A 230686-nucleotide genomic window follows, 5' to 3' on the forward strand; every position below is an offset into this window, starting at 1 on the left:
ACTATCGACGCTTGGCCACTCGCTATGAAAAAACAGCGAACATGTTCATGGCTTTTTTGACGCTGCTTTCAATTCGTTTATGGCTCAAATAGGTTTGCGTACAGGCCCTAGCATCATGTTTATTTATTCTTTTGTATGTACTATTAAGTTGAAGGGAGGAAATAAGCTTCCTTGGTGGACATATCCAATCTTTTTAGTTCTTATTCCGATAGTAGCTTCTTACCTTGTTCGTTGGATTGGCGATGATATGACTTCAGGAATTGTTATAAACTCAAATCCACAACAATTAAAATCTGCATCAACAGAAGATTTAAAATACTCTATATTTTCAGCGATACGTTCAGGCTCCGAAGAGGTATGGAGATACTCAGCAATATTCTCTGCTATGTATTTTTTTCAGAAACAATTAAGTAAATTATATTCATGCTCATTGATGAAGTATCTATTCTTAATGATTTCATTTTTGATCATTACATTCCTTTTTGGGTGGATACATACTCTGGGTTATTCCAATTCATACTTTAATTTCGATGTAATTATAGTGACTGGTACTACAGGTTTACTATTTGGATTGGTAATGCTATTAACTAGAAATGTATGGAGTGCTATCTTAACTCATATACTATTCAATCTTTACACAACTTTTCGATTGAATGAAAGGTCTGCTTTTGAGCAATATAATGATATACTTGTAAGTACTGCCATATTAATACTCCTGTTGTATGTATGTGCTGTTATGTTGCTAGCAATTAAAGAAAAGCACAGAATATGAATGAAAGTCAACAAGAAAAAATGAGTAGTGCTTGGAAAAGTTCAATGTAGTTAAGGATAAGATATACTGAAATCTTTTCTTTATTCAAATATGAAAGTTGGACATTAAATGGCTAATGATTTTAATGCTCAAGGTTTTTATGTAGTCGTAGGTGGAAATATTGAAAATATCGTAAACTTCAAAACGATAGCTTACAATCACTGGCTGACAAGATAGGAGTAACCAAGAAAACTGTTCATCGATATGAGGGAGCGGAAATAAGAATTAGTATTGAGAAATTAATACAGGTAGCCTCGATACTGAATACGACAGTTGAGGAACTAACAAGTAGAATTTTAAAGTATGATGATACAAAATAAAAGTTTACTTTCTTAAAAGTCTTTGGGACATTTTGTCCTAGAGATGGCATACATATATGAATTGAGTTAGCCTATTAAAGTGAAAGAACATGAAAATAACACCAATGACACTTCCACTCCGCGTTTCTTGTTACGATTCACGATAGAGGTTTGCTGTTTTTAAAAACATATAAATATAAATGATTTTTCGAATTTTAGTGTTATACAATTTAATTTCAAAAAAACTTAAAAACCCCTTGATTCATCAAGCTTTTTTGAACATTTTTCTCCGATATTCACGATACACATTACGATGTTGATCATATTTACCCAAAGTCCTTATCCCATCTATGTTTTAGCTATTTTCTCGATACGGCAACGATGTAAATATATTCAGGCATCATTTTGAACCATAATGGCTCAAAAAGCCATATGGAATATAGTATTTATGCACATATGAGCAATTTTTACGATTGAACTTCGATACGGGTGTAGTTACAGGCTATCTCTACAGTGTCTCCAAAGTTGGTGAAACCCTCATATGGTTGAAACAGCGTCAACTTCCTATCCACTTTACTGTGAACATCAAAATATTACTTTCAAACTATGATTACAAGTAGCTTGAAAAAAATAGATCAAATTGACTTTTATTGAATCTATGTATATAATTTGAATATATTGGATAGTTATTCTTATCCAAAAGCTTAGAATATACATTTTTAATCAAAATTAGAGATTATAGCACATGTATAGATCGCCCAAATCTATATTTACCATTACATACTTTTTTAACATAAAGCTCTGTATTTAGCCTTAAATAATTGATTGTTATTGGACGGTTACTCTGCCGGACATAAACAATATATTCGCAATTTCTACTTCTTACTTAGAAGGTGATTGCGTAAGCTCGTATTTCTATTTGACTTATGGAGCTAACTAACTAAATTTAACATACATCATCCTCCAAAAAATAGACATACGAGACTCTGTCATATGGAGGGACAAAAAAATGAAGTATGGATAAATATGTAGACAAACTTTGAACAAGTATTCTCTTATATCAATTAAATCCCATTTGGAGGTATAATCATGAAAAAAGTTCTTAGTTTAGCTTTTTCCGCTAGTCTTGCTCTAAGTATCCTTCTTCTTCCCAGTGCAAACATTTATGCCGCCGATGAAACATCACCTTCCTTCAGTGTTAATGACAATTCTTATCAAAAAATGAAAGATGCTGGAATGAGTGATAATGATATTGAGTTACTCCGTAAACATAATGAAAATGATCTTCGTATCATAAAAAGCGGGGAATTGGAAGAGAAGGCATTGAATGACCAAAAAACTAGCCAATCGCTCACTGATAGCTCGGAGAATCCTAGGTTAGCAGCATCAAGTTTAGGAACAGTCGGTGATATTTTAGTTGCCTATAACGCAAGTTCGTGGGGTATTGATTTCGGATATCCAGGACATGCTGCTATTGTTTCCTTACTAAGTGGTAAAACAGTAGAATCATTCCCAGCTGATGGAGTTCAATATCACACAAATGATTGGAGAGGTCGCTCAAATGTTTATGGAATGAGCGTTAAAGGGGCTTCGGGTTCCCAATATAGGGCAGCTGCACAATATGCAGCTAATCAAATTGGAAAACCCTATAACTGGAATTTTGTTAATCCATGGACGGAAGCTAAATTTTATTGTTCACAGTTGGTATGGAAGGCTTGGAAAACTCAGGGGATTGATGTTGATTATATAACAATTGATCCTATTGTTACCCCAATGGAAATAGCTAAATCCGGTAATACTTCAATTTACTATAGTAACTAACAAACCTAATCACTCACAGGAATATATATTTTTTCCTGTGAGTGATTTCACTAAGGGGGGACATTATGCTCTTTAAAAAAAGAATAAGAATTATTTTTGCAACTTTATTTTTACTTGGATTAGCGATTTCAACGTTTTGGTTTACTACAACACATCATTCATTGAAAAATATAACAAAATCCGAGACATTTACTGTTGTTTATTCTAATGCAATGGATGACGGTGCAGAAATTGTGAAATACAGCAATAAAGGCGAGATTTTAGACAAAAAAAACTTAGTTAATGCCCAGTCACTTTATTATTTTGCCAAAGTAAAGAATGACTATTATTTAATGTCTGAACGAAAAAATAGACATTACATACTTAATCAAAATGGAATTCTTCAACCATTTTTTGGACCTAATAAGTATGGAAAAGATAGGAATATCGGAACTTCATTTTTAAAAGAAAGCGACAATCATCTATTTTTCTCCATGAACGTGGGTATTAATCCGAGTTATTCTCCCACACAGTACACGAATGAATTGGTTTATTTCGATAAAAAAAATTTGAAATATAGAAATATTCTTTTGAATGGATATTTATTATCAACCGTTGAATACAATAATTTGGCATACACTTTATATGTGAACAATAATGATAATTCTGTAGGCATTTATGTCATTGATTTAAAAACATCAAAGAAGATCAAACAATTCACTATAGAAAATCGTTTACATGGTTTAAAAGAATACTTTCCGGTAGGACAGAATGGAGCATCACTACAAATATTTAAAGGCAAGCTTATTGTATTTCTTGATGGCAATACATCTGATACACAATTTCATCCTATAATGCAGATAATTGACCCTAAAAATGGTAAGTTAGAAAATGAAACATCATTGTCAGATACTTCATTTTTGTTTTATGACAGCCAAATTTACAACGATAAATTATATATTCTCTCTGAAGACTTAAATTATACTATTTTCAATGACCTCAACAAAAATCCTAAAAAGCTGAGATTAAAACAAAGCAATTCTGTATCCGAAAAAATACAAAATGAGAAAGGAATAATATCTGGAGTACAGTATCTTGCAGGATCTGTTTTTGTCCTATATGATTATGTCAAAAATTCTCCTGTTGATAGAATAAGAGAAATAAGAGAATATGACTTATTGACAGGTAAAGAATTACATGTCATTCCTCTAGCATTTAAATCAAACAAGGAAATGATTCGTTTTTTTCTGACTAAATAACTTTAAGGAGTGATATTATGATTTATTGGTTATTTCCAAAACTTAATCCTCTCCTCCCTACTTTTTTACTTTGCCCCATTCTTGCAATCTTGATCGGAGTATGTTTCGCCTATTTCAAAGGAAACATCTACTTAGGATTAATTCTAGCCTTGTTACTGCCTCTTATATTTATTGCCACCAATTTAGAAACCACTGCAGTTAATATAGATGCTTGGATTTTATATGGTTTTATCTACGCAATTATTACGTTTGTGGCTTATAAGATGGCATTTTCACAGTTAGGAAAATCGAGTTAATTTTTTCACACTATTACCAATAGTCACCACGATAACTTTTCGCACACTAACTTAGGTGTAACAGACAACGATTCATCTCTCGCTTTCAATCCAGTTTATTTGCTAATTAGAAATCATTCCGAAAATGATGGGTCTGGTTACCCGATTAAATTTTCTAGGAATGGTTATACAAATTAATTAATGAAAGGTTAGGGAAGAAGTGAAGGCTATATTAAAATTTTTGATCCTTACTGTTACGCTTGCTGTAGTTATTGGTAATAATGTTTTTGCTAGTGACGATACTTTTGAAGAAATGAAGGGCGTTACAAAAGCAATAGTCCCTGACAGTGTATTAGAAGAACTTAATCATCCTGATAAAATTTATACTAAAGATGGATTATTTATAAAAAAACCGCAATCTCTCCATGATGAAGATAAGTTCAGTCAAGATGAAGTAGTCTACGACGTTTCAAAGACTACTGATGAAACTAAAGCAATCATTCAATATGACGCTACTTACATCAAGGAAGAAGACAGTAAATAGATTTGTGTACTAAAGTATTTGAAAAGTTAAGTTGTATAATTGGAATATCTAGGGCGACTTCGGTTGCCCTTTTTATTATGCTCAATTTAGCCAAGTCTTTTTCCAACACTTTGTCATTTGGTATCCCATAAGGAATGTATCAAGGGTACATGGAACGGGCGGCTAAACAACATGATTCATGGAATGACATGCTTAATTTCGGTACATTTGGAGTAAGGAGTATGATTCAAGAGGCATTTAACCCAAACAATGCCTGATCAAAGGAACACTGGGCTAATATGATCGGTACAGTAGGATTGTTTGGAGGAGTTAGCTCAGTGATCAAACCCAAGCTTGGATTGAAATCATCCATTAAGTATGAGATTCCAAAGAATAATACAAATTCAAAAGTGGGTAATTCAATAGAAACTGAACCTAAAACAGAAGTACAACCAGGTGGAAGAAACGATCTTTCAATTGATGAATATTATCGTAGAGAAACTAAAGCAGATGAGACATAAGATCAAATCAGTGCTTCTGATAGTGATGTCAGAGCAATAGCTGAAAATTCTGTGATGAAAGAAAGTAGAGTTCAAAGAATCAAAGAACACGTTCTCAGAAACGAACACATGAGGTCAAGCGGTTATGGCAGATTTCATTCTGATTACGAAATAGCTCAAGCATGGGATAGATTACAAAAAGGATTACAAACACAAAAAGAGATATGGATTTGCTTAACCATGAATTGTTTGAATCCCGATTTGAGAGTATATTTTAAAACAGACTAGAGGAGATTTTATAATGGGGGCATTTGTTTTACTTTTTAAAGAACATGAAGATGAGACAGTAGTTATTTATAGATATGGCCCAAATGAACACATTATGGGGAAAATTCAATTGAACACGGAGACTAAGTTGTTCTCTGAAATTGAACCTTTATCAGATCCAAGTCATTCAAATAAATTTTATTTTGATAGGGCTGCACAGCGGATGGCACGTTGCTTCATTAAAGAAGATGGTATATTTCCCGACGAGATGACATTTGAATCATAAAGTAGTTTAAGAAGTTCAATTACTATCTTTGCCTGTTGACGTTTAATTCAATTACACGGTTAGTTAAACGCAATAACTTTTAACGCATGATCCCTCAATTCGGTGAAATGCTCAATACTTTCAATCATGGTGGACTGTTTAAAAAATGAGAAGCTATATCTAAAATTCCAACTCAATATAAAGAGACAAATATTTTATTAGAAGGAGTATATTATGTTAACACCAAAACAAGAAGTGAGCCTTAGTAAATTTATGAGTAAGATTCTTAGGCATACACCAGAACAGTTTGGTCTTGAACTGGATCATGAGGGCTATTGTGACATTCAAGACCTGCTTCGAGGAATAAAATCAGAGGATAGATGGTCTGATGTCAGTGAGTCGGATATCAAGCAAGTAGTAAGCCATTGTCCAAAACAAAGATATGAGATGGTAAATGGGTACATAAGAGCTAATTATGGACACAGTGCAGGCAGATTAAATTATGAGGAAGCTACTCCACCAACGATTCTCTATCACGGTACAAACACAAAGGTAATCCAAAACATTTTCACCGAAGGAATTAAGCCAATGGGCAGAAAGTATGCGCATTTGTCTGAATCTCTTGAGTTTGCAATTTTAGCAGGCAAAAGACGTGGAGAATTAGTGATCCTTGAAGTAGACACAGCAAAGGCATTGGCTAATCAAGTGAAGTTTTATAAAGCCAACCACGGTGTTTGGCTTGCCGACCTTGTGCCGCCACAGTACTTAAAAAAGTTTGAATAAAGCGTAACCCAGACCGTTAACGATGATCACCGAGACTAGATGAGAAAAAATTCGTCTGGTCTTTTTGATATCGCCTATTTTGCTGTACATACATTCCCCTCCTAATATTTTGAATGTATCCACGGGTGTCCACACTTACCCGCAAATGCCGCATAAAATATCCCGGATGAACAAAGAGGAGGTGCATGTAATAACCATGATACACATGGAACCCATTCAAGTGGGTGAGCATACATTTATCGGAGTTGAGGTCAAACTGCCTAAAACAACGCTATTGACGATCTCTAACTCCCGTGGTTACATCATGTGTGGTGCGTCTAATATGTACCGAATTCGAGGTGGTGAAATTTTTCGATGTTTAAGCCGTAAAGTCAAACGGGACAAGCTTTCATAGCAATTTTCGATTTACTGATCTGTACTGATACATTCTATTAAAATCTTATAAATGACTGAATTTTGTGACCGCATTTGTGACCTTTTGAAGGGGGACAAGCATGTGACTGTGTATCCTATTCCTGTGTAATAAAAGGAGAAATTAACAAATCAACAAGTGGGTGAAAAACATAATTGATTTTTGATAGACAGGAAATTCCATCTATTATTATTCTTGCTCTTTTTGTTTTTTAGATTGTTGTATGGCATTGTGCATCCTGAAATCAGTGATAATTTTCCTGAAGGAGTTACGGGTACAGTTAAATGGTTCTTGGAGTTAATTCGAGGTGCTATTACCTTATTACAGCCCGATTTCTCGAATGCTTGATTATAATACCTCCTAACAATACAAATAACCTCCTTAAAAACGAACGTTGAGAGCGTCTCGGAAGGTATGCGTTGCTCCCATATTGATGGTAATTAGATTTTACTGTATCTAAAGACGATAACATTGACTCATTTGAGCAGTTTGGACTGTATCACGATATTGGAAGAAAGGGAGAATAAATACTAGAACATTGCCCAACGGTCAATGCAGCAAAGGATCAATAATTCTACTGAAAAGATGTTGTTTATATAAAAGATCAAATACAAGAAGTCGAATTTCAAAGGGTGATTTCTTCATAATGAAGAATTCCTGACTTCTTGGAATTCATTAAAAATATTCTTTTTATACTTTATCTTTACTTTAATATCAAAGGTTTTCACATAATAAGAAAAGCCTAAGTTTAACTTAGTGTAAACTACTGCTGGTTGTTATTACTTAATCAAAATCAGTACTGGAGAAGCTTAGCATAGTTGGGAAGAACACAAAAACTCCGAGCTTTACGGAGTTTCTTGTGTGTTATATAAGTGCTTTACCATTTCGCCAGGTTCTCCGTGTTGATTGCTCAAATTTTGTACGCTCATTTTGAGTCTGCATGGAGGAAGAATCTACATGGTCAACTACGATCAATTGAGGTTTTATCTCAGTATCTATATAAATTTGTTCAATTTCATCGAACATAACTTTGTACATTTTTGTAACAGCGAGTTTGTCATTTTCAATTTCTTGCGTAGACTTTTTGCTATCACTTTCTGTAATATCTTGTGGAAAGTAAACTTGGCTTGGTTGATCAAAAAACATAATTAGAGGCATAGGCGATTTATTTTTTTGAGAAGTAAAATAGCGCAGAAGACTTAAAAAAAGTGCAATGTGGCATGATACCCAGTTAGCACCGCTTCCCATTTCACTTAGGCTAACTCTTTCTCCGTATTTACCTTCAAGTGCAAGTTCAAATTCCTCTAAATTAAATGTTAAATTATACTGTTTAAATTCTTCTTCAAAATCAAGTTCACTTTTTAGTCTGTTCATATTCTGATTAATTCTTTTGAGTGCTATTTTCTTCTCTGCATCAAAATTAAATTGAGCAAGTTTATTATTACATTCATCAATTTTTATTTGAATTTCTTCAAGTTCTTTATCCAGATTATTAAAAAGCCCCTTATCAATTGTCTCAATATAAATTTGAATTTCTAATCTACAGTATTCCAATTTTTTCTCTAAGCCAAATCGATTACTCTGGGACAAATAATTTCTTTCTATATTTCTTTTTTGTGCCCATAAGCTCTTAATTTTTTTTATAACTCGATCCATTTCTTCAGCAATTTTCCTTCTTTCTTCAGAAAAATGATCTGTACTTGTTGTAATTAAACTGATCTCATCTGTAAGCCATAAAGAAGCTTTTTCAACTTCTTGTGTGATTTCGTGTAGATCATTGCATTCTGAACCGCATAAAGGACAGGCAAACTCAATTTCATTGTGCATAGATAGTTCGGATTTATATTTTAATGTTTCTAATGAAGAAATATAGTCACTACTGTTGTCCGCTGCCGATTCTAGTTTAATCAATCTGCTTTTAAACAGTTGCTCTTGTGCTCTAAGATCCTCTATTTCACTATTGATTTCCTCATAACGTGATACGATTTGATCTGAGGTATATGAGTTCTCATTAAGAGTAGGTAAATTGTTCGCTATATTAATCAGCTCTTCTAAAGTAGGTTTTGTCTTAAAGTCAATTCCAATTAACGCATGATAATTTTTCACTTTTGGCAAAAGATTATTTAAAGCATCAGCTTTAATTCTCTGATCACTTACTAGATTGTTTTGAATTTTCTTTAATTCTTTTTTGTATGTGTTTAAGAGCATAAGAGTAGAGTAGTACTCTTGGCCGACGATACCAGCAAAAATGGGGAACTGTTGTATTACATCCTTTTTCTTCTGATAGTCATCAAATCTATAAAAAAGTGCGAATTTACTAGCCATTAAATTTTGGTGTTGAAACATGTATGACGTCATGTGTCTTAGGGAAGCCGATTCTTTAGTTTCCTCAGCATTATCTTTAACATTTGAAACTCGAAGATTTAAAGTTTTTTCTAATTGCTTCTGTACAATCTTGTAATCTAGGAATTTCTCATCATTTAAATAAGATTTAGTTAGTGTAAAACAAGTTACTTCACTAGGTATCGGTGAAAAAAACATTCGCTTTTTCTCTAAATAAGTATTTTTTCTTGCTAAAATATATCTTTTTGAATCAATAACGAGGATCAAAGAAAAAACACTTGCAAAGTCCGTGATTTTACCCTTTGGAATGGTTGATCGGGAACTACAAAAGCAATAATCAATAATTTCAACTAGAGCACTTTTCCCTGTTTTAGATTCTCCAGAGATGATATTCATTCCCTCGTTTAAATCGACAAAGCGTTTTTCTTCTTCGTTATTTAGTATAATAATTGCTTCTATTCTGCTCTTCATAATAGCACCTACGCTTCTATTTTAAGTTCTAAAAAGTTTTCTAATTCGGTTATTTCAACATTCCTAAGTATTACACCTAAATAATGTGCACTTTTGAAGTATTCTCTGACAGAAACAGGTATCCTTTTGAAATCAAGTTTATCTAATAAAATAATCTTTGTCTTAAATTTAATCTTCCTTTGACTTCCCAGAATGATAATGCTTTTTTTGGTAGCATCGATATATTCCTCAAATAAATCCGCGACTTGGCTCAAACTAAATTTCGAATTTAATTTTAAATTATAGTCGTTAAACTGAACTTCCTTTGAGAAGATGGAATATAAAGTACTATTTGATCTTGCTGTATTTAATCTATCTCTGGATTCTTTATACATTACAATAGGTAGTACGTAAAAGATTTTCTTTAAGTCGACTTCTTTGTTATAACCCGTTAGGAATGCTTGAACTATTTTGCTTAAAAAAAATGGGTTGTACATTAAAGTTTCAATGTGTTGTATGTTCATTAGTCATCACCTATATGCCATGTTAATTGTTTGTTATCTACTATGCTGTGAATAACACCTCTTTGAAAGAAATCTCGATTATTACTTACACCATTTATTTTGCGTGCTTCCATCTTCATTGATTCTAAGTACAACTTTTGCGACTCTGTTAAAATCCTTTTGGTATCATTCTTGCAATTAAGCTTTGATAATTTTTTACTAGTAGACAATGTTTTTTGTAATTGTTTTCTGTAATCTTTTAAATCCTTAGATTTTACAATATTATTTTCAAAATATTTAATTACAGTTTTATTTGTCCTACAGTAATCATTTATGGCATCTGTTACTTCATCAGATAAATCTATCCTTTGTATCTCTGAAACAAAGTGCTTTTTGATTAATTCTTGCTGTTCAGAAATGTTTGGTTCATAATCCTCGAAGGAAAGTTGTAGTGGCGTTTCAGAACTATCTGTAAATCTTTTGGCATAATTTTTAAAAAGGGTATTAAAGTCCTCATACGTGATCTCCCATCGCTTTTGATGTATCGGGAGTGTAAGTAAAACACCTATTAGAGCAGATACAAACTCCTCAATTTGTTTCTCATTACCTAGAAATCTAAATGTGGTTTTGTAGTACTGATTAATAATTGTTTTTATGGTTTGTTGTTCAGAAAGAATTTTAAACCGACCTAGAATACATTTTAGTTTCTCTGGATCGTGTTCAGGGGAAAAAATTTTATCATACAATTTTCTGAACTTTTGTTCATTCGTTTTTTTGTTTTCGCCAATAGCTTTGAACACAAGATATCTTTTATCAAGGTCAATAGAATGCCATTCACGAAAAATTGATTTTTGAGATAGTTTGGCTGTTGTAAAAAGTATCATTTCATCAATTTTTATATATTTATTCGAGTTGTTGTACCAATTCCAAACGGTATTCCAAATTTCCTGGCTCCTATCGGATAGAGTAGTCTCATCTAAATGATGCTTAACCTCAATTTGTTGCGAAGATGTAGATGTAGATATCTTTGTGACATCTCCAAGATGCTCTATGACAATTTTCTCATTTGAATTCATTTCTAGACATTTAATTAAGCCAATGTAAGTTTGATATATAAAACCAAGAGTTTTTAACGTATTATCGTTGGTAGTCATTAGGTCCCCCCTCTTAATACCTATGCTTGCCTTGTTCAGGTGTATAAAGACAAGAAAAGACTACATTTTGGAATAATTTTTCTTCTATAACTATACTATATAGGTCGGAAGAGGGGGAGGGTATTGTTAAAATTTTCAATAAGATTCTTCGAATATACTAAATGTTGCTACGAGAGAGGTGTTAAAAAATTACCAATGTAAGCTTTTGATTTACTAAGCTATTGATATCATTACGTATTGGGAATGGAGTGCGGCTGGAGGTACATGTGTGAAGGCTATCCAGTACAAACGTGAGGAACCTTCGCTGTCGTTTATTCAGGCTATTGAACGTACTGAAGACGAAGCGCGAGGGATTGCTTCAGGCTTCTAATGTGTCACGTGACACAACTATAAACCGAATGGAGAAGATACAATATATGCCCACAACTAATAGACAAGTGATTGTCACGACCACTACGGAAATTCCGTACCACTCTGACCTAACAATTGAAAAGCTCTGCTACTTCCTCGAAATTTCACCTGAAGCAACGATCATTATTGACTTGATGAAATTTCACCTTAAAACGATTGATCGACTAAATGAGTTTTGTTGAACGATTGCTGTTTGAAACTAGCGGTAGCGTACCTGAATTATCATTGCTTGCTAAAATGAGAAAAGAGGACATCGACAGACACAGCTACACCGACAAAGCGACTTTCGTTTACGATTATTATTGCGATAAACAATCTGCATTGGAAAAATTGTTTCAAGAACCTATGAATCAATTCAAATTGAGTCAACTTGAGACAAAAAGTCCTTATGAAATTTATAGTGCTCGTCAGGAAAAAGGGAAGTACTGTACAGCGGTGGAAGTATCACTATCTCTTATGTAAGCAAAAAAGCCTCTACGGGAACATTTTTGTAGAGGCTGAGTATTTATTAAACTTAATAAAATTATCATTTTATTAGAGAGGGGGATGACTATTCTCCACACCTACATTACACAATAGCAAAAAAAGGATGATCAATTTGACTTTTGTAGAATTCATACATATAATTTGAATATATTGGTTAGGAAATTTTATCTAATAATATGAAATCAAAACCATATTTAATTAAAAAGAGAGATTTTAGTTACATATAATTAATTAAAATCCATTTTAACCCTACATATTATTTTCATAAGCTTAAAATCTTCGTTAGTTACTTTTTTTGTCAACAACTAGCGCAAAAAAAGTTTCTATAAATAATACTATTGGAGGTACTTATTAATGAAAAGACAATTGCTACTCTCTTAATGTCGACTTCTTTGGTGTTATCTTTAGCTTCCGTAGCTTCTGCTGACAGTTCCTCGATTGACAACACATCCTCTGCCGCCTCATCTGAAGTACAAGTTATTAACTTGGGCACAACAGGCAACGATGCTTATTTACCATCCACACCTGAAATAATTACAGATAATACTAATTCTGTAATTACCCCGATGTCTACAGATGGTCAAAATATAAGCTATAGTTTCCGTAATGTAGATGATCATATATGGTCTTCAAGCCCTCTACCAATTCACAGATCTGGGAGGATCTCTCTTACCTTAGTTCAGGAATCGATTAGAAGTGAACCAGCTATAGTTAATTATCAATTCATGACTAAGGACTATAAAAATAAGTCCGAGGTAATTCAAGTAAATGGTAACATTAACGGTGGTGATGAAAGAACAATCACATTTTATGATGTTCCTAAAGGTACAGCAGACAATCCGGTGTATTTATACATTGGAAATCACACTGGATACCCGATTTCAGGAAATGGATATACGAAATAAAAAGGGATGTGAGGCACAGTGAAAGTTAAACCAAAAACTTGGGGACTGACTATTCTGGCGGTAGGTGCTATTGCACTCACTGGAGTTATTACAAATAACGTTTATGCGAATAGTGATATTCCTAGTAAATTAGAAAGTGTTACTAACGAGACGGTTCCCCCTGACATATTAGAAGGATTTAATCATCCGGATAAGATATCAACTAAGGATGGAATGTTTGAAAAAGATACAAAATCAATCCAGGCTGCTGGGGATTTCAGCAAAGATGAAGTAGTCTACGATGCTTCAAAGACTACAGATAAAACAAAAGCGATCATTCAGTATGATGCAACTTATATCAAACAGGAAAATGCGGAATAGTGAATCTGAAGCATAAAGAGTTATTGTTGAACGTTTTTATCAAATGAACATAGGACGACTTCGGTCGTCCTTTTTATTGTACTTATATTGTTCACACTAAAGAAGCTACAAAAAAATAATTGTTCATTCTTAGTAACTATTGCCTTAATGTGCAATAAATAATGATAATATAATGAAAAAAAGTCTGTCGAAAGGAATAATGAATGAAAATATGAAAGGTATATGATTTTATACCAAAAGATGGTACAATTAAGATCGATAGAACATTTTACTACTTGTTTCATAACTAAATAATAATTTTAACTATGCATCGTACTATGAGTCTACGTTGAAAGGGTGGTTTATCGATGAAAATTACACCCACGATTAGAGCAGAATTAGACAGATACATACAACAAGAAGGCTTAACATTATCGCAGTTTGGACATCAAGCTGGTATGAATAGGGGAATAATAAGTAGTATTTTAACAGGTAATAAATCTATGTCTATTAACCAGCTCGACCGAATTACCGAGGCTATGGGTTTACCTGAAGGTCACTTTTATGATCTGTTTATAGATAACTATATCATCGACACTCCCCCGAATATGAGACGAATAGAACCATTTTTGTATCGCTGTGCGGAGTTGGATAAGCTGGATGCGATCCGTCGAGTGGTGGGAGCCATCATGGACAATCTTCTCTACTCACCCAAACTATTTGAAATTGCAGAAGGATTGTTGGCACAAGGACGACTAGGAGCGGCATTGATACTCTATGAGGGAGTTGCAGAAGCGGAGAAGTACCAGCACTCGGAACGGTTAGCCATCTGTCAATATCGTATATTTAAAATCCAGATTGGAAATGACCAAGAAAAGAATTTCCAATCAGCACTCCAATTTGAGCCATTTGTCAAACGACTCGACGCTATAGACCAATTAGATGCCCTTATAGATTTGGCTAATGTATACCGGTCATTGCGAAAATGGGAACGCACTAAGGAAGTTGCTAAGGATTTAAGAACTTTAGCCGAAGCTCAATACTCCTTAGAATATTCCCAGAAGAGTGAAGAGCGCAAGCCTCAGAGACCGTTATTTTTTTATATAGCATTCAGTAAATCACTTATTGGTGGCGTTTATTATGAACAAGGGAAATATGAGTTGGCGTTACAAATTGCGTATGAGTCTTGTGATTTGGATTGGGTGAAAGAGACCGACGAAGAAGCATTGCGCTGGAAAAGCTTGTTTCAAGAATGGGGCGAGGCTAACATATGTTTAACTAAACTCATGGCTGGAGATACAGAGGTACTTCCTTTATATATTGATCTTATTTCAACAATCAGAGAGGAATTACTACCGGGTCTGTGGAATATAATGATAGTAGCCAATCGTTATAAATTAAATGTAGATGGTATTCTAAGTCAATTTGAAAGGGAAATATCCAACATACATGATCAAGAAGGAAGACAAACGGATGACAAGCAGAATATTAATGATCAGCTTGTTGGCTTTTTAAGTGAATTGGCTGACTATTATTTGACCAACGGTCAGTACGAAAAGGGAATTAGTTACTTATTAGACTGTATGAGATTATCCACTATAATCAATAATGAGCACTCTATACTTCGTTGCGTGAGAATGTTTGAACGTTGTCGCCAATTTGTCTCAAATGAAGTCAAAGTAGAGTATCGAAATTTAGTGGAAATGGGGTAATGGTATGAAACGCATAATTAAAGGGTTGTTTGCAACTACTTACTTATTGGTGTTGTTAGCGAGCATACAAACAATAAACATTCAAGATTTTAGTATGTCGCACTCAGTTTCTAACGGTGGTATCTCAGTGTTTGGCTGGCATATAGGTAGTTAGTACATTTGTTTAAATAGTTCGAAACGTTTGTTTTTGAAAGAAGAATAATAAGTCACCATTAAGGGTTAGACGGGATTGTCCGTTTAGCCTTTTTGATTTGTATGAATAAGATCGCTAAATGTATTGTTGAGTTGAAAAGAATTTATGGAGTGAGGGATGGGAGTGCCAATTTAGAAGGAAGCAACAAGTATACAAATAGAATTGGTGAGTCAAATAATTTTAATCCCTATGCTAAAACACAAGCTGATATCGCTCAGGAACTTGGCATCACGAAACAACAGCTACATAACTACAAAAAACTTTCAACTCTTATTCCTGAATTGTAGGATATGGTTGAGGGACGAAGTTTAAGGCTAATAGTGCTACGTTGATCCATGCAACTTAAAACAAGGGGTATAATACTTTTGACATAGTAACCTGTTTATTTCAGTCCATTGGTCACATAATATAAAAAGGAAATATCAGGATAATAGATGGATGTCACTAAACATCTCCTTCTGATAAGATTATTTCCATCAAAATTAAAGTGGACGTGGTAGAATGGGGAGAATATTAGTTCCACCTGATAAACTGATGGAAGTTGCTGATCAGTTCTTACACGGAAAGCATGAAATGGAACGTATGCTGAATTTTTTGAGTGGACGGATTGATTTTGTTCAACAAGGCTGGTCTGGAGCTGCCCAGGAGAGATTTTTTCAAGAATTTCAGGTTTCTCGACAATCCATGAGTGTGACGCTTGAGCGACTATCAGCAGTAGCACAAGAACTTATTTTCATTTCAAAAAACTTTACACAGGTGGACGGGGAGAAAGTCGTATTGGATGTGCCGTGGCTTGGTACCCCTGTTAAAACGGCATCCACAGGTGAAGGTTGGTTACATAAAATCTTTGAACAGATTGGACAAGCTGAGATCACCAAGGCTGAAGCTCAATTGGAAGCTAGCAAACTTCAAGGAGAAATCCTTTGGGATACTGCACAGGGAGCAAAAGGAGCTATTCAGGGGAATTTGACATTGGGGATGCTGCCAGATAAAGAACGAGATTATAATCATCCGATGGCAGCTAAAGTAGGAGAAATTCTCGGTCACGTAGCTACGACATTGCAGGGAGCTGCTGAGGTAGTAGCTGGATTAGGTGGAGAAGGATTATCAGTTGCTGTTTCATCTACAGGAGTAGGGAGTATAATCGGGGTACCCGGATTAATTGGATCGGCAGCTTTGGCGGCGCATGGAGCTACAACTGCGGTTAAAAGTGCAAAAGGAGTAGGAGAAAGCTCAGCAAAATTGTGGAAGATGGCGAAGGGAGAAGGTGGAGGCTCATCAAAATCTACTCCTTCTTCGGGAGCTAAGGCAGAAAGTGCAACTCCTACTGAAAGTAAGGGGAGAAATCAGGAAGAACTAAAGCAAAAATTGTCGCATGAACGTGAATTGAAAGCAGACAAGAAACCCGAAAATCGTATGGAAACATTAGCTCAAGCAGAAAAGAATATTGCTGAACATAAAATGCAGATGGAAAAACTAATCGACAGTGATGGGAACTTTAATCTTAGTAATGGACTAATAGAAAATGGAAAAGTAAGCAAACACCAACTACAATCTTGGGTACCATCAGGAGCAAGTAATAATTTTAGACCTGATCCTGGTATTATTGAGAGTGGTTATAAGTATAATTTTAATTATAATGGGACAAAGGTTGAAATAAAATGGCACTCACCACAGCTTAACCTGAGCAGCAAGCTTTCTCCATCTGAGCTCGCTGCAAGCAATTCCTATAACGGATGGAGTTCACAAATCAAAATAGGAAGAAAGTATTTGGGTACTGACGGGAATTTGTATAGAAATAATCAGCAAAATATTACCCATATACCAGTGGATCTTGGGAGGTAAACAAACAATGAATTTGAAAGAAATTAAACAGTTGCCTGATGTTATGTCAAAAGAACAGTTAGAGGCCTATATTATTCAATATTTAGACTTCATTGAAGATTTAGAGAAGATGAATGTTCTTGAAACGTTGGAATGTTTTTCGGAATTTGCTGACAGGAAGACTTATACTTACGAATTGTTAAGTGATTCATTGAGAAAAAGATTAGACAGCTTTGTCCAGAAAATATGGGATGATACATCTTCAGAGTTAGTAGATGTGTATTCTTCAGTTGTTGTCAATCTGAACTTAAAAAGTAGCTATAACTTGATGAAAGAATCTTTAAACAAAGAATTGGATAAAGGTGTAAGGGAAATCATTGAGGAAACTGTAAATGAAATTGGTGAAGATATAGAGGTTCCCTTTAAATTGAACTAATATGTGAGTTCAGAGCTAGATATACATGATTTCAGCGATGTTGATTTGCCTCGAAGCTTGCTCCTTAAACATAATGAAGATCAAAATGAGATAGTATTAAGCGTTAGCTTCATTCAAATTTCAACTTCAATGGCTGAAAGAAAAAATATTGGTATTTGTATTGGTAAGTTAGCATCTCCTGACCTTGTTCAAGTGGAGGCAAGTATTTATAGTTTGGAAACTATGGTAAGAACAGACTAATGAGACTGTTCGGTAAAGCTCAATCACCATCTTTGCGAGTTGAATCGTTTAATTCAATTACACGGTTAGTTGGACGTAATAACTTCCAACGCATGGTCCCTCAATTCGTTGAAGGCTTGGTACTTTCAATCATGGTGGACTGTTCAAATAATTGGATATATATACTTAAAATCCCAAAATAGATAGACAAATATTTTATTAGAAGGAGTATGTAATGTTAACGCCAAAACAAGAAGAAAGCCTTAGTAAATTTATGAGTAAGATTCTTAGACATACACCAGAACAGTTTGGTCTTGAGCTAGACCATGAGGGTTATTGTGACATTCAAGACCTGCTTCGAGGAATAAGATCAGAGAATAGATGGTCTGATGTCAGTGAGTCGGATATCAAGCAAGTAGTAAGCCATTGTCCAAAACAAAGATATGAGATGGTAAATGGGTACATAAGAGCTAATTATGGACACAGTGCAGGCAAATTAAATTATGAGGAAGCTACTCCACCAACGATTCTCTATCACGGTACAAACACAAAGGTAATCCATAACATTCTCACTGAAGGAATTAAGCCAATGGGCAGAAAGTATGTACATCTGTCTGAATCCCTAGAGTTTGCAATTTTAGCAGGCAAAAGACGTGGAGAACTAGTGATCCTTGAAGTAGATACAGCAAAGGCATTGGCTAATCAAGTGAAGTTTTATAAAGCCAACCACGGTGTTTGGCTTGCCGACCTTGTGCCGCCACAGTACTTAAAAAAGTTTGAATAAAGCGTAACCCAGACCGTTAACGATGATCACCGACACTAGATGAGAAAAAATTCGTCTGGTCTTTTTGATATCGTCTATTTTGCTGTACATACATTCCCCTCCTAATATTTTGAATGTATCCACGGGCGTCCACACTTACCCGCAAATGCCGCATAAAATATCCCGGATGAACAAAGAGGAGGTGCATGTAATAACCATGATACACATGGAACCCATTCAAGTGGGTGAGCATACATTTATCGGAGTCGAGGTCAAACTGCCTAAAACAACGCTGTTGACGATCTCTAACTCCCGTGGTTACATCATGTGTGGTGCGCTGGATGTCGGATTGCTCAATGAACGGCTGGCGGATCGGAAAATTCTTGCCGCACGAGCTGTGGGGGTAAAAACATTAAAGGAACTGTTGGAAGCACCAATGGAGTCTGTGACAACGGAAGCCGAGCAACTTGGAATTAAGCCAGGGATGCCAGGCTATAAAGCACTATTAAAACTGGTGTAGAAAGCCTAGTAATAGTTGTTGGATAAAAGCAAAAAAATTAAAAAACCGGGCGCTACTGGTCATACCCCTGTCAAGTAGACAGAACTAAAAAGACATCTTTAAGCAGCAACCGTTTCTCGGTATTCAATCGGGGAACGGTTGTTTAATTTTTTCTGAAATCTATTTTCATTATAAAAAGAAATGTACTCCCGTACGTGTTGTTCTACCTCCGCTAGGGTTCCGGGTTTCGTTAAATAAATCTTCTCTGTTTTAAGATGGGAGAAGAAGGATTCTATACAGGCATTGTCTAGGCAATTTCCACGCCTTGAATGGCTCCCAAGCCTGCCAAGCCGCTTAAGTTTGCGGTTAAACGGCTTGGAGGTATACTGAAAACCCTGGTCTGAATGGAGAATGACACCCTCCATGTTCACGTTCTTACTTAGAACGTCTAGCGTCTCGCTAACTAGAGCAAGGTCATTTCGTTCCGAAAGACGCCAAGCCACGATTTCATTGTTAAACAGATCTTGAATGACAGAGAGATATACAAACCGCTCTCCAGCTCGTATGTATGTAATATCGGTAACCAGCTTGGATAAAGGAGAATTTGCCTGAAATTGTCGATCTAATCGGTTGGCATTTACCACAGATGCCTGTTTGCCAAAAAAGCGCCGTTTCTTTCGAATGACGGAACGGATCCCTAATTTCTTCATTAGGCGGTACACCTTTTTGTGATTGACCAAGATACCTTCTCTACGTAAAGCAACGGTCATCCGCAGATAACCAAAATAGGGATGGATCCGGTGGATCGACAACATATGCGATTCCAGAAGCTCTTCTTCTTGCTTACGCTGCTGGGTTGTTTGCTGAGTCTTTCTCCATTTATAATATCCTGCCCGAGAAACATGGGCTAATTCAAGTAACCATTTCAACGAATATCGTGTTTGCATTCCCTCAATAATTTCAAACCTCGCTTCTTTCCTCGTCACTCCTTGTGTAGATTTGGATACTGCTTTTTTAAATATTCAATCTCCGCCCGTAGATACGCCATCTCCTCTTCCATACTGGAAAATTTCGTTTTGGGTCGTCCCTGCCTTGTGGTCGTTGGCTGGAGGTTCTCCCCCGCTCGATGTTTCATCACCTAGCTTTGCACTTGGGATTTATTACGAATGTCCAATTGTTTCGTCACTTCACGAATACTCATATGTTCTTCGTTCACCAACCGGACTGCCTCCATCTTTACATCTAAGGAGTATTGCCGGAATGATTGTCCCTTTTTAGCCATGAAAAATCCCCTCCGTTCAACAAAATTAAGTCCATCTTAACAGATGTCTTTTCTCTCTTGTCTACTAGAAGGGGATAATACCACTACGGTCCGGTTTTTCTGTGAAAAGTTTCATTTTAACGAGTGAAACCATTTGAATTATATACCAACTATATAACCTGCAAGAACAATTAATGGGCAAACAAAGCGGTGAGGTTCTCGCTAAAGGGAGCTTGAACAATTCCTTTTTCGGTAATGATGGCGGTAATGTACTTATGAGGTGTAACGTCGAAAGCCGGGTTGTAAACTTTGATGCCTTGAGGGGCAGTTCTTTTACCAAAGCTCTCGGTAACTTCTTCTGCAGAACGTTCCTCAATCGGAATATCTGCGCCTGTTGCGGTCTGCAAATCAATGGTTGATAACGGCGAAGCAACGTAAAAAGGTATACCATGCGCTTTCGCCAGCACTGCCAGGCTATAGGTGCCGATTTTATTGGCCACATCCCCATTAGCAGCGACTCTGTCTGTGCCGACAATGACCGCCTGCACCCATCCTTTGGACATCACCATGCCTGCCATATTGTCACAGAGCAGGGTTACATCTATGCCTGCCTGCTGAAGCTCAAAGGCGGTCAGACGCGCACCCTGTAATACGGGGCGAGTTTCGTCAGCAAATACTTTCAGGTGGATACCGTTCTCCTGAGCTAAATACATAGGCGCGAGCGCTGTTCCGTATTTGGCTGTTGCCAGGCCGCCTGCATTGCAATGAGTGAGTACGCCCATCCCGTCCTCGAACAGAGGTAATGCATGGATACCGATTTGGCGACAAACTTCTTCATCCTCCGCCTGAATGGCTATAGCTTCACGCTCCAGCCCTGCATTCCAGTCTTCGATCTGACTTACCTCAGCCTCTGTGACAAGTTCGCCGGCTCGCTTCTTCATGCGGTCCAGAGCCCAGAACAGATTTACGGCAGTCGGCCGTGAGGTAGCCAAATGTCCGCACACCGCGTGTACATGCTCCAGCCATCCAGCAGCGTCGTTGCCGCGATAGGAGATAGCGCCCAGCACAACACCGTAGGCTGCAGCCATCCCGATGGCGGGGGCGCCCCGTACCTTCATGGCATGAATGCCCTCCCATACTTCCTCGGTCGTGAATAAATCCAGCATGACTATCGTTTCGGGCAGTAGACGCTGATCCAGCATGGACAAGTGGTTACCCTTCCACACCAGCGAAGATAGAGGCTGTCCGGTCGCAGATGCTTCTCGGGAGGATGCGGGCGTCCATTCTTTATTTTCACTCATATTCGTGATGCTCCTTTAGTTTGGATCGCTGTTGCTGTCCGAACAATATCCTCCAACTCCCGAATCGAATGAAGCTTGCGATTGCAGAGAACCAGGGCTTTTCCGATCGCTAACGCGAGACGTTCCGCAGCTTCCTTGATATCAGGATCGGCAATGGTATCGATATCCGCCACATGCGACAGGCTGATGATCCGGCGGATCACTTTGCACCCTGCAAAACCAATCGTATCTTGCAGCACTTTCTGGAGATGCAAGTCCTGATATCCGGGCGTTCGTGCCAAATGATCGGTGACGTGCTTGTCCCACAGGGTACGGAACCTGCTTTCAAACTGCTCCCATACTTGAATGACAGTCTTCAGGAGCCAGTCACGTTTTTCCTTTAGGGCCTTCTCTCCAGAAGTCCATCCGGGCTGTGCTGCGTAGTTCAACAGCAGATTGGCGATGACTGCTCCGATATCAAACCCCATGGGTCCATAGAAGGCAAATTCAGGATCAATGACTTTAGTCGATTCAGCCGTTACAAAAATACTGCCTGTATGGAGGTCGCCGTGTAGTAGTGCTTCTGTTCGTGTCATAAACCTTTCTCGCAGTAAAGCCACTTCCAGGTGAAGCACCTGATCTGTACGGAGTGCCTCTGCTTCGTCTTCAATGTACACACCATAGTTGTTATTATCTGAAAACCGGTAGGGCTCATCCAAAATCAGATCCTCAGTTATTTTACAAAGTTCAGGATTAATAAAGCGTTTAACCAGCTCTTTTTTATCCTGCTGATTCATGCCTAAATCTGAGGTGAAAAAGAGCGTGCGTGCCAGAAACTCCCCAATATGATTAGCAAAAAGGGGATATGTGTTACCTTCTATTAGTCCCTTGCGCATGATTGTGTGTGAGCTAAGATCCTCCATCACGGTTAGCGCAAGCTCATCGTCATAGCCCAGTACCGCAGGAACCAATTCGGGGCAAAGCTGGTGTTCCTGCTGAAGTGCCTCACGTTCAATACGGGCACGATCCAGGGACAACGGCCAGGATTCACCCACAATTTTTACATAGGGAAGTGCCTGCTTGGCAATGATACTCTTGTTAGATTTAGAATCTGTAATATGAAAAACCAGATTTAAGTTGCCATCACCGATTTCTCGGCATTCCAGCTGGGCTTCCTGACTGAAAAATCCGGGAATGTTTTTCACGAATTCGATTGCTTCTTCGGTCGTTAAGGGATGATATTTGGACAATGAGGTCACCTCCGTAAATTGTGCACATGTAAATGGTGAAAAAATATCACAATATTAAACCAAGTATTTTGATAGGATAGAGAAAGTATAACGAAAATCACTGAATTTTTGTATATTTTTTTTATGATGGATTGGAAGAGAGAGAACTCTTCTTTTTGTTTCGTTTCTGTATAGAAAGGGTAAATATGAAACAGACGTCCGGCAGGTGATACTCAAATGCCCGCTGGCGTCTTACCGTCAGCAGTGACGGTGATGGATACGTAAACGCTTCTGAAAGTCAATTTGATGAAAAAGGAAGGGATTTATGATGGCTAAAACAACAAGTAACTCGAAAAATACGCAAACCAAATCGGTGGAGGAACTTTTAAACCGTCAAGTCGCTAACCTCAATGTGTTATATGTGAAAATTCATAACTATCACTGGTACGTGAAAGGCTCCAGTTTTTATACACTCCATGTTAAATTCGAAGAATTATACAATGAAGTGACATTGAAAATGGATGAGATTGCCGAGCGTCTGCTCGCCTTGAAAGGTTCTCCTTCCGCAACATTAAAGGAATACCTGGAGCTGTCGTCGATTCAGGAAGCAACCGGCAATGAAGATGCTCCTAAGATGGTACAAACTTTGATCGAGGATTTTGCGACGGTATGTGAGGAGTTTCAGGAAGGTATCGAACTGGCTGAAAGTAATTCCGATCAGCCTACTGCTGATTTGCTAATCGGTTATAAAGCGGATCTGGAGAAACATATGTGGATGCTGCGCTCTTATTTGGGCTAACTCCTCAAGCTTTCATTCTAAAATAACCCTTTACATGTAAAACGCTACTGACGCATGCTGTCAGTAGCGTTTTTATGGCTAAAAAAGAGATGATGTATCCCATGTTTTTTTGTACTACACTATAACTATATAATCATTCGCAGGATGTATTTAGTCATTTGTGCGCTTGGTAGGATGAACATTTTATGAAGAAAGTTGGATAACGTGTGTCTGTTGGTTGCACCCTTAAAGATATTTATTATAAAATAACTTGAGAATCATTGAGAATCAGTTTAGAATGATTATAAATAAATTTTTAAATATTGCTTGAAATCAGGGGGCTCCCCTGTTTAAATATACTTTCTGATTTCGACACCACACTACATTTTTTGGAGGGTATTGCGAATATGGCTACAAACTTTAAGATTGAAGGTCTCAAAGCGACCATTGAAGGTAAAGAAATTTTGAAGGGTATTAACCTCGAAATGAAGGGCGGAGAAATCCACGCTATCATGGGTCCTAACGGAACGGGTAAAAGTACACTCGCATCTGCTTTGATGGGTCATCCTAAATATGAAGTCACAGATGGCAAAGTAACTTTGGATGGAGAAGACGTGCTGGATATGGAAGTGGATGAGCGTGCACGTGCAGGATTGTTCCTGGCGATGCAGTATCCAAGTGAAATTGCAGGGGTAACAAACTCCGACTTTTTGCGTAGTGCAATCAACGCACGCCGTGAAGAAGGACAAGAGATTTCCCTGATTAAGTTTATCCGCCAAATGGAAAGCAAAATGAAAGAGCTTGAAATGAATCCTGAGTTTGCTCACCGTTACCTGAACGAAGGTTTTTCCGGTGGTGAGAAAAAGCGGAATGAAATTCTGCAAATGATGATGCTTGATCCGAAAATTGTCGTTCTGGACGAAATTGACTCCGGTCTGGATATCGATGCTTTGAGAATCGTAGCTAACGGTGTAAATGCTATGCGTTCTGAAGAACGTGGCTTCCTTGTGATTACTCACTACCAACGTCTGTTGAACTACATTAAACCAGATTATGTACACGTGATGATGCAAGGACGTATCGTTAAATCCGGTGGTCCTGAGCTTGCAGAGCGTCTGGAAGCGGACGGTTACGACTGGATCAAGGAAGAGCTGGGTATCGTTGATGAAACTGTAGGACAAGAGGCGTAAGCCGGAAGCGAGGAGGAAAACTGATGACAACACAAACAATCCTTCCGGTAGATTCCGAGCAACTGCGTGTTCTGTCCGAACGTAATGGCGAGCCAACTTGGCTAGCCGAAGACAGACAAAAAGCACTTGAGCTTGCAGGCCAACTGGAGCTTCCGGTATTTGAAAAAACAAAAATCGAGCGTTGGAATTTAAACGATTACGGTCAACATAAACTGAGCGAGGTCATTGCATCTGTAGGTCAGGTTCCTGCAGCCATTGCTGATCTGGTCAAAGAACAACAGGAGGGCGGTCTGATCATCCAGCGCAACTCCGGTGCGGTATACGTGAAGCTGAGCGAGGAACTGGCGGCGCAAGGCGTCATTTTCACGGATTTGCAAACGGCGGTTAAAGAGCATGCTGATTTGGTCAAAGCTCATCTGAATACTGTTATTAAAGCTGAAGAAAATTCATTATCTGCACTACATGCAGCACTCTGGAACGGTGGAGTATTTGCTTATGTGCCTAAAAATGTAGAGCTGAACGTACCGCTTCAAGCTGTGTTCCTCACGGATGATGCGACTGCAACGTTTGCGCCGCATGTGCTGCTCATAGCTGAAAACCATAGTTCCGTGACGTACGTAGACAATTATGTATCTGCGGATTTGGCGGCACCTGTTCTTCATAACGGTGCGGTAGAAGTGGTTGCGAATGCAGGCGCTAAAGTACGTTATGCCACAGTGCATCAGTTTGGAGAGCAAGTAACGGATATTTCCATTCGTCGTGCCACGCTCGGAAATGACGCTGCTATCGAATGGATTGTAGGCGAAATGAACAACGGCAATACAGCGAGCAATACCATGTCCGTGCTCAAAGGCAATGGCTCCAACTCAGATGCCAAGGTTATTGCTGTAGGTTCTGGTTCGCAAAAATTGAACTATACGACACAAGCACAGCATTTTGGTAAAAATTCCGCTAGTCAGATGATTACGCGCGCCGTTATGCGTGAAGAAGCATCTTCTATCATTAACGGAATTACGAAAATAGAAAAGGGTGCTACCAAAGCAGACGGTCAGCAAACAGAACGTGTTCTGATGCTCAGCCCGCAAGCACGTGGTGACGCTAACCCGATCCTGCTGATTGATGAAGACGATGTAACAGCAGGACACGCAGCCTCGGTTGGTCAGGTTAACCGTGAGCAAGTGTATTACTTGATGTCCCGCGGAATTAGCCGTGCAGAAGCTGAACGATTGATTATTTACGGCTTCCTGGCACCTGTCGTATCTGAAATTCCGCTTGAAGGACTTCAACATCAGCTGCAAAGCCTTGTTGAAAGGAAGTTAGGCCAATGAACACTGCATTGATCCGTGAACAATTCCCGATTTTACATCAGGAGATTAACGGTCATCCGCTGGTTTATTTGGATAATGCGGCCACTTCGCAAAAGCCGCTAGCGGTCATCGAGGCGATCAAGCACTACTATGAATTTGATAATTCGAATGTACACCGTGGTGTGCATACCTTGGGTAGCCGTGCTACGGATGCTTATGAAGGTGCGAGGGAGAAGGTAGCCCGTTTTCTGAATGCCAAACGCAGTCAGGAAATCATTTTTACACGCGGAACAACAACCGCGCTGAATCTGGTGGCTTCTTCGTACGGTAGAGCTAACTGTAAGGAGGGTGATGAAATTGTCATCACTCAGATGGAACATCATAGCAACCTGATTCCGTGGCAACAGGTTGCCAAAGCCACTGGTGCAACTTTGAAATATATTCCGCTTCAAGAGGACGGTAGCGTTGATCTTGCGGACGTGGAGAAAACCGTCACAGAAAACACAAAAATTGTAGCAATTGCGCATGTCTCCAATGTACTTGGCGTTGTGAATCCGGTCAAAGAAATTGCTGCTATTGCACATCGCAAAGGTGCAGTCATCGTTGTCGACGGTGCACAAAGCACGCCACATATGAAAGTAGACGTGCAAGACATTGATGCTGATTTTTATGCTTTCTCTGGTCACAAAATGTGTGCTCCTACAGGAATTGGTGCACTCTACGGCAAGAAGGCGTTGCTGGAAAACATGGAGCCCATTGAGTTTGGCGGTGAAATGATCGACGATGTGGGATTATATGAATCCACATGGAAGGAGCTACCTTGGAAATTCGAAGGTGGTACCCCGATTATCGCTGGGGCTGTTGGCTTGGGAGCTGCCATTGATTTTCTGGAAAGCATTGGACTGGACGCCATTGCACAGCATGAGAGCCGTCTATCGAATTATGCACTTAAACGTCTCCGTGAAGTGGAGGGCTTGACGATTTACGGACCTGCTGAACGTCATGTCGGGCTTGTAACATTCAACTTGGATGATGTGCATCCGCATGATGTAGCTACTGTACTGGACAGTAAAGGGGTGGCCGTACGTGCAGGCCATCATTGTTGCCAGCCATTGATGCGCTGGTTGAAAGCCAGTGCAACTGCACGTGCTAGCTTTTACCTCTATAACACAGAAGAGGATATCGACGCTCTGGTCAGCGCCTTAATCCAAACAAAGGAGTATTTTGGCGATGCAACTTGACGACTTGTACCGACGCGTGATTATGGATCATTATAAAAATCCGCGCAATCGCGGACGTTTTGAGGATGATGCTGTTACGGTGGATTTGAACAATCCTACTTGTGGTGACCGGATATCCCTTCAACTCAAAACGAAAGACGGCTTAGTTGAGGATGCTCGTTTTACTGGCGAAGGTTGCTCGATTAGTATGTCCTCGGCTTCGATGATGACAGAAGCGGTCAAAGGAAAAACGATTGATCAGGCCTTGGATATGGCGAGTCGCTTCTCCTCTTTGATGAAGGGAGAAGCCGTCGAATTTGATGATTATGAAGAATTGGAAGCTTTGTCAGGCGTTAATAAGTTCCCGGCCCGCATTAAATGTGCGACCTTGGCTTGGAACGCGCTGCGTAAAGGAATAGATGAAGATAAATAATTTAAATAGAACAGAGGAGGTTTGAGAAACATGGCCAAGAAAGCACCGGAAATGGAAGAGTATAAGTATGGCTTTCGTGACGAGCACAAGTCCATTTTCCAAACAGGTAAGGGTCTCACTCCGGAAATTGTAAAAGAAATCTCCAAAATTAAGGGTGAACCGGATTGGATGTTGGAGTTCCGTCTGAAAGCATTGAAGCAATTTGAAAAAATGCCAATGCCAAAATGGGGCGGAGACATGGATGAGCTGGATTTCGATGATATCCAGTACTATGTAAGACCTTCCGAGAAACAAGGGAAAACGTGGGAAGAGGTTCCCACAGAAATTAAGGAAACCTTTGATAAATTAGGGATCCCTGAAGCGGAGCAAAAGTTTCTGGCTGGTGTATCCGCGCAGTATGAATCCGAGGTTGTCTACCACAGCATGCAAAAGGACCTGGAAGAGCAGGGTGTCATTTTCATGGATACCGATACGGCGTTGCGTGAGCATCCTGAGATTCTGAAAGAGTATTTTGCCACAGTCGTACCTCCTGCGGACAATAAGTTTGCGGCCCTGAACAGTGCGGTATGGTCAGGCGGTAGCTTTATCTACGTGCCTAAAGGTGTAAAATGTGAAGTTCCATTGCAGGCTTACTTCCGTATCAACTCGGAAAACATGGGGCAATTTGAGCGTACGCTCATTATTGCTGACGAAGACAGCTTTGTGCATTATGTAGAAGGCTGTACAGCTCCAATTTACAGCACGAACTCGCTGCATAGTGCTGTGGTGGAAATTATTTGTAAGAAAAATGCACGCGTTCGTTACACAACGATTCAGAACTGGGCACCAAACATTTACAACCTGGTAACCAAACGTGCGGTTGCTGAAGAAAATGCAACCATGGAATGGGTCGATGGAAACATCGGTTCCAAACTGACAATGAAGTATCCTGCCGTTGTGTTGAAAGGTCGTGGAGCGAAAGGGATGGTCTTGTCCATCGCTGTTGCAGGCAAAGGCCAGCATCAGGATGCAGGTGCGAAAATGATCCACTTGGCACCAGATACTACATCCACAATTGTATCCAAATCGATCAGTAAGCACGGTGGTAAAGTAACGTATCGCGGATTAGCTTCCTTTGGTCGTCAGGCCCAAGGTGCAAAATCGAATATTAAGTGTGATACGTTGATTTTGGATAATCAGTCAACTTCAGATACTATTCCTTATAATGAGATCATGAATGACGATATCACACTTGAGCACGAAGCAACGGTGTCCAAAGTATCGGAAGATCAGTTGTTCTATCTGATGAGTCGCGGTCTGACCGAAGCTGAGGCAACGCAAATGATTGTTATGGGCTTTATCGAGCCGTTCACCAAAGAACTACCGATGGAATATGCGGTAGAAATGAACCGTTTGATCAAGTTCGAGATGGAAGGCAGTATTGGTTAAAAGCAAAGCTAAGCGTATCGGCTATTCTAGGTTTTATTTATTGGTCATGATACCGAAATGATACCGATTAGTCGTCGAATACGCTCATTGCTTCTCGTTTCCTTTCGACGTAAAGATGACCATAGGTGTTGGTTGTTTGCTTGATATCGTCGTGTCGCATCAGTTCCTTTACGAGATAGATGTCCACGCCTTTGTTAATCAAGTATGATGCGTAGCTGTGACGCAAGTCATGAATTCGCAATTCAGGGAAGAGACTTTTAAAATGTTTGCGAAAATGGGAATAGTGGTATGGGACCACTACACCGAATACAAACATATCGTTATTGAATCCGTAGATTTTCTCTGCGGATTCTTTTTTTATGCGCTCCAGCATCTCGCCTATAAAGGCAGGAAACGGAACGTAACCTACACTGTCCTTAGTTTTAGTCGTAGTAGTCTTACGTGTGGTTATATCAAGTGTTTTGTTTACGTGAAGCAGATTCTTCTCAAAATCCATATCTGACCACTTTAGTGCAAGTCCTTCTCCTACTCGTAAACCTGTGTAAAATAGTAATCTAGCTAACTCCTGATCCTTTAAGAAGAAAGGGTTTCTCCAAAGGGGCAGGGGAACCTTAAAAGATTAGAAGTAGAAAAAAGCACTAAAAACCCATATAATCGACAGAATGCTTATTAGCCCCTCATCATGTTAGTAACGCTAAAAAAAATATGAGCAAGGTTGTTTGACCAGTCGTTTATGAACTCCCAAGCATATATTGAGTTGTAAGATTTGTGAAAGGAGGTCATGGTCATTCCAATTTCTGACTTGTTCAAACTTCAACCAAGTGCTCCAGTTACCTTGGATGGGCACGAAGAAGAGAGCGTCAATTTAGAACTTCAAGCCTCGTCCAGTACCTCCGTTGGTGTGGTGCAGGGAACAACCCTCTTGCCTAATGGGAATCCGGTTCCTTTTGCTACAGTGCAGGTATATACTTCTCAAGGGGTGCCATATGCGCATGTTAACAGTAACCCCCAGGGGATATTTATCATACCTAACGTTCCAGTAGGCTCTTATTTAATCACTGCATCTGAACCAGGCTACCTGACACCTGTCCGTATTCCGTTAACAGTTACACAAGGCAGACCAACGCAAGTATCTATTACTTTACAACCCGATCCCGCTGCAACGACGGGAGCCATGTTTGGTATAGTAAGGAATATTACCAATAATGAACCCGTGAATAATGCTTTGGTTAGTCTATTTCGAACAGATGGGACTACGGTTACTCCGATCGGAACAGTGACTTCCAACGCATCAGGGCAATATTTGTTTGCTGAACTTCCGAGTGGTACCTATTTCGTTCAGGCGGTCCTACCCGGATATTTGTCCAACCAAAGTGCCTCTGTAACAATCCAAAGTCCTGAGTATGTCCCCCTTGATATTAATCTGACAGCCGATCCGAATGCCAATACAGGGACTGTAAGTGGTATCGTGACGGACCAAGCGAATGGTGTTGCTATACCCAATGCGCTAGTGGCACTCTATACGTTGACCGCAGGAGTGGAACAGATCATCCAGATTACGCGTACGAATCAGGGGGGGCTCTACCTGTTTGGCGATTTGCCACCGGGAATCTATCGTGTGAAAGCGACAGTTCAGGTGAATACAGGATGAACGATAAAAATATTCTTACAGACAGTTCTGCTTTTTCAATCGGTTCCGGTGAAAGTAGATGGATCCCTCTGGCTCTGCACGGCAGGAATGGTTCCATCAGGTATGGCTTCAGCCCTGTCCGAGTAACGTTTTGTCTGGTTATTAGAAAAAAAAGAATCGTCTATAAGCAGCGGTTCCAGCTCTATATTCGCAGTAAAGAAGGTTGCAGAAATGCAATAAAATGGAGCAGTAAAAGAAGGCTATACTCATCTCCTAAGTCCCGTAAAATATGCCCGGTAAAAATCGAACTGGGGGTGTCCGTGAGAAATAAAAAACGGGCGAAGCGCAAGAAATTTAAAGCCGTTATTTAAGAGATGTCTTCAATCATCCGAATAAAATAAAGCTAAGGGCGTTCTCGGATGATCATGGGAACGTCTTTTTTTGTTTTCTGCCTTACTAAAAAGTTCTTGAAAGAAAAATTGTCGCTTCAATAAGGCACCAAACTGATAACGATGTAAATAAGGATCATGGTTGGCGGGGGTTTTTTCATTAAAGAAATTACCACATCATTCATTGAATGAATTATTGAGGTGACCAGCATGAACCATACATATAAAGTGTTAAAGTCGGATATCGAACTATTTGCAGCTTCGCTAAGCCAGGTAAAGGTGTACGTTGTTCAGTCGTTGGGAGAGAATATGGTGTCGGTTGTAGACTATGGTGGCACTATAGAAAAGTTTTAGCCTGAGTCGGTTAAGATTACTGGTAAGTATTTTATGCGGAATCAGTTTGAACTTAAGTCTGAGGAATATATTACCTTAATGACTGTTAATAGATAAATTACTATCAACGACACTGGATATTTAGTAAATCCTAAAATCAGTGCTCCTTCAAATCTATTGGCAAAGGCAGGAGACGCTAAGGTGGATTTGAACTGGAGAGCAAGTCCCGATAAAAAAGAATATACTATAAAACGCAGCACTACTTCTGGAGGACCATATGAAACAATTGCTTCAAACGTCAAAACTCCATCTTACTCTGACACGTCTGTGGTTAATGGAACAACATACTATTACGTTGTTACCGCGGTAAATGATAGTGGAAAAAGTGAGTTTTCTGAAGAGGTATCAGCTACTCCTCAAGGAGAAAAGCAAACAGATCCCAATACAGACAAACCATCTCAACCTAAACCTGAGCCATCGGAGCCAGTACAACCAACAGGTGATCGTGCAATTCTTGTAGTAACTATGACAACTAGTTTGGAGAAGGAATTTGATTTGAGTATAAAAGAAGTTAACAACTTCATAGCGTGGTATGATGCCAAAGATGCCGGTCGTAGTCAATCATTTTATAATATTGATAAACATGACAATAACAAAGGACCTTTCAGCAATCGCAAGGAATACGTAATCTTTGATAAGATACTTATGTTTGAAGTAAGTGAATACTCTAAATAAATCAAAAAGCTCTGCTAACCATAATTGGTCGGCAGAGCTTTTTGGTCTTACATTGATTCTATACTTCTTGTTTATGATCAGCTGTGATTTGATGTGCCTTATGATAAGCCGTCTTATGTGCACTGTAAGTATATATTTTTGTTTCATTTTATGGTTAGTGTCACCAATAAGCAATCTTTAATGTTGGGAAGACTCGTCTGTTAAAAGTTTATTTATCTGAAGTTTTATGGTCTAAGTCATGATGTAACTCGGTTGCTGGTATTTTGGCATTATAGATCTGGCCTTTGGCAACGGGGTTAGAGATGTATACATAGCTTCCGGTTCCATCCGGCGCACTTCCTGTTGCCCACAGACCTTCACTAGATTCTTCGCCTTCAGACAAGTTCCAAAACTCATATGCCTCAGGCTGAGATTCTTGCTCTGCTTCAGGAGGAAAGGAAGCCGGTACCACAACACCATTTTTTTCTTCTAATTCTTGGATTGCCGCCAGCCATTGATACTGATGATAGCGGTCGCGTGCTAGCATTTTCCGTAATGTAGCCCTAACACTTTCATCTTGGGTCATATGATATAGTCTTGCTACCTGCAATCGACCTTGACTCTCTGCATGCAGGTTGGACCGCATATCTGCCAAAAGATTACCACTAGCAACAATGTAAGAACCGTTCCATGGAACTCCATTTGAATTAGTAGGTAATCCGCCAAGACCACTCACCAGTAAATGCTGCGGGTTAATTCCCCCCATAATGGCAGCTGTAACAGGGTCTTTGGCAGCTTGCTCCTGATCTTCTGGTTTAGCCCCATCAAGTAATTGACTAATTAAAGCACACAGCATCTCCACATGCCCTATTTCTTCTGTTCCAATATCCATTAACATATCTTTATATTTTTCATCACCGCGACAGTTGAACCCTTGAAACAAATATTGCATCATCACGGTCATTTCTCCAAATTGGCCTCCCAAAACTTCTTGTACCTGTCGGGCAAATAGAGGGTCAGGTCGCTCTACTTTCACTTCGAACTGCAACTCTTTTTGATGTCTAAACATAATTAGTCCTCCTATAGGTTAAAAGCAGTTTAGTGAATCCAAGCTATATTAACCCATTCAATGCGCAACAAAACGAGGAGCTGCTTAACAACAAATATCCCTAATACTAGACTGATAGGAGCCTGCATAATAATAACCTTTCTGTTTCTTTGTCTTGTATAAAAATGATAAGAATGGGTAGCATATGTTTTACTTCAAAATAAAAGCTCTGAGGGGGTTTTGGTATTGTATTTTTATAAAGAAGATTTGATTAACTTAATAGTGCCCGATAAACCCGACCCAGCTGCTGCAAAAGTGATTCAGGAGGTATTGGGTGGTCGATTTGGAGAAATGCGTACGATGATGCAGTTTTTCTTTCAAAGTAATAATTTTCGTGGTAATGCTGTGCAGTATAGGGATTTGATACGAGGAGTTTTCCTAGAGGAGCTTAGTCATGTTGAACTGGTCCAACATACCATAAATCAACTTCTGACTGGCTCAGGCGAAGACCAAGCCGGCGATGCTGGAATTGATCATGCTCCTTTGGATGAAGCGATAAAACATGCCAATCCTCATCATTTTATTATGGGAGCTCAAAGTTCCTTACCCGTTGATGCAAGTGGTAACCCTTGGTTAGGCAGTTATGTCTATTCCCACGGCAATCTGATTAGTGATTTGCTTGATAATCTCGTACTCGAATCTACAGGGGTTCTGCAAAAATCCCGAATTTACGAAATGAGCTCGAACAAAACATTCCGGGAAACATTAGCTTTTTTGATTGTACGAGATAATGCTCATCAAAATGCGTTTGCCAAAGCGTTAGAGACACTTGGAGTAGATTGGGGCAAATTGTTCCCGGTTCCAAACTACGATATTAACAAGTATCCAGAATGTCGGAAGTATGTTGAAATGGGCTTTCACAATGCACAGTTTAATTTTCGATTGGATTCTACCCGTATTGGAGAAATATTCAATGGGCAAACGCCAAGCAGAAACGGTGGAGATTTGAGTGTCATTGACCCTCCAGAAGGCTTTCCTCTTCCGTATATGCCTGAATTGCCTAATGAACATAGCCCAGGCCTACAAGATCTTAACTCCTAGGATTAAACAAGCAATACAGAGTAATTGGGCTAATGTTTGTAATACAAAAAGAGGCTGTCCTTTGTAGGAAAAACCTACGGATTAAAGGACAGTCTCTTTTTATTCGTGTAGCCTGTGCTTCGGTAAAACATTCCGTACAAACAAAGTAACGCCGGGTGGCAGTGGCAGATCAGGATTCCAGATAAATTTCATCAATGTATACATGGCGTTCCTTTGACAAATCTATATATTCATTATCGTTAATTCTTACTAAGGGTCTGAAGTAATCCACAGGATTGTTCAGAATAATGGTTCCTGTCTGGCCTGTAGTCAATAGAACCTGCTTATTAATAAAATTCGGAAGCATATGTCTGATGAACACTTGGGTAGTTTCTGGATTCAGATGTCCAAAACTCATACTGTGCAGCTCACGTAATACGGTGAGCAACTCCTGTTTTGTCTGATACACACGGTTGGAAATCATCGCGCTGTATACGTCGGCAACAGCTGTTATGCTGGCAAAAGGATGAATCTCTTCCTTGAACAGTCCGTGGGGGTATCCACTTCCGTCTTCGCGTTCGTGATGCTGCAAGGCGACAATTGCTGAAATATCATCGCTGGTTGAATTGCGAATAATATCATAGCCATACAGAGAATGTTTCTTCATCTCATGAAATTCTTCAGGTGTTAGTTTATCCGGTTTATTTAAAATTTCATCTGGTATCATAGACTTGCCTATATCGTGTAAATATCCAGCTTTTCCCGCGGCATATGCCTCTTCCTCTGTATATCCAAGCCAAGTGGCAATGTAATATGACAGTATACCTACTTGGAGAGAATGGTTATAGGTATAGTGATCTCCCCGTTCCATAATTAACAGTAGAGATACGACATCTTTTTGACGAGCCAGCTCTGAAACAAGAGGGGCGAACAGCTCATCAACTCGATGTTCATCAAATTTTCCAGTTGAGGAAGCTTCGAGGAACATGCTTTCAAAGCCACTGATCGTTTGCTCCATGAGGGGAACGGCGCGTTTGAGGGACTCGGGGGAAGCAGGAACATCGGGGGCAAAGCCAACCGGAATGCTCGTAGAACCAGCATCAATGTCAATATAATCGACACCATGCATAATGAGCTTGGAAATATCGTCATGCTGAAGCTCGGTGCCCTGAATCAAGACAGGTACACCGTGCCCATTGTATGTATCGGATTTGAGGCGATCTCCCGGCTTAGCATCGGTAACGTGAACTCTCATGTGCTAACCTCCTTGTCGTAAATTTGTCGAAAATACGAAACAAACTTAATATATCAAGAATTATATGGGATGACAACGACTAATTTACTATTATTCCAAGCTGTAAAATAGGTCCCAAGGACCCGTCTCTTCTAAGTTATATATAGAAGGTAATGTCAATGATTTTCACTATCTATGCCCACTCATATGTACCATATTGCTAAATAACATGGTATGCTTAAACATTAGAAGCTCCAAAGTCGATATATAAAATATAGAGGAGGGCGGTTATGGAGATGACGACTCGGCAAACGTTGACCATTTTGCATACCAATGATATCCATAGTCATTTTGGCAGTATGCCTTCGATAGCCGCGATGATCAATGAACGAAGAGCTGCATCAGGGGATGCGCTACTTGTACTAGACATAGGAGACCACATGGATCGGATGGCCCCCGAGACGGAAGGAACGCTCGGTGGGGCAAATGTGGATGTGATTAATCTGACAGGATACGATGCAATTACGATCGGTAACAATGAGGGACTAACTTTTACCTCGGATATGATTGAACAGGCATATGCGGGCATTCATTGTCCAGTCGTATGTGGCAATCTAACAGAGCGTGCTACAGGGAGGATTCCTTCGTGGATGAAGGAATCCGTCATTTTGAATAAAGCAGGAATCAAGATCGGTTTACTAGGTGTGACGGCTCCTTTTACAGAGTTTTATCAATTGCTGGGCTGGGACGTGCTCGATCCGTTTGAGGTTCTGGGGACGCAGATCGCGGCACTCAGAAAGCAGGTGGATGTGGTGGTCGTGATGTCTCACCTAGGTTTACCCTCTGATGAGAAATTAGCATCCCAGTTTCCTGAAATTGACGTTATCCTTGGTGGTCACACCCACCATGTGCTGGAGGAACCGCTTCGGATCGGGAACACCGTTTTATGTGGGGCTGGGAAGTTCGGAACGTTGCTCGGTGAAGTGACGCTAACCCGTAACCATAGTCTTGAACCGTTTCGAGTTACCTCAGGCGGCGTAGTTCCTGTGGATCAGACGCTGCTAGACGAAAAAGTGGCATCGGCCATTGTGTTGCATCGCAGACAAGCAGAACGCGCCATGGAGAGCACGGTAGCAGTAACAGATCGGGAATTGGAGATCGCCTATAATGAGGAGTCCCCTTTCGGGAATTTGCTGGCACAATCGGTGTCCCATTTTACAGGAACCGAAATTGCCCTCGTCAATGCAGGTCAACTGCTTGGTCCATTGCCTCAAGGAGATATTAGCAAAGGAATACTGCATTCCTTATGCCCATCGCCGATTAATCCCTGTGTTATGAAGTTGCGGGGAAGAGACATTCGGTTGGCCCTGGAGCAATCTTTGCTGCCTGAATTTACAGACAAGCCCATGTCGGGCTTTGGCTTCAGAGGCAAAGTGCTGGGCACGATGTGTGTGGAAGGGTTGACCATTCAGTATGATCCGGACCGTGCTCCTTATGAAAAAGTGACGGACATTCGTGTAGCGGGTCAACCTTTGGAAGAAGATGAGGAATACACAGTGGGCACGTTGGATATGTTCACTTTCAAAGCAGGCTATAAGGTGCTTGCGAACGGAACAGATCTCCGATTTATGCTTCCAGAATTTTTACGGGATTTGATTGAAATGGAGTTGAAGCGTCCGGGCGCGATGGAAGAATGTTTTGCAGCTAGGTGGCTTCAGGTATCAAAACAATCGGGAGAGGATTAAGCTGCGACTGGTACCTGTTACATTATTGAGAGCCGGCATGAAGCTGGGCAAAAAAATATACAATGAAAATGGAATGGTGCTGCTCTCGGAAGGTGTTGAGCTTACTTCGCGATTGATTGAACGTCTAGGCCAAGTCGGAATTGGATATGTATACATTGAGGATGCTGTGACAGAAGATATCGTCATACCGGAGATGATCCATGAACAGACAAGGGCGGCGGCGCTACAGGAAATCAAAAAGCAGTTTCAGGGTTTGTCATCCTACTCCGTAGATCATAAGCACAAATATTTTGGCAAGTCATTTTATAAGGTCATGGAATCGATTCTGGACGATATTGGAGGCCGCCAGGATGCCATCATTATGTTGATGGATATCGGGGCGGCGGATCAGGATTTGTATCATCATTCTTTGAATGTATGCTTGTATTCACTAGTCCTGGGGATATCCAATGGCTACGATAATAATCAGCTCATGGAGCTAGGGATAGGTTCATTACTGCACGATATCGGTAAAATGAAGATTTCACCTCAAGTGCTCTATAAGCCAGGTAAATTGACGGACGAGGAATATGAGCATATGAAAACCCATACAGTGATCGGCTATAAGCTACTTAAAGACGAACCCGGGATTCCCTTGTTGTCAGCTCATTGTGCATTACAGCATCATGAGCGTATTGACGGTAGTGGATACCCACACGGTTGGAAAAAGGACCAAATCCACGAATATGCGAAATGGATCGGTCTGGCGGACTCGTATGACGCGATGACGGCAAGTCGAATCTACAAGCAGGCTTTGTTGCCTTATGAAGCAATGGAGGTGCTATACGCCGGGGCAGGAACGCTGTATGAGCAGCGGATGCTGGAAGCCTTTCGTGACTGTGTAGCTATTTACCCTCTGGGGCTTTCTGTAATGCTCAACACAGGGGAAGAGGGAGTCGTAGTGCGTATACATCCCAAAATCCCGCAAAGGCCTGTCATTCGTATTGTAAGAGACCGGGATGGGCAGGAACTGAAGGCGCCTTATGATGTGGATTTATCCGTATCCCTTTCGGTTATGATTACAAATACATTAGGCGCTGCTACCGGCCCTTTCGGAGGAGTACGCGTAGATTAGCAGAGGATGTGGAAGAAAGCATGCAGGCACTTTACACATCATGATATGATAATTATACGTCTTTTGAGGTTAATAACAGAAATAAGGTGAAAACATAATGACAGTTCTACAAAATAACACACTACCCCAAATATCGCCAACGTATGATCCGTGGGACCCGATTGTCTCACTGCGTACACATGGTCGTCATTTGCTTACAAGTGTGGAAATGACCGTAACACATTTATGTAATATGCGCTGTGAGCATTGCGCTGTCGGCGATATGCTGGTTATGAAGGAGGCCCCTTTCCTTCCTTTAGATTTGATGCTGAAGCGGCTGGATGAAGTTGAGCATCTGGAGACAATAAGTATTACAGGCGGAGAACCTGCATTGCTTGATAAAACAGTGGACGATGTGATCGTTCCGCTGTTGAAGTATGCTAAAGAGCGCGGTATTCGTTCGCAAATTAACTCCAACCTGACATTGGATATCAGAAGATATGAGAAGATGCTACCGTATCTGGATGTCATGCATATATCGTTTAATTATTTAAATGCAGACGATTTTTATGAAGTGGGATTTGCAAATACCGGACGTCCGACTCCACGCGCGGGTGCTGTGCGCCTGTATGAAAAAATGATAGAGAATGCACGCAGATTGAGCGAAATGGGGATGTTCATTTCAGCTGAGTCCATGATTAATTATCGGACACATACGAAGCTAGAAGGCATTCATCAGTTGATCAACGAAATGGGATGCCGCCGACATGAGGTTCATCCGATGTACGCATCGAATTTTGCTTCTGCCTTGCCTGTACTGTCCCTTGACGATATGCGGAACTCTATTGATAAGCTGCTGGATGTGCGAAATCAGGACATGTGGATGTTATTTGGTACCCTACCGTTCTTTGCTTGTTCTGAGCGGGAGGAAGACCGTAAATTGCTTCGTCGCTTGCGCCAAGAACCGAATATTACGGTGCGTAATGATCCAGACGGAAGAAACCGTGTAAATGTGAATGTGTTCACGGGTAGCGTATATGTGACGGATTTTGCAGACATTCCAGCTTTCGGAAATATTCAGGAAAACAGTCTGGACAATATTTTCGGTGAATGGCTGAATGAGCATCCGCTGAATCAGACCGTGAACTGTCATTGCGATGCGGCTGCCTGTTGCGGGCCGAATCTACTCGTAGCGGATATGTATTACAAGGGTGTAGACTTTAAATCAAGAAAAGCATTGCAATTATAAGCATTTTTACATGATTCCAATTCCAGGTTTCCAATCATAAATATTGAATTGAATAGCTTGCAAGTCGAATGGTGCAAAATGCTAACTAAAGAAATGGGGAGTTCGTATTGGATGGTCATACCGAGTTTCATTGGGGATTGCTAGGGGTGAATCTCTTCTTGGTACTGCTGCTTGTCTTTCTAAATGGTGTCTTTGTGGCCGCAGAGTTTTCGCTGGTCAAAATGCGCCAATCCCGATTGACGCAGCTCCAAAGTGAGGGGCATCGCCTGGCAGGCTATGCGCTAAAGGTGAACCAAAAGTTGGATGCTTATCTGTCTGCCACCCAATTGGGCATTACGCTGGCTTCATTGGGGCTAGGCTGGATTGGTGAGCCAGCAATATCCGGCTACCTGATAGAGCCACTCATGCACAAACTCGGTGTAACTGACGGTACACTGATTACAACGGTATCCGTTGTCGTCGGATTTTGCGTAATTACTTTTTTGCATATTGTATTGGGCGAACTGGCTCCCAAGTCTTTGGCGATTCAAAAGACCGAAGGAGTAGCGTTGTTTTTATCGGCGCCCTTGCTGCTTTTTTATAAGGTTTTTCTCCCTGTAATCTGGGTGTTGAATGCTGCCGCAAACATGCTGTTACGGGCATTCGGCATTCAGCCGGCCAGTGAAGCCGAAGCGGCACATTCGGAGGAAGAGATCCGTATATTGATGAATCAGAGCGCCAAAAGCGGTGTAATCGATAAGGATGAAATCAAACTGATGGATAATATCTTTGATTTTTCCGACTTGCTTGCTCGTGAAATCATGTTGCCGCGTACGGATATGGATTGTTTGTACACGAATTTGTCGTTTAAGGAAAATCTGAAGATTATCAGTGAAACCAAGCATTCCCGTTACCCGGTAGCGGTTGAGGATAAAGATCAGATTATCGGTTTTGTTCATATTACAGATCTTCTGTTAGCCGAGCAGGGCGAACAACTGGATCTGGCCTCAGTGGTGCGTCCAATTCTGAATGTGCCTGAGTCTATGGAAGTAAGTCATGTGCTGCGCCTTATGCAGAAAAAGCACTCCCAAATGACTCTCGTGGTGGATGAATACGGCGGAACCGCCGGTCTGCTGACAGCGGAGGAAATTCTGGAGGAAATCGTCGGGGATCTCTATGATGAGTTTGAAGATGAACGTCCAAGCGTGGAAATGAAGGAAGACTTCATCTCTGTGGACGGTCGTATGCTCATTGAGGATGTGAATGATTTGACTGGAGTGAACATTGAAGACGACGAGGTGGACTCCATCGGAGGCTGGCTGTTCAAGGAATTAGAAGGCAGTCCGGTGAAAGGGAAGAAAATAGAGTTTTATAATCTGACCTTTGAAGTGGAGGAAGCAACAAGGCTTCGCATCATGAGAGTGAAAATTCACCGCAAACCTGATCTGGTCAATGAAGATGAGCTTTCTAGCGATGAGGAATCTTGATCCACAGAGAATAACATGATCAGTTCAGATAAAAAAGTTATACAGAGTGCTAAGAAAGAGCCTATAAATCCACATTACCGTGGTTTTATAGGCTCTTTTTGAGTTTTATTTCTTTGAACAAATTTTTCTGTTCGAGACTTGGGCGATGCGGCATATGTTGAATAGTAAAGCAGATGGATCAATTAAAGGAGGTCCCGGCCCGTGAAATTTCCACAGCAAGGTCAGTATGCCCCGTTTGTCGGCCCGTTCGATCCGTGTCCGCCCATTCTATGCAAGACTTATGTGCTTCCGCCAAACTTGTTTATACAATTTCAGCCCCCTGGTCTGCCGCAATTCAGTCCAGAAGAGGCGCTGACGAAAGGAACGCTATGGCCATTGCTTTTCAGTCCTTATGAGCCTAGGAGAAACCAGGGGGGAGGCGAATAACATGGAGAATCCAAATCAGGGTCAGTCCCCAAATCAATTTCAACAGCAAGTTCAGTATGAGAGTGGTCAACAACCGCCGAATGAGTCTCAAAACCCTTTTTCAAATTCGTATCAATCTCAGAGTCCATATCCATCTCAGAACCAGTACCAAAACCAGTACCAAAACCAAGCCCAGGGTTATAGTCAAGCTATCCCCCCGGCTCAGGGCTATACATCTCAAACCAAGCCAGTTGATGCCCAGTTTTATGCGCTATTGGAGAAGCTCCAAGCGGTGGATTTTGTGCTGGTAGAGCTGAATTTGTATTTGGATACACACCCGGATGATTTGCAGGCCATCGAACAGTTCAACAAGCTAACACAGGAAAGAACGGCGATTGCCAACGAGTACCAGCTCCTATATGGGCCTTTGCAAAATTTTGGTCGCGCTTATTCCAAGTATCCTTGGGAGTGGAGTCAAGCGCCTTGGCCGTGGCAGGTATAAGCAGGTACAACCTTTAATAAAGGAGGAACATGAATGTGGGTATATGAGAAAAAGCTGCAATATCCTGTACGTGTCAGCAAATGCGACCCTCACATGGCCAAGTTGCTTATGGAGCAGTACGGGGGAGCGGATGGAGAGCTCGCAGCAGCTTTGCGTTACCTGAATCAGCGGTATACCATTCCGGATAAAGTGATTGGTGTACTGAATGACATCGGGACGGAAGAATTTGCCCACCTCGAGATGATTGCAACGATGATTTACAAGCTGACGAAGGATGCGAGTGTGGAGCAATTAAAAGCGGCTGGTCTGGGCGAACATTATGCGGCACATGATCGTGCGTTATTTTATGAAAATGCGGCGGGGGTTCCTTTTACCGCGACCTATATTCAAGCCAAAGGTGATCCCATTGCGGATTTATATGAGGATATTGCGGCAGAGGAAAAGGCGCGAGCTACATACCAGTGGCTGATTGATTTGACAGATGATGTGGATTTGCAGGATAGTTTAAAGTTTCTGCGTGAACGTGAGGTGGTTCATTCGCTGCGTTTCCGTGAGTCAGTAGAAATTTTGAAGGGGGAAAGAGACCGGAAGAAAGTATTTTAAGGGAATTTAGTAGGGAGGGCCATCTGCAAATGCAGGTGGCCTTTCTTTTTTAGGATTAAATCTACATAAAAGCATCTGTTCATAATCTTAAACAATCAACTCGAACCTATCCCCTAATATCAACTGCTTGGAACGATGGATTTTTTGGCCGTCTGGATTACAAACGGTACTTTTAATACACAGCAGAGGATAGCCTTCCTCAATATTTAAATAGGTGGCTACATCAAAAGAGGCAAATTCCATAACTATATATTTTCTTGATATTCCAAATGTAATCTTGTGTTTATTTTTTAAAATATCATAAAGAGATATATTATTTAAATCCTCTTGTAACAAAAAAGAAAAAGAAGAAGGGAAACGTGAATACTCTACAGATACCGGCACATTGTCAGCATACCTGATTCTTTCTATATTGATTACTTTATCCCCTGGCATTAAACCTAAATGTTCCTGATCTGATGCTGTAGCATCTTCAATCACGCATTTTATTACTTTTGCACCAGGCACTTTATTTTGTAATTTACAAGTATCGCTAAATCCAATGGTCTCTACGACATTTTTTTTGATTTTATCTTTTGTAATAAATGTTCCTTTTCCCGGAATCCGTACCAAGTAACCTTCAGAGGTAAGTGAATCAAGTGCCGCACGGACAGTTACACGACTCACATTATTGGTTTCACTTAATTCTAATTCTGTAGGGAGTTTGTCTCCTAATTTTAGGGTACCGTTGTGGATGGAATCTAAAATTTTTTCTTGCAGCTGTCTATATAACGGTGAAGATTCTGAATGATCAATCATGCAGTTCAACCTCCAAATCAAGTTTTTATAAATGTATTATATTGTTTTATATCAGCATGCTTATATTATAACAGCATATACAATTTATGAATAGCTTGTAAGCCCTTGCAATAAGGGGTTTATCCTTTAAAAATCGGGGGAATTGAAGCAGTACTCTAGAAAAAGTAGTAAAGTGTTATTGCCTAATGTATTGTTTTGTGTTATTGTTTCTTTATAACATTCCAATACATACACCGGTGTGGAATGAAAAACAAGAAAATGTATCATACAAGGAGGAAATGATAATGGAAATCAAAAAAATTATTGAAGAAATTTTAGCAAATAAACAAGAGGCTGGCGGTATAAAGCAGGTATATTATGTAGCTTGCGGTGGTTCTTATGGTGCTTTTTATCCTGCAAAAACATTTCTTGAAAAAGAAGCAAAGGAAGTTAAGGTAGGTCTCTATACCAGTAATGAGTTTGTGCATAACACACCTAGAGCATTTGGAGAAAATTCAGTACTGGTAGTGGCATCACATAAAGGTAATACACCAGAGACTGTGAAGGCCGCAGAATTAGGTAAAACAGCAGGAGTTCCAGTTATTGCATTAACATGGGTTGAAGATTCTCCTATTACAGAACAAGCAGACTATGTGGTGAAGTACACATTTGGGGATGGCAAAGATATTGCCCGCGAGAAAACCATGAAAGCACTAATGACGGCGGTAGAGGTATTAAATCAGACTGAGGGATATGAGCATTATGAAAAATTCCTGGACGGAGTAGGAAAAATAGATCGAATTGTTAAAAATGCATGCAAACACGTGGAAAAGCGTGCGCTGGCTTTTGCGAAAAATCATAAAGATGATTCCGTAATCTACACCATGGCAAGCGGAGCTGGCTACGGGGCTGCCTATATGCAAAGCATCTGCATTTTTATGGAGATGCAATGGATTAACTCTTCCAGCATACATTCAGGTGAATATTTCCATGGACCATTTGAGATTACTGATGCTGAAATACCATTTGTCATTCAGGTCTCTGAAGGAAGTACCCGACCTTTAGATGAAAGAGCGTTAAAGTTCCTTAACCGTTATACCAAGAGAGTAGAGGTTTTAGACGCAAAGGATTTGGGACTGTCTACCATTGACAGCTCTGTGGTTGATTACTTCAATCATTCTCTATTTAATAATGTTTACCCCGTTTATAACCAAGCTTTGGCCATTGAAAGAGCGCATCCGCTTACAACTCGTAGATATATGTGGAAGGTTGAATATTAATCTTTTAGCAACCTTTAGAGGGGATATTCTTATGGAACAATATAAGGTTATTGGCATTGGTGACAATGTAGTAGATAAATATGTCCACCAGGGTATGATGTACCCTGGTGGAAATGCCTTGAACTTTTGTGCGTATGCCAGAATGTGTGGTATGGAGGCATCTTATTTAGGTAAGTTTGGTAATGATCATATAGCTCAGTATATTCAAAAGGTTATAGACGATTTAGGGATAGAACGTAACCATTGCCGGATTTTTGAAGGGGAAAATGGGTATGCGCGGGTTACATTGGAAGACGGAGATCGTGTATTTCTGGGCTCCAATAAAGGCGGTATTGCAAAGGAAAAGGCATGGGATTTTACGGAAAATGACTTGAACTACATTAAAAATTTCTCCGTAATTCATACCAGTTTAAATAGCTATATAGAGCAGGATCTCGCAACATTAAAAAAAACGAATGTGCCTATCTCCTATGATTTCTCGGTACGCTGGAATGATGAATATTTGGAACAAATATGCCGGTATGCGGACATTTCATTCCTTTCATGCAGTCATTTAACGGAAAGTGAAAGAAAAAGAGAAATGCTTAAAGCACAGAAATTCGGTTCTAAAATAGTGATTGGAACTGTGGGGGAAAATGGATCAGTTGCTCTCTATAAAGATCAATGGATGCACCAGCCGGCAGTATTGACGGATACCGTGGATACGATGGGAGCGGGTGACTCTTATATAACCGCTTTTATTGTAGAGATGATTAGAAGTTCTAATGCCGGAAAGATTTTCTACGGTGAAGATGAGGATATGCTTCGGAGTATCAAAGCAAGCATGGAAAAAGGAGCGGTTTTTGCGGCTAAAATATGCCAGATAAACGGAGCTTTTGGCCACGGCACACCCATTCGTTGTTTGGACTCGGAAGAATAAGCATGATAAGAATTTTGTAAGCGTATTCAGCAAAGGGCGGCTACGCCCTTGTAGATAATGAAGGATCGGTGAAGTTCGTAAAATCAAAAAAAGGGAGAATTCTTATGTTTTGGTTTGAGCTATTGATCATCTTTTTACTCATTTTCTTCGGCGCTAGAGTTGGCGATGTTTTTATGGGCTTGCTCGGTGGAGTGGGCGTAGCGATTTTTGTATTTATCTTTCATGTCCAACCAGCGGCTCCTCCCATTGATGTGATGCTGATCATTTTAGCGGTTGTATTGGCTGCCTCTGCGCTGCAGTCTTCAGGCGGACTTAACTTACTCGTCCAGATTGCAGAGAAAATGCTTAGTAAGTCACCTAAGAATATTACAATAATAGCTCCAATCATATCCTGGTTATTTACCTTCTTATCAGGAACCGGGCATGTCGTATATAGTTTATTGCCTATTATCAATAAGCTTGCCATTGATAATGATATCAGGCCGGAAAGACCCATTTCAAATAGTATCATTGCTTCCCAGCAGGCAGTAACTTGCTCACCGGTTTCAGCAGCTACTGCTGCTATGATTGGATTTATGTCACCCCTTGGAGTAAGTTTGGGAACTATCTTGGCCATTTCCATACCTGCTACACTCTTAGGTGTCATTACAAGTGCGGTGTGCACGTTGCGTAAAGGGAAAGAATTATCTGAAGATTCGGAATATTTGCATAGATTGGCAGAAGGCTTAATTGAAAAATCAGAAAAGAAGGCTGAGAAAAAAGAAACTTCAAAAGGAGCGAAAGCCGCAGTTGTTCTCTTTTTGATGGGGGTTTTAGCCATTGTTATTATGGGCATGTTTACTCAGCTGCGTCCATCCTGGGTGCTGAATGGCGAGGTTACTAGTCTATCAATGCCGCATACCATTGAAATGATTATGCTAGTCTGCGCTACTATGATTATTATCGTATGCCGTCCGGCGATTGAAACGATTCTTAACGGCCCCATATTTAGGGCAGGGGCGCTGGCTATGGTCTGTGCCTTTGGGTTAGCCTGGATGAGCAGTACCTTTATTAACGGACAAAGCGCTTTTATTCAAGATCATGTTGCTACGATTGTAAATAGTCACCCGTGGATGCTTGCCGTTATCATGTTTATCGTTGCTGCTTTAACTACAAGTCAAGGTGTCACGACATTAATTATGATACCTATTGCCATCGCACTTGATTTGCCTACCTACATCATAATTGGAGCCTGGATGGCTGTAAATGCAAACTTCTTTTTACCAGTATCTGCTCAGTGTCTTGCTGCCATATCTTTTGATACAGCGGGTACGACTAAAATTGGTAAATATGTATTGAACCACAGTTTTATGATACCTGGAATAATTAATATTATTTTATCTGTAATATTAGCTACTTTACTTGGAAGCGTTTTAATATAGCGTTGTGTAAAAAGGAGGTATCTAATTATTATGATACAGATCTCACAAATTGCGGCTGCAAACTATCATTATAAAAGATATTCTATGGAGTATTTTTTAGATTCTGTTGCAAGGCTGGGATTCCATAATATTGAATTGTGGGCTTCAGGTCCACATTTCCATTTAGACTATTTTACGTATCAGGATATAAAAAAATTAAATAAAAAAGTAAAAGAAAGAGGGTTAAAGACGATCTGCCTTACCCCTGAGCAGTATGTCTACCCGGTAAGCATCAGCCATCCTGATCCGGAGTATAGAAAGAGAAGTGTAGAGTTTTTTTGCCGGCATATCGAAGCTGCATCTTTGCTGGAATGTGACAAAGTGTTGGTGACCACAGGCATCGCATACTTGGATGTTGATGAGACAGAAATGTGGAAATGGTGCAGAGAATCTTTAGGCGAAATATGTAAAACAGCAGAAAAAGAGGGGATTTACCTTCCTATGGAGGCTTTTAACTCTTTTACCACACAGGTGTTTAATAGAGTCGAGCACATTTCCAAGATGATAAAAGAAGTTGGGAGTCCTTATTTAAAAGGTTTAGCGGATACAGATGTGATGGAAACTACAGGAAAGGATACCATTCATGATTTTATAAGGGAACTGGGAAATAATTTAATGCATGTACATTTTGTGGATGGTAATCCTGGAGGACATCTGGTGCCCGGAGAAGGCAGATTAGCAATGACGGAAGTGTTAAAGGAACTTAACAGTATAGATTATAAGGGATATCTAGGTCTGGAATTATTGGATAGAAGGTATGTTATGAATCCGGAAAAAGCCCTGAAGGATTCGCTCACGTGGTTCAAAAAACACCTGGAATGATATAAAAACGAGCGACTTTCAAACCAAGAAAGTCGATTCCCAGAAGGAATCGACTTTTTTAAGTGCGCCTAGCATGGATATTAACTCTGGAGCAGGAAAACCCGAACGTGAACTGGCAGGTCCCTGCCTTTAGCCATTGTTCGTCTTCCTTATTTCTGCTGCTCTAGTTGTGCAAAATACTGTTCGTTATATAAAACACTTGGATGAGTAGGATGGTGCAACTGGGCTATGCGATGATGCGATCTTGCCTTTTCGATGTCACCGATTCGGTCATAACACAGGCATAATTGCAAGTGTGGAAACCAGGTATAGTACGACGAATTGGTTAAGGCCATCACATCTTGCGGGGGCTCGATCAGCGTCGCTTGACGAAACCAATAAATGGCTTGGGCATACTGCTCATCTTCAATGAACAAATTGCCGAAAGCACAGCAGAACTGAGCGCGTGGTACATCGAGGGTAAGTGTGCGGAGCAGAGCCATACGTTGCTCCTGTTTTTGTCCTTGTCGATTGTAACAATCCGCAAGCTTAAAGCAAGCAGCAATCCGATCTTCTATCCATCCTTGATTTAGCCCTAGATAATGTTCGTACTGCTGAATGGCTTCTAGCGTGCGCCCGTTATCATATAATTCATTGGCGAAGTAGTAGTGATCTCGTTCAGAAAATACGGTACCCTGCTCCCGATGTTTGAGATATATGTGCAAATTACGGTCAGTATAAGCGCGTGTCTTGTTATGAGTCACCGCCATATTACTGTGAAAGATGCTGCCTGTTACATTCAGGAACTCGTGAACAAATCCGGTCCATCTGAATCTGCGATCACGCCGTACAATTCGGTTTCTTTTGAGCTTATACAACGGCTGTCCTTGTTCATCTACGGAAAGCACATAATCCATTGTAATGCTGTCATAAGAGAGGGTGGCTTGTTTTTTCCAGTTAAGAAAGGATAGTCGATCTTTTTCTTCCAGTATGTCATCGGCATCCAGCCAAAATTGATATTCTTGCGTGGCCTGATCAAACGCATAATTGCGAGCAGCGGAGAAATCATCGCACCACTCAAAGTTGTATATCCGAGCGTTGAATGCTGCAGCGACCTCTTGGGTTCTATCGGTAGATCCAGTATCAACGATAATGATTTCATCCACCAGGTCATGGACTGATTTCAGACAGGTATGAAGGGCATCTTCTTCGTTTTTGACAATCATACATAAGCTGACAGTTACCATGCTCTTTGTCCCTCCAAAATAACTTGGTATAATTCCCATTTTATTAGGATAGCTTGCTCATTATGTAGAATTCGGATGGAACGTGTAGAGGAGATGATGATCATAAATTCAGTTCTGTTCTAATAAATTAGAAAATCAAGTTGGATGTTTGGGGGGAGAGAATGGATTGAACGATGTGCGTGACATTCCGGGTTAGGACGTGCGACAGGATGGGTTTTATCGTTGAATGGGGAGATTGTATTTTGTATTGTTGTCGTTTTCAATGATATTTCCAGGTGTAAGTCCATTCATACCACGCTCACTCCCAATCGCTTGGTCGCAATTATGGTATGCGTTAGGACATGGAGGGGAACGGTTATGAGGCTTCCGCCTGATGGAGGCGTTGACACATGCGTATACTAATCGGCAGCCCGGTGCACCAGAAGCCGGAAATTTTGTCTTTGTTTCTTCAAGCCTTGGAGCGCCTGGAGACACCTGACGTGCTACCGGATTATTTGTTTGTCGATGATAATGACAATCCGATTTCAAGCCAGTGGCTAGTTGACTTTTCCAATCGGCTTCCGGGTCGGGTTTTGCCCTTGTTAACAGGCTCGCAGCAAGTGGAGAACCGTAGTGATGAGCACACTCATTATTGGCCGCCTGCTCTCGTATGGAAAGTGGCTGGCTTTAAAAATCGTCTTATTGAATATGCCCTTCAGCACAATTATGACGCGTTGTTTCTGGTCGATTCAGACCTGGTTCTCCATTCTCGTACCTTGTGCAGGCTGGTGGAGACGGAGAAGGATATCGTATCAGAAATTTTCTGGACACGTTGGCAACCGGAAGGACCGTTATTGCCTCAAGTGTGGGTCAGTGATGAATATAACTTGTTTCACCGTGAAGATGGCGAAGTGTTGTCGGCAGAGGAGCGAGCGCAACGTGAGTTGCATTTTATACACCAGTTGCATGTTCCTGGTTTGTATGAGGTAGGTGGTTTAGGCGCTTGCACCTTAATCCGCAGACGGGCGCTGGAAGCAGGAATTCATTTTGGCAAAATCAAAAACGTTTCTTATTGGGGAGAAGATCGACATTTTTGTATTCGGGCGGCTGCATATGGATTTCCACTTTTTGTAGACACACACTATCCGGCAATGCATCTATATCGGGAAGCCGATCGAATGAAGGCAGAACAGCTATTATTCACCCTAAAATATTTTACATCGAACCATCCAGAGCATGTAACACATGCGGAATACTCTGATACTTCTCCAAGCTCTCCAACCTTCAATCGTTCAGCATCTTCAAGAACCCCTAAGTTCCCTGAACCTCCAGTTATACCCGATCATCTCCACGAAACTGCTGTCTTTGCCAAGTACACAGCGGATTCGTTTGTTGTACCACCAACGTTCACTGGTCCGCGACAAAGTGAGCTTTATACACCGCCTGTCTCTAATCCTAAATTGACGCTGACCATGACGGTATACAATGAGGCAGATCACAAGCTTACAGACGTGCTGCTGAGCCACCGAGAATACATTGATGAAGCAGTCATTATTGATGATGGTAGTCATGACGATAGCGGAGAGTTGTGCCGGGAAATCTTACAAGGAATCCCACTGCGTCTGATCCGTAATGAAACACCCTCTTTTACCAATGAAGTCGAACTGCGAAAGCAGCAGTGGAAAGAAACATTGGCTTCCTCTCCCGAATGGATATTAAGCATGGATGCTGACGAAATGTTCGAATCCCGCTTTGCCCAAGGGGTACATTCTTTGTTAGCGGGAACGAAAGCGGATACGATTTGTTTCAGGTTGTTTGATATGTGGTCTTCCACGCATTACCGTGATGATGAATATTGGCAGGCTCATCGGTATTACCGTCCTTTTTTAATTCGATATAAAGAGGGATTCCCTTATAAATGGAAGGAGCAGTCCTTGCACTGTGGGAGATTACCCGAAAATGTACTTGACCTTCCCACAGAGATCAGCAACTACCGTATTCAGCATTGGGGTTGGTATACACCTGCTATTCGCATGGCTAAATTTGAGCGGTACCAGCTGCTTGACCCAAGTGCTCGTTATGGATGGAAAGAGCAATATGAATCAATTCTGGACCCGAACCCACAACTCACGCTCTGGGTGGATCAGGACAACAAAAATACAGAAAAAGAACCTACACCAGAATATGAACCTGCCCATCAGGTGGACGCCTCGGATGTCGCCAAGGTGGCCAGTGTACAGGTTATGAACAAACCCGAACCACAAATAAAAAGTGAAACCAAGGACACCTTTTATGCTACGGAGAAGGGGAAAGGAGCAGAGCAGAGTGTAAAATGCAAACTGTGTGGCTCATCTGACACGGTAGTATTTCATGATTATCAACGCTTTACCTTGATGGGATGCGGCTCCTGTGGATTGGTTTTTCGTAAGGATGTGGATCATATTCAGTCTGAGGAAATGATAGCAGAGATTTATAATGCCAATTGGGTTGCTATGCGGGATAGTGCAGCGGCGTCCACCTATGGGGATCATGCTCTTTTTGGACTTATGTTGCTCGATATGTTCAGTCCCAGAAAAGGAAAATTGCTAGAGATTGGCTCAGGCACCGGAGAATTTATCCATGCTGCCCTTCAAGCTGGCTGGAATGCAGTGGGCATTGAGCCGTCCAGTGACTCGCGTGCCTACGCCAAAAGCAAATATGAGGTAGATTTATTACCCGGCTATTGGAACGGTGAAACAGAATTAGATGCTCAAACACAACAATCTGTGGAAGTGGAAATTTACCAAGCTCATGAAGCTCAGGAAGGGATTGAGGCCGAAAGTTTAGAGGAAGAACTGGACTTATCTTTGGAGCACCCATACGAAGCCATCGCATGCTGGCATGTGCTGGAGCATATCGCGGACCCAGTCGCATTTTTGACGGATTTGTGCGAACAGCTTCAACCTGACGGAACGTTATATATTACGGTGCCCAATAAGAACTCGTTTACCAACGAGGCTTACGGCGTTCATTCACCTTTATTTACGGAGGAAGATCATTTGTACCATTATTCAGATCATACGCTGACGCTCTTGCTGGAAAAGTCCGGCTTGCGTCCGGTGGCTTTGTTCACCCGCCAGCTTCCTGCTGGTTTGGATGCCTTGCTGCAAGCACATCCATTGTACGGTGAGCTTGCCTTTACGGAACAAATGGGATTGTTGGCTAAGCTTCAAGGCGAGAAACGGGGTCATGAATTATGCTGTGTAGCAAAAGTAATCTAAACATCTCCAAAGGAGGAGGCTACATTCATGAATATGGCTGACCCGTATCTGTCTCGCTTTTTTGTATATTCTGATCCCAACTCGTCCAACATGATTTACAGACTCCCTCAAAGCTGGTGGAGTCGTCCCTATGAATATGAGTGGTGTCTCCAATTTATGTCTGGGCAAGATACGGTATTGGATGCGGCATGTGGTATCCCTCATCCATTCAAATTTGAGCTGGCCCGCCGTTGCGCTCAGGTCTATGCCTGCGATCTGGATATACGAATCGTTTCTGTAGATGCTATCTTGGCCGAGGTGCGGCGGGATATTGGAGAGGAGGCCGCTGAGCGCATTCAGGAGATTTTACCGGTTCGGCTCCACTCCGCCCATGCCAATCTGACCGCCCTGCCCTATGAGGATGCCAGTTTTGACAAAATTGTATGTATTTCAGTGTTGGAGCATTTAACGCCCGATGAATCTTTGGCAGCCTTGCGTGAATTTCATCGAACTTTACGAGATGACGGAATGCTTCTGTTGACGTTTGATTACCCTACAGTAGATCTTTCAGCGATGGAACAATGGATAGAAAAAGCGGGATTTTCGTATTGGAGTGGTGTGGATCTTAAGCTTCCACGGGGAGCTCTACACACAGATATGTGGGGCGGATTACATTGTTTTAGGACCGTTCTAAAAAAATATAAGAGTTAACGGTATGCGCAATGAGGTTTACACGGACCTCTCTTATTGCTTATCATGAGAGGGGTCGGAGTGTAAACTTACATAGGAAAGGAATGACTGATAACTACATGAACAATGCACCTGTGTTGAAGAAACCTGAGGCTATGGTATTTGATATGGACGGTACACTTTTTCAGACGGAGACGCTGCTGCTTCCTGCGTATCACAAGCTGTTTGATACGCTGCGCGCCGAAGGGCTTTATGAAGGAGAGACTCCTCCGGAGGAGCTTATTTTGAATAGTTTGGGTATGCTGCTGGATGAAATCTGGAGAAGAGTAATGCCAGAAGCCAGTGAAGCAGCTCACAGAAGAGCGGACGAGTTGTTGCTTCAGCTGGAGCTGGAGGGGTTGAAGAATGGAAGTCATGCTCTGTATCCACATGTAAAAGAAACACTCCAGGCACTTCATGAGCAAGGTGTCCGATTATTCGTAGCCAGTAACGGGCTGGAGGATTACGTAAAGGGGATTGCTGCTGCGTATGAAATGGTTCCTATTTTTGAAGGACTGTACAGCGCTGGGGAATACAGTACGCTTTCCAAAGTGAATTTGCTAGAAATTTTGTTGAGCAAGCACGATATTTCGAATGTATGGATGGTCGGAGATCGTTCCTCCGATGTGGAAGCTGGCAAAAAGAACGGACAGACCGTGATCGGCTGTGCTTACGCTGGATTTGGTGTGAATGATGAGTTGGAAGGGTCCGATGCGATTATTACGGACTTTACCCAGCTGCTTACACTTTATAAAAACGCCGAGTAACTGTGAAAGCATTGATAAGAGTTATAAATAGCTGTGGCGTACCATATAAATAATACATGCAAACGATGTTGGGCGATAACAAAACAAAGGAAGGCAGCCACTTAGGCGGAGCCTTCCTTTGCTTTACTCTCTGTCTTATCTTCTGTTTGTTCTTCTGTTTTTTGTTCCGTCTGCGGCTTCGGATTAATCTGAGTGTGGTAGACCCACAGGGCGTATTCCATGGGCTTGGTGATGGCACGACGATAGGTTTCTTTTTCGCCAATGCGTGAAAATACCTCGCGAGCCGGCTTCGGGTTGACCTCGAGCACGTAGATATGACCGTCCTTATTGATTGCCAAATCGAGCGCAAGTTCACATAATGCCCCATAGCTTTCTTCCAGATACGCAGCAATGTCCAGGCCGAGCTTTTCCCCTTGCTTGATGATTTTCTCTCTCTGGTCTTCATCACGAATCCATTGCGTCAGCAATTGCTTCATCGGCACTGCCTTGCCTCCGCCATGTAGGTTGGAAGTGACACTCCGATGTGCCCCGATGCGCCCGGCACATCCCGTTAGCTCCCATACTCCCTGGCTATTTTTCTGTACCAGCATACGGTAATCATGGACCCTGCCATTCGGCAACTGCACAGGAATGCCTTCCTGAACAATGTAGTTATCCATGTTCCAGCTGCTCAGACGCGGCTCCAGACGATCCAGACGTACCCGCTGCTGAGGAATAATATGGCGTTTGCGATTGCGTCCCTCAATCAGATACAGGCCGCTCTGCTTGTTAACAGGCTCAATGCGTAAAATCCCGCGGCCTCCCGTGCCGTTAATTGGCTTGAGGTATACTAGTGAATTCTGTTTGAGCATTCGCTTTACACTATGAAATCCATCGAACGGCTCTGTTGCAGGCAGATGGGGGCGAAAGGCAGCCTTTCTCGCAAGCTGCTGATGAATGGCCCATTTATTGCTCAGCGGTCGGTTTAAATAAACAAGGTCTGTATACTGCAATCGGAATTTCTTTAATTGACGATACCGCTCACTGCGCTGGACTCGGCAGCGGTCGAAAATCATATCCGGAAATTCTCGCCATTTTCGTGTCCATTTATCGCTGTGTGGATCATAGATTTGGGCAAGGAGCAGTCTGCGATCCTTATGGACATCCGCAGGAGTGAATACATACATATCCAGCCCCAGCCTTTTTCCTTCTGCAATCATGCGTTCATATATGTCACGTTCCTCCAGTTGCTTCTTACTGTTCAAATACAAAGTCATGATGCCTAGGACAGGTTTTGGCACAGCATTCCACCTTCCTCTGCCGTCTGCTCATCTTCGGATAACTTCCCACAAAATATTAGCGTGGGCTTCCCCGTCGGTCCAGTTGTCATTTCATGTGCAATAAGTCCAGCACGAAAACAGGTTTTGAGACTGGCCATATTGTCGGTGGCTACGCTGCACGTCAGACGGCGCAGCTGTTGAAGCTGGGCGGACAGCAGTCTAGCGCCCAGTCTGCGGCCCCGGTAAAGCGGACGAACAATTACGATGCAAGCATCCTTCCCATAATTCAGAGCGAGGGAAAATCCCGCAATCCGCAGCCCCTTCTCTGTGCGCACATATGCGCACAGGAGGGAGGAGCCAGGGGTGTTCAATTGCTCCGGCGTTAAAACAGCCAACTGCCGCAGAGCATTGCGAGTAATGCGCATGCCGCCCGAGCTACGAGCCAGAAACAGCAACTGTCGTCGTCTCAGTACCCAACTCCGGGCAGGCAAATGTTGAACATCGCTAATTTGCGGCATAATTCCACTTCCTTGAGATTATTTCATTCGTTCGGCCAAAAAGGAGCTGTACTGAAATATACGTCTAAGTGATTTTTGACGGATGTCCGGCTCGTCGAATTTCATCGGTTTGGCATTGGCTTCAAAAAACCAGAGGGTCCCGAGTGTGTCTACGCCCAGATCCATGGACATTTCACCATGAGAAAGACCGGATGCGCGTTCAATTTGACGTGCAATCTGAATGGCCGTACTTTTAACCTTATTCAGCAAATCTGTGCTATCCTCAGGTCCAAAGAGTGAGGACAGCAGCATAAACGGGTCCTCCACACTTCCCCCGCGCGGAACATGTGTTGTAATACTTCCCTTACCCGCTAGTCTGGCACCTACTCCGGTAATGCTCCATGCGCCACGGGCATTTTTTTGCACTAGAATGCGCAAATCGAAGGGCTTTTTCTGATAGGTTGCCAGATCGATACCCTGCTGAATGATATAAGGGGAGTTGCCTGCTTCTCGGCGAATACGTCCCCATAACCGAGACAAGGATACAGATCGGTAGGTTATGCTTTTTTTGTCATGTTGAATGGTCAACCTGTATGCCATCAGATGCTCTGGGTTGAATCTGAGGATCATAATTCCCTTTCCGGCTTTACCGTTTTCCGGTTTGAGATACAGGTATGGATATGCAGACAGCATTTTTCCTAAGGATGACAGGTTGCTTAATCGTTTGGTAATCGGAACAAGTTGACGAGTGGATTCCGAGGTGCGGAGCCATTTGAACAGTTCCCATTTGTTAAAAAAGCCTGGATTGTACAGCTCAACGCCTGAGGCATGTGCAATTTCATCCAGCTTTGTGCGCACAGATGTTTTAAGTTCATAATTACGGTTGGGGATACGATTATAAATGACCTGTGGAGATGGGAAATTTTGTTCCTCCCATATCTGTGAGTTTTTGTTGTAGATGTAGCCCTTCACTGTTTCATCCGTCAGTTTCAAGTCCCTGACAGTAACAATGTATACCTGATAACCCATGCGCGTTCCCGTTTCAAGAATATCCCTGAAGTTTCGCTGATTTCCCTTGAAAAATTGTTCATCGTCGTGCACTGTCAATACAGCAACAACTGGTTTTTGCTCCGCCCGGGTATTCATAGTTCCTCTTTTCTGCGGAATTTACTGAGGTAAAGACAGTGGTCCAAAATATGCTCCACGGATGCTTTACCCTCCGCACGCAACGATGGATGCTGAAAAATGGATCGACCTGGCTTAGAATTGGCTTCAAACATCCAGACCTTTTCATCCTGATCAATGCCCAGATCGAATCCGATTTCACCCAGTAGATGCTGGTGGTGATATTCAATGGCTTCTGCTAGCGTAACTGCTACATTCTTGGCACGTTGCAGCACTTCACCCGCCCGGTCTCCGAATACACGACCGAGCGCTTGCTCGGGTGTCATCAGGGAACCGCCGTTTTTGATATGGGTCGTGACACTGCCACGTCCGGCTTTTTTGGCTCCAATGCCAACGACGACCCATTGGTTATTACCGTCTTTGTGCATATGAAACCGAAAATCAATCGGGCAATTATCAATCTCGATCAGCTGAATGCCCTGCTGAATGACGTAGCCTTTTAGCGTCTGCCCCTTATTGGAGTGAAGCATCCTCAGCATGGAATTAAAAGAGGCGAACCGCAGCAATACATTGCTATTTTTTTTTCGGTACCTTACATAGTATCCTTGCTTGGGGACATAGGACAGACGATAGATTCCTTTGCCGAGACTGCCGCTACTTGGCTTGTAATAAGCAAATTGATGCCGCTCCAGCATACCTCGAATACGTTCAGAGCTAGGATTCATATAGGATTCAGGGACATAACGGTTAACCTCTGGATTATTTTCTAGCAAATGATAGATATCGGATTTATTGAAAAAGCTCCAGTTAAAGAAAGGAATTCGTTTGCGGGAAAAGCGTTCGCGTAGTTGATTGATCGCTGGGGAAAAATCAGAGCGACGGCTCGGCAAACGATTATAAATTACGTCCGGCAGAGGTACGAGTTTACGGGTAAACTCCCCGCTGGATGACAGAAAATAGCCGTTAATCGTATCATTTTGCCAGTTGATATCCCGTGGGGTGAAGGCAAAAATATAAGACTTTTTGCTGCCTTCCTTCAACAGTTGCTTAATAAAGCCTGTGCGTGATCCGAAAGGGCGGGTGGTGGAGCTAGTAGCATCAGACAATACTCCAATCAACGGTCCAAGCTGAACATCTCCGTCCAGATTCCGCAAATAGATAGACCCGCTTTTGGGAACACGGATTGCATTGCGTAAGCCGGAGGTCAAGTATAGATGACGTCCCGCCTTCTGAATGGGTTTTACTGTTGCGGGAATCTGATCCTTGCCAAGTCGCAAACGAATGGACTTGGCTCCAGATAACTTAAGGCTTTTCAACAAGGCAGTGGATATATACGCCACCTTGTCGGGCTGCTGTGAGAAATGCACATTGCAATGCGTTAAACTCATCTGTTTATCCTCCTATACCGTATGTTCAAGGGAGGCGCCCGCGCCCTTTGGCCCTGTCGCTTTGGAATGGGTCATTAAATATCGAGCATATTCGAGCGGGCGGTTGACCGACCGAAAAGCGCACTCTGGCTGACGAGTCTGAAAAAAGGAGGCCCGACCAGGACGGGAATTAACCTCCAACAGCCAGATATTCCCGCTCCGGTCAATACCATAATCAATTCCCAACTCGCCAAGGCGACCATAGCGTTCCTCCAACGCCTCGGCAATGGTCAAGGACAGCTCCATCATCTGCCCGATGATGAGACGTGTGCTGTCCACGCCAAATTGTTCACGAAGGTAAGGCTCTGCCGGATGGGCTTCGCCCCCACCGTGCAGATTGGAAGTCAGAGTTCCTTTTCTGCCTTCTCTCACGGCAAAGCCCGTCAGGCGCCAACAGCCGTTGCCGTCCTTTTGCATGAGCGCGCGAACATCAAAGGGATGATTGCTTTGGCTTGTTAATTTCAAATAAGGCTGCACGATATAGGCGCGTTTGTGTGCAATACCGTCGATCCATGACAATCCTGCATCCAATTCAGAAAACAAGCGACGGAACGGGCGGTTTTGGGAGTTCCTGCCTTGTACGTACAGTCCCTGACCTCCTTCCGCCAGCCGGAGATACAGCGTGCCCTTGCCATGTGTTCCGGACTGTGGTTTCATAAATAGCTCCGAATGGCGTTGCAGCCACTCCACAAGCTGGGTTGTATCCCGGTATGGGGCCGTAGGCGGTACAAAGGGCCGCACTTTATCTACCGTATGCAGAGCGCGATATACCTGCCATTTGCCAGGCAAGTTACGCGACCAGTAGATGAGCTTGCGCGATTTTTGCTCCGCTATGTCTCCCAGTGTGCGCTTGACATTCTGGCTTTCATGGACATGGAGACAGCGGTTATACACAATATCCGGCAAGGGAAAGCGGCCGAATGTCCATACTCCAGCACGATAAACATAACCCCGTATGGAATGATCTTCAGGTGAAACTCCTTCGGCGGTAAACGCCATTACGCTAATACCAGAGCGCCTGCCCAACAAACTTAGCCTGCGGCAGAAATCGGCTTCGGTAATAGGGGGAGTAGCGTCCTGCTTTCGGCTAACAAGCACGCCCAGCATGCCTGGCATAACAAGAGACACCGACAACAGCTCCTTTGGCAGCCGGACTCTGGAAGAGATAGATTCATTTGAATCCGGCTGAATAACAGCAGTATTCAATCATTTTTTTTACGGACGGGCGGGTTTTCTGATCGTTTAACGGTGTATTGTCATTTTTTGATGGTTTGGAATTGACCTCCAGCAACCAGATACGCCCCGTGCTGTCAATCGCCAAATCAATACCAAATTCCGCGAAATGGGCGGGAATTGCCTTTTCTACTCCGCTTGCGATATCCAGTGCTGCTGTTTTGAGAGAGGTAAGACCATTCGATTTAACAGTTGCGGGCAGCGTGGTTTTGGCCAGTGCTTCCTTGACTGTACTGAGCGTACCGCCTCTTGCCAGATTGGATACAAAGTGGCTGCCTCCTGCGATCCGAGCGACAATGGATGTTACGGTCCAGGTTCCAGACGCATTTTTTTGTACAAGCGCGCGAAAATCGACCGGACGCTTATCGTGATCAATCAAGGTAAGACCCTGTTGCAGCTGAAAACGTGTTGATTTCATTTTTCCCGCTAAGCTTTTGTACAGTTTATCGACGTTAGCGTACGCTTGCTTTCGGGGTGTGCCCGCTGTCGTGGATAGCACCGAAAAGGTCCCATCGGTTTGCTTGTTAATGCGCATAATGCCTTTACCAAGGCTTCCGCGCACGGGTTTGAGAAAAACAGAGGGATACTGGTTGCACATTTTTTTGAAAACGGCAAAGGTTTGCAGCAAGTGGGACTCGGGTAAATACTTGCGCAGGGAAGAATTCGATTTGAGTGCATCAAACACTTCGTTCTTATCCAAAAACTTTTCATTAAAAAAGGCCGTGCCGTACTGCGATTTTACTTCTTTCATGAAATGCTGTACGCTAGTTCTGTTCTCGAGTTTACGGGAGGTAAGCCGGTTATTGACGACATCGCCGGCAGGCATGACCGTCTTTTTCCAGCCTCCGTCATACACCCATCCCTGAACTCGCCCGGGCTGACTTCCGATATGCTCCGGGGTGAAGAAATACACATATGCTCCTTGTCTGCGGCATTCCCCGACTAGTTCACGGCAGAACAGGGTGATCGACCCGAAAGGCTTGTCGGGCTGTTCGGGATAGTCCCGACTAACCAGCACGCTAATAAGTGGGCCCACTCGAAGTGTCCGGCGGCCTCGGCTGTAGGTTACTCGCAGATTACAACTGTCATGACTGGCATGAAGCCCCATTTTTCGGGCCAGCACGCTTCCCACGCGTAGACCGCTGTATCGGGGTACCGATATGACGGTAACCTCTTGGCGGAACGAACCGAAGGCGAGCTGAACGGGGTGGCCTGCGGATATTTTCCATTTGCGAAGCAGGGACTCGCCGACCATGAGTACGTCATCCTGCAAGATGCCCGATCCGATGATTTGAATCGTTGTTTTTTTGATGGACATCGTGGATCTCCTTCCGGGCAGCAACTTGATGTCTTGAAAGTAACGGGAAACGTGAATGGGCTGTAATAGCACTGATTCATCATATGAGGACATATATACCTTGGTGATTGACGGACAATGTGAAATGTTGACACAAAACTTGTAATGGAGGAATGAACAATCATGAATATCTATGACAAAGCCCATGATTTAGCGAAAGCATTGAAGGAAAGCAAAGAGGTAGAGGAAATTACATCAGCGATGAAGCTGATTGAGACTGATCCGGAAGCCAAGAAAATGCTCGACGATTTCCGTGAACGCCAAATGGAAGTGCAACAGCGGATGATGAGCGGCGATATGCCAGCACAGGAAGAGATGGAAAAGATGGAAAAAATGTTCGAGGTACTCAGCTTGAACCTTAACATCCGTCGTCTGTTCGACGCTGAACGTCGCCTGGCAGTGATTATTGAGGACGTAAATAAGATTATTGCAGACAGTCTTCAACATTTGTACGGTTCGTCTCTGTAAGTTTGTCTCATATTCCTTCCTGTCCTCTCATAGACTAGATACATAGAGTCAAAGGGAGAGGAAGGGATACGATTGGGTTCTTTTAAAAAATGGAAACACGGTTTGTACACACTAATCGCATTGGCTATGGTATTGGTCGCGTTACCACGAATCTCGCTGGCAGGTGGTTTGAACTGGGTCAACGGCTTTGGGATGGTATGGGTACTTTTTGCGTTGCTTGTCATCGGAGCGAACCTGCATTTTTTGCTGGGTGTAGATGAGGAAAAACGCAAAACGCTGGAGCGTGTGCGACGGGCCAAAATGCAGCAGTGGCAGATGAAATGGGATAATAAAGCTGACAAAGGCAAGATGCTGTAAGTTTTTCTGCCAGTTTGTTCTAAGCTTGCTCCTAAATTACAAATCATTCTAGTACGAAGCGGTCTCTTGTAACAAGGGACCGCTTTTTTGTTATTTCCAAAGGAAAGATATCCTAATAACAAGGGTCTAAAACAAAGGGGTTTTGTGGTATAATAGATACAGAATGATACAGATTGAACGTTGGGGGTGTAACAGAGTTGGACGGGCTAGATGAAACAGTTACGAAGCATGAGCAGCTATTACGTCATATCGAGCAGTTGAAAATAGGCTCCAAAATTTCTGTACGCAGGTTGGCTAAAGAAATGAGCGTTAGCGAAGGCACGGCTTATCGGGCCGTGAAAGAAGCAGAGAATTTGGGAATTGTCATTACCAAGGAACGGATTGGAACAGTACGAGTGGAGAAACGTCCACGCGGCTTGTCTGAGCAGCTGACCTTTGCGGATGTCGTGAATATTGTAGAAGGACATGTGCTGGGCGGAAGCGAGGGGCTAGAGAAGCCGTTGCACAAGTATGTGATCGGGGCGATGCGTGAGGAAGCGATGGCTCGTTATATTGACGCAGGCAGTTTGCTGATCGTAGGTAACCGGGAGGATGCGCATTCGCTTGCATTAGAGCAAGGGGCAGGTGTGCTGATTACAGGGGGGTTCGGTACGAGTCGGGAGGTTAAGCAGCTTGCAGACCAGATTAGTCTGCCGATTATTTCCTCGCGCCATGATACATTTACGGTGGCATCTATGATTAATAGAGCAATATTTGACCGCCTGATCAAAAAGAAAATTATGTTGATTGAAGACATTGCGGCAAGCAAACCGAAGACGCTGACCTTGAAAATCAACAGCACGCTTACCGAATTTGAAGAGCTATCAGCGACCACGGGATATCATCATTTTGCCATAGTGGATGAATGGAATCGTTTAATTGGTATCGTCAGCCGTAAAGATGTGGAAGGACTTCAACCTGAGCATACGATGGATAAATGTATGATCCGTAATCCAATTACGGTCACCTACCAGACCTCGCTGGCTTCTGCTGCTCAAATGATGGCATGGGAAGGTGTAGATTACTTGCCGGTCGTGGATCGCAACCGTAAGCTGCTTGGGTCCGTTACACGGCGTGAGGTGCTGGAAGCACTGCGTAACGCCCAAAAGCAGCCACAACTGGGCGAGACGTTCGACCAGCTGATTTGGAACGGTTTTGCTGAGGAGCGTAATGAGGACGGATCCTTATTTTTTCGCGGTTTTATCATTCCACAGATGGCCACCAATTTAGGGACGATCTCGGAAGGCGTACTGGTCAACGTGATGACACAAGCGGGCTACCGAGCAGCTAGAGATATGAGCGGCAAGGATTATGTGCTGGATAATTTGACGACTTATTTTATTCGACCGGTACAGATTGAGGATGCTGTCGTTCTTCGTCCGTTGCTGCTCGAGATGAGTCGCCGCACATGTAAGCTAGAAATTGCGATTTCACGGGAAAATCATTTGGTGTGTAAAGCAGTGATGACGCTCCAATCTATTGAACATGGTTGATCTACCTCTGGATTGGAGCAAAAGGTGGGGTGAAATAGATCGATTAGTGGCTTTGAGGCAGTCTTTCTTTGGCCTCCAGCCAAATTTGCAGCACACCTTCCATTACAAGCATCGTTTTGACCTGGATTGTATACTCCTTGTCACGAACGGTGTATTTTTTTTGGTGCAGCAACATACGTACCAGCTTGCTATCAGAGTCAATCTCAAACATATCTCTGCCGCGCAGCACCTCCAGATCACGACTGACGCGGCGAAGAAGCTCTTTCAGATTAATAGAGTCAATTTTTTCAGCCGAAGCTTCCTCCGCGATCAGCTTGATTTCTTTGATGACGGTTTGGCGCTTGCTGTATTTACGTAATGTTTTGTTGTCCTCTTCGGCTTGCTGGAGCTGGAATTGAAGGTCCTGGTTGTTCACCCACAGCTGATTGAAGCTCGCATGCCAGATGGCATTATAGATCATTCCTCCCGTAATCATACCGAGTACAAAAACGGAGGATAATTGCATAAAAGGGCGCAGGCGCTCAAAGGGGGGAACTCTCATAGTCGTTTCACCTCACGGCCGTCCGTTGCCGCATACCCACTTGACCAGCTCTGCACCCATATGAGCGCCTAGAAAGGCGAAAATCAAATACAATATCTGCTTAATGGCAGGTGACAAATTACCATCCAACATATTGCTCTCAATGACCCGGATCGGGTCCATCGTTCCCCCCACAGCGGCGGCAAGCGCCCATATTTTAATCCTTCCTGCAACCTCCAGCATCGTCTGGGTAGGCGGCTGAAGCGATACTACAGCTCCCATTCCGCCGAGCATGGCTCCTCCGAGCACGATGCCGAAGGCAATGAAGAAGTCGAGAATCGCTTTGGATATAAAAGTGCTCATGCTCTTTTCCTCCTTGGGTATATGAATCAGGACCGCGCTTGTCCGCCCGGGTCTGTACTTTTATTCTATGGGCGCTACTAACGTGGATATGATAAAATAGTTTGAAGAAAATCAAGCGGTGAAGGGAAGAGAAGCGCATGAGTTCATTTGTGCATTTGCATGTTCACAGCGAGTACAGCCTGCTGGACGGCGCGGCTCGTACCGCGGAATTGGTCAAACAGGCATCAGCTTACGGAATGAAGGCGCTGGCTCTTACAGATCATGGGGTCATGTACGGTGCCATTCCTTTTTATAGAGCATGTGTAGAGAACGGCATTAAGCCGATTATCGGGTGTGAGGCTTATATGACGGCAGGATCGCGCAAGGAGCGTGGCAGCCGGAAGGATCAGCCTATATATCATTTAATTTTGCTCGCCAAAAATAAAACAGGCTATCAAAATTTGATGAAGCTGTGCTCCATTGGCCATTTGGAGGGTTTTCACTATAAGCCGCGCATTGATATGGATGCTTTGGCTGCCCATCATGAAGGCATCATATGCCTGAGCGCTTGCTTGGGCGGTGAAGTGCCGCAGCATTTGCTGCATGGCAGAGAAGCCGAAGCACGACGTGCAGCGGAACGATACCGTAGCATTTTTGGCGATGATTTTTATCTGGAGCTTCAGGATCATGGTCTGTCGGAGCAAAAACGCGTAAATCCTCAATTGATCGCACTGGCAAAGGAACTGGATATTCCGCTAGTGGCGACGAATGACGTGCATTACTTAACCGAGCCGGATGCTGATGTCCAGGACGTCCTGATCTGTATCGGGACAGGGAAGACAGTTGACGATGAGGAACGCTTGCGGATACCAACACGTCAGTTGTATCTGAAAAGTCAGGAGGAAATGGCTCGTTTATTTCCACATGTAGCAGAAGCCATCGCCAATACAGTGCGTATTGCTGAGAAGTGCGAGCTGGAACTGGAATTCGGCCAATCTATTTTGCCTGAATATCGCCCGCTGCCGGAGGACATGACGTCTTCGTCCTATTTGCGTAGTCTGTGCGTGCAAGGGCTGGAGCGTCGCTATGGAGGCGATCCTGTGTGGGAGCAGCCAGAGGAGCGGGAAAGACTGGACCAGCGGCTGAACTACGAATTAAATACGATCGATAGTATGGGTTTCAGCGATTATTTCCTGATCGTATGGGATTTTATCGCTTTTGCTCATAAGCATAAGATTGCAACCGGTCCGGGACGGGGTTCCTCCGCAGGTAGTTTGGTTGCCTATGTGCTTAATATCACGAATGTCGATCCGATAAAATACAATCTGCTCTTTGAACGGTTCCTGAACCCTGAACGGATCAGTATGCCGGATATAGATATTGATTTTAGCGATGAACGCCGCGATGAGGTTATCGAGTATGTAGTACAGAAGTACGGAAATGAGCATGTAGCGCAAATTATTACCTTTGGGACATTAGCGGCAAGAGCCGCAGTCCGTGACGTCGGCCGTGTATTGAACGTGCCGTATGGCGAGGTGGACAAGGCGGCCAAGTTGATCCCGGCGCAGCTCGGTATTAATATCCGACATGCGCTGGAGATTACCCCCGAGCTGAAGGCTCTGTATGAAACGAAGCCCAAGACACGTGAACTGCTGGATATGGCGATCAAAGTAGAAGGAATGCCTCGTCATGCTTCAACACATGCGGCAGGTGTTGTCATCTCGCGGACTCCACTGACCGATGCTGTTCCGCTGCAAGAGGGGAGCGAAGGGGTTCCTTTAACGCAGTACTCGATGGAAAATCTGGAACGCATCGGTTTGCTGAAAATGGATTTCCTTGGACTGCGTACGCTCTCCATTATTGAACGGTGCATGCGCTGGATTGCGGAGCAGCATGGAGAAACGCCTGACTTTAGCCGTATTCCCGATGATGACCCGCATACCTATGACTTGCTGGGCAAAGGAGATACAGGAGGCGTGTTCCAGCTGGAGTCGGCCGGTGTACGCCGGGTGCTCAAGGATTTGAAACCGAGTGTTTTTGAGGATATCATTTCTGTCGTGGCTTTGTATCGTCCGGGTCCGATGGGCTTTATTCCTAACTTTATACAGGCTAAGCACGGACAGATTGAGATTTCTTATCCGCATTCTGATCTTGAACCGATCTTAAAGGATACGTACGGTATTATTGTGTACCAGGAACAAATCATGCAGATTGCTTCGCGCATGGCTGGCTTTTCTTTGGGAGAGGCTGATCTGCTGCGCCGCGCGGTGTCCAAGAAAAAGCGCGAGGTGCTGGATCTAGAGCGGGGCCATTTTGTCGAAGGCAGTATTAAACAGGGCTACACGGAGGAGGAAGCTGGAAGGGTTTACGATATGATCGTCCGTTTTGCTGACTACGGCTTTCCGCGTGCCCATGCAGCTGCTTATGGTGTGCTAGCATTCCAGACGGCATATCTTAAGGCACATTATCCAGTGCAATTCATGGCTTCCATGCTGACGGCCGTAATGGGAAGTCATCGAAAAGTGGCTGAATATGTCGTCGAATGTCGTCGTATGGATATCGCGGTGTTGCCGCCTGATGTGAATGAGAGTGGGGTGCTGTTTACCCCATTACAGCACGGTGATATCCGCTTTGGACTGGCTGCAATTAAAAATGTCGGCACACAAGCAATGGAAAGCATTCTTGCTGTTCGTAAGGAACGTCCTTTCGACAGTCTGCTCGATTTTTGTCGACGTGTTGATTTGAGGGTGTGTAATAAGAGAGTGATTGAATCGCTCATTCAGGCAGGGGCATTTGATTCATTGACAGGCCATCGGGCACAGTTGCTTGCCATGCTTGATGAAACGGTGGATGCAGCTGCCAAATGGCGCAAGGAACGTGACGATTTGCAAATTGATATGTTTGGGTTTGTGGAAATGCCTAATTGGGATATCGAATATCCCAATGTACCCCCATTTAGTACCAGCCAGCAATTAGAGCTGGAACGCGAACTGTTGGGTCTGTATTTGTCTGGGCATCCGCTAGATGATTTTGAGTCGCTGCTGGAAAGCAGCCAAGCGGATCGTCTGATGGAGCTGAGCGATGTGCCAGATGAAACGGTTATTGTGACCGCAGGCATGGTGGTGTCACTCAAGACGATTACGACCAAGCAGGGAAAGGCCATGGCCTTCATTGAGCTGGAGGATCAGATTGAGCGCTGTGAGGTTGTGCTGTTTCCTGAAGTTTGGAAGCGAAGCCAGCAGTGGATTGAAAAAGGTGCCTTGCTTGCACTTCGCGCTAAGATGCAGCAGCAGGACGAACACTTCAAGCTCCTAGCGGATGAGGCAGTTCCGTTGGCGGAAGACGCGCTGTCACGGCTTCTTCAGCGCCGGCGTACCGGAGCACGTTCGTCCCCAGCAGCTGGAACATCCGTGCCAGCTGCTGGAAATACAGGCGGGAGAGCGCCACGTGTGTCGACCTCGCTTTCGGCAGCAGCTCCATCAGCGTCGCCCCAGCAGAAGGAGGCTCGTCCCGTGGCGGCTTCTTCACAACGCAGAGGCGAAGCGGCTCACAGTGAGCAGGTGCCTTCCCCGCGCGGCTCGGAATCGCCCGCCCGTCAGCGGGTGTTTGTCAAAATCACCCGCCAGGCCGAGGAGGACGCCAGCTTGCTGGTCAGCCTCAAGGCATTGCTACAGGAGCATCCCGGTGCTGTACCTACCGTACTTTTTTACGAGAGCAACCAGCGTCTGCTGGCGTTGAGTGATGCTTACAGCATTAAGCCTTCTCCTCAGCTTTTTGATCGAATGGAATCGATGCTGGGTGAAGGCACCGTGAAAGTCAAATGACAGGCACGCAGCAACTCGTCTTTATTGTAACGGTTTAATGAACATTTTCCTTCCCTTTCGCATACACTTGGAAAACTGGCGGAACAGGAGGTTCAACACGTATCCTGCACCATAAAGTCCCGCACGGTGGAAGAATAGAACTGCATGGTGAAAGCGGGAGGGAAATTATGTCCTATGAATATGCAGAAACCTTGTTAAATCGCAGAGGCATTCAGATCGAGTCCATTGCGGACATTGTTTTTCAGCTTCAGCTAAAATATTATCCTCATTTGACTATGGAAGAATGTGTAGAAAGTGTCAAAGCAGTTTTGCAAAAGCGAGAGGTACAATATACACTGCTGACAGGCATTGCGCTCGATGAGCTGGCCGAAAAAAAACTTCTTCCCCAGCCACTTCAAGCCATTATGGAGGCAGACGAACCGCTGTATGGAGTGGACGAGACAATGGCTCTTGGCATTACGAGCGTGTACGGCATGATCGGCTTGACCAGTTTTGGCTATCTGGATAAAGAAAAGATTGGAATTATCGAAAAGCTGAACCAAAAAGGCAGTGGTATTCATGTGTTTTTAGATGATCTTGTCGCCGGATTGGCTGCCGCCGCTTCTTCGCGTATTGCCCATCGGAGCCTTCATGCCAAGCATTATCCTGCATCATTGGATGTTTAATTGGCCTGAATAAACAGAATTAATGATTTTCTAGGCCCTCCGACGGAACTTGAATGATCAGGAGGGCTTTTGTTGCGGGAAAAAAGTAAGGTATGTTATCATGAGTCTATTATATGGGCTCAAAACTTGAGGCTTAGGGGGTAGAAACAAGGCATGTGGACGGTGATATATATTGCACCGACGGCCAGACTGGCTGACATGATTAAGCTCAAACTGTCTGAAGAAGGTTTTATGGTGCAGACCCGGGCCATCAGTGCATCCAAGCAACAGTTTGAGATACTTGTGCCTTCGGGTGAAGTCGAAGAAATACAGGAAGTGCTGAATTCGATTTTGCGCCCTTGAGTCCGGAACGGCGGAAGTGATACAGCAGCATGAATGGAACAAAGGATGCACGATCGGCGGTAATGTTGTATTAACTGGCGTTGACGTGTGTATGAACATAATGCTTAAGAGGTGCCGCATCGACGGCAGAGGACCTTGTATCGGTTACGGCTGACAAATAAACGGCTGGAGAGGTGTAGTTGTGTTTAAAGATTTATTCCAAAAGAAGCGTAAATACGCGACCATCCCTTCGGAACGGGCGCTGAGCGGCGATCAAGCGGACATGCCGGATCGTCCCAAACGGGAAATTCCCGAAGGTCTTATGACCAAATGTGGCAAGTGCGGAAGTATTCAATACAGCAAAGAGTTGGAGAAAAATTTGAAAGTGTGTCCGGTGTGCGGATACCATATGCGTTTGAATGCGATGGATCGCATTCGCATGGTGCTCGACGAAGACACGTTTACGGAATATGATGCCGATATGATTTCGGTTGATCCGCTGGACTTTCCGGGATATGCAAGTAAGTTGGAGCAACAGACCCTGAAAGCTGGCCTGCGCGAGGCTGTCGTTACGGGCGACGGCCTTATTCATGGGCTTCCTGTTGTCGTAGCGGTGATGAGCTTTGACTTTTTTACAGGCAGTATGGGCTCAGTCGTGGGAGAGAAAATTACGCGCGCCATTGAGCAGGCGATAGACAAGCGCTTGCCGCTTATCATCTTCTCCACATCCGGTGGGGCACGTATGCAGGAAAGTATTCTGAGTCTGATGCAGATGGCCAAAACAAGCGCTGCTCTCGCTCGTCTGGACGAGCAGGGATTGCTTTATATTTCTGTGATCACTGATCCGACTACAGGTGGAGTCTCCGCCAGCTTTGCTATGCTTGGAGATATTATTATTGCAGAGCCAGGTGCTGTATTCGGTTTTGCAGGTCGTATTGTAATTGAGCAAACGATCAGACAGAAGCTGCCGGATGATTTCCAAACTTCCGAATTTAATTTACAGCACGGACAATTGGATATGGTTGTACATCGCAAGGAACTGCGTGATACCCTTGGGCAATTGCTTGATCTGCACAGTGTGAAAGGGGAGGAATAAATGGCTGGCGAATTGCCTTATGAAAAGCCCCTGGTCGAGATGCGACAGAAGATCGAAGAACTTAAGCAATTCGGACAGGATAAGCAAATTGATTTTACAGATGAAATTAACCGCCTGGAAGAACGTTATCTCCAGATGGAAGAAGAAATATATTCTAACATTACAGCATCGCAAAAAATGCATCTGGCCCGCCATCATCAAAGGCCAACGTCCCTTGATTTGATCGATCAGGTGTTTACGGACTTTATTGAATTGCATGGCGACCGCTTGTTCGGAGACGATCTGGCGGTTGTGGGCGGGATTGCCAAGCTAAATGGTATTCCGGTGACCGTCATTGGCCAGCAACGTGGTAAGGATACGAAAGATAACATTGCACGCTTTTTTGGTAGTGCCCATCCGGAAGGATTCCGTAAAGGCTTGCGGCTGATGCAGCAGGCTGACAAATTTAAGCGTCCTATTATTACATTTATTGATACGAAGGGCGCTTATCCGGGTAATACAGCAGAGGAGAGAGGTCAATCGGAAGCGATTGCCCGCAATTTGCGGGAGATGGCAAAGCTTTCGGTGCCTGTTATTTGTGTGGTCATCGGCGAGGGGGGAAGCGGCGGTGCGCTTGCGTTTGCAGTGGGTAACCGTGTGCTGATGCTGGAACATGCTATTTATTCGGCCATTTCTCCAAACGGCGCAGCCTCGATTCTATGGAAAGATGCTTCTAAGGCAGATCAGGCAGCTGAAGCGATGAAGATCACCGCTAATGACCTCCTGCGCATGGAGATTATCGAGGGTATTGTGCCAGAGCCGAAAGGGGGCGCACATCGTAACTATGAAGTGACTGCTGCCGCAATCAAGGAGTTATTAGAACGTCATTTGGCAGACCTTACGAATATGAGCTGCGATGAATTGAGAGAAGACAGGTATCAAAAATTCCGGAAAATAGGCCAATATACTTTCTTAAAACCTTCGGAATCTGAACCTATGTTGTAATACGCTGGAAACGGGTAACAATAAATATGACGAACTTCCTATACAAATAGGAAAAAGTGTAGTAGATTTAATTGTTGGAAAAAGATATAAAGAGTAGCACCTTTGAAAACGGAGGAAAAACCCAAATGCGCAAAACTAAGATTGTATGTACCATCGGTCCTTCCAGTGAATCATTGGAAAATGTGAAGAAACTGATTATGGCTGGTATGAACGTAGCCCGTCTGAATTTCTCTCACGGTGATTTCGAGGAGCATGGCAACCGGATTAAAAACATCCGTCAAGCTTGTAAGGAGCTTAACAAAAATGTTGCTATTTTGCTCGATACGAAGGGGCCGGAAATCCGGACAGGAAAGCTCGAAGTTGAACCTATTGAGCTTGTTCAGGACGAGTTCATTACGCTGACAACGGAAGAAATTCTCGGTACGCAAGATCGTATCTCCATTACGTACAAGGATCTTCCCTCGGACGTGGAGCCCGGCTCCACCATTCTGATCGACGATGGTCTGATCGGACTCACCGTTATTGAAGTATCAGGCACTGAAATCAAATGCCGCATTGTCAATGGCGGAACGATCAAAAGCAAGAAGGGCGTTAACGTTCCAGGCGTTGCTATCTCATTGCCTGGTATTACGGAGAAAGATGCTAATGATATCATTTTTGGTATTGAGCAGGACATTGATTTCATCGCAGCTTCTTTTGTTCGTAAAGCAAGTGATGTACTGGAAATCCGTGAATTGCTGGCGAAGCACAACGCAAGCCACATTCAAATCATTTCCAAAATAGAAAACCAGCAAGGTGTTGACAACCTGGATGAAATTTTGGAAGCTTCGGATGGTCTGATGGTTGCCCGTGGTGACCTCGGTGTGGAAATTCCTGCTGAAGAAGTGCCTCTGGCGCAAAAATTGATGATTAACAAATGTAATGTAGCTGGCAAGCCTGTTATTACAGCAACACAAATGCTGGATTCCATGCAACGTAACCCGCGTCCGACTCGTGCGGAAGCAAGTGACGTAGCCAATGCTATTTTTGACGGAACAGATGCAATTATGCTGTCCGGCGAAACAGCTGCTGGGAAATATCCGGTAGAATCCGTATTGACAATGTCACGTATTGCCGAAAAAGCTGAGTCTTCTCTGAACTACCGCGATTTGTTCAAAAAACAAAGAACGGCGCAAGAAATTAGTATTACAGAAGCAATCAGCCAATCCGTTTCTATTTCTGCTCTTGACCTGCATGCCAAAGCAATCCTGACGTCCACACAAAGCGGAACAACGGCGCGTATGATCTCTAAATACCGTCCAGAAGCTCCAATTATCGCTGTGACAACACAGGAAAGAACAGTTCGCCGTTTGGCTCTGATCTGGGGCGTACATGCAGTACAAGGCAGACCAATCGTCGACACAACAGATAGTCTGTTTGACAATGCGCTGGAAGGTGGTCGCAAATCTGGCCTCGTTAAAGAGGGCGATTTGGTTGTGATTACAGCGGGCGTACCTCTTGGTGATTCCGGTTCCACGAACCTGATCAAAATTAGCTGCGTTCCAGCACAAGCGTAATTGTAGTCTCCACGAAGTAATACTGGGACGGCATCTACTCGTTACAGTAAGCAAAAGAGCATTCAGGTCAATAAGATCTGAATGCTCTTTTTTTGTTAGCTAGTTCTTATTCCTTCTCGTCGTATAAAATCAAGGAATGCCTGTTGCATCATGTTCTTATGTGTATCTTGTTGATACACGATGTTTATTTGATAATGGCTCTTTGTGCTGTCAGTTTCGGGATAAGGAAGCCATTCCACCGAGGGGGTAGTATGATCCTCGCTACGAACTCCGCAGGCAGGAAAGAAGGCAAGCGCTTCTCCGCCACTAACCACTTGCTTTACTGCTTCCCAAGAGTTGATTTCCAGATGGGATTTAACTAGCGAGGAATAGGAATCTACAACGGATGCCCCGCTATATTTTACCCATATGTGTTTATCCAGCGTATCGGCCCCATTGATGTCCATTGAATTGGATGTCTCTGCCGATGCAGAGCGGATAATTCCCACCTGATCTGAAGCCACTGGTTCTGCCACAGTATTTTCCAGAAGAGATTCTCCACCGTCGAGAAAAGCAAAATCAACTTCTCCGTCTTTCAGTAGCTGCTTGATTACATCCGGAGATTGAATTTCTAACTGAATACGACATTCTGGATATTGCTGAGCAAAATCAGCCATGATAGTCGGGAGAAGATACATGCCTGAAATCGACTCTGCGCCTAGATGTAAGAGGCCCTCTGATTGTTCTGTTAGTTCATCTACAGCTTGTCTGGCTTCTTGCTCGAGAGAGAGAATTTGCTTTGCGTAAGGCAACATTTTTTTACCAGCCTCGGTTAGCATAATTCTGCCTTGTTGAAGAGAGAACAAAGTCGCACCCATTTCCTTTTCCAGACTTTTCATATGAAAGCTGACGGTGGGCTGTTTGATTTGCAAAGTTTCGGCCACCTCCGTCGCTTTATGGAATTTGTCGATCAGCACCAAGATGCGCAATTTTAAAATATTCATGGAATCGAACAATTCTCCTTACTTGATATTTATGCGTGAATTTACACTATAGATTAATTATATACCGAAAAACAATTTATCTATCAATATTTTATATTTGTTTTACAAAACCTAGTCGTTCGTCTAACATTCCAGGCCTACAATGTAAAAGTGTTGATGGTCATAAATAAAAAACCGTCACTTAACTAAGGGGAGGACAATAAAAAATGTTGAAAAAATGGCCGTTCATTCTGATGACTCTCACCATGGTATTTGCACTTGCAGCTTGCGGATCAGGTAACAATGCTGCACCACAAGGAGACGCTGCTGCAGGAACAGACAATAAAGCAGCTGCTGAACTGACAGGTAACATTCTGGCTGTTGGCTCCACTGCACTTCAACCATTGGTAGAGCAAGCGGGACAAAAATTTATGGCTGTCGATAAATATAAAGGCATTGCAGTTCAAGTGCAGGGTGGCGGTAGCGGTACTGGCTTGACTCAAGTATCCGGTGGACAAGCGGATATCGGTAACTCTGACGTGTTTGCAAAGGAAAAACTGGAAAGCGGCGCAGAAGAGTTGGTCGATCACCAAGTAGCAGTTGTAGCCATGTCAGCGGTAGCGAATCCCAAAGTAGGCGTAACAGACCTGAAGAAAGATCAACTGGTACAAATCTTCACAGGTAAAATTACGAACTGGAAAGAAGTTGGTGGTGCAGATCAAAAAATCGTGATCGTGAACCGTCCAAGCAGCTCCGGTACTCGTGCAACCTTTGAAAAATATGCACTGGGACAAAAAACGGAAGATCTGCCAGGCTCCATTCAGGAAGATTCCTCTGGTACTGTGAAAAAGCTGATTGCTGAAACACCTGGTGCGATTGGTTACCTGGCTCTGTCCTACATCGACAACACAGTTACTCCTTTGAAGTATGACGGTGTGGAAGCTAACGTTGAAAATGTAGAACAAGGTAAATATCCAGTGTGGGCATATGAGCATATGTACACCAAGGGTGAGCCAAAAGAACATGTAAAAGCATTCTTGGACTACATTCTGTCTGATGAAATCCAAAAAACAGACGTTGTAGACTTGGGATACATTCCGGTATCAGGTATGCAAGTGAAACGTGATGCTGACGGTAATATCACGAAATAAGGAGAGCGATCTCCTGTTCGGATGAACGCAGCTAACGCGAGTATATTCACGAAGAAGAGGCGGACTAGCGTCCGGCCTCTATTCTTCGCTTAAAGGAGTTACAGTATGGAACCAATTGAAGGGAAGGCATACATGGAACAGAATAAACGATCCCGAGTTATGAAAGAAAGACATTACTGGGAAGAATGGACCGGCCGCATCTATACGTCGGTTTGTGTCGTTTTTTTAGTTGCAGTCATTGTCTCCATCGTATATTTTGTTGCCTCCAAAGGTGTAGCTACATTTGCGGTGAATGGAGTCAGTCTGCGGGAATTTTTCTTTGGAACCAAATGGAGCCCGGATGGCGAGCCCAAGTCCTTCGGCGCGCTTCCGTTCATTACGGGTTCTTTTGCCGTAACCATATTAGCGGCCTTAATTGCCAGTCCGCTTAGCTTGTGTGCAGCTTTGTTTATGACGGAAATCGTGCCAAAATCGGGTAAACGTATCCTTCAGCCTGCCATTGAATTATTATCCGGCATTCCGTCGGTTGTTTATGGCTTTGTCGGCTTGACCGTAATCGTCCCACTGCTGAGAAACGTGTTTGGGGGACAAGGCATCGGTATTCTCGCAGGTTGCCTTGTGTTGTCAGTTATGATTTTACCGACAATTACGAGTATTATGGCGGATGCGTTGTCTTCTTTGCCGGGAGGGCTGCGTGAATCCTCTTATGCGTTGGGTGCTACCCGCTGGCAGACGATTGCCCGTGTTATTATTCCGACGTTGCTGCCTGCTCTTTTAACAGGAATTATTCTCGGTATGGCTCGTGCCTTCGGAGAAGCATTGGCTGTACAGATGGTTATCGGGAATGCTCCGCACATACCGCATTCCTTGCTGGAATCCGCTTCGACCTTGACCAGCGTCATTACACTTAGCATGGGCAACACAGCGATGGGCTCTGTTCATAACAATGCACTCTGGAGTATGGCGCTTGTTCTTCTGCTCATGACATTCATTTTCGTGCTGCTGGTTAGGCTGCTTGAAAGGAGAAACCGGGTTTGATGAAAGCTAAAACGACCGACAAGATCGCTACATTTGTAATCTGTTTCTTCGCCTTGTTCATTGTTGCACTTTTGGTGGGATTACTGGGCTTCATTTTGGCCCGCGGAGTTAGCCATATTTCTTTTGATTTTCTAACCAGTGCTCCGCAAACGTTACGTGCAGGTGGCGGCATTGGTCCGCAACTGTTTAATTCTGTATTTTTGCTAATCTTAACTTTGATTATTACCATTCCAATTGGCTGGGGCGCCGGCATTTACATGGCGCAATATGCAAAGCCGGGGAAAATTACGGACTTCATACGACTTGTCGTTGAAGTATTGTCCTCGTTCCCGTCGATCGTCATTGGATTGTTTGGACTATTACTCATCGTAAATACGTTTGATTTTGGCTTTTCCCTCTTGTCAGGGGCCCTGGCTTTAGCCGTATTCAATCTGCCGCTGATGGTTCGCACAACGGAGCAGGCTTTCCGCGCTGTACCGAAGGAGCAAAAGGAAGCCGGACTTGCGCTTGGATTGTCCAAGTGGAAAATCATTACCTCCATTTTGTTGCCAGCTGCGCTGCCAAGCTTGATTACGGGTACCATCTTGGCCGCAGGCCGCATTTTCGGCGAAGCCGCCGCATTGCTGTTTACAGCAGGGATGAGTACGCCGCCGCTTGATTTTACCGATTGGAATCCATTGCATGCCAGATCGCCTATTAATCCGATGCGACCTGCTGAAACATTGGCTGTTCATATTTGGAAGGTCAACAGTGAAGGCATTGCTCCTGACTCCAAAGATATCGCCGCAGGCGCTTCTGCGGTATTGGTGCTGCTCGTACTGGTCTTCAACTTGAGTGCAAGATGGTTCGGAAGAGTCGTTTACCGTCGATTGACAGCTGCCAAACGAATGGATTAGAAAGGGGATGGAGAACAATGGAACATGTGATTACACGAACGGCAAAAACCGCCACACCAGCAACATCCGTTCAGTCTACGCGTTCAGAACAACTTACGGGGCAAGCGCCACATCCGTTCAGTACTGAGGATTTGAGTATTTATTACGGAAGTTTTGAGGCCGTGAAAAAAGTAAACTTAGCTTTTCCAGAGCAGACCGTGACCGCCCTGATTGGGCCTTCCGGCTGTGGTAAATCGACTTTTTTGCGTTCCCTTAACCGAATGAATGATGAGATTGCGTCTTCATCGACAACGGGACATATTTGGATGGACGGACAGGATTTGACGGCGCCAGAGACGGACGTGATCAAGCTGCGTCAGCAAATTGGCATGGTGTGGCAGCGGCCTAACCCTTTTTACAAATCGATTTATAATAACATTGCCTTCGGTCCTAAATACCGGGGAGTGCGTAAAAAGAAGCAGCTTGATGAAATCGTCGAAAGCAGCCTGCGTAAGGCGGCATTATGGGATGAGGTCAAGGATCGTCTTCACGATTCCGCTCTTGCTCTGTCTGGCGGGCAACAGCAGCGGCTTTGTATTGCACGTGCACTTTCTGTCCAACCGAAAATTCTGTTGCTTGACGAGCCAGCTTCCGCGCTGGACCCTGTGTCTACAGGGAAGGTGGAAGAGCTTATTACCGAATTGAAAAAAGAACTGCGCATCGTTATTGTGACGCACAATATGCAGCAGGCTGCACGGATTTCCGATTATACGGCTTATTTTTATGTCGGAAGTTTGGTTGAACATGGGAAAACAAATGATATTTTCACCAATCCTGAAAACGAGTTGACTCAAGAATACATCATGGGTCGCTTTGGATAAGCCGTGCAGTTTGGCGACTTGTTATATATATATGAAACATAAAAAAACATCTTACTAATCTAGTATTGGTAAGATGTTTTTTTATGTTAGTTTAGTAAACTCTTACATTTGTATATAATAAAATATATTGATTATTTGGTTATATTTTCATATAATACATGTGTTTAATAGTTCTTGTAATACCACAATCCAATTAAAGGAGAGGTTTGCAATGAGGTTTAACGTTAAAAAATCTGTCAAATGGATTGCTTTTTCTGGAATGGCTATTACCCTAACAACTGGACTTGTCAGCCCTTCATGGGCAGCAGCTGAGCAGAATTTGACTGATGCAGGTGCGAGTGTTACCCAGGCCGTGTACAATGATGCAAACGTTTACAAAAATGCTGTTGTTCCATTGGCTAGTGTGAATGTGAGTAGTTTGCTGGACAAGTATCGTGATTTTAGTAAATTTTCTACAGGGAATACATCCAAGGACACTACGCTTGCCTTGAATATTGTATCGTGGCAATTGCCGCATGGCGGATTCTTCAAAGCGATGGAAAAAAATTATAAATCCAAATGGGATGGCAAGGCAGCTCGCTCTACATGGAAGAGCAAGGATGGTGTTGAACTCGGAACGTTTGATAACGAGGCCACGACAACCGAGATCCGCTTTTTAGCGGATGTATACAAAAAAACCAAAAACAAAGACATTAAGAACAGTGTACAAAAAGCAATTGATTTTGTATTAACCTCTCAATATTCCTCCGGTGCTTGGCCGCAGGTATATCCTAAACGTGGTAATTATTCTGATGCCGCAACCTACAACGATGATGCAATGGTTAGAGTGATGGTACTGGCAGATGACATTGTAAACAAAAGGCAGCCGTTTGATAGCGATATTCTTGACAATACATATCGCTCCAGACTTCAGCAGGCTCTGAATAAAGGCGTACAGTACACAATTAAAGCTCAAATTGTAAACAATGGCACACCGACAATCTGGGGAGCACAGCATGATCCGGTTACTTATGAATCTGTACCTGCGCGAGCATTCGAGCTTGCTTCCAAAACAACTACGGAATCGGTAGGCATTACGGCCTTCTTGATGTCTCAACCGCAGACGGCTGAGGTGAAAAAGGCTGCTCAGAGTGCCTTGAAATGGTTTGACACGAATCGGATCGACGGTATGAAATACAACCGTCAAGGTCCGGAGTTTTTCCAAAAGGATGCATCAAGCGTGATGTGGTATCGTTTCTACAATGTGGAGGACAATAAGTATTTCTTCTCAGACCGAGATGGCAAAAAGTATACGGACATCATGAAAATTAGTGAAGAAAGACGACTCGGTTACGCCTGGGCGGGAAGTCAGGCGAAAAGCTTACTGAAACTGGCTTCGGAAAGTGGATATTATAAACTGTCCAAGCCGTTGCCACAATAATAAAGTCATCATTGTAAATGCTTAGAGAGGGGGGGCCGTATGGTTCGGCCCTCTTTTTGTTCCCAGGCGGTAAATATGGTTTAATGGAGAGAGGGCAAAATAGAGATAAAGATGCACAAAGATAGGAGAGCTTGTATGACTCAAGAGGAGAAACAAACGCAACTACGATGGTATGGCGCACCTCTACGTGTCCGTTATCAGGAAAGCGACCAGATGGGGGTCGTGTATCATGCGAATTATTTAAACTGGTTTGAGATCGGGCGTACGGAAATGATCCGGCAGGCAGGCTTTAACTACCGGAGTATGGAAGATCGGGGAGTTTTGCTGCCAGTTATTGAAATCAATGCGAAATATGCGAGTCCTGCTCGATATGATGATTTAGTTACTATTTATACCGCTATTACGGACTTCTCCAGACTACGTTTGAACTATACTTATGAGGTTCGACGGGTAACGGAGGAGGAGCACCAAAAGAATGTGGGAAAGGTATGGACAGAGGCTGACACGCTGCCGGGAGAACTGCTGGTCACAGGAACGACACGACATGTGTGGCTGAATACCGACTGGAAGCCCGTTCGGCTCGATCAGGCACTACCTGAGTTGTACACTGCGTTAAGGTCTGCTTTTGCAGGCGGGGAGGGACAGAAGTCATGATGATGCGTAAACGTCTGTGGCTGTTGCTGCTGCTCATTCCTTTGGCGGAGCTGTACGGGTTTATATGGGTAAGTCACTGGATTGGAGCGGGGAAAACTATTCTGCTCATTATTCTGACGACCTTGATTGGCGCTGCCATGATGCAATTTGAAGGCCGAAAGGTGATTGCCGATGCCAAAAATGAAATGAATCGGGGCCAAATGCCCGGCCGTAAAATGCTAGATGGATTATGTGTGTTTTTCGGTGGGAGCTTGCTGCTCATCCCTGGATTTATAACGGATATTATTGGTTTTACGTTGGTATTTCCTTTAACACGAGTATTGTACCGACGTTTTTTATTAAAGTGGCTGGAGAAAAAAATGAAAAACGGCAGTATTACATTTCGGCGCTTTTGACTGAGCTGCCGTTATCCCCTATCCATGACTAACGGACTCTTCCAGCAAGAATATAGTTGCGCAAGTCCTGAATGACATTTGCGCGATTTAGTGCATCAAGGACGATGAGTGATACAGGTCCGATAATGAGTCCTAAAGCGCCAAACAGCTTGAGCCCGATGAACATACCGATGAGGGTGGGAAGCGGGTTCAATCCCACGCTGCTGGCCAGCACCTTAGGCTCCACGATCTGCCGTCCAATCAACAGGATGGCATATAGGATCGACAATCCAACCCCTAGTGCTAAATTCCCTGACATATACGCATACAGTATCCACGGAATCATCACAATGCCAACCCCTAAATAAGGTAACAAATCCACCAGCCCGATCATCAAACCGATAGTAAAGGCCGATTCCACACGCAAGATGAACAGCCCAATGATAACCGTTAATGCCGTAATGGAAATGATAATAAACTGTGCACGCAAATAGCCGTACAATGCTTTACGCAGATCGTGCCAAATATCTGACAATGGTTTGCGGATCGTATCTGGAACCGTATTCGAAAGTATCCGATAATGTCGATCCCAATCCTTACTAATAAAAAAGGCCGATAATACAATAACCATAAGCACAGCTCCCATATTAGGCAGAGAGGTTAGTAAATTCAAAACCCCATTAAAAAATTGACCAACTAGCGTAGTAACAGCCGAACTGACGGTTTGAGTCGTTTTATCAATATTGCTGTTGATGGTGTGTTGGTAATCGGGATTATCCCGAATAAAATGGTTGATTTCAATAATTATATTTTGGATCAAATCGCTTTGAGTCCAATCAATAAACAGGCTTTTAAAACGCTCGATATGCCCGTCAAAAGTCATGGCCAGCTTAATCACTTCTCGAACCATGCGGGTGATTGCAGCAGACAGGATGATTGCGATTCCGCCTAAATATACAAATAATGAGACCGTGACAGCTGCCCAACGCGGCATACGAGCCTTGTTACGCAAAAAAACGACCAGTGGGTTCATAGCATAGGCCACAAGCCAGGCGAATAGGAAAGGATAAACGAGAGGGAACAGCACATATATGCCCAGCAACAGAGCTACAATCACGATTACGACCCATAGAGCACGTAATATGCGATTCAGGATTAACCGGCTCAAGCGCTCACGACTCCTTTCTTTTCGATGGTGTCCCTTAAAATCAGTGCTCTACTATACTTATGCGGGGAGAGGGTAAGACAAGACCTATGTAAAAAAGTGCAAATGAGCTCATATTTTTTGTAAGGGGTTTCAAAAATTTCTTTATAGAAGCGATAAAACATTTGAATGTGTTGGAATAGCCCTCAATGTTCACATAAACGACAAAATCCAGTATAGTGAAAGAAGGTTTAAATATTGACATATGGCGTTAACATTACTCAGCTATTTAAAAGACATATCTTACTTTTGAAAATGTTTACATTGCAAGTCCGTTCACAATGTTTTTACAAAGGAGAGATGTAACGATGACGGCGACCAAAGGTCTGGAAGGGATCGTAGCGACCACTTCCTCCATAAGCTCTATCGTAGATGGCGTTCTCACGTACCGGGGTTATAACATTGATGATTTGGCTGTTAACGCCGATTTTGAAGAGGTAGCTTATTTGTTGTGGTTTGGAAAATTACCTGACCAAGAACAATTGCAAGAGCTTCGCAGCCAGTTAAGCGACTATGCTGCTATTCCGGATGAAATTATTACTCAATTAAAGTTATACCCGAAAGAATTGAGCACGATGGCTGCCTTGAGATCAGCTGTATCGTCTCTTGCTTTGTATGACCCAGAGGCGGATGATATGTCAAGAGAGTCCAATGTGACTAAAACCGTCAAGCTTCAGGCGCAATTGCCCACAATTGTGGCAGCCATAGCACGTATACGCGAAGGCTTGGAACCAATTGCGCCTAAAAAAGGTGTTTCTATTGCTGAAAACTTTTTGTATCAGCTGACTGGCAGGGATCCGGAGGAGACGGCTATTAAAGCGTTCAATCAGGCTCTCGTGCTGCATGCCGATCATGAATTGAATGCTTCGACCTTTGCTGCGCGTGTAACGGTAGCCACTTTATCAGATATTTATTCCGGGATCACGTCTGCCATCGGGGCCTTAAAAGGACCGTTGCATGGTGGAGCCAATGAGGCTGTTGCCAAAACGTTGGAGGAGATTGGCGGTCTGGATCAGGTGGACTCCTATATTCAGGCCAAACTGGATAACCGCGAAAAAATTATGGGCTTCGGACATCGTGTCTATAAAAACGGTGATCCGCGTGCCAAGCATTTGCACAAAATGTCCCGCGAACTGGGAGAAATGAACGGCGACACTACGTTGTTTGATATGTCAGTTCGAATTGAAAGTATTGTAACAGGGCAAAAAGGCTTGAAACCGAATGTGGATTTTTATTCTGCTTCCGTATATACCCAGCTGGGTATTAAGAGGGATTTGTTTACTCCTATCTTTGCTATGAGCCGTGTATCGGGGTGGACTGCACATATTTTAGAGCAGTATGAAAATAACCGTTTGATTCGTCCTCGTGCCGAATACACAGGCCCAATGGATCAAAAATATGTGTCACCAGAGTTGCGCTAACCTTTGGAGGAAGATTGAGGTTGTATACCCTGAATTTAAAAAATAAGGTACAATAGAAGGGTCGGCGAGAGATGTAATTTTTTGTCTATGATAAAGATCATGTCTTTCGTCCTGTACCCATTCATATCTGAGGAGGAAAAGGAACTTATGGCGAAATTTGAAAAGTTTGAGCTCCCAACTGAAGGCGAAAAAATTACGATTGATAACGGTCAACTGCAGGTTCCAAACCATCCGGTCATTCCGTTTATCGAAGGTGACGGCACAGGTCGCGACATCTGGAAAGCTTCCAAGCGCGTACTGGACGCAGCTGTAGAAAAAGCATATAACGGCACGAAAAAGATTGCCTGGTATGAAGTATTCGCTGGTGAGAAAGCTTTCAATACATACGGCGAGTGGCTCCCTAACGATACGTTGGAAGCCATCCGTGAGTATATTGTAGCCATTAAAGGTCCACTTACGACACCTATTGGCGGTGGTATCCGTTCATTGAATGTGGCATTGCGCCAAGAACTGGATTTATACGTTTGCCTGCGTCCTGTCCGTTACTTTAACGGTGTCCCGTCTCCAGTAAAACGTCCTGAGTTGGTGGACATGGTCATTTTCCGTGAGAACACAGAAGATATCTACGCAGGGATCGAATATGCCGAAGGGTCCGAAGACGTGAAAAAGGTGATTCAGTTCCTTCAGCAAGAGCTGGGCGTGAATAAAATCCGTTTCCCTGAAACTTCAGGAATTGGGATCAAGCCAGTGTCTTCCGAGGGGTCAAAGCGTCTGGTACGGGCAGCTATTCAGTATGCTGTTGACCACGGACGCAAGAGTGTAACGCTCGTACACAAAGGTAACATTATGAAATTTACCGAAGGTGCCTTCAAGAACTGGGGCTATGAAGTAGCCGAGCAAGAATTTGCAGATAAAGTATTTACTTGGGCCCAGTATGATGTCATCAAGGAAAAAGAAGGTGAGGATGCGGCAAATGCAGCTCAAAAAGCAGCTGAAGATGCAGGCAAAATCATTATCAAGGATGCGATTGCTGATATTGCACTTCAGCAGGTGCTGACTCGTCCTTCTGAATTTGATGTCATTGCTACGCTGAACCTGAACGGGGACTATCTGTCCGATGCTCTTGCTGCTCAAGTTGGTGGAATTGGTATCGCGCCAGGTGCAAACATTAACTATGTAACCGGGCATGCTATCTTTGAAGCTACACATGGTACAGCTCCAAAATATGCTGACAAAGACGTAGTGAACCCTGGTTCCGTAATTCTGTCCGGCGTCATGCTGCTTGAACACTTGGGTTGGAAAGAAGCAGCTGACCTGATTTACAAAGGACTGGAGACGTCCATTAATAAGAAGATTGTAACTTATGATTTTGCCCGTCTGATGGATGGTGCTACACAGGTGAAATGCTCCGAGTTCGCGGATACCATTATTAGTAACCTGTAAGGAAGGGGAATACTACTTGACCATTCAACGCAAAAAAATATCCATTGTTGGCGCCGGTTTTACCGGTGCCACTACCGCATTGCTGCTGGCTCAAAAGGAGTTAGGTGATATCGTACTCATCGATATTCCGCAACTAGAGAATCCGACTAAAGGCAAAGCGCTTGATATTTTGGAAGCTGGTCCAGTGCAGGGATTTGACACCCAGATCATGGGCACTTCTAATTACGAGGATGCAGCTAACTCGGATATCGTCATTATTACAGCCGGGATCGCGCGCAAGCCGGGTATGAGCCGTGATGATTTGGTCAACACGAACGCAGGAATTGTAAAATCCGTATGTGAGAATGTGAAGAAGTATGCGCCCGATTCTATCGTCATTATTCTGAGTAATCCGGTCGATGCTATGACCTATACTGCATACCAAACGCTTGATTTCCCGAAAAATCGGGTTATTGGTCAATCAGGTGTGCTGGATACAGCCCGGTATTGTACCTTTATTGCACAGGAACTGAACGTTTCGGTTGAAGACGTGCGCGGCTTCGTTATGGGTGGTCACGGTGATGATATGGTGCCGCTCGTACGCTATTCCAGCGTGGGAGGTATACCTATCGAAAACCTGATTTCTCAGGAACGTATCAAGGCGATCGTACAACGTACACGAGTGGGCGGCGGAGAGATCGTTAACCTATTGGGTAATGGCAGCGCATATTATGCTCCGGCAGCTTCGCTTGCGCAAATGACAGAAGCGATTGTAAAAGATAAAAAACGGATTATTCCAGTCATTGCTTACCTGGAAGGAGAGTATGGCTATCAGGACTTGTTCCTCGGTGTGCCTACACTTCTTGGCGGTAATGGCATCGAAAAAGTGTTCGAGTTGGAATTGACAGCCGAAGAAAAAGCAGCGCTCGATGAATCCGCTGAAGCGGTTCGCAATGTGACTAAAATAGTCAACGTATAGATCCGATTTTCTACTAAAACAGTATACTTTTACTTGAAGAGGTGTCCCCTAGCCATCGTTATGGCTGCTGGCCACCTCTTTTATTTTTTAATAGTCTATTCGTTTTCTTCCTTTTCATTTAATATTGAAAATTTCAGTTTGGATTTGTACCCTCCCCCCAAGCTGAAACTTTCCCCGTCCTATTCCTTTGCTTTGATCCACTTCCCCGGTATAATAGAGTTCATATGCACTAATAGTTACATAGAAAAGCATGTCCCAAAACATTGTAAAGATGCTAGTCATTCGTTGGAATATGATCGTTCTATGGAAAAAAAGTTTGTAAGAAAACAAAGAACTGGGAGGTTGTAAAGAATGTCTTTTATTCACATTATTGGATCACTGGCAATGGGCTTTTATTTATTGCTCCCCTTCGTCGTGGGCAAAATCGACAAATTGGCTCCAAGCGCGCAGGAAGGGACGATATCGGCTGTGCAGCTATTGAATCGTTTGGCTCAATTCGCACTGATTCTCGTGCTTATTAGCGGTATCTATATGATTTTTGCCTGGGGTCCATATTCCGTAGCTTGGATCGTGGTCGTGTTGGTATTGTTTCTTGCTATTTCCGGTATCGCTGGGGCTATGGGTAAGCCGTTACGGTTGTCGCTGGAAGCGATTCGCAACCAACAGCCGATTACGCAATACGCTAGCAAAATTCGGATGTTCAGTACGCTGCTGGCTGTCTTCATGATCTTAATTACGTTTTTAATGATATATAGCGATATTATTTAATGAACCATTTTAATCGGCCAATTAAATAATGACGAAGGCTAACGTTGAATAAAGCGGTCTGTGCAGAATAAGCACAGGCCGTTTTTTTGTGTGCTCATATAGCTAGTTTTTTCTTTTTTCGTTTAACCGATAAGTTTGTGTGGTAAATCAGGAGTAGAGTGGATGCAAATGTTGCATCCTAAAAAATATCTGATTTTGAAGGGAGAATGTATAATGGCTAAAAGCAACCAACCTCAGCAAACCTTGCCCCCACAGCATCAGGACCAGCAACCGGGGATTGAATCCAAAATGACGCCTGCACCTCAATTCGAAAAACCAACTTACAAAGCGGCTGGCAAGCTCACAGGCAAAGTTGCACTGATTACTGGTGGAGACAGTGGAATTGGGCGGGCTGTAGCTGTCACGTATGCCAAAGAAGGTGCGGACGTAGCTATCGTCTACTTGAATGAGCATAAGGATGCGGAAGAAACCAAGCGTCAAGTCGAACAGGAAGGACGCAAATGCGTGTTGATTCCTGGCGATATCGGAGATGACCAATTTGCCAAAAAAGCGGTGCAACAGACGGTGAACGAACTGGGCAAGCTCGACATTGTCGTGAACAATGCGGCCGAGCAGCATCCACAGCAAAAGCTGGAGGATATCACCAAAGAACAGTTGGAGCGCACGTTCCGTACGAATATCTTCGGTATGTTCTTCCTGACACAAGCGGCATTGCCGCATTTGAAGAAAGGGAGCGCCATCGTTAACACAACGTCGATTACCGCGTATGCTGGGAATAAGACACTCATTGATTATTCCTCCACCAAAGGGGCAATCACATCATTCACTCGTTCCCTTTCGCTCAATTTGGCGGATCAAGGTATTCGGGTGAACGCTGTAGCCCCAGGACCGATCTGGACACCGTTAATCCCGTCTACATTTGATGCAAAAACAGTGAGCGAATTTGGAGGAGCACAGCCTATGAAGCGCCCAGGTCAGCCGGAAGAATTGGCGCCAGCTTATGTGTACCTTGCCTCAGACGATTCGTCTTATGTAAGCGGGCAGGTTATTCATATCAATGGCGGTGAAGTTGTAAACGGATAAGAGGATAAAGAAAAGGTTGGGGCAGTCTTTTGCTCCGGCCTTTTTTTCTTTTCACAGTGGAACATAATGCAGGTAGCCTGTAGAATGAGATTAACTTACATAAAAGGATGGGCAAATTTCTATGAAATCGTTTCGTTTCAGGCTTACCCTGATCATGCTGATTTTGATTGGCGTATCTGTCCTTGCTGCTGGGATCACTATGGGGCAAATTTTCAAAAATTCGAATATGAAGGTGCTAGAGGAGAACATGGGTCGCGAGATCGATCTGCTTCGCGCTACTTTCCCATTTGTTAATGCTGATGCCCTATCCAGCACAGATTACGTCTCCTATTATTCTCAGAAGGCGAAGGAAATTGCCCATCTGACCGATTCGCGAGTGACCTTCATTCGTAAGGATGGAACGGTGGTGGGTGATTCGTTAAGCGATCCACGCAAGATGGAAAACCATGCATCGCGTGAAGAAATACGGCAAGCTACGTCGGAGGGAATCGGACGGACGATACGCTACAGTGAAACTTTGCAACGAAACATGCTATATGTCGCTGAGCCTGTTGTATCGGACAAGGGCTTTGACGGATATATCCGTTTGTCCATGAGTCTGAAAGCGGTGGAAGAGGGAATGCAGCGCGGCTGGACGGCCATCGGGATTGGTCTTGTGTTGCTGTTTATTGCTGCTGGACTGATGAGCTATCGTATTGCTCGCAGCCTCACCTCGCCCATTGAACATATTACAGGGGTAGCCAACCGCATTTCAGGACTAGATTATGACGCTAGGGTCGGTGTACAGCGCCGGGATGAGGTAGGACAACTGGGTGAAGCCATTAATCGTATGGCCGACAGTCTCCAAAACCAAATGAAAACGATACGTGACAATGAGGATCTCCTCCAGAGTGTCATGAGTAATATGACAGGCGGGATTCTGATGATTGATGCTCGTGAATGCATAGCGCTTGTCAACCGTGAGTCTGAGCGAATGCTCGGTGTCGTGGGTAAGCGGGTGACAGACAAGCCGTATCATGAGCTGAAGAAGCACTATGAGCTCACAAAGCTTATTGAAGGTAGTATACAAAGCCGAGAAAGGCTGCATGGTGAGGTGCATTTGTACAATCCTGAGGAACGACTCGTTTTGCTGGATGGTGTCCCTATGTATGAGGATGAAGGGGGATACCGGGGGATGCTGTTCTTGTTGCAGGATATTACAGCTATTCGACGGTTGGAAAATATGCGAAGCGAATTTGTGGCAAACGTTTCTCATGAGTTAAAAACACCAATTGCGGCAGTCAAGGGTTTTGCCGAGACATTGCTTGGTGGTGGGGTTAAAGATGAGGAAACGGCCCGCTCCTTTTTGCAAATTATATATGACGAAAGCGAACGACTGAATCGACTGATCGGCGATATTCTAGAGCTTTCCAAAATCGAGTCCAAGCGCTCCCCCCTGGATTGCTCTCCGATTCATATCTCGTCTTTTATAGAATCATTGCTGGAGAAACTGAACAATGTAGCTGCCAAAAAAAGAATTACGTTGCACATGGATATCCCGGATGAACTGTTTATGGAGGCAGATGAAGATAAGCTTCAGCAGATTTTCGTGAACCTTTTGTCTAATGGCATTAACTATACCCTTGATGGCGGCAAGGTAAAGATCAAGGTTATAACGTTACAACGGGACAATGACACGGAAAAGGTCGTATTTACAGTCAGTGATACGGGGATTGGGATACCGAAGAAGGACCTGCCACGTATCTTTGAGCGCTTTTACCGGGTGGACAAAGGACGCTCGCGCAACTCAGGCGGAACGGGACTGGGATTGTCCATCGTCAAGCACCTGGTCGATCTACATCATGGTACACTCTCGGTCGAAAGCGAGCTTGGTTTGGGTACCACGTTTACCGTTGAATTACCGTTATTGCAACAGGAAGAATGAACTATAACATTTTTTACATTGTGTTAACAATGCCGTGATAAAATAAACGGGTGTCGCATGAGTATGGAAAAGATTTCACGATTTTGACCAATGCGCCTTTAACAGGTAAACAGGAGATGAAGTTATTAATGGGACAACGTTTGCTGGTTATTGAGGATGAACCAACGCTTGCCAGATTGCTATCCTACAATTTGATACAAGAAGGTTTCGAAGTGGACACGGAGGATCATGGCAGTGCTGGGTTTGAAAGAGCCTCCAGAGAATCCTACGATTTGATCCTGCTAGATTTGATGCTGCCGGGGATGAATGGACTGGACATTCTCAGCAGACTTCGCCATCAGGGGCTGACGACACCTATCATTATTCTAACCGCTAAAAACGGGGAGGCTGAGGTGGTCCAAGGACTGAAGTCGGGTGCTGATGACTACATCACAAAGCCTTTTGGCGTTTCTGAGCTACTGGCCCGCGTAACGGCTGTACTGCGAAGAACATCCGGAGGGGATGAAGGAGTGTTGTCTGAACAGAAAGATGGCTCCAAAATTCAACTGGGCGAGCTGGAAATCTACCCTGAGAAATATGAAGTCATTCTTGGAGGTCAGTCCATCAGCTTAAGACCGAAGGAATTTGAGGTGCTCCTCTATTTGTCCCGCAAGCCGGGTGTGGTCCTGACTCGGGATGATCTAATGAATGCCGTGTGGGGCTTTGACTACATCGGCGGTCAACGGACAGTGGATGTACACGTCAGTTCCTTACGTAAAAAGCTGGAGCTTGATCCCGACTCGGTTCATATTGATTCAATCCGTGGAGTGGGGTACAAGCTGGTTGTAAATAAAAAAAGAAGCGCTTCTCATTTGTTATAAATGAGGAGCGTTTTTCTCTTTCCAGGCAGTAGCAGCGACTTTTATGTCCATTTTGTGATTTTACATTTCGTTAACAAAAATAGCCGTTAAAATCAACAAATGACCGATATGATGTTCCCGTCACTTCAAGTAGTTAAAAAAAGGGGACTTCAGAACGATGATAACGGAACCAAAGACCCAGACGAGTTCCACTGCCGTGATTGAACGTGAAACGTTCAAGCCGATTACTACCTATGTGCCATGCTCGGAGGTTCCGATCATTGGCACGGATGTGTCTTGCAAAGAACTGTTAGCAATCATGAAAACACAGGAAGATATTCCCTGTGTCATCGTCGTGGATAAAAATGATCTTCCTTTGGGCATCATCATGAGAGATGCGTACAATCGTCATTTTACGGGCAGGTTTGCTGCGGCATTGTTCTATGACAAACCGGCTTCTATATTTGCCGATCCCAATACATTAATTGTGGATCTGAAAAGTCCAGCAGCAGAAATTGTAGAACAGGCGATGATGCGTGAAGATCAGCGTTTTTACGATTGTTTACTGATAAAGGAAGGGACAAGATTACTCGGTGTACTCACAATTCGTGATATCCTGTCTGTCGTTCAGCGAATGCAAAGAGAAGCAGACGAAGACCGGGGCGATGTGATTCGACATAGCTATGACGGAGTCCAGCGTATTCGGATGACTGTTCTGGATGCAGCGAAAGAGGCCGATGACAGTGTGCAGCTAACCCGCTCAATGAGTGAATTATCCCGCCGTGGCAAAGTGGAACTGGAGGATGTTCTGCTTTCTTATCATGCAGTGACGGAGCAAATGAAGCGCCAGCATGAGCAGATGACGGCGTTAACCCAATCGCTCAATGATATTGCGGGCATGGCTTCATCCATTCGTGCACTGGCAGATCACAGCGGATTGCTGGCGATCAATGCGTCCATTGAAGCGGCTCATGCTGGTGAACACGGGCGTGGTTTTCAGATTGTGTCTCAAGAGGTTCGAAATATGTCACTCCAGACCAAAGCTTTTTCTGTACAGATTACAGGCTTACTCACTCATATCGAGCAAATGCTGCGTGATACCGCTGAACTGACGGATACGAGTATGCAGCAGATTCATACAGGGTCTAAATTTATATCTGCCGGAACCCAAACGTTTGCCAAATTATTGCAGGCAGTCGATGAAATAGAGGCTAAAAACAGCGAAATGTCCCGTTCCGCAGAAGAAGCGGCCTTGAATGCAGCCGGAATTGCACACGAGCTTGAACTCATGCTGAGTTCTTGATCATTTTACATACCGTTAACAAATCCACCACACTGAATTTACACACAGCTTATATAATCTTCATATTGTGCAAATCAGGTGCAATGCTTGAGGACCATAACTGCAACACGAAGGAGATCATAAATCCATGAATGATTCCGTAATCCGGATTGATAAGCTGAATTTGTATTATGAAAAATTCCACGCGCTGAAACATATAAACCTGGATATTCCTGAAAAAACGGTAACAGCCTTCATCGGCCCATCCGGCTGCGGCAAATCAACCTTGCTACGTACGCTGAACCGGATGAATGATATGATACCGGGAACGCGTATTGAAGGCACCGTGAGCATCGCAGGTCAAGATATATACGGCGATACTATGGAAGTAGAAATGCTGCGTAAACAGGTGGGAATGGTTTTTCAACAGCCTAACCCGTTTCCCAAATCCATTTATGATAATGTGGCCTATGGCCCGCGTTTGCATGGAATTCGGCAAAAGGACAAGTTAGATGAACTGGTGGAGCAAAGTCTGCGTCAGGCGGCACTGTGGGAAGAGGTTAAAAATTTTCTGAAGCGTTCTGCTCTGAGCTTGTCTGGAGGACAACAACAACGGCTATGCATTGCCCGGGCGCTTGCTGTACAGCCAGATATTTTACTCATGGACGAGGCTACATCTGCGCTGGACCCGATCTCGACGATGAAAATTGAAGAACTGGTTCAAGAATTAAGAGACACGTATACTATCGTCATGGTGACGCATAACATGCATCAGGCAGCGCGTGTGTCTGGTCGAACTGCGTTCTTTTTGAATGGGGTTGTAGTGGAGGCAGCGGATACTGAGACGATGTTTTCCACGCCACAGGATTCACGTACGGAAGATTATATTTCCGGGCGTTTTGGCTAAAGCCAAATTAATGATTATGCGAGAAGGGGTGACTTCGAAATGATACGTAGAAAAGGTTTTGATGAAGGATTAGAAGAACTGAGAGCCGTACTGCGCGAAATGGGTGCACACGTTTCGAAGGCGCTCGATCAGGCTATTGAATGTTTGCAGACCAAAAATACAGAAATGGCCCAGCAGGTAGTCAAAAATGATGCATCCCTCAATACAATGGAAGAAAATATTCTGGATATGGGCTCCAAGCTCATAATTACCCAGCAGCCGGTAGCGAAGGATTTACGCCGGATCATTGTTGCATTTAAAATTTCCAGTGATTTGGAACGTATGGGCGATTTGGCACTTGATATTGCTAAGGTCACACTTCGCTTGGAAGGGCAACAGGCGATGAAGCCATTGGTAGATATCCCACACATGGCTTCCATTGTTAAAGAAATGATCGACAATGCGATCAAATCCTATTTGGATGAAAATACAGATCTAGCCTACAAAATGGCTAAAGAGGATGATCGGGTAGATTCCTTGTACAGCCATATGATCAGCGATCTATACGCTTTTATGGTAGAAAAGCCGGCAGAGGCTTCACAAGCCATGTTGCAATTGCTTGTAGGACGGTACATTGAACGTATTGGTGACCATGCCACGAATATCGGTGAAAGCACTGTATATCTCGTGACAGGGGAGAGACCAGATTTGAACCAGTAGAGCGATTGGTATATAGCGGTTGTTTCCAACCCAGACTTGTCTTTGAGCAAAAGGCAAATTTGGCTAGGAAACAGCCGTTTTTTTCTGAAAAAGAGTCTTGTATGTTAAGATAGGAAGAGGAATGAGTAAAACGTAAGAACGTTACGAATGCATTGATGAACTTGTGAGGTGCGAAATGGATAAACTCATGCTTATAGATGGTAACAGTATCATATACCGGGCGTTTTTTGCTATGCCGCCATTGACGAATTCAAGCGGACAGCAGACGAACGCGGTGTATGGATTTACGACAATGTTATTGCGGCTTTTGGAGGAGCACAAACCAACACATATCTTGGTTGCCTTTGATGCTGGTAAAATTACGTTTCGCCATAAAGGGTACGAGGATTACAAAGGTGGAAGGGAGAAAACGCCGCCGGAGCTGTCCCAGCAATTTCCGCTGCTGAAAGAGCTATTGACCGCCTTTGGCATTGCCCAATTTGAACTGGATGGCTATGAGGCAGACGATATTATAGGCACCCTGTCCAGAACAGCGGACGAAGCGGGTTTCAATGTGCTGGTTGTGACTGGCGACAAGGACATGCTTCAATTGGCTTCAGACCATGTCACGGTCGGCTTAACCCGCAAAGGGGTTACCGAGGTGGAAACGTACGGACCTGAGCAGATTCAGGAACGTTACGGCTTGAAGCCGCTGCAAATCATAGACCTTAAGGGTCTGATGGGCGATACGTCGGATAATATTCCTGGCATTCCGGGCGTGGGTGAGAAAACAGCGCTCAAGCTGCTGCATCAATATGGTTCAGTCGAAGAGGTGCTGGCGCACACGGATGAGCTGAAGGGCAAAATGAAAGAACGCGTGGAGACACATGCTGACGATGCACGAATGAGCAAGGAATTGGCGACTATTTATCGGGATGTAACGTTGGACAAACAGCTGGAAGATGTAGTTTTCAGCGGGCTACAGGCAGAGACGGCTGGACCAGCTCTGGCGAAACTGGAGTTCAAGTCCCTGCTGGAGCGTTTATCCTTATCGGGCGAGGTTGGCAGTGCTGAAGTTGGCGTAGAGGAAGCCGCGGCAGACGTGACTGTGCTGGATGAAGAGCGTATCAGCGAATTGGTAGAAGTGCTGAATAACATAAATGTGCTGCATGTGGAGACGCATGGTGATAATCCGCATCATGCTGAAATTGTAGGCTTAATATTTGCCGCAACGGGGCGGCAGTTCTTTATGACACTGAATGTTCTACAAAGTGATGCAGCTACCCCTATTCGCGAATGGCTTGCCGATCCTGAACGCAAAAAACGCGGTCATGATTTGCACCGTACAGACTTGGCTTTACACTGGCATGGAATTGAGTTTGCCGGAGCCGAATTTGATGTGCAACTGGCCGGATACTTGCTAGACCCGACAGACGCGAATCAGACGTTGAGTGGACTGGCAGCCAAGTATGGCTTGTCATCGATTCGTCCAGATGACGAAGTGTTTGGTAAAGGAGCTAAATATAAAGTTCCTGACGTGGATGTACTATCCGATCATGTGGCACGTAAGGCAGCGGTGATCGAAGCATTGGTACCTGTGCAGCAGGCGGAACTGGAAAAGACGGAAATGCACAAGCTGTTCCATGAGCTGGAGATGCCGTTATCACGCATTCTGGCGGATATGGAGAAGCAGGGGATTTTGGTGAATGTAGAGGAACTGCGCGCTTTGGGTAAAGAATTTGAAGCCCAGATTGCAACGTTGGTGGGTGAGATCTACAGCATTGCAGGGGTAGAGTTCAATCTTAATTCGCCCAAGCAGTTGGGTGAGATTTTGTTTGATAAACTGGGTCTGCCAGTTATTAAAAAGACAAAAACCGGGTACTCGACCGATGCAGAGGTACTGGAAAAGCTTGCTCCATATCATGATATTGTGCAAAATATTTTGCAATATCGCACCATTGCCAAACTCCAATCGACGTATGTCGAAGGATTGCTTAAAGAAATTTCGGAGAAGACAGGTAAAGTGCATACGTATTTCCGGCAGACGGTTGCGGCAACCGGACGCTTGAGCAGTCAATTTCCGAATTTGCAGAATATCCCGATCCGTCTCGAAGAAGGACGCAAAATCCGCAAAGTATTTGTTCCCTCGGAGCCGGGCTGGTCGATTTTGGCGGCAGACTATTCACAAATCGAGCTGAGGGTGCTGGCTGATATTTCGGATGATGAGCGTTTGAAAGAGGCTTTTGTCCACGATATGGACATCCATACCAAGACCGCATCCGATGTGTTCGGTGTACCAGCAGAAGCTGTAGATTCCGATATGCGCCGTTCCGCAAAGGCGGTCAACTTTGGGATCGTTTACGGGATTAGCGACTATGGTCTGTCGCAAAATTTGAATATTACGCGGAAGGAAGCGGCTCGCTTTATCGACCAGTATTTTGACGTGTTCCAAGGTGTTCGCCGTTACATGGATGATATTGTGAAGGATGCGAAGAGGGATGGATACGTAAAAACGCTGCTGGAACGCAGACGATATTTGCCTGAGATTAACGCCAGCAATTTCAACCAGCGTTCGTTCGCTGAGCGTACAGCGATGAATACGCCGATTCAAGGTACCGCAGCCGATATTATCAAGCTGGCGATGGTGCAGATGGACGCAGCGCTGCGTGAACGCAATCTTCGCAGCCGCATGCTGCTACAAGTACATGATGAGCTTGTATTCGAGGTTCCGCCTGAGGAAATGGAGACGATGAAAGAGCTTGTCCCGGCTACCATGGAAGCTGCATTAAAATTGGCTGTACCGCTTAAAGCGGAAGTCAGCTATGGCAGCAATTGGTATGAGGCCAAGTAAGATATTTCAATGAGCAGATAGTCCCAATTTGACGTTGCTTCCGTTATAATATAGGGTGAGGTGAAGACATCATGCCGGAATTACCGGAAGTAGAAACCATTAAACGAACACTAAACGAGCTTATCGTTGATAAACATATAGATCATGTAACCGTAAATTTGCCTCGTATTATCCAACGTCCCGATGATATCCACGCATTTGCGATGGAATTGGCCGGCCACCGGATTACAGGAGTGGAGAGACGCGGTAAGTTTCTTCGGATTTTGCTGGACGGGCTGGTGCTTGTCTCCCATCTTCGAATGGAAGGACGCTATGGATTGTATTCACAAGATGATCCTGTGGAAAAGCATACCCATGTCATCTTTCATTTTAAAGATGGTACGGAGCTGCGTTATCAGGATGTGCGCCAGTTCGGCACGATGCACTTATTTCCGGCAGGACAGGATTTGCTGGAAAAGCCGCTAAACAAACTCGGTTTGGAACCGATGGACGAGGCTTTTACACCTGAAGTGCTGCGTGCCGCTGTTGGAACTCGTTCGACTTCGATCAAGGCAGCGCTGTTAAACCAGTCATATGTAGTAGGCATCGGGAATATTTATGTAGATGAATCGTTATTTAAGGCAGGGATTCATCCGGCACAGCCAGCCAAAAGCTTAACGGATAGTCAATTTCGCATACTGCATGAAGCTATTGTCTCCACGCTGGGCGCGTCGATTCAGGTTGGTGGCTCGTCCATCAAATCATTCGTCAACGGACAGGGCAAAACGGGCGATTTCCAGCATCAGTTGCAAATTTATGGACGTGACGCGAAGCCTTGCATGAACTGTGGTACATTGATCGAAAAATCCGTCGTAGCCGGACGTGGCACACATCATTGCCCGGTCTGCCAGCCTTTGCGCTAAACAGGCACAGTCACCCCAAGCCCATCCCTCTCATATATTGTTCCAAGTACCAATACTGCGAAGGAAGTAGGTTGCTGTAAGGCCCAGCCTTCGCAATGGGAGGGAATTTGGAGTGGCAAATCATTGGGGAGCCCTGCTGTTACTGGCATTTGCACTAAGTTTGGACAGTTTCGGAGTCGGTGTTACATATGGTCTGCGCAAAATGAAAATTCCACTGTTGTCGATTGCGATCATCTCAGTATGTTCAGGTTTAGTGATCGGCATATCCATGCAGCTCGGCGCATTACTATCTCGTGTCCTGTCCCCTGTATATACGACGGTTTTCGGTGCTGTCATTCTGATCTGTATCGGCTGCTACTCTTTGATTCAGGCTCTGCACCGCAAGGAAGATTTGACGGAGGAAGCAGCGGAAGTCCCGGGGAATCTTCACCTTACGGAACAGGTTGATTCAGGGAATATATCAGCACTTGCTGAGAAAAAAAGTGCAGAGGATGCCAATACAGAGTCTCTAACCAGCTCAGGAAAAGGCCTACCGACAGAAACCTCTTTGGAGCTACAGCAAGAGGAGCGAACGTTATTTTCGCTGGAGTTCCGCAAATGGGGGCTTGTTATTCGGATTCTTCGAAGCCCGTCTGCTGCAGATATGGACCGTTCCGGCAGTATATCTGCTACCGAAGCGGTTTGGTTAGGTATTGCATTATCGGTCGATGCGTTCGGAGCAGGATTAGGTGCAGCCATGCTTGGTTTTCAGCCTCTGTCTACTGCGCTGGCTATTACGTTATTCAGTGGTGTATTTTTAATTGCTGGTATGAAGGCAGGGTTCTTCCTGTCAGCATTTCGATTTATGAAGGCGCTCGGTGTATTGCCGGCATTATTACTGATTATGATGGGCATATTGAAGCTGTTATGAGGTGAAGAGCATGAATATCGGATTAACCGGAGGGATCGCTACCGGAAAAAGCACCGTGTCGGCTCTTTTGGTCGCCAAGGGTGCGCTGCTGATCGACGCAGATGCCATTGCCCGGGAAGTCATGCTTCCGGGGCATCCGGTGCTGGCGGCGGTCATACAGCATTTTGGACAAGCTATAGTGAACAGTGACGGAACCCTGCACCGCAAAAGACTGGGAGAGATTGTATTCGGAGACCCTGTTCAGCGACAGGCACTTAACGATATTACGCATCCTGCTATTCGTGAGGAAATGCGTCTGCGCATGGAAGCTTATGAACGGGAGCAGCCGAACAAGCTTGTTTTGGCAGATATCCCGTTAATGTATGAGTCTGGGCTGGAGAGCCTGTACGAGGAAATTATGGTTGTATATGTACCACGTGATATTCAGCTCCGACGTTTGATGCTTAGAGACGGTCTGACAGAAGAGCAAGCCGAGCTTCGCCTGTCCGCACAAATGGATATCGAGCAGAAAAAAAGTTTGGCTGATATTGTTATTGATAATAGCGGAACACAGAATGAGACGGAGCGGCAAATTGATCAGTTTTGGCAGCGAAAGGGACTTGCATGAACATTTTACGTAAGAAAAGAGTCCTGCTCATTTTGTTTGTCGGATTTGTCCTGATTCTGTTCCTCAACTCAAATTGGATGTCCTGGTTTTACCCGATTCAATATAAGGATGAAATTCGGCAATATTCACAGACGTATGAAGTGGACCCATTTTTGGTGGCGTCTATTATCCGCGTGGAAACAAACTTTAAAACCAGCAAGCAGTCACACAAGGGTGCACTGGGGCTTATGCAGATTATGCCGAATACCGCCAATTGGATTATGGACAGTGCCCAGATTCAGAAGGTCCCGCTGGACAGTGTAAAGCACGAGCCTGGCACCAATATTGAGCTGGGAACCTGGTATCTGCATAACCTGTCTATGAAGTTTCAGGATAATCCTGTGGTCATCGTAGCGGCATACAATGCTGGTCCAGGTAAAGTTAAGGAGTGGCTGGATCAAGGGGTGTGGGATGGCAAAGAAGAGTCCATTAAGCAAATCCCTTTTGGTGAGACACGGCATTATGTACAGCGAGTCATCTACTATTACAGGCAATATACAAAAATTTATAATGAGTTTTAAGTGACAGGTTAATGACAATATGAGCCTTTTCGCTTTAAAATGAAAAAAGCGCAGGACAGGCTGTTTTTAGCAGCCTATCCCTACACTTTTTCGTATTACTTCTTGATTATTACCGAGATTATTGGTATTGACCTGCCAATTGTTGTTCGGCGATCGTTACGAGGCGTTTTGTGATGTAGCCCCCGATCGAACCGTTCTCATAGGAAGTCATGTTACCTTGGTATCCATCTTGAGGAATGCTGATACCCAGCTCTTGAGCGATTTCATATTTCATTTGCTCCAGAGCACCGGAGGATCTGCTGACTACCAGGTTGTTGGAGTTGCCATTGTTTCCTTGTGCCATTGTTGTTCACCTCCTCGCGACGTGGTAAACATATTATGATCCGTTTCGACAAAATTATTACTAAAAAGCTTCGGGAATTTATTGGAAAAAGGAAGTGATGAGATTATGAAGTGCCCGTATTGTGCCTACAATGGCACGAAAGTGTTGGATTCGCGACCAGCGAATGATAATAAGTCCATCCGCCGCCGTCGCGAATGCGAACAGTGTGCCAGGCGTTTTACCACCTTTGAAATGGTAGAAGAGACCCCACTGATGGTCATCAAAAAAGATGGCAGCCGTGAAGAGTTTAGCCGTGATAAAATGCTGCGCGGTCTCATTCGAGCCTGTGAAAAGCGTCCAGTATCAGTCGAGCAACTCGATCTGATCGTATCTCAGGTGGAGAACGCTATACGCAACACAGCAGCCACAGAGGTGGATAGCCAGCAGATTGGTGAGCTAGTCATGGAACAGCTCTATCCTGTGGATGAAGTCGCATACGTACGCTTTGCGTCCGTCTATCGGCAGTTCAAAGACATTAATATGTTTATGAAGGAACTGAAAACACTGTTATCCAAAGATACAGACAGCGACTGATCGCTGACTGTATCTTTTTAGGGCCGTGGTGGGAAGAGGATTATATTTTTTTTATAAAAGTATTGACACAGGGTCGAATATTTTATATGATATAGAAGTCGCTTGAAACGTTAATTCACTTACATGTGACGGGGCCTTAGCTCAGCTGGGAGAGCGCATCGCTGGCAGCGATGAGGTCAGGGGTTCGATCCCCCTAGGCTCCACCATAATTTTATATGGACTCTTAGCTCAGTTGGTAGAGCAGTTGACTCTTAATCAATTGGTCCAGGGTTCGAGTCCCTGAGAGTCCATTCTTTAGAAAAAACGGCAGAAATGCCGTTTTTTTGTTGTTCATAGATTTGTTCCCAGTCTAACCAAGGACAGGTAAGGGTTGAATGAGCGCTTATCGAGTTTGATTATAAATAGCAACCCATTGTTTGTGAGTGTAACTTTGATCGTTGTTTCAACGCAGTTCGTATTTTACAATAACATGAGTTGAGTTCCTAATTATTGAACTGGACACGAACTGGACACAGTGAAAACCAGATGATACTTGAGAGGAGGGGGAACGATGTATCCTATCATTGGTTTCGTACTCAATCAGCTCCATGCAAAGCCTGCGGAATAAACAAGGCGAAGCTTGGTGTGGAGCGAATATATTTCGCCTGAAGAATTAGTTGTTTGCAGACGCAGGCTTTGCCCTTAAAATACCAATTTATTTTAAGGAGCGAGCCGAAATGAATTATTTGAAGGCAACTGATTTGCTTCCTGATGATCTACTTAAGGAAGTTCAGCGGTATATACAAGGAGAACTCATTTATATCCCCAATCGTCCGAGTGAGCGCAGGCGATGGGGAGAAAGCTCTGGAGCAGCCTATTATTATCTCATTCGGAACGAAGAGATACGTGCAAAATTCAGTGTGGGAGTGTCCATTGACGAGCTCTCAGAACAATATGGACTGTCTACAGATCGCATTAAGAAAATCGTATATTCAAAAAAATAAAAAATAGGTGCCCACAGAGAAGATCTGTGGGTTTTTTGTTATCCACTTTTATAAGTATAACGTTACAAACATTTGATAAAAGAACTTGGCATATATCAGACCTTCCAGAATCATTACAATAAAGTCAATATAGAAGAGCAGGAGGTAAATAATGAAGTATACTCAGAAAAAATTTGAAGCACATGACTTTTTAAGGGTTGGAGATTTTTTGAAACAGTCGCTGAAAAGCAGTCCTGACCTTAAAAATTGGTTCATAGATCGCTGGAATTTCTGTAGATATTGGGGACAAATTATGCACAACACATTTGAAACATGGCCTGAGACTGTTGGAATTTGGGAGGATGAGCATAATGAAATTATTGCTGTTGTTCACCCGGAAGGAGAAGATAACATAGGTGAAGCTTATTTCCAGCTTGCTGATCGTGATTTTTCAAATGAATTTCTAAATGAATTAATAGATTATGCTGAATTGAAATTAGCTTTACATGGTGAGAATGTAGCTACTTTAGATATAATCGTAAACGAGGATGGAGAGCAACTGAAGGAGCTTTTGAAAAAAAGACGGTACATCTTGCAGGATGGGAAAGAAACGACGTCCTATATGAATGTACCGCATGATGTAAAGCTGGAATTACCAAACGGGTTTAGAATCTCGGATGCGAATGAAGTTGGGGATTTTGAAAAAGGATTTGCTCATGGAAGAGCATTCGGGTACTACAAGGGCGATTATCCAGATAATGATGTGGCTGAGCACTGTTATTTATCATTGAGAAATGCCCCTGATTATATACCGGAATTCGATGTAGTCATCCTAGACACCAATAATGAAGTTGCTTCTTTCACTACTCTCTGGTACGACGAGCTAAATAAAATAGGAATACTGGAGCCTGTAGGTACGATACCGAAGTATAGAAAAATGGGGCTTGGAAAAGCCGTTATTTATGAAGCCATAAACAGAGTCAAGGATAAAGGGGTAGAAAGAATTTTTGTGGGTTCTGATCAGTCCTTTTATCTTTCAATGGGATTCGCATTAGCATACTCTAAAGAAATTTGGCAAAATAACAACATTATCGTTTAACGCTGGCTGACATAATCGGCAAGAATTTTCAGATAGTCACCATCCACCAGTTGTCTGGGGGCGAATACGGCTGTTAAGAAGGTTAGGGACTTGGAATGCGCGATTTGTTCATTCATCATGGAATGGTCAACTTCAGGCAAATGAATGACAGACAGCAGCTCTGGAGATATCTTTTGGCGATATACTCGCTCGGTGTCTTTTACATCTACGTTCATATCTTTTCCAGCCAGCACCAAGAGTACTGGGGATTTTAAGTAGCTTAATTCTTCCGTAGAATCAGAACGAAAATTTTTGCCTATAAAGCTCCATCTTTCTTTGGGAATTATATTCTCAGGATCGGCCATGCTTAGGTACTTTTCATAGGAAGCATGTTTTTTCAGTAGTTGTAGAATCTTTTGGTCGTAGTCCAGTCTCTTTTTAATTTGCTGCGGGCTAGCTCCTTCTTGTTCCAACTCTTTCCTGGTGTTAAATTGCCCTTGTGTAATCCAATTCACGGCCGGCGATACAAGGATGCTGAATGCAATATCATGCTCCTCTTTAACGATTTTCGGAATGACCCAGCCTGCTTGACTGGCCCCCCATAGGCCGATTTTGTGCTTATCAATCATCGGTAAGGTTTTGGCCCAGTCAACTGCATATCGAATCTCCTGTGCCCGGTCCTCCATGCTCTGCTCCAGCCAATTGCCTGGAGCGCCGTTAATACCGGGCTTATTCAGGGATAAGGAAGCATAGCCCTTAGAAGCGAACCTTTCCCACAGTGGTTTGTATCCATCATCATAGGTGTCATTGATTGGACCATCTCCATGGACAAAAACAACCAGTCCAATCTTTCCCGAGTAGTTCTTAGGCAAAGCCAGTGTACCTGTTAATACTCCTTTGGGAGTCGCAATTTGTATTTTTTCTTCCATCATCTTGTAGGAATTTTGATATAAAACAATCAATATCAAGGCAACAACCAGACCTGCCACAATACCAAGGGTAAGCCTATATGTTTTTTTCAATGCTGTTCTCTCCTCGATTGCAGTTTCGTTCTTTCCAGCTCATTAGATGCCATACAGGCTCCTTGAACCAAAAATGCCGCCAATAATTATATTGGGACTGCTCTATTTCGAATGCTAAATTGTGATACAGGCGGATAGCCTGCTGGTTCTTATGTGCTACATGAAGTGTCAGCGCATGGAAACCGGATTCAACCGTAAACTGCTGTGCGAAAGCTAGAAAACGTCGCCCGATCCCCTGATTGCGATGACTTGAGCGAATCGCCAAATGATCTATGTAACACTCATCTATGGCAGGCTTATATTCCAGCGCATGCATGCCTGTCAAAAATTTAAATACATTAAAGCAGCCAAACTGTTTTATAAGCGGAGCCAAAGAAATGAGATTGGCTATAGGAAGTGAAGAGGAGGGAGCCTTCCATTTGAGTGAAAGGACGCCAACAACATCTTCGTTCTCTTTGGCCACAAATTGTTTCATAGATGTAGAATTAGGATTTTGAACCCAAACCTGCATTAATAAACGCTGTATATCTTGAACCTCCAGTGCAACAAGAGCTTGAAATTTTGCTTTAAACGATTCTACTAAGAGCTTACATACGGCTTCATGGTCTTGCTCTTGATAAGCAACAATGTCATAGGATTGTGGACTCATGTAACGTCCTCCTGCTATCAGAAATTTGTACTTGAATCTCATATTGCAGCTCGTTGCTGTCAAATATGGATAGATAGGATTTTTCCACCACAATGATTTTGCTTAAGCATTCATAGCGGTGCTGGGTCGCATAATGCTCCAGTTGTTGGACTTGGTGTTCTATCTCAGCGTCTTCAGTGGCGGAGAAGTGCTTGTAAAGATAGCTGCCTTCTTCCAGAATATAGTCAGCTGTTCCTGATGTCGTTTCATAATATAGCTTCACCTGTCCAGAATCAGATAGATAATGTAGATCATTTTCAAATAATTGTGGTGGGGCAGGCCGCTGCTCAAATAGATTCCTGGCCGTGAGTTCTTGATCACTCTCCAATGCAAACCACAGCTTTAAATGTCGAGTGCCCTGCAGCTTGAGTCGATACTCATTGTTCTGCTGTGTAAGGGTATGATGTTCTTTTAGCACTTTATGAATAAACTGTTCGAGCAACTTTAAGTTAGCGATTTCATCCTGTACCTTCTGTAACGAATGTTCTAAAAGCTGCTTGTAATCATCGGCAGTGTAGGAAGTCATACATTCTTCAATTTGACCGACAGGGATGTTTAGTTTACGGAGCATTAAAATATGGGAAAGTTGATAAATTTCATGAAGTCCGTACATTCGATATTGATTTTCATCTGTGTATAACGGATAAAGGATCCCCTTTTCCTCAAAATACCGCAGCTGATGTACAGATACATTCATGAGCTGAGCAAGCTGGCTGATCGTTATGTGTTTTTTCAATGATAGGTCTCCTTACTCATAATTGATAATTGAATAACTTCACTATAAACCTTAGGTCAGACCTAAGGTCAATAGAAAATATCCGCAGAGTTTACCTCTCGTTCATAACCCGTTATAATCATAAGATTAGTGAGCATAAACCAAATGTTCAGGATGAAGGTTAGAATGGGGAAATCATGTTGAAGACTTTTAAGAAGGTATACATTGAGATAACAAGCATTTGCAATCTTGCATGCAGTTTTTGCCCTCAGACACAACGTGTCAAAAAATTTATTGATCCGGAAGTCTTTCGGAATGTGCTTGATCAGGTCAAGCCGCATACGGATTACATTTATCTGCATGTAAAAGGAGAGCCTCTGCTCCATCCCAAAATTGATCTTTTGCTGGAGAGTGCACATGAAAAAGGCTTAAAGGTCAATATTACCACCAATGGTACCTTGCTGCCGAAGACCGGACATAAGCTGCTTGGTCAGCCAGCCTTACGGCAGATGAATTTTTCTCTTCATAGTTTTGACGGGCATGAAGGTTCTGTGGATCGAGAAGGTTATTTGGGTCATATTTTCACGTTTGTCAGAGAAGCTGTGAAGCACAATATCATTATTTCCTTCCGTCTCTGGAATCTGACTCAAGATAATTTGACTAATGTGCAGCGTCAGCGCAACCGGGAGACACTGGAGCAATTGGAGCAAGAGTTTGGACTGGATTATCGGATTGAGGAAAAAGTAATACCGGGCAGTGGGGTCAAAATCGCTCCTAATGTATATTTGAATCAGGACTACGAATTTGAATGGCCTAGCCTGAGTGCTCCGGAAGATGACGGAAAAGGCTTTTGTCACGCGCTTCGCAGTCAGGCGGCGGTTTTGGTGGATGGAACAGTGGTCCCTTGCTGTCTTGATGGAGAAGGTGTCATTAACTTAGGAAATGTGCATGAGCAAACTTTTTCCGAGATCGTGGAAGGTGAGCGTGCAAACCGTCTGTACTTTGGATTCTCCAGAAGAGAAGCAGTAGAAGAGTTGTGCCGAAAGTGCGGGTATCGCAAACGATTTGGAACCTAATCATAGAGGTAGAACTTTAAGCGACAATAGAATGCATCACAAGAAAGAGAGCCCTTTTACAGGGCTTTTTCTTATATTTGCATAGGGGGATAATCAGCGGCTTTGACGATCTAGAGGAAGTTAGACGTAATGATTGCTTGTGAGAATGATTATCAATTATAATAAATTTATTCTAATAAATTGGGCGGGATAAGCAACACATCGGTTTGGATAGGGGCTGAGCGGTAGTAATGAAGTTGAACGATCACATTGTATTGTGGAATCATGTGTTTATACAGGTGATGGATATTCGCCATAAGAAAATGGATAAAGGGGAAGAATTGCGGAGCTATAGACTTCCGGTCAGTGCGTTTTTATATACGGTGCGCGGAAGTGCACGAGTATGGCTGGATGACAGTGTTCATAGGGTGGATCGTTTCCATGTCCTGCATGGGGGAAAAGGAATGTGCTTGAGCGTCCTGACAGAGGATGTGCTTGAATATTATATCATTCTGTACAAGGCAACTTTGGCCCTGCCCAGTCGTAAGGAGCTTGTACAATTGCTGGAAAGGGAAAATCCTTTTCAGAATCAGTATGCTTTCGCACCTCACTACCCGCTGCCCCTGTATGATACAGTGAAGCTGTTGGAGCAAGAATGGCATAAGGGATCGGGACTTGGTAAACTGCATGTCAAAGCTTTGTTTCATCATTTTGTATTCGAGTTGTTACACCAACTGGATCGACAAGGTATTCAGCCCCTTAAGCCTGACTTGGTAGCGCAAGCTGTAACCTATATTCGTGAGCATTTTAGTCGGCCTATAACACTAGAATCTATTGCGGAGGACCTAGAGTGCAGTACCGGACATTTATCAAGGCTGTTCAAAAGTAAAATGCATACCAGTCCAATTCATTACTTGGGTCAGATACGGGCGAATCGGGCGGCAGAGCTGCTAATGCAGACGGATGCCACTTTGCAGGAGATCGCAGAGCGTGTGGGATATCCAGATGCGCATTCATTAAGTCGCAGCTTCAAGAAATATAAGGGACTATCTCCTATACGATTCAAAAAAGGACGGCAGCAGCATATCCAGGGACAAGATCAGGTATGCCCCAAACGAAGCTTAAATATGCCCTTCAGCGGACAGCCTTCACACGTTATACTGATATTGATTATCAATATCGGTATCATGCGGAAGGGGATTTTTTCATGCACGGTAGAGGCAAAATGACGGCTATGATGATCATGTTGTGCTTATCATTGATGCTGGGGGCCTGCTCAGCTTCGACGAATACACATGGAAGCTCGCAGACGAAGGCTAATCATACAGTGGCAACATCTAACAGCGATGGACAAGCGGCAGTACAAACGCAGACAAGAACGGTTAAGACACTAAAAGGCGATGTAGAAGTACCTGCAAACCCGAAACGAGTGGCATCGGATCAGTATATGGGTCATCTTTTAAAACTGGGGATTATTCCAGTAGGGGTCAGAAGCTATATGCTTAATGAGGCTTGGATTGATCCATCGGGATATCCCAAGGAGAAGTTAGCCGGAATCAAAGATCTCGGGGATTTTCCTATGGATTTGGAGGAACTGACCGTTCTGCAACCCGATTTAATTATCGGCTCAATTGAAAAGAACATCGACAGCTACCAAAAGATAGGAACGACTGTGTTCCTGCCGTATTGGGAGGGTGAATCTACAGCGGGACCACTGGATAAATTCCGCAGAATCAGTGAAATTTTTGGCAAACAGAAAGAAGCCGAGCAGTGGATCGCTGAATATGAGAAGAAAGTTGCAGAGGCCAGAACCAAAATTGACGGTATCATTAAAGATGGAGAGACGGTTTCGATCGTACAAGTCGCCAATAAATCCATATATGTTTTGGCGGCGAAAGGCGGCAACTACGGAAGCCCAACCATATATCAAATGCTAAAGCTGCCACCCACAAAGAAAGCATTGAATATGAAAGAGGGATTTGAAAATATTTCACTTGAGGTTTTACCCGAGTATATGGGAGATCATATTTTTGTATATGGCTCAAAAGATGAGGGGGGCCAATCAGATCCTGCATAGTGAGCTATGGAAAGGTCTTCCGGCTGTAAAAAAAGGACAGGTGTACATGTACGGTTCATTCAGCAATAAAGGGGATGAGTTTGTGATGGAAGACCCCTATTCGCTGGAGCTTCAACTGGATACCATAGTTAATCTCTTATTAGCCCACAAAAAATAAAGGAAATACAAGTAACATCTTTGTATACTAATTGGGAGAAGCTTTAAGACTTCAATCTGCGAAAGTCATATAGAAAAATCCGCTTCACACAAGATTCCTAAGTGTTTGGCGGATTTTGTTATGTCTATATTTCTTCTTCTCTATATGTTTTGGTATATCTTTGAAATTCAGATTTTTGATCATCGTAATAATCTGCTCTTGTCCAGAAAATAATTTGAGAGAACGAATCGGTATGCTCCAAATAAGTGATTAAATATACAACTTTCACTTTATCGCTCTCTGTCCATACTTCGTATTGCAAACCTTGATTCCCGTTAATATTGACCTTTATTGGTCCCGTCAATATTATCCCTTTTCCAGACCTTTTAAGTACTAATTGAGCTGAAAACTCAGCGTATTCTTTTAATGTGATCATTGAGGATTTCTCATAAGGCAGTTCAGATTTCCAATCCTTGATGACCGCCATGTACGCATCGTTTTTTTCATACCAGGCTTGAATTAATGCATCTGGATTAAGAATTAAACCAGACTTCCATACATAAGGGAGACGGATTCGTTGCTGGGCATCTTCGCTTTTAAAAGTTTTTAAAATAGTTGTTGAACGAAGATCAGGCTCAACTTGTGAATCGCTTAATATTTTCAAGGAGCTGGCTATTGTCGCAAATTCGTGATGTTTTTCTATAGCTGAGCCTCCCCTTGAATAGATCAATACTTGAAGATAATGCTGTTTGCTCTCAAACATGGCACTGAAGTAATAGACCTGTTGGCCCTTGAAATTCCCACTATAATCGGCTGTTCAGGCGGTTGTGGAATCAATCTGGATTGGGTTAGTATCCACAGCCTTAAAGTTTTCTAGGCCCAGTGCGGAGATTTCTTCACGTTGCTGTACGAATTCGTCGAGCGTCATATTATTTGCAAAAGCAGACTTGGGGACACGGAAAACCAGACCTACGTTCTTTTTTTCTTTGTCACAAACACTAAGCACCGAATCCAGTTGTCCTTGTTTAAATTTACGCCAGCCAGCGGGAATGGTGAGAGCCACAAGATCCTTATCCGAGGTAACGGTATGAGCCGACGACTCTGTAACGTGTGGGACAGGCTGCCTTTCTTTGTCCACAACGGCTGTATTATGAGTCGTATTGTCTACATTAGAATTCGTGTGGACTGTAGTTACAGCATTTTTGGAATTGCAACTGGTAAGAATGAATAGTGCTATAAGTGTAACAATATAAAATCGAAAATAGGCAAAACTGAATTGCATGGAAATAACTCCCTCTGTTTCATATTTATAAAGGGAATTTTACCCTTTTATAAAATCATAAAAAAGAGGCGTTTGTCCTGTTTTACGTAGCTCAGTCGTTTATTGTGGTCGTCACTGTGACGTTGTTGACAGAAGTTGAGGAAGCGCTGGTGTTAAAATTGATCACCTCAACAACTACGGTAGCGCCAACTAATAAGCCAGTATATATGATTAGATTAGTAGGAGAAAGTGTCGTTAACCCGTCTCGCTGCAACGTTCCCAGATACAACACTGTCAGCTTCCAGATAGATTCGGATAATAGACATAGGAATTCCTCCACTCCTAATATTCCAGATGTATCTCATAGTCTATGTGAATATTTTAGATATGGATTGGATGGGGAGGAGTCTTCGAATTATTTCATTTTGTTCAAGCTTCTTTGGGCCCGAGTTACTATTCGCTTCGTTTCCTTTGTATCAGAAGTCATCAGCCATGTATCACAAACCTGAGTTACCCATTCCGGGTTAGTTTTGCTGGCATCATTCAGCCAATTGCCCACCGAGTCTTGAACATATTTGACTGGGTCGGATTGAACCGCTTCCAAAAGTGGAAGAGCCAGCTCGGGATGTTCTTTTAGTTCAGGGATATGCTTGGCCCAAACGCCTTGTGGCCGGGTTAATTCAATAGCAAAACGACGTATGTTAGCATCCTCATTTCGCACCCAGCTGTTTAACAGCGCAAGCGCCTCATCCAGTTGCAAGAATATAGGTTCTCTCATTGCCATCCAGGCTATTTCACGTACTCCGAAATGGGAATCCGTTGCAAATGGTCGAATGCCAGCAAATTTTTCTTCTAGACTTAAACGGGAATCAATCCCGATGATGTAGGCAGCCCAGCAGCGAATGCTGTCTGAAAGATGGGAGGCCATCGCGTCAAAGAGTCGAGTACGTTCTTCTAGCGCTTGTTGCTCAAACACATGAAGCCACGCTTGTGCTATTGCGGGTATCATTTTCATGATCTTTTTTTCCTTCAGATGATCCAATTCAGTCAAGAAGACATTGAATGATCGCTGCAATCCAAACTCATCCAGAGCGTTCTGCAGAAGAACAACATGATCCACAGCCAGCCATTCGGTAAGATTCACGGTCTCAAGCTGTCCCTGCTGTAGCATTTGAAGTACATCAGTAGGGATATCTGTTCCTTTGCGAGCTCCTTTGCGGTGTAATATCGAATCTGGCATTAGGATCGGACTTTTAGAGTCCATATACTTCCTCCTTTTTTGTGTCTTTATGTATTCATGATGATTTTAGAGAGCGTAGAATCTGTAACACCTCTGCAGGCTCCATTCGTTTTTTGTAGTCAGCATCAGCAAATCTTGCACGAATCATACCTTTCTGAATCAATGACATATGTAGCGGGTACAGGAAGCTCCCAAGTGCTGTCACCATTAAATGTCTCCAGGGATATGTCTAATGATTTGTAAATTTCATGTGCGTATTCAGGAAGTCTAAAATTGAGGTTGTATTTTTCTGCTGTTTGATTATGCATATCACTTAGTACATGAAAGCTCAATTCATTTTTTTGCTGCATGTTCATTGAATGTTCGGACGTCTGCGGGCTTATGGCAATCAGTTGGGCATTTAGCGACGTTATCTCATCCATGTATCGTTGGTAGGCTTTGAGCTGCAAATTGCAGAACGGACACCAATGTCCCCTGTAAAAAATAAGAACCACTGGCCCCTTTGTTGTTTCCTCAGAAAGGGTTATAATGCGGCCTGTATAATCGGGTAAGCTAAAATCAGGTGCTTGGGTTCCGAGACTGAGTCCACTAGCGATATTCGAATCACTAATTTCTCGAATCGTTTTCTCAAATGTATCGAGTATCTCTTGGGGGAGCATTTTTTCCATATCAATTCTGGCTGAATCCAGTTCATTTTGCAATCTTGAATTGTTCATCTCATTCACTCCATATCGTATATTTTGGGGTAGGTATACGATACTTCTTTTCTTCGGAATATAGATGTAATGTAGTTTACAACTGCTGTGTTTGCTTTATAGGTCCCATACATTTCTAGTAGCAGATAATAGTTTTTCACGATGAATGTAAATGGTCTTAAAGCCGGTTCTAATGACCTTTTCATTGGCAAGCTCCTGAAGAGCGGTTGTTACAGCTTCACGGGTGGCCCCAACCAAATTCGCTATTTCCTGGTGAGAAAGCGGAAAATCAATTTTATAATACTCATCATGACTTTGAAGGGCAAATTGATCACATAATTTTAAAAGAACATACATAATTTTATCTTGTAAATTCCCCAAAGCCAGATGCTGGGCTAAACTGCTCATTCCTGAGATCCGGTCACTTAGTACCTGAATCATATTCATCATAAACCGGGGATGCTGGATTAAAAAATGTTCAAATCGGTCTGTGTCCATCAAGCAGATATCGCATTCTTCTATCGTTTCTATGTACATGTCCCGTGTCCCCAGCGAAATCATGTCCATTTCACCGAATACATTTCCCTCACTGAGAATATCCAAAGTGAACTGCTTCCCATCGGCATTCAGCTTGTAGAGACGTACCTTTCCCCTTTTCACAAAATAAAGCCCCTTGGAGAAGGTATCTGGGGTTTGAATAAATGTGTTTTTTTGTATAGTCGTAATAGAGGTCATTTGATCCATTTCAATCAAATCTTCTCGTGAGAGACTATGTAGCAAATTGAATTGGGATAAGTATTGAATGCTATTCATATGTTCTCCTTTTCGTTGCATCGAGTATACAGAATCATAATACTATACAATTATAGCTTCTCTAAGGTACTTTCACCTATACTACTCACTTGTTTGCATTAAAAGTGAGCAAATAAACTGGGAAGTCAGGCGGATTTATGTAAAGGGGAGATTGGTATAAAAATAGATTTACATGATAATAGATACATAAAGAGTGAGGGTATACAATGATCCAATTAAAAGATATTGGCAAATTTGACGTTCTTCCCGAAATCGCAATGCATATTGTAGAAGGCAATATATCGGCATTACGCCAAGCGCTGACCGAAGGCTGGGATATAGAACAAGAAATTAAACTCAGCAAACATACGACGTTAAGTCCATTAGACCTTGCGCTTATTTCTCAGCGAATGGACGTGTTAAAGCTGTTGGTGGAGCAGGGAGTTCAACTCAATGCAAAAGATCGCCCTGCATTTTTAACAGCTGTTCGCTACTGCTCAGAAGAGATTGTCCGCTATGTGGTGGCTCATGGTGCCAAGCTGGACGGAAAAAATCAAGTCAAATCTGGTGCCTATGAGCAAGCCTATTATGGCAATAAAAAGAATATCCCGCTGATTCACGAACTTGGCCTCGATATAAAGCAGCATGGGGGAGCAACGCTGCGCAACGCAGTTAGTAATCATGACCTGAACACTGTAGCACTACTGTTGGAGCATGGTGCAGATATTAATTACAATGCCTCTGATATGGTGTATCCCTATAAAGCGACTCCTTTAACTGTAGCAGCACGAAATAATGATTTTGCGATGGTTAAGTACCTGGTAGAGCATGGGGCTGACGTGACACTGGCAGAAAAAGGTGGAGATCGGGCATATACGATTGCTGTTAGCAATAAGAACGTGGAAATGGCCGAATATCTAAAGTCTGTGGAACCGCCAGCGTTTCATAATCTGGAGAATAAACAATATGCTTTAAAAAGCTACAAGCTTCCGAAGGATCTTACAGCCTTTCTAATGGGAGACCAGCGCCGTGTAGATCTGCCAGAAAATGATTTAGGTATCCAATTTGTTGAGTTTTTCTCTTTCATAGATACGGTTGAAATGAAAGTAGGTCGGCAAAAGCTGTTGCGTTTGTCTCTAGAAGTAGATAACTATTCGGATATCCTTTTGGTGTGGAATCCCAAGCACAAGTGTCTGGGCTATTACGATGAAGAACATCAGGAATATGCGGATGTATGCAGCTTTGCTGAGTTTCTTGCGCGCCGGGAGATTACCTGGAGAAGATGATTGAGGGTGAATATTTATCATAACAAGGTGAGCCATGAATGCGGTATGCACGCAGTCATGGCTCTTGTTATTAAAAGAAGGCGCAAGTGTACACAGGTATCCCATGCTTATCAAGAATGATTGCGAATAAGCTGGATGAAATTCAGGGTAGCCGCTGATAGTGGCTCATTTTTGCGAGTACAAATAGCGATTGAATTGAGAAGCTGGGCACCCTCCACATATACCCGGCATAGCTCACCGCGTTCTACATATTCACGCACGACTAGTGAGGACACAAAGTTTGCACCATAACCGGCAATCACTGCGGTAATCGCCTCATGCAGCCCTGTGAAGTTAAGTGTGACTTTGGGAGCAGGGGCATTGTAGGTTCGACATAAGGAAAACAATCTCTCTCGTGTCGAGCTTCCCTTCTCACGCATAACAAAGGGCTCCTGCATCATTTCCAATAATGAAACCTGCTGATTCGCATACCGATGATCCGGCGCTACTACAAACCATAGCTCATCACGAAACAATTCTTCGGTCTGAATCGTATCGGAGTACTGCTCAGGCAGTCCTCCATAGATCGCCAAATCTACTTCGATATTCAATAGCTGCTGCAAGGCATCATTGGAGTTCGTGGTATGAATCGTCATTTCAACTTGTTCATATTGCTGTTTGAATTTTGCGATCCAGGCCGGAATGAGGAAATGAGCCGGTAAATAAGTAGCAGCCAGCCGAATATGACCATGGGCTCCGTCACGATAATCCTGTGAAAATTGTTCGATTTGCTGTTCGACAGCAAAGAGCCGTTTGGCGAGAACAGCAAGCTTTTCACCAGCATCGGTTAAGGTAATCCCTCTTCCCATGGGCACGAGCAGTGTGAGGGATATTTCTTTTTCGAATTTTTTAATCTGGGCTGTTATCGCAGGTTGGCTAATCTTTAATAGCTCAGAGGCACGTGTCACACTCCTTGTAGAGGCGACCACGTGAAATAAGCGTAATGCATGCAGGTTCAAGACCGGACTCCTTTCTGATTAACTCATACATATAAATTATGAATAGAGTAAAAACATATATTATTTTTATAATAGTAATTCATTTACAATCAAATTGTAAGTTAAAGCCAAAGGAGAGTGGAGCAAATGCATTCAACGAATACGTGGGAACAAGTAGATCATTATATCTCGAAGCGTCTTATTCCGCATGATGCTGTCTTGGAAAAGGTATTGGCTACTAACCAACAGGCAGGATTACCTCCGCATGATGTGTCGCCTAATCAGGGAAAGCTATTAAATATCTTAGCTCAAATGCAAGGCGCACGACGTGTGTTGGAGATTGGTACCTTGGGAGGCTACAGTACAATCTGGCTGGGTAGGGCGTTGCCGACAGATGGAAAAATAGTTACGCTGGAAGCCCATCCGGTTCATGCTAAAATCGCTCGGTCGAATATATCGTTGGCTCAGTTGGATGGAATGGTGGAACTTCGAGAGGGAGACGCATTGGAGCAGTTGACACAAATGAAGGATGAGGGCGTTGCACCTTTTGATCTCATTTTTATTGATGCGGATAAACCCAATAATCCATTATATCTAGAGTGGGCACTTCGTTTTTCACGTTCTGGCACCGTTATTATCGGGGACAATGTTGTCCGTGAAGGGGAGATCATTCAAGATTACAGCACAGACCCTCGTGTGCAGGGCGTAAGAAAGTTTTATGATTTGCTGGCTGAGGAATCGAGAATTACAGCTACAGCCATTCAGACCGTGGGGAGCAAGGGATATGATGGTTTCGTTATTGGAATCGTTAAGGACTGAGTGTCAGGGACGTTAAGCGTCCAAAGAGCTAAATACTGAGGACGAAGTCCCGGTGATTAGCTCTTTTCTGACTAAATAAGATTGGGACGAATGGTACGTAGAATGGTAAAATAGTGCTAATTGAAGTGTCAGAACGTTTTTGAACGTTTACTGCTGAATTTCCATGTAAGAAGAATGAATTTACATAAAAGCAGATGAAATTTCTTTAAAATGTAAACGCAATCATGCTGATTAGAGTAGGAATTCACCATTTTGTAAAAAAATGAAGTCGGAATGAATTTTTTTGAATCTTTTTGAAGAAAAATGATTGTTTTTTGCTAGGTTTGTGGTACGATAAGAACAGTTGGGGGAATGAAGATGCTGACGGAAGAAAGATACAAGTTAATAATACAGCGCTTACAAGAGCGTGGTGTTGTAAAGTTGCAGGAATTGGCTGATCTCTTGGGAGCTTCTGAGTCAACGATTCGGCGTGATTTGATAGATCTTGAAGGCCGTCAGTTGTTAAAGCGGATTCATGGAGGGGCAACCTTGCTGAATCAGAAAAGTCAGGAACCCGGCATGGAAGAAAAAACGTTCAAAAACGTTCAACAAAAAAACGCAGTCGCCCGTATGGCAGCTAAAGAAATTTTGGATGGTGAATGTATCTATCTGGATGCGGGAACAACAACGATGGCGATGATTCCTTACATTGAAGCTAAAGACGTGACGGTCGTGACGAATGGTCTCTCCCACGTAGAAGCACTGGTAAGCAAACGAATTAGAAGCTATCTACTGGGAGGGATGATGAAAATTCATACCAAAGCCGTAATCGGGAGTATTGCCCTACAGAATCTGGACAATTTTCGATTCGACAAGTGCTTTCTGGGAACGAACGGGGTAGATGTTGAGATGGGGTATACGACTCCTGATCCTGAAGAGGCGCTAATCAAGCGGCGTGCCCATCAGCTGTCCGGCAAAACATATGTGTTGGCCGATTCCAGCAAAATTGGAGAAGTAACGTTCGCCAAACTATTCGATCTCAAGGAAGCTATCCTTATTACTGAATCGGTGCCAGAACGTTCACGCCGATCCATAGCTCAGAAAACTAAGATAATCGAGGGATAACAATGATATATACAGTAACACTGAACCCTTCCATTGATTATATCGTGGAAGTTGACGATTTGAAGCTCGGTGATTTGAACCGAATGAAACGTGATCTAAAACTGCCAGGGGGCAAGGGAATTAATGTATCACGTATTTTGAACCAGCTGGGAGCAGACAGCACGGCGATTGGTTTTCTCGGAGGGTTCACAGGCAGGTTTATCGACGATACATTGCGGGAAGAATCCATTAAAACTGATTTTGTAATGATCGAAGATGATACACGGATCAATATTAAGCTCAAGCATGGTGATGAAACAGAAATTAACGGTTTGGGACCTGTGATTCGTGAGCAAGAGGCCGATGCATTGGTACAAAAGCTGGCGGGTCTCCAGAAAAATGACATTGTCGTCTTGTCGGGAAGTATCCCGCCATCTCTTGGAGGAGACTTCTATGAGCGATTGATTCGCGTGTGTCAGGACACCGGGGCTGAATTCGTCATCGACACCACAGGTGAAGCGCTGATGAAGGCTTTGGTTCATAAGCCGCTGCTCATTAAGCCCAATCATCATGAGCTGGCTGAGTTGTTTGGCGTAACTATTCATTCAGAGGAGGAGATTGTCACTTACGGTCGTAAACTGCTGGAAGCAGGTGCAAAAAATGTACTCATTTCCATGGCAGGAGAAGGGGCTTTGTTCATTACGGCAGATGAAGTGTATCACGCAAATGTACCAGCAGGAACGGTGAAAAATTCTGTAGGCGCAGGTGATTCTATGATTGCTGGATTCGTGGGTACGCTGGCTCTTCAAGGCGATCCGATCGAAGCCTTCCGTGCAGGAGTGGCATCCGGAAGCGCAACTGCGTTCTCCGATGATCTGGCTACAAGAGAGAAAATTGAACAATTACGGCCGCAAGTCACGATTTCAAAACGGTAATCCGGCTGCATCATGAGCTTATTATGCGTGTGTCTACACGCTGATCGAACTTAGGAGAGTGTGAACAATGAGAATAACAGACCTGATGATTAAAGAAACGATGATCATGGACCTGCAGGCGACGACAAAGGACGGGGCGATTGAGGAACTCATCGCCAGTCTCGAAGCAAGTGGACGTATTAATGACCGTGCCTTGTTTAAAGAAATGATTTACAAACGCGAAGCCGAATCCAGCACTGGAATCGGTGGCGGCATTGCGATGCCGCATGCCAAGACCAAAGCTGTGAATGAAGCGACCGTTGTTTTTGCCAAAAGCAGTAAAGGCGTAGAATTCGAATCGCTGGACGGTGAGCCAGCGAAGGTATTCTTTATGATTGCAGCTCCAGAGGGAGCAGCAAATACACATCTTCGCACATTGGCTGCCCTCTCTCGGCTGCTCATTGATACTGATTTCATCGACAAGCTGATGAATACACAAACACCGGATGAAGTAACAGAGTTATTTGATACCAAGCAGGCGGAAGAAGAAGCTGCCAAGAAAGCAAAAGAGGCCAAGAAAGAGGCAGCCAAAGCACAGCAAACGCCTGACGTTATCGTTGGCAACCCGGATTCTGACGAGTTTGTCGTTGCGGTGACCGCTTGTCCTACAGGCATTGCGCACACGTTTATGGCTGAAGACGCTCTCATTAAGAAAGCGAAAGAGATGGGTGTAAATATCCGGGTAGAAACGAACGGCTCGGAAGGCGCACAAAACGTGCTGACAGCGGATGAAATTCGTCGTGCCAAAGGTGTCATTGTTGCGGCTGACAAGAAGGTCGAAATGGCCAGATTTGACGGTAAGCCTGTACTGCAAAGACCGGTAAGTGACGGTATCCGTAAATCCGAAGAATTGATTCGCAAAGCGCTAAACGGCGATGCGCCAATTTACCGTAGTGAAGGTAAAGGCAACGCTGAAGAGTCAAAAGCCGAGAAGACCAGCGTGGGCAGTAAAATTTACAAGGATTTAATGAACGGTATTTCTCATATGTTGCCATTCGTTGTCGGCGGGGGGATCTTGTTAGCGATTTCCTTCTTGATCGAACAAGTGGCCGGAGAAGATAATGTACTTTTCCAACTGCTGCAAACGATTGGCGGGGGAACAGGTGCGTTCCACTTCCTGATTCCGATACTGGCCGGATTTATCGCAATGAGCATTGGAGACCGCCCGGCACTGATGCCAGGTATGGTCGGTGGTCTGATGGCTGTAAACTCCAATGCAGGGTTCCTTGGCGGTCTGGCAGCTGGTTTCATGGCCGGTTATGTAGTTATCTTCCTGCGTAAAGCTTTGGCAGGTCTGCCGAAAGCTCTGGATGGTTTAAAACCAATCTTGTTATACCCTGTATTTGGACTCCTAATTTCAGGCGCGATTATGTTCTACCTGTTCGATCCGATTTTCGGTGGTATTAATACGTGGCTTGTCAATGTTCTGAACAATTTGGGAACAGGTAATGCGGTTATTTTGGGTCTGATTCTGGGCGGAATGATGTCGATCGACATGGGTGGACCTTTCAACAAAGCAGCTTACGCATTTTCGATCGGTGTCTTTACTTCCAGCGGTAACACAAACGGGGCTATGATGGCAGCTGTTATGGCAGGCGGTATGGTACCTCCACTGGCGATTGCACTAGCTTCGACGTTCTTCAAAAATAAGTTTACCGAGCAAGAGCGCAAATCTGGCTTGACGAACTATGTACTTGGATTGTCCTTCATTACGGAAGGAGCCATTCCATTCGCAGCTGCTGATCCTCTGCGTGTCCTCACCTCTTGTATTGTAGGTTCAGCGATTGCTGGTGGTCTGACGCAATTCTGGCAAATCAATCTTCCAGCTCCACATGGCGGGATTTTTGTAGCAGCTCTTGCCAACCATGCTTTGCTGTTCTTGCTTGCAGTGGCGATTGGCTCCGTGATTTCCGCGCTCATTCTGGGACTGTGGAAAAAAACAGTTGAAACGAAATAACGAGTATCACCAGAGTATAAAAATAAAAAGAGGGGCACATCTCCTCGATCTTTCAAATAGTAAAGCCGCTAAACACAGGTTTCTGAGTGTTTAGCGGCTTTTTCTTTATGGTAAGGCGCCGCCTCTGCCCATATAAGCTTATTAGTAGTTATGGCATTGCTGTAACCTACAAAGCTCCTTAACCAACTCCATAAACAGCTTTCGGGCTGAAGTCAGGTATTGGGATTGCTGATTGTTTTGTAACAGTCCAATGGGGATATTCGGGTCTGTTAACTGGAAAGGGATGGTGACCAGTTCCTCCGGCAAAGGCATTGACGACAGAACCACTCCAACCGAAGGGATCGTACTTACGAATGAGGGGATAGACGAGATTTGACTGACGGTATAAAAAAATGGCATCGACCGGAAGCGGGAAAGCTCTTTCTCCAGCCGTATATGGTACAAGCAGTTCTTCCCTCCGACGATAAGCGGGTACTCATACAGATCTTCGAGCTGAAGCCCATTTTTTGCCGCGAAGGGATGACTGCGGGACACGATAAAAGCAATTTGTTCGTGATATAAAGGTTCAAAATGTAAGGATGGTACCGAGTGAGGTTCCCCGGAAATTGCAAAATCCAGTGTGCCGTCTACCAAAGCTTTTGAGAGCGTATCCGTATTTCCCACTGTAAAATGGCACGTAATATTCGGTTTATGCTTCCGAAATTGTCGTAGCATCAAAGGCAGTACGGTAGTAGCCACAGTTTCAATCACACCGATATGGAGCGTGCCAATCTCTTCTTTTTTCAGCGACCTCGCCTGATCCGTTACAAAATTCCAATGCTGAATAAGTTCGTCAACCTCTTCGGCATATATTTTTCCTGAGGCGGTTAATTCTGCATCCCAGCCTCTTTTAAAAAGCTGAAATCCCAGCTCTTTCTCTAGCCTCTGAATTTGGTTCGTGACTGTAGACTGCGCGTAGTTTAATTTGGCGGCAGCTTTCGAGAAGGTTCCTTCTTCAATAATAGTACGAAACGTAGTTAACTCTTTCAGATCCATACAAACTCATCTCCATCGATAAAGTTGAATATATTTATGATTATTTTCAATTATACAGATGAATATAAGGAGAGTACAATCATCTTATCCCAACGGATAGGAGAGAATGAATATGCCTTTTGTACGAGTAGGCTACATGGAGCAGCAATACACAGAGCAAGAGCTGCCTGGCGTTAGTCGCTGTATTATGACTGCTTTGATCGAACATTTTCAGGTTCCGCCCAAGGATTACTTTCAGGTTTTTCATGCTCATAAACATAGCGAGTTTTATTATAGTCCCGATTATTTGAATGTACCCAGAACAGACAAGCTGCTGTACATCCAAATTACAATGGGATCGGGTAGAACTACGGAACAAAAAAAGGGTTTTTACCAAAGGTTAGCCGAACTCATATCTATTGAATGCAAGATTAGACCAGAGGATGTATTTGTGACACTGGTAGAGACTGAATTAGAGGATTGGTCCTTTGGCAACGGACTTGCCCAGATGGTCTTATGAAGCATAAATTAATCAAATCGAGTGTTCGGGAAATGATAGGTAATTTTGCACCCGCATTTGTAACCTATACGGAGGAAGTTCTTTTTGGAGATGTATGGAGAAGAAGTGAGCTATCTCTTAGGGAACGGAGTCTCATTACAGTTGCTGCTTTGGTAGCGGGTGAGCATGTGAATCAACTTCCTTATCATCTGAACCTGGCCAAAGAGAACGGGATTTCGGAGGAAGAATTGATTGAGGTCATTACACAGCTAGCCTTTTACGTAGGATGGCCGCGGGCGGCCTCAGCAGTTCAGGTTGCCAAAGACGTATTTTGTAAAGAAAAAGAACGTTAACCATGAACTTGAATTACCGCTGAGCACAAGGATTTCGAGTGTTTGGCGGTTTTTTGATATGATTGTATTGTTATTCTGCTTTGAAAGCGGTATAGTAAGAGTAATTGAATGAGGGGTAAAGTGCCCTTCGGGATTGTTACTGGTAAGCAGGCGATACCCAAATAATGACTAATGGACTTAGTCGTTATTTGGTTTTTTTTGTTATTCCAAACTTTGTCATTACATCAATGAGGTGAGCAGCTAGATGATCATCCGGCAAATATTTAACAACAATGTCATTCGGGCCGAGAATCAGGTAGGTCATGAGTTTGTTGTCATAGGGAACGGTCTGGGTTTTAAAAAGAAAAATGGTCAAAGGGTCGATGAAGAAAAAATAGAAAAAACCTTTGTATTAAAGTCCGATAAAATTCCGCAAAAATTAATTGATCTCATTGGGGAAACATCTGTAGAGTATTTAAAGGTGGCGGATGAAATTGTAGGGAGCGCCAAAAAAGAAATGGGAGATATTTTTAGTGATAATATCTATATTTCCTTGATTGACCATATTCAATTTGCCATCTCTCGATACAGAAAATCCGTGGGGCTTAAAAATTCACTGTTATGGCAGATCAAAAAATTTTACAAAAAAGAATTTATGATAGGTATGAATGCATTGGACATCATTCATGCTCAATTTGGCATTCAAATGGATGAGCATGAAGCAAGCTTTATTGCCATGCATTTTGTCAATGCAAGACAAGACGGTCAGGGCATGAAACAAACGGTTGAGATTACGGAGGTCATTGATGACATTTGCCCAGCGCTTGCTAAGCAATGAACAAGAACAATTAGCTTCAGGGGATAACTTCTTGTATGACCAAGTCAAAGATAAATACGAGAGGGCTTTTCAGTGTACCCAATTAATTAATCAATACCTGGAATTAAAGCATGAAAGTGCGATGTCGATTGATGAAAAAGTGTATTTGACGATTCATATACAGCGTGTAACCTCTAGAAACGATATGGCTGATTCTTAGAAAAAAAGCTTGCAAACGATTTCGGAGTGATTTATAGTAGGCTCACAACTTAAATTTAAGGATTGTTACTGATAAGCAGGCGATACCTAAATGAATGGCAGTGATCATTTTCTATGATCATGCATGCCTTTCGTTTAGGTATTTTTTTGTTTTCAGGCAATCTGCCCAAGAGGAGAATGAACATGGACCATAAGAAAATGGGCGAGGATATCGTACGTCTCGTTGGAGGAGAAGAAAATATTAATGGGCTTGTCCATTGTGCTACACGGCTCCGATTTGACCTGAAGGATTCACGAAAAGCCGAAAGAGAAGCGCTTGAGAAACACGAGGGAGTCATTACTGTTGTTGAAAGCGGAGGACAATTTCAAGTCGTGATTGGCAGCCATGTTGCCTATGTATACACAGAGATTATGAAAAACAGGGATTTTGGGTCAGACACCTCTACGGCCAACGAATCCAGCGGAAAGAAGACATCGGTCATATCCACAATCTTCGAAGTCATTTCCGGCAGTTTCTCCCCGTTGATTCCGGCGATGGCAGGCTCGGGGATGCTGAAAGCCCTCTTGACGGTTTTGACCTTGCTGGGCTGGATGTCTGAAACGAGTGATACCTATCTGATCCTGTCTGCTGCCGGGAATGCTGTCTTTTACTTCTTGCCGATTTTACTGGGGATTACGCTCGGTATAAAGCTGAAAGCGAATCCTTATGTAGCTGGTGTGATCGGTGCGGCTCTTCTGGAACCCAACTTTACGGGGTTGATGGACAAAGGCTCTGATGTATCGTTTTTAGGAATACCGGTGGTCATGATGAACTACTCAGCGAGTGTTTTCCCGATTTTCATATCTATCAGCATCTATGCGTTGGTCGACAAGTTTTTGAAGAAAATCATTCTTAAGGATTTGCAGCTGTTTTTAGTTCCGATGCTGGCTTTAATGATTATGGTTCCGCTATCTGCCATCGCATTTGGACCGTTCGGTACAACGGTAGGAGATTGGATTTCTTCGGGTGTGACATGGTTAATCGGTGTAAGCGGCATTTTATCAGGAATTGTGCTTGGCGGTTTTATGACCTTTATGGTCGTCTTCGGACTTCACTGGGGCTTTACCCCGATCACGATTCAAAATATCGGTGTTGGCGGTGATCCGATTGAGGCGATGGCGGCTGCGGCTGTATTTGCTCAAATTGGTGTCGCATTCGGTATCTTCTTGAAGGCGAAAAAAGATAAAACACTTAGAACCCTTGCGGGTTCCACGAGTATTACAGGCTTGCTGGCGGGTGTGACAGAGCCGATTGTGTATGGTCTGGTGCTTCGCTTTAAACGAGTCATTCCGATTGTCATTATCTCAGGGGCGATAGGCGGTGCCATCAATGGACATTTTGGAGTGAAAATGACAGCTTATGTGTTTCACAACATTTTTGCGATTCCGGTATATACGCCTACCTTGGTTTACGTGATTGCCATTGCATGCTCGTTCGCGGTAGCCACGGTGCTGACTCTTATTTTTGGCTATGAAAGCAAGGTGAAGGGGGAGACCGCGGCAACTGTTGAGGCCGTTAAGACGGAAGAACCTCTACCAACTGTTACAGCAACTAAGGCTGTTGACATCAAGAAAGAAACGATCTACAGCCCGATCACAGGCAAGACTACACCACTGAGCCAAGTGAATGATTCGGCATTTTCTACAGGGGCAATGGGAAAAGGCTTAGCCATTGAACCGTCTGTCGGTGAGGTCGTAGCGCCCATAGATGGAGTTGTAACGTCGCTGTTCCCTACAGGACATGCCATCGGCTTGACTTCCAAGGCGGGTACGGAGATATTAATTCATATTGGAATTAACACCGTCGCGTTGAAAGGAAAGCATTTTAATCCGGTCGTTCAAGAGGGAGATATCGTAAAACAAGGGGACTTGTTAATCCAATTTGACAGAGAGCAGATTATAGAAGCAGGGTACGAAATCGTAACCCCTGTCATCGTCACCCTGACGAAACATAAAGTGGACGTATTTGAGACCAATCAGGAGCAGGTTCAGAAAAATGAAGTATTGCTAACTTTAGTGGTGTAATACAGGAAAGCTCATCATCACGTACATGAAGCGAAATTAGAAGGATATAACGATAACTGGAGGGACTAGATCATGAAACATAATCAATTGAAGGCATTTCCTGAAAATTTTTTCTGGGGAGGTTCAACTTCCGCTTATCAAGTAGAGGGTGCATGGGACGAAGATGGAAAAGGCCCCTCTGTCATTGACATGGCTAACCACGTTGAAGGAGTTACTGATTTTAAGGTAACCAGTGATCATTACCATATGTTCAAAGAGGACGTAGCTCTGATGGCTGAAATGGGCTTTAAGGCGTATCGCTTCTCGATCGCTTGGACACGCATCTATCCACAAGGCGCCGGCGAAGTCAATCCGAAGGGAATTGCATTTTACAGCTCATTGATTGACGAATTAATTAAATATGGTATTGAACCGATCGTTACCATGTATCATTTTGATCTGCCCTATGCGCTTGAACAACAAGGCGGATGGTCCAAGAGGGAAACGATTGATGCCTTCGAGCAGTACGCCAAAACATTGTTTGAGAACTTTGGGGACAGAGTGAAATACTGGCTAACTATTAACGAGCAGAACATGCTGATTCTCCATCCCGGTTCTATTGGCACATTAGATACAAGTTTGGAAAATCCGCAAAAGGTACTGTATCAACAAAATCACCATATGTTAGTTGCGCAGGCGAAGGCGATGGTATTGTGCCACGAGATGCTGCCTGACGCGAAAATTGGACCAGCACCGAATATTGGGGTCATTTATCCAGCCAGTTCCAAACCGGAAGATACGCTGGCGGCTGACAACTATGCAGCTATTCGCAACTGGCTTTACCTGGATATGGCTGTATTTGGTCGCTACAACCACATTTCCTGGAGCTATTTGGTCGAGAAGGGTTATGAGCCTGTTATTGAAGAAGGGGATATGGATATATTAGCGAAAGGAAATCCAGATTTTATCGCCTTTAACTATTACACCTCCCAAACCGTAGGGGAAAGTTTGGATGATGGAAATGATTTTTCACATACAGGCGATCAGCACGAAATTGTGGGTGAACCTGGAGCATATCGAGGTTCTGTGAACCCCAACCTGCAAAAGACAGAGTTTGGTTGGGAGATTGATCCGGTTGGTTTTAGAAGTACATTACGTCAAATATACTCTCGCTACCACTTGCCTTTGATCGTGACAGAGAACGGCCTGGGCGCTTTTGACAAGCTCGAAGAAGGGGATGTAGTGAATGACCCTTATCGTATTGACTTTTTCAAGAAGCATATCGAGCAGATTCAATTGGCTATTACAGACGGCGTAGACGTATTCGGCTTCTGTCCGTGGTCTGCGATTGACCTTGTGAGTACCCATCAGGGCTCCAGTAAGCGTTACGGATTCATCTATATGGATCGTGAGGAATTTGATCTCAAAGATCTGCGCCGCATTCGTAAACAAAGCTTCTACTGGTATCAAAAGCTGATCGCTACAAACGGTGAAATTCGTTAATTAATGTAGCAGTGAAAAGCACCTCCTTGAAATGGATGTTACCATTTTGAGGAGGTGTTTCTATTCCCTTTTCCAGGAGGGTGATCATGTATTATATAATAGAAGAAACAATAAACGGAAAGGACATCATGCATTGACCTTACAACAATTAAAATATGTCATCGAGGTTGCCAATCGTGGCTCCATGAATGAGGCGGCGAAGCGGTTGTTCATCTCCCAGCCCAGTCTGTCTAACGCGATTCGCGATCTGGAGGAAGAAATTCATATCACCATTTTTGAGCGTACTAATAAAGGAATTTCTTTATCCAAGGAAGGCGTGGAATTTCTAGGTTATGCGCGTCAGGTCGTTGAGCAGGCGGAGCTGCTGGAAAGTCGCTATTTGGATGCCAAGCCTTCACCACAGCATTTTGCTGTGTCTACGCAGCATTATGCTTTTGCAGTGAATGCATTTGTAAATCTGGTGAATCAATATGGACAGGATGAATATGAGCTTGCTTTGCGGGAGACCAAAACCCATGAAATCATACAGGATGTCAAAAGCCTACGCAGTGAGATCGGAATCCTGTATCTGAACGAATTTAACGCCAAAGTCATCAACAAGCTGCTAAAAGATGCAAATCTGCAATTCAACAGCCTGTTTACGGCTAAGCCGCATATATTTATCAGTGCCAATAACCCGCTATCCCGGCAGTCTATCGTGACCATTGACCAACTTCATCCTTACCCATATCTGTCCTTTGAACAAGGGGAGTACAATTCCTTTCACTTTTCCGAGGAAATTCTGAGTACATTGTCGCACCCCAAAAGCATTCGCGTCAATGACCGGGCCACCCTTTTTAATCTGCTCATTGGCTTGAACGGCTATACCATTTCTACCGGAGTGATTAGTGCGGATCTGAACGGTAACGAAATTATTTCCGTCCCCCTGGAGTGTGATGAGTCTATTAATGTGGGATGGATTTGCCATAAAAACGTCGCGCTCTCCAAGCTGGCCACAGTCTATGTAGAAGCGTTGCATGAGGCAATAGGGGGATAAGAAAGTTTGATATAGCCTTAGGCTATAACTAGCTATAGTTTATTGGAGTTACCTTATAGCTGAAAATGTATGTTATCTTTCTTACAACAACTTCACTACTGAAGCGAAAAAGGAGATAACCCTAATGAGCAGCATCCTTGACAATGCATCCCAACGTAAAGTGACCCCTTTTAGACATGATATGGTTGGCAGCTTTTTGCGCCCGCAAGCGATTAAAGACGCCCGAATTCAATTTCAAAATAATGAAATCTCTGCGGACGAGCTGAGAAAGATTGAAGATGAAGAAATTATCAAACTGGTAGAAAAGCAAAAATCCGTAGGACTTCAAGCCGTGACGGATGGGGAATTCAGACGTTCCTGGTGGCATCTTGATTTTATGTGGGGACTGGACGGCGTGGAAAAGGTACAGCTTGCAAACGGCTACCAATTCCAAGGTGTGGAGACAAGAGCGGAAACCGCACGTTTGTCCGGTAAAATTGGACATTCCCGTCATCCTTTCATTGAAGATTTTAAATTCCTGAAACAAGTAGCAGGAGAGGATGCCATTGCTCGCCAAACGATTCCGGCACCTGCGCAGTTCCTGGCTGAGCTGTTGCGTGGAGAAAATAAAGAATCAACCGATACGTATTACAGCAATCTGGATGAACTGGTGACGGACATTGCCAAAGCCTACAAATCCGTGATCCAAGCGCTCTATAATGAAGGCTGCCGCAGCCTGCAACTGGATGATTGCACATGGGGCATGCTCTGTGATAAAAACTATTGGGAAGCTAGACAGCATGCGGGTGAAAATGTGGAGGATACCAAAAAGCTGTTCGCTCGCGTGAATCAGGAAACCGTGAAGAATCTTCCAGCCGATTTGGTCGTTACAACCCACGTATGCCGTGGTAACTACCATTCCACCTGGGCATCTTCTGGCGGCTATGAGCCTGTAGCCGAAACCCTGTTCGGCATCGATAACATCGACGGCTACTACCTCGAATTCGATACCGACCGTGCAGGTGATTTCACCCCGCTTAAGCATCTGAAAGATGAAAAACAAGTCGTACTGGGCCTCGTTTCCTCCAAAACGGGTGAACTGGAAGACAAGCAGACGGTCATCAACCGTATTAAGGAAGCAACTCAATTCGTAGACATCAACCACATCTGCCTCAGCCCGCAATGCGGCTTTGCTTCCACAGAAGAGGGCAATATTCTGACCGAAGAGCAACAATGGAAAAAGCTTGCTTTCATTAAAGAGATTGCGGACGAGATTTGGAAGTAAGAGTTTAGGGGAATTGAATTGGAGAGATTCGTGATTACTAAAACACGCCACTTGAGGGCGTGTTTTAGTTTGAGAATCCGCTAAAATTGACCAAATTCCCTTATAGTTGCATTTCATCTTTAAGGACTTTTATTATAATAGCTAACGCTGTAATATCTTCTTAAAGGAACGCCAGATATTTTTTATTACAAGGGAAATATGGAGGGGAAATCAATGAATTACTTTTTATTAATTACTACACGAACAAACAAGTTCAATACTGATGATATCAAAGGGCACTATGACCATCTGGAAAAGTTAAAGAAAGAGGGAGCTCTTGAAAAGTATGGTCCATTTAGCGATGGAACGGGAGGAGCCTATTTAATAAAAGCAGCGTCACTTGAGGAGGCGACAAAGATTGGGAATTTAGATCCGCTCATTCAAAATGGTTCTTCTACATTGACAATAAAGGAATGGTTGTTGCGTTAAATTCCATCTAAGAAGGTCATGACAAATAACTAATGTGCCTTTTTGGTATTGAATAAAAAATGAGGACTATGATTTTCTGAAAATGAAAAGTATGGTCCTTTTTTTATTTCCCAAGAGATTGCTCTCACAATTTTTGAGAATCTTCTTAGTTGATAATCTCCCGTATCACATTCCTCGCCAAACGTACCTTCTCTGGACTCGTCTTTTGAAGTATATTTACGATTTCTTGTATACCATCTTCATGCTTCGTAACCTTAATATCCTCATTTACATAAGCGAAAAGCTGAATCAAATTAACATCCAGTGCATCAGCGATTTTAGCTATGTTTATTAAAGATACGTTTTTTTCTCCACGTTCAATCTGCCCTATGTATGAAAAATGGAATCCGCCTTTTTCCCCAAGCGACTCCTGAGACAATCCTTTTTCTTTTCGCAAAGCACGTATTCTGGCACCCACTAATTTGAGGACTTCTTTGTCTTCCATCGTCTACACCTCACTATTCTAAAAGTGTAGACAAGAAATCTAAATGAAAACATTGAATATTAGATACAATAAATATTTTTGATATCTATAAGTATTATTTTGAGGTATAATAAGACTATTCTTGAAATTCTCTGGAGGAATAGATATGAAAGAAGCTCCTTCTACCTATATTCCAAGTCCCACTCAACCATCCAGACCCGTGCAACACCTAGATCATTCAATAACCGATTTCCACACCTTAGCCCAATACCATATGAAACTAGCTCAAATACTGTACAAGCATAACCAACTCCAATGCTGTATTATCCTCTGTGACTGGGCGCTAACCTCCATGTTAAAAGCTCTATATATGAAAGAAACTAATAGCATTTTCCCTCCGAAACTCTTGTCGATGGCGGATTTGTTGCACTTATTACATACCGAAACCAACCCGGGATTGGATGTTGTCGTATTTATAGGCACCACTCAATTTCTTTCATCCCAGCTAGAAACCCCGCTCCTTCAGAAGATGAAGCAGAAGGATGTGAGCAGGCTGCTGCGCAGAACAGACGACATTCTTTGCCAGTTGTCATCCCGAGTCATTACCGACCCATCCGAAACATACCAGTCCATTTTCTAAGAGGCTCCTTCACACAAATAAACTTACCGATTCGCCCGGTCGTTATCCGCTTTTCTACATACAATAAGAGTAAGCTTTAACGCAAGGAGGGATTTAGACATGGGTGAAGTAGGTTACGGTGGAGCATGGACATCCACAGGCGCGATTTTGGTATTGTTCATTTTGTTGGTGATTATCACCAAATCTTTTCTGATCTAACGTTAGGTTAGCATCGCTCAAACTTACAAAGCGACCCTCTTTCACGACATCGTGAGGGAGGGCTTTTTTAATGCAGAATGGATGGTGGCTCTAGTATGTTGTCTGGTTCTACAAGCATTGTTATACTTTACATACAGGGATAATTTCCCTCAAATCTATAGCAATACGGATAGCGGAAGACGTGGGAAAACGGAAAATTCGCTGACTATTATCAGGAGGATTGTATGATGAACATGGCAATCAGTCCATTTCAATTTACGACAGACACGGCGACTCTTTGCCTATTTGATACGCAAGCTCTGAAGCATCGTTTGAACGATGAGCCGGATTGGTGGTCTATCGAAGCAGACGAGCTGGGGGAGTTAAATGCGGGAAACGCTGCTTTCTTGAACCTGGGAGCGGATGGGACGTATGAGGTTGTGATAACAGATCATATCGAGCAGCCGACGGTGCGGCTGTTTTTGAAGGTTCCTTCAGGGAACATATTTATTGGTGCAGGAGAGGAAGCCACAGGTGGTGAGTTAGAACCTGATTGTGTATGGGGAGGGTCATTCCTGTCTGTGCAACCCGGACTTTATGAATGCTTGGCAAGCAGAGGAGAAAACCACCGTATTTATCTTTCTTTTAAAAAAGGAAGCGAAGGCAGCAACAGTTTTACCAGTCTGGTTCGATTGTAGGTTGCAGGATCAACCCGTAACGGATCAGACAAACCGCTCGAACACAGGGGAGCCATAATAACCGGGACTGGGAAAAAGGAAAAAGCTATCCCCACGGCTTGCAGATCCGTGAAGACAGCCCTTTATTCGTCTATTGATACTTTACAATAATAGCGTTGCTGATCTGGCGGCCGGGTGTGGTGAGGTAAGAGCCGTTGTAGTACAGTCCGCTGGAAGCACCGCCATCCAGATTCATGGCCTGATAAGCGCCAGCCTGCTTCATCATTTGGGCGAGCTGTGGAATGGTCGCTCCGCTTGTGGTCAGGAGGATCAGCTTATGATCCCTAGTAATTCCAAGTGCGCTGCGGGCGCCGCCGCCTGTTAATATTTTAGGGTCTTTGAAGCCTTCGGCTTTGACATTTAGGGAAACCTGACCGTTCGTAACCAGACGAGGTCCAGCTTGAAGAGCACCTTCGACGCTGCCTTGACTTAACTGTTGTTCAAAGACAGAACCTGACACAAGCTTGGCTAAATGGTTAGCATCGTAGGTAAAGACGGTACGTTGGTCACCGGAGCTTTTTTTCAACAGCTTGCCATGGCTGACCAGATAGCCGTAAGGCGTCTTGTAGGAGCTTTTGGTATAGGCGTCAAAGAATGTGCCATTAATGGCTACAACCGCTTGATTGCGTTTGGCAAGACTGCTTAAGTCCTCCACTTTACCAAGGGTATCGCTTGCCAGTGCCACGTCCAAACTTATCTTGGGATGGAGCATGGAGATGGTGACCACCTTAGCGGAAAAGGTACGAGATCCAACCTTGAAGCTCTTATGAGCTGTCGTGATCGGGGCAGTATTTCCGGGTAGCTTGCCGGTAAGTACCGGAAGCGTAACAGACGTCGTACCCTGCGTAATACGCACAGCTGAGGTTTCTTTTTGCCATAAGACTTGCAGATTTAGAGATTGGCTGATGAACTGCAAGGGTACATAGGTAGCGCCGTTATCGGTAAAAGGTGCATTTTGCATACGAACCGTTTGATCATTTACTTTAGCAACAGTTTGTCCCGTAAATAAGGTAAGCCGGGTATTGCCTTGCGCTATTTCTATTTTTTTGTCCGCTGGGTTCAGGTTGAGCGTGATCCCTTCATAGCTGTTCAGGAGGCGAAGCGGGATGAAGGAGTGGTTATTCTGATCCACATAAACCAGCATAGGTGCTGGTGCAGCAGCGTAGATCGGGGTTACAAGTAAGAGCATGGACAGGATGATAAGTGCGGTGATTCTTTTCATGAATAGATCAATCTCCTTATGTAGTCTTAACTATGGACGAGGTGCTTGTACTTATATCGGGTTTTATGAGTTATAAGTGTATGTTACGCGAATTTTGAGTGTTTGGATGATACAGAAACGGGGTGGCTGGAGATGAGCAGGTATGAGACAAGACTTGAGGATTACCGTCGCAGGGAGCGCCCTTCTTATCGTGTTTTTGAAGGAATGCAGGAATTGGTGTGCAGTGTGGGGCAGCTGCATAATAACTGGTTATATGTGAATGTGGATCAATGGGATCAGGACCCTGTTCATACACCGATTTATTATTTGGATGAGCATTGGCTGGAGGAATGTGCAGAGGACGGTACAGCCGCAACCAACGAACAGGACGAGTATATTTCCCTATGGATATCAGATCGTCAGGTTCAAACCTGGTTTGAGCTGGCCACCTTTGAAAGTGTTGTAGAAGTTCTTAAGGCTGCTGGAAAGCCAGTAACACTTCAGATGGTGATTGTGGCGGTCAAATATTACGACAAGCGCGATGCCTATCTGGACTATGACGAGGTAAAGGCAGTGACAGACCTGTGGTCTGTGTTGACGAAGGTGAGGAACCACCTAACAGAATGAATAAAGCCTGTAGAACAAATAAGACATACATACACTGGATGGGGGAAGCAGGATGAGTTGGTTGGATCATGAAATGGCGGCACAGTGGCGACAGGAAGGAAAAAGGTATGCCGCAGACGTGAATGAATTTGTCAGAATCGGTATGGAAAGCCAGTGGCAGCAGGAGCAGCCAGAGCCAAAGCGAGACGAACGCTCCAAACTGGCCGAAGATATTTTTCGTATGATTCAGGAGGCAAATCAGGCAGAGGAAACAGAGAAGTTACGTCAGGAGATTCCGGCTGCATCCTGGCCGCTTACAGCAGCGTTTGAGGAGGCTTTGCAAGCCGTTAGGCCGATGGCTTTTATGAATGGAGGCAATGAAGTCATTCTACATGCAGGCAATCCTCGGGAACGCGGACAGATCTATGTGACGGGAAAAGATGGAATCAGGCAAATCCCCGGAATGCACCGAGTAGGTTGTTCGCCGGACGGGAGTTATTTTGCGTTGGTGGATGGAAATGGGATTCGGATTGTTCGTCAACCGGACCGAAATTTGCAAGGCGAAGAGACAGCGCATTTTCAATGGACGGATATACAAGTCCGCTTAAAAGCATCTATTCCTGACTTGGAATGCTTGGCGGATGAGGAGCATCCTGAGGATATATTAGATGAAGTGATTCCTTTTGGCGATGGACAGCGCCTGTTGCTGGTTTGCGGTTACGGTGTTTATTTGCTGGCTGGTGATCAGGTGGAATTGATTCATCCCACGGCGTCTGAACGAAGGGAATTGGGACTGGAAGACACGATTGTGGATATGGCGCATGGAGCTGTGTCGAAGGATGGACGCTGGCTCGCATATGGCAGCCAGATGAGTGAGCATTTGCTTATGGACTTAACCGATAAGACGGTGCATACATTGGAGCCAGGCTCCAGCTATCCGCATTATGCCCTATTTTCCAAAGATGATATGGATGTCTGGTACAATGCCTGTCATTTCTACAACGGTGCCACCATTCAGGTGCCAATTGCCGAAGTGGAGCAGGGAATTGCTCAGAATAAGGAAGAATGGCCGATAATAAATGAAGAAATGCGAGTATACGCTGCAGTAGCGCTGACACAAGGATCTATTCTAGGTGATGCCTACGGCTATCTCCGTCTTATTGATAGAGAGGGGCGTGAACTTTGGCGCTATTTTGTCGGCAGTACGATATCCGGGCTGGCAGTTACACCTGATGAAGGCATGCTGGCGGTTGGGACGTATGGCGGTATGCTTCATTTGATTGATTTGCAGAGTGGCTCAAAGGATGAATATAGCATTGGCACTGCTCCAATTCACGAGACAGAGCGTTGGTTGCTCTGGCGTAGTTATGAGCCATTGCGCTGGTAATACTAATATTCCGCAAATGGTGAAAAAAGCAAGTTCTGATAAGCTGAACATAAAAAGAGTAGTGGATAAATTGCAATGCTATTTTCATATAAAGACGCATGAGGCATACACCTATGGTGCAAAATGGGAATAAAAAGGAAAGAGGTGTGAGAACATGGACAAGAAAGCGGATATTCGCACATCCATGAAGGAGTTATTTGCACAGATGAATGAAGCCTTTTTTATGGATGTGGAAGAAAATGTACCGTTCGAAATGCGTGATGGGAACGTCGATGAGGAGGGATGGATCAAGTGGAAACCTATTCCTTCACAGATTACAGAACAGGAAGTTCGGGATATGGAAGAAAAATACCATTTTGAACTGCCGCCTCTGCTAAGGAATTTTATCATGTCCTACCATTATGTATCTTTACAATTCGATAATGAATCTATTCCGGGAGTATACTGGAGCGATTGTACGTTTGTAGAGTTTCCACGTCTGCCGATAGGTCATGGCTTAAAGGCATTTTATGATTTGATCGATCAATGGTCACCTTTGCTGTCAGCAGGCTATATTCCATTTGCAATTGCAGAAGACAATCAGGGTCCTGTGTGTTTAAATGCAGGTAGCAGACATAAGGACGGAGATTATCCTATTGTCTGGTTCTTTCATGAGGATCTAAGGCATTTGGATGAGGATGAGCTACGGATCAGGAGTAATCTGCTTCCTCATGTGCAGGGGCTGTTTCCATCCTCTGTCGAACTGTTTAACGTTATGTTTAAGCAGATCAGACACTAGCGATTTCCTGAAATGTAATTTTACTGTGCAGGTTAAGCAAGATATTGACATAAAAAATGAGGAATGTTATAAAAAAGGTAGGCTAGCACTCGAATGGTGGGAGTGCTAACAAAGTTGAATCGTTTGCATAGCTCTTATCCGCTGGCCTTACATAGGTTTATATTTGAAAGGAGATATCCGAATGGAGAAAAAACAGTTTCAGGCTGAGTCCAAGCGTCTGCTCGAAATGATGATTAACTCGATTTACACTCAAAAGGAAATTTTCCTAAGAGAGCTGATCTCCAACGCAAGTGATGCGATTGACAAAATTTATTACAAAGCACTGACAGACGATCAATTGGTCTTTGACAAAGAAAATTATTATATTAAAGTAATTGCCGATAAGGATAATAGAACGCTAACGCTACGTGATACCGGGATTGGGATGACCAAGGAAGAACTGGAAAATAATCTGGGCGTCATTGCTAAAAGTGGTTCATTGGCATTCAAAAATGAAAATGAGTCCAAGGATGGTCATGACATCATCGGTCAATTCGGCGTCGGCTTCTATTCAGCTTTCATGGTAGCAGATGTAGTTACAGTAACTACCAAGGCTTTGGGAAGCGATACGGCTTATAAATGGGAATCAACAGGTGCTGACGGTTATACCATTGAGGCGGCTGAGAAGGACGAGGTCGGAACCGAGATTGTACTGAAAATCAAGGAAAACACCGAGGATGAGTCCTACGACGAATATTTGGACGAGTACCGTTTAAAAGCGCTTATTAAAAAATACTCTGACTTTATCCGCTACCCGATTAAAATGGATGTTACAGGCAAACGTCTGAAAGAAGGAAGCGACAACGAGTTTGAGGATTACAAAGAAGAACAGCGTATTAACAGCATGGTGCCCATCTGGAGAAAAAATAAAAGCGAGCTAACCGACGAGGATTATCAAAACTTCTACGCGGAAAAACGCTATGGCTACGACAAGCCGCTCCAGCATATCCATGTCAGCGCGGACGGCGCGGTAGTGTACCAAGCTATTCTGTTTATTCCTGAGAACATACCGTTTGATTTTTACTCCAAGGAATATGAAAAAGGGCTGGAGTTGTATGCCAACGGTGTACTGATCATGGAAAAATCTCCTGACCTGCTGCCGGATTATTTTAGCTTTGTGAAAGGTATGGTTGACTCCGAAAGTCTGTCACTCAACATTTCGAGAGAAATGCTGCAGCATGACCGTCAGTTGAAGCTGATTGCCAAAAATATCGAAAGTAAAATTAAAGGCCAGCTATTGACACTACTCAAAAATGATCGGGAGAAATATGATCAATTCTACAAATCATTTGGCAGACAATTGAAATTTGGTGTCTACAACGATTACGGCAGACATAAAGAAACCCTTCAAGATCTGCTTATGTTCTACTCTTCTACAGAGAAAAAACAGGTTACTTTGGACGAATATGTATCTCGTATGCCAGAGGATCAAAAGTATATTTATTATGCTTCCGGGGAGTCCAACGAGCGTATTGAAAAGCTGCCGCAGACCGAATTAGTGGCCGATAAAGGCTATGAAATTTTGTACTTCACTGATGATATTGATGAGTTCGCTATTAAAATGCTCTTAAGCTATAAAGAGAAAGAATTCAAATCCGTATCGAGTGGCGATCTGGGGATTGAATCTGACGAAAATGAGAAAGAAACTAAAGCGGAACAAAACGACAACAAGGAGTTGTTCGAGTACATGAAGGGCTTGCTGGAAGGCAAAGTATCCAGTGTAAAAGCCTCCAAACGCTTGAAAACACATCCGGTATGTCTGTCCGCAGACGGCGAAGTGACTATTGAGATGGAGAAAATTTTGAACGCCATGCCGAATAACGCTGATGTCAAAGCGAATAAAGTGCTGGAAATCAACGTGAACCATGCGGTGTTCAACTCTTTGAAAGAAGCCTTTGCCGAGGATAAGGAGAAGGTAAACCTCTATACGGCATTACTGTATAATCAAGCTTTGCTGATCGAGGGCTTGCCGCTGCAAGATCCGGTTGAATTCACGAACGATATTTGCAAAATCATGGTTTAATATGCTTTATTACGATATAGAGCCGTTCCCGTACCGGGGGCGGCTTTATTTATTATGACACTTCTTAAAGCTCCATAATAGGTCGTATAGTGCTTACACTAGAAGTGTAAGGCTACAACACTATGTTGACTATAATCCATACCTAGGAGGGCGATTGTATGAGTCTGGACCGAAACCCATTGAAACTCCAAAAGTTAAACCGAAGTGAGCTTATACAGTTGGTGGACAAAATTATCAGAGGCGAGGGAACGGAGGAGGAACTTGACAGCATGCTGACTGAAGTCATGCAAAATACACCTCATCCGGGGATTAGTAATTTGATTTATTGGGATGACCGTGATTTGAGTGCGGCAGAGATTGTAGATGAAGCATTAGCCTATCAGCCCATTATTTTACCACCCCATGAATCTTCTTCATAGGACGCGGAGGGGTGGTCTTTTGTTCAAAAATAAGATAATATGATTTCTTTAAGACATGAGCATTATATTCAAGAAAACTTCCATTAAAGGTGTGTTGGATTCCTTGTAATGTATGGGGAAATGTTTGCTTTTGGCTCGCTTCACAAAGAATTTATGCATAATTTTGGGATTTGTAAAGTTTTTGTGACATGCTCCTGTGAATTTTGACACAGCAAATTGTCGTTTTTCTTGATTATTTGGTGGGATGTCTTTATAATCATTTTGTTTGCAAGAATGAATAGCGATTAGCGTATGGAATAAGGAGGTTATTTATTTTGGGAAAAGCATTGATTATTGGCGCCGGTGGCGTGGCCAGCGTTGTGGTGCATAAATGTTGCCAAAACCCAGATGTATTTGAAGAAATTTGTATCGCAAGCAGAACTGTTGAGAAATGCGATGCGCTTAAAGAGAAGCTGGGTGGAGGTCGTACGAAGATCCAAACGGCTCAGCTTGATGCTGACAACACCGACATGGTCATTGACTTGATTCGAAGCTTTCAACCGGATGTAGTTATCAATGTGGCTCTCCCTTATCAGGATTTGACGATAATGGATGCTTGCCTTGAGACAGGTGTTCATTACGTTGATACGGCGAACTATGAACCGCCGGATACGCCGAAGTTTGAATACAGCTGGCAATGGGCCTACAAAGAAAGATTCGAAAAAGCAGGAATTACAGCTCTGCTGGGCAGCGGTTTTGATCCAGGTGTGACTGGAGTATTTACGGCATATGCTCAAAAGCACTATTTTGATGAAATTCATACGATTGATATTGTGGATGCAAATGCAGGGGACCACGGATATCCTTTTGCAACTAACTTTAATCCGGAAATCAATATTCGTGAAATTACAGCGAAAGGCCGTTACTTTGAAAACGGAGAATGGATTGAAACTGAGCCACTTTCTGAGAAAAAAGTATACGACCTGCCTGAAATTGGACCGAAAAATATATATCTTTTGTATCATGAGGAACTGGAATCTCTTGCAGTGAATATTAAAGGCGTGAAAAAAATCCGCTTCTGGATGACGTTCTCGGACAATTATCTGAATCATTTGAACGTACTTCAAAACGTAGGCATGACTTCGATCGAGCCTATTGATTATGAAGGACAACAAATCATTCCACTGCAATTCCTGAAAGCTATTTTGCCGGACCCGGCTTCTCTGGGACCAAGAACAAAAGGCAAAACAAACATTGGCTGCATCATCCAAGGCGTGAAAGATGGAAAGCCAAAAACCTATTATGTTTACAACGTTTGTGATCATGAGGAATGTTATGCAGAGGTTGGCTCCCAAGCCATTTCTTATACAACAGGTGTTCCTGCCATGATCGGTGCAATGCTTATCATCAAAGGTCTCTGGAAAAAGCCAGGCGTTTACAACGTTGAGGAATTCGATCCAGATCCATTCATGGAAGCACTAAATAAACACGGATTGCCATGGCAAGAGAACTTTTCGCCAACGTTGCTTGATTGAGGTCTGCGATGAATATTGATATTACCGGACTCCCATCACCTTGTTATCTTGTTGACGAAAGACTTCTTGTCAAAAACCTTGAGGTTTTGAATTCCGTACAAGAGCGGACAGGTTGCAGTATTCTGCTTGCTCTTAAGGGATTTTCGATGTTTTCGACCTTTCCTCTGGTTGGCAAATACTTAAAAGGCGTAACCTCCAGTTCGTTGTTCGAGGCAAGACTCGGTCGCGAAAAAATGGACAAGGAGGTTCACGTATACGCACCAGCTTATGTTGACAGTGAATTTGATGAGCTATTGGAGTATGTTGACCATATTGTTTTCAACTCCTTTGATCAACTGAAACGCTTCAAAAGCAGAGTGCAAGGCGTAACTTCCAAAAAAATCGATATCGGCATTCGAGTGAATCCGGAATATTCGGAAATTGAAACGCCGCTGTATGATCCTTGCTACAACAACTCCAGAATGGGTGTGACTCTGGCTAACTTTAGACCTGAGGATCTGGATGGCGTGGACGGTATTCATTTTCATACGATGTGTGAACAGAATTCAGATACGCTGGAGCGCACTATTAAAGTCGTGGATGAGAAATTCGGGCCATACATTAAGCAAATGAAATGGCTCAATTTTGGCGGCGGTCACCATATTACCAGAGAAGACTATGATCTGGACACACTGGTACGCTGTATCCAATATTTTCAGGATAAATACGGTGTGCAAGTTTATCTTGAGCCAGGCGAAGCTATCGCTCTGAACACCGGATATCTGGTTACAACCGTATTGGATACGATGAAAAACGGAATGGACATTGCCATTCTGGATACTTCGGCTGAATGTCATATGCCTGATGTGCTGGCTATGCCTTACCGCCCGAATATCATTGGTGCTGGCAAGCCTGGTGAGTATGCACATACTTACAGACTTGGAGGACTTACGTGCTTGGCTGGAGATGTGATTGGTGACTATTCCTTTAAAGAGCCATTGAAGCCGGGAGACAAGCTTGTATTCTGCGACATGGCCCATTACACGATGGTCAAAAACCATATGTTCAACGGTGTCAACCTGCCAGCCATCGCCAGCTACAACGACGAAGAGGGCATCAAGGTAATCCGTCAGTTCTCCTACGAGGACTTTAGCTCGCGTTTGTCGTAAGGAAAAGGCAAAATTAAATGAACTGAGTTTAACGAAGGAATGACTCAACTACAAAAGCCTCGCCCTTTTAAAAAAGGGTGAGGCTTTTTGATGTAGTTAGGATTTTTTAGTCTTTATATGTGTCTGTTGCTTGTATCCAATACGACAACAGGCATTAAAGAACGATACACAACTTGAAAAGTTACATAAATTTAATTAGTCTACCTTACAGCTTCAGAAGAGACTTTATAGTCAAATATATGTCCTCCAGGTTGAATTCCTGGAAAAACCTCGACGGCTAGGTAGTATTCTTTACCTTTTTCAAGTTCTACTTCTAAAGAATATTGGCCATCTCTTGAACGTTTCATTTTACGACCAGTATTATCGTAAACAGTCATTTGCAACCAGGAATCAGAATATCTGTCTCCCTGAATTGTAAAATGGACTTTTTGCGATTCAAAAGCCTTAATTCTATATACATCGTAGGCTTCCCAGACTCCAGGCACACCCTCGGCACCAAGTCTTCCGATAACAGCGTCACCTATAAAATAGTAGTTAGCCTGTTCAAAACTATCATTTGGTTCCTGTTCATGATATTCAAGTACAGAGGAAGGAGTTAAGCCGTTTGTAGCGGATGCTGCTTCTTGAGCAGATGCAACAGCGGTGGATGTGCTTAATAGAAGTGCAAGACCTAGTGTGGAAAAAACTGCCTTTTTCATTTAATCATCTCTTCCCTTCTTTTATTTTGGGATTTATATAATATACTTACTAATCCCATCCATTATTATATAGTATGTTCCAGTAAATTGGAATAAAAATGTAACAATAAACAAAAGTATATATTTTTTTGTCACAATTATGATTTTTTACAAATTTATTCACTAATTTTCAATTAAGAGTTAGCCAACTTACTGTATACTATAGAATTCCGTCTTAATATGCTTTCGTGAAAAGGGGCATCCTATTTTAGGAGTAACACAAGCTATGTTATACTCAACAACTGGGGGTGAGAAAAATGTTCGACCCGACCGTTTTTGATAATTTAAAAGTGGCTATGGAAAATGCGGTTTATGATCTGGATAATCTGGATTCACGTATTAACATTACACAGCGAATCGATAGATTGGAAATGTCGGTAATGTCGCGTGAATTTGGTGTACAGTTCAGTCTGAGAGAACAGCTGGGTGTGACGGCAGAACTTCAACTAAAAATGGATTTAAACAACCTGGCTGCAGAAATTTTGGAAATGGAAGATCAAACTCCGGGATGTAGCTTATTGCTGTATTTTGATATGAAGATTCGAGATATTGAGACACAATGCAGCCGGATTGAAAAAATACTGGCCGAAATTTGGAAGCCTGAACTTCGACCAGTACAGACGCTAAGTCAGATTTACGGAGAGAAGACATCTACATACCATAATAGGATTGAACTCCAATTTTCCAGGCAAATTAACGAAGATCAGATGGAGGATATTCCAGAGTTGTTGGAACATATGTTGCTGACGCTTATGGAATTAAACAAGGTCTAACCCCCTCTTTCTCTTAATGAAAGACAGGCTGTTGTCGTTGGGGGGATGTAGAGGTAAAGGAGCTAGGGATATATGATAAATGAACATGATTTTTCTGAAATATATGCGATTATGGAATCTTCTTTTCCAGCATCAGAATGCAGGACGTTTGAGGCTCAAAAGGCTTTATTGAAGCATCCTAGCTATCGTATTATCACTGAAAAAAATGAGCAGGGTAACATAGTGGCTTTTTTGGCAGGTTGGGAGTTCGCGCATTTTCGGTTTGTAGAGCATATTGCGGTAGATTCCCGTATACGAGGTGGCGGATTAGGCCAAAAGCTTATGGGTAGATTTATCTCACGGTCTGATCAGCCGGTAGTGCTAGAGGTTGAGCCGCCAGTAGATGAATGGTCACGAAGAAGAATCGGTTTTTACGAACGATTGGGATTCCATTTGAACCATTTTGAATATGTACAGCCCCCTCTAAGAGAAGGACAGGCTGATCTGCGACTTCAAATTATGAGCTATCCAGATGCGTTGACTGAATCGGCGTTTGCTCCGTTTAAAGAGATTTTATATACCGAGGTATATGGGCTTAAGTAAGAGACTAGACAGTTAGTAGATAAAATTAAAAGGCTCTGCTTGTGCCGTATGGATACGGGAGCGGAGCCTTTGTTCTAAAAAGTTAAAGGGTGCTTCATTATTATTAATGTTTAGTCCATATCATCACAAATTCCTTCTCCTCAGTTTCGGCATCCACAGATTCCGCTTGAATGGTAAATCCATTTTTAGTATAAAAGTTAAATGCTTTCGTGTTGGACTGATACACCTTTAATTGAATTTCGTCATGCTGCTTCTTAACCCAATCTAATAGTAGCTTGCCATAGCCTTTTCTTTGAGAATCAACACGTATAAACAGAGCAGCCAAGTATCCATCCAACATGGAAACGAAGCCGCCAATCGTATGATCATCCTGTATGATAACGTAGTTTTGAGCGAGGGGAAGGTACTTGTTCTCCATCTCGGCAGCTTGAGATTTCCAATACTGTGGAGCAATAAAATGATGGGCTTCTACAGAAGCATCCAGCCAGATGGCTACCAGTTCTTTCAACTCTTCTACTTTCACAGGTCTAATCGACATTGTAACGCCTCTTTTCACATTATGTAATCTTATCTATATTAAGTATGATACTGAAATAAAAAAGACCGTCCGTAGACGGTCTTTCTACCCGTGGCGCTTAATTAAAACCTTGATCCGTATCCCGCGCCTCCGTCAACTCTGTAAATTAGAGAATAACGGACCGGGTAAGGGATACGCTCAACATGTGATTATTGATGTTGACGCACCTCCTTTCCTGATGCGTTCATCTTACCATATCTGGTTGGTGATATCCAGTGATTTTATTATATTTGCTAGTATTATTCATAGAAAATATAATATAAAAATGGCTTGCTTTTAAATTCTATGCAAGATATAATCTTAATTACGGTAATTAAAGATGTTGCCGTCAATACATAGTATGCGGTCGTGGCGGAATTGGCAGACGCGCACGGTTCAGGTCCGTGTGGGCTAACCCCCCGTGGAGGTTCGAGTCCTCTCGACCGCATTATACCTAACCATTACAGGTTCTTGGATTGGCTGGATGCCACCAAGAGCCTGTTTTTATATGGTTAAGATGCATGTTGTAAATAGCCATTTTATTTATACTGGAATATATATTTAATATAGTCTTTTGCACTCTGGTTAATGTCTTCGTCACTTGCTTGAAACGAGGCTCCAAAGACAGCGAAATAGGGTAATGTCGTGGCGCCAACATGTACTGCGCTTGCTTTGAAAGGTGCTATAACTTCATCTACCGTAAAGGTAACGGAACCAGTAGATAAGTAGCTTTCTTTTTTATCACCAATCGACATGGCGATCCCTAGCTTCTTTCCTTTTAACTTATCACCTTTTGAACCATAAGCCCATCCATGCGTAAAAACATCATCAAACCACTTTTTTAACAGAGGAGGATAACTGTACCAATATAAAGGAAATTGAAATATGATATTGTTGTGTGCTTCAAGTAACTTTTGTTCTTTCAAAACATCAATATTCCAGTTTGGATACTCTTTATAAATTTCATGAATTGTAATTTCATTGGTATATTGAAGTAATTCTTGTTTCCATCTTTGATTTACTCTGGAATCTTCAATATTCGGATGTGCTAAAATCACGAGAGTCTTCATCATAAATCACCTTTCTTACATAGCATCATTTGCTTTTTGTGGATACGTATTATTATTCTGTACGCTATAAAAAAAGTAAATACACACAATAAAGTAATATAGTTACTTGAAAGTGTGCATGGTACTTAGAGTAAAGATATGTGATTATAGAATTAATTAGATCAACTTAGTTATTTTAGCGTTGAAGAGGTGGTCGTATGAAACAATATAATTTAGGCATAGAAGCAACACTTGAGATCATCGGAGGTAAGTGGAAATCTTTAATCATATGCTTACTAATGTCTGGTAGAAAGAGGACAAGTGAATTACAGCGTAGTATTCCAGGGGTTTCTCAAAAAGTCCTTATACAGCAGCTCCGTGAACTTGAGAAGGATGGCATCGTTGGCAGACATGTGTATAATCAAATGCCTCCAAAAGTGGAATATTATATAACAGAATATGGTATAACAGCAAATGAAATAATTGATTTAATGTGTACCTGGGGAAGATCGAATATCAAAAAAAGACAACAGCAAGGAGAAGATGTGCGGTTGTTAGAAAGTGAGTCAAAATGAATAGTGGAGTGAAAGAGCGCTGGAGACTATGATGTTTACGGCGATTTTCTTTTTTTATAGAGTCGGTGGTTCGGGGATGTCTGTTGTCGAGTATATGATCGGTTGCCTTCAAGTACTATGTTATATGTTGAGCCACAAGCTGATTTGTAATATAGTTATGACTGGACAACCATTCCATCAATATTAAATGAATGCCAAAGTAGGGGGACCCTTGCAATGATTATTAAACCGAAAATTCGTGGTTTCATATGTACGACTGCGCATCCTGTAGGATGTGCGGCCCATGTTAATCGTCAAATCAACTACATCAAAGACAGCACAGCATTACAAGGAGCTAAAAAGGTACTCGTGATCGGAGCATCCACAGGCTATGGACTGGCTTCACGCATTGCTGCAAGCTTTGGTATGGGAGCTGACACCATTGGAGTATCCTTTGAACGTCCTGCTTCAGAGGGACGCACAGCATCGGCAGGCTGGTACAATACAGTGGCCTTTGAAAGAGCGGCCAGAGCGGCTGGCTACATAGCGGAAAGCATTAATGGAGATGCTTTTTCCCATGAAATTAAGCAAGAGACGTTAAAGCTGGTCAAGGAAAAACTGGGCAAGGTAGACCTGATCGTGTATAGTGTCGCCTCACCACGGCGGACCCATCCAGATACGGGTGAAACCTTCAACTCCGTTCTCAAGCCTATCGGACAGCCTTTTACGAATAAAACGGTGAATACGAATACGGGTGTCGTATCGGAAATTACGCTGGAACCAGCTACGCAGGAGGAGATTGATAATACCATCACGGTCATGGGTGGCGAAGATTGGTCTTTATGGTTAAAAGCGTTAGAAGAAGCCGACCTGCTGGCTGAAGGAGTAACCACACTGGCTTACTCGTATATTGGTCCCGAGATTACGGAGGCTATCTACCGTAAAGGAACCATTGGCCAAGCTAAAAATGATTTGGAAGCCACAGCGCATACTTTAACAAAGCAACTGGAGCCTTATCATGGGAAGGCCTACGTTTCAGTGAATAAAGCTTTGGTTACACAATCCAGTTCCGCTATCCCTGTAGTGCCTCTGTATATTTCCTTACTGTTTAAGGTCATGAAAGAAAAAGGACTGCATGAGGGATGTATTGAGCAGGCGCAACGTCTGTTCGAGACGTTATACAGTGGGTCCACTGTGGAAACGGACGAAGAAGGACGCATTCGTCTGGACAACTGGGAAATGAGAGATGATGTGCAGCAAGCTGTTAAAGCGGCTTGGTCTGAGATCACTACCGAAAACGTATCCGAACTGGGTGATCTTGAACAATACCGTCTGGATTTCCTTCAATTGTTTGGATTCGGTTTTGATGAAATTGATTATGAATTGGATGTTGATCCAGAAGTTCACACGAATTAAGTACAATAGGTTCCAAGTCAAAAACGGGTACTCTCAAGCTGCAAATGGCTTGTGAGACCCGTTTTTTATGTATGCAGGCAAATAAAAATGGGCTCGTTCACCAACAAATTTCACCGAGAATTGGACGTGGAAAGCGACTTTTGGTGCAGCAAGCGAAAAACGGCAATGGTAATGATAATCCCTGCAATGCCAAAAACCGTGACAGAAGTCAGTGCGCGATAAGCTTGCCAGCCGAACAAAAAAGCAATCCCACTGCCAAACGTTGTACCTGCCAGTAACCCGAGTGCGCAGGCAATGTCCGTTCCAAATTTCATAATTATGTTCCTTTCGAATGGTTGAATTGAATAGTAACTTGTACGTTTTTTCTGGACTTGTATCTACACTTGTGCGTACAATTAAATAGTAATCGTTTTCAAACGGAATCTATTTATTAGTATGGATCATTCTTGTACAAATTATTCCTTTTTCAGGAGGCTGATGAAATGAATATGAATGAGCAAATCAAGCTGTGGAACGAAGAGGCGCAGGCTAGTAACGCTGATCATCCTCACCGAAAGGTTGAATTGTTTATTGAGGTACGGGATGGAGCGCTTGGATCCATTGCTCCTTATTTGATTCAACAGAATTATCGGCATGTCACTCTGGTAGAGGATGAGCATACTTCAGCAGCAGCAGGGAAAAAAGTAGCTGAATTCATCCGTGAAGCAGGTTTGACAGTTGATGTAGTCCGGCTGCCTCCGAATGCGGTAGGGGATGTTATTGCTGATGAAACTTATATTATGAAGGTTCTGCTGGGTGTAGCGGATCAAAGTCAGGCTGTACTTGCTGTAGGGTCCGGTACAATTCACGATCTGGTTCGCTTTGTATGCTATAAAATGAATCGACCGTTCTTGTCAGTCCCAACGGCTGCCTCCGTAGATGGTTTTACCTCCGCCGGTGCCCCATTAATTGTGGATGGAAGCAAGCAGACGTTCCAAGCCGTCCCGCCAGAGGCGATCTTCGCTGACTTGTCCGTACTGGAGAGTGCCCCTCAAACGATGACTGCTGCGGGTTTTGGCGATATGCTCGGTAAGTTTACCTCATTAGCAGACTGGCATGTGTCCAGAGATTTGGGAAACGAGCCGTATTCACCTGTGGCTAACCGAATTACCGAGGAGGCTTTACGTGCCTGTGTAGAGCATGTTGATGAGATTGCGGCAGGCAGCAAGACAGGTGTCGAGGTGTTGATGAATGCGTTGATTGCATCCGGTATTTCGATGTTGATGATTGATCATTCCCGCCCTGCATCAGGTGGAGAGCATCATATTTCTCACCGAATTGAGATGGATTTTATTGCAGAGGGGCGCAAGCAAGTTTTGCATGGTGCCAAAGTGGGCGTTGCCTCTGCTTTACTGTCTGATATGTACAGGGAATTGGCTGCCAATCAGGATGTGGAGGCTTTTAAAGTATATCGGACTTTGCCTACATCGGAACAGATGCGTGCATGGCTAGCTCAGGTTGGAGGTCCGTCTACCATTGCCGATCTGGGGGTTACGCAGGAACAGCTTGATCGTGCTTTGCGTACGGCACATACTTTGCGTGATCGCTATACCGGACTCAAGTATATGAATGAACACCAGTTGCTCCGTTCGTAATGTGTGTTACACCTACACCAGAGTCCTTTAGATACTCAGTCTAAGCATGGGAAGGGATTTGTGAATGGCTTTATGCCTCCAGCAGCTATACAACGATATCCTGCTCCTGTAACATTTGTATGTACAAATGGACGATATGCTATAATCGGAATACGAATAGGTACATGATATGGCAAGTACGGAGGAAATTATGGCGCCCAAATATATACAAGTTAAACAGGAAATTTTATCATGGATTCATTCATGCAAACTGGAGCCGCAAAGCCAGCTTCCTTCTGAACATGAAATGTCTGAACAATTTGCAGTTAGTCGGCAAACGGTTCGTCAGGCCCTGGGTGAGCTGGTACAGGAAGGTTGGCTGTTTCGCATACAGGGCAAGGGAACCTTTGTCGCAACACGGGATCATAAGGAACCCGAAGATCCACGGACAATTGGAGTCGTTACAACCTATATATCGGATTATATTTTTCCATCCATTGTACAAGGAATTGAATCCAAGCTAAGCCGGCAGGGCTACAAGCTACTGCTATCAAGCACAGGTAATGACCCTGAACAAGAACGTCAGTGCTTGGAAATGCTGCTGAGTCAACCACTGAGCGGAATTATTATTGAGCCGACCAAAAGCGGGGAACGTAATCCCAATTTGAACTATTATTTAACCGTGGAAAATCGCCAAATCCCTTATTTAATGATCAATGCGCGTTATGAGGAGATGGACGCACCTTGTCTGCGTTTGGATGATGAGAAGGGTGGTTTTTTGGCAGCAGAGCATTTGATCAAGCTGGGGCATCGGCGATTGGCTGGTTTTTTCAAAACCGATGATATGCAAGGAATTCTGCGGATGAAGGGATTTGTAGCTGCTCACCGTAAATATGGAGTGACCTTACATCCGAACGCAGTAACGACGTACCGGACTGAAGAAAAAAATGAGCTTCCGTTACAACGCGCATCGCAGCTGCTGGCGATGGAGGCAGGGGAACGTCCGACCGGATGGGTGACCTATAATGATGAACTGGCGGTGCGGCTACTGGATATTGTACGTTCGGCGGACCTGAGCATTCCCCAAGATCTATCGCTGGTTGGGTTTGATGATTCATTTTTGGCGACAGCCACGGAAATCAAACTTACAACCATTCGGCACCCCAAGGAAGAATTGGGGTTACGTGCCGCCGATACCATGCTATCGATGATTAAAGAGAAGGGGTATCGTGAAGAAGATCGTCAGTGGATTATACCTCCAGAGTTGATTGTACGCGAATCCACGGGACCAGCTCAGGCAATGTCTGGAGGATTTTGAAATGGGGCTATCAATCGTTTGGGTTCAAAGCTGAATTTTGAATGGCATGCTACTCGCCATACCGAACAGCCTGTTTTCTGGATTGCAGAAAATGGGCTTTTTTTCTATACATTTTTGAAAATGTATACATAAACCTATCAAAAAATACATAAAAAGGCTGGTTGAGTTGTACATACAAGTGTGTGATGAGAGTGGTACCAAAAATGAAAGTAAGAAGAGTGACCTAAATATATTAGGAACATTAAATCAGGACATTTGGGAGGACAGACTGGCAGCCGTGGCTGCAGGAGCTGAAGCTGGAGGGTACGACAATATCGTCGAAGCAGCACGCCATATGGCACGTGTACGGGACGAAGCTTCAAACCGATCCCCCGAAGAACGCTGCCGTCTATAATAAGCTCTATGAGGAATACAGCCGTCTTCACGACTACTTTGGATGTGGGGGCAACCCGGTTATGAAAAAGCTGAAGGCTATCAAGGCAGAAGGAGGACGTTCAACTGAAGCGGCAAGCGCTCATTCCTAAGAAGTATATAAATTATAAGCAAGAAGCATTTAAATTTTGCTATCTAAAAAGCACAGTACACCGAGGAATCGGCAGACTGTGCTTTTTTGCTTTTATATTCTGTGAATCACATGATGTGAAAGCCTTATGCATGAAAGATGGTAATGCGTTCCTTTCAAAGACTTTCATGAAAAATTCAATCGTTTTGTTTTAAAGGACATTTTTACTTTTTCAGCATGGCATCAGCAAACAAAATGGATTTTGGAATACGGAAAAACTGTTCCGCCTGATCCTGGAAAGTTTGCGAAGGAACGGTACCCTGATGCAACCATTTCCGAAATGTACCGGGGTGAACGCCAATCCAATGACTGACATCAGTCACCGAAATATCATGTACCATGCACAAACCCGCCAAAATCCGGTTTTTAACTGGAGAACGAGTTACAGTCCGTTTCATAAAACGGGACGGCGATGGTTGACAAATGAGCGGTGAACGCCGGACAACCTCTTCATTAAATAGAATATGGTGCGGATAACCAAGTGTGTTACACGTCTTTTCCAGATTAGTGTTGCCGGGAATACGACCTTCATATACCCACGCGCTGACGCTGCGAGAGGAGATGGAAAGCTCCTCGGCAAGTTGGGACAGTTTAATGTCATTAGCCATCAAAACGGCAAGCAGAACGCGATTGCGTACTTGACAGCGTGTTGGTTTGCGAAAACGTTTGACACGCACGCCTTTTCCCAAATATTTGCGATTGATCAGAGACCACGCCTGAATGGAATGTTTGTCTTGTTGTTTAGGCATATACCCTCCGATTTTTTTTAAACACATACTACTATACCCGAAGGGGGCTTTGCAAGTGACTCCTATCCTGATTTTCTTTTAATCCCATGGGCTTAACCGGTTTATGGAAAATAAGGTCCATTTGGCCTATAAAAATGGAAGTTTAAGGTGTAGATATATTAAAATGTGACATTTTTTATGGAAATGGAGGTAATATGTTCTTCTCCTACGATTGTGAGGATGTACAGAGAAAAAAGTGGGTTTTTGCGCTATATGATTAAGATAATGGTATGGAGAATGTAATTGCTTTACAGCAGGTACGAAGGTTAGAACAGATGAAAGAGAGAAGAATATTGAAGACATTCAAGTCAGAGATATGGTTCTTTCAAAAAAATGAGGAGACTGATGAGCTAGAAGTAGCATATAAAGAAGTTACGGTTATGTTCAAATACGAGATAAATGAGATTTATCAAGTCCATGGGGGCGGTCAAGTTATTGAATCTACCTATAGCCATCTCCTTTGGATATAGGGCAAAGGATGGATGCTTGTTAAAGATTTCAAGGTTGGAGACTTGCTTGTTCAGAGTGCCGGGAATGCACTTTAGAAAGACAATATTGAATTGTTGCACAAGCAGGCAACGGTTTATAACATGGCAGTCGATAGTTCCAAACGTACTTCGTAAGCGACCTTAGTATAGGTGCGTGTGAATACACCAGTATTAAGAGTAGAGAAATTAACAACGTATAATAAACTTTCTAAAAAATATACAAGAAAAAGCGGATGCAGCTTTTAAGCAATTCAAGGAGAATCCGGAGCATCCAAGTCTGAATTTCGAGCACCTAAATCCCCAAATGGTAGAAAGTATGTGTCTCCCTGATCGAAGGTTCTTATTGGGCTTATGGAATAATTCGAGAAAACGGTGTAATTGAGTGACTTGGAATAAACAACCACGACTACAAGGCCGTCATTAAGGAATTAAAGGCTGCTTTTTGAGTGTAATGAGGAGTCTTATGGGATGGAAACATATTGTTCTAGAGGCAAGTTGTTTCTATGAAGACAATGAAGAGAATCATGGTTCAAAATGCTGTAAGGGAAATATAGGTGTTCACTGTTTAACTTACAACCAAGATGGTCATCAAATTTGTCCCAATTTGGTTTTCGGTAAAAGTAGGACATCGGTTATTGCAACCGATAAAGATGGTAATGCTGTGGATTCTTCTACGTTTTGGACGGACGAAAAATTAAGTCCTGAAGAATGGGTGAGAAGAGAAGAAGAATGGCTAGATGAGAAGAGAAGGCTAATGAATATGAATGGTAAGTAATAGAATTCAACCAAAAGTTTGGACAAGAGAAAGACCTTGAAAGTATACCATTCTCAAGGTCTTTACTTTTACCCCACCCAGTGCCAAATGAATAGGGCGGCACGCTCCGAAAGAACTTAACCCTCATCACCTCCGTATGATGTCCTCTAACCTCTTAATGTTTGGGTTCATAAGACTAACTAATAGAGGGCGATATGGTATGGATCCTAGAGTTTTTCTAATTAATGTAGAGGCTTGAACTGTACAAGTGTTGAAGTGAAATTTGAACTATTTAACCACAATACGAGATAGTTTCATATTGTGATCTTTTTTTCATTATTAATTCTGTACTATTAATAAATTGCAAAATATTCTAGATATAAATGAAAATAAATCACCTGCATGATACACGGGCTGGTTACTGAAGTCGCAGGTGAGAAGAACAAGAACTACGGTATGATCAGAATGACAACCGTAGCGCCGAAGACAGCGGCAAAGTATTTGGTATGGAAAACGCCAGTTATGGGAGATGCGGAGAATGATATCCAACGGCAGTGGACACTGGAAAAACGGTTTACTTACCTACGCAGTATGAAATTAAGTGGTGGCACGCTAAAACATATAAGGCTTGGCAAATGATCAGAAACCATAAAATGGACTCCGTAATAAATGCTTTGAAGGAGAAGAGGTATAAATGAAAGTAAAAAAAACATTGTTATTTCTCAGCATTCCGTTGTTGTTGGCATTTGCAATCATAGCGTTCATTGCTTTACCTTGGCTTCTAATATTCATAGGGAATCAATTAGAACCTAATCCTTCGCCTCCTGAAATCACATATGAAAAATTTCCATTTCGTTTGGAATATGAAATTAACGGGCAACGAAAGGTTATTCAAGATACTTTAATATGCGAATATGATGGAATTGGTTCAAATGAGGCTCGCGGCAAATATCGTAAGTGGAGGGAAAGATTAGCCGGCGGAGATAGATTACTACCAGTGCTAGAAGTCAATAGCAGAATAGAAATATCCTATTATCCAGGGATTGCAGAGTACTATATGGGTGATTTGGATAGCTCTGACGAGTATCAGCAAACCGTTGCTGACTCAATATTTATTGAACAAGAAGGTATTATCATTAAAAAAGATGGAAGGGTTTTTGAAAATGATGGAAGGACTATTAACACTCAATTTTCCAATTCAAATGAATTACTTGCTAAGTACCATATTAAACTGATAAGCTGGGACTCTACCCCACCAATCAAGGATAATTTTCCTGATGCCAAATAATAAGGAAAAACGCGTGTATATGATGTCATTATCAAAGCTGCAAAGGACGACTATACGAGTTACTTAAAACAAAATTATAAAGCACTTGAAATTCCTTATGGTGATTTCAGGTGCTTTTGTGCGTTCCGTATAACTCTATAAATCTAGTAACATAACTATGATATTTGAGGTATATAGTTTCTTCACTGGAGAAGGCATACAATCCATTCCATTTTTATTCTTCTAAACTCAGTCGATTTATTCACAACTTTGTAACTTATTTGGTAAGATGGATTGCGAGATTGTTTTCAAATTGTTCTACTATATTTACCTACTAGAGTCTGGTAATCTATTAATATGTATAGGGGGCCTAAAAGACGTCAGGTTCAGTCGGTTGAGATGCGTTTATGTTCTTTATGTTGAGTGAATGTCTATATTGCCATGTCTATATCGTCATGTCTGTATAACTTCATAGACAAGCTAGAGATAGCTCCCGCACATTATAAAATACAGCACAGGATGGTGTAATGAATGAAGCTTTTAAAAGTAAAATGGATAGCTGTATGCTTGATGGCAATCTGTTGTTTGGGGTTGCTGGGTATACATACGAATACAGCGAGTGCACAAGCGCAGGCTCCTTTACTTGGGGTTAATGATGTTTTGCTAGATTCGAATACGATTAAGCCTGTAATGGAAAATGATAAGTTGTATGTCCCTATCGTGACATTGGGGCAAAAGATGGGCATTTCTACTTCTGCCAATGGAAATACATTGGTGCTGACTGGACATAATCGCAGCTTTACGCTGGATTTGAACAAAGGTGATGTGTTTGAGCGTGGAGGACGTACGATGGTGCCGATTCGCACTTTGACCGATGCGTTCGGCTTCACTATTACGATTCCTACGAGTAATGTGTATCGAATTCAGAATGCAAATGCTAGTTTGTCTGATGCTCAGTTCTTGAATACATTCGCGGCAGAAATTAAACAGTACGCAGCTGTCAAGCCAGACAAAGCCAGCAATACAGGCAATACGGGAAATGCCAAGCCTTCCAGCCGCACCATTTATTTGAGCTTCGATGATGGTCCTACAGCGCATACGTCGCAGCTGCTGGATATTCTGGACAAATATAATGCCAAGGCTACGTTTTTCATGCTGGGACCTGAAATTCGCCAACATAGCGCAGTGATGAAGAGAATGGTAGACGCAGGGCATGGTTTGGGCCTACATGGGATGACGCATCAGGTGAAAAAGATCTATGCATCCCCGGCAGCAGCACTGGCAGAGATGAATCAGGATAATGAGATTTTATTTAAGGCCACAGGAAAACGCACTTCTTTGATTCGTACACCTTATGGCAGCAAACCGTATTTGAAGAAAGCATACCGTGATCAACTGACGGGTGCAGGTTATCATATTTGGGACTGGAATATAGATTCCAATGATTGGCGTTATACTAAAAATCCGCAGCATTTTGTACAGACGGTCCTCAGTGATATTAAGAGACTGAAAAAGCAAGGCAGAACACCAGTCGTTCTTATGCATGATAAGCCTTCTACGATCAAGGTGCTTCCACAAATCATGGCGGCCTTGCAGAAAGAAGGATATTCGTTCGAGCCGTTGAATGATAACCTGACTCCACTTAATTTTTGGAATGATCACCGTTAATAGAATAAACTTAAAAGGAAAGCAGGCTACCCTACTTCAATTTTTTGATAGAGGGTAGCCTGTTTTTTTATTTTGCAGCTCGTTTTATATGAATCTATGAATTCATATCTACGTACAGGCCATATGACTTTACGGGTGGCCACGTCGCTGCATATATTACAATAACCGCCCCGAGAGGAGGAGCAGGTATGAATATTAATCCGAGTATGTTTAGTATGATTTGTGCCACCGCAGGAGCGATTATTACGTTTGCCTTTGGCGGCTGGAATCAGCTTATGGTGCTATTCACGGTTGCCATGGCTGTTGATTATGTAACTGGAGTCGCCGCCGCCGTGAAGACTGGGCAAGGTTTAAGCAGTAAAGCCGGCTTTTGGGGGTTGGCGAGAAAGGCTTTAATGCTCATGGTGATTTCTTTGGCGCATCATGTGGATCTCCTGATGGGTACGGAAATCATGAAAGGGGCGGCAACGTATTTCTATTTATCCAACGAATTGATCTCAATTACGGAAAACTGTTCACGAATGGGTCTGCCGCTTCCACCGAAGCTTAAGAATTTTTTTGCCCTATTAAAGGACAAGGAGTCTGATGGTAAAAATGGTGGAAAAGATCGCTAACATCACAAAGTTTCTTTCCGTATGTGGGGCGTTATGATAAAATTTTCAAGAGAACATTTTTAAGATAAGGAGCCTATACGCATGATTAAACATATTGTTTTGTTCAAATTGAAAGATCGCTCCCCTGAAAGCATTGAACATACGGCATCTATTTTGCGCAGCATGAATGGCAAGATCAAAGAGCTGCTGTCACTCGAAGTAGGTACGGATGTGATTCGTTCGGAACGCTCTTATGATATTTCTCTTACCGCTGTGGTTGAAACATTGGAAGACTTGCAAACGTATCAGGTACACCCTGTGCATCAGGAAATTATTGTACACATGAATGAAGTGAAGGATGTATCTATCGCAGTTGATTATGAAATCTAAAGCGGTTACTGGAGGTGCAGAACTTTGTATTATGTCAACCGGGAACAAATTGAGCTTCGACTAGGGGCTGTTCCCGACATTGTCGCCGGACTTCGCCAGACATCCGCCGCCTGGAACGGCGATCTGTTGCAGGGGCTAGTGCAGGAGCGCTGCCTTCATCTGGCCATTGAGACGGTAACGGACGTAGGAAGCTATATCATCGACGGTTTTATTATGCGTGACGCCAGTAGCTATGAGGACATTATCGGTATCATTCATGAGGAAGGTGTATTGGATGATACCGTATTTCATTCACTATTAGAGCTGGTAGCCTTACGTAAACCCTTAGTACAGGAGTATTTCCATTGGGACAGGACAAGCCTTCACCCACTTACACCTAAGCTGCCTGGGTTGCTGGAGCTTTTTGTATCTAACGTGCACGATTATTTAAATAAGGAATTGGGTCCTCAGCCCGAGGGAGTGTAAAGGCAAAAGTGACGGATAAGTATATCGTACCCGAAATGCCCACTAGGCGCATGATCTTGACACTGTTGAAAACCCAGGGACCTGTGGGCGTCGGAAGCTTGGCAGCTCAATTGGGCATTACCGAAATGGGGGTGCGCAGGCATCTCAAATTAATGGAGCAGGATGGCCTTATTGTGGCTACGATCCTGAGACAGGCGATGGGACGCCCAACGTTTTTGTACAGCCTGAGCGATCAGGGAAGCGAGCAGTTTCCTCGTAATTATGATCATCTATTACTGGAACTGTTAGAGGAACTGGATGAAGAGCAGGGAATGGAAGCTGTTCACTCGTTATTTGATGGTAGAAAACGTAAAATGATGAAGCGCTACGCCCCTCACATAGAGAGTGAGTCTACACTAGCTTCACGTGTGGAAAAGCTTTCGGGTATCCAGAACGCTTCAGGCTATATGGCAGAGTGGCGTGAGGAAGAGGATGGCAGTTACTCTATTATGGAATACAATTGTCCGATCTCTCAGATCGCCAATCGTTACCGCAAGGCTTGTGAATGCGAACAGCAAATGTTTGAGGAGCTGCTTGATGCCGAGGTTGTCCGTGAGGATTGTTTGGCGGATGGAGGTCGTTGCTGCTTGTATCGTATCCGCTCCAAAAATAAGTAGAAATTTCTGGCTTGTTCTCTGTATCATGACAGGCTCTCCATGCTTATAATGCATTAACAGATGGGCATTCGCCCGGGCATAAGGGAGAGATGAATATGAAAGAGAACTGCAAAAGCTTTATCCGTGGCGCGTTGGTAGGCAGCATTGCTGGTTCGGTTGCTGCGTTGTTATTTGCTCCTAAGTCAGGTCGCGAGCTGCGTCAGGATATTACAGACCAGGCACGTCACGTGAGTGATAAGGGACAGGAGCTTGCGGGGAAAATTTCAGATACTTCCATCGAGTATACTGACAAAATTAAGGAGACAGCTTCAGCCGTCATTCATGAATTAGGTCAATGGCGTAAAAAGAGTGATATTGCTTCAAAGGTTGGCATTTCATCCGTGCCTGTTCAAGAGAATACGGAAGAAGATGCTTTGTAACTGTCTGTATATCGTAGGTGAAACAACTGGCTATAGCTTGAGTTTGTGGCTTCTCCCGTTGGGGTGAAGCCTTTTTGTTGATCGCTTCCTCGTTTTAGGGTAATCTTTTGGGGTACCTTTTACGCTAATACGACATAAGTTATGTAGCAGCAGAAAGATTTCCGAGATGAAACAACTCATATTTAAACAAAAAAGGAAGCGGTGTGTACGTGCAGCAAGCGATTGCAATATTGGATTCCGGTGTAGGAGGTTTGACGGTTGTTAAAGAAGTCATGCGTCAGCTTCCGCGGGAAAAAATCATTTATTTTGGAGACACTGCGCGCACCCCGTATGGTCCCCGACCATCGGAAGAGGTTAAAAAATTTACAGAGCAGATGGTTGATTTTCTGATTCAATTTAATCCGAAAGTCATTATTATTGCTTGTAACACAGCAACGGCTGCGGCATTGGAGTATATAAGCCAAAAGGTATCCATTCCGGTGATCGGAGTTATCCACCCTGGGGCTCGTGCTGCGATCAGTGCGACCGCTACCGGGTATGTCGGGGTGATCGGAACTGTCGGTACGATTCGAAGCGGAGCATATACAACTGCGCTCAAGCAGTTGTCTCCCTATGTAGACGTGGTGAGCCACGCTTGTCCTGCACTTGTGCCTTTGGTGGAACAAGGGTTGTTCCGCTCCAAGACAACATCGCAGGTTGTGGAGGAATCATTGAGACCTATTCAAACGTATCCGATTGATTGTCTGATTCTTGGGTGTACGCATTATCCTTTTTTGAGGGAAACGATTCAGGAAGTCATGGGTCCTGCGGTGAAGCTTATTAGCTCGGCAGATGAAACTGCACGAGAGACGAGTACCATTTTGTATAACAAGGGCAAGTTAGAGGCCGGGGACGAAACGCCGGTGCATCAGCTTTTTTGTTCCGGCGATCCAGAGTTGTTCCAGCGCATTGCCGCACAGTGGCTTGGGGAGCAGATTCGGCAAACGCCTGTTGTCTGGCAAGTCACCCATCTGGATTAACGAGACAACCAACTTTTTTGTCATTGGACAAAAGAAGTTGGTTGTTTTGCTTTTCGCTACATCAAGACACGCAGCGTCTGCATAACATGCAGTAAGGCAGATGGAAGGGGCGTAGTAAGATGAGGGAATATATCGTTCAAAAAGGAGATACATTGCACCGGGTCGCCTCGGCTTTTAAACTATCCGCGGATACTTTGATCGCAGATAATCCGTGGGCCGCCACGCAACCCTATCTGATTTGTGGTCAATTGCTATATATTCGTCCGTCTACGGATCGTAAATACGTTATTCAGCCTGGGGAGAATGCAAGACAGATTGCCAAACAGTTCGGTGTAGAGCTTGATGAGCTGCGGCTCGCTAATTCGAGGCTTGCGGAGCATGATTTTGTGGAAGGAAAGATAATTATTATTCCTGATGACCATCAGGATCAGATTGTACGGTTACGTGGAGAGTACAGTTATGAAGATTTAAAGGAAGACCTGGAGGCATTGGCCCACAAATATCCGTTTATTGAAGTTGGCAGCATTGGCACCAGTGTCATGGGGAAGGATATCCCTTATATACGGATTGGGCAGGGAACGAGGAAAATTCATGCCAACGCTTCTGTACATGCTAACGAATGGCTGACGACGCCTTGTTTGCTGCGTTTTATAGAACAATATGCACTAGGGATTAATGGGTCTGGAGAACTTGCTGGGAATTCTCAATGGGTGTATGCGGGCTCTCCGATGAAATTAATGGAACATACATCCTTATGGGTGGTACCGATGGTCAATCCGGATGGAGTAGAACTGGTGCAACAGGGTATACTCCCAACTCATCCGCTGTATCATGAACTCAGAAAGTGGAATGAAGGACGTGCTGATTACCGCGGCTGGAAGGCCAATATTCGCGGTGTCGACCTCAACGATCAGTTTCCGGCGTATTGGGAGGAAGAGGTGCGCAGACGCGGTAAAACAGGTCCGTCTCGACGAGATTACGCAGGACCTGCACCTTTGTCTGAGCCAGAGTCCAAGGCCCTTGCGGATCTAACGGAGCGCGAACAGTTCGACATGGTATTATCCATACACAGCCAAGGACAGGAAATCTATTGGAATTACCGGGATCTGGAGCCTAAGGAGAGCCGAGATTGGGCATTACAGCTGGCTGCTGCAACAGGGTATCGGGCGGTAAAGCTGGGGGGAAGCGATGCAGGGTATAAGGATTGGTTTATACAACGGTTTGGTAAACCGGGATTTACCGTTGAAGTCGGTCTAGGCGTAAATCCGCTACCTATGCGGGATTATGATGATATTGCAGCAGAAGTAGGAATGTTAATGGCGACGGTGCTGTCATGGTAACAGATCGGGCCTGCTGAAACGTATTGATTCATTTGCGCGTATTAGGAGGAGCACGTTTTTTACAAGTGTTCCTCTTTACATGTCCTTTCAATAGGGTATATATACTTAGGAGCATTGGAAATGGAGTGAACAACCTATGAAGTGGAAAAGACTACTATCTCTCCGTCAGTGGTCACATGTATTTCGTCGTATCCCCCGATTGATTACCTCTTCGAGGATTCCATTGGGTGAAAAATTACTTTTTGCGGTGCCTGTATTGCTCTATTGGATACTACCTGATGTCATGCCATTTATGCCCATTGACGATATTGGTGTGACGTTATTGCTTATGAATTGGTTCGTCACCCGTGCTGAACGAAAATATCCCGATATGCTTGAAAAACAGCACGTACGTGTCCGTTAGATGTAAGCTTATGATTTTCGTGATTGCGATTTTTTACGATTTTCTTTACAATAGGAATATTGCCTTGTGCTATGCTGCACAACTTCTTTTTATCAAGGAGAGGGCTAATTATTGGAATTGTTGATTTTATCCGCTAGGTTGTGTGGTGTGGATATGTATCCATTGAACCACATTTCATTTAATGAATATGAAGGAGATGAAGTTTAATGAACTGCAAAATTACTCGTAATGCAGCTAAAGTATTGAAGCTTGAACTGGATAAGGAAGAGAACCAAGGGAAGAGCCTGCGTGTTGTTATTACTCATGCTCATGGAGATCATGCTCATTACGGGCTCGATTTGGACACGCCTAAGGAAACAGATACTGTTGTATCTACAGATAAAGGCATCGATGTAATTTTGGAAAGCGGTCAGCCGTTGCTGGATGGTGTAAAAATTGATTACTTGTACTTCCCCGAAGAAGGATTTGTTATTACTAACCCTTCCCAAGGTAATCACGGCGACCACTAAGCCGGAGCTCGGAGGGATGACAGATGGCTAATGATATTCGCGTATGTGATGAGTGCAATCATATCCGCTTAAAAACGATCTTGCCTAAGTTGAAAAAGATGGCACCCGATGCGGAGATCAAAATCGGTTGCAAATCGTATTGCGGTCCTTGTGGAAAACGGGCGTTTGTGTATGTGAACGGACGTTATGTGAGTGCGGCCACAGAGGATGAAGTATTAGAGAAGGCTGCACGCTTTATAAAATAGTTCGAGTGCGCATCGTTGGCACCTTTTGAATAGTTCCCCTCCTTCTGATCCATGCTAATGAATGTAGACCATGCCCAGAAGGAGGAGTGACTCATGGCCCAATATGATTCCAATCTCGACAATCACAGTGTCGAAGCTCAAACACAAAACTCGGTGGACAAGCTCCACAATGCCGTGTCTCAGGCATTGTCACATCCGGCTGAACAGCTGATTGAGCAAGCGGAGCAATCTCGCACTCATGCGGAGCATGCTATACAGCAGGCAAAGGATAGCCTTGGTGACGATGCAGTAGAAGTTGCTGAGGAAATGCTTGGTGAAGAGGTACAACGTCTTGATCAGGCTAAAAAAACGTTGCGTTCCTGAGTATTTGTTAATGGTAACAAGCGCAGTCAAATGACTGTCAACACAAAATCCCGATCCACAGCCCTAACAAGCGATGGATCGGGATTTTTGTTATATATCAGGTAGTTATGCAATCGATATCCTTGTTACTTCTTTGCTTCAGTCTCCCATTCGCGAACAAGATCGTATGTGATGACCTGATCGGATATCTTTAATCGATTGAGAGCCTCAGTATAGCCTGGTCCGCAGCCATTCACATCTGTAGGTTGACCTGTACTCAGATTGTAACAGGTTCCCTTGGAGAATGTACCGTCCTCAGATGGAATGTAGTACACTCGTCCATCCGTGAAAGCGCCAGTACGCAGCACAACCATACGAGGTTTTCCACTAAACAGATCGTTACCCATAAAATGATATGGTTTTGTAGAAATCCCAAGTAGATGCATTACGGAAGGCGTTAGATCCAGCTGTCCTGCCGGTTCTGTATACGTGCCTGCCTGGCTTCCGTCAGGAAGATGCACAAGTAATGGCACCTGATTCATGATTTTCTGCATGTCCAGATCTGTAAGAGGCTTGCCTAAAAACTTTTCATACAGTGCTTTGTCTTTAATGGAATTGTCGTGATCCCCGTAGAACATCAGAATCGTATTATCCCACAATCCGTCTTTCTTCATCTGATCTACCAATTCACCCAAAGCCTCATCCACATAATGGACGGATTTTAGGTAGTCTCCGAACATCGTACCTTCAAACTCGCCAACATCCAAATCTACAGCGTCAGGTGACAGGTTGTACGGATGATGACTCGAAATACCGACCATATAGGCGTAGAACGGTTGCTTAACTTCGGTTGTGAGATCGTTGAGCGTTTGTCTAAAAAAGGATTTGTCTCCCAGGGACCAGCCGAGAGGCTCATCTATTTTAAAATCCTTTTTACTGTAGAACTTGTCGTAGTTCATCGCCTTATACATCGTGTAACGGTTCCAGAAGCTGCTGTCGTACACATGAAACGCATTAGGACTATAACCTGTATCCTTCAAGATGGAAGGCAACGTATCGAATTTATGGTCCGCATAACGGATAAATACAGAACCCGTAGGGAGCGGATGCAGCGAAGCGTGGGTAGAGAAGTCCGCGTCCGAAGTACGACCCTGCGCAGTTTGATGGAAATAATTATTAAAATACATGCTTTCCTTCGTCAGTTTGTCAAAGTTAGGCGTAATTGCTTGACCGTTGATCTGTTTGCCGATAAAAAAGTTCATGAACGCTTCAGCTTGGATGACCATCACATTTTTGCCCTTATACTTGCCGTATAGGTCATTTTTTACCTGAAGTAACTTCTGGTGTTGATTGAACCATTCCTTATCCTTATCAGATTCCACCTGAGCCAATGTAGGCTGGGGCCCAAGATGATCCTGACCGTAGCGGTAGATATCATATCCATGAAATCCGATCAATCCGGTTACGTTGTACAAGGCCATTGACCACCAGTTGCCGACAAATATGCCGGTTGCCCAAGTGGAGGTATATATTTTGATCGGTCCAAATGTCAAAACATAGCCAATCAGGAAAGCCAATGCCCCCTTGGAGAAGCGAAGCAGAAATCTTTTAGTGAAAGAGTTTCGTGATGCTTCTAAGTAATGATCATTCGTTGTAAACCGACGCCGTAAGGAAGCTACGAATATGACATACGGAATGAATAAAATCCAGTCTGCAAAAAAGAAAATATCCCACCAGTACATAAGAGATGCGATACTTCCACCCAGAGAATCAACTTGTCCAGCTTGAAGCAAAACGGGAATCGTAATGAAATCCTGGAAATACCGATAATAAACCATGTCGGAATAAATGAGCGCGGTGAGCAATATATCGAGCACCACAAGAGCAATCAAACGTCCGCGACGTGGCAGCCACAAGGTCCAAAAGCTTACAAGCAACAGGGAACCAATAGCAATGACATAATCCAGCGGATTCATGTCAATATTTTGGGCATGCAGGTTATAGTGAATCAGTACAAGCTTGCCAATCATAAGTAAAAAAAACAGAACTAAACCGAAATATTGAGACAGCAGCAGTCTGCTGAACATGTTACCAGTGCGTCTTGCACTGGTCGTGCGAATAACCAACACTTTACCCCCTCCGGCAGAAATGTTCGGCTAGTATAAACTACACATTAACGTAATGTTAAAACCGAAATGCCTTTAATTATTATAGCGCTCATCCTGCGCATTTCAATGATTAAGTAAAGAAGATACAGCACAAATGAGGCCAGGACAACGAACAAAGGGTTCGTTTCCTGGCCTATAGCTCGAACATTTAGGACTGCAACGGTGAAGTATCTTTGCGGCGCGGAGGCAGAGGACCCAGATACTGATAGTATTGGCATTCAATTCGGCCGTTAAACAGCTTACGGCGCTTATCGGCTTTGCGGCCCCAATAATGCTCAAATTGCTTGGTGGAGCTGATGGCAAAGAAGGACCAAGTCTTCATTTCGGCTGCCGTGCGTGCAAGTGTACGGATCAGCTTTTCCACCTCGGCTTGCTCGCTCAGTCTTTCGCCGTAAGGTGGATTTGTAATCATCACACCATACTGGCCCTCAAGTCTAACCTTGCTGGCAGGCAGCACCTTTAGTGAGATGTCTTTAGCAAAGCCTGCTGCCTTTACAGCTGCTTCAGCAACTTGTATAGCGCTAGGGTCGATATCGCTACCTGCAATCTCAAAAGGAATGTCATCACGAGTCAGATCCATCGCCTCGTCACGAGCCTGATTCCATAATTCTCTGCCAATGACAGGCCAGTCTTCCGAGTTAAAGGTACGTCTCAGACCTGGAGCAATGTTCCAGGCTTGCATAGCAGCTTCGACCAATAAAGTACCGGAACCGCAGCATGGGTCATAGAATGGTCGATCCGGGCTCCAGCGACTAAGCTGAATAAGAGCGGAAGCCATTGTTTCTTTGAGAGGCGCCTCTGTAACAAGCTTGCGGTAGCCTCGTTTGTGCAGTCCTGGACCAGTTGTGTCCAGCGTTATCAGCGCACGGTCATTCAATAGGATGACCTCAATGACGTAACGAGGACCATCTTCAGCAAACCAGTCTGTATGGTAGGTTTCCTTGAGCTTTTCTACAATCGCCTTCTTGACGATTCCTTGACTGGCTGGTACGCTACTAAGCTGTGATTTGTGTGAACGTCCCTCTACGGGAAATTCACCATCTACAGGAATCCAATCCTGCCAAGGCAATGCTTTGGTACCCTCAAACAGCTCGTCGAAGGTAGTTGCAGCAAATTCGCCCATTTTAATAAGAACGCGGTCAGATGTGCGAAGCCACAGGTTGCATCGGCATATATCCTTATAATCTCCGGAAAAAACGACGCGGCCATTCTCGACGGTCAGATCCGTGTACCCCAGTTCTCTGAGTTCTCGGGCCACAACGGCTTCCAGTCCCATCGGCGCAGTTGCAATTAGTTGCAGTTGAGTCATTAAACGTATTCACTCCGTCTCATAATCATGTAAGCTTGGTTCAATCCCTATAGTATAGGTCATTGTACTCGAAGAGACAAATCGTTAAGGCAAATAATTTACGAAGGACACCGTGTCCAACCTGCGTTATGATAAAGCAAGAAGGAGAGATGAAACGTGGAAATCACACCCAATATGACACCTGAACAATATGTAGACCAGCTGGTACAGGAGGATGAAGCGCTGCGCAGCATTAGGGAGGCTATTGTTAAAGAAGGGATGCCGGAGGTATCGGTTGCTCATCCCTATGGAAAGTTGTTGACCTTTCTCATTGAAGTCTCTGGTGCACAGCAGGTACTGGAGATCGGAGCATTAGGAGGATACAGTGGATTATGCCTGGCCCGTGGGCTGGGAGAGAAAGGTCGCATCGTGTCCCTGGAGCTGAAAGAAGCGTACGCTGCGTTGGCTCATCAACATATGAAAAACAATGGCTACGGTGATCGTGTCGAGTATCGTATTGGACCCGCAGCGGACAGCCTGAAGAAGCTTCAGGAAGAAGGAAAGACTTTTGACTTTTTTTTCATTGATGCGGATAAGGAAAATTACCCAGTGTATCTGGAGTATGCGATTGCACTGGCCAATCCAGGCGCTATAATTGCAGGAGATAACTGTTTTCTTCGGGGACGCACACTGAACACCGACAAGAACGGACCTGCCGTACAGGCCGTGAGACGTTTTAACGAAACGATAGCAACGGATCCACGGCTAGTCAGTACGCTTTTGCCGGCTTATGATGGTTTGGCGTTGGCACGAGTGAAGTAACGGGCGTCCCTTGAATGTAGCTATACCAAAAAGAACCTCCTTATCCACAGCGTGGAGCGGAGGTTCTTGTCTGTTAAGACAGGCTGTCCTACCCGAAGGTTGTCTTACCTGAAATGAGGCGTAGCCTTACGATCAAAAAGCTTCATACGTACCCAGATTATATTGACAATCAGCAGCACACCAGACATGATGAACAGTCCTTCGATGCCGATAAATCCGGAAAGCACTCCGCCAATGACCGCACCCAGCATATTCCCGAGCGCCAGTGAACTGGTATTGAATCCGAAAGAGCGGCTTTCCATTCCTTCCGGTGTATAGGTGCGAATCAGCGCATTTACGCTTGGTAGCAGACCGCCCATAAACACACCCATGAAAAAACGGATAATGACAAGCTGCCATACTTCATTGACAAAAGCTTGCGGAATGAGCATAATCGCCGTTCCGAGTAGTGCAATGGTCAAGATCTTGTGTGCTCCTATTTTGTCACTTAATCGTCCAAGGAGCGGTGCGGCTACCATATTCGATACGCCTGTAATAGCGGTAACGAACCCGGCAACCAGTGCAATTCCTTCTGCCGAGCCATATAGCTTTTGCACATACAAAGGTAGCAGAGAAACTGTACTGATCATGGCAAACTGGAGTAAGAACGTCACGGTGAACAAAGCCGGAAGCTGGGGCGTATGGCTTAGCTCCTTTAATCCGGCAAGAACCGAAATTTGTGGAATTCGCGCGGCCTCCGCTTTGCTGAAATTTTCTTTAACCAAAAACATTGCCATTAGAGAGGCTAGGAAAATAAGAGCTCCTGTAATGTAAAAGATCGGTCTGAACCCGACCCAGTCAGCCAAAAATCCGCCTAGCAAAGGGCCGAGAATTGTGCCAGCCATTTGACCGGACTGCATAATTCCCATAGCAAAGCCGGTTCGCTCTTTGGGAGTGGTACCTGACACTAGGGAAATAGAAGCCGGGTTGAAACCTGAAATTGTACCGTTTAGCAGGCGAAGCACTAGCAGCTGCCATGGGTGGGTGACCAAACCCATACATCCGATGACCAGGGCCATGCCAAAGCCTGAGCGAAGCAGCATGACTTTACGTCCATATCGGTCGGCCAGCTTACCCCATAATGGCTGAAATATAAACGAGGTCAAAAAGTTAGCTGCAAAAATAACTCCTGCCCACAGTCCTATATCGTGCTCGCCCTTCACATGGAGGTCTTGAGCCAAATATAGGGCAAGGAACGGAGTAATCATTGTAATTCCCGCATTGACCAGAAACTGACCGAACCAAAGCACAATGAGATTGATTTTCCACGTCTCCCACGTTTTCAATGTGCTTTCACTTCCTTTCTGCCATTCTCATCCTGTTGTAAAGGTACTTATTCATGTATAACTTTCCCGGAGCTTTAAAAAAGCCATTTCTCTAGTATAGCACACTTCATTGAAACTTTATCCAAATGTCATGGGTTTGTCATGGTTTGTTTGAGAGCGGCGGTTGTTACGACTCTTGAAAAAGGGCATAATAAAATATAGTATTTATGATTCGAACTGGAGGCTGAAGTCATGACCTACAATGATACTTTTATCCGCGCTTGCCGCAAGCAAGCTGTGGATCATATTCCCGTATGGTACATGCGGCAGGCCGGAAGGTATGACCCTGAGTATCGCAAAATTAAGGAAAAATACACGCTGCTTGAAATTTGCCGCCAGCCCGAGTTGGCCGCAGAAGTAACGTTGATGCCCGTGCGCAAGCTTGGGGTGGACGCTGCAATTTTATATTCTGATATTATGAATCCTGTAGCCTCGCTAGGGGTTGATTTTGATATTGTCAAAAATATTGGCCCGGTTATTGATAATCCGATCCGTACAGCTGCAGACGTAGACAACTTGCGTCCGATTGATGTTGAACGCGATTTGGGTCATATTTTGGAAACTATCCGTATTTTAGACCGTGAGTTGAACGTGCCATTGATCACGTTTGCTGGAGCGCCTTTTACTATTGCCAGCTATTTAATAGAAGGAAGATCCTCCAAGGGATATATTCGCACCAAAGCGATGATGTATGGAGAGCCTGAACTATGGCATCGTTTGATGGATAAGCTAGGGGATATGGTTATTACATACGTGCGGGCCCATATCGCTAACGGTGGCAAGGCTTTTCAATTGTTTGATAGCTGGGTAGGTGCACTTTCGCCTTATGATTTTCAAACTTTTGTGTTGCCGACCATTGTACGTATTTTCCATGAGTTATCTGATCTGAATGTGCCTAAAATTTATTTTCCGGGCGTAAGCTCTGGTGAATTGCTTCCGCATTTGAGCGGGGTAAAAGCCGATGTGATTGGACTGGACTGGCGGGTAAGTATACCTGAAGGCCGTCGTCGCTTGGGTAACAGTTTTGGAGTGCAGGGCAATTTGGACCCTTATGTGCTTACTGCGCCGATGAATGTGATCAAGCAGTATGCAAAAAAAATTGTAGATGAAGGCATTCTGGAGCCGGGCTATATTTTCAATCTCGGTCACGGCTTATTTCCTGAAGCCTCGCTAGATAAGCTAAGAGAGCTTACCGATTATGTACATGAGTATTCTCGCTCTGTTTTGTCAAAAAATGAACACAACTAGAAAAGATAAGAGGGATCTGCTAATGAAAACCAAAGTGGGTGTACTGGTCATGTCCTACGGGACGCCTGAGAGTCTGGACCAGGTTGAAGCGTATTATACACATATTCGCCGTGGTCATGCTCCCTCGCCGGAGCAGTTAAAAGAATTAAAAGATCGCTACGAAGCCATTGTGGGTGGCGTGTTTCCGTTGCGTCAGAATACAGATCGACAGGTCCACAACTTGCAGGAAACCTTAAATCAGGAAAATCGCAACCCGGACATAGAATTTGTCTGTTATCAGGGGCTCAAACACGCCAAGCCGTTTATTGAGGACGGTGTCGAAGCGATGGTGCAAGATGGCATTCGTACGGCGGTGGGTGTCGTGCTGGCTCCGCATTATTCCGTTATGAGTGTAGGCTCTTATATCAAGCGTGCACAGGCTAAGGCACAGGAACTGGATCTGGCCATATCATTTGTGGAGAGCTATTATCTTCATCCCAAGCTGATCAAGACGCTGACTGAGCGTGTGAACGCAAAACTGGCGCTTTTTGAAGAAGCGGGAGCCAAGCGGGACGAGGTTCGTGTTCTGTTCAGTGCGCATAGCTTGCCTGAGCGGATTTTGGCTATGGGTGATCCATATGTGGAGCAGTTAATGGCTACTTCGCAGGCTGTTGCGGATAAGGCGGGAATTACCAACTGGCAGTTTACGTGGCAAAGTGCCGGCCGTACAGCTGAACCGTGGCTGGGACCAGATATTTTGGATACCATGCACAGTCTTAAGGAAGAGCAAGTGGAGTATGTGCTGGCTGCGCCAGTTGGCTTTGTTTCTGATCACTTAGAGGTGTTATACGACCTGGATATTGAAGCACAGGCTTTGGCAAAAGAATTGGATATGCGTTTTCAGCGTATTGATTCACTCAACAGTGACCCACTGTATATGGAGACGCTTAGTGATGTCATCATAGACCAATGGAAAAAGGGATGAGGACATAATGGAGCAAAAGTTACGTAATATTGTAATTGTAGGTGGAGGCTTGACCGGGCTTAGCACTGCTTTTTATACACGAAAAATGTACAAAGAAGCTGGCTACACACCTCGAATTACGCTGGTGGAGAAAGCTCCCGTGCTGGGCGGAAAAATTGAAACATTGCATAAAGATGGTTTTGTCATAGAAAAGGGGCCAGATTCCTTTCTGGCCCGTAAAACGGCTATGATAGATCTGGCAAAAGAGTTAGAGATGGACCATGAGCTGGTAAGCACGAACCCTGAAGCTAAAAAGACATATATTTTGCATGAAGGTCAGCTTCATCCGATGCCTCCTGGGCTTGTGCTGGGCATTCCAACAGAGCTAAAACCATTTTTACGCAGTGGCTTGATCTCTTTAGGTGGAAAAATGCGGGCTATGATGGATTTTGTCATTCCGCCTCGACGTGAACCGGGAGATGAGGCGCTGGGTGATTTTATTGAACGCCGACTGGGCAAAGAAGTGCTAGAGAATGTAACCGAGCCACTGCTGGCGGGAATCTATGCTGCCAACATGAAGACGCTAAGTTTGCAGGCAACTTTTCCACAGTTTGCAGAGGTGGAGCAGCAATACGGAAGCCTTATTCACGGGATGAGGACAGGTCGAAAACCAGCTGAAACACATACGGGTACGAAAAAAAGCGCCTTTTTGACCTTCCGTCAAGGCTTGCAAAGTTTGGTGCATGCGTTGCTGAATGATTTGTACGACTGTGATTTACGCACCGGAATTGCTGTTACAGAATTCACAAAGACAACGGAAACTAAAGGAAGTCCCTATCGCGTTATGTTGGACAATGGAGAGACGCTGGAGGCAGATGATATTTTTGTAACGACTCCCAATTTTGCTGCTGCGCCGCTATTGCGAGATCATGTAAATGTGTCTGCACTGGAAGCTGTTAATTACGTCTCCGTAGCGAACGTGGTCATGGCCTTTGATAAAACAGATATTGAGAACGTCTTTGACGGCTCCGGTTTTCTGGTTCCTCGCAAAGAAGGACGTAGTGTCACAGCTTGTACTTGGACGTCCGCCAAGTGGCTACATACCAGCCCGGATGATAAGGTGCTGTTGCGTTGTTATGTAGGGCGAGCAGGAGCTGAAGAAACAGTAGACTTACCGGATAATGAGCTGATTGCGGTGGTACGTAAGGATTTGAAAGAGATGATGGGAGTTACAGCAACTCCGCTGTTCACGGAAATTACACGTCTTCGTAATTCCATGCCGCAATACCCGGTAGGGCACCCACAAGCTATAGCTAATCTGCGGGAAGAGCTACGCAGTGCGATGCCAGGGGTGTACGTTTTAGGCGCTGGCTATGATGCAATCGGTTTGCCGGACTGCATCCGTCAGGCTAAGGAATGGGCCTCCAAGGCTGTCCACACAGCACAACAGGAAGCCGTCAAGGTCCAGGTATAAATGTTCGATAATGAACCCTTCGCGATCCAGGCGAGGGGTTCTATTTATATAGAAATTTGATATATAATGGAGAAGGTGTAAAAGTCGCCAGCTAATAAGGAATGCATGTATATGGAATAGCATAGAAGGAGTGAAGAATGTACCCTCCCAGGTCACAGAGAAATGAAGGTCGAAAGAGAGCAAGAAAACCAAAAATAGGAAAGGCATGGATCATTACGAATCTGGTCTTGCTGTTCATGATTGTAGGACTTTTCGGTTATTATTACATATTTGAACACGATAGTAGTGGTTCTCTTGCGGAAAACGCCAAGTATTCGCAAACTGAAAAGAACATCCAAACGGGGTCTGCTAATGATGAGAATTCTACTCCCTCAGGAAGTGAAGATGTTAAGGAAACGAAGGACTCTACTGTTCCAGACACAAGCAGTCGTCCCGTAACAACGCCCGACACCAATGCCTCCGAAGGCAGCTCTTCAGGAGCAAAATCATCTTCGGAGAAAGACGGGCAAGCACAGGAGGATTCGCCAAATAAGGATGTAAACAACGATGATGCACCCACCGAGAAGAGGGGAACGGAGGATGTCAGAAAATCGAACACGGACGATGGGAATTCTCCAGCAGTTATCCTTCACTTCATAGGGGATGTGCAGTTCTCTGGTAAAGTTGAGCAGCGGTTGGAGCAGAACGGGTTTCATTTTCCATACCAATATCTCGGAAGTTTGTTTCATAAAGACGATCTGACGATTGCCAATCTGGAAACACCAGTGACTACTAATGGCGTCGGTGCGTTAAATAAAACGTATGTGTATAAATCTTCGCCCAAGGCGCTAACTGCAATGGCAGCGGCAGGGGTCGATGCTGTAAATTTGGCCAACAATCATATTTTGGATCAGGGGACAAGCGGATTACTGGATACCCTGAAATATTTGGATGAAAAGGGTGTAGCCCATGCTGGAGCTGGACGCAATGCTAAAGAAGCGTATGCGCCGCATTATTTTGAACGTAACGGAATTAAAATTGCGTTGTTGGGGGCTACACGTGTCATGCCTGAAGCCAACTGGAATGCGAGTGCCAAACAGCCCGGTGTAGCAGGGGCTTATGATTCGACCGCTATCGTAAAGTCCATTCGTGAGGCACGAAATCAGGCTGATTTGGTGATTGTGGTTGCCCATTGGGGCAAGGAGCGGGCAACTACACTTGAACCTCATCAAACGGAGTTATCTCACGCTTTTATTGATGCTGGGGCCGATCTGGTCATTGGCGGGCATCCTCATGTGCTGCAAGGGATGGAGCAATATAAAGGCAAATGGATTGCATACAGCACAGGCAATTTTATTTTTTCTAAATCAACGGTGCCAGCCACTTGGGATACAGCGATATTTCAGGCCACCTGTACCCGAAACGGGGACTGTAAGATGAAGCTGACCCCTTACCGGGCGGAGCTGGGTCAACCGATCCCATTGAAAGATGTGGAGGCCAGCAACATTTTGCAGAAAGTAGCGGCACTGTCACCAAGTAATGTCTCGATAGGTGCAGATGGTACGGTAAGCGCTCAGTAGCAGTAAGAAAGAAATTGTCAATATAGACATGGACGGAACGATTGTATGAACGACTCCTTTGTGAATGGAGGTCATAACGAGATGGATCATTTGTGCGTGGCTCACCGCGGTTTCTCGGGAATTGCTCCTGAGAACACGATGGCAGCTTTTAAGCTTGCGCTGGAACAGCCTTTTGTGCACTGGATTGAACTGGATGTACAGCTGTCAAAGGACGGTGTTCCTGTGGTCTTTCATGATTTTACGCTGGAGCGAACGACGAACGGTACGGGACGAGTAAAGGATGCAGACTGGAAACAATTGCAACGACTCGATGCAGGTAGCTGGAAAAATGCACAATATCACGGGGAACCTATTCCTTCCCTCGCCCAAGTGCTTGACTTGTGCCAGGGGCGTGTATCGCTCAATATTGAGCTCAAAACTGCTGGTGATATGTATCCCGGACTGGAGAAAGCCGTCCTACGTGAAATTATAATGAGGGGGATGGAGGCTGAGGTGGTCTTGACCTCTTTTGAGCGTGCGGCATTGCGCCGAGCAAAAGAACTGGCACCCGAAATCCGTACTGGACTGATTATCGATGCCCGTCCAGACGATTTGGCAAAGCAATTAGAAAATCTGCAATGTTCTTTTTTATCTATTGGCTATCCACGGATAGACCGAAAGCTCTTGAAAGATCTGATCGGACGGGGTATTACGGTCATGGCGTGGACGGTGGATGACCGGCGTATCATGCGGAGATTGTCCTTATTACATCCTGAATTGATGATTTGCACTAATTGGCCGGATCGCTGGGAGCAGGTTTTTTTGCTTTCTAAGCCCCGGATGTGGCACTATATACGTAAACTTATTCGTTAATCAATTGGACTACATACGCGGAAGGGTGACGGATCGTAATGAACGTAGAAATTCATAATGTTTATTGTGTCGGACGCAATTATAAGTTGCATGCGGAGGAACTGGGGAATGAGGTTCCGACAGAACCAATGATTTTCTTGAAGCCATCTCATGCGGTTGTGCCGCTGGATGGTGCTGCGCTGGAGCTTCCTCAAGGTAAGGGAGATATTCATTTTGAGACTGAACTGGTTGTCGCTGTAGGCCGTAACTACGAACCAGGCATGACCGCAGATGCGTGTCTGAACGCTTTTGCATTTGGCATTGATTTTACCCTGCGGGATGTACAAAGTACGCTCAAGAAAAAAGGCCATCCATGGACTGCTGCTAAAGGCTTTAAATCGTCTGCACCTGTGACACCGTTCTTGCCTTTGGAGAGCTTGGACATATTGGAGCAGCAGGATTTTTCCTTATTCAAAAATGGACAAGAGGTGCAGCGTGGGCATGTCAAGGACATGATCTTTTCCATCCAGCACATCATTGAATATATAGCAACTCAATATGGACTAGGTAAGGGAGATATTATTTTTACTGGCACTCCGGCAGGTGTAGGGCCTACAACGAGCGGGGACCACTTTGAGCTTTACTGGGGGAGTGAGCGTCAGGGAAGCTTCACCATCGGCTAATCTACAGTGGCAATAATAAAGATACTTAAAAAAGTCTTGTGAAGGCCGTGTCCTGTGCGAAAGCATGGAGCACGGCTTTTATATAAGCGTACAGCATTGTACAATGATATACAGAACTACAAGCGAAAAACAGAGATTCATCTCAAATGCGGGGGTATATCATGGACTGGATCATCGGATTGCTTTCCGCTGCTGTAGTGGCGGGGGCTGCATTTTATAAAAAGTCTTTAACCTTATCCGGCTTTGCTGCGGCTGTACTGATGGGAACTGTGTATTATGGGGCGGGCAACCTGTTTTGGTTTGGTACATTGCTCTTATTCTTTATCACGTCCACCCTATTGTCGAGGTTCAAAAAGGAACGCAAGGCTGAGCTCGAAAAATCGTATGCCAAAACAGGCAATCGGGATGCAGGGCAAGTATGGGCTAATGGGGGATTAGGCATGCTGCTATGCCTAGGTTATGCGATATGGCCTCATGTTGCCTGGCAACTGGCATTTGTCGGTGTTATGGCTACGGTCACCTCCGATACGTGGGCAACGGAATTTGGAAGCCTGAGTCGTAAGCCGCCTCGTTCGGTGCTTACCGGGAAGGTGCTGGCACCCGGAACCTCAGGAGGAGTATCTGTATTAGGAACGGCTGCGGCCTTGGCTGGTGGCATACTGATCGGTATTGGAGTATGGGGCTTTGGACACACCGTAGGAATGCCGGAATTGCCGTTATGGCTGTGGGCACTGATTGGGGGAATATCCGGCAGTACCGGAGCTTTTGCTGATTCTTATCTTGGTGCTACGGTGCAATTGATGCGCTCCTGCCCAGTTTGCAAGCGGGAAGTAGAAGTAGACACACATTGTGGACAAACGACAGTTTATATGCGAGGCTGGCATTGGATGAGCAATGATCGGGTAAATAGTATTAGCTCTATTTTCGGAGGATTGGTCGCGCTTGCAGGCATTTTCTTTATACTCTGAACACGGGGCTGGAGATCGCTCTAGGGAATAACTGCGTGCTTCAATCATGTTTTCAGGAGGTGCAAAGATGGGTGAAATGCACGGAGATAAATATGAAGCTATTTTGAACGCTGCTTACACTGTCTTCGGCACCAAAGGCTTTTATGAAAGCAAAATTTCCGAAATTGCAGAACAAGCAGGTGTTGCTAAAGGCACGGTATACTTGTACTTTAAAAGTAAAGAGCAGCTATTTACAGCAGTCACACGTAGAGATTGCGAACAATACCTAGCCGAAATGCAAGACGCATTAGTCAATCGTACTTTGGGAGAGGGATTGCTGCGAATGGCGAGTTTGCATCTCCACTACTATTACAAACGCAAGCAGCATACTAAATTATTTTTTATGAATCCGAATAGTGATCCCGATCTCATAGAGTTTATGCGGGGATTTATTCAGGACTATACCAATCTGGTCAAAAATAAACTGGCGTCAGAGGGTGTATTGCAGCCCGAATTTCATGCGAAGGCATTCATTGGTATGATGGAACGCCTAAAAATGGATATTTTGTTGAATCAAGATTTCCGTGAATGTGACGTGGATCAGACGGCTGCATTGGCAGCTAATTTATTTATGCATGGCTGTGAAGCTGGAGTACAAAAATCCTGACATGTTGTCTTTGAAAACCGTACTGGCATTGTTCAGCTAACGGTTTTTTTTAATCATTGGCTGTGTCTGTGTTAAAATAGACAAGATGCATCACAAAATTGGGGAAGAGTAGGGAATCTGTAATGAATATTATGACCGTTGAACATATAACAAAAAGCTACGGCGAGAAAATATTGTTCGAGGATGTTTCCTTTGGTATGGATGAGCGTGACAAAATAGGGGTTGTTGGTGTAAATGGCACTGGAAAATCAACGTTTTTACGTGTAATTTCCGGCTTAGAGCCGCCAGATGAGGGTAATATTGCAGTGAACAACGATGTGCGAATTCAGTATCTGGCACAAAATCCGGAGTTTGATCCTGAAATGAAGGTACTCCAGCATATTTTTCATGGCAATCAGCCTGAAATGAAAGCAGTGCGTGAATATACGGAAACCATGGAGTTACTGGAGTTGAATCCGGGTAGCGAGGAGCTCCAAAACCGCCTGCTGCGAGCAAGCCAACAAATGGATACGTTCCAAGCATGGCAGCTGGAGAGCGAGGCCAAAAATATACTTACCCGACTGGGGATCACCCAGTTTGAGTCTCGAATGGGCGTTCTCTCCGGTGGTCAGCGTAAACGGGTTGCTTTGGCTGCGGCTTTGATCCAACCCTGTGAGCTGCTCATTCTGGACGAGCCTACCAACCATATTGATAATGATTCCGTTGCATGGTTGGAGCAATATTTGCAAAAAAGACGCGGTGCGTTATTAATGATCACGCATGATCGCTATTTTCTGGATAGAGTTGCTAATGTCATGTTAGAGCTGGATCATGGTCGCCTTTTCCGTTATGAGGCTAACTATACCCGTTTTCTGGAGCTGAAGGCAGAACGCGAGGAGCGGGAAGCGTCATCGGAACAAAAAAGGAAGAACCTGCTGCGTAATGAGCTGGCCTGGATTCGCCGAGGAGCAAAGGCACGTTCGACCAAGCAGAAAGCGCGTATTGACCGTTATGAGCAGCTCAGGGATCAGCAACCGGAAGCTCGTTCTGGATCTGTAGATATGTCCGTCGCCTCCACACGCCTGGGTAAAAAGATTCTGGAGATCGAGGAGCTGTCCAAATCGGTAGATTCCCGCAAGCTGATTCAGGATTTGAGTTACATTGCGGTTCCTGGTGATCGTGTGGGCATCCTGGGGCCTAACGGTAGTGGAAAATCCACTCTGCTCCAAATGATTGCTCAGCGTGTAGAACCAGATTCCGGCAGTGTTGTACTGGGGCCGACTGTGAAGCTTGGTTATTTTACTCAAGAACATCAGGAAATGGACGAATCCTTGCGTGTCATTGAATATATTAAGGAAGAAGCCGAAGTGATTCGTACGGCAGACGGTTCGACGATTACAGCTGCGCAGATGCTGGAACGGTTTCTGTTTGCACCAAGCGCGCAATGGACGGTTATTTCTCGTTTATCTGGGGGCGAAAAACGTCGTTTGTATCTGCTACGTGTCCTTATGTCCGCACCGAATGTACTATTGTTGGATGAACCGACAAATGATCTTGATATTCAGACTCTTTCCGTTTTGGAAGACTATCTGGATGAGTTCCCGGGCGTAGTTTTTATCGTTTCTCATGATCGTTATTTCCTGGATCGGACCGTGGACAAAATACTGGCATTCGAAGGGAATGGGCAAGTACGTGTACATGTAGGCGACTATAGCGAGTATGCAGAATGGATCAGTAAAAATGCTCAATCTTCTGCAAATACGTTTGACTCGACGGGGACGGCTTCCTCGAATCGTTCTTCTACGCCTAAGTCTGCGGGTTCTTCCGATTCAGTCAAAGGGACAAGTAAACCCAAGCTTAAATTTACCTTTAAGGAACAGCGGGAATATGAGCAGATTGATGAGCTGATTGAACAAGCCGAACAGAAATTGGCCGATATTCAGCGACAGATGGAGGAATCTTTCAGCGATTCGGCACGGTTGCAGGAGCTCATGGCTGAGCAAGCCAAGGCAGAACAGCATCTAGAGTACCAAATGGAACGCTGGACCTATTTGAATGAGCTAGCCGAGCAAATTGAACAAAGTAAATCTTAAAAATAAAAGCAAGTCTCCATTTAGATGGAGGCTTGCTTTTTTGTAGAAATAGAAGTATGTGCACCTGTTTTCCATGCAGCATAAAATGGTTAAGCTGTTACATAAGCCGCGAGCAGACGGGCAGTGTTCACTACGGCCTGCTTATGCGTGCGTTCCATTGCGTGAGAGGCGTGTACGCCAGGTCCGATCAGTGCAGCACGAATGTTATTGCCTGCTTTAAGCGCAGCCGAAGCGTCTGAGCCATAGTGTGGATAAATATCTACCGCATACGGAATATTCAGTTCCTTAGCCAGCTCAATCAGACGGGTTGTCATGTTGTAGTCGTAAGGACCTGAGGAGTCTTTGGCACAGATGGAAACGTCCGTTTCCTTGCAGCTTAGATCTTCACCTATGCAGCCCATGTCGACAGCAATCATCTCACTAATACCTTCGGGTATGTAAGCCGCTCCATGCCCCACTTCTTCATAGTTGGAAATGAGCAATTTAACAGTATGTCGAGGCTTCCAGCCTCCATGTACAGATGATTCTAATAAACCAAACAGTGCCGCTACGCTGGCTTTATCATCCAAGTGCCGCGACTTGATAAAGCCACTGGGAGTTACGACTGGGCGCGCATCGAACGAAATAAAATCGCCCACCGAGATACCGAGCTGAAGCACGTCTTCTTTCGACTCGACAAGCTCGTCAATCCGTACCTCCATATGGCTCTCCTTACGCTCAAAGCTTCGTGCATCATCATAGACGTGCACAGATGGGTGGCTGGATAGAATAGTGCCCGTATAGGTTTGTCGGCTTCTGGTATGAATAAGGCAGTATTCGTTCTCAATGCTGTTCATCATGAAGCCGCCCACAGATGTCAGGCGTAGGGTACCTTGTGCTGTAATCGAACGTACCATTGCGCCCAATGTATCCACATGCGCGCTAAGCGCCACTGTACGGTCCGTTGCTTGACCTTCCAGAGTCAGGATAGCACCGCCTTTTGCATTCCATTCGAGGGGTACTCCTAGCTTTTCGGCTTCCTTACGAATCAGCTCCATCACATGATGTGTATATCCACTTGGACTAGGCGTGTTCAAAAGCTGATTTAAAAGGCTCATGATATAGTTTTCATTTAATTGAATTGTCATTTGTTGCTCCTCCTCATTTGGACAACCGATCAGGGTTAGAGGACGATTGCTCTATACCTGGGTCGGATGTAGACACCGTGCTGGAAGAACCAGTCGTGTCACTGGACACATTCGCATATGCTTCGACTGCCGATGTGTGCTCTTCTTGTAGTGTATGAAGCTGATTAGTCAGACGTTTAATCTCTCTCTGAAGCCTATATTGGCGGAAGATACCGAAAGAACCGACAATAAGTCCACCTAAAAGAGTGCAACCGAGAATAAGCAGAATCAAAGGGATGCTAACCCTACTAAACAGAAGGTTCACTTGAACCGAATTGACATTAATAACAGCAAAAACAGCTGTTAACAAAGCTATAACAAGTGCTGCGATCAAAGACCATTGTGTTTTCAAAATGCCACCTCCTTCCGTTACATTATAAAATCCCTTGTCCGCCATGGACAAGGGATTTATCCGTGCATCTTTTTAATGCGGGATTCTAAGTGTGCACGGTTTTACTTTCCTTCAGTTAGTTTTTCCATTTCCGTAATGACTTCCTCAAATACGCTCATTGCTTCGCGAATCGGCTGCGGTGAGGACATGTCAACGCCAGCTTTCTTCAAAATATTGATTGAATAATCACTGCCACCGCTCTTTAGGAAGCCTAAGTAACGGTCAACGGCTGGCTGGCCTTCTTCCAGAATCTGTTTCGAAAAACTGGTTGCTGCCGAGAAGCCGGTAGCATATTTGTAGACATAAAAGCTGTTATAAAAATGAGGGATTCGTGCCCATTCCATTTCTATGTCTTTGTCTACCTTCATGCCAGGTCCGTGATATTTCACATTCAGATCATAGTAAATCTCCGACAAAAGCTGCGGTGTAAGGGATTCTCCCTGTTCAGCACGCTCATGTACAATCTTCTCGAATTCCGCAAACATCGTTTGACGGAATACCGTTGTACGGAATTGGTCCGCATAATAGGTGAGGAGGTACATTTTCTCTTTTGGATCGGTAGATTTGTTCAGCAAGTAATCCATCAGCAAGGCTTCATTAGTAGTGGAAGCCACTTCAGCCAGGAAAATAGTATACTGTGCATCCCGGTACTTCAATGCGTTGTCTGAATAGTACGAATGCAGCGCATGCCCCATTTCATGTGCAAGCGTGAACATGCTGTTCAGGTTATCTTTATGGTTCAGAAGCACATAAGGGTGGGTGCCATAAGCTCCCCAGCTATAGGCGCCTGTACGTTTATTTTCATTTTCATAAACATCAATCCAGCGCTCATCATAGCCTTTTTGCAATGAAGCCAGATAGTCCTCGCCCAGAGGCTTAAGGCCTTCTTTGGTTTGCTTTTTGGCGTCCTCATACGTAATATCCATCTTATATTCGTCCACAAGCGGAGCAAATAAATCATACATATGTAGCTCATCCACACCTAGCAGCTTTTTACGCAGCTTGATATAACGGTGAAGCAGGGGCAAGCTTTCATGAATCGTATCAATAAGATTCGTATACACTTCCTTCGGAATATTGTCGCCGTATAGTGACATTTCCAGTACGGAAGGGTATTTGCGAACACGAGAATAAAAAATATTTTTGTTCACATTGGCACTCAATGTAGAAGCAATCGTATTTTTATTTTTGGCATATGTGTCATATACCGCTTTAAAAGCACGTTCACGTACTTCGCGGTGTGGACTTTCGAGAAATTGAATGTAGCTGCCATGAGTCAGCTCGACCTCTTTGCCATGCTCATCTTTGATTTTCGGAAACTTCAGATCCGCGTTATTGAGCATCCCAAAAATTGTTTGCGGGGCTTGAGCCAGATTGCCAACCTGAGCGAGCAGCGCTTCTTCTGTTTTGCCCAAAACATGTGCTTTTTCCCGCTTCATTTCTTGAAGTGTGAACTTATAATCCGAAAGCTTCGGATCTTCAATGAAGGCATCAAGCTGAGAATCTGGCAGCGCCAAAATTTCAGGTGTGACGAATGATAGGGACTCGCTGACTTCAACGCCTAGCTTTTTAGCTTTTTGCGAAAGACCTTGATATGTAGGTTCAGCCGTATCTTCATCATGATGAAGATGGGCATACACATATACACGCTCAGTTTTGAGCGACAGCTCATCTTCGAGTTTGAAGCAGTTGCCAATCGCTTCGGCTGAATTGAGCTTGCCTTGAAATTGAGCAGCCTTTTTGGCCAATTGTTTGACTTCTTCGTATTCTTGATCCCATGCCTTGCGGTTGGGGAACAGGTCTTCCAGTTTCCATGTATTTTCCACTGGCGCATCAGCGCGTTTTACAATTTCACTCATGGAGAGCCTCCTCTGATCGAACGTAATGTGGGATAGAGCTGCGGCGGTAAGGGGCGGATGCCAAAACGAAGAAACCGCCACGCTTACTGTAAGCAGCAGGGCAAGAGGTTTTACAGGATGCATGTAACGGCATATCCTCCTTATACCATGGCTTGTTATACCATAGTATGACCTTTTGCCCCTGAAAGTATAATTTTCCTTACTGTGGGTTGGAACCTATATTTAATAAGCTGTATACAATAAGATAAAAGGCAAGGCAAATCATGATTACGGCAGTGAGGGCCATCCACTTTTTGAGAGGAGCCGGTATCGTTTCACGCTTCATGATCAGCACTCCGCCCAGCGTGAAGGCCAGAATAATGAAGATGAGATAGCTGTTGGACACCATGAATAGGCTACACCTGTTTGAAAGCGTTCATGATCCGCTGCCACTCTTCCTCATTATCTTGAAAGGATTGCTTGGGAAAACGATTTTCAGCCCAATGCATAAGCGCAGGACGGCTCAAAAACGTGTGGGCTTCCTCGCCCCAATCATCAGATATTTCCCGCAAAACGATGTAACGGCCCTGCACCTCGACAGTCATCATATTCCACTTGTCTTTTTTGTATATTTCGTGTTTTTTCATCATATGCATGTCTCCGATTTTATAGATGTTTTGGTTCATGATACCGCAGTTTCCGCCGCAAAAGCAAATCATTCCAGACCGTAAAACCCGGAAAAACACCAATTGCAATGTGAAAAAGCATGAAGTATAATATGGATATTCGCCATAGATGGCGGTATTTTTAGGAGGTTGTTCACTTGAAAGGTACAGTTAAATGGTTTAACGCAGAAAAAGGTTATGGCTTCATTCAAGTTGAGGGTGGCGAGGATGTATTTGTACACTTCTCCGCAATCCAAGGCGACGGTTTTAAAACTTTGGAAGAAGGTCAAGAGGTTGAATTCGAAATTACTGAAGGCAACCGTGGACCACAAGCAGCTAACGTAATCAAACTGTAAGTGTAACTGAATTGTAAGAAATGTTCCGTTTTTACGGATGTCTTATATATTACGGTTAAACGATGAATTGAGAGCGCAGTTCCTTACATTTAAGGAGCTGCGCTTTTTTGCGTAAAAACGTTTGTGAAATGAGAAGATTGAGCTCGAATAGGGTATTATACGTAATAAAACTAAATATGAGTTATTGTAAGTTGAAAGGAGTTGAGAAAATGAGTGCAGCAGAGGCTAATCGTAATCCTTCCCTGATTGAAGGCCCCATTGCCAAAACACTGTTTATGTTCTCTTTGCCGATGCTGTTCGGAAATATTCTGCAATCCTTGAATGGAACGATTAATTCAATCTGGGTTGGAAAGTTTCTGGGAGAAGCTGCGTTGACTGCCGCTTCGAACGGAAATATTATAATGTTCTTTCTGATCAGCTCGATTTTTGGGGTCACTATGGCGGCCACTATTCTGATCGGACAAAATATCGGAGCGGGTGACATAGCGGAAACGAAGCGTGTAGTAGGTACAAGCGCTGTCTTTTTCCTGGTGCTCGCTTTTGCTATAGGTATTATTGGTTTTTTGGGCTCACCTTGGATTCTTCATGTGCTCAATACGCCTGCCGAATCAGTCGATATGGCGATCACCTATACACGCATTATTTTCGCGGGTATGCCCTTTTTGTACGGCTATAACTACATCATGACCGTAATGAGAGGGGCTGGAGATTCCAAAACACCATTTTATTTTCTGCTCGTTTCCGTCGTACTGGATGTATTACTTAACCCACTACTCATATTCGGATGGGGACCGATTCCTGCTATGGGCATCGGAGGCTCTGCCGCAGCTACCCTGATTGCTCAAGGGATCAGCTTTGTGTTGATTCTCATTTACCTATATCGTGTAAAATATTTTCTGCGCATTACATCTTCAGAGCTTCACTTACTTCGATTTGATTGGAAGATTATTTGGACTCTTATTCGTAAGGGAGTTCCGATGGGACTGCAAATGATTGCTGTCTCTACCAGTGCGATTGCTTTAATGAATTTGATCAACGGTTACGGGACAGTCGCAGCGGCAGCCTATACAGCAGCTAACAATTTGTCCAGCTATGTGCAGATGCCGGCCATGGCATTAGGTGCAGCTGTATCTTCCTTCGCCGCTCAAAATATCGGAGCCGGACGCTGGGATCGAGTACGCAGGACAACCTGGATTGGGATTGTATATAATTTTGTATTGACTGGTGGGGCTGTGGTACTCATTTACGTGTTTAACCGTCAAGCCTTGCTGATGTTTCTCCCTTCTACGGGAGGGGCATTGGAACTGGGTATGCAGATTAATCTAATCACGTTGTGGTCTTTTGTTATATTCGGTATTACCAATGTCATTACAGGCGTTGTTCGATCTACAGGCTCTGTAATGGTACCGCTTTTAATTACCATTATTTCATTATGGGGCATTCGTATACCTTTGGCCTATGCATTTGTCGATAAGTATGGTCTAGATGCTGTATGGTGGAGCTTTCCTGTTGGTTTTACGATCTCCGCCGTTGCAGTTATTTTCTACTACCTTTTCGGGAAATGGAAGCAGGCTAGCATGGGAGAGGGCAACCAAGGCATGAAGTTGGCAGAGGACAAGGGCTAGGTAGGACATTTCTACTATTTGCGATTAAAGTCTTATAAGGGTGAATCTTGTTAAACTCCTATTTTTGATTGATTCAATAGCACAGATACAAAGCGTTTTTGTGAGAAGAACTCATTTTTCTTGAAAATGAAAGAAAAAAGTGAGGTTGTTCATTTGTGCTAAAAGGTCGATCATATTATAATGAATATGGTTTGGATAGGTATAATTACGTAGACAACAATGTGGAGGCACCGTCATTTGAGTTATGTTGAGCAAGGACGTTATCAAGTACCGAGAGGCCCCATAGGTCTAATGAGCCGAATGTACAAGCATATTCTCCCTGAAACGAAACAAGAATTGAGTAACTGGAAGAGCAAGGCCGAACAGATTCCGGACCCTGAGCTGAGAAGCCAGGCGCTTGCGAGCATAGCAGAGAAGACGTTTCACTGCGTGGGGGGAGCGGTTTATGCTGCAGCCAATATGTCTGACCGGCAGACGCTAATTCCGTTGATTGTGGCGTACCAGACGATTAGCGATTATCTGGACAACCTGTGTGATCGCAGTACGTCGATGGACCCGGATGATTTTAGGTTGCTGCATCAGTCTATGCTGGATGCGGTTAATCCGGCGGCTAGGCCAGTGAATTATTATGAGTTGCGTCGTGAGCAGGAGGATGGCGGTTATTTGACCGGGCTGGTGACAACCTGTCAGTCTTGTGTAAGCAGGCTTCCGGGCTATGAGGCGGCAATGCCTTACGTTCAGGATTTGGCGCGATTATACACGGATTTGCAAGTATACAAGCATATTAAACCCGAGCTGCGGGAACAAGCGCTTTTGGACTGGTGGTCGATTCATAAGGACCGTACACCCGAGCTGCGCTGGAACGAGTTTGCTGCGGCTACTGGCTCAACCCTGGGGGTCTTTATGCTGTTTCTTGCTGCCAGCGACCGGCATCTCACAGATGCGGGGGCTGCCTCAATACATGCATCGTATTTTCCACATGTGTGCAGTCTTCATATTTTGCTGGATTATCTAATCGATCAAGACGAAGACCGGAAGGGCGGAGATCTTAACTTTTGCAATTATTATGAAGATGCCGACATGATGCTGGACCGGATCGCCTACGTTGTGAATCGGGCGCGGGCTGATATTGCAGATGTCCCTGCCAGCTCCTTTCACCGGATGATTATCGAGGGATTGCTGGCTTTATATTTATCCGACCCTAAAGTTAGTGAGCAGCAGGATGTTCGCGCTGTTTCGAGACGTTTAATGAAAAATAGTCCGCTCATGCGTTTGTTTTTCTTATTAAACAGTCGATGGATAAGAAGGCTTATATGATTATTTTGAGGAGGTCATAAATCATGACAGCAGTTAAGAAAATTGCAGTATTAACAAGTGGTGGAGATTCACAAGGGATGAACGCGGCAGTTCGCGCCGTTGTGCGTAGCGGATTGTATTTCGGACTGGAAGTATTCGGGATCCAACGCGGATATCAAGGTCTTTTGAACGACGATATTTTTCCAATGGACCTGAGAAGCGTCGGAGATATTATCCAACGTGGGGGTACTGTACTTCAATCTGCAAGATGCCTGGAATTTACGACTGAAGAAGGCCAGAAACGTGGCGCTGAAATTTTGCGTAATCGTGGAATTGACGGCGTAGTCGTAATTGGTGGCGACGGTTCTTACCAAGGAGCTAACAAGCTGACCAAGCAAGGCATTAAAACCATGTGTCTTCCAGGAACGATTGACAATGATATTTCCTTCACAGACTACACTATTGGTTTTGATACTGCGGTTAGTATTGTAGTGGACGCAATCAACAAGCTGCGTGATACGATGTCTTCCCATGAACGTTCTTCCATCGTGGAAGTTATGGGACGTCATTGTGGCGATATTGCTCTCCATGCAGGTCTGGCTTCCGGTGCAGAAACGATCTTGGTACCTGAGGTGGAATTTGATCTGAATGAAGTATCCGATCGGATGAAACAAAACTTCAAACATGGTAAACGCCACAGTATCATTATCGTTGCTGAGGGTGTAGGCAAAGGTGAAACAGTAGCAAAAGTAATCCAAGAAAATTGTCCGGATTATGAGCCTCGGGTTACAGTGCTTGGACACATTCAACGTGGAGGTACACCAACTGCGTTTGACCGTAACCTCGCAAGCCGTTTGGGTGACTTTGCTGTTCGTCAATTGATTGAGGGTGTATCTGACAAAGCTTGCGGAACGATCGATGGTAAGCTGGTAGCTACAGATATTGACAAGGTTGTAAATACCAAAAAAGATTTCAACATGGAGCTTTATGAGTTGGCTCTGCGTTTGTCCCAATAATAAGAACCTTTACCTTTAGTAGATCGGTTCTGACATGGGGAAAAATTAAAATTATGCGGATGACCTGAGTCATCCGCTATTTTTTTAGCATTGAATAGGGCCAGGAGGTAATCGTACATGTATTTATTCAAAATGGAAGTGGACAGCTCGGAAGGAGCTCTGACCGTCATTCTTGCTGCTGAGAATGAAGAACAGGCATTTGAGGAAATGGATCAACATGTGGAGAGGCACTTTTTATATCCCCCCAAGCTAAAGGAAGTGGCTATCGTAGAGAAAAAACGAATAACTGCTGGTACAGCATATGTCATCGAGACACGAAAAGACTAATTAGTCTCTGCGTGTTGTTTTTGTTGTGCAAAACGATGCTGCACTCTTACCAAACGCCAGAGAAGTAAAATAGCACCTACGGCCAGACCTGTTATCAAGCCAATCCAATAGCCGTAAGGCCCCCATGTGGTCCAGCGTGCGAGTATATACCCTACAGGAAGCCCAATAACCCAATAGGACAGGAAGGTGAGTAAAAACGCCGGATTGACATCTTTATACCCACGTAGCGCACCTTGTGTTGGTGTAGCGACAGCATCAGAGATCTGAAAGAAAATCGCATAGATTAAAAAATGCTGGGCTAATTGAATGACCTGCAGGTCGGTAGAGTAAAGCCGAGCGACCTGTTCACCCCAGATGAGCAGTACAATAGCTGTAATTAAGGATAGACCTACTGCGCTGCTAATGCCCATTACACTATAAGTTTTGGCATCTCGTGGACGGGCAGCTCCTGTTTCAAAGCCGACCAGAATCGTAAGTGCCATGCAAATACTGAGTGGAATCATATACAGCGTAGATGCAAAGTTCATGGCTGCCTGATGAGCGGCTATGGTAGCTGTGTTATAGCTGCTTATGAAGAGCGTGACAGCTGAAAAGACGGCAGTCTCAAAAAATATAGCAAATCCAATAGGTACCCCGATCTTGATAAGCTCTTTTAAAGCACTGGCCGCAATCCCGTATATTTTGCTAAAGATTCGGTATTCGGCAAATATTTTTCCCCGATGCGCAGTAATACCAGCGACCAGCATAATAATCCAGTAGGTGGTAGCTGTTGCTACCCCGGAGCCTACACCCCCCAAACGCGGAAAACCCCAGTTACCATAAATAAGTAGATAGTTCAATAAAACATTGATGGGCAATGACATGAGCGTGATTAACATCGTAAAACGGGTTTGTCCCAATGCATCCATAAAGCTGCGAAGCACGGTATAGGCAAATAGAGGAACAACACCGAAGGCCATCGCACAAAGGTAGTACAGAGCCACATTATGAACTCTCAATTCCAGATTCATACTGTTTAATATAGGCTTTACCAAAATGATCCCGGCTATCAAGACGACGATGGATAGGGCGAGAGATAGCCAAAGAGCCTGAATGACATAGTAGGAGACCTTATCTTTACGCTGTGCTCCTAGCAATTGGGATACAATAGGGGTAATAGCCATAAGTATCCCATTAAGGCCTGTTTGTACAGGAACCCACAGGCTTACTCCGATAGCTACTCCAGCCAGATCAGCAGGGGAAAAGTGCCCCGACATATTCGTATCAAAAAAAGTCATGGCAGATAGTGCAAGCTGGGTAATCAGAATAGGAAGCAAAATGTAAAAAAGCTGCTTCCATTTCTGACCCATTGTTAGAGTCAATTGCATTTTTGTTTTCCTCATTTACTTGGGTTTATTATTTGTATATATCATAACATGTAAATTTTATTGTAAGGGATACTACAACAATTGAACAGCAATAAAAAAGACTGCATCCGTTCGTCAAACAACGGGGCAGTCTTCGATATATTTGATATAAGTTCTAAAATTCTTATACAAAAAGAAGTCCAGAGAAATAATTATTTATAAGTTACTCCGCTTGTATAACGGTTAGTGGCATTCCAGAGTAAATATTCGTCCACCTTCATGTCCTTAAGCGCGCGAATTTGGTCCTCGACTTGTGTTTTCCCATATTTGGCATAATGTCCGCTTCCTAACCAACTTGCGGTAAAATCCTGAATCCAAGGGCGAATAATTGGCTTTAGCTTGCCTGTAGGATTGAGTTTTTTGTGCGTATCGGCCATGGAGCCTTTGATCGTCTGGTAGGGGTTTTTATCGGGGTCCTTTACACCGAACCAGCCTGTTGTGTAGTGACTTGGATAAACCATCGGTGAAATGACATCCACATTTTCAGAGATTTTAGTGAAATCCTGTCCGATTCCCTCGGCAGCAGGAACGGATGCGGCATATCCGAAAATATCTACCGATACCCTCACACCTAGTGGAGCAAGCTCTTTGCGGGCATATTGTACGAATTCAGCGACCGTATCCGAGCGGGATTGGTCTGATTTGGTATATTTCAGTTTGTCTGCTCTTTTTTCAAAGCCCTCAGGGAAACGTACATAGTCAAATTGGATTTCCTTAAAACCGAGTTTTGCTGCTTCCTTGGCAATGGCGATATTATAATCCCATACTTCTTTATTATAGGGATTGACGAACCCATCTCCCTTGCCGTTTTTCCAAACAGAGCCGTCAGCATTGCGGAAGGACAACTCAGGATTTTTGTTGGCCAGTACCGTATCTTTAAATACAACAATACGAGCAATCGGATAAATATTATGTTTTTTCAAACGGTCCATCAAGCCGGAAATATCCTTAATGAATTTTTGTGGCTTGCCCAATTTCAGAAGCTCGGGGTTGGTCGTTGGATAAGTGATGTAACCTGCATCGTCCTTAATATCGATAACCATCGAATTGAGCTCTGTCTTGTCCAGCAATTCGAGTAGCTGGGTCATACGTGAACCGCCTGCACTATAGGCTGTGACATAGATGCCTTTAATCGCTGGCGTGGTCGGCTGTGGGTCAATTTTAACCGGCGGATTGGAGGCATCTACCTTTAAATTACTGTGTTGTGCCTGGATCATGGCGCTGCTGATTGTCGTTGCCACCGTATCTTTTACATTTGGAGCGTTGGCTGACGGGTCCCCGTTTCCGCCTATTCCCATTGCCAATAGCATAATTGCCCAAATCATATTCATTTCCTAACTCTCTCCCTTATGTATGGCGCTTACCTGATTATACGTAAAGTTATGGATGGAAAAAACAACACGCTTGTAACCAATACTGGCATCATCAGGCATAGTCTTACATGATTAACCTAACTATCGCTCGATGAATCCGTAAATATGCATAAATAATGCCGCTCTCTTCACGGTTGTGGATACAACCGGAAGAAGCGGCATTTGGCAAAAAAGATTTATTGAAGATAGTTATTGTCTTGGTGCTCACAAATACTGTACTGAATAATTTCAAGCGCATCCGTTGGCTTGAGTATGGACAACCCGTCTCGAAGCACAATCATCGAGTTTAGCTCATTCTTTTTGAGAGAAGGGAGCATTTCCGGGTACCATCTTAAGACAATGTCGGACAGTTTTACCGTTTCCATTTCCACAAAAATCACCCTTTCCTGCTCGGAATCATTCCAAAAGAATCATTCAATACGATTCGGAAAAGCAAAGTGCCTGTGAAATAGCAGGTAAAGCTGGTCTTTATATACTATGGGAACAGCGCACATATAGTGTACCACAAAAGCTTCATTTTGACACTTGGGTTTGTGCTTATCTTCGGCGAAATGAACCCATTACTCCAACCGTTTCCACAATATTGACAAAAGCAGAAGGGTCTACTTCCTTAATGATACGTTTTAATTCAACAAGCTCGTAGCGTGTCGTAACAGTCATCAGCATGTCCTTTTCAGTATGTGAAAATGCACCTTCAATTTTTATTTTGCTGACACCTCGTGGCGTGGTCAACATCCGGCTAAGTAGCTTGTCAGTGTGCTCTGTAATGATGTAAACGGTGATCTTCGTATGACTCACGTAGATTTGATCCAACACTTTTCCAGTCACAAAAATGGATAACATGGAAGCCAGTGCAATATTCCAATCATCGTTCAAATATCCTGCTGCGAGAATGACCATTCCATTCAAGCCTACAAGTACAGTTCCGACAGGGAAGTCCCGATAAGTGGTAACGATGGAACCGATAATGTCAAAACCGCCTGTAGACCCTCCTACCCGAAAGGAAATTCCCGCTCCAATGCCTACCATGACCCCTCCAAAGACAGAGGCCAACAGGGGATCAGACACAACAGAATGTACGGGTACCCAGGCCAAAATCCACGTGGTAACGATAACCGATAGAATGCTCAGACTAATAAAACGCTTGCCTAAAATAAACCAGCCTGCAATCAGCATCGGGATATTAATGATAAAATACATGGTGCTGATATCGAATTTTGTGAAATAGCCAATTAGCATGGAAAGTCCGGCTACTCCCCCGCTCAGCAAGTGATGTGGGACGAGAAACAGATTAAAACCGCATGCTATGGCAGCGGCTCCAAGAATAACAGTTAAGCAGTTTAACACTATTTTTAACAACTTTTTTTCACCTCATTTTAATTATACAGAAAGCAACTTACTGGTATTCATGAATTGTTCTGTGCTATAATGCGATGTGGATATTCTTGAGTAGGGACCTATGTCCAGAGAAACACTTAAAATTTAAACTGTTTTAAAAAGGGTAAATTCGTTTAAGATGTATCGGATAGGGTTCCCCGAATTCATTACAAAAAGATGCAGTTATAGAGTTAAATAAACTGTCACTGTATTGGGGAAAACTTATACAATAATATCGCTACTTAAGAATACAGACAACATTGTGGATTGTCCACCACATCCACCATTATGAAGGAGTTTGAATAAATTTGACGACATTTGCAGAATTTGATCTTGAACCGAAGGTAATTCAGGCGATTACGGAGCTGGGGTTCGAAGAAGCAACACCTATTCAATCCAAATCCATCCCGATTGCATTGCAAGGGAAAGACATGATTGGTCAAGCCCAAACAGGTACTGGTAAAACTGCTGCGTTTGGTATTCCGATGATCAATAAAATTTCTAAAAACGATGAAAAAATCAGAGCCCTGATTATGGCCCCAACACGTGAGCTTGCTATTCAAGTGGCTGAAGAAATCGAAAAACTCTCCCGCTTTAAAGGTCTTCGCACTTTGCCGATCTATGGTGGACAAGATATCGTACGCCAGATTCGCGCTTTGAAAAAGAAACCTCAAATTATTATTGGTACACCAGGACGTTTGCTCGATCACATTAATCGTAAAACCATTAAGCTAGAAGACGTAAACACCGTTGTTTTGGATGAAGCAGATGAAATGCTGGATATGGGCTTCATGGAAGATATTCAGTCCATTCTGAAGCAGGTTCCGGACGAGCGTCAAACGATGCTGTTCTCGGCTACAATGCCTCCTAACATTAAAAGATTGGCTGAGCAATTCCTTAAAGATCCTGAGCATGTATCCGTTATTCCTAAACAAGTTAGCGCTCCGCTGATTGATCAGGCCTATATTGAAGTTCCTGAGCGTCAAAAATTCGAAGCATTAAGCCGTTTGATCGATATGGAATCCCCAGAACTTGCTATCGTATTCGGTCGCACTAAGCGCCGGGTAGACGAGCTGGCTGAAGCTCTGCAAAAACGTGGTTATTCCGCAGATGGTTTGCATGGTGACTTGTCTCAAAACCAACGTGATGCTGTTATGCGTAAATTCCGTGACGGAAGTATTGACGTGCTCGTAGCGACTGACGTTGCTGCCCGTGGTTTGGACGTTTCCGGCGTAACTCACGTTGTGAACTTTGACCTCCCGCAAGATCCGGAGAGCTATGTTCACCGTATCGGACGTACTGGACGTGCAGGTAAAGAAGGGGAAGCTTGGTCATTCGTAACGCCTCGTGAAATTGACCATTTGCACTTCATTGAACGTGTAACCCGTCACCGCATTCCACGTAAGCCTCTTCCAACGTTGGCAGAAGCTCTGGAAGGCAAACAACGTATCATCGCAGAACGTCTTCTAGAAGTTGTAGAAAAAGGCGAGCTGAACGAGTACAAAGGTTTGGCTATTCAAATGCTGGAGCAATATGACTCTGTTCAACTCCTCTCCGCAGCTCTGAAGCTGATGACTGGTGAGAAGAGAGAGGCATCTATTGAGTTGACTCCAGAAGATCCGATCCGTGCAAAACGTCGTAAACCTGACGTGCGTTCTGGCGGACGCAAGCCTTCCAACTATAGTGGACGTAGCAACGGTGGGTATAATTCCAACCGTGGCGGTAGCGGCAGTAAAGGTGGATACGGTGGTTACAACCGTGGCAAAGAAGGCGGTGGCTACAACCGTGATTCCGGAAGCCGCTATAGTGGAGATCGCAAACCACGCCCGAGCAGCAATGGCGAAACTCGCCGTCCTGCAAGACGTGAAGATTCCTCTTCTGAATAATAAGAAATAAATGAATAAAAAGTCGAAGCTAATGTTAGCTTCGGCTTTTTTTGATCAGTATGTATGAAATTTATGGGATCAGCTTTAATGGACCACGTATGGATTTCACTGGCGCTTTAGGGCTGAAATACGGTATGATATAGTCAAGAGCCGGAATTAACAGGCATAGCAACATAAGTCTTGGAACTGCCAAGGCTTGCGGAGGGAGAGACTAACATTGGAATTTAAAGGAGCTATGGGGGGGATTTACCGCCTAACCGAGTGGATTACCCGGCTGGCGGCTAGCAATTTGTTGTGGGTGTTATGTTCATCGCCTTTTGTATTCTGCCTCATACTGAAATTACTTGTTATGAATCAGAATTTGGCGAATGAATCGTTACAAATGAACTGGGCGATGGCGATTTTGGCACCGCTTACTTTATTTCCAGCAACATCGGCTTTGTTCGCAGTGGTTCGCAAATGGGTGATGGGCGATACCGATACAGGCGTGTTTCGTACCTTCTTTAAAGGATATAAAGAGAACTATAAGCAGAGTCTGATTGGGGGTATCTTTTACACGCTATTGTTTGTCGTTATGTATGTGGATTACACTGTATATATGACACAGCTCAGCAACTTGCAAATCGTGGGCGTCATCATGCTGATCCTCATTATTATTTTGCTTGTGTCTATGTTTAACTTCTTTTCGATGGTAGTTCACTATCATATGTCTACCGGACAAATTATTAAGAATGCAGTTTTATTGACGCTGATTCGACCATTCCGTGTATTTTCCACCATGCTCGGCAGCGCCGTTGTTATATACATTGGAGTTAAATATCCCGTGCTTTTCTTATTTTTCATCGGCAGTGTAGTTGCCTGGTTCGCTTTTTTTAATTTTTACGGAACCTTCCTCAAAATGCAGGATCAAATGGAGAAGATGAAACAGAAAGACGAGGAAAAGGCAAGCATGGAAGACAAAAAAAGTGATAACCTCTAAAAATAAAACATATTTCTCCTAGCATTTACTTTTTGAGTGAGAAGCGCTATAATAAGGTCACATCCTGCGATGCACGTTACGGTCATTTGTTGTTTTGAACCAATGACAATGTCTAGGGAGATCTATACGAATGAATAGCTGAAAAGCCCTGTCAATTGCTGACAAGGGGACTTCAAAAGTTTATTCTGCGGTCACCCACCTGCTAAAGCAGGTTCAGAAGACGCTTTGGTCGGACGGCATCGGCGGGTACTCCATAATGTAATGAACACACTCTGGTACTGCTTATGCAGAAACAGGGTGTTTTTTGTATGCAACAATGTTAAACTAAGACATGAGGTACTAAGGTCGCATACCAAAGGCATGATCGGACTCATTTTCGGTTGTTTATCGTATTTTATAAAGCGCTTGCAGCAGAGGAAGCCGATGTGTCGTATGATTAGGTAGCGATTATCGTGAAGGAGGAAATGTCTTGTCGTTGAAGAGGACTCTGGTAGGGATTGTGCGCAGCCAAGAAGGTACAAGCGACCGGGTCAAGGACCCCCAAATGAAGACACGCTATTATAACTTATCGAGAGACAAGGCTTGGGAAGAAGTATCATCTATCATGAAAAAGATTCCTGGCTACAAGGTACTCCATGAGGTAGCATCCGTAGGTGAGATTACGTTGGAGAAGCGAACGGCGTTCGGCAGAACCGTCGACATTACCGTTTCAATTTTATCTGTCTCGCCAGTTCGAAGTGCGGTGGATATTTATTCTGCTTCACGCGGATCGTTAGGGGACTTGGGTGCGAATTACCGCATTATTTTGCAACTGTTCGCTATGATCGACAAGAAGCTGTCCGCTTATAAGGTCGTACAGTAATAGCAGGTTGTATGGGAGTAGTGATGTGGTAGACAAACATCAAAAAAGCGAGGAAGGCCATCCTTCACTCGCTTTTTTAATATTCGATCTTGATTTAGACGAGTTTTTTTACGGCTGCGATCGCCTGGTCATAGTCAGGATGCTCGGCCATCTCGCTCAAGTATTCTACGTAAGCGATTTTGTCATTTTGATCAATGACAAAAATAGCTCTATGATCCAAATGGAATTCCTTAATGAATACACCATAAGCTTCACCAAAGGAATGATCCTTATAGTCGGACAGTGTCAATACGCGATCGATACCAGCCGCACCGCACCAACGAGCTTGGGCGAAAGGCAGATCCACGCTAACCGTCAGGACCACAACTTGGTCCCCCAAGGAATCTGCTTCCTGGTTGAAACGTCGAGTCTGTGCGTCACACACGCCTGTATCTAGAGAAGGGACAACGCTAATCAGTTTGACTTTACCTGCAAAGTCTTGAAGCGTAGCTGCTTCCAATAAGTCTTTCTGTAATTTGAAATCAGGCGCCTGATCTCCAATTTTCAGTTCAGGACCTATGAGAGTCAAAGGATTGCCTTTAAAAGTAGCAACTCCTGTACGTTCTTGTGCCATATGTAATAGCCTCCTTTGGTTTTTGGCATTGGTTATCGTTGCCGAAATCTATTATAATCTTTTATAAAAGACATTGTCCAATTTGAATAAGGTGGAGACACCCCATGAAGGAAGGATTGCCTTGATTTTTTTACGTTATGAGAACTGGAAAAGTTATTTGCGGTTTTACCCGGTAACCTGTCTGATTTTGCTTATCAATATTGTGATGTTTATTGTACTGACCGTGCAAGGTGGATCAGAAAATAGTTTGACGCTGATCCGGTATGGGGCTTTGATTAATGAGGCGCCATTCACTGACCAGCTGTGGCGGTATGTGTCAGCTATGTTTTTACATGCAGGGTTTGATCATCTTCTGTTTAATTCCTTTGCAATACTTGTATTCGCTCCTCCGCTGGAGCGTTTGCTCGGGTCCTTACGATATGTGTTGTTGTATCTGGTCACGGGTGTTGTAGGGAACATACTGTCCATTGCGCATTACAACATGGTGGCAGAAACGACAGTCTCTGTAGGAGCCTCAGGAGCGATTTATGGCATCTATGGGGCGTTTCTGTACGTTGCCTTGTTCCAACGTTCCTTGATGGATGATGCTTCGCGCAAAACGCTGTACACGCTGCTTGGGTTTGGTATTCTGTTTTCTTTTGCGGTTGCGAACATTAACTGGACCGCTCACTTTGGGGGCTTGCTCAGTGGGTTCTTCATGTATGGATTATTGATTAGATTGACTGGTCAACGCAAACGTCACTAAAGACAGCTTTATCGTAAGTTATCTGGGTAAGAAAGAGGATGATGTTCGATGAACATCTTCTTTCGTATGTTGAAAAACAGATTGGAGCGAATATCGGAGTGGAATTACGACAGTTGCAATACTTCATGAAAGTAGCGCAAAAAGAACATGTCACTCAGGCAGCTGAGGAGTTGCATGTGGCGCAATCTGCGGTAAGTCGGCAAATTCACCAGCTTGAAGAGGAGCTGGGAGTTAATCTTTTTATGCAAAAGGGTCGCAATCTGCAACTTACGCCAGTGGGACAGCTATTTTGCAAACGGGTGGAAACGATCATAAAAGATCTGGAGCGGGCTGTTTTGGAAGTGCATGAGTTTTTGGACCCTGAGGGGGGCGAAATCCGTATCGGTTTTCCGCACAGTTTGGGGATTCATCTTATTCCTACAGTGGTGGCTGAATTCCGTAAGAGGTATCCCAATGTTAAATTTAGATTTAAACAAGGAATGTACCCGAGTTTAATTCGTGATGTGTTAGCGGGTGAGGTGGATTTGGCTTTTGTATCTCCTTTTCCAGATCGACATGACCATGTCGAGGGGGATGTGGTGTTAACCGAGGAGTTATTTGCGGTTCTCCCACCTAATCACCCTTTGGCTTCAGCTGAACACATCACATTGAGCCAGCTTAAAGGTGAAAAATTCATCTTGTTCAGGGATGGATATTCGTTACGTCCGATTGTCTGGCAGGCCTGCCTGGAGGCTGGATTTACGCCGGATATTGCTTTTGAAGGCGAAGAGACAGATACGATTCGCGGTTTAGTAGCTGCTGGTATGGGGGTTAGTCTTCTGCCTGAAATGGCACTGTTTCAGACTAACCCGCTTCAACCCGCAAGGGTATCGATTGTTGATCCAGAGGTGACGCGAACGATTGGCTTGATTCATCGTAGAGATGACAAACTTCCATTGGTTGCTAAATCGTTCCGAACTTTTTTATTGCAATATTTTGGCCTTCATGGTAACGCTGCTACTTCGAACAAAACGGCAAAAGCAGATTGAGACAATTAAGTATAGTGTATTGGTTTAAGATCAAGAAAAAAGGTTGTTCCTCTACCGTAATTGGTGGAGGAACAACCTTTTTTGCATACAAGTGATTAATCCCGGCTATTAAAGATGCCAATTAGGCGGATCAGTTCCAGCAAGGAAACGAGAGCTGCGGCCACATACGTCAATGCAGCAGCATTCAAAACTTTGGCTACACCACGTTCTTCATCATTACGGATAAATCCTTCAGAAACCATAATTTCCCGGGCGCGATTAGAAGCATTAAACTCAACTGGCAATGTGATTAATTGAAAAGCAACAGTAGCTGAGAAGAAGATAATACCCAAACCGATCAGGTTCGTAAAGCTAAATAAGAAACCAGCAATCAGCAGAAACGGTGCAATCCCGGAAGCAAAGTTTACGATTGGAAAGATCCGGTGGCGAAGTGCCAGCATAGGATAATGCTCTTTATGTTGGATGGCATGACCGACTTCATGGCAAGCCACAGCAACCGCAGAAATGGATTTTTCATAATAAACAGGCTCGGACAAGCGCACCACTCGTTGTATCGGATCATAATGGTCAGATAGCGCGCCGGGTACTGGCTCAATAGGTACATCATGCAAGCCATTACGATCCAGCATGTGCCGAGCTGCATCGTAACCAGTCAGTCCATTTTCATTTGGGACATCAGACCATTTGTTAAACGTACCTTTTACACGGAATTGCGCCCATAAGGATAATCCGAACGCAAGAATAATCAATATATACATACCCATCATAAAGCAACCCTCCATTATTGTTCATACTACTAGCCTGGGTATCTACATCATAGAACTATGCTCCAACAGATACTTCAAAGCCTCAATACAAGCAGCGCTTTGTGGCAACAGACCAGTAAGCAGCTTGCGAGCTTGGACGGGCTTGAGCTGTCCGAGAAGAGGCTGTAGTTCATTGACTTCACGTTCTAGACGCTGCATATGCATTTCTAGACTCGTTAGTTTGTCAGTGACGTGTTCTTCTCCTGCAACCGAGTTCCATTTAATCAGAGTCTGTCTGATTTCCTCAAGGCTATACTTCTCTTGTTTCATTTGGTTAATACGTTCAAGCCTGTTTAACGTTTCACCATTATAAAGGCGATAATTTTTCAATGATCGTTCTTCAGGTGTGATCAAACCGAGTTTAGTGTAATAATCAATCGTTCGTTCGCTGACACCAGCCGCTTTGGCTAGCTCGCCAATTCGATATAGCTTCATATCCCCATCTGTCTTCACCTCGCGCTCTTCGTTCAACCTTCAATATTAGCATTTTAAACCGAGTGTTTATAAAGGATATTTTACATGATCCTCAACCATACAGTCAAACGTTATGCTTTTGTCGGGCTCAAACAAGCTACCTTTATGGTTAGTAAATGTGACATGTCAGGTTTGTAAGCTCATTTTTTTAACATTATAAAAAAAATCTTGTCAACTTTCATGTATTCTGATTATAATGACAATAAGAATTTCACGAAATGTAAAGAAACTTAACATTCGAGGAGTGGTCTTCATGAGAAAAAAGTGGTTAGTTGTATTATTGGCCATGCTGACGGTTCTAGCTTTTCCGGTAGGTGCGTTCGCTGCTGACGGGCCGACAAATATTCAACTTCAAGCTGGGCTAAACACGGCATTTACGTTCTTGGCATTTATACTTGTATTTTTCATGCAAGCGGGATTTGCATTGCTAGAGGCAGGCTCGACACGAATGAAGAACGCGGGTCATGTCGCTGGTAAAACGATTCTCACGACGGGTGTTGCGGCTTTGTCCTTCTGGGCCCTCGGATTTGGATTCGGTTTTGGCAATGACGGCGGTAACGGATTTATGGGACTGACGGGTTTCTTCATGAGTGGGACAGATGCTGCTGCATCGTTTGATACTCTTTCAGGTTTGGATGTTCCGATTACGATTATGTTTTTGTTTCACTTTGCTTTTGCTGCGGTTTCGCTTTCGATCGCATGCGGAGGGATGGCAGAGCGTGCAAAATTAAGTGTATACATTATTTTCGGTATTTTGTTCTCCATCGTGATCTATCCAGTTGTAGCTCACTGGGTATGGGGCGGCGGCTGGCTTGGCAAGTTGGGAATGCAAGATTACGCTGGTTCAACAGTGGTCCATCTGACAGGTGCTACGGCGGCACTCGTCGCTACGCTGCTGCTCAAACCGCGTCTGGGCAAGTTTAATAAAGATGGCAAGCCGAACATTATCCCTGGTCATAATCAGGTGTACTCTATCCTGGGTGTTATTATTCTCTGGTTTGGCTGGTTTGGATTTAACCCAGGTAGTGCTGTTTCTGCTATGAATGACGGATTCTTTGGATATGTAGCCCTGACTACAAATATTGCTGCTGCGGCAGGCGGAGTTTTCGCTTTGCTCGTATCTTGGATGGTATACGGAAAAGCAGATATTCCTGCTATGCTAAACGGTGTGCTGGCAGCCTTGGTTGCCATTACGGGTTCTTGTGCCTTTGTAGCACCTTGGGCGGCATTGGTTATTGGCGCAGTTGCAGGGATCGTCACTTTCTTCACAGCGCAATGGTTTGAGCGTGCGAGAGTAGATGACCCGGTATATGCTTTCTCCGTACATGGTGTTGCGGGGATGTGGGGCGCGGTATCCACAGGGTTTTTCGCTACTCCTGAGCTTGCAAAAATAACAGGTGTAGGTCAAGCGGGTCTGTTCTATGGTGGTGGTTTTACACAATTAGGAGTACAGCTGCTTGGACTGATTGGTACTTTGGCATTCGTATTCGTCATTTCCTTCATTATTCTGGGTGCGATGAAAGCAATTATGGGTATTCGCGTTACGGAAGAGGAAGAAACGATGGGACTCGATATCAGTGAACACGGTACGTACGGCTATCCAGAGCAAATGAAGTTAGTTACCGAAGCTGAAAAGCGTTCTGGAATTGTCAGCTAATATGTAAAATATAAAGAGCCAGTATGGATGAGCGGAGGAGATGGAAGTATGGAACTGCAAAATATGGCCCCTTGGGTGAGTTCCGCCGAAGCGATTGATCATGCAGACACACCTGAGTCTTTAAGGCAGGCCAGGGTCGATTCCCAGAAATGGCTGCTGGCTTCTCAAGCCTCCGCTCCGTTATCAGACTGGTTACGAACGGCGAATGAAATGCATGACCGCATCGCGGCCAGAGCTGTGCAAATGTGCGAAAAAGGGATGGTTGAGGATGGCTTTGGCCCTCCTCCCGTCCCTTACGCATTTATAGCCTTCGGTAGCATGGGGCGCTCGGAATCGACGCTATGGAGTGACCAGGATAACGGTATGATTATCAGTGACCTTGTGTCTGCTGATAAAGAATTGTATTTTAGCGAGTTTGGTCGCAGAGTCTCTGCGATGCTAGAGCATTTGGGATATCCCAAATGCGAGGGGAAAGTGATGTGCTCGGAGCCATTGTGGCGCCATACATTGACTGGATGGCAAGAACAGCTATCAAAATGGTCGGAAGATTTTGCCTGGGAGCCGATTCGATATCTCATTATCTCGTCTGACATGAGACATATCGCAGGCGACGAGCAATTGTCTGTGGAATGGAAGCAAAGCTTTTATAAGTTGTTCCGTAAACAACCCGACCTACCTTCAGCGGTACTTAGGAACACGGTAAGGCATAAAGCGACACTTAATATTTTAGGTCAGATCGTTACCGAGCGGTTCGGTGAGCATGCAGGCGATTTTGATGTGAAATACGGGTTATACATTCCGTTGGTGAACGCCGTCCGTTTTTTGGCATTGCAACATGGTGTAGAGGAAACTTCCACCCTGAAAAGACTCAGGCGTCTCGCATCACTTGAAGCGGCACCGTTGCCTTTACTCGATGCTTGCGAGCGAGCCTTTCGGATCGCACTTCAGCTTCGAATGGCTACTCCAGCGAGGGAGAAGGACGGGTTGCTGATCAGTAATGGCTATCTGGCTGTCAAGCCGTTGAAGCAAGGTAAAGGCTGGCATGAGCTGCGCGAGGCTCTTTCAACAGTACGACGGCTGCATCGTGCGTTGCAAAGGCAGCTGCGATTTATGGAAGGGAGAAGGTCATGAAAGAACCAGCGCAGGGAGGTGGCTTCTGGAGTGCCCTCCGCAGAGGAGGAGTGCCGTCGGCAATCGCATCTGTAATGGGGGCTCCTACGGCTCAGCAGATGGCGTTTATTCGGTCCTTAACGCGGGAACAACGGCGTTCTGAAGTATTGCGTACCCCACTGGAGCGTTTGGAGACGGTAGTTTTTGATCTGGAGACGACGGGGTTTTCGGCACAGCATGGAGATGAGATTTTATCGTTCGGAGCGATTCGGGTAGTCGGGGATGTAATTATGGAAAAAGAGCAGTTTTATACGCTTGTCAATCCGCGGACCGAGATTCCTGAACAGATTACTCGGCTAACTGGGATTACCCGGGAAATGACGGATGGAGCTCCGCCGCTTATGAATGGACTGCATGACTTTATGTCCTTTGTAGGTGGGCGGGTGCTTGTAGCGCATGCTAGCGCTCATGATAAGGCCTTTTTAAATGCTGCGTTATGGAAAACATCTAAAGTTCAGTTAACTCACCGTGTACTAGACACAATGATGCTCGCCAAATGGCTGGAGCCACAGCAACACCAAACCTATAGTTTGGATGAATTGCTGGCCTATCAATCCATTCCGATTGAAGGGCGGCATCATGCGTTAGAGGATGCGAAGATGACGGCTAAGCTTTGGGTGGCGTATGTTCAGGAAATGCTGAAGCGTAATGTGACCAATTTGGCAGATGTGTACGCGCATTTGAGTCATGCCTGATTCAGTACAAGGTATAGTATCTGACATCACATCATAACGGCAAGTTCGCGATTTTCGTGGGTTTGCTGTTTTTTTTGTGTCCTGTTCAGATTTAGAAGGTTAGAGGTGGGAATCGTATGGGCATCCTATGGGGAGGATGAAGGTCATTTAGATGAAAGACAGGTGATAAGACTGTGAAAAGATTTCTTTTCATTAGAGCGATAATTGTGCTGGTTATGGTTGGGTCTTCATGGGGGATTATTGCAAACACAGTTTATTCAGCAAGCCTGCCTGTGGAAAATGCACCACTGGAAGAAAAATATAAAGGTGAGAAAGAGCTTGATGTTGAGAAGAATGTAGGGGCTGAATCAGCAGCAGCAGAGGTAATAAAAAGAATCAAACCTGGGCAACAGCTTCCTTCTATGATTTTAAAGGGGTTAAACGGCAAGTCCTACGATGTAGGGGCTCCGCGGAATAAAGCGATGATCATTAGTTTTTGGGCTTCATGGTGCGATCCGTGCCGATTAGAAGCCCCCATGCTGAATGAATTGTATAGTAAATACAAACATGATGTAGATGTGTATGGCATCAATGTAACTCGCTATGATCGATTGGAGGATGTGCAGAAGTTTTCCCGTTCTTTGAACCTCAAATTCCCCATATTACTGGATGAACAAGGAGCATTTTTTGAACAATTTGGAGGAGTGGCTTTTCCGACTCATGTAACGATTGATGACCATAGACGGGTACGAGAAATTATAATCGGCATGCTCAGTGAACGAGAGTTGGAGTGTAAAATAGAAGCACTTTCAAAAAAAATAAGGTGACTTTGGGGGCTGATATAGACCTCCAATGTCACCTCATTGTCTCATTGTAGTAGTTGATTAGTGGTTAACTAATCCGTGATGAGTAAGCTCAGTTTGTTCATTTTTTGGAGTTGGTGCTTCCAGCAATGCGTAACGGAAGCTGTCCAAGAGAGCTTCCCAGCTAGCTTCAATAACATTTTCGGATACGCCTACGTTACTCCAGACGTCCTCGTAGTTTTTGGACTCAATGAGCACGCGTACCTTGGCGGCAGTGGCGTCTTTTTCGTCGAGCACACGCACCTTGTAGTCAGCCAAATGCATGTCTCGCAAGGCTGGAAAATACTGAGAAAGAGCCTTGCGGAGTGCATTATCAAGCGCGTTGACAGGACCATTTCCTTCAGCTGCGGTATAGACACTTGTCCCTGCAACATTCAGCTTTAAGAATGCCTCGGAGACGACCGATCGCCCCGCTGTTTTTTCCACCAGCACCTTAAAGGATTCAAATGAGAACATTTCCTTCACTTCACCGCCGGCTTCACGAATAAGTAATTCCAGCGAAGCATCCGCGCCTTCAAACTGATAGCCCTGATGCTCAAGTTCCTTGATACGACTAATGACGCCACGTGCCTCATCACTGGACGGATCAAGGGTGATGCCCAGTTCTTGCGCCTTGGATACAACGTTGCTTTGTCCGGCCAGTTCGGAGACCAAGACCCGCTGCTTGTTCCCCACAAGTTCAGGAGCGATGTGCTCATAAGTTCGTGAGTCGCGCAGAATAGCTGACACGTGTATGCCCCCCTTATGGGCAAAAGCAGCATTGCCAACATAAGGCTGGTTGACAGGCAGATTGACGTTGGCGACTTCACTCACAAAGCGAGCTGTATTGTGGAGTTGTTTTAGCTTCTCGGGTTCTAGACAGTCGTAGCCCAGCTTAAGCTGCAAGTTCGGAATGACGGAGCATAGGTTGGCATTACCGCATCGTTCACCATAGCCGTTAATGGTACCTTGGACCTGCCTTGCGCCTGCTTGAATTGCACTGAGTGAGTTGGCTACCGCTAATTCGCAATCATTGTGTGTATGAATGCCCAACTGTGACTTCGTTAGCTGGCTTTGCAGTGTAGTGACAATTTCATGTATTTCATGCGGAAGGGTACCGCCGTTGGTATCACACATCACGAGCCAATCCGCGCCTGCTTCCTCAGCTTTTTTCATAACGGCGAGTGCATACTCGGGGTTGTTTTTATATCCGTCAAAAAAATGCTCGGCATCAAAAATAACCTCCATGCCCCCTTGCTTTAAAAAGGCGATGGAGTCGTAAATCATAGACAGATTTTCCTCCAGCGTTGTCTGTAATGCAGTGTGTACATGAAAATCCCATGATTTACCGACCAGAGTAGCGGCCTGAGCGCCGGATTCCAGAATCCGTTGCAGATTGACATCCTGCGCTGCGATGCTATCTTTGCGGCGCGTACTGCCGAAGGCGACAATCTTTGCCTGAAGGCCTAGTTCTTGTACCCGTTTGAAAAATTCGATATCCTTGCTGTTGCTCCCGGGAATCCCGCCTTCAATATAGTGAACACCGAGATCATCGAGTTTTTTGGCGATTTTCAATTTGTCATCAGCAGACAAGCTAATTCCTTCTCCTTGAGTGCCATCTCGCAGCGTTGTGTCAAAGATAGAAATAGCGGTGGACATGAGGGACTCCTCCTTCGCGGATTGCTCAGATTGGTAATGCTCTGCTTTTTTAAGCACATTAATTTAGTTGTTTAACGCTTAAAAACAGGAAAGCGTTAGTTTGTCGTGTTCGTATGATAGTCGATTATAACAACTAATGACTTCAAATGTAATATATAATTATCATTTTTGAGCGCAAAACCTATATTTTTTATGTAAAATAGAAATAGTATGCAAGGGTGATTTAAGTATAAAATCAAAGGACATATTCTTGATCTAACGAATGAATTTATAGTTAAAAGAAGGGTTGAGCATGAAAGATGTCAGTGCTTATTATCCGGTTGGTGGACGTGTTATTCTGCATGTGGATATGAACGCATTTTATTGTTCCGTTCATGCAGCGGAGGAGCCGGAAAAATATAAAGGATTGCCTACCGCAGTTGCAGGCAGCAGTGAGCTACGCAAAGGTGTAATTGTAACTTGCTCTTATGAAGCACGACGATTGGGCATTTCAACAGGGATGGTTGTTCAGCAGGCTCGTCGGATTTGTCCGCAGCTCATCATAATACAGCCTGATTTTCATTTATACCGTCGTTATTCCAAAGCATTTATGAGTATTGCTTACTCGTATACGCCTATGCTGGAAGCAACTTCAATTGATGAGTGTTATCTAGATATTTCCGGTTCCAAGCAGTTTGGAACACCTTTGGATATTGCCGAGGAGATTCAGCGTAGAGTAGAAGAAGAGCTAGGCTTGCCTTGCTCAATTGGGGTAGCACCCAACAAACTGCTAGCCAAAATGGCCTCTGATCTGAAAAAGCCACGCGGGATATCTGTTCTACGTTTGCGTGATGTACCCAACATTTTGTGGAACCTTCCATGTGGTCAATTGTTTGGTGTGGGCCGCAGAACAGCAGATAAGCTTCTACAAATGAACATTCGCACCATTGGTCAACTGGCTAAGGCAGATGAACACATGCTAGTTAGCATATTTGGGGTAACTGGTTCTTGGTTAAAATTGGCGGCAAACGGAATTAACCATTCTCAAGTCAGCACTGAACGGGAGCCGAACAAATCCATCGGTCACACAACCACTCTGCCTATGGATGTAGTAAAGTTGGAAGAAGCCCAAAGAGTACTGCTTAACATTAGTGATCAGGTAGCTCGGCGGCTTCGACGACAAGGGATGCTGGCAGGAGGTATCCAACTGACGATTCGGACCCCGGATATGAAGACCTTTACGCGTTCTCAAGTCAGGAGTACGCCTACGGAAAGTGCAGAAGACATATATAAGGAAGCTTGTGCATTGTATCGTCGCCATTGGGGAGAGGATAAGCCAGTGCGTTTGTTGGGGATTACGCTGCAACAGCTCATTCCAAAGGAGGAAGCGGCAGTTCAATTAGATCTATTTGAATACCAGGACCAGCCTAAAAAAGAAAGTTTACTGAAAACGATGGATGCGCTGCGCGATAAGTTTGGTGAAAATGCAATTTTGACTGCGGGGATGCTGGGAGATGATCCTTCAGTACTTCTTCGTAATTCCAAGCTGCGCGGAACTTCGCTGCAAAAAGACAATCTACCTACTCCAGAGTGAACTTAGGGGAGAATGATGGTCAGTATCAGTAACACACGTTATAAGCGTTTTTTGCATGAAGGATAAAGGAAAATAATTTGTAATAATTTTGGGTTTGTATTAATATGTGAATAGAATGCAAAAGCTGGTTTGTTCGATTGTATAGGAGGAAGAGAAAAGTTATGGCTAAATACACTTGGGTAGAAAAAGATACATGCATTGCTTGCGGAGCCTGCGGCGCTACAGCACCAGACATCTATGATTATGATGATGAAGGTTTGGCTGAAGTGATCTTTGAAGGGGATGCAAACCAAGGCATCAAGGCGATCTCAGAAGACCTGTTTGATGATATGCAGGATGCTTGTGACGGTTGCCCTACAGATTCCATCAAAGTTGCAGACGAACCGTTCAATAAAGAAGGTTAAGTGTAAGTTTTTTGGACAGGCATAGCACCGACAGTACCCTTCACCGTATAACGGTGAAAGCATGCTGACGGTGCTGTTTTTTTTTATGTGCTGTCCATCAGGCCCATTGTGACCGATATACATAATAGTAAGCATGCAAGATTACACGATCAGGAGGATCCGATGGACCATTCGCCTCATCTTAAATCGTATGTCAAAAAGCACCCTGATAATAAAATGGCCTGGTATTTACTCGGTAAAGAGTATGAAAGCAACGGTCAGGAAGGCAAAGCGAATTATTGCTTCAATCGTGCAGGAGAAGTGTTCGAAGCCTTTGAGCATAAACAGATTCCGGCAGACGTATGGATGGAATATCAGGATAAACTGGTTCAGATGTCCAAGGAGAAGGAGCGGAGAACCGCTCGAACACGTCATCTTTTAACTGCCTTAATGGTACTTCTGCTCATCTGGGTCCCTTCAGCCAATTCACCGAGCACTTCACCTGAGAGCGCATCCGTTCCATCCGGAACTGAGCATGCAGCGATTGATCATGTCGAAGTTGCGAAAGTGGCTAATGCAGATCCAAAGAAGAGGGCACAAAACGGTGAGCCTTATGCTGGTGGTGTGTTTACAGCTCAAGCCAGGCAAGGAAGTGGGGCTGGAACAGCGCTTACGGATATGTTGGCAAAGACGAGTCAAATGCCGTCCAAGACCACAGTGCTGGGCATGGAGCAGAGTGGGGCGTGGCTGATCTGGAGAGAAGGTATGAAGCCGTTACTTAGTGTACAGAACAAGGGAAACGGCGGATTAGCTATTCAGTCTTACGACGCCGCTGCATGTGCTTGCAAGCCGTCGGACAGTGAGAAACTCCGCATAACAGGTCTAAAATGGGCTGCCGGACAGGAAGAGCTGGCTGTGCTGAATAGCGCCATGCGCGCTTATCGTTCGCAGCATCAACGTCTTCCCCAGAGTCTTGAGGAACTGACCCGAGATTTTCCCAATAACACAATGTACGGTACGACTGACGGGATGAAGAAGGCTTTTACACCTATCCGTAATTTACTTGCTTCTCCAGCACAGGGAACAGGGAAGGCAGGAGATCAGAACGCTGACTCAGCGGCTGAAAGCAGTCTACTGCTGGCATCTTCATTGCACGGACGGCCTTTTCTGGAGCAACCGCTACGAATTGTGGTAGACAAATCCAAACACAGGCTATCATTGGTGAGCGGCAATATACTTATTCGCAATTATCCCATCGGTTTGGGCGGAGAAAGAACGCCGGAAGGGAAATTTGTGATTACCGATAAAGTCGTAAATCCGAACGGCAAATCCAACGGTGAGTTTGGCAGTCGTGGTATGCAACTGTCTGCAACAAATTATGCTATCCATGGTACGAACGAGCCCGAAAGTATCGGCAAAAATGAGTCGCTGGGTTGTGTCCGCATGGGGAAGGAAGACGTGGAGGAATTGTTTGCACTCGTACCTTCAGGTACGGAGGTGGTTATTGGTAACGGGGGACTGCCTGATCAAGTGCTTGTACCTAGTTCCCGATTTACGAGTGAGCCGCAGCACGACCAGACGAATCCCCACAAAACCTATCACTGGCTAAATTAACGTTTTGATGCCACTGCTACTTGTTGTTTAACGAGTTCCTGCTTGTGCTAAAACAATGACCAGAACAATCACAATGATGAGTAGAACAAAGCTGACGGCGGTCCAAACAATCGCTTTCTTGTTCACCTCATCCTTTTTCTTTTGCAGACTGGGCGGTTTGCGCTTGGTCTTCATATCAGCAATCCCTCTTTTCTTGCGGGCTAAGATCCTGTCTTACTATGTCCATTGTAAATGGTTTGATTATACATTTTCAATGACATCTCCATGACAACTGAATTGTTCTGATATTGGACCTCGCAAATTACTTTCTTTTTGGTATGGAAAAAGCTAAACTATTTTGTAGAGATGTTTTTTTAGGATTGTGCAAGGGCATAGAACGGAGTGGATGAATCGTGTTGTATCGAAGGATTGCGAAACCTGTTTTTTTCAAAATGAGTCCAGAGAGGGCCCATCATGTAGTCATTGACGGCTTAAAGCATGCGGGCTCACTTCCCGGTGGAGCAGCGACGTTGCGAGGGATGTATGGAGTCAAAGAAACGGAAGATCTTGCCGTTGATCTGTTTGGTATTCATTTTCCCAACCCGATTGGACTGGCTGCGGGACTGGATAAAAATGCTGAAGCGGTTGTCGGTTTTTCTTCCATCGGTTTTGGTTTTATGGAAGTAGGCACGGTGACACCTGTCGGACAGCCCGGCAATGATCAGCCCCGGTTGTTTCGACTGCCTCCCGATGAGGCATTAGTCAATCGGATGGGCTTTAACAATCTGGGTGCTGAGAGCATGGCCCAGCGTTTGGCTACCCTTAAACATCGACCTGTGCCGATTGCTGTTAATATCGGTAAAAATAAAGTAACGCCAAATGAAGATGCCCATAAGGACTATGAGAAATGTATTTCCGCACTGTATCCGTATGCGGACTTCTTTGTAGTAAACATTAGTTCGCCCAATACCCCGGATTTACGAAAACTCCAGCATGGCAGTGAACTGAAGTCGTTACTTGAAGCGGTTCGGGCAGAGATGGGAGTTCAGGCGACAAAGTATGGTAAAGCCAAGTCTGTACTGGTCAAAATTGCACCGGATGTATCGGACGAGGAATTGGAATATATGACGGATGCGATTGCGGCCAGCGGAGTGGATGGCATTATTGCGACGAACACGACGATATCCAGGACGGGTCTGACGCATCGAAATGCAAGTGAAACCGGAGGATTGAGTGGTAAGCCGCTACGTGACCGTTCCACAGAGGTCATTGGACGGGTATACCGCCAGACGGAAGGGAAGCTGCCTATTATTGGATCAGGCGGTATTTTTACCAGTCGTGATGCCTATGACAAAATTAAAGCAGGCGCTAGCCTGATTGAAATTTATACAGCATTGATTTACGAAGGGCCGGAAGTAAACCGGGCTATACATGCCGGTCTGCGTGAGCTGCTTCGAAAGGACGGCTTTAGACACATTACCGAGGCTGTTGGTGCAGCTCATAGATAAAAAAGTGTTGTCGGAAGAGACAGGAGGTACGGGGATGGACGGAAGAGACTGGGGAACATTTTTGCTGCCATACGATCAGGCGGTGGAGGAACTTAAGGTCAAGTTCAAAACAATGCGTGCGGAGCTGAAAAAGCGCGAGGAATACGCTCCTATCGAATTCGTAACTGGACGGGTTAAAAAAATATCCAGCATCCTCGATAAGGCGAAGAGATTGAAGGTTTCACCTGATCAGCTGGAGACGGGGATCGAGGATATTGCCGGCATTCGCATCATGTGTCAATTCGTAGAGGATATTCGGCGGGTAGCCGAATATATTCGAAGACGTAAGGATTTGACGGTATTGTATGAAAAGGACTATATCACCAATTATAAAGATAGCGGCTATCGCAGCTTTCATATGATTGTGGAGTACCCGGTTCAGACAGCAGTGGGGTTAAAAATTGTGCTGGCCGAAATTCAAATCCGTACGTTGGCTATGAATTTTTGGGCAACCATAGAGCATTCTCTTAGCTATAAGTATCGTGAGAGCTTGCCGGATGATATGCGGGCCCGGTTGAAAAAGGCGGCTGAGGCAGCCTTTGTGTTGGATAATGAAATGTCTTCCATCCGTCTTGAAATATTGGAAGCGCAGAAGAAGTTCGAGGATGAAGCCAATATCGTATCCAAAGTCCTAACAGGCATGCACCGTCTTTATTTCTACCATAAAATTAGTGAAACGATTGAGGCGCAGCGCAGATTTAATGAACTGTGGGAGCGGCACGACATGGAAGGAATCAAGCAGCTGCATGATGAGGTCAAGGAGATGCTGGAAGCTTCAACTAAGGAAGAAGACAGGGATGAGTTTTAAATGGTGAACCCTTCCTATGAACCGTTGTACGTAACTTATTTGGTATACTTCAATCGGGATCGGGATTACTTTGAATGTCATGAGGTACTGGAAGAGCTGTGGCTTAAGCTGGACCGAGACCCTGTATATAAAGGTTTACTGCAAATTGCTGTAGGACTGTATCATTTTCGCAATGGTAACTATCGTGGTGGATACATGATGCTGGACAGTGCGGTACATAGGCTGGAGCATGCTGCTTCGCACGCGCTGGGCATTAATATGGCGAAGCTGGTAGATGAGGCGCGCGCTTGCGCTCGGCAGCTTGCTGAAGCTGTTATGGAAGGTTCGGAAGAGCTTCAACGTCAACCGCCGGTTTATCGGGATTTGACGATTGAAATTGTCGAGCCCGGACTGCGTCAGGCCGTGGAGAAGGCATCATCGTCCGTTCCAGTCAATATCCCTCAGCAGAGAGGTCCTCGGCGTGGGGAAAAGCATGAGCAGCGTCAGCAGGCGCTGGAAGCTTCGATTAGGCGAAGACAGGCCGCTGGGAGCTTACGCTCAGCTACAGTGGAGACGAAGGATGCGCCTTGATGTTGTAGCGCATAATAAACGAGCAGCCCGATCCGTTTTATAGGGATCGGGCTGCTTTATCATTGTCAGGTGTGAGGACATTTGTCTAAGAGGTTACGTTCTTTTTATATTTCTCAAAGAAGGCTTTGAAATCGTCGAGTGTGTATCCGTTGTCTGAAGGACTTTCCTTCAATCCACCTACCATACGTTCCTTTTCCACGCCTTTTTCGTAATAAACAAGCGTAGGTGTATACTCAATCTTGTACTTGTCCCAGCCAGCCTCATACTCACGCAGGTTAAATTCGTGCATCGTAATGTTCTCCTGCTTGCTCAAAGGCATGAGCTTAGGAGTGGTGGCACGGCAGTGAACACAGTCAGACGCGAAATGATAGACGAAAAAGCTTTCCTTTTTGTCAATTTTACTTTGTAGATCTTCTGGCTTAATAATTTGCTGATAGTTCGGATCGTTTAGCAGTTCCTGGGTAGTAGGACTTAACGAGGCTGTGGAAACGCCGTACAGCTTGTTTTTAGTGCCTGAGTTTAAAGCGAGCAGCACTCCAAGCAAAATGATAAGCACAACAAAAAAGCCAATGACAGGTATAAGCTTTTTTTTGTTGGATTTTTGTGCGTTCAATGGAATCTCTCCTATCAAAATCTAAAATATGTAACTATGAACCTCATTATTATACAACATTACAGCTTGTAGTGAAAGTTTGTAAATCACACAGATATTGCCGGCTAACAGGTTGATTATGGTACAATAAAATTTATTTTAACAGGACAGGATGATTACGATTATGGGTGTACAGCTCCCCACAGCATTTGTAAAGCGCATGGAGCAACTGCTCGGCGATGAATTTGAGGCTTTTATGGCTGCCTATGACCACACGCCCCATGCGGGGATTCGTGTCAACACATTAAAAATTCCAGTAGAGGACTTTAAGGAACGTCCTCCGTTCGAACTGCGGCCGATTCCGTGGTGCGCCACAGGTTTTTACATTCCGCACGGTACTAAGCCTGGACTTCACCCCTACTATCATGCTGGGTTGTACTATGTTCAGGAACCGAGTGCCATGTCTCCAGTTGAACTGCTCAATGTAGCTCAGGGGGAAGCTGTTTTGGACTTGTGCGCTGCACCGGGAGGGAAATCAACCCAAATCGCAGCCAAACTGCAAGGAAGCGGCATACTGGTGACCAATGATATTAGCGCCGATCGAACCAAGGCGTTGGCTAAAAATGTGGAATTGTACGGTGTGCGCAATGCCGTGGTATTGAATGAGAGCCCTGATCGTATCGCAGATGCTTTTCCTCATTTTTTTAACAAGATTTTAATTGACGCACCTTGTTCGGGAGAAGGCATGTTCCGTAAGGATGAGGATATGGCCAAACAATGGGAGACACACTCGGTGGAAAAATGTGTGGTCATGCAACGGGACATTTTGCGTGTAGCGGCCTCAATGCTGAGCGATGGGGGAAGAATTGTCTATTCGACCTGCACCTTTGCCCCGGAGGAGAATGAAGGAATGATTGCGGAATTTCTGGATGCTCATCCCGATTTTAACGTAGTCCCTGTTCCTTCGGAAGCAGGCTTTGCACCAGGCCACCCGGAATGGATGAACGAAGAGATTGCATCGGCACATCCCGAACTGCGGGGTACAGCACGCCTCTGGCCGCATCTTGTAGAGGGGGAGGGCCATTTTATCGCTGTATTGCAGCATCAGGGTGGTGCTCGTGTGGCCTCGACAGCAGATCACACTGTATCGGGGGATATGGTTCCGTTTTCGAACAAGAATGACAGAGTATTAAACATAGAAGCAGCATATCCGCAGAAGAAGCAACATTTGCCCGTCAAGGAAGCGCTACTCCCAAGTGGCCAAGGAAGGCGCACGACTGATGAGCCTAAACGAACCGGAAAAGGAATGGGCGGAAAGTTAGCCAAAGGAAAGAACACGCGCGGCTTTGATGGCAGCAAGTCACGTATGGGCAAAGAAAATGTGAAATCTGCCGCACGCTCCCCGCATGATGTGCTGGAGTCCTATCACCAATTTGTTCAGGAGCAGCTGGAGGTTTCATTTGCAGGCTACACGGTGGTCTACGGAGATCGCATTTATCAGTCGCCGCTGGCATCACATCGTTTGGACGGCCTTAAGGTGGTACGTCCGGGCTGGTTTATGGGAACCGATAAGAATGGTCGTTTTGTACCTTCACATCCGCTGGCGGTGGCTTTACGCCCTTCTGAGGCGGTTAGGAGCATCAACCTTTCCAGTTCGGATGCTGAAGCCATCCGGTATTTAAAAGGTGAAACCTTGTCCATCCCTGTTGAGAGAATAGAGCTTCGAAATGAAGTCCAACCCAAAGGCTTTACTCTCGTGTGTATTGATGGTTATTCGGCCGGGTGGGGCAAATGGCAGGACGGCATGCTTAAAAATGAATATCCTACAGGCTGGAGGTGGACATCGGTATGAGTGGAAAAGGAAGACAAACTCAGCGTTTGGACAAAATTTTAACCCATATGGGATATGGTTCCCGTAGTGATATCAAGAAACAGGTAAAGCAAGGTATGATCACGGTAAACGGACGGACCATCAAAGATAGCGGCTTACAGGTTCATCCATACCAAGACCAAATTGAAGTGAACGGAGAACTGGTTGTATTTCGGGAGTTTATTTACATCATGCTGCACAAGCCTCCAGGTGTCATATCCGCAACCGAAGATACGAGGGAACGGACGGTGCTGGATTTGCTGAGTGCGGAGGAACGACATTTTGAGCCTTTTCCAGTAGGGAGGCTAGATAAAGATACAGAAGGCTTATTGCTGTTGACCAACGACGGCAAGCTGGCGCACGAACTACTGTCTCCACGGCGTCATGTCCCCAAAACGTATGAAGCTACGGTGTCGGGGCATGTCACGGAGGAGGATATTCTTCAATTTACAGCAGGAGTGGAACTGGACGATGGGTATGTCACCCTACCCGCGCAGTTGACGATTCTTCGGCATGAACAGCCGCATCAGGCAGATGGAGAAGTCACTTCCTATATTTCGCTCGTAATCCATGAGGGTAAGTTTCACCAAGTGAAGCGCATGTTCGAGGCGGTTGGTAAAAAGGTGACCTACTTGAAAAGAACAGCCATGGGGCCATTGAAGCTGGATGATCAGCTTCCACTGGGCAGCTATCGAGAGCTGACTAGCGAAGAACTGGCCTCGATCGGCCGTGATATAGCATCCGCAACTTCAGAAGTTTAATGAAGAGATTAAATACAAATGACGCACAGGCTCGTATGAGATTCCTGTGCGTCATTTTATGATATAGACAACCAGACAGAGCAGTATTCATAGGCAGTCTTTGATAACGAATCGAATTGCGAATTATTGTGCGCGTGCTGCCCGACTCTGCTTCACTTCCGCTGCCTTATAAGCTGTAACCTTGTTTTTGCCTGTCGTTTTGGATATGTACATGGCTTGATCGGCCTGTTTGACGAGTTCATCCGGGTTTATTTCCTTCTTCACAGTACTGTGTCCCACACTGATAGTGACGATGCTTTCCTCAGCGACACGTTCGCGGATTCGTTCTGCGACCTGCGCCACCTTGGCCCGCCGATCCACAACCATTGCAACCAGTTCCTCGCCACCGTATCGTCCGGTCAGCCCGATTTCATCCAGTTCCTCCTCCATAATTTGTGCGACCTGCTTGAGAACCTCATCCGCACGAGCATGGCCCTGCGTATCATTCAGCTTTTTAAAATTGTCAATATCGCAAAAAATGACCGACACGCGGATTCCCTGGTCCATATATCTCCGTAATCTTCCCGAAAAATATTTACGGTTATACAGCCCTGTGAGGCCATCGGTGATGGAAGAACGATAAATCCTTTGGAGTAGCTCCACAATCCGTTCAAACAGAATGATGAATAACGTAGTGTAGTACAACAATGGTAAAAATGACATCCACAGGACTGTGCTTGACCCGTTTGCTTCTTCAGGGATGTCATTTTGCAGCCAGAGAAAACCAAGCCAGAGCGAATAAGTGAATAAGCCTGCTATAAATTTCTTTGGCTGTCCGATCCGTGGGGTGATGAACAGAAGGCTTAATATAAGCACCAACACTCGATAAAACAGAGTGAATCCAACCAATTTCACTGAGCTGATCCAAGTGGGCAACAAACCTAAAGTCCAAGCCATTACCGGCAGCGTTAATAACGCAGCCAGCAACAGCAAGGCCCATTTTTCCACACGCTTTAGTTTTCGGTACAGCTGAAATACAGCGGCATTGATGAGCAAGAAGGCAAACGCCTCCAGCGCATTTTTCCACACGATTCCCTGCAGTTGCATTTGGCCGCCGCCTGCCGAATAGAGATTCATCGCTTCATATGTCATAATAAAAATAGCGGCAACCGAAAAAAGGATATAGGCTTTTTTTCGTTGTCTGCTATATATGATCACGCACATTAGCGCCATCATGAGTATAATATACAAACCGCAGGCTGCACTTATGACCCCGGCCAGAGATGGGGAGCCTAAGGTTCCCAATAAGGACAACAACGTCAACATCACCGACTCCATTTGTAAAATTAATCTATCTATTGAACGGACGATATCGTTCCGATACAATAGACAGGATTTATTGCAGTTAAAATGTTATAATTTTCTTTTGTGCCTAACATTTATTCTCAATATATCATCTTTCAGAAAATCCGGAAACCTATACATATATCCTGTGTTCCGGGCAGTTTAATGCTTGAAAGGGGAAGCACTCATGAAATTGCTACAGGCTCTCTTTTTCCCACCCGAGCAACCGGGAGGCGTTTCATCCATGATTCCATATTTGCAAGAGCGATTTACGTCCCCCCGTTGGGAAATGGAGCTATTTTCAATCCCTAAACGGATTCGTAACAAGGGTAGGGACGAAGTAATCTTTGATACCTTCGACTGGACGAGATATGAGCAATATCCAATCGTTCAAAAATATATTCAGACGTACCGTGATTATTTGTGGTGGACTCGGCTTCGTATTCAGAAGCCCTTTGACCTTATTCATGCTCATCATCCGATTGCCGGGCTCGCTATGAAAAACGTATTTCCAGATATCCCGCTCGTACAGACGATTCACTCTTCCTATGAGAAGGAGTTAATTCTAAACGGGAAAATAGAGGAGAACGGGCCTGAACACCAATTCTTAGTGTCATTGTACCGAGAAATGGAGCATAAGGCGGATCGCCTGATAGCAGTATCGCAATCTTTTCAGCATTACTTAACACCTTATGTACAGCATCCGCAAGATGTTGTGGTTATTCCAAATGGATATGATGAGAAACGGTTTAAGCCCATTCCTCACGAAAATGAAGTGACACAGCTCATAACCGTTTGCCGACTTGTTCCCGCCAAAGGGCTTGATATTCTATTACAGGCTTGCGCTGAGCTGAAAAAAAGAAATCAGGAATTTGTACTCCATATCATTGGAGATGGTCCGATTCGACCTGAGCTGGAAGAGATGGCGCGACAGCTGGATATATACCATGAGACGATTTTTTATGGATATACTCTTCATCCTGAAGAGTTTATGCCTTTCTTTGATGTATTCGTATTGCCTTCGCGGGCGGAGGCCTTTGGCTCCGTATTTGCAGAAGCGGCGTTGAGCTGTCTGGCATTGGTAGGTACAGAAGTAGGGGGAATACCGGAGCAGATTGAGGATGGGGTAAATGGTCTGCTCGTGCCACCCGATAATCCGAAGGCACTGGCAGACGCATTAGAAAAGGTTATCGCTGACCCTGCCTATCGTTATGAACTGGCTAGATCTGCCTGCGACAAGGCTAAATCAAGCTATTCTTTAAGTCGTGCTGTTAACGAGCTGAAGAAAATGTATTTGAAATTTCCACACTAACCATGACGGGTATCACCTGGTTTGGAATCAGAATGCCGAAAGCTGGAACGAGGACGTGAGGAGCGGAAAGGTCTTCCGCGTCCTGCTAAGATCAGTTTACTAACCCACATTAGACTGAGCATTCCGAAAATAGGATAAAGAACAGATAACAGTGAGCTGAAGCCGAACTGACTGATTAAAAAACAGGTGAGCATAATGAATAATGTAATGAGCTTGGGCGAAATTTGGACATGCTGACGAATTTGTAGACTGACTCCATAAATGTCGGCTACAAAGGTACTGAAGATCTCCATGAAAATGAGTAGAATGTATATGATTTCAACAAGGGCGCCTAGACGGTAAGCGATGCTTCCCATAGGGATTTCAAATTGCTGAATGCCTGGCATTTGCGCTGACATGACAAAATGTGCAGCCATCAGCATAAAGCCAACACCAATTCCGCCCAATACACCGCCCCAGCGGATGGTTTTGCGGGAGAAAGTTTGACTGCCTAGAGGGACAAGCACGGCCTGAGCCATAGCCAGATTGAAGGACGTGTACAGGAGTGGAGAGATCCATGTTCGTAGCGCACTGTGGTCTGTTGTATTCGTGATAAAGCTTTGTGGATTGGGCATGGAAAGGGTGCTGTGAACGAGCAAAAGAGATATGGTGATCATCAGCGGGACAACAATGGTGTTCATATGCAAAATCGCTTTAATACCTTTATTCAGCAGCAAGTAAGTTCCGATTAATGTAATGAGCAGTCCTGTTTGGTAGTGTAGGTGAAGGTGCTCCACAAAAACAGAGCCAGCTCCTGCGAGCATAACGCTGTTCACGCCAATCAGCACAATAAGTGTGAATATGCTGATCCATTTTCCGGCATTGGCACCAAAAAGGTGCTTGTTCAGATCCTCGTAGGAGCGGGCTGAAATATCATGAGCAATCAGCATCATTTTCGTACCCAACCATACAAATACAAGTGTGGACAGCATAATGGTGATTGTAGCCCAACGTCCATATTGCGTAAAAAATTGTAATATTTCTTGTCCGGTAGCGAACCCGGCACCGACGATTGTACCAATGTATGTAAAAGCAATCTGAAAAACATGAATATTACGTTTCATTCCCAGTCCCCCCTTGCTTGCTTGAATAACGCTGCAGCGAGCATATAATACAAACTATGTTCAACTGAAATGGGACATGACTGGATGAGACTGAAAATAATTATACTGAATTTAATGAATAGCTTGACGGGAGCGTAATTTATGGGTCAAATCCTTGCATGGATACTGGAATACGGATATTTGGCGATGTTCGGCTTGCTTGCCCTTGGAGTAGCTGGTATGCCGATACCCGACGAAGTGCTAATGATCGCCTTTGGCGGGCTCGTGTCTCAAGGACACTACAACTTTATTGCCGCGCTGGCAGTCACATTTTTCGGTAGTATGACAGGCATGATGCTTAGCTACACATTGGGTCGCCTGCTGGGCAAGCCACTATTGCACCGATACGGTAAATGGGTGAGGCTTACGCCCTCCAGGATTGCCTCTTCCGAAAATTGGTTCGGGCGCTATGGTACCTGGGGAATTTTGTTCGGGTATTTTGTCCCCGGCTTGAGACACGTATCATCCTATCTGGCAGGCACAACCCGTCTAGGTGTTTTTCGCTATATCGGCTATGCATCGGCAGGAGCTTTGCTGTGGTGCGGTACATTTTTGGGGATCGGACATGCGGTGGGCATGCACTGGGAACAGGTGGCTAAGCTGATGGAGAAGGTGACGCACCAGGTAGGTTTGATCGTTATTCTTTTAATCGTTTTGGGAGGAATCATCGCATGGTTCTGGAACAAACGTAAAAAAAATATCACATGAACGCATGGAAAGCAGGCTATAGCTTGAAAGCGGCGGGTGAAGTATGGTACTTTTACCGCATAGGAATGCCGTGGGAGGTCATGGAATGGAAGTATTAAAGAAACGAATTTTAAATGAAGGCGTGATTGCGTCAGATCAGGTGCTAAAGCTGGATGGATTGCTTAATCATCAGGTTGATCCAGAGCTGACAATGGAAATGGGACGAGAGTTCGCGGCCCGTTTTCGGGAAGACAAAATCACCAGAGTAGTGACCGTGGAATCCTCAGGCATTGCCATCGGGTTTGCGACAGCGTTGGAGTTGGGTGTACCGTTGGTATTTGCTCGTCGTAAAAAGACTTTATTAGCTGATCCGGATGCGCTGTGTGAGCGTGTACCTTCGTTTACAAAAGGTATTGTCACAGATATTATGCTGTCTCGTCAATTTATTCATGAGCATGATCGTGTGTTGTTCATTGATGATATTATCGCTAATGGCGATGCGGCTCGAGGCATGGTTAAAATTATTCAACGCTCTGGAGCGGAGTTGATTGGATTCGGAGTTGCGGTTGAAAAAATGTTTCAGGCTGGAGCGAGAACCATCCGTGAGCAGGGCATCCGTGTAGAATCATTGGTTAAAATTTCGTCGTTGGCTGACGGTAAGATAGAGTTTGCTGAATAGTAACAATTCGAAACTCCGGATCCTTATTTCTAATAATAACCTTTGCATGAGCATCAATTTCGCTTATAATATATATAAGGTTTGGGAGAGGAGGCAGCAACATGGGGAATGAACAATTGACCGAACAGTTTTTTCTGGAAAAACTGGCAGCGGCTAAAGTGCATTTTGAACGCGCCTTGGATTGTAAGCATACGGAATTCGACGATTTGTATCCCTATATGATTGAACATCCTCAGTTTTTTTGGTATAAACGCTATGTGGCCTGGTCTGAGTTGTTGACATTGGTTAACCTATGCGAAGAATTGTCTTTCTCTTGGAAAGAAGAATTTACTGCTCACCAAGTGGAGTATGTAGAACAGCGAGTGTTGTCTGCACAAGTGCTGGACTTCTGGTACGAGAAGAACGATACAAAAGAACATGATCACAGTGTAAATCAGTCGGGATAATTTGTTGCTCTGTTGGCAATCCATATAAGTAGTAAGCGGAAGAGACCTAAATGATTCGTTTAGGTCTCTTTTTAAACTTTTTTCATGTATATAAAATTATGGCGTTGTGTTGAAAAAATGGACAAGGAGGGGGCATGGATGATAATGGACGAAGAATTGGATGCTTATCGACTTTCTGGTGAAAAGGTACGCGTCGTACGCGATGGATTGGAGTCCAATGATGTGGTTGGCATTGTACTGGCATGGGATGATGAACAGGTGCTTATTCGCCGCCAGAATCGACGTGTGGTCAAGTTGGATCGCAGCTATACATACCAGCCGTTCAGCGAGCCGCGTCACAATCCGATAGAACTGGATTAAGAAATGAGTTCTAATGGGGATTGGATAAAAAAACTGGGTGCTTCATTAGGCATACAGAAACTCTAAACCGGACACAGTAATGAAGCAAAACTCAACAGAGAGGGCGTGCTGTGTTAATGACGGTTATGGACGAAAAAGTACATGCATACAAGGATCAAATCAGCCATTTGGAAGATAAGTTACCCGAGGTAGTTCATGCCTATCATCGCTTTACCGGAGAATGCTTTCAAGCCGGCAGTTTAGATGAAAAAACCAAGCAACTGATTGCGCTAGGAATTGGCTTATTTGCCAACAATGAGGTGTGCACGTTTTATCATGTGAATGAGGCGCGTTCCAAAGGAGCCAGTGATCAGGAGATTATGGAAGCCGTTGCTGTAGCTGCTGCAGTTGGTGGAGGACATGCTCTAAGTCAAGGGGTTACACGTGTACAGAAGGCGCTACATTAAAACGAATCATCCATACAGATAACTCATATTCGAAATAGGGGAAATAGATTGATCTGAACAAATGATAGTGATGTTTATGGAAAGAAGCTTCCGAGCACAGTTAGTGCCTGCGGAAGCTTCTTTTTGCATGTAGTGCGGGGATTATGCTCTTTTGCTTGCAGCAAAAGCAGCAGGGCGAGGGGATTTATGCTTATAGGCAGAAGAGGATGCAATCCAACTTCGCCCAACAACGCGTAGGGGTTTGGGGGTTGAGTTATTGGGTAATTCGGGGCGATATTTCTCTGGCAAAGGTAGAGACGCCGTATGAGGCATAGAGGTAGGGAGCCCCAAATAAGCTCGCATTCGTTCATACATTTCTTTGCGCAATGCGGACATAGGCATACTGAACTGCTCTTTAACGCCTTTATATATATAGGTGGCGTGAACGCCGGAGTGGTTTTGTTGTATGTCTAGAACACGAACATGATACTTCTTAAATTCATGTTTAATTTCAGATAGCAGGATTCCGGTACGATCTATTCCTGCGTTAACCATTTCGACATAAAGATCAGGGGTTTTCAGCACGCCGCTTTCTTGAAGAATTAGGCTGTCACGCTCAAATACTTTTTGAATAAAGGTAAGGAGCAGATAACTTTTCACAAGAGAGCATGAATGCTGAGTAGTATCTGAAGAGATCATTACCATTCACCGCCTTAGGGAAATGTGATGATAATTCATAGTCATGGAAGTAAAGGAACCTTTGTTCCTAAGAACTTATGTTCTTATATTATCGTATTATTCCTTTTTTATCAAGAAGAAATAAAGAAAAACAAAAGATTTGACAACTTTATTTGAGCATGGTATGATCTATCTTGTCGCTAAGAAAGATTGATTCCTTCGAGATAGACGACAAATATATATGCGGTCGTGGCGGAATTGGCAGACGCGCACGGTTCAGGTCCGTGTGGGCTAACCCCCCGTGGAGGTTCGAGTCCTCTCGACCGCATCCATTTAGAAAAGGTTTATAGAATTGCTATTGTAGCAATTTTATAAACCTTTTCTTATGTTCGGAATTATTGCAGACTTCCAGCGAGGATTCCAATACAAGGGTTTGAACTTTATTCAAGTTCATAAGCAATTCTTTTATAAGTTTAATTTTTAAGATATGATAGAAGATAATGCATTTGTTGATGAAGCTAATGAAAGGTTGGATGAAAGATGGAGAAAGCAACTTTTGCAGGCGGATGCTTCTGGTGTATGGTGACTCCGTTCGAGGAGCAGCCGGGCATTTATAGTATTGTCTCAGGCTATACTGGAGGGACGATTTCCGATCCGACCTACGAACAGGTTAAAACAGGAACAACAGGGCACTATGAGGTGGTGCAGATTACGTTTGATCCTGAGCTGTTTCCTTATGAAAAGCTACTTGAATTGTATTGGCCGCAAACAGATCCTACCGACGGAGAAGGTCAGTTTCAGGACCGAGGCACACAATATAAGCCTGCAATTTTTTATCATACGGAGCAGCAACGAGAGCTTGCACAACAATCCAAGGAACAGTTGGCACAAAGCGGACGCTTTGATAAGCCAATTGTAACGGAGATTCTTCCGGCTGCAATTTTTTATCCGGCAGAGGATTATCATCAGGATTATCACAAGAAGAATGTGAAGCATTATAAGGAAGATCGAGCCCAATCCGGTCGTGATGAATTTATCGATAAAAACTGGTAAGCAGCTTTAATATACGTTATTATGCGCACTTCAAGGCAGATCAGAGATTATATCTCAGATCTGCCTTATACATATTTAAACGGTTTTACTCACACAATGAAGGGACAGAGAAGGAGGCTGACCCCCAAATGAGTACACGACGGAAGCTACACATGAGAAATATAATAAAAAAGGCTTTAAAGGCATCACGCAACCGGAAGAATTCGTCTTATGCGCTTGTACACCATGCAAGATCTAGAATGCAAATAATCGTAGTGCTTTGTATTTCAGTCTGTATGTTATTTATGGTCTGTAAAACTGCTGTTGCCGAAGCAATAGACCAACAGAACCAGCAGCAAAAGAGGGTTGCTGTCATTATTGATGATCTAGGAAACAACATGAAAGGTACCAAGGAGATTTTAAATTTACCTGTCAAAATCACCGTTGCTGTAATGCCCTTCCTGCCAACAACCAAACAGGACGCTATGGAAGCGCATAAGCGTGGTCATGATGTTATCGTCCATCTTCCAATGGAGCCCAAGCAGGGCAAGCCTGAATGGCTTGGACCTGGAGCAATCAAGGCTAATATGACGGATGAAGAAGTACGCGCCAAGGTGACCGCAGCTATCAAGGATGTTCCTTATGCCATAGGAATGAACAACCATATGGGCTCCAAGGTCACCTCAGACAAGCGCATTATGTCCATCGTTCTTGATGTTTGTAAGGAACATGGACTATTTTTTGTTGATAGCCGAACTAATTATTGGTCAGTGGTGCCTGAACTTGCCGCTAAAAAGGGAATGCCACCGGTGCGAAATGATGTTTTTTTGGATGATGTTCATACACTCGCTCATGTGAATCGGCAACTTAGCAAAGTGGTTGAATGGTTGGCAGAACACGACACCTGTGTAACGATTGGACATGTTGGCGTGTCCGGCATGTATACCTCCTCAGGGCTTCATTCATCGGTTCCTAAATTAAAGGAACATGCTCAGTTTGTAGGCATTAGCGATCTAGTGCGTGATGTATGGGGGTGGACAGGAGATCCAGCCACGAATACTACCACGCCGTCAGATGGGCAATAATGCCTTCGGCAATAGCTTCAGCAATCCTTTTTTGGCCGCGATCCCCAGAAAGTAGGGCTCTGTCTTGTTCGTTGCTGATAAATCCGGTTTCCACTATTACAGCGGGATGTTGAATTTTATTCAGAAGATAAAAGGGTTTTCCGTATATGGTTTGTCTATTCATGCAAAATAAGCGGTTTAATGAACGCTGGATCTGCTCAGCTAACATATAGCTGCTGCCTTCATCCTGATACAGTACAATGGGTCCACGTTTTTCGGCACGTTTGGCCCAATTGACATGCAGGCTTACAACCACAGCAGTGGGCAGTTGTTCTGTTAAGCTTTTACGTTGGGCGAGGTCTTTAAGATGCCGCGATTTGGACTGCAACCAACGGTTATCATCACTCAGTGCGTAGTCCTTGTCCCTATTTAAGACAGCAGGGTAACTCTGGGAACGTAAGATCAAGTACAGTTTTTGAGCAATGGCGAGATTGATATCTTTTTCCAGAAGTCCTTTGTGACTTGTTCCACCATCCACACCGCCATGACCTACATCTATCAAGACCACGGGCTTGGCAAAAGCATGATAGGAGCGGTTAAACGGGGTCTCTGTATGCTTGTTTGTGTCGGTGCTTTTCTCGCCAGGCTGAGTAGTTGCATAAGCAAATGGGGCAAATACAGCGCTACAAAGGATGCAAAAATTTAACCCCAGCCCGGCCAGGCACATCTTCTTTAACTTTTTATTCAACACGTTCTATTCCTCCAATGGACGAATTGATTGTTTACTGAAAACCATGCATAACAGACGTCAAACCTAAAGTAGCGTAGCTGTCTTCAAATATAACAATAAGCCTTGAGGAAACTGTTATATTGAAGATAGTATGTTCCATTTAAGGGAAACCATGCATAGTTATCCCGCAAGGGTTAGAGCTGCTGAAAACTGTGCAAGCTAGTGGTATCTGAACCTAACGTGTAATTTGGTATTTCCAAGATACGGTGATCGGAAATGTTAGGTCAGATGAAGGAGGTCATGGAGGATGGCGAAGAGTGACGAACTGGTGACGTATATTACAGAGCGGATTGTGCGTTATATGGAAACGCCGCGCGATGTTCGACGCAGCCAAAAACAAGCCAAGGAGCCGTGGGTAAGCAAATGGTTTGGAATGTTGCCTCTCGCTCTGAAAATGTGGATAAAATCCACACGCAGAGGGCGAAGAGAGCAACGTTAAACACGCCAAAGAGACCACAATAGGCATGGGGTATGCCATTGGAGGTCTCTTTTTATGTTGTTTAGGGATAATTTCGAATTATTTTTAATGGTCCTAAAACTACTAAGATTCCAAACGGTAAAATTGACCATGAGGCAACAGCTGTTTTAGTGGCACAAATCGGGAAAGTCCATCGTGGTAGGTTAATGCATATAAAATGGGTTCGGACGGATGATCTGAAGATATCCAAGCTTGAAACCCGCTAATGGATAAGGGTCCCCCAAAGGCAAAATTGATATTTGTGGCAGAAAAAATCATACGTGGTGAATTACTTAGCGCGTCCATAAATTGGTCTGTGTCATAAATGGAAATTTTTTGCTTAGGTTGAAGCCAACCCAGATCCTCATAGGGATTGAAAGGATCGGACGAGACAGTAACTGCCTGTGCCTGCGTTTTCGAAAAGGGTGTAGGTGAAGAAATCGCGTTGTTCTGAAGCTTATGTTTCCAACTCCCATCTGCTACTTCTACAGGTAGCGGATCGCCAGTAACAGCATCAATACATATTTGGCTACCCGTAGAGGAACGCACCAGCCAATAGGCTAAAAGTGGTTCCTCATACATAGGTGTAATTTGCAGCTTGTCGATAGAAGAAAATTCGGTTTCTGTGAGCGACTTGAGGGATTGGCGAAGTATATCCATACTATAAGGTCCGCCTGGACCATTCCCGTATTCGTTGAGTTGATAAGCGCCGTTTGGGTCTGATCCGATAATCAGGTAGCCAATGTATTCTCCTGCATGGTTCACTTGAACAAGCCAGCTATGGGTTCCAGGTCCAAGCGGATGGTAGCTGAGCTCGGCGTCTTTCCACGAAGCAAAAGGGGGCTGCGACGATAGGGATTGTACGGTGTCGGCTGCTGTCCGTTTCACGTCCTCAGGCACCCCTTGTTGCTGAGCAGGAAGCTTTGATGAAACGTCACCCGGGGAGGCAGAAGGAGTAGCAGGACTCATGGATTCCATTGGAGGAACCCACGAGCTTTCGTTGTAGTTGGGTGCTGAGCTTAAATTGCTTTCTTGAACGGCTGAGGGAGCCGCATGAATGGAAGCGAACGGACAGACTGCGGACAGGCCGATCAGTACAGCTGCGATCATACCTACGCTATAATGCCCGGAATGATTTTTCTTCAATGGAATCCACCTTTCTGTCGGATGACTTGCCGACGGAGGCATTCTTTTTTAACTAGCATACAGCCTGTCCGATGAAAAGACTGCTGCACCCTGTCGGCGCAAATGTCGTATCCAGGTTCGCTTTTTGCTGTCGATACATAGGAGACAGGCTAGACTACGCTTGTGTTTGCAGCAGCAGAAACTGATGTAGGCTGAAGCAAGATGTTACAACTTGACGACATGTCTGCAACCAACCTGCGAAGGAGCGTGAGATATCAGTTACCGCAGATGAAATATGCCGCAGTTAATGGCGGATACGAGTACCTTTGGCTCATATTGCCATACCATTTCTTTACGACGGGCTTGATGCTGCTCTAATACGGATTCTTTTTTATCCTCTTCCTCTTTCTGTTCCTTGATTAGGTCATCGTAGTAGTGGTCTATGACCTCTAGTTCCTCGCGCAATCGTTCCTTCGCCTGCTCAGCCCAATCATAATCTTGCTGTCGGAGCTGTTCGGTGAGATAGTTTTCAAGCGAGGTGGAAGCCTCAGGGACAGATAGCTGTGCCGGCTGTACATGCATATTGCCTGCCAGTAGTGGGCTGAGCTGCCGAGTTTCGAGCATAGCGCCAAAATTGGTTACAATAGTGCCGCTTTTGAGTGAAATCCCTAGCCACTGAAGTTCCTCACGCTTCAGATCGCAGGCAAACTCAATCTTGTAGCAGACGCTGAGCCAAGCTTCATAGACTACGGGAGAACGGGCAGACAATTGACGGGCATCAGGCTGCTCGAACAAATAAACATATTTTCCTCCATCCCGAGCGGCTTCAAAAATTTGATGCAGCCGACGGCTTCCGTATCGAAGCTCCTCCTGCATAATGCGACCAGGCCCTAATTGCGGTAACGTCGGTACATGACCGAAGTAACGCCCCATGACCTGATCTTGTGCTGCGTTGCCAGCTACAGGAGCTGGTGGCGTCTGATCCGCTAAACGTTCCTGTTCTGTCCGATAGGCTTCCCCATCAAAGATGAATGTGAAGGACATCGTCTGCGCTGGAACGCCAGTACGCTCTACGTATCCCCAATAGTAGGGACGATTTGTCAAGGCTTTATCTGCCTCTGGAGACAGCTTGACAGTTACATGGTGGGGAGACCTCTCAATGATGCTGCACCCGGTAGCTTCCAGATAGGTGTGGACAAAACGCTGGACTTGCTGTGCATTCATAGTCAACGCTAGCGACCTCCTTTCACACTGCGTCGAGCTTTGGTTGGAGAAGCTGCATCACCTGTTAAGCCTAACAAATCCTCGGTGACACTTGAGCTTACTCCTGTTAGCCGTCCCTTAGGCTGCTTTGTTCCAGCTGACTTATCGGTTGCTACATTTGGAGTGACTGACGGGTCTGTGCGGATTTGTTCTATTTCTTGTTTAATGGAATCCAGCGAGTGGCCTAACTTTTGCATTTTTCTGCGAATTTCATCATCACTGCTGGACTCAAGCATGATTTTATATAAACTTTTCTCAATGGATTCTTTTTTCTCAAACTTTTCCAAAATAACGTCCAATCCGCCAATGACCATTTCAAACATATTAATCTTTTCGTGCAGCAGGTGCAGGATATGCTCCTCAATCGTTCCGGTAGTGGACAGGTTGAAGATATTCACATCATGCTTCTGTCCAAGTCGATGCACCCGTCCAATCCGCTGCTCCACGCGCATGGGGTTCCACGGTAAATCGAAATTAATCATGTGGTGACAAAATTGCAGGTTAATACCTTCACCACCTGCTTCAGTGGCAATCATAACCTGAATGCGACCACGGAACAGATCCATCATCCAATCCTTGCGACCTCGGTTCATACCCCCTCGGTAAGGAACAGCAGACAGTCCGCGATCACGGAAATAGTTTAGCAAATACTCCTGTGTGGCCCGATATTCTGTAAAAATAATCACTTTTTCGTTCATCTTCCGGATAAGCTCAAGCGCTTTTTCTGCTTTGGAATTGGCCTTGATCGCTTTAATGTGTGCGACCAAGTCCCAGACACGATCGCGTAGAGGAGAGTCTGGAGCCATCTTTTTGGACAAATTGACCAGCGTGACGAACACAGCGTCCCGGCTACTGCACACTTCCCGTTGAAGGGTAACGAGAGACAGCATGCTGCTTAAATTTCCGCCATTCGCTTGATATTGCTCTTTGACAAAAGAGGTCACCCCATCGTACAGCGCTTGCTCTTCTGGCGAAAGCTCCAAGTGAATGTTGGAAACATTTCGTTTAGTGAATTGAACTGGCCCTTCTCCACGACGATTGCGGATCATGACTTTAGACAGCTCATCCTTGAGCTGATCTTCATTTTTGGGCAGACGTTTATCTACAACAAAGTTTGCTGAAAAATCGCCTTGTCTTCCTAATTGACCGGGCTTGAGTAACGTGATCAGATTAAACAGCTCAGATAGATCGTTTTGTACAGGTGTAGCTGTCAGGAGCAAACAATATTTTTTACGCAACTTCATAATGAACTGGTAGTTGGATGTTTTTTTATTCTTCAGCTTATGAGCCTCGTCAATAATGAGCAGGTCATAATCGGTATCTAGCAGGATGTTACTATGTGGCTCTCTTTTGGCCGTATCCATGGAGGCTACGACGACCTCGGAAGACCAAGAATACGCTTTTTTCTGGGCGACTGCGGGAATGCCGAATTTGCTATTCAGCTCACGCACCCATTGTAGGACCAAAGAAGCGGGTACAAGAATAAGCACTTTGGAAGCCAGCCCGCGAACCAGATATTCCTTAAGGATCATTCCAGCTTCAATTGTTTTGCCAAGGCCGACTTCATCGGCAAGAATGGCACGTCCAGACATCTCAAACAGTACTTTCCGAGCGGTATCGAGTTGATGGGGCAGAGGAGTGAGGTCTTGCAAATGCTGAAGACATTGAAGCTCATCAAAGCTCGGCACCAGCTTGGCCTTTTCCGCCTCGATGGCCAGCTGATACAGATCCCAATCTCCCCAGGGGCCTCCCTTGTGCAGGCGTTGGTCCAGCTCGTCCTGCCAGCTGCGGTCAAATTGTACCGGAACAGGCAATGGTGCTTGGTTTTGTGTGTGCTGGGAACTTGTCGGTTTGGCTTTCATGATGATTCCCTCCCTCCTGGTAGTAGCACAGTTGAAGCTATCGGCTCTGTCACATATATGGCATCTATTTTGCACAGATCGTAGATGTAGTATGGACGGAAAAAGATATCTTCATAACAGGAGGGATGAAATCCTTTAGTTGCCTTCCATTAACTTTTGGAGTTTACTTTCCGTAGAAGTTTGCGCATTAGGGGTGTAAATGCTGCAACGGAGATCGACACTGCCTTGTACCTGAAGGGAAGTCAGGTCAAATAACATTTTGCCAGCCTTGGCATGACGAAATTCAATGAGCACTTCGGGAGCGGAGCTTACCTCACTCTGATTCCAAAGCTCGTTAAACTCTGGGTAGGCCTCGCTCATATTTTGTATAAATTGAGCATACCAGGGGTCTGTCACGTATTGCCCGTAATAAGCGCGAAAAATGGCAAGAAACCCCTTTACAAAGTGCTCCCAATTCACGGCCAGACTTTTAAACTCCTTTTTGGTAAATAGCAGTTCGATCATATTGCGTTGCTCATGTGGTAGCTCGGCAAAATCCATAAAAACATGAGCAGCAGCTTCGTTCCAGCCGACAATATGGCAGCGCCGATCTGAAATAATAGCAGGACAGTAGTGCAACTCTTGTACGATCTTTTGCAGAGATGGAGATATGATCGCCTGCTCTGCAGAAGCAGGAAGGTTATGAGACCCGGCTTCCAGCGCTAAATCGTACAAATATTTACGCTCATCCGTGTTCAACTGCAAGGCAGCAGCAATAGCATCCAACACGGAGGCGGATACTTTAATATCCCGACCCTGCTCCAGCCAGGTATACCAGGTTGTACTGACACCTGCTAGTTGAGCGACTTCTTCTCTGCGCAAACCTGGTGTTCTGCGACGTGACCCTGGGGGAAGACCAACCATATGCGGGTGTAGGCGGGCCCTTTTTGTTTTCAGAAAAACAGATAGTGCTTCCAGACGTGCTTCCGTTTTCATAGGTATTTTCTCTCCATTCAATGAGTGTATCTGAGGTAATTAAATCAGGCGCTTACTATAGTAGTGTTCATTATACCAGGATAAACAAACACTTGTAATAGGATAAGACGGGGGTAAAATGAGGATTATAAGTAAGCCATCGAGCAGGAGGAATGAATAGCTTATGCAAAGAGTAGTGATAACAGGTATGGGTGTCGTTTCGCCATTGGGCAATGAAGTAGACACGCTATGGAACAATTTGCTGGAGGGCCATTCAGGTATACGTAAAATTAATTCATTTGATGTGTCCGATTTAAAAGCACAAATTGCTGGACTGGTACAGGATTTTGATGCAGAAAAACAGTGGGGGCGTAAGGATGCCAGACGAATGGATCGATTTACTCAGTTTGCATTATATGCGGCAGAGCAAGCGCTCAAGGATTCTGGCCTGGAACTAGATCGCACTGATCTGGAGCGTGTAGGTGTATATGTGGGATCAGGAGTCGGCGGTTTGGATACGTTGGTAGACAATGTGGACGTGCTGCTACATCGTGGTCCAGGCAGAGTTAGCCCGACGCTGGTACCTATGATGATCTCGAATATGGCTGCTGCCCAAATTAGTATCGCGTTTGGAGCAATGGGTCCTACGCTTTCACCTGTAACGGCTTGTTCAATTGGGAACACTGCAATTGGAGAGGCATTTCGAACCATTCGTACAGGAGATGCGGATGTCATTTTTGCCGGTGGAGCTGAAGCGGCGGTGTCTCGATTGGCTTTGGCAAGTTTCGCTAATGCAACTGCCTTGTCGACACGTAACGAGGAGCCTTCCACAGCAAGTCGGCCGTTTGACAAGAATCGGGACGGTTTTGTCATGAGCGAAGGAGCAGGCATCTTGGTGCTGGAGTCGCTGGAGCACGCTACCCGGCGTGGTGCAGAAATCTATGGTGAGGTCATCGGTTATGGAGCGAGTTCGGATGCCTATCATATGGTTGCACCGCATCCTGAAGGAACCGGAGCTTATCTAGCAATGAAAGCGGCCCTTCATTCGGCTCGAATCTCCCCTGAAGAAGTGGACGTGATCAGTGCTCACGCAACGAGTACGGCTGTAGGGGATATCGCTGAAACCTTGGCGATTCACAAGCTGTTTGGTGACTATGCCTATCAGATTCCGGTAACCGCGAATAAGTCCATGCTAGGTCATATGCTAGGAGCCGCAGGCGGTGTCGAAGCGATTGCGCTTGTTCAAAGCCTTCGAGAAGGTATCATTCCGCCAACGATGCATCTGGACAATCCAGACCCTGTTTGTGATCTGGATTATGTGCCTCACGAAGCGCGCAAGGCTTCGCTAAATATTGGGTTATCTAATTCTTTCGGCTTCGGTGGTCATAATGCGGTCATTGTGCTGAAACGCTATGAGTCATAATATGTAATGAGTATTGAAGCCTCAGATGCTATATTCGGCTGGATCTAGCATCTGAGGTTATTTTAATTTAGGCATCATAGATTTAATTTAAATAATAGATAGAGTAAGATGGAGGAAAACATTTGGAGGGATGAAGCCATGATTATCATCAGGAACATAGAGCCAGCAGACGCTGAAGCGTATTGGAATTTAAGACTGGAAGCCCTAAAAATGAATCCCGAAGCTTTTGGAACCTCCTATGAGGAAGCTGTACAAGTTTCGTTATTTGATATAGTGAAGCAAATACAAAATAAGAGGGATCATTACATACTTGGTGCATTTACAAAGGATCATCAGCTGGCTGGCATGACCGGGTTTAGAAGAGAACACAAAATTAAGACACGGCATAAAGGAACGATTTGGGGAGTGTATGTACCACCGATTTACCGAGGCCAGGGGATCGCTAAGAAACTTTTATTGGAAGTTATCAGTCGAGGTAGAAAAGTGGAAGGATTGAAACAAATCAATTTGAGTGTGGTGGCTGCCAATCAAGCAGCTGTTGAGCTTTATAGAAAATTGGGATTCAAAACTTATGGTATTGAAAAGAACGCTTTGGAATATCACGGTCAGGGATATGATGAGGAACTCCTGGCTTATTTTTATTAAGGGTGAAAGGTTTTGAAAAAATGAAAATCGATCGATTGCTTTCTATCGTCATTTTGCTGCTGAAAAGAAATAGAATACAAGCAAAGGAACTCGCTGATTTGTATGAGGTTTCAATTCGGACGATTTATAGAGATATTGAAGCGATTAGTCTGGCTGGTATCCCAGTAGTAACTTTTCAGGGAGCAGGTGGGGGGATTGGCCTGATGGAAGGATATCGTCTGGATCGCAGTATGCTGACGGATCATGATATCAAGGACATTGTGATGGGCCTACAGAGTTTGTCCTCGTCGTTGGGAGGTCCCAACGTATCCCGGTTACTTCATAAATTTGAAAGCATTATACCAGAGTCTGAAAAAGAGCAATTTAGTGTCCGTACCACACAGTTTATCGTCGATCATTCGGGATGGGGAAATCAGTCTGTCCAGGAAGCTAAATTAATAAAGGTAAAAGAGGCAATGAGTCAAGCGCGTACGGTTGCTTTTGTCTATCGAAATGCGGAAGGAACCCGAACGAAGCGGAATGTGGAACCACATACGCTTGTGCTGAAAGGGCAACAATGGTTTGTGTATGCGTATTGTCCCGACAGGGGGCAGTTTCGGTTGTTCAAGCTTTCTCGTATGAGTGAGCCTGTAGTTACAGAGACGGCTTTCACCCGCAGGGATCTTTCTGATGAAGTGCTGCCGTGGAATGAGGGACGGATGACGGCATCCAGGGATGTACAACCGTTTACGCTACAATTTAACCGCAACTCAAGACATCTGGGGGAGGACTGGTTTGGTGTGGAAGCATTGAACGAGCAGGAGGAAGGAATTTACACGGTTTCGGTTCCGTTTCCCGAGGATGCGTGGGTGTACGGATTCATTTTAAGCCTCGGACCGGATGTGGTTGTCAAAGAACCGGCTCATTTGCGAGACAAGATTCATAAGATGGCGTTGCGTATTGCGTCTAATTATGAAGAAGGCTAGGAATTATAGAGTAAATCTTAGATTAAAGTAAAACGAACCTGACCCATAGTTGTCAGGTTTGTTTCGTTATACTGGTGGCATACCAGATATGAGTTAGCGAAAGGGGATTTATGAGAATGGATAAAGCTTGTCAAAGTTGCGGGATGCCGCTGGAGCATGAGGATCAATATGGAACGGATGCACAACATAATAATACAGATGAGTATTGCAAGTATTGTTACAAGGAAGGTGCATTTGTACAGCCTGACTTGACGATGGAGGGAATGATCCAGCAGTGTGTGCCGTTTCTGGTAGAAGAGGGAATGCAGGCAGAAGAAGCGACTTTGATGCTGCGTAATTACCTACCGAATTTGAAGAGGTGGCGGTCTTCAGAGAATACAGAGCTTCAATTTGATGGACCCATTCGTGAGGAGTACCGAGGTGAAATCCATTTAATTGGACTAAAAGCACGTACCAATAATCAGAAGGAACAAACGCCCCACGGGATCATTCCAAGCATGTGGGAACGTTTTGTAGGTGAGAATGTGGCAGGTCGGATCAGGGGTCATGAAGGACTTGCTTCCGTCTATGGTTGCTATACTGACTATGAAAATGGAGCTCTGGGCGAGTATACATTTTTTATTGGAAAGGAAGCGGCTGAGGACTTCCAAACTCCTGACGAGCTTGAAGAACTTGTAATTCCGGCTGCACGCTATGCTATTTTTCAGGCAACCCATGAACCTTCTTCTGTCTTCCGTGTATGGCAGACAATTTGGGCATGGGCTGCCACGGGACAAGGGGAGCGGACCTACACAGGTGATTTTGAAGTGTATGGCAATCCAGATGAACCCGTTTTAATTTATATTGCAATTAAGTGATGATCTACAGTAGAAGAGAACCGCCTAGGCCGTTATTGAGGCCCAGGCGGTTTTTCGTTGATCCAAACCATATGGGTTTACCATCAAGTTGAACGTCGAGTCACCGCCCAAAAAATGAAAGCTAGAGCACTGACAC

At 44.1% G+C, this 230686-nt stretch carries 230 protein-coding genes, 4 tRNA genes, 1 other RNA gene and 6 pseudogenes (1 of these 241 cut by a window edge); 175 read left to right on the top strand and 66 right to left on the bottom strand.

Annotated features, from left to right (window positions below; all coding sequences use genetic code 11):
• The first annotated feature begins 433 nt into the window (after positions 1-433).
• From ACU1JV_RS09480 to ACU1JV_RS09525, 10 genes and pseudogenes are all read left to right on the top strand, one after another.
• The gene (locus ACU1JV_RS09480; protein WP_413987557.1) at positions 434-772 is read left to right on the top strand and encodes a CPBP family glutamic-type intramembrane protease; all 339 of its coding nucleotides are present in this window, start codon (positions 434-436) and stop codon (positions 770-772) included.
• A gap of 176 nt (positions 773-948) precedes the next feature.
• Positions 949-1131: pseudogene (locus ACU1JV_RS09485) on the top strand (helix-turn-helix domain-containing protein); the annotation flags it as partial.
• A gap of 1068 nt (positions 1132-2199) precedes the next feature.
• Entirely contained in the window at positions 2200-2931 is a 732-nt protein-coding gene (locus ACU1JV_RS09490; protein ID WP_052452867.1) for a YiiX/YebB-like N1pC/P60 family cysteine hydrolase, read from the top strand.
• 65 nt (positions 2932-2996) lie between these two features.
• Positions 2997-4169, top strand: coding sequence for a YncE family protein (locus ACU1JV_RS09495; protein ID WP_238791158.1), 1173 nt, complete (start codon positions 2997-2999; stop codon positions 4167-4169).
• 17 nt (positions 4170-4186) lie between these two features.
• Positions 4187-4465 carry a hypothetical protein gene (locus tag ACU1JV_RS09500; RefSeq protein ID WP_137078189.1) on the top strand — a complete coding sequence of 93 codons (279 nt, stop codon included), beginning with the start codon at positions 4187-4189 and terminating at the stop codon, positions 4463-4465.
• Between the two features lie 199 nt (positions 4466-4664).
• Positions 4665-4988, top strand: a complete 324-nt coding sequence (locus tag ACU1JV_RS09505) for a hypothetical protein (RefSeq protein WP_165084563.1) — start codon at positions 4665-4667, stop codon at positions 4986-4988.
• Positions 4989-5101: 113 nt separating this feature from the next.
• Positions 5102-5350: pseudogene (locus ACU1JV_RS09510) on the top strand (WXG100 family type VII secretion target); the annotation flags it as partial.
• 418 nt (positions 5351-5768) lie between these two features.
• Positions 5769-6020, top strand: coding sequence for a hypothetical protein (locus tag ACU1JV_RS09515; RefSeq protein WP_165084565.1), 252 nt, complete (start codon positions 5769-5771; stop codon positions 6018-6020).
• Between the two features lie 213 nt (positions 6021-6233).
• Positions 6234-6782: an RNA 2'-phosphotransferase gene (locus ACU1JV_RS09520; protein ID WP_165084567.1), complete on the top strand. Its 549-nt coding sequence runs from the start codon at positions 6234-6236 to the stop codon at positions 6780-6782.
• 196 nt (positions 6783-6978) lie between these two features.
• A pseudogene (locus tag ACU1JV_RS09525) lies at positions 6979-7098 on the top strand (DUF1805 domain-containing protein); the annotation flags it as partial.
• 960 nt (positions 7099-8058) lie between these two features.
• On the opposite strand, the gene ACU1JV_RS09530 reads toward ACU1JV_RS09525, so the two are convergent.
• From ACU1JV_RS09530 to ACU1JV_RS09540, 3 genes are read right to left on the bottom strand one after another with little or no spacing between them, the layout of a single operon-like run.
• Positions 8059-10008: a DUF3732 domain-containing protein gene (locus ACU1JV_RS09530; RefSeq protein ID WP_413985847.1), complete on the bottom strand. Its 1950-nt coding sequence runs from the start codon at positions 10006-10008 to the stop codon at positions 8059-8061.
• Positions 10009-10016: 8 nt separating this feature from the next.
• Complete coding sequence (locus tag ACU1JV_RS09535) at positions 10017-10511, bottom strand: three component ABC system middle component (RefSeq protein ID WP_413985848.1); 495 nt, start codon at positions 10509-10511, stop codon at positions 10017-10019.
• Entirely contained in the window at positions 10511-11644 is a 1134-nt protein-coding gene (locus ACU1JV_RS09540; RefSeq protein WP_413985849.1) for an ABC-three component system protein, read from the bottom strand. The genes ACU1JV_RS09535 and ACU1JV_RS09540 overlap by 1 nt, the downstream gene beginning before the upstream one ends.
• 579 nt (positions 11645-12223) lie before the next feature.
• Between ACU1JV_RS09540 and ACU1JV_RS09545 the strand changes: the two genes are divergently transcribed.
• The 8 genes from ACU1JV_RS09545 to ACU1JV_RS09580 all read left to right on the top strand — a co-directional run bounded on the left by ACU1JV_RS09545 (position 12224) and on the right by ACU1JV_RS09580 (position 19452).
• On the top strand, positions 12224-12517 hold the full coding sequence (locus ACU1JV_RS09545; protein WP_249930740.1) for a hypothetical protein: 294 nt from the start codon (positions 12224-12226) through the stop codon (positions 12515-12517).
• Between the two features lie 362 nt (positions 12518-12879).
• On the top strand, positions 12880-13446 hold the full coding sequence (locus ACU1JV_RS09550; RefSeq protein WP_413985850.1) for a hypothetical protein: 567 nt from the start codon (positions 12880-12882) through the stop codon (positions 13444-13446).
• An 18-nt stretch (positions 13447-13464) separates the two neighbouring features.
• The gene (locus tag ACU1JV_RS09555) at positions 13465-13806 is read left to right on the top strand and encodes a hypothetical protein (RefSeq protein ID WP_243208155.1); all 342 of its coding nucleotides are present in this window, start codon (positions 13465-13467) and stop codon (positions 13804-13806) included.
• 347 nt (positions 13807-14153) lie between these two features.
• A complete protein-coding gene (locus ACU1JV_RS09560) occupies positions 14154-15497 on the top strand; it encodes a transcriptional regulator (protein ID WP_413985851.1) in 1344 nt (447 codons plus the stop codon).
• 694 nt (positions 15498-16191) lie between these two features.
• Positions 16192-17535: a WXG100 family type VII secretion target gene (locus ACU1JV_RS09565; protein WP_413985852.1), complete on the top strand. Its 1344-nt coding sequence runs from the start codon at positions 16192-16194 to the stop codon at positions 17533-17535.
• A gap of 7 nt (positions 17536-17542) precedes the next feature.
• On the top strand, positions 17543-17950 hold the full coding sequence (locus ACU1JV_RS09570) for a hypothetical protein (RefSeq protein ID WP_413985853.1): 408 nt from the start codon (positions 17543-17545) through the stop codon (positions 17948-17950).
• A 454-nt stretch (positions 17951-18404) separates the two neighbouring features.
• On the top strand, positions 18405-18953 hold the full coding sequence (locus tag ACU1JV_RS09575; RefSeq protein ID WP_413985854.1) for an RNA 2'-phosphotransferase: 549 nt from the start codon (positions 18405-18407) through the stop codon (positions 18951-18953).
• 196 nt (positions 18954-19149) lie between these two features.
• Positions 19150-19452, top strand: coding sequence for a YunC family protein (locus tag ACU1JV_RS09580; RefSeq protein ID WP_137078191.1), 303 nt, complete (start codon positions 19150-19152; stop codon positions 19450-19452).
• A gap of 98 nt (positions 19453-19550) precedes the next feature.
• Here the strand turns inward: ACU1JV_RS09580 and ACU1JV_RS09585 are convergent.
• From ACU1JV_RS09585 to mtnK, 3 genes and pseudogenes are all read right to left on the bottom strand, one after another.
• Positions 19551-20713, bottom strand: a pseudogene (locus ACU1JV_RS09585) (IS3 family transposase).
• 170 nt (positions 20714-20883) lie between these two features.
• Positions 20884-21993, bottom strand: a complete 1110-nt coding sequence (gene mtnA, locus ACU1JV_RS09590) for an S-methyl-5-thioribose-1-phosphate isomerase (RefSeq protein ID WP_413985855.1) — start codon at positions 21991-21993, stop codon at positions 20884-20886.
• Positions 21990-23222: an S-methyl-5-thioribose kinase gene (mtnK, locus tag ACU1JV_RS09595; protein WP_413985856.1), complete on the bottom strand. Its 1233-nt coding sequence runs from the start codon at positions 23220-23222 to the stop codon at positions 21990-21992. The genes mtnA and mtnK overlap by 4 nt, the downstream gene beginning before the upstream one ends.
• Positions 23223-23529: 307 nt before the next feature.
• Here mtnK and ACU1JV_RS09600 point away from each other — a divergent pair, with 307 nt between their 5' ends.
• The 6 genes from ACU1JV_RS09600 to sufB all read left to right on the top strand — a co-directional run bounded on the left by ACU1JV_RS09600 (position 23530) and on the right by sufB (position 29557).
• Positions 23530-24000 carry a Dps family protein gene (locus tag ACU1JV_RS09600; RefSeq protein ID WP_013309551.1) on the top strand — a complete coding sequence of 157 codons (471 nt, stop codon included), beginning with the start codon at positions 23530-23532 and terminating at the stop codon, positions 23998-24000.
• Positions 24001-24386: 386 nt separating this feature from the next.
• Complete coding sequence (gene sufC / locus ACU1JV_RS09605) at positions 24387-25169, top strand: Fe-S cluster assembly ATPase SufC (protein ID WP_167438185.1); 783 nt, start codon at positions 24387-24389, stop codon at positions 25167-25169.
• Positions 25170-25192: 23 nt separating this feature from the next.
• A complete protein-coding gene (gene sufD / locus ACU1JV_RS09610) occupies positions 25193-26497 on the top strand; it encodes a Fe-S cluster assembly protein SufD (protein WP_064963853.1) in 1305 nt (434 codons plus the stop codon).
• Entirely contained in the window at positions 26494-27717 is a 1224-nt protein-coding gene (locus tag ACU1JV_RS09615) for a cysteine desulfurase (RefSeq protein WP_413985857.1), read from the top strand. The genes sufD and ACU1JV_RS09615 overlap by 4 nt, the downstream gene beginning before the upstream one ends.
• Positions 27707-28129 (top strand): Fe-S cluster assembly sulfur transfer protein SufU, encoded by a 423-nt coding sequence (gene sufU / locus ACU1JV_RS09620; RefSeq protein WP_013370293.1) that lies wholly within the window; start codon positions 27707-27709, stop codon positions 28127-28129. The genes ACU1JV_RS09615 and sufU overlap by 11 nt, the downstream gene beginning before the upstream one ends.
• A gap of 30 nt (positions 28130-28159) precedes the next feature.
• Positions 28160-29557, top strand: coding sequence for a Fe-S cluster assembly protein SufB (sufB, locus tag ACU1JV_RS09625; protein ID WP_016819590.1), 1398 nt, complete (start codon positions 28160-28162; stop codon positions 29555-29557).
• Positions 29558-29624: 67 nt separating this feature from the next.
• On the opposite strand, the gene ACU1JV_RS09630 is transcribed toward sufB, so the two are convergent.
• Positions 29625-30161, bottom strand: coding sequence for a site-specific integrase (locus ACU1JV_RS09630; RefSeq protein WP_413987558.1), 537 nt, complete (start codon positions 30159-30161; stop codon positions 29625-29627).
• 177 nt (positions 30162-30338) lie between these two features.
• Here ACU1JV_RS09630 and ACU1JV_RS09635 point away from each other — a divergent pair, with 177 nt between their 5' ends.
• The 4 genes from ACU1JV_RS09635 (at position 30339) to ACU1JV_RS09650 (ending at position 32644) form a co-directional block, all read left to right on the top strand.
• Positions 30339-31208: an MSCRAMM family protein gene (locus tag ACU1JV_RS09635; RefSeq protein ID WP_413985858.1), complete on the top strand. Its 870-nt coding sequence runs from the start codon at positions 30339-30341 to the stop codon at positions 31206-31208.
• Entirely contained in the window at positions 31205-31558 is a 354-nt protein-coding gene (locus ACU1JV_RS09640; RefSeq protein ID WP_413985859.1) for a hypothetical protein, read from the top strand. Before ACU1JV_RS09635 ends, ACU1JV_RS09640 begins: the two co-directional genes overlap by 4 nt.
• 228 nt (positions 31559-31786) lie before the next feature.
• Complete coding sequence (locus tag ACU1JV_RS09645; RefSeq protein ID WP_337682537.1) at positions 31787-31930, top strand: hypothetical protein; 144 nt, start codon at positions 31787-31789, stop codon at positions 31928-31930.
• Positions 31931-32065: 135 nt separating this feature from the next.
• On the top strand, positions 32066-32644 hold the full coding sequence (locus tag ACU1JV_RS09650) for a fibronectin type III domain-containing protein (protein ID WP_413987559.1): 579 nt from the start codon (positions 32066-32068) through the stop codon (positions 32642-32644).
• Between the two features lie 208 nt (positions 32645-32852).
• Here the strand turns inward: ACU1JV_RS09650 and ACU1JV_RS09655 are convergent, their stop codons facing one another.
• The gene (locus tag ACU1JV_RS09655) at positions 32853-33692 is read right to left on the bottom strand and encodes a manganese catalase family protein (protein ID WP_013370305.1); all 840 of its coding nucleotides are present in this window, start codon (positions 33690-33692) and stop codon (positions 32853-32855) included.
• A gap of 225 nt (positions 33693-33917) precedes the next feature.
• Here ACU1JV_RS09655 and ACU1JV_RS09660 point away from each other — a divergent pair, with 225 nt between their 5' ends.
• Positions 33918-34772 carry a manganese catalase family protein gene (locus tag ACU1JV_RS09660; protein ID WP_013370306.1) on the top strand — a complete coding sequence of 285 codons (855 nt, stop codon included), beginning with the start codon at positions 33918-33920 and terminating at the stop codon, positions 34770-34772.
• A gap of 169 nt (positions 34773-34941) precedes the next feature.
• Here ACU1JV_RS09660 and ACU1JV_RS09665 read toward each other — a convergent pair whose 3' ends face one another.
• Entirely contained in the window at positions 34942-36006 is a 1065-nt protein-coding gene (locus ACU1JV_RS09665) for an HD-GYP domain-containing protein (RefSeq protein ID WP_013370307.1), read from the bottom strand.
• 269 nt (positions 36007-36275) lie between these two features.
• Here ACU1JV_RS09665 and ACU1JV_RS09670 point away from each other — a divergent pair, with 269 nt between their 5' ends.
• From ACU1JV_RS09670 to ACU1JV_RS09700, 7 genes are all read left to right on the top strand, one after another.
• The gene (locus ACU1JV_RS09670) at positions 36276-37730 is read left to right on the top strand and encodes a bifunctional metallophosphatase/5'-nucleotidase (protein WP_165084073.1); all 1455 of its coding nucleotides are present in this window, start codon (positions 36276-36278) and stop codon (positions 37728-37730) included.
• Entirely contained in the window at positions 37684-38844 is a 1161-nt protein-coding gene (locus ACU1JV_RS09675) for an HD-GYP domain-containing protein (protein WP_025676023.1), read from the top strand. Before ACU1JV_RS09670 ends, ACU1JV_RS09675 begins: the two co-directional genes overlap by 47 nt.
• A gap of 97 nt (positions 38845-38941) precedes the next feature.
• Positions 38942-40072: a radical SAM/CxCxxxxC motif protein YfkAB gene (gene yfkAB, locus ACU1JV_RS09680; RefSeq protein ID WP_413985860.1), complete on the top strand. Its 1131-nt coding sequence runs from the start codon at positions 38942-38944 to the stop codon at positions 40070-40072.
• Between the two features lie 107 nt (positions 40073-40179).
• Complete coding sequence (locus ACU1JV_RS09685) at positions 40180-41538, top strand: hemolysin family protein (RefSeq protein WP_058829323.1); 1359 nt, start codon at positions 40180-40182, stop codon at positions 41536-41538.
• A 201-nt stretch (positions 41539-41739) separates the two neighbouring features.
• The gene (locus ACU1JV_RS09690; RefSeq protein WP_013370312.1) at positions 41740-41964 is read left to right on the top strand and encodes a spore coat associated protein CotJA; all 225 of its coding nucleotides are present in this window, start codon (positions 41740-41742) and stop codon (positions 41962-41964) included.
• Position 41965: 1 nt separating this feature from the next.
• On the top strand, positions 41966-42445 hold the full coding sequence (locus ACU1JV_RS09695; RefSeq protein ID WP_274597501.1) for a spore coat protein CotJB: 480 nt from the start codon (positions 41966-41968) through the stop codon (positions 42443-42445).
• Between the two features lie 33 nt (positions 42446-42478).
• Complete coding sequence (locus ACU1JV_RS09700; RefSeq protein ID WP_058829324.1) at positions 42479-43048, top strand: manganese catalase family protein; 570 nt, start codon at positions 42479-42481, stop codon at positions 43046-43048.
• A gap of 87 nt (positions 43049-43135) precedes the next feature.
• Here ACU1JV_RS09700 and ACU1JV_RS09705 read toward each other — a convergent pair whose 3' ends face one another.
• The gene (locus tag ACU1JV_RS09705) at positions 43136-43846 is read right to left on the bottom strand and encodes a GntR family transcriptional regulator (RefSeq protein ID WP_413985861.1); all 711 of its coding nucleotides are present in this window, start codon (positions 43844-43846) and stop codon (positions 43136-43138) included.
• Positions 43847-44130: 284 nt separating this feature from the next.
• Here ACU1JV_RS09705 and ACU1JV_RS09710 point away from each other — a divergent pair, with 284 nt between their 5' ends.
• The 4 genes from ACU1JV_RS09710 (at position 44131) to ACU1JV_RS09725 (ending at position 48306) form a co-directional block, all read left to right on the top strand.
• Complete coding sequence (locus ACU1JV_RS09710) at positions 44131-45105, top strand: SIS domain-containing protein (protein WP_013370317.1); 975 nt, start codon at positions 44131-44133, stop codon at positions 45103-45105.
• Positions 45106-45136: 31 nt separating this feature from the next.
• Positions 45137-46024 carry a fructoselysine 6-kinase gene (locus tag ACU1JV_RS09715; protein WP_413985862.1) on the top strand — a complete coding sequence of 296 codons (888 nt, stop codon included), beginning with the start codon at positions 45137-45139 and terminating at the stop codon, positions 46022-46024.
• 104 nt (positions 46025-46128) lie between these two features.
• Positions 46129-47445 (top strand): anaerobic C4-dicarboxylate transporter family protein, encoded by a 1317-nt coding sequence (locus tag ACU1JV_RS09720; RefSeq protein WP_413985863.1) that lies wholly within the window; start codon positions 46129-46131, stop codon positions 47443-47445.
• 30 nt (positions 47446-47475) lie between these two features.
• Positions 47476-48306, top strand: coding sequence for a sugar phosphate isomerase/epimerase family protein (locus tag ACU1JV_RS09725; protein ID WP_413985864.1), 831 nt, complete (start codon positions 47476-47478; stop codon positions 48304-48306).
• 149 nt (positions 48307-48455) lie between these two features.
• Here the strand turns inward: ACU1JV_RS09725 and ACU1JV_RS09730 are convergent, their stop codons facing one another.
• A complete protein-coding gene (locus ACU1JV_RS09730) occupies positions 48456-49532 on the bottom strand; it encodes a glycosyltransferase (protein ID WP_413985865.1) in 1077 nt (358 codons plus the stop codon).
• 389 nt (positions 49533-49921) lie between these two features.
• Between ACU1JV_RS09730 and ACU1JV_RS09735 the strand changes: the two genes are divergently transcribed.
• From ACU1JV_RS09735 to ACU1JV_RS09745, 3 genes are all read left to right on the top strand, one after another.
• Complete coding sequence (locus tag ACU1JV_RS09735; protein ID WP_413985866.1) at positions 49922-52771, top strand: methyltransferase domain-containing protein; 2850 nt, start codon at positions 49922-49924, stop codon at positions 52769-52771.
• Positions 52772-52798: 27 nt separating this feature from the next.
• Entirely contained in the window at positions 52799-53461 is a 663-nt protein-coding gene (locus ACU1JV_RS09740) for a class I SAM-dependent methyltransferase (RefSeq protein ID WP_413985867.1), read from the top strand.
• Positions 53462-53544: 83 nt separating this feature from the next.
• Positions 53545-54246, top strand: coding sequence for an HAD family hydrolase (locus ACU1JV_RS09745; protein ID WP_016819605.1), 702 nt, complete (start codon positions 53545-53547; stop codon positions 54244-54246).
• Positions 54247-54347: 101 nt separating this feature from the next.
• Here ACU1JV_RS09745 and ACU1JV_RS09750 read toward each other — a convergent pair whose 3' ends face one another.
• Genes ACU1JV_RS09750 through ACU1JV_RS09775 form a run of 6 tightly spaced genes read right to left on the bottom strand, consistent with a single transcriptional unit; the run spans position 54348 to position 61105 of the window.
• Complete coding sequence (locus ACU1JV_RS09750; protein ID WP_013370325.1) at positions 54348-55526, bottom strand: YheC/YheD family endospore coat-associated protein; 1179 nt, start codon at positions 55524-55526, stop codon at positions 54348-54350.
• On the bottom strand, positions 55508-56023 hold the full coding sequence (locus ACU1JV_RS09755; protein ID WP_013370326.1) for a GNAT family N-acetyltransferase: 516 nt from the start codon (positions 56021-56023) through the stop codon (positions 55508-55510). Before ACU1JV_RS09755 ends, ACU1JV_RS09750 begins: the two co-directional genes overlap by 19 nt.
• 18 nt (positions 56024-56041) lie before the next feature.
• Positions 56042-57148, bottom strand: a complete 1107-nt coding sequence (locus ACU1JV_RS09760) for a YheC/YheD family endospore coat-associated protein (protein ID WP_013370327.1) — start codon at positions 57146-57148, stop codon at positions 56042-56044.
• Positions 57145-58515: a YheC/YheD family endospore coat-associated protein gene (locus ACU1JV_RS09765; protein WP_013370328.1), complete on the bottom strand. Its 1371-nt coding sequence runs from the start codon at positions 58513-58515 to the stop codon at positions 57145-57147. The genes ACU1JV_RS09760 and ACU1JV_RS09765 overlap by 4 nt, the downstream gene beginning before the upstream one ends.
• A 12-nt stretch (positions 58516-58527) precedes the next feature.
• On the bottom strand, positions 58528-59682 hold the full coding sequence (locus tag ACU1JV_RS09770) for a YheC/YheD family endospore coat-associated protein (RefSeq protein WP_413985868.1): 1155 nt from the start codon (positions 59680-59682) through the stop codon (positions 58528-58530).
• A 43-nt stretch (positions 59683-59725) separates the two neighbouring features.
• Positions 59726-61105, bottom strand: a complete 1380-nt coding sequence (locus ACU1JV_RS09775) for a YheC/YheD family endospore coat-associated protein (protein WP_040101721.1) — start codon at positions 61103-61105, stop codon at positions 59726-59728.
• Positions 61106-61267: 162 nt separating this feature from the next.
• On the opposite strand from ACU1JV_RS09775, the gene ACU1JV_RS09780 reads away from it, so the two are divergent.
• The 3 genes from ACU1JV_RS09780 to ACU1JV_RS09790 all read left to right on the top strand — a co-directional run bounded on the left by ACU1JV_RS09780 (position 61268) and on the right by ACU1JV_RS09790 (position 63501).
• Positions 61268-61612 carry a YlbF family regulator gene (locus tag ACU1JV_RS09780; protein ID WP_013370332.1) on the top strand — a complete coding sequence of 115 codons (345 nt, stop codon included), beginning with the start codon at positions 61268-61270 and terminating at the stop codon, positions 61610-61612.
• Between the two features lie 72 nt (positions 61613-61684).
• Positions 61685-61969 carry a hypothetical protein gene (locus tag ACU1JV_RS09785; RefSeq protein WP_017425916.1) on the top strand — a complete coding sequence of 95 codons (285 nt, stop codon included), beginning with the start codon at positions 61685-61687 and terminating at the stop codon, positions 61967-61969.
• A gap of 197 nt (positions 61970-62166) precedes the next feature.
• A complete protein-coding gene (locus ACU1JV_RS09790; protein WP_013370334.1) occupies positions 62167-63501 on the top strand; it encodes a DRTGG domain-containing protein in 1335 nt (444 codons plus the stop codon).
• A 43-nt stretch (positions 63502-63544) separates the two neighbouring features.
• On the opposite strand, the gene ACU1JV_RS09795 is transcribed toward ACU1JV_RS09790, so the two are convergent.
• The gene (locus ACU1JV_RS09795; protein ID WP_013370335.1) at positions 63545-64042 is read right to left on the bottom strand and encodes a hypothetical protein; all 498 of its coding nucleotides are present in this window, start codon (positions 64040-64042) and stop codon (positions 63545-63547) included.
• A gap of 12 nt (positions 64043-64054) precedes the next feature.
• The gene (locus ACU1JV_RS09800; protein ID WP_013309582.1) at positions 64055-64384 is read right to left on the bottom strand and encodes a YtrH family sporulation protein; all 330 of its coding nucleotides are present in this window, start codon (positions 64382-64384) and stop codon (positions 64055-64057) included.
• Between the two features lie 137 nt (positions 64385-64521).
• Here ACU1JV_RS09800 and ACU1JV_RS09805 point away from each other — a divergent pair, with 137 nt between their 5' ends.
• From ACU1JV_RS09805 to pyk, 6 genes are all read left to right on the top strand, one after another.
• Complete coding sequence (locus ACU1JV_RS09805; protein ID WP_413985869.1) at positions 64522-68187, top strand: DNA polymerase III subunit alpha; 3666 nt, start codon at positions 64522-64524, stop codon at positions 68185-68187.
• Between the two features lie 167 nt (positions 68188-68354).
• On the top strand, positions 68355-68852 hold the full coding sequence (locus ACU1JV_RS09810; protein ID WP_013370337.1) for a phosphatidylglycerophosphatase A family protein: 498 nt from the start codon (positions 68355-68357) through the stop codon (positions 68850-68852).
• Positions 68853-69005: 153 nt separating this feature from the next.
• Entirely contained in the window at positions 69006-69194 is a 189-nt protein-coding gene (locus ACU1JV_RS09815; RefSeq protein WP_007429680.1) for a hypothetical protein, read from the top strand.
• A gap of 181 nt (positions 69195-69375) precedes the next feature.
• Entirely contained in the window at positions 69376-70269 is an 894-nt protein-coding gene (accD, locus tag ACU1JV_RS09820) for an acetyl-CoA carboxylase, carboxyltransferase subunit beta (RefSeq protein WP_013370338.1), read from the top strand.
• Positions 70270-71253 (top strand): acetyl-CoA carboxylase carboxyltransferase subunit alpha, encoded by a 984-nt coding sequence (locus ACU1JV_RS09825; protein ID WP_413985870.1) that lies wholly within the window; start codon positions 70270-70272, stop codon positions 71251-71253. It begins immediately after the preceding gene.
• A 125-nt stretch (positions 71254-71378) separates the two neighbouring features.
• Positions 71379-72809 carry a pyruvate kinase gene (gene pyk, locus ACU1JV_RS09830; protein WP_013370340.1) on the top strand — a complete coding sequence of 477 codons (1431 nt, stop codon included), beginning with the start codon at positions 71379-71381 and terminating at the stop codon, positions 72807-72809.
• 95 nt (positions 72810-72904) lie between these two features.
• Here the strand turns inward: pyk and ACU1JV_RS09835 are convergent, their stop codons facing one another.
• Positions 72905-73792, bottom strand: coding sequence for a LysR family transcriptional regulator (locus ACU1JV_RS09835; protein WP_413985871.1), 888 nt, complete (start codon positions 73790-73792; stop codon positions 72905-72907).
• Positions 73793-73998: 206 nt separating this feature from the next.
• On the opposite strand from ACU1JV_RS09835, the gene ACU1JV_RS09840 reads away from it, so the two are divergent.
• The 7 genes from ACU1JV_RS09840 to ACU1JV_RS09870 all read left to right on the top strand — a co-directional run bounded on the left by ACU1JV_RS09840 (position 73999) and on the right by ACU1JV_RS09870 (position 80185).
• Positions 73999-74922: a phosphate ABC transporter substrate-binding protein gene (locus ACU1JV_RS09840; protein WP_413985872.1), complete on the top strand. Its 924-nt coding sequence runs from the start codon at positions 73999-74001 to the stop codon at positions 74920-74922.
• A gap of 105 nt (positions 74923-75027) precedes the next feature.
• Positions 75028-75960: a phosphate ABC transporter permease subunit PstC gene (gene pstC, locus ACU1JV_RS09845; RefSeq protein WP_013370343.1), complete on the top strand. Its 933-nt coding sequence runs from the start codon at positions 75028-75030 to the stop codon at positions 75958-75960.
• Positions 75960-76856 carry a phosphate ABC transporter permease PstA gene (gene pstA / locus ACU1JV_RS09850; RefSeq protein ID WP_013309592.1) on the top strand — a complete coding sequence of 299 codons (897 nt, stop codon included), beginning with the start codon at positions 75960-75962 and terminating at the stop codon, positions 76854-76856. The genes pstC and pstA overlap by 1 nt, the downstream gene beginning before the upstream one ends.
• 17 nt (positions 76857-76873) lie before the next feature.
• Positions 76874-77716, top strand: a complete 843-nt coding sequence (gene pstB, locus ACU1JV_RS09855) for a phosphate ABC transporter ATP-binding protein PstB (protein ID WP_413985873.1) — start codon at positions 76874-76876, stop codon at positions 77714-77716.
• A 211-nt stretch (positions 77717-77927) separates the two neighbouring features.
• Positions 77928-79136, top strand: a complete 1209-nt coding sequence (gene pelA / locus ACU1JV_RS09860; protein ID WP_058829339.1) for a pectate lyase — start codon at positions 77928-77930, stop codon at positions 79134-79136.
• A 135-nt stretch (positions 79137-79271) separates the two neighbouring features.
• Positions 79272-79790, top strand: coding sequence for an acyl-CoA thioesterase (locus tag ACU1JV_RS09865; RefSeq protein WP_044785433.1), 519 nt, complete (start codon positions 79272-79274; stop codon positions 79788-79790).
• Complete coding sequence (locus ACU1JV_RS09870) at positions 79787-80185, top strand: FxsA family protein (RefSeq protein WP_013370347.1); 399 nt, start codon at positions 79787-79789, stop codon at positions 80183-80185. Before ACU1JV_RS09865 ends, ACU1JV_RS09870 begins: the two co-directional genes overlap by 4 nt.
• 28 nt (positions 80186-80213) lie before the next feature.
• Here ACU1JV_RS09870 and ytvI read toward each other — a convergent pair whose 3' ends face one another.
• Entirely contained in the window at positions 80214-81332 is a 1119-nt protein-coding gene (gene ytvI / locus ACU1JV_RS09875; protein WP_025676254.1) for a sporulation integral membrane protein YtvI, read from the bottom strand.
• 344 nt (positions 81333-81676) lie between these two features.
• Here ytvI and citZ point away from each other — a divergent pair, with 344 nt between their 5' ends.
• The 15 genes from citZ to ACU1JV_RS09950 all read left to right on the top strand — a co-directional run bounded on the left by citZ (position 81677) and on the right by ACU1JV_RS09950 (position 98501).
• Positions 81677-82789 (top strand): citrate synthase, encoded by a 1113-nt coding sequence (citZ, locus tag ACU1JV_RS09880; protein WP_013370349.1) that lies wholly within the window; start codon positions 81677-81679, stop codon positions 82787-82789.
• A 147-nt stretch (positions 82790-82936) separates the two neighbouring features.
• Entirely contained in the window at positions 82937-84232 is a 1296-nt protein-coding gene (gene icd, locus ACU1JV_RS09885) for an NADP-dependent isocitrate dehydrogenase (RefSeq protein WP_016819629.1), read from the top strand.
• A 16-nt stretch (positions 84233-84248) separates the two neighbouring features.
• Positions 84249-85190, top strand: coding sequence for a malate dehydrogenase (mdh, locus tag ACU1JV_RS09890; RefSeq protein ID WP_025676256.1), 942 nt, complete (start codon positions 84249-84251; stop codon positions 85188-85190).
• Positions 85191-85541: 351 nt separating this feature from the next.
• Positions 85542-85958, top strand: a complete 417-nt coding sequence (locus ACU1JV_RS09895) for a hypothetical protein (protein ID WP_129549004.1) — start codon at positions 85542-85544, stop codon at positions 85956-85958.
• Between the two features lie 213 nt (positions 85959-86171).
• Complete coding sequence (locus tag ACU1JV_RS09900; protein WP_025676257.1) at positions 86172-87041, top strand: SDR family oxidoreductase; 870 nt, start codon at positions 86172-86174, stop codon at positions 87039-87041.
• A 121-nt stretch (positions 87042-87162) separates the two neighbouring features.
• Positions 87163-88965: a two-component system histidine kinase PnpS gene (gene pnpS / locus ACU1JV_RS09905; RefSeq protein WP_413985874.1), complete on the top strand. Its 1803-nt coding sequence runs from the start codon at positions 87163-87165 to the stop codon at positions 88963-88965.
• 128 nt (positions 88966-89093) lie between these two features.
• Entirely contained in the window at positions 89094-89825 is a 732-nt protein-coding gene (locus tag ACU1JV_RS09910; RefSeq protein WP_013370356.1) for a response regulator transcription factor, read from the top strand.
• A 157-nt stretch (positions 89826-89982) separates the two neighbouring features.
• On the top strand, positions 89983-91107 hold the full coding sequence (locus tag ACU1JV_RS09915; protein ID WP_413985875.1) for a methyl-accepting chemotaxis protein: 1125 nt from the start codon (positions 89983-89985) through the stop codon (positions 91105-91107).
• A gap of 127 nt (positions 91108-91234) precedes the next feature.
• Complete coding sequence (gene pstB, locus ACU1JV_RS09920) at positions 91235-91993, top strand: phosphate ABC transporter ATP-binding protein PstB (protein WP_013370358.1); 759 nt, start codon at positions 91235-91237, stop codon at positions 91991-91993.
• Between the two features lie 39 nt (positions 91994-92032).
• The gene (gene phoU, locus ACU1JV_RS09925) at positions 92033-92692 is read left to right on the top strand and encodes a phosphate signaling complex protein PhoU (protein ID WP_016819636.1); all 660 of its coding nucleotides are present in this window, start codon (positions 92033-92035) and stop codon (positions 92690-92692) included.
• 175 nt (positions 92693-92867) lie between these two features.
• Positions 92868-95522 (top strand): DNA polymerase I, encoded by a 2655-nt coding sequence (polA, locus tag ACU1JV_RS09930; protein ID WP_413985876.1) that lies wholly within the window; start codon positions 92868-92870, stop codon positions 95520-95522.
• Positions 95523-95593: 71 nt separating this feature from the next.
• Positions 95594-96424 carry a DNA-formamidopyrimidine glycosylase gene (mutM, locus tag ACU1JV_RS09935; RefSeq protein ID WP_413985877.1) on the top strand — a complete coding sequence of 277 codons (831 nt, stop codon included), beginning with the start codon at positions 95594-95596 and terminating at the stop codon, positions 96422-96424.
• Positions 96425-96536: 112 nt separating this feature from the next.
• Positions 96537-97334: an MntP/YtaF family protein gene (locus tag ACU1JV_RS09940; protein ID WP_413985878.1), complete on the top strand. Its 798-nt coding sequence runs from the start codon at positions 96537-96539 to the stop codon at positions 97332-97334.
• A 10-nt stretch (positions 97335-97344) separates the two neighbouring features.
• Positions 97345-97941: a dephospho-CoA kinase gene (gene coaE, locus ACU1JV_RS09945; protein ID WP_413985879.1), complete on the top strand. Its 597-nt coding sequence runs from the start codon at positions 97345-97347 to the stop codon at positions 97939-97941.
• The gene (locus tag ACU1JV_RS09950; RefSeq protein ID WP_013370365.1) at positions 97938-98501 is read left to right on the top strand and encodes a lytic transglycosylase domain-containing protein; all 564 of its coding nucleotides are present in this window, start codon (positions 97938-97940) and stop codon (positions 98499-98501) included. Before coaE ends, ACU1JV_RS09950 begins: the two co-directional genes overlap by 4 nt.
• A gap of 118 nt (positions 98502-98619) precedes the next feature.
• Here ACU1JV_RS09950 and ACU1JV_RS09955 read toward each other — a convergent pair whose 3' ends face one another.
• Positions 98620-98844, bottom strand: a complete 225-nt coding sequence (locus tag ACU1JV_RS09955; protein ID WP_013309613.1) for an alpha/beta-type small acid-soluble spore protein — start codon at positions 98842-98844, stop codon at positions 98620-98622.
• Positions 98845-98949: 105 nt separating this feature from the next.
• Here ACU1JV_RS09955 and nrdR point away from each other — a divergent pair, with 105 nt between their 5' ends.
• The 5 genes from nrdR (at position 98950) to ACU1JV_RS09980 (ending at position 101478) form a co-directional block, all read left to right on the top strand.
• Positions 98950-99417 (top strand): transcriptional regulator NrdR, encoded by a 468-nt coding sequence (nrdR, locus tag ACU1JV_RS09960; RefSeq protein ID WP_013370366.1) that lies wholly within the window; start codon positions 98950-98952, stop codon positions 99415-99417.
• 130 nt (positions 99418-99547) lie between these two features.
• A tRNA-Ala gene (locus ACU1JV_RS09965) sits at positions 99548-99623 on the top strand.
• 11 nt (positions 99624-99634) lie between these two features.
• Positions 99635-99707 (top strand) — tRNA-Lys (locus ACU1JV_RS09970).
• Between the two features lie 426 nt (positions 99708-100133).
• Positions 100134-100400, top strand: a complete 267-nt coding sequence (locus tag ACU1JV_RS09975) for a CD3324 family protein (protein WP_413985880.1) — start codon at positions 100134-100136, stop codon at positions 100398-100400.
• Positions 100401-100551: 151 nt separating this feature from the next.
• Positions 100552-101478: a GNAT family N-acetyltransferase gene (locus tag ACU1JV_RS09980; RefSeq protein WP_413985881.1), complete on the top strand. Its 927-nt coding sequence runs from the start codon at positions 100552-100554 to the stop codon at positions 101476-101478.
• On the opposite strand, the gene ACU1JV_RS09985 is transcribed toward ACU1JV_RS09980, so the two are convergent.
• From ACU1JV_RS09985 to ACU1JV_RS09995, 3 genes are read right to left on the bottom strand one after another with little or no spacing between them, the layout of a single operon-like run.
• A complete protein-coding gene (locus ACU1JV_RS09985) occupies positions 101475-102479 on the bottom strand; it encodes an alpha/beta hydrolase family protein (protein WP_413985882.1) in 1005 nt (334 codons plus the stop codon). The two genes, ACU1JV_RS09980 and ACU1JV_RS09985, sit on opposite strands and share 4 nt — an antisense overlap.
• Complete coding sequence (locus ACU1JV_RS09990; RefSeq protein ID WP_165084399.1) at positions 102463-103128, bottom strand: GNAT family N-acetyltransferase; 666 nt, start codon at positions 103126-103128, stop codon at positions 102463-102465. Before ACU1JV_RS09990 ends, ACU1JV_RS09985 begins: the two co-directional genes overlap by 17 nt.
• Positions 103109-103903, bottom strand: a complete 795-nt coding sequence (locus ACU1JV_RS09995) for a helix-turn-helix domain-containing protein (protein WP_413985883.1) — start codon at positions 103901-103903, stop codon at positions 103109-103111. The genes ACU1JV_RS09990 and ACU1JV_RS09995 overlap by 20 nt, the downstream gene beginning before the upstream one ends.
• 176 nt (positions 103904-104079) lie before the next feature.
• Between ACU1JV_RS09995 and ACU1JV_RS10000 the strand changes: the two genes are divergently transcribed.
• The 3 genes from ACU1JV_RS10000 (at position 104080) to ACU1JV_RS10010 (ending at position 107014) form a co-directional block, all read left to right on the top strand.
• A complete protein-coding gene (locus ACU1JV_RS10000) occupies positions 104080-104958 on the top strand; it encodes a radical SAM/SPASM domain-containing protein (RefSeq protein WP_013370372.1) in 879 nt (292 codons plus the stop codon).
• A gap of 230 nt (positions 104959-105188) precedes the next feature.
• Entirely contained in the window at positions 105189-106166 is a 978-nt protein-coding gene (locus ACU1JV_RS10005) for an AraC family transcriptional regulator (RefSeq protein WP_413985884.1), read from the top strand.
• Positions 106145-107014 (top strand): ABC transporter substrate-binding protein, encoded by an 870-nt coding sequence (locus tag ACU1JV_RS10010; protein ID WP_228392892.1) that lies wholly within the window; start codon positions 106145-106147, stop codon positions 107012-107014. The genes ACU1JV_RS10005 and ACU1JV_RS10010 overlap by 22 nt, the downstream gene beginning before the upstream one ends.
• Positions 107015-107295: 281 nt before the next feature.
• On the opposite strand, the gene ACU1JV_RS10015 is transcribed toward ACU1JV_RS10010, so the two are convergent.
• The 5 genes from ACU1JV_RS10015 to ACU1JV_RS10035 form a co-directional block, all read right to left on the bottom strand.
• Positions 107296-107913, bottom strand: a complete 618-nt coding sequence (locus ACU1JV_RS10015; RefSeq protein ID WP_413985885.1) for a hypothetical protein — start codon at positions 107911-107913, stop codon at positions 107296-107298.
• A 54-nt stretch (positions 107914-107967) separates the two neighbouring features.
• Positions 107968-108432 (bottom strand): hypothetical protein, encoded by a 465-nt coding sequence (locus tag ACU1JV_RS10020; protein ID WP_413985886.1) that lies wholly within the window; start codon positions 108430-108432, stop codon positions 107968-107970.
• A 394-nt stretch (positions 108433-108826) separates the two neighbouring features.
• Positions 108827-109639 carry a DNA alkylation repair protein gene (locus tag ACU1JV_RS10025; protein ID WP_413987560.1) on the bottom strand — a complete coding sequence of 271 codons (813 nt, stop codon included), beginning with the start codon at positions 109637-109639 and terminating at the stop codon, positions 108827-108829.
• Positions 109640-109776: 137 nt separating this feature from the next.
• On the bottom strand, positions 109777-110367 hold the full coding sequence (locus ACU1JV_RS10030; protein ID WP_413985887.1) for a peroxiredoxin-like family protein: 591 nt from the start codon (positions 110365-110367) through the stop codon (positions 109777-109779).
• A 96-nt stretch (positions 110368-110463) separates the two neighbouring features.
• Entirely contained in the window at positions 110464-111159 is a 696-nt protein-coding gene (locus ACU1JV_RS10035) for a Crp/Fnr family transcriptional regulator (RefSeq protein ID WP_413985888.1), read from the bottom strand.
• A 206-nt stretch (positions 111160-111365) separates the two neighbouring features.
• Here ACU1JV_RS10035 and ACU1JV_RS10040 point away from each other — a divergent pair.
• Positions 111366-112447 (top strand): annotated as a pseudogene (locus ACU1JV_RS10040) (ankyrin repeat domain-containing protein).
• An 87-nt stretch (positions 112448-112534) separates the two neighbouring features.
• Here ACU1JV_RS10040 and ACU1JV_RS10045 read toward each other — a convergent pair.
• Positions 112535-113422, bottom strand: coding sequence for a LysR family transcriptional regulator (locus tag ACU1JV_RS10045; protein WP_413985889.1), 888 nt, complete (start codon positions 113420-113422; stop codon positions 112535-112537).
• Positions 113423-113548: 126 nt separating this feature from the next.
• Here ACU1JV_RS10045 and ACU1JV_RS10050 point away from each other — a divergent pair, with 126 nt between their 5' ends.
• The 4 genes from ACU1JV_RS10050 (at position 113549) to ACU1JV_RS10065 (ending at position 118234) form a co-directional block, all read left to right on the top strand.
• Complete coding sequence (locus ACU1JV_RS10050; RefSeq protein ID WP_413985890.1) at positions 113549-114220, top strand: O-methyltransferase; 672 nt, start codon at positions 113549-113551, stop codon at positions 114218-114220.
• Between the two features lie 357 nt (positions 114221-114577).
• The gene (locus tag ACU1JV_RS10055; protein ID WP_013370378.1) at positions 114578-115324 is read left to right on the top strand and encodes a DeoR/GlpR family DNA-binding transcription regulator; all 747 of its coding nucleotides are present in this window, start codon (positions 114578-114580) and stop codon (positions 115322-115324) included.
• 2 nt (positions 115325-115326) lie between these two features.
• Positions 115327-116238: a 1-phosphofructokinase gene (pfkB, locus tag ACU1JV_RS10060; RefSeq protein WP_040101700.1), complete on the top strand. Its 912-nt coding sequence runs from the start codon at positions 115327-115329 to the stop codon at positions 116236-116238.
• Between the two features lie 67 nt (positions 116239-116305).
• Positions 116306-118234, top strand: a complete 1929-nt coding sequence (locus ACU1JV_RS10065) for a PTS fructose transporter subunit IIABC (RefSeq protein ID WP_025676276.1) — start codon at positions 116306-116308, stop codon at positions 118232-118234.
• 141 nt (positions 118235-118375) lie between these two features.
• On the opposite strand, the gene ACU1JV_RS10070 is transcribed toward ACU1JV_RS10065, so the two are convergent.
• Positions 118376-119269, bottom strand: coding sequence for a LysR family transcriptional regulator (locus tag ACU1JV_RS10070; RefSeq protein WP_413985891.1), 894 nt, complete (start codon positions 119267-119269; stop codon positions 118376-118378).
• A gap of 112 nt (positions 119270-119381) precedes the next feature.
• Here ACU1JV_RS10070 and ACU1JV_RS10075 point away from each other — a divergent pair, with 112 nt between their 5' ends.
• The 8 genes and pseudogenes from ACU1JV_RS10075 (at position 119382) to ACU1JV_RS10110 (ending at position 127429) form a co-directional block, all read left to right on the top strand.
• Entirely contained in the window at positions 119382-119768 is a 387-nt protein-coding gene (locus ACU1JV_RS10075; RefSeq protein ID WP_413985892.1) for a tautomerase family protein, read from the top strand.
• Entirely contained in the window at positions 119765-120100 is a 336-nt protein-coding gene (locus ACU1JV_RS10080; RefSeq protein WP_413985893.1) for a carboxymuconolactone decarboxylase family protein, read from the top strand. Before ACU1JV_RS10075 ends, ACU1JV_RS10080 begins: the two co-directional genes overlap by 4 nt.
• Before the next feature lie 244 nt (positions 120101-120344).
• A pseudogene (locus ACU1JV_RS10085) lies at positions 120345-121116 on the top strand (PRD domain-containing protein).
• Positions 121117-121298: 182 nt separating this feature from the next.
• Positions 121299-123179 (top strand): beta-glucoside-specific PTS transporter subunit IIABC, encoded by a 1881-nt coding sequence (locus tag ACU1JV_RS10090; protein WP_413985894.1) that lies wholly within the window; start codon positions 121299-121301, stop codon positions 123177-123179.
• A gap of 72 nt (positions 123180-123251) precedes the next feature.
• Complete coding sequence (locus tag ACU1JV_RS10095) at positions 123252-124661, top strand: glycoside hydrolase family 1 protein (protein WP_413985895.1); 1410 nt, start codon at positions 123252-123254, stop codon at positions 124659-124661.
• Between the two features lie 133 nt (positions 124662-124794).
• Complete coding sequence (locus ACU1JV_RS10100) at positions 124795-125697, top strand: LysR family transcriptional regulator (protein ID WP_058712052.1); 903 nt, start codon at positions 124795-124797, stop codon at positions 125695-125697.
• Positions 125698-125821: 124 nt separating this feature from the next.
• A complete protein-coding gene (locus tag ACU1JV_RS10105; protein ID WP_322251431.1) occupies positions 125822-126961 on the top strand; it encodes a 5-methyltetrahydropteroyltriglutamate--homocysteine S-methyltransferase in 1140 nt (379 codons plus the stop codon).
• Positions 126962-127174: 213 nt separating this feature from the next.
• Positions 127175-127429 carry a YciI family protein gene (locus ACU1JV_RS10110; RefSeq protein WP_016819666.1) on the top strand — a complete coding sequence of 85 codons (255 nt, stop codon included), beginning with the start codon at positions 127175-127177 and terminating at the stop codon, positions 127427-127429.
• Positions 127430-127574: 145 nt separating this feature from the next.
• Here the strand turns inward: ACU1JV_RS10110 and ACU1JV_RS10115 are convergent, their stop codons facing one another.
• A complete protein-coding gene (locus ACU1JV_RS10115; protein WP_017425886.1) occupies positions 127575-127913 on the bottom strand; it encodes a helix-turn-helix domain-containing protein in 339 nt (112 codons plus the stop codon).
• Positions 127914-128262: 349 nt separating this feature from the next.
• Here ACU1JV_RS10115 and ACU1JV_RS10120 point away from each other — a divergent pair, with 349 nt between their 5' ends.
• The 3 genes from ACU1JV_RS10120 to ACU1JV_RS10130 all read left to right on the top strand — a co-directional run bounded on the left by ACU1JV_RS10120 (position 128263) and on the right by ACU1JV_RS10130 (position 129407).
• Positions 128263-128532, top strand: coding sequence for a hypothetical protein (locus ACU1JV_RS10120; RefSeq protein ID WP_225683746.1), 270 nt, complete (start codon positions 128263-128265; stop codon positions 128530-128532).
• 99 nt (positions 128533-128631) lie between these two features.
• The gene (locus ACU1JV_RS10125; RefSeq protein ID WP_014599622.1) at positions 128632-128730 is read left to right on the top strand and encodes a hypothetical protein; all 99 of its coding nucleotides are present in this window, start codon (positions 128632-128634) and stop codon (positions 128728-128730) included.
• Between the two features lie 224 nt (positions 128731-128954).
• Positions 128955-129407, top strand: coding sequence for a DUF6386 family protein (locus tag ACU1JV_RS10130; RefSeq protein ID WP_413985896.1), 453 nt, complete (start codon positions 128955-128957; stop codon positions 129405-129407).
• Between the two features lie 130 nt (positions 129408-129537).
• On the opposite strand, the gene ACU1JV_RS10135 is transcribed toward ACU1JV_RS10130, so the two are convergent.
• Entirely contained in the window at positions 129538-130668 is a 1131-nt protein-coding gene (locus ACU1JV_RS10135; protein ID WP_413985897.1) for a phosphodiester glycosidase family protein, read from the bottom strand.
• 132 nt (positions 130669-130800) lie between these two features.
• Between ACU1JV_RS10135 and ACU1JV_RS10140 the strand changes: the two genes are divergently transcribed.
• From ACU1JV_RS10140 to nspC, 7 genes are all read left to right on the top strand, one after another.
• On the top strand, positions 130801-131274 hold the full coding sequence (locus tag ACU1JV_RS10140) for a hypothetical protein (RefSeq protein ID WP_165084207.1): 474 nt from the start codon (positions 130801-130803) through the stop codon (positions 131272-131274).
• Between the two features lie 52 nt (positions 131275-131326).
• The gene (locus ACU1JV_RS10145) at positions 131327-132640 is read left to right on the top strand and encodes a PQQ-binding-like beta-propeller repeat protein (protein ID WP_413985898.1); all 1314 of its coding nucleotides are present in this window, start codon (positions 131327-131329) and stop codon (positions 132638-132640) included.
• 154 nt (positions 132641-132794) lie between these two features.
• Complete coding sequence (locus tag ACU1JV_RS10150; protein WP_013370427.1) at positions 132795-133418, top strand: SMI1/KNR4 family protein; 624 nt, start codon at positions 132795-132797, stop codon at positions 133416-133418.
• Positions 133419-133599: 181 nt separating this feature from the next.
• A complete protein-coding gene (gene htpG, locus ACU1JV_RS10155; protein ID WP_413985899.1) occupies positions 133600-135480 on the top strand; it encodes a molecular chaperone HtpG in 1881 nt (626 codons plus the stop codon).
• Between the two features lie 158 nt (positions 135481-135638).
• Positions 135639-135899, top strand: a complete 261-nt coding sequence (locus ACU1JV_RS10160) for a bacteriocin immunity protein (RefSeq protein ID WP_013370429.1) — start codon at positions 135639-135641, stop codon at positions 135897-135899.
• Positions 135900-136213: 314 nt separating this feature from the next.
• Positions 136214-137413, top strand: coding sequence for a saccharopine dehydrogenase family protein (locus ACU1JV_RS10165; protein ID WP_013370430.1), 1200 nt, complete (start codon positions 136214-136216; stop codon positions 137411-137413).
• A gap of 8 nt (positions 137414-137421) precedes the next feature.
• Positions 137422-138561, top strand: coding sequence for a carboxynorspermidine decarboxylase (nspC, locus tag ACU1JV_RS10170; RefSeq protein ID WP_413985900.1), 1140 nt, complete (start codon positions 137422-137424; stop codon positions 138559-138561).
• Positions 138562-138761: 200 nt separating this feature from the next.
• Here nspC and ACU1JV_RS10175 read toward each other — a convergent pair whose 3' ends face one another.
• Positions 138762-139259 (bottom strand): hypothetical protein, encoded by a 498-nt coding sequence (locus ACU1JV_RS10175; protein WP_064963204.1) that lies wholly within the window; start codon positions 139257-139259, stop codon positions 138762-138764.
• A 296-nt stretch (positions 139260-139555) separates the two neighbouring features.
• Here ACU1JV_RS10175 and ACU1JV_RS10180 point away from each other — a divergent pair, with 296 nt between their 5' ends.
• Together ACU1JV_RS10180 and ACU1JV_RS10185 are read left to right on the top strand one after the other, a co-directional pair.
• On the top strand, positions 139556-140071 hold the full coding sequence (locus tag ACU1JV_RS10180) for a hypothetical protein (protein ID WP_413985901.1): 516 nt from the start codon (positions 139556-139558) through the stop codon (positions 140069-140071).
• 72 nt (positions 140072-140143) lie between these two features.
• A complete protein-coding gene (locus ACU1JV_RS10185; RefSeq protein ID WP_413985902.1) occupies positions 140144-140653 on the top strand; it encodes a GNAT family N-acetyltransferase in 510 nt (169 codons plus the stop codon).
• 103 nt (positions 140654-140756) lie between these two features.
• Here the strand turns inward: ACU1JV_RS10185 and ACU1JV_RS10190 are convergent, their stop codons facing one another.
• The gene (locus ACU1JV_RS10190) at positions 140757-141191 is read right to left on the bottom strand and encodes an N-acetyltransferase (protein WP_346835501.1); all 435 of its coding nucleotides are present in this window, start codon (positions 141189-141191) and stop codon (positions 140757-140759) included.
• 381 nt (positions 141192-141572) lie between these two features.
• Between ACU1JV_RS10190 and ACU1JV_RS10195 the strand changes: the two genes are divergently transcribed.
• Positions 141573-141657 (top strand) — tRNA-Leu (locus ACU1JV_RS10195).
• Positions 141658-141748: 91 nt separating this feature from the next.
• Here ACU1JV_RS10195 and ACU1JV_RS10200 read toward each other — a convergent pair.
• On the bottom strand, positions 141749-142279 hold the full coding sequence (locus ACU1JV_RS10200) for an NAD(P)H-dependent oxidoreductase (RefSeq protein WP_413987561.1): 531 nt from the start codon (positions 142277-142279) through the stop codon (positions 141749-141751).
• A gap of 197 nt (positions 142280-142476) precedes the next feature.
• Between ACU1JV_RS10200 and ACU1JV_RS10205 the strand changes: the two genes are divergently transcribed.
• Both ACU1JV_RS10205 and fabV read left to right on the top strand, forming a co-directional pair.
• Entirely contained in the window at positions 142477-142833 is a 357-nt protein-coding gene (locus ACU1JV_RS10205) for a winged helix-turn-helix transcriptional regulator (protein ID WP_064796177.1), read from the top strand.
• A 216-nt stretch (positions 142834-143049) separates the two neighbouring features.
• Positions 143050-144228, top strand: a complete 1179-nt coding sequence (fabV, locus tag ACU1JV_RS10210) for an enoyl-ACP reductase FabV (RefSeq protein WP_413985903.1) — start codon at positions 143050-143052, stop codon at positions 144226-144228.
• A 110-nt stretch (positions 144229-144338) separates the two neighbouring features.
• On the opposite strand, the gene ACU1JV_RS10215 is transcribed toward fabV, so the two are convergent.
• The gene (locus ACU1JV_RS10215; protein ID WP_040101679.1) at positions 144339-144542 is read right to left on the bottom strand and encodes a hypothetical protein; all 204 of its coding nucleotides are present in this window, start codon (positions 144540-144542) and stop codon (positions 144339-144341) included.
• A 168-nt stretch (positions 144543-144710) separates the two neighbouring features.
• On the opposite strand from ACU1JV_RS10215, the gene ACU1JV_RS10220 reads away from it, so the two are divergent.
• From ACU1JV_RS10220 to ACU1JV_RS10230, 3 genes are all read left to right on the top strand, one after another.
• Positions 144711-145862, top strand: coding sequence for a sn-glycerol-1-phosphate dehydrogenase (locus tag ACU1JV_RS10220; RefSeq protein WP_264217360.1), 1152 nt, complete (start codon positions 144711-144713; stop codon positions 145860-145862).
• A gap of 190 nt (positions 145863-146052) precedes the next feature.
• Positions 146053-147159: a GntR family transcriptional regulator gene (locus tag ACU1JV_RS10225; protein ID WP_058829378.1), complete on the top strand. Its 1107-nt coding sequence runs from the start codon at positions 146053-146055 to the stop codon at positions 147157-147159.
• Between the two features lie 166 nt (positions 147160-147325).
• Positions 147326-147553 carry a hypothetical protein gene (locus tag ACU1JV_RS10230; protein ID WP_413985904.1) on the top strand — a complete coding sequence of 76 codons (228 nt, stop codon included), beginning with the start codon at positions 147326-147328 and terminating at the stop codon, positions 147551-147553.
• Positions 147554-147885: 332 nt separating this feature from the next.
• Here the strand turns inward: ACU1JV_RS10230 and ACU1JV_RS10235 are convergent, their stop codons facing one another.
• Positions 147886-148470 carry a helix-turn-helix domain-containing protein gene (locus ACU1JV_RS10235; protein WP_013370447.1) on the bottom strand — a complete coding sequence of 195 codons (585 nt, stop codon included), beginning with the start codon at positions 148468-148470 and terminating at the stop codon, positions 147886-147888.
• A 990-nt stretch (positions 148471-149460) separates the two neighbouring features.
• On the opposite strand from ACU1JV_RS10235, the gene ACU1JV_RS10240 reads away from it, so the two are divergent.
• The 15 genes from ACU1JV_RS10240 (at position 149461) to ACU1JV_RS10310 (ending at position 159088) form a co-directional block, all read left to right on the top strand.
• Positions 149461-149772 (top strand): hypothetical protein, encoded by a 312-nt coding sequence (locus tag ACU1JV_RS10240; RefSeq protein WP_058829379.1) that lies wholly within the window; start codon positions 149461-149463, stop codon positions 149770-149772.
• A 435-nt stretch (positions 149773-150207) separates the two neighbouring features.
• Positions 150208-150390, top strand: a complete 183-nt coding sequence (locus ACU1JV_RS10245; RefSeq protein WP_155617166.1) for a hypothetical protein — start codon at positions 150208-150210, stop codon at positions 150388-150390.
• Between the two features lie 55 nt (positions 150391-150445).
• Positions 150446-151039 carry a hypothetical protein gene (locus tag ACU1JV_RS10250; RefSeq protein ID WP_058829381.1) on the top strand — a complete coding sequence of 198 codons (594 nt, stop codon included), beginning with the start codon at positions 150446-150448 and terminating at the stop codon, positions 151037-151039.
• A 510-nt stretch (positions 151040-151549) separates the two neighbouring features.
• Positions 151550-152686, top strand: a complete 1137-nt coding sequence (locus ACU1JV_RS10255; protein WP_058829382.1) for a polysaccharide deacetylase — start codon at positions 151550-151552, stop codon at positions 152684-152686.
• Positions 152687-152874: 188 nt separating this feature from the next.
• Positions 152875-153300 (top strand): phage holin family protein, encoded by a 426-nt coding sequence (locus ACU1JV_RS10260; RefSeq protein ID WP_013370454.1) that lies wholly within the window; start codon positions 152875-152877, stop codon positions 153298-153300.
• Between the two features lie 81 nt (positions 153301-153381).
• A complete protein-coding gene (locus tag ACU1JV_RS10265; protein ID WP_013309679.1) occupies positions 153382-153669 on the top strand; it encodes a Dabb family protein in 288 nt (95 codons plus the stop codon).
• A gap of 24 nt (positions 153670-153693) precedes the next feature.
• On the top strand, positions 153694-154134 hold the full coding sequence (locus ACU1JV_RS10270) for a DUF86 domain-containing protein (protein ID WP_013370455.1): 441 nt from the start codon (positions 153694-153696) through the stop codon (positions 154132-154134).
• An 8-nt stretch (positions 154135-154142) separates the two neighbouring features.
• A complete protein-coding gene (locus ACU1JV_RS10275) occupies positions 154143-154790 on the top strand; it encodes a helix-turn-helix transcriptional regulator (protein ID WP_016819697.1) in 648 nt (215 codons plus the stop codon).
• Positions 154791-154885: 95 nt separating this feature from the next.
• Complete coding sequence (locus ACU1JV_RS10280; RefSeq protein ID WP_058829383.1) at positions 154886-155209, top strand: YtxH domain-containing protein; 324 nt, start codon at positions 154886-154888, stop codon at positions 155207-155209.
• A 209-nt stretch (positions 155210-155418) separates the two neighbouring features.
• Entirely contained in the window at positions 155419-156228 is an 810-nt protein-coding gene (gene racE, locus ACU1JV_RS10285; protein ID WP_013370458.1) for a glutamate racemase, read from the top strand.
• Between the two features lie 119 nt (positions 156229-156347).
• The gene (locus tag ACU1JV_RS10290) at positions 156348-157568 is read left to right on the top strand and encodes a M14 family zinc carboxypeptidase (protein ID WP_413985905.1); all 1221 of its coding nucleotides are present in this window, start codon (positions 156348-156350) and stop codon (positions 157566-157568) included.
• Between the two features lie 136 nt (positions 157569-157704).
• Positions 157705-157971 carry a hypothetical protein gene (locus tag ACU1JV_RS10295; RefSeq protein ID WP_058711182.1) on the top strand — a complete coding sequence of 89 codons (267 nt, stop codon included), beginning with the start codon at positions 157705-157707 and terminating at the stop codon, positions 157969-157971.
• Between the two features lie 206 nt (positions 157972-158177).
• Positions 158178-158480 (top strand): heme biosynthesis protein HemY, encoded by a 303-nt coding sequence (locus tag ACU1JV_RS10300; protein WP_013370462.1) that lies wholly within the window; start codon positions 158178-158180, stop codon positions 158478-158480.
• A 23-nt stretch (positions 158481-158503) separates the two neighbouring features.
• Positions 158504-158725 carry a DUF1450 domain-containing protein gene (locus ACU1JV_RS10305; protein ID WP_013370463.1) on the top strand — a complete coding sequence of 74 codons (222 nt, stop codon included), beginning with the start codon at positions 158504-158506 and terminating at the stop codon, positions 158723-158725.
• 93 nt (positions 158726-158818) lie between these two features.
• Positions 158819-159088 (top strand): hypothetical protein, encoded by a 270-nt coding sequence (locus ACU1JV_RS10310; RefSeq protein WP_013370464.1) that lies wholly within the window; start codon positions 158819-158821, stop codon positions 159086-159088.
• 125 nt (positions 159089-159213) lie between these two features.
• On the opposite strand, the gene ACU1JV_RS10315 is transcribed toward ACU1JV_RS10310, so the two are convergent.
• Positions 159214-161196, bottom strand: a complete 1983-nt coding sequence (locus ACU1JV_RS10315) for an LTA synthase family protein (protein ID WP_413985906.1) — start codon at positions 161194-161196, stop codon at positions 159214-159216.
• Between the two features lie 187 nt (positions 161197-161383).
• Entirely contained in the window at positions 161384-162544 is a 1161-nt protein-coding gene (locus tag ACU1JV_RS10320; protein ID WP_013370466.1) for a THUMP domain-containing class I SAM-dependent RNA methyltransferase, read from the bottom strand.
• Between the two features lie 156 nt (positions 162545-162700).
• Between ACU1JV_RS10320 and ACU1JV_RS10325 the strand changes: the two genes are divergently transcribed.
• Positions 162701-163345 (top strand): O-methyltransferase, encoded by a 645-nt coding sequence (locus ACU1JV_RS10325; RefSeq protein WP_082689639.1) that lies wholly within the window; start codon positions 162701-162703, stop codon positions 163343-163345.
• Between the two features lie 104 nt (positions 163346-163449).
• Here the strand turns inward: ACU1JV_RS10325 and ACU1JV_RS10330 are convergent, their stop codons facing one another.
• A complete protein-coding gene (locus ACU1JV_RS10330; RefSeq protein WP_413985907.1) occupies positions 163450-164670 on the bottom strand; it encodes an MFS transporter in 1221 nt (406 codons plus the stop codon).
• Between the two features lie 231 nt (positions 164671-164901).
• Between ACU1JV_RS10330 and hemE the strand changes: the two genes are divergently transcribed.
• The 9 genes from hemE to ACU1JV_RS10375 all read left to right on the top strand — a co-directional run bounded on the left by hemE (position 164902) and on the right by ACU1JV_RS10375 (position 175133).
• Positions 164902-165957: a uroporphyrinogen decarboxylase gene (gene hemE / locus ACU1JV_RS10335; RefSeq protein WP_413985908.1), complete on the top strand. Its 1056-nt coding sequence runs from the start codon at positions 164902-164904 to the stop codon at positions 165955-165957.
• A 22-nt stretch (positions 165958-165979) separates the two neighbouring features.
• Positions 165980-166921, top strand: a complete 942-nt coding sequence (gene hemH, locus ACU1JV_RS10340; RefSeq protein WP_016819709.1) for a ferrochelatase — start codon at positions 165980-165982, stop codon at positions 166919-166921.
• Positions 166922-166928: 7 nt separating this feature from the next.
• The gene (gene hemY / locus ACU1JV_RS10345; protein WP_413985909.1) at positions 166929-168374 is read left to right on the top strand and encodes a protoporphyrinogen oxidase; all 1446 of its coding nucleotides are present in this window, start codon (positions 166929-166931) and stop codon (positions 168372-168374) included.
• A 137-nt stretch (positions 168375-168511) separates the two neighbouring features.
• Positions 168512-169933, top strand: a complete 1422-nt coding sequence (locus ACU1JV_RS10350) for a CapA family protein (RefSeq protein ID WP_413985910.1) — start codon at positions 168512-168514, stop codon at positions 169931-169933.
• A gap of 81 nt (positions 169934-170014) precedes the next feature.
• Positions 170015-170785: a glycerophosphodiester phosphodiesterase gene (locus tag ACU1JV_RS10355; RefSeq protein ID WP_216975613.1), complete on the top strand. Its 771-nt coding sequence runs from the start codon at positions 170015-170017 to the stop codon at positions 170783-170785.
• A 38-nt stretch (positions 170786-170823) separates the two neighbouring features.
• Positions 170824-171447 (top strand): fumarylacetoacetate hydrolase family protein, encoded by a 624-nt coding sequence (locus ACU1JV_RS10360; protein ID WP_413985911.1) that lies wholly within the window; start codon positions 170824-170826, stop codon positions 171445-171447.
• A gap of 161 nt (positions 171448-171608) precedes the next feature.
• Positions 171609-172415, top strand: a complete 807-nt coding sequence (locus tag ACU1JV_RS10365; RefSeq protein ID WP_413985912.1) for a DUF92 domain-containing protein — start codon at positions 171609-171611, stop codon at positions 172413-172415.
• Positions 172416-172482: 67 nt separating this feature from the next.
• Entirely contained in the window at positions 172483-173061 is a 579-nt protein-coding gene (locus ACU1JV_RS10370; protein WP_413985913.1) for a TetR/AcrR family transcriptional regulator, read from the top strand.
• 122 nt (positions 173062-173183) lie between these two features.
• Positions 173184-175133, top strand: coding sequence for an ABC-F family ATP-binding cassette domain-containing protein (locus tag ACU1JV_RS10375; RefSeq protein ID WP_434954375.1), 1950 nt, complete (start codon positions 173184-173186; stop codon positions 175131-175133).
• A gap of 89 nt (positions 175134-175222) precedes the next feature.
• On the opposite strand, the gene ACU1JV_RS10380 is transcribed toward ACU1JV_RS10375, so the two are convergent.
• From ACU1JV_RS10380 to ACU1JV_RS10400, 5 genes are all read right to left on the bottom strand, one after another.
• The gene (locus tag ACU1JV_RS10380; RefSeq protein WP_413985915.1) at positions 175223-176260 is read right to left on the bottom strand and encodes a M42 family metallopeptidase; all 1038 of its coding nucleotides are present in this window, start codon (positions 176258-176260) and stop codon (positions 175223-175225) included.
• 13 nt (positions 176261-176273) lie between these two features.
• Entirely contained in the window at positions 176274-176696 is a 423-nt protein-coding gene (locus ACU1JV_RS10385; protein ID WP_013370479.1) for a LapA family protein, read from the bottom strand.
• A 56-nt stretch (positions 176697-176752) separates the two neighbouring features.
• Positions 176753-178549 carry an oligoendopeptidase F gene (pepF, locus tag ACU1JV_RS10390; RefSeq protein ID WP_013370480.1) on the bottom strand — a complete coding sequence of 599 codons (1797 nt, stop codon included), beginning with the start codon at positions 178547-178549 and terminating at the stop codon, positions 176753-176755.
• Positions 178550-178748: 199 nt separating this feature from the next.
• The gene (locus ACU1JV_RS10395) at positions 178749-178937 is read right to left on the bottom strand and encodes a hypothetical protein (protein WP_013370481.1); all 189 of its coding nucleotides are present in this window, start codon (positions 178935-178937) and stop codon (positions 178749-178751) included.
• Positions 178938-178944: 7 nt separating this feature from the next.
• Positions 178945-179178 carry a hypothetical protein gene (locus ACU1JV_RS10400; RefSeq protein ID WP_014599632.1) on the bottom strand — a complete coding sequence of 78 codons (234 nt, stop codon included), beginning with the start codon at positions 179176-179178 and terminating at the stop codon, positions 178945-178947.
• Positions 179179-179351: 173 nt separating this feature from the next.
• On the opposite strand from ACU1JV_RS10400, the gene ACU1JV_RS10405 reads away from it, so the two are divergent.
• The 5 genes from ACU1JV_RS10405 to ACU1JV_RS10425 all read left to right on the top strand — a co-directional run bounded on the left by ACU1JV_RS10405 (position 179352) and on the right by ACU1JV_RS10425 (position 183813).
• Positions 179352-179549 (top strand): cold shock domain-containing protein, encoded by a 198-nt coding sequence (locus ACU1JV_RS10405; RefSeq protein ID WP_013370483.1) that lies wholly within the window; start codon positions 179352-179354, stop codon positions 179547-179549.
• Between the two features lie 209 nt (positions 179550-179758).
• On the top strand, positions 179759-181174 hold the full coding sequence (locus ACU1JV_RS10410; protein WP_013370484.1) for an MATE family efflux transporter: 1416 nt from the start codon (positions 179759-179761) through the stop codon (positions 181172-181174).
• Between the two features lie 237 nt (positions 181175-181411).
• Positions 181412-182491, top strand: coding sequence for a tetraprenyl-beta-curcumene synthase family protein (locus ACU1JV_RS10415; protein ID WP_014599633.1), 1080 nt, complete (start codon positions 181412-181414; stop codon positions 182489-182491).
• 23 nt (positions 182492-182514) lie between these two features.
• Positions 182515-183486 carry a 6-phosphofructokinase gene (pfkA, locus tag ACU1JV_RS10420; RefSeq protein WP_013370486.1) on the top strand — a complete coding sequence of 324 codons (972 nt, stop codon included), beginning with the start codon at positions 182515-182517 and terminating at the stop codon, positions 183484-183486.
• A gap of 117 nt (positions 183487-183603) precedes the next feature.
• A complete protein-coding gene (locus ACU1JV_RS10425) occupies positions 183604-183813 on the top strand; it encodes a DUF3906 family protein (protein WP_413985916.1) in 210 nt (69 codons plus the stop codon).
• Here the strand turns inward: ACU1JV_RS10425 and ACU1JV_RS10430 are convergent.
• The 4 genes from ACU1JV_RS10430 to ACU1JV_RS10445 form a co-directional block, all read right to left on the bottom strand.
• Positions 183810-185180 carry an MATE family efflux transporter gene (locus tag ACU1JV_RS10430; protein WP_413985917.1) on the bottom strand — a complete coding sequence of 457 codons (1371 nt, stop codon included), beginning with the start codon at positions 185178-185180 and terminating at the stop codon, positions 183810-183812. The genes ACU1JV_RS10425 and ACU1JV_RS10430 overlap by 4 nt on opposite strands.
• Before the next feature lie 191 nt (positions 185181-185371).
• Positions 185372-186550 (bottom strand): putative glycoside hydrolase, encoded by a 1179-nt coding sequence (locus ACU1JV_RS10435; protein ID WP_413985918.1) that lies wholly within the window; start codon positions 186548-186550, stop codon positions 185372-185374.
• A 218-nt stretch (positions 186551-186768) separates the two neighbouring features.
• Positions 186769-186957 carry a hypothetical protein gene (locus ACU1JV_RS10440; RefSeq protein ID WP_014599634.1) on the bottom strand — a complete coding sequence of 63 codons (189 nt, stop codon included), beginning with the start codon at positions 186955-186957 and terminating at the stop codon, positions 186769-186771.
• A gap of 172 nt (positions 186958-187129) precedes the next feature.
• Complete coding sequence (locus ACU1JV_RS10445) at positions 187130-187951, bottom strand: YitT family protein (RefSeq protein ID WP_264217339.1); 822 nt, start codon at positions 187949-187951, stop codon at positions 187130-187132.
• A gap of 326 nt (positions 187952-188277) precedes the next feature.
• Here ACU1JV_RS10445 and ACU1JV_RS10450 point away from each other — a divergent pair, with 326 nt between their 5' ends.
• The 4 genes from ACU1JV_RS10450 (at position 188278) to ACU1JV_RS10465 (ending at position 191696) form a co-directional block, all read left to right on the top strand.
• On the top strand, positions 188278-189855 hold the full coding sequence (locus tag ACU1JV_RS10450) for a DEAD/DEAH box helicase (RefSeq protein ID WP_013370492.1): 1578 nt from the start codon (positions 188278-188280) through the stop codon (positions 189853-189855).
• Between the two features lie 217 nt (positions 189856-190072).
• A complete protein-coding gene (locus ACU1JV_RS10455; RefSeq protein WP_013370493.1) occupies positions 190073-190834 on the top strand; it encodes a YesL family protein in 762 nt (253 codons plus the stop codon).
• 58 nt (positions 190835-190892) lie between these two features.
• Positions 190893-191087, top strand: a non-coding RNA gene (ssrS, locus tag ACU1JV_RS10460) — 6S RNA.
• Positions 191088-191303: 216 nt separating this feature from the next.
• Positions 191304-191696, top strand: coding sequence for a DUF1499 domain-containing protein (locus tag ACU1JV_RS10465; protein ID WP_025676970.1), 393 nt, complete (start codon positions 191304-191306; stop codon positions 191694-191696).
• Between the two features lie 94 nt (positions 191697-191790).
• Here ACU1JV_RS10465 and tpx read toward each other — a convergent pair whose 3' ends face one another.
• Positions 191791-192309, bottom strand: a complete 519-nt coding sequence (gene tpx / locus ACU1JV_RS10470; protein WP_013370495.1) for a thiol peroxidase — start codon at positions 192307-192309, stop codon at positions 191791-191793.
• A gap of 121 nt (positions 192310-192430) precedes the next feature.
• Here tpx and ACU1JV_RS10475 point away from each other — a divergent pair, with 121 nt between their 5' ends.
• Together ACU1JV_RS10475 and ACU1JV_RS10480 are read left to right on the top strand one after the other, a co-directional pair.
• Positions 192431-193054, top strand: a complete 624-nt coding sequence (locus ACU1JV_RS10475; protein ID WP_013370496.1) for a rhomboid family intramembrane serine protease — start codon at positions 192431-192433, stop codon at positions 193052-193054.
• A gap of 98 nt (positions 193055-193152) precedes the next feature.
• Positions 193153-194082, top strand: a complete 930-nt coding sequence (locus ACU1JV_RS10480) for a LysR family transcriptional regulator (RefSeq protein ID WP_043886096.1) — start codon at positions 193153-193155, stop codon at positions 194080-194082.
• A 95-nt stretch (positions 194083-194177) separates the two neighbouring features.
• On the opposite strand, the gene ACU1JV_RS10485 is transcribed toward ACU1JV_RS10480, so the two are convergent.
• The gene (locus ACU1JV_RS10485) at positions 194178-194849 is read right to left on the bottom strand and encodes a zinc metallopeptidase (protein ID WP_025676967.1); all 672 of its coding nucleotides are present in this window, start codon (positions 194847-194849) and stop codon (positions 194178-194180) included.
• A 42-nt stretch (positions 194850-194891) separates the two neighbouring features.
• The gene (locus tag ACU1JV_RS10490) at positions 194892-195323 is read right to left on the bottom strand and encodes a MerR family transcriptional regulator (protein ID WP_043886097.1); all 432 of its coding nucleotides are present in this window, start codon (positions 195321-195323) and stop codon (positions 194892-194894) included.
• A 292-nt stretch (positions 195324-195615) separates the two neighbouring features.
• On the opposite strand from ACU1JV_RS10490, the gene ACU1JV_RS10495 reads away from it, so the two are divergent.
• The 4 genes from ACU1JV_RS10495 (at position 195616) to ACU1JV_RS10510 (ending at position 199690) form a co-directional block, all read left to right on the top strand.
• Complete coding sequence (locus ACU1JV_RS10495; protein ID WP_013370500.1) at positions 195616-197019, top strand: ammonium transporter; 1404 nt, start codon at positions 195616-195618, stop codon at positions 197017-197019.
• Between the two features lie 48 nt (positions 197020-197067).
• Positions 197068-198150, top strand: coding sequence for a DUF294 nucleotidyltransferase-like domain-containing protein (locus tag ACU1JV_RS10500; RefSeq protein ID WP_019686910.1), 1083 nt, complete (start codon positions 197068-197070; stop codon positions 198148-198150).
• A complete protein-coding gene (locus tag ACU1JV_RS10505) occupies positions 198147-198884 on the top strand; it encodes an exonuclease domain-containing protein (RefSeq protein WP_019686911.1) in 738 nt (245 codons plus the stop codon). Before ACU1JV_RS10500 ends, ACU1JV_RS10505 begins: the two co-directional genes overlap by 4 nt.
• Before the next feature lie 173 nt (positions 198885-199057).
• Positions 199058-199690, top strand: coding sequence for a TlpA family protein disulfide reductase (locus tag ACU1JV_RS10510; protein ID WP_434954374.1), 633 nt, complete (start codon positions 199058-199060; stop codon positions 199688-199690).
• A gap of 57 nt (positions 199691-199747) precedes the next feature.
• Here the strand turns inward: ACU1JV_RS10510 and cimA are convergent, their stop codons facing one another.
• Positions 199748-201364 (bottom strand): citramalate synthase, encoded by a 1617-nt coding sequence (cimA, locus tag ACU1JV_RS10515; RefSeq protein WP_337682333.1) that lies wholly within the window; start codon positions 201362-201364, stop codon positions 199748-199750.
• A 292-nt stretch (positions 201365-201656) separates the two neighbouring features.
• Between cimA and ACU1JV_RS10520 the strand changes: the two genes are divergently transcribed.
• The 3 genes from ACU1JV_RS10520 (at position 201657) to ACU1JV_RS10530 (ending at position 204934) form a co-directional block, all read left to right on the top strand.
• On the top strand, positions 201657-202937 hold the full coding sequence (locus ACU1JV_RS10520; protein ID WP_337682334.1) for a DNA polymerase IV: 1281 nt from the start codon (positions 201657-201659) through the stop codon (positions 202935-202937).
• A 161-nt stretch (positions 202938-203098) separates the two neighbouring features.
• Entirely contained in the window at positions 203099-203341 is a 243-nt protein-coding gene (locus ACU1JV_RS10525; protein ID WP_013309730.1) for a ferredoxin, read from the top strand.
• A gap of 162 nt (positions 203342-203503) precedes the next feature.
• The gene (locus ACU1JV_RS10530; RefSeq protein WP_413985920.1) at positions 203504-204934 is read left to right on the top strand and encodes a L,D-transpeptidase; all 1431 of its coding nucleotides are present in this window, start codon (positions 203504-203506) and stop codon (positions 204932-204934) included.
• A gap of 27 nt (positions 204935-204961) precedes the next feature.
• Here the strand turns inward: ACU1JV_RS10530 and ACU1JV_RS10535 are convergent, their stop codons facing one another.
• Positions 204962-205108: a hypothetical protein gene (locus tag ACU1JV_RS10535; protein WP_013370508.1), complete on the bottom strand. Its 147-nt coding sequence runs from the start codon at positions 205106-205108 to the stop codon at positions 204962-204964.
• 218 nt (positions 205109-205326) lie between these two features.
• Between ACU1JV_RS10535 and ACU1JV_RS10540 the strand changes: the two genes are divergently transcribed.
• Genes ACU1JV_RS10540 through ACU1JV_RS10550 form a run of 3 tightly spaced genes read left to right on the top strand, consistent with a single transcriptional unit; the run spans position 205327 to position 207838 of the window.
• A complete protein-coding gene (locus ACU1JV_RS10540; protein ID WP_013370509.1) occupies positions 205327-206421 on the top strand; it encodes a quinone-dependent dihydroorotate dehydrogenase in 1095 nt (364 codons plus the stop codon).
• A 34-nt stretch (positions 206422-206455) separates the two neighbouring features.
• Complete coding sequence (locus tag ACU1JV_RS10545; protein ID WP_413985921.1) at positions 206456-207268, top strand: GTP pyrophosphokinase; 813 nt, start codon at positions 206456-206458, stop codon at positions 207266-207268.
• Positions 207269-207838, top strand: a complete 570-nt coding sequence (locus ACU1JV_RS10550) for a DUF309 domain-containing protein (RefSeq protein WP_013370511.1) — start codon at positions 207269-207271, stop codon at positions 207836-207838.
• An 85-nt stretch (positions 207839-207923) separates the two neighbouring features.
• Here the strand turns inward: ACU1JV_RS10550 and ACU1JV_RS10555 are convergent, their stop codons facing one another.
• Positions 207924-208451 (bottom strand): thioredoxin family protein, encoded by a 528-nt coding sequence (locus ACU1JV_RS10555; protein WP_013370512.1) that lies wholly within the window; start codon positions 208449-208451, stop codon positions 207924-207926.
• A 163-nt stretch (positions 208452-208614) separates the two neighbouring features.
• On the opposite strand from ACU1JV_RS10555, the gene ACU1JV_RS10560 reads away from it, so the two are divergent.
• On the top strand, positions 208615-210282 hold the full coding sequence (locus ACU1JV_RS10560) for an RsmB/NOP family class I SAM-dependent RNA methyltransferase (protein WP_216975634.1): 1668 nt from the start codon (positions 208615-208617) through the stop codon (positions 210280-210282).
• Positions 210279-211061 (top strand): pseudouridine synthase, encoded by a 783-nt coding sequence (locus ACU1JV_RS10565; RefSeq protein WP_126665738.1) that lies wholly within the window; start codon positions 210279-210281, stop codon positions 211059-211061. The genes ACU1JV_RS10560 and ACU1JV_RS10565 overlap by 4 nt, the downstream gene beginning before the upstream one ends.
• 123 nt (positions 211062-211184) lie before the next feature.
• On the opposite strand, the gene ACU1JV_RS10570 is transcribed toward ACU1JV_RS10565, so the two are convergent.
• The gene (locus ACU1JV_RS10570) at positions 211185-212366 is read right to left on the bottom strand and encodes a GGDEF domain-containing protein (protein WP_413985922.1); all 1182 of its coding nucleotides are present in this window, start codon (positions 212364-212366) and stop codon (positions 211185-211187) included.
• Between the two features lie 205 nt (positions 212367-212571).
• Here ACU1JV_RS10570 and ACU1JV_RS10575 point away from each other — a divergent pair, with 205 nt between their 5' ends.
• Positions 212572-213696, top strand: a complete 1125-nt coding sequence (locus ACU1JV_RS10575) for a glycosyltransferase family 4 protein (RefSeq protein ID WP_013370516.1) — start codon at positions 212572-212574, stop codon at positions 213694-213696.
• On the opposite strand, the gene ACU1JV_RS10580 is transcribed toward ACU1JV_RS10575, so the two are convergent.
• Positions 213693-214799 carry a YkvI family membrane protein gene (locus ACU1JV_RS10580; protein WP_013370517.1) on the bottom strand — a complete coding sequence of 369 codons (1107 nt, stop codon included), beginning with the start codon at positions 214797-214799 and terminating at the stop codon, positions 213693-213695. The two genes, ACU1JV_RS10575 and ACU1JV_RS10580, sit on opposite strands and share 4 nt — an antisense overlap.
• Positions 214800-214940: 141 nt before the next feature.
• Here ACU1JV_RS10580 and ACU1JV_RS10585 point away from each other — a divergent pair, with 141 nt between their 5' ends.
• The 5 genes from ACU1JV_RS10585 (at position 214941) to ACU1JV_RS10605 (ending at position 217456) form a co-directional block, all read left to right on the top strand.
• Positions 214941-215546 (top strand): DedA family protein, encoded by a 606-nt coding sequence (locus tag ACU1JV_RS10585; protein WP_013370518.1) that lies wholly within the window; start codon positions 214941-214943, stop codon positions 215544-215546.
• Positions 215547-215631: 85 nt separating this feature from the next.
• Positions 215632-216204, top strand: coding sequence for a xanthine phosphoribosyltransferase (locus ACU1JV_RS10590; RefSeq protein WP_040101648.1), 573 nt, complete (start codon positions 215632-215634; stop codon positions 216202-216204).
• A gap of 101 nt (positions 216205-216305) precedes the next feature.
• Positions 216306-216650 carry a hypothetical protein gene (locus ACU1JV_RS10595; protein ID WP_013370520.1) on the top strand — a complete coding sequence of 115 codons (345 nt, stop codon included), beginning with the start codon at positions 216306-216308 and terminating at the stop codon, positions 216648-216650.
• A gap of 138 nt (positions 216651-216788) precedes the next feature.
• Positions 216789-217010, top strand: a complete 222-nt coding sequence (locus ACU1JV_RS10600; protein WP_014599639.1) for a hypothetical protein — start codon at positions 216789-216791, stop codon at positions 217008-217010.
• A 116-nt stretch (positions 217011-217126) separates the two neighbouring features.
• Positions 217127-217456 carry a carboxymuconolactone decarboxylase family protein gene (locus ACU1JV_RS10605; protein ID WP_013370522.1) on the top strand — a complete coding sequence of 110 codons (330 nt, stop codon included), beginning with the start codon at positions 217127-217129 and terminating at the stop codon, positions 217454-217456.
• Between the two features lie 141 nt (positions 217457-217597).
• Here the strand turns inward: ACU1JV_RS10605 and ACU1JV_RS10610 are convergent, their stop codons facing one another.
• A complete protein-coding gene (locus ACU1JV_RS10610) occupies positions 217598-218134 on the bottom strand; it encodes a hypothetical protein (RefSeq protein ID WP_413985923.1) in 537 nt (178 codons plus the stop codon).
• A 222-nt stretch (positions 218135-218356) separates the two neighbouring features.
• Here ACU1JV_RS10610 and ACU1JV_RS10615 point away from each other — a divergent pair.
• The 3 genes from ACU1JV_RS10615 (at position 218357) to ACU1JV_RS10625 (ending at position 220230) form a co-directional block, all read left to right on the top strand.
• Positions 218357-218441, top strand: a tRNA-Leu gene (locus tag ACU1JV_RS10615).
• Positions 218442-218653: 212 nt separating this feature from the next.
• A complete protein-coding gene (msrA, locus tag ACU1JV_RS10620; protein WP_064963175.1) occupies positions 218654-219166 on the top strand; it encodes a peptide-methionine (S)-S-oxide reductase MsrA in 513 nt (170 codons plus the stop codon).
• A gap of 128 nt (positions 219167-219294) precedes the next feature.
• Positions 219295-220230: a divergent polysaccharide deacetylase family protein gene (locus ACU1JV_RS10625; protein ID WP_064963174.1), complete on the top strand. Its 936-nt coding sequence runs from the start codon at positions 219295-219297 to the stop codon at positions 220228-220230.
• On the opposite strand, the gene ACU1JV_RS10630 is transcribed toward ACU1JV_RS10625, so the two are convergent.
• Positions 220205-220960, bottom strand: a complete 756-nt coding sequence (locus tag ACU1JV_RS10630; RefSeq protein WP_064963173.1) for an N-acetylmuramoyl-L-alanine amidase — start codon at positions 220958-220960, stop codon at positions 220205-220207. The two genes, ACU1JV_RS10625 and ACU1JV_RS10630, sit on opposite strands and share 26 nt — an antisense overlap.
• Positions 220961-221246: 286 nt before the next feature.
• On the opposite strand from ACU1JV_RS10630, the gene ACU1JV_RS10635 reads away from it, so the two are divergent.
• Positions 221247-221438 (top strand): YqzE family protein, encoded by a 192-nt coding sequence (locus ACU1JV_RS10635; RefSeq protein ID WP_025364580.1) that lies wholly within the window; start codon positions 221247-221249, stop codon positions 221436-221438.
• Positions 221439-221540: 102 nt separating this feature from the next.
• Here the strand turns inward: ACU1JV_RS10635 and ACU1JV_RS10640 are convergent, their stop codons facing one another.
• The 4 genes from ACU1JV_RS10640 to ACU1JV_RS10655 all read right to left on the bottom strand — a co-directional run bounded on the left by ACU1JV_RS10640 (position 221541) and on the right by ACU1JV_RS10655 (position 226681).
• Positions 221541-222602 (bottom strand): hypothetical protein, encoded by a 1062-nt coding sequence (locus ACU1JV_RS10640; RefSeq protein ID WP_413985924.1) that lies wholly within the window; start codon positions 222600-222602, stop codon positions 221541-221543.
• A gap of 258 nt (positions 222603-222860) precedes the next feature.
• A complete protein-coding gene (locus ACU1JV_RS10645) occupies positions 222861-223811 on the bottom strand; it encodes a YqhG family protein (protein ID WP_064963171.1) in 951 nt (316 codons plus the stop codon).
• A gap of 2 nt (positions 223812-223813) precedes the next feature.
• Positions 223814-225706, bottom strand: coding sequence for a DEAD/DEAH box helicase (locus ACU1JV_RS10650; protein WP_064963170.1), 1893 nt, complete (start codon positions 225704-225706; stop codon positions 223814-223816).
• 135 nt (positions 225707-225841) lie between these two features.
• Positions 225842-226681: a helix-turn-helix transcriptional regulator gene (locus ACU1JV_RS10655; RefSeq protein ID WP_025676923.1), complete on the bottom strand. Its 840-nt coding sequence runs from the start codon at positions 226679-226681 to the stop codon at positions 225842-225844.
• 163 nt (positions 226682-226844) lie between these two features.
• Here ACU1JV_RS10655 and fabF point away from each other — a divergent pair, with 163 nt between their 5' ends.
• The 4 genes from fabF to ACU1JV_RS10675 all read left to right on the top strand — a co-directional run bounded on the left by fabF (position 226845) and on the right by ACU1JV_RS10675 (position 230550).
• Positions 226845-228083 carry a beta-ketoacyl-ACP synthase II gene (gene fabF / locus ACU1JV_RS10660; protein ID WP_013370534.1) on the top strand — a complete coding sequence of 413 codons (1239 nt, stop codon included), beginning with the start codon at positions 226845-226847 and terminating at the stop codon, positions 228081-228083.
• A 138-nt stretch (positions 228084-228221) separates the two neighbouring features.
• A complete protein-coding gene (locus ACU1JV_RS10665; protein ID WP_013370535.1) occupies positions 228222-228728 on the top strand; it encodes a GNAT family N-acetyltransferase in 507 nt (168 codons plus the stop codon).
• A 20-nt stretch (positions 228729-228748) separates the two neighbouring features.
• The gene (locus ACU1JV_RS10670) at positions 228749-229693 is read left to right on the top strand and encodes a helix-turn-helix transcriptional regulator (protein ID WP_040103748.1); all 945 of its coding nucleotides are present in this window, start codon (positions 228749-228751) and stop codon (positions 229691-229693) included.
• A 116-nt stretch (positions 229694-229809) separates the two neighbouring features.
• Entirely contained in the window at positions 229810-230550 is a 741-nt protein-coding gene (locus ACU1JV_RS10675; protein WP_337682344.1) for a zinc ribbon domain-containing protein, read from the top strand.
• Positions 230551-230633: 83 nt separating this feature from the next.
• On the opposite strand, the gene ACU1JV_RS10680 is transcribed toward ACU1JV_RS10675, so the two are convergent.
• Positions 230634-230686, bottom strand: the final stretch of a protein-coding gene (locus ACU1JV_RS10680; RefSeq protein ID WP_090735665.1) for an MFS transporter. 1183 nt of this gene lie beyond the right edge of the window; 53 of the gene's 1236 nt are visible here — the last part of the coding sequence; the start codon falls outside the window, past its right edge — the gene reads right to left on this strand; the stop codon is at positions 230634-230636.

The sequence above is a fragment of the Paenibacillus sp. T2-29 genome, from assembly GCF_052921365.1.

Excerpts from the sequence above, each read along its gene's own strand:
- ACU1JV_RS10625 (WP_064963174.1), top strand. The coding sequence starts at position 219,295 with ATGAGTACACGACGGAAGCTACACATGAGAAATATAATAAAAAAGGCT.
- fabV (WP_413985903.1), top strand. The coding sequence starts at position 143,050 with ATGATTATTAAACCGAAAATTCGTGGTTTCATATGTACGACTGCGCAT.
- ACU1JV_RS10120 (WP_225683746.1), top strand. The coding sequence starts at position 128,263 with ATGAAAGAAACTAATAGCATTTTCCCTCCGAAACTCTTGTCGATGGCG.
- ACU1JV_RS10255 (WP_058829382.1), top strand. The coding sequence starts at position 151,550 with ATGAAGCTTTTAAAAGTAAAATGGATAGCTGTATGCTTGATGGCAATC.
- yfkAB (WP_413985860.1), top strand. The coding sequence starts at position 38,942 with ATGACAGTTCTACAAAATAACACACTACCCCAAATATCGCCAACGTAT.
- ACU1JV_RS09515 (WP_165084565.1), top strand. The coding sequence starts at position 5,769 with ATGGGGGCATTTGTTTTACTTTTTAAAGAACATGAAGATGAGACAGTA.
- ACU1JV_RS09910 (WP_013370356.1), top strand. The coding sequence starts at position 89,094 with ATGGGACAACGTTTGCTGGTTATTGAGGATGAACCAACGCTTGCCAGA.
- ACU1JV_RS10370 (WP_413985913.1), top strand. The coding sequence starts at position 172,483 with ATGGGTGAAATGCACGGAGATAAATATGAAGCTATTTTGAACGCTGCT.
- ACU1JV_RS09745 (WP_016819605.1), top strand. The coding sequence starts at position 53,545 with ATGACTGATAACTACATGAACAATGCACCTGTGTTGAAGAAACCTGAG.
- ACU1JV_RS10395 (WP_013370481.1), bottom strand. The coding sequence starts at position 178,937 with ATGGTGTCCAACAGCTATCTCATCTTCATTATTCTGGCCTTCACGCTG.
- icd (WP_016819629.1), top strand. The coding sequence starts at position 82,937 with ATGGCGAAATTTGAAAAGTTTGAGCTCCCAACTGAAGGCGAAAAAATT.
- ACU1JV_RS10015 (WP_413985885.1), bottom strand. The coding sequence starts at position 107,913 with ATGTTTGAGAGCAAACAGCATTATCTTCAAGTATTGATCTATTCAAGG.
- pstB (WP_413985873.1), top strand. The coding sequence starts at position 76,874 with ATGGAACATGTGATTACACGAACGGCAAAAACCGCCACACCAGCAACA.
- ACU1JV_RS09615 (WP_413985857.1), top strand. The coding sequence starts at position 26,494 with ATGAACACTGCATTGATCCGTGAACAATTCCCGATTTTACATCAGGAG.
- ACU1JV_RS10265 (WP_013309679.1), top strand. The coding sequence starts at position 153,382 with ATGATTAAACATATTGTTTTGTTCAAATTGAAAGATCGCTCCCCTGAA.
- ACU1JV_RS09725 (WP_413985864.1), top strand. The coding sequence starts at position 47,476 with ATGATACAGATCTCACAAATTGCGGCTGCAAACTATCATTATAAAAGA.
- ACU1JV_RS10665 (WP_013370535.1), top strand. The coding sequence starts at position 228,222 with ATGATTATCATCAGGAACATAGAGCCAGCAGACGCTGAAGCGTATTGG.
- pstA (WP_013309592.1), top strand. The coding sequence starts at position 75,960 with ATGAAAGCTAAAACGACCGACAAGATCGCTACATTTGTAATCTGTTTC.
- ACU1JV_RS10650 (WP_064963170.1), bottom strand. The coding sequence starts at position 225,706 with ATGAAAGCCAAACCGACAAGTTCCCAGCACACACAAAACCAAGCACCA.
- ACU1JV_RS10610 (WP_413985923.1), bottom strand. The coding sequence starts at position 218,134 with ATGATCTCTTCAGATACTACTCAGCATTCATGCTCTCTTGTGAAAAGT.
- ACU1JV_RS10220 (WP_264217360.1), top strand. The coding sequence starts at position 144,711 with ATGAATATGAATGAGCAAATCAAGCTGTGGAACGAAGAGGCGCAGGCT.
- pyk (WP_013370340.1), top strand. The coding sequence starts at position 71,379 with ATGCGCAAAACTAAGATTGTATGTACCATCGGTCCTTCCAGTGAATCA.
- ACU1JV_RS09975 (WP_413985880.1), top strand. The coding sequence starts at position 100,134 with ATGAATTATTTGAAGGCAACTGATTTGCTTCCTGATGATCTACTTAAG.
- pepF (WP_013370480.1), bottom strand. The coding sequence starts at position 178,549 with ATGAGTGAAATTGTAAAACGCGCTGATGCGCCAGTGGAAAATACATGG.
- ACU1JV_RS10090 (WP_413985894.1), top strand. The coding sequence starts at position 121,299 with ATGGACCATAAGAAAATGGGCGAGGATATCGTACGTCTCGTTGGAGGA.
- ACU1JV_RS10105 (WP_322251431.1), top strand. The coding sequence starts at position 125,822 with ATGAGCAGCATCCTTGACAATGCATCCCAACGTAAAGTGACCCCTTTT.
- ACU1JV_RS09990 (WP_165084399.1), bottom strand. The coding sequence starts at position 103,128 with ATGAGTCCACAATCCTATGACATTGTTGCTTATCAAGAGCAAGACCAT.
- ACU1JV_RS09825 (WP_413985870.1), top strand. The coding sequence starts at position 70,270 with ATGGCTGGCGAATTGCCTTATGAAAAGCCCCTGGTCGAGATGCGACAG.
- ACU1JV_RS10005 (WP_413985884.1), top strand. The coding sequence starts at position 105,189 with ATGAAGTTGAACGATCACATTGTATTGTGGAATCATGTGTTTATACAG.
- ACU1JV_RS09915 (WP_413985875.1), top strand. The coding sequence starts at position 89,983 with ATGATAACGGAACCAAAGACCCAGACGAGTTCCACTGCCGTGATTGAA.
- ACU1JV_RS09665 (WP_013370307.1), bottom strand. The coding sequence starts at position 36,006 with ATGAGAGTTCACGTTACCGATGCTAAGCCGGGAGATCGCCTCAAATCC.
- ACU1JV_RS09815 (WP_007429680.1), top strand. The coding sequence starts at position 69,006 with ATGTGGACGGTGATATATATTGCACCGACGGCCAGACTGGCTGACATG.
- tpx (WP_013370495.1), bottom strand. The coding sequence starts at position 192,309 with ATGGCACAAGAACGTACAGGAGTTGCTACTTTTAAAGGCAATCCTTTG.
- ACU1JV_RS09565 (WP_413985852.1), top strand. The coding sequence starts at position 16,192 with ATGGGGAGAATATTAGTTCCACCTGATAAACTGATGGAAGTTGCTGAT.
- ACU1JV_RS10585 (WP_013370518.1), top strand. The coding sequence starts at position 214,941 with ATGGGTCAAATCCTTGCATGGATACTGGAATACGGATATTTGGCGATG.
- ACU1JV_RS09710 (WP_013370317.1), top strand. The coding sequence starts at position 44,131 with ATGGAAATCAAAAAAATTATTGAAGAAATTTTAGCAAATAAACAAGAG.
- ACU1JV_RS09640 (WP_413985859.1), top strand. The coding sequence starts at position 31,205 with ATGAACGATAAAAATATTCTTACAGACAGTTCTGCTTTTTCAATCGGT.
- ACU1JV_RS10130 (WP_413985896.1), top strand. The coding sequence starts at position 128,955 with ATGATGAACATGGCAATCAGTCCATTTCAATTTACGACAGACACGGCG.
- pfkA (WP_013370486.1), top strand. The coding sequence starts at position 182,515 with ATGACAGCAGTTAAGAAAATTGCAGTATTAACAAGTGGTGGAGATTCA.
- ACU1JV_RS10080 (WP_413985893.1), top strand. The coding sequence starts at position 119,765 with ATGAAGCATAAATTAATCAAATCGAGTGTTCGGGAAATGATAGGTAAT.
- hemE (WP_413985908.1), top strand. The coding sequence starts at position 164,902 with ATGACCTACAATGATACTTTTATCCGCGCTTGCCGCAAGCAAGCTGTG.
- ACU1JV_RS09805 (WP_413985869.1), top strand. The coding sequence starts at position 64,522 with ATGAGTTCATTTGTGCATTTGCATGTTCACAGCGAGTACAGCCTGCTG.
- ACU1JV_RS10535 (WP_013370508.1), bottom strand. The coding sequence starts at position 205,108 with ATGAAGACCAAGCGCAAACCGCCCAGTCTGCAAAAGAAAAAGGATGAG.
- ACU1JV_RS10530 (WP_413985920.1), top strand. The coding sequence starts at position 203,504 with ATGGACCATTCGCCTCATCTTAAATCGTATGTCAAAAAGCACCCTGAT.
- ACU1JV_RS10605 (WP_013370522.1), top strand. The coding sequence starts at position 217,127 with ATGACGGTTATGGACGAAAAAGTACATGCATACAAGGATCAAATCAGC.
- ACU1JV_RS10240 (WP_058829379.1), top strand. The coding sequence starts at position 149,461 with ATGGGATGGAAACATATTGTTCTAGAGGCAAGTTGTTTCTATGAAGAC.
- ACU1JV_RS09490 (WP_052452867.1), top strand. The coding sequence starts at position 2,200 with ATGAAAAAAGTTCTTAGTTTAGCTTTTTCCGCTAGTCTTGCTCTAAGT.
- ACU1JV_RS10295 (WP_058711182.1), top strand. The coding sequence starts at position 157,705 with ATGAAGTGGAAAAGACTACTATCTCTCCGTCAGTGGTCACATGTATTT.
- ACU1JV_RS10250 (WP_058829381.1), top strand. The coding sequence starts at position 150,446 with ATGAAAGTAAAAAAAACATTGTTATTTCTCAGCATTCCGTTGTTGTTG.
- ACU1JV_RS09835 (WP_413985871.1), bottom strand. The coding sequence starts at position 73,792 with ATGAATATTTTAAAATTGCGCATCTTGGTGCTGATCGACAAATTCCAT.
- msrA (WP_064963175.1), top strand. The coding sequence starts at position 218,654 with ATGGAGAAAGCAACTTTTGCAGGCGGATGCTTCTGGTGTATGGTGACT.
- ACU1JV_RS10290 (WP_413985905.1), top strand. The coding sequence starts at position 156,348 with ATGAGGGAATATATCGTTCAAAAAGGAGATACATTGCACCGGGTCGCC.
- ACU1JV_RS09535 (WP_413985848.1), bottom strand. The coding sequence starts at position 10,511 with ATGAACATACAACACATTGAAACTTTAATGTACAACCCATTTTTTTTA.
- ACU1JV_RS10375 (WP_434954375.1), top strand. The coding sequence starts at position 173,184 with ATGAATATTATGACCGTTGAACATATAACAAAAAGCTACGGCGAGAAA.
- ACU1JV_RS10140 (WP_165084207.1), top strand. The coding sequence starts at position 130,801 with ATGAGCAGGTATGAGACAAGACTTGAGGATTACCGTCGCAGGGAGCGC.
- pnpS (WP_413985874.1), top strand. The coding sequence starts at position 87,163 with ATGAAATCGTTTCGTTTCAGGCTTACCCTGATCATGCTGATTTTGATT.
- ACU1JV_RS10520 (WP_337682334.1), top strand. The coding sequence starts at position 201,657 with ATGAAAGATGTCAGTGCTTATTATCCGGTTGGTGGACGTGTTATTCTG.
- pstB (WP_013370358.1), top strand. The coding sequence starts at position 91,235 with ATGAATGATTCCGTAATCCGGATTGATAAGCTGAATTTGTATTATGAA.
- ACU1JV_RS10505 (WP_019686911.1), top strand. The coding sequence starts at position 198,147 with ATGAAAGAACCAGCGCAGGGAGGTGGCTTCTGGAGTGCCCTCCGCAGA.
- ACU1JV_RS10135 (WP_413985897.1), bottom strand. The coding sequence starts at position 130,668 with ATGAAAAGAATCACCGCACTTATCATCCTGTCCATGCTCTTACTTGTA.
- ACU1JV_RS10125 (WP_014599622.1), top strand. The coding sequence starts at position 128,632 with ATGGGTGAAGTAGGTTACGGTGGAGCATGGACATCCACAGGCGCGATT.
- ACU1JV_RS10350 (WP_413985910.1), top strand. The coding sequence starts at position 168,512 with ATGTACCCTCCCAGGTCACAGAGAAATGAAGGTCGAAAGAGAGCAAGA.
- ACU1JV_RS10200 (WP_413987561.1), bottom strand. The coding sequence starts at position 142,279 with ATGAAGACTCTCGTGATTTTAGCACATCCGAATATTGAAGATTCCAGA.
- ACU1JV_RS10545 (WP_413985921.1), top strand. The coding sequence starts at position 206,456 with ATGGACGGAAGAGACTGGGGAACATTTTTGCTGCCATACGATCAGGCG.
- ACU1JV_RS09600 (WP_013309551.1), top strand. The coding sequence starts at position 23,530 with ATGGCTAAAACAACAAGTAACTCGAAAAATACGCAAACCAAATCGGTG.
- ACU1JV_RS10440 (WP_014599634.1), bottom strand. The coding sequence starts at position 186,957 with ATGGAAACGGTAAAACTGTCCGACATTGTCTTAAGATGGTACCCGGAA.
- ACU1JV_RS09580 (WP_137078191.1), top strand. The coding sequence starts at position 19,150 with ATGATACACATGGAACCCATTCAAGTGGGTGAGCATACATTTATCGGA.
- sufD (WP_064963853.1), top strand. The coding sequence starts at position 25,193 with ATGACAACACAAACAATCCTTCCGGTAGATTCCGAGCAACTGCGTGTT.
- sufU (WP_013370293.1), top strand. The coding sequence starts at position 27,707 with ATGCAACTTGACGACTTGTACCGACGCGTGATTATGGATCATTATAAA.
- ACU1JV_RS10145 (WP_413985898.1), top strand. The coding sequence starts at position 131,327 with ATGAGTTGGTTGGATCATGAAATGGCGGCACAGTGGCGACAGGAAGGA.
- ACU1JV_RS10075 (WP_413985892.1), top strand. The coding sequence starts at position 119,382 with ATGCCTTTTGTACGAGTAGGCTACATGGAGCAGCAATACACAGAGCAA.
- phoU (WP_016819636.1), top strand. The coding sequence starts at position 92,033 with ATGATACGTAGAAAAGGTTTTGATGAAGGATTAGAAGAACTGAGAGCC.
- ACU1JV_RS10050 (WP_413985890.1), top strand. The coding sequence starts at position 113,549 with ATGCATTCAACGAATACGTGGGAACAAGTAGATCATTATATCTCGAAG.
- hemH (WP_016819709.1), top strand. The coding sequence starts at position 165,980 with ATGAAAACCAAAGTGGGTGTACTGGTCATGTCCTACGGGACGCCTGAG.
- ACU1JV_RS10150 (WP_013370427.1), top strand. The coding sequence starts at position 132,795 with ATGGACAAGAAAGCGGATATTCGCACATCCATGAAGGAGTTATTTGCA.
- ACU1JV_RS09780 (WP_013370332.1), top strand. The coding sequence starts at position 61,268 with ATGAATATCTATGACAAAGCCCATGATTTAGCGAAAGCATTGAAGGAA.
- ACU1JV_RS09645 (WP_337682537.1), top strand. The coding sequence starts at position 31,787 with ATGAACCATACATATAAAGTGTTAAAGTCGGATATCGAACTATTTGCA.
- ACU1JV_RS10010 (WP_228392892.1), top strand. The coding sequence starts at position 106,145 with ATGCACGGTAGAGGCAAAATGACGGCTATGATGATCATGTTGTGCTTA.
- ACU1JV_RS10035 (WP_413985888.1), bottom strand. The coding sequence starts at position 111,159 with ATGAATAGCATTCAATACTTATCCCAATTCAATTTGCTACATAGTCTC.
- ACU1JV_RS09705 (WP_413985861.1), bottom strand. The coding sequence starts at position 43,846 with ATGATTGATCATTCAGAATCTTCACCGTTATATAGACAGCTGCAAGAA.
- ACU1JV_RS10320 (WP_013370466.1), bottom strand. The coding sequence starts at position 162,544 with ATGACTCAACTGCAACTAATTGCAACTGCGCCGATGGGACTGGAAGCC.
- ACU1JV_RS09950 (WP_013370365.1), top strand. The coding sequence starts at position 97,938 with ATGAACATTTTACGTAAGAAAAGAGTCCTGCTCATTTTGTTTGTCGGA.
- ACU1JV_RS09545 (WP_249930740.1), top strand. The coding sequence starts at position 12,224 with ATGAGTTTTGTTGAACGATTGCTGTTTGAAACTAGCGGTAGCGTACCT.
- ACU1JV_RS09670 (WP_165084073.1), top strand. The coding sequence starts at position 36,276 with ATGGAGATGACGACTCGGCAAACGTTGACCATTTTGCATACCAATGAT.
- polA (WP_413985876.1), top strand. The coding sequence starts at position 92,868 with ATGGATAAACTCATGCTTATAGATGGTAACAGTATCATATACCGGGCG.
- ACU1JV_RS10400 (WP_014599632.1), bottom strand. The coding sequence starts at position 179,178 with ATGATGAAAAAACACGAAATATACAAAAAAGACAAGTGGAATATGATG.
- ACU1JV_RS10575 (WP_013370516.1), top strand. The coding sequence starts at position 212,572 with ATGAAATTGCTACAGGCTCTCTTTTTCCCACCCGAGCAACCGGGAGGC.
- ACU1JV_RS10305 (WP_013370463.1), top strand. The coding sequence starts at position 158,504 with ATGGCTAATGATATTCGCGTATGTGATGAGTGCAATCATATCCGCTTA.
- ACU1JV_RS09570 (WP_413985853.1), top strand. The coding sequence starts at position 17,543 with ATGAATTTGAAAGAAATTAAACAGTTGCCTGATGTTATGTCAAAAGAA.
- nspC (WP_413985900.1), top strand. The coding sequence starts at position 137,422 with ATGAATATTGATATTACCGGACTCCCATCACCTTGTTATCTTGTTGAC.
- ACU1JV_RS09740 (WP_413985867.1), top strand. The coding sequence starts at position 52,799 with ATGAATATGGCTGACCCGTATCTGTCTCGCTTTTTTGTATATTCTGAT.
- citZ (WP_013370349.1), top strand. The coding sequence starts at position 81,677 with ATGACGGCGACCAAAGGTCTGGAAGGGATCGTAGCGACCACTTCCTCC.
- ACU1JV_RS09810 (WP_013370337.1), top strand. The coding sequence starts at position 68,355 with ATGTCCTATGAATATGCAGAAACCTTGTTAAATCGCAGAGGCATTCAG.
- ACU1JV_RS10570 (WP_413985922.1), bottom strand. The coding sequence starts at position 212,366 with ATGTTGACGTTGTTGTCCTTATTGGGAACCTTAGGCTCCCCATCTCTG.
- ACU1JV_RS10055 (WP_013370378.1), top strand. The coding sequence starts at position 114,578 with ATGCTGACGGAAGAAAGATACAAGTTAATAATACAGCGCTTACAAGAG.
- ACU1JV_RS10310 (WP_013370464.1), top strand. The coding sequence starts at position 158,819 with ATGGCCCAATATGATTCCAATCTCGACAATCACAGTGTCGAAGCTCAA.
- ACU1JV_RS10595 (WP_013370520.1), top strand. The coding sequence starts at position 216,306 with ATGGGGAATGAACAATTGACCGAACAGTTTTTTCTGGAAAAACTGGCA.
- ACU1JV_RS10430 (WP_413985917.1), bottom strand. The coding sequence starts at position 185,180 with ATGCAATTGACTCTAACAATGGGTCAGAAATGGAAGCAGCTTTTTTAC.
- nrdR (WP_013370366.1), top strand. The coding sequence starts at position 98,950 with ATGAAGTGCCCGTATTGTGCCTACAATGGCACGAAAGTGTTGGATTCG.
- ACU1JV_RS10300 (WP_013370462.1), top strand. The coding sequence starts at position 158,178 with ATGAACTGCAAAATTACTCGTAATGCAGCTAAAGTATTGAAGCTTGAA.
- ACU1JV_RS09720 (WP_413985863.1), top strand. The coding sequence starts at position 46,129 with ATGTTTTGGTTTGAGCTATTGATCATCTTTTTACTCATTTTCTTCGGC.
- ACU1JV_RS09760 (WP_013370327.1), bottom strand. The coding sequence starts at position 57,148 with ATGAATACCCGGGCGGAGCAAAAACCAGTTGTTGCTGTATTGACAGTG.
- ACU1JV_RS09700 (WP_058829324.1), top strand. The coding sequence starts at position 42,479 with ATGTGGGTATATGAGAAAAAGCTGCAATATCCTGTACGTGTCAGCAAA.
- sufB (WP_016819590.1), top strand. The coding sequence starts at position 28,160 with ATGGCCAAGAAAGCACCGGAAATGGAAGAGTATAAGTATGGCTTTCGT.
- ACU1JV_RS09775 (WP_040101721.1), bottom strand. The coding sequence starts at position 61,105 with ATGTCCATCAAAAAAACAACGATTCAAATCATCGGATCGGGCATCTTG.
- ACU1JV_RS10185 (WP_413985902.1), top strand. The coding sequence starts at position 140,144 with ATGATAAATGAACATGATTTTTCTGAAATATATGCGATTATGGAATCT.
- ACU1JV_RS10550 (WP_013370511.1), top strand. The coding sequence starts at position 207,269 with ATGGTGAACCCTTCCTATGAACCGTTGTACGTAACTTATTTGGTATAC.
- ACU1JV_RS10500 (WP_019686910.1), top strand. The coding sequence starts at position 197,068 with ATGGAACTGCAAAATATGGCCCCTTGGGTGAGTTCCGCCGAAGCGATT.
- ACU1JV_RS10485 (WP_025676967.1), bottom strand. The coding sequence starts at position 194,849 with ATGATGGGTATGTATATATTGATTATTCTTGCGTTCGGATTATCCTTA.
- ACU1JV_RS09870 (WP_013370347.1), top strand. The coding sequence starts at position 79,787 with ATGATGATGCGTAAACGTCTGTGGCTGTTGCTGCTGCTCATTCCTTTG.
- ACU1JV_RS10070 (WP_413985891.1), bottom strand. The coding sequence starts at position 119,269 with ATGGATCTGAAAGAGTTAACTACGTTTCGTACTATTATTGAAGAAGGA.
- ACU1JV_RS10205 (WP_064796177.1), top strand. The coding sequence starts at position 142,477 with ATGAAACAATATAATTTAGGCATAGAAGCAACACTTGAGATCATCGGA.
- cimA (WP_337682333.1), bottom strand. The coding sequence starts at position 201,364 with ATGTCCACCGCTATTTCTATCTTTGACACAACGCTGCGAGATGGCACT.
- ACU1JV_RS09980 (WP_413985881.1), top strand. The coding sequence starts at position 100,552 with ATGAAGTATACTCAGAAAAAATTTGAAGCACATGACTTTTTAAGGGTT.
- ACU1JV_RS09800 (WP_013309582.1), bottom strand. The coding sequence starts at position 64,384 with ATGAGCACTTTTATATCCAAAGCGATTCTCGACTTCTTCATTGCCTTC.
- htpG (WP_413985899.1), top strand. The coding sequence starts at position 133,600 with ATGGAGAAAAAACAGTTTCAGGCTGAGTCCAAGCGTCTGCTCGAAATG.
- ACU1JV_RS10385 (WP_013370479.1), bottom strand. The coding sequence starts at position 176,696 with ATGGCGGACAAGGGATTTTATAATGTAACGGAAGGAGGTGGCATTTTG.
- ACU1JV_RS09695 (WP_274597501.1), top strand. The coding sequence starts at position 41,966 with ATGGAGAATCCAAATCAGGGTCAGTCCCCAAATCAATTTCAACAGCAA.
- fabF (WP_013370534.1), top strand. The coding sequence starts at position 226,845 with ATGCAAAGAGTAGTGATAACAGGTATGGGTGTCGTTTCGCCATTGGGC.
- ACU1JV_RS10235 (WP_013370447.1), bottom strand. The coding sequence starts at position 148,470 with ATGCCTAAACAACAAGACAAACATTCCATTCAGGCGTGGTCTCTGATC.
- ACU1JV_RS10280 (WP_058829383.1), top strand. The coding sequence starts at position 154,886 with ATGAAAGAGAACTGCAAAAGCTTTATCCGTGGCGCGTTGGTAGGCAGC.
- ACU1JV_RS10245 (WP_155617166.1), top strand. The coding sequence starts at position 150,208 with ATGATCAGAATGACAACCGTAGCGCCGAAGACAGCGGCAAAGTATTTG.
- ACU1JV_RS10175 (WP_064963204.1), bottom strand. The coding sequence starts at position 139,259 with ATGAAAAAGGCAGTTTTTTCCACACTAGGTCTTGCACTTCTATTAAGC.
- ACU1JV_RS10410 (WP_013370484.1), top strand. The coding sequence starts at position 179,759 with ATGAGTGCAGCAGAGGCTAATCGTAATCCTTCCCTGATTGAAGGCCCC.
- ACU1JV_RS10215 (WP_040101679.1), bottom strand. The coding sequence starts at position 144,542 with ATGAAATTTGGAACGGACATTGCCTGCGCACTCGGGTTACTGGCAGGT.
- ACU1JV_RS10360 (WP_413985911.1), top strand. The coding sequence starts at position 170,824 with ATGAACGTAGAAATTCATAATGTTTATTGTGTCGGACGCAATTATAAG.
- hemY (WP_413985909.1), top strand. The coding sequence starts at position 166,929 with ATGGAGCAAAAGTTACGTAATATTGTAATTGTAGGTGGAGGCTTGACC.
- ACU1JV_RS09540 (WP_413985849.1), bottom strand. The coding sequence starts at position 11,644 with ATGACTACCAACGATAATACGTTAAAAACTCTTGGTTTTATATATCAA.
- ACU1JV_RS10065 (WP_025676276.1), top strand. The coding sequence starts at position 116,306 with ATGAGAATAACAGACCTGATGATTAAAGAAACGATGATCATGGACCTG.
- ACU1JV_RS10380 (WP_413985915.1), bottom strand. The coding sequence starts at position 176,260 with ATGACAATTCAATTAAATGAAAACTATATCATGAGCCTTTTAAATCAG.
- ACU1JV_RS10560 (WP_216975634.1), top strand. The coding sequence starts at position 208,615 with ATGGGTGTACAGCTCCCCACAGCATTTGTAAAGCGCATGGAGCAACTG.
- ACU1JV_RS10180 (WP_413985901.1), top strand. The coding sequence starts at position 139,556 with ATGTTCGACCCGACCGTTTTTGATAATTTAAAAGTGGCTATGGAAAAT.
- ACU1JV_RS10425 (WP_413985916.1), top strand. The coding sequence starts at position 183,604 with ATGTATTTATTCAAAATGGAAGTGGACAGCTCGGAAGGAGCTCTGACC.
- ACU1JV_RS10655 (WP_025676923.1), bottom strand. The coding sequence starts at position 226,681 with ATGAAAACGGAAGCACGTCTGGAAGCACTATCTGTTTTTCTGAAAACA.
- ACU1JV_RS10525 (WP_013309730.1), top strand. The coding sequence starts at position 203,099 with ATGGCTAAATACACTTGGGTAGAAAAAGATACATGCATTGCTTGCGGA.
- ACU1JV_RS10495 (WP_013370500.1), top strand. The coding sequence starts at position 195,616 with ATGAGAAAAAAGTGGTTAGTTGTATTATTGGCCATGCTGACGGTTCTA.
- ACU1JV_RS10565 (WP_126665738.1), top strand. The coding sequence starts at position 210,279 with ATGAGTGGAAAAGGAAGACAAACTCAGCGTTTGGACAAAATTTTAACC.
- ACU1JV_RS09730 (WP_413985865.1), bottom strand. The coding sequence starts at position 49,532 with ATGGTAACTGTCAGCTTATGTATGATTGTCAAAAACGAAGAAGATGCC.
- ACU1JV_RS10030 (WP_413985887.1), bottom strand. The coding sequence starts at position 110,367 with ATGAACAATTCAAGATTGCAAAATGAACTGGATTCAGCCAGAATTGAT.
- ACU1JV_RS09635 (WP_413985858.1), top strand. The coding sequence starts at position 30,339 with ATGGTCATTCCAATTTCTGACTTGTTCAAACTTCAACCAAGTGCTCCA.
- ACU1JV_RS10110 (WP_016819666.1), top strand. The coding sequence starts at position 127,175 with ATGAATTACTTTTTATTAATTACTACACGAACAAACAAGTTCAATACT.
- pstC (WP_013370343.1), top strand. The coding sequence starts at position 75,028 with ATGGAACCAATTGAAGGGAAGGCATACATGGAACAGAATAAACGATCC.
- ACU1JV_RS09495 (WP_238791158.1), top strand. The coding sequence starts at position 2,997 with ATGCTCTTTAAAAAAAGAATAAGAATTATTTTTGCAACTTTATTTTTA.
- ACU1JV_RS09955 (WP_013309613.1), bottom strand. The coding sequence starts at position 98,844 with ATGGCACAAGGAAACAATGGCAACTCCAACAACCTGGTAGTCAGCAGA.
- mtnA (WP_413985855.1), bottom strand. The coding sequence starts at position 21,993 with ATGAGTGAAAATAAAGAATGGACGCCCGCATCCTCCCGAGAAGCATCT.
- ACU1JV_RS10160 (WP_013370429.1), top strand. The coding sequence starts at position 135,639 with ATGAGTCTGGACCGAAACCCATTGAAACTCCAAAAGTTAAACCGAAGT.
- ACU1JV_RS09795 (WP_013370335.1), bottom strand. The coding sequence starts at position 64,042 with ATGAGAGTTCCCCCCTTTGAGCGCCTGCGCCCTTTTATGCAATTATCC.
- ACU1JV_RS10490 (WP_043886097.1), bottom strand. The coding sequence starts at position 195,323 with ATGAAGCTATATCGAATTGGCGAGCTAGCCAAAGCGGCTGGTGTCAGC.
- ACU1JV_RS09560 (WP_413985851.1), top strand. The coding sequence starts at position 14,154 with ATGAAAATTACACCCACGATTAGAGCAGAATTAGACAGATACATACAA.
- ACU1JV_RS10365 (WP_413985912.1), top strand. The coding sequence starts at position 171,609 with ATGGACTGGATCATCGGATTGCTTTCCGCTGCTGTAGTGGCGGGGGCT.
- ACU1JV_RS10225 (WP_058829378.1), top strand. The coding sequence starts at position 146,053 with ATGGCGCCCAAATATATACAAGTTAAACAGGAAATTTTATCATGGATT.
- ACU1JV_RS10355 (WP_216975613.1), top strand. The coding sequence starts at position 170,015 with ATGGATCATTTGTGCGTGGCTCACCGCGGTTTCTCGGGAATTGCTCCT.
- ACU1JV_RS09480 (WP_413987557.1), top strand. The coding sequence starts at position 434 with ATGAAGTATCTATTCTTAATGATTTCATTTTTGATCATTACATTCCTT.
- mutM (WP_413985877.1), top strand. The coding sequence starts at position 95,594 with ATGCCGGAATTACCGGAAGTAGAAACCATTAAACGAACACTAAACGAG.
- ACU1JV_RS09655 (WP_013370305.1), bottom strand. The coding sequence starts at position 33,692 with ATGTTTAGACATCAAAAAGAGTTGCAGTTCGAAGTGAAAGTAGAGCGA.
- ACU1JV_RS09520 (WP_165084567.1), top strand. The coding sequence starts at position 6,234 with ATGTTAACACCAAAACAAGAAGTGAGCCTTAGTAAATTTATGAGTAAG.
- ACU1JV_RS09865 (WP_044785433.1), top strand. The coding sequence starts at position 79,272 with ATGACTCAAGAGGAGAAACAAACGCAACTACGATGGTATGGCGCACCT.
- ACU1JV_RS10020 (WP_413985886.1), bottom strand. The coding sequence starts at position 108,432 with ATGCAATTCAGTTTTGCCTATTTTCGATTTTATATTGTTACACTTATA.
- ACU1JV_RS10115 (WP_017425886.1), bottom strand. The coding sequence starts at position 127,913 with ATGGAAGACAAAGAAGTCCTCAAATTAGTGGGTGCCAGAATACGTGCT.
- pelA (WP_058829339.1), top strand. The coding sequence starts at position 77,928 with ATGAGGTTTAACGTTAAAAAATCTGTCAAATGGATTGCTTTTTCTGGA.
- ACU1JV_RS10260 (WP_013370454.1), top strand. The coding sequence starts at position 152,875 with ATGAATATTAATCCGAGTATGTTTAGTATGATTTGTGCCACCGCAGGA.
- ACU1JV_RS09530 (WP_413985847.1), bottom strand. The coding sequence starts at position 10,008 with ATGAAGAGCAGAATAGAAGCAATTATTATACTAAATAACGAAGAAGAA.
- ACU1JV_RS10580 (WP_013370517.1), bottom strand. The coding sequence starts at position 214,799 with ATGAAACGTAATATTCATGTTTTTCAGATTGCTTTTACATACATTGGT.
- sufC (WP_167438185.1), top strand. The coding sequence starts at position 24,387 with ATGGCTACAAACTTTAAGATTGAAGGTCTCAAAGCGACCATTGAAGGT.
- ACU1JV_RS10095 (WP_413985895.1), top strand. The coding sequence starts at position 123,252 with ATGAAACATAATCAATTGAAGGCATTTCCTGAAAATTTTTTCTGGGGA.
- ACU1JV_RS10635 (WP_025364580.1), top strand. The coding sequence starts at position 221,247 with ATGGCGAAGAGTGACGAACTGGTGACGTATATTACAGAGCGGATTGTG.
- ACU1JV_RS09900 (WP_025676257.1), top strand. The coding sequence starts at position 86,172 with ATGGCTAAAAGCAACCAACCTCAGCAAACCTTGCCCCCACAGCATCAG.
- coaE (WP_413985879.1), top strand. The coding sequence starts at position 97,345 with ATGAATATCGGATTAACCGGAGGGATCGCTACCGGAAAAAGCACCGTG.
- ACU1JV_RS10000 (WP_013370372.1), top strand. The coding sequence starts at position 104,080 with ATGTTGAAGACTTTTAAGAAGGTATACATTGAGATAACAAGCATTTGC.
- ACU1JV_RS10435 (WP_413985918.1), bottom strand. The coding sequence starts at position 186,550 with ATGAATATGATTTGGGCAATTATGCTATTGGCAATGGGAATAGGCGGA.
- ACU1JV_RS09895 (WP_129549004.1), top strand. The coding sequence starts at position 85,542 with ATGTCTTTTATTCACATTATTGGATCACTGGCAATGGGCTTTTATTTA.
- ACU1JV_RS10590 (WP_040101648.1), top strand. The coding sequence starts at position 215,632 with ATGGAAGTATTAAAGAAACGAATTTTAAATGAAGGCGTGATTGCGTCA.
- ACU1JV_RS10190 (WP_346835501.1), bottom strand. The coding sequence starts at position 141,191 with ATGTCGATTAGACCTGTGAAAGTAGAAGAGTTGAAAGAACTGGTAGCC.
- ACU1JV_RS09500 (WP_137078189.1), top strand. The coding sequence starts at position 4,187 with ATGATTTATTGGTTATTTCCAAAACTTAATCCTCTCCTCCCTACTTTT.
- ACU1JV_RS09715 (WP_413985862.1), top strand. The coding sequence starts at position 45,137 with ATGGAACAATATAAGGTTATTGGCATTGGTGACAATGTAGTAGATAAA.
- ACU1JV_RS10675 (WP_337682344.1), top strand. The coding sequence starts at position 229,810 with ATGGATAAAGCTTGTCAAAGTTGCGGGATGCCGCTGGAGCATGAGGAT.
- ACU1JV_RS10670 (WP_040103748.1), top strand. The coding sequence starts at position 228,749 with ATGAAAATCGATCGATTGCTTTCTATCGTCATTTTGCTGCTGAAAAGA.
- ACU1JV_RS09735 (WP_413985866.1), top strand. The coding sequence starts at position 49,922 with ATGCGTATACTAATCGGCAGCCCGGTGCACCAGAAGCCGGAAATTTTG.
- ACU1JV_RS10600 (WP_014599639.1), top strand. The coding sequence starts at position 216,789 with ATGATAATGGACGAAGAATTGGATGCTTATCGACTTTCTGGTGAAAAG.
- ACU1JV_RS09765 (WP_013370328.1), bottom strand. The coding sequence starts at position 58,515 with ATGAGTTTAACGCATTGCAATGTGCATTTCTCACAGCAGCCCGACAAG.
- ACU1JV_RS09575 (WP_413985854.1), top strand. The coding sequence starts at position 18,405 with ATGTTAACGCCAAAACAAGAAGAAAGCCTTAGTAAATTTATGAGTAAG.
- ACU1JV_RS09755 (WP_013370326.1), bottom strand. The coding sequence starts at position 56,023 with ATGCCGCAAATTAGCGATGTTCAACATTTGCCTGCCCGGAGTTGGGTA.
- pfkB (WP_040101700.1), top strand. The coding sequence starts at position 115,327 with ATGATATATACAGTAACACTGAACCCTTCCATTGATTATATCGTGGAA.
- ACU1JV_RS09840 (WP_413985872.1), top strand. The coding sequence starts at position 73,999 with ATGTTGAAAAAATGGCCGTTCATTCTGATGACTCTCACCATGGTATTT.